Here is a 230,686-nt window from a genome sequence, read left to right on the forward strand (position 1 = left end):
GCCAAGCGCAGATCATGCATTGCGGTCAGTAATTAGGGCCACCCTCGTTCGCCACGATAGCGTTCGCCGCGTGATGTGAGTTCAAGCTTAGAAGGTACCGCAGCATCAGTCCGCTCAATGCGCCGGCGACCATCTTCAGGTCCCACTCCGCACCCGCCGCACCGTACTCAAATTTGTCCTCAGAAAGGGCAGTAACCCGTATGGCCGATCCCTGCATAGCGTAAAGAGTTGGATCGACGACGATTCTAGCTGCCTCGTACTTTTGTTCGAGCAGCTTTACATCCTGAGGTGTCAGCGTCTTTCCGGCCTCGTGTGCAAACTTGTTCCGCAAAGAATTCATGGCCAAGGATGCGATAGCGAGTTCCTTTGGGAAACCTAGAGCCGTGGCAAGCATCACCTTATGTGAGAAATTTTGCGGGATCTTAAAAACTTCTAGCATGTCATCAGTCAACATCCCCTTTAAATACACCTCCAAACTTTGCTCAATTTGAAGATGAAGCCTTAGCACCATGCCGATTTGATCGACCGTTTCCAAACCTTGGAGGAGATGATCCATCTGACCGATGGCATCGAGATAAAATTTGGTCGTCATCCTATTTCCCTAGCGCCTGCGCCACGCGCACCGGCTGGTAAACTAGATACAAACAAGCTGCATGCATGTCAAGGCAATGGTAGGTTGGATAACGCAGCGCTCAAACTCTGGCGGGCGGGCTACTTGAAGACTTCCTTCACCGATTGGTCTTGTCCATCGGCGTTCAAAGGCACCCTCGCGGTCCTCGTAGAAGGGCTACCCGGGTACGAGCTAACGGGACGCAACGGCAGAGGCAGCATGTTCTAGATTTCGCTTACACCGACAGGGTCAATGCTATCACCCAATACCCCTTTGCACCCTTAGCCAGATGGTTACGGAAGAGCTGGCATGTAGCGGCCCGCTCCAGGCGCAACCAGCTTGTTCTGACCGGGGCACTTCACTGTCCGCTTTCGGCCAGGAGCGGTCATTGTGCGGGAGGCTCCAGCTTTGCACGATCCTTCCCGATGAATCACGAGACCGACTGCTCTAGCACGTGAACGGGTACCCGAGAATGATGTGATGAGAAATCCAAGTGGTGCACTGATCCGGGTCAACGACGACGAGCAAGAGCCGCAGTACTTCTGAGCTATCGATTTTATTGTGTGGGGACCTACGAGCGAGAACGGGCTTTGCGGCGAGTGAGGCCGTGTCACAACCGCTCGATGATCTCGGGATTGGTGGAGCTTAGATTAGACTCAATGAAGGCGCGGATCCTGGCCTTATCCGTAGTGCCGGCTGTGGCAACTTCATGCAGGAAGGTCTGACTGGGCGTCCGGTCAAGTGAGCCTACAGCCCCCGCACCTGCTGGAAAAATCATGAGGGCGTCACGATGGAGAAAGCGATGACGTTCCTGGGCCTTGGCGAAGTCGACACTGAACATCTCGTCACCATGCAGGAAGTAGCCGTTACGGGCATCCGCCACTTCCATGTAGCGTCCCTCGTAAAACGTTGCCGCGTCTTGGTGCCAATTCGTCATTTTGGGGCGCGGCGTTATCTGGCCATCGGGGTCTGTCACCTCGAACGGATCGTCCGCCGCGAGTAGCAGTACAAAAAAGCTTTGCCATTCACCAGGATATTTATAGCAAATCAGCTTCTCGACGCAGCACTCGTAAATCCTGTGCAGCAGCCAGCGACCACTTTCCAACCTGGAGAACGCCCCCAATTCGTTATCCCCGCCGTCGGATAGCACATACCAGAATTCTTTGGGATCGCACCGGTTAGAAAATTTCGTAAGGAACCGATTGATAGTTGCTTGATCGCTCGTTTCATAAACTTCGGGAATTCGCGGAATCGACTCCCTAAAAGCCTCGTCCAAATCCCTGATAGGTTTCCAGACATCCCGAGCTGGGTTTCGTGCCCGATATTCGAATTCTCCTAGATCACCCATGCTCTGGAAGCGGCGCTTGGGATCATCCTGAATGCAGTTGTCGATGATCTTGTCGAGGAGCTCCAACTCCTTATGCGGGCCCAAATAAGCCTGGCGCCCGCCGCCACGAACAAATGAGCCGCGGACATACCAATTCAAAACCTGGCCAAGGGCGAAAACATCCATCGTCGGTGCGGCAGGCGTCTTAGGATTCAGTTGTTCCGGGGCGCAGCAAGCAAAATTTGCTAGCCGTTCTGATCCTTCAGTCTTGGCCTCACGCGCGTACAGATCATCAGCAAAGTGGGCTATGCCCAAGTCGCCAACCACGAACGTATCTTTCTGCTGATCGAAAAAAATGTTCTGCGGCTTGATGTCGCGATGAACAATGCCATGCTCGTGCAGGTGCTCAATGCCGGCGCGAAGAGCCCGCAGCAGCTTCCATCCGTAATCTGCCTTAATGGAATCACTCTCGGCAACAATGCTTCCGAGCGCATGCAAGCTCGCCTGGTAACGCTTCATCACGATCAAGGAATAGTCAGCCCCCTCAATGTGCGTCCGGTCAAGGTGATAGGCTTGTGATACGTTGACGTGACTAGGAATTTGCGCAGCGCAAAAGTACTCATCCCGGAAACGAGCCAAGGGACCGGCGCGCTGTTGCGACAGGAACTTGACGGCGTACTTCAGGTTGCCTTTCTTGAAGGCAAGCACCTTGGCGTTGCCCCCCTCGCCGATGTTTCCCTCGTAGGCGAACTCGCCGACCGCTGTCACCAGGGCATTCTTCTTGAAGTACTTGATCATGGTGATTCTCTACGCTACTGTCCCGCTCTAGAGTGCGCGAAAATCACGCGCATTCTGCAGCGCATGGTCCCGTAGCACTCACCCCTAGCTTCGATCGAATATTGGGATTCGCAGGCGGCGATGTCAACGCTGGGAGTGGCAGTTTCAGACGCACCTAGAGAGTTGGACGGCAAGTTTCTGCGGCCGTTTTGGGTCGTAGGCGGGCATGAGAACTCGTCGAACCATCAAGCGTCCAGATAAGGATCAGTTCGAATCGTGACCAGATTGAAGAGTAACGGATAGCGCCAGCTGACTCAGGCTAGATCGCCATCGGGTGCGTCGTTGCGGTGGCGGTTTAGTGTGGTAGTGGCCAGAGTCGTTGGCCGTCACGAAGCACCTAGTACGTTTATGGCGCTGGGAGGGGGCGTTACCGGCGTGTGTGATCACCCTTGCCAGAGGCAGCACGACGCGTTAGGCGTAAGGGAAGCGCGGCGGAGGCAGTTCGCCGCGGCAAGCCGGTCCGGCTCGAGATCGCAGTGCTTTGATTTGCCGCGCTGACCGGCCGGTCCGTGCAAGCCAGCTTTCCTACGCCGGGAGTTGCCGATGCGCACCGACACCAAGTCCGATGGCCCGCTACGAGTTCGCGCCATGGCGGGTGCCCAAGTTGCCCTCATGACCATGGACTTGGCTGAGTCCGCTCGCAAGGACTTTCGCGGCTTCGCCGTCAAACAGCGCGTCAAGGGCAGCAACCAGCCAGCGCGCTGGCTGGAAGGCATCAAATACTTCAAGGACGTGGTGAGCAACTTCACCCCGGGCCAGGAATTCAAATCCCGCGACCAGCCCTTTCAAAGCTGTGGTCGAGCTCCGAGTGCAAAGCCTGCGGGTGTGCGCCTACGAATTCACATACCAGCCGGCGCCGCTCACGCTCAAACGCGGCGTGGACGTGCGGATCACCTATCAATGGATAAGGACGTAGCGGCGTCGTACCTGAGGACGAGGCTCGCAAGAAGCGCAGCGCTGCCGCAAAGGCGCGCAAGAGCGGCTGAACCTGAATCCACCACGAGGAGTGCGACATGCGTACCCAAATAATGGTTTTCCTGGCCGGCCTCAGTGTGGCCGTCGCTCCGACATTGGTTTACGCCACCGATCCCCCCGCGGCAATGAAGTTGGGGACGGACGCAGCGATTCCCAGCTATCGCAACGTGGAAGCAGATGCGTCGCCACCGTCCATCACCCTCCGGCGCCTGGAGTCGGCGCCGGCGTCCAAGTACGCTCGCCATGAGGATTTGCGCGACGTGATCTCGGCTTTGGAGTCGTCGAACGTGAAGACCCTCGTGGTCTTTGATATCGACGACACCCTGCTCACGGAGCCGGAGTTCTTCGGCTCCGACTCCTGGTACGAATGGCAATATCGGATGGCCAAGGCGGCGCCGAAGGGCACTCGGCCGCCCGGGTATGTGCCATGCACGTTTGACGTCATCGCTCTGAATCAGGAGGCGGCGCGACAAAATTTCACCCAAGCCGATGCTGTCGCCATCTTCAACTCCATCGAGACGGATAAAATCCTGATTACGTCACGCTCCCCGGTGTCGCGTGGCGCCACCGAGCGCGAACTGACCCAACGCCGTGATGAGAAGATGCCCGGCTACGCGTTACCGCCGCACTTGGCAGGCACCGACATGGGCTGGATGTACACCATCACGATCGGGGATCGCACGGTCGACATGAGTTACCATCACGGCCTATTCATGACCAACGGAGCGAATAAAGGTCTGGCGCTGCGTGATCTATTGCGCCGCCTGGGAAAAGAGTACGGCTTCCGCCCGGAATACAAGCGCATCATCATGGCCGACGATGGTGAAAATAACATCACAAACATGGACCTCGCCTTGCGCGGATCGGGCATCGAATTCGTGCCGATCTGGTACACCAAGGTGATCAAGCAGGTACCGACCGACGCGCCGGACGACTCTCTCAGGGTAGCGTCTAACGCGCGCTGGGAGAAACTAGCGGCGTTCTGGCGAGAAGCCTTTCCCGATCGCTTCAACGTGATCAAGAACCAGAATCAGTGCCACTACGGTGGGCTCATTACCGGTGTAATTCCCGACTGAGCACCCTGCCTTACCGTAGGATATGGAGGAATCCTGGGCCCGGTTATACGACTTATCCACAAAGTACCGAACGGTGAGCTTTCCCCTGATACAGGCCGATATTAGGGCGACGGGGCCCGGCTAACAAGTCAGCGCATAACCGGACCCAGCGGTAGGCGCGGCGACCTCCACAAGCTCGCGCCGGTAGAAGTGCGGATGTCCGCTTTGGGTCGTAAGGAGCCCTTCCCTACCCCCCGATAAATTTTCTGTATCGAGCTACCGCGCGGCCCAGCGTACTACGAGGCCGGGGTCAGCATGAAACAAAAAAAGGGGGCTCATGAAGAGCCCCCTTTTTAATTTTTCAGAAAAACTACTACAGAAGATGAATCTCTGACGGCCAGCGCTCCAGAGTAGTGCATCAGTAAATCCCACTAGCAGCTTATGCCTGTCCGACTAGCAGCTTATGCTTATCCAAGTATCAGCTTATGCCTATCCGCACAGATACCTTTGGAGACATCATATGTGTCCTTTTACCCGCACTTCGAATACCCACAATTCAAACAAGTAGCACACCCGTCCATGATCACCAGGGCCTTGGTGTTGCACTTGTGGCACATCGTGGCCGACGGCGGGAAGCTCGCGCCGTCGCCGGTGACGGCGATGTCTTCTTCGTGGTCGGCGGTGGAGTCGCTTGAAACCGTACCCTCATCCGCCCTGCGGGCACCTTCTCCCGCAGGAGAAGGAACAGCCTTGCCTACTTCACTGTTTTTTTTTGAGCGCTCTTCGTACTGCTTGCGCTTTTCGTTGATCAGCGCGCGCTGGTGGTCGCTCATCTCCGGGTCGTGCAGCAGGCCGATGGACTTCATGTGCTCTTCGACGATGCTGCCCAGTTCGGCGACCAGGGAGGGCATGTACACGCCGCCGGCCTTGAAGTAGCCGCCCTTGGGGTCGAACACGGCCTTCATTTCGTCGACCAGGAAGGTGACGTCGCCGCCCTTGCGGAACACGGCGGACATGATGCGGGTCAGCGCCACGATCCACTGGAAGTGTTCCATGGACTTGGAGTTGACGAAGATCTCGAACGGGCGGCGCAGTTCGTGCTCGGTGCCGGCGTTGAGCACGATGTCGTTGAGGGTCACGTACATGGCGTGTTCCACCAACGGCGATTTGATCTTGTAGGTGCTGCCGATCAGCACGTCCGGGCGCTCGATGCGCTCGTGCATGTGGATGATGTTGTCCACCGGCACTTCGGCCTCGGCGGTGGCGCGGTCGATCGACGCGGCGGGCACCGGTGGCGCCGCTTCGCGCGCCTTGTCTTCGGCGGTGACGACGGCGTAGCCCTTGATTTTCTTGTCGATCTTGACGGCCATGATGCGTTCCTGATGTGCGTGTCGTGTTGGGGGGCGCGTCCCGCGCCCTGCCCCTCTCCCGCGCACGGGAGAGGGGATGCAGCGTGGGACGGCTTACTTCCTGGCGCGGGTGGCCGCAGCCTTCTTGCCGGCGCTCTTGCGCACGGCGGTCTTCTTCACCGCGGCGGTCTTCTTGGCAACCTTGGCGGTGCTCTTCTTGGCGGCCTTGGCGACCTTCTTCACTGCCTTCTTGGCGACGGCCTTGCGTGCGCCGACGCTCTTCTTGACCGCGGTCTTCTTGGCGGCGACCGACTTCTTGGCCACGGCCTTCTTCGCGGCGACCTTCTTGGCCGCTTTCTTCGGCGCGGCCTTCTTCGCGACCGCCTTCTTGGCCGGGGCCTTCTTCACTGCGGCCTTCTTGGTGGCCGCCTTCTTGGTGGCGGCTTTCTTGGCCGGCGCCTTCTTCGCCGTCGCCTTCTTGGCGGTCTTCTTGCCGGTCTTGGTCAGCGCGGCGGCTTCGGACTGGGCGCTGGCCTTGGCCGCTTCCAGCTTCTTGCGCGCGCTGGCGACGGTCTTCTTCACCGACTTGCCGGCCTTCTCCGCCCGCTTGGCCACGGCCTTCTCGGCCTGCTTGACCGCCTTGCGGGTCTTGGCGACCTGGTCCTGCACGCGCTTCTGCACGTTCTCGGCGGTCTGCTTGACGCTGGCGACGGCGTCGCTGGCGGTGGCGGCGATCGCTTCGCCCATGTTGCTGGCGGTCTCTTTCACGTTCTCGGCGACTTGCGTCAGCGTCGCCGTCACACCATTACCGTTGCTCATAAAAACCCTCCTCAGGGTGTCAGTGTTTATGTAACGCGGGCGATGCTATACCGATTGAAGCAAAGCGTGGAACCGGATGTGGCGACAAACGATGGGCGGTAGGGAAACGTTGGGGAAAGCCGCCAAGCCGCTCGCCCCGTTTCCCTGCCGCCACCCCGTCCCCGCGCCGCTGCGGAGGGACGCGAAACGCGGACTCAGAACTTGCCGTAATACCCTTCTTTCAGCGCGTCGAACAGGTTGGCGGCGGTGTGCAGTTCGCCGTCGTATTCGATCTGCTCGTTGCCCTTCACTTCCACCACGCTGCCGTCTTCCAGTTCGAAACGGTAGGTGGTGTTCTCCAGGTCCGCTTCCTTGACCAGCACGCCCTGGAAGGCGGCCGGGTTGAAGCGGAACGTGGTGCAGCCCTTCAGGCCCTGCTGGTGGGCGTAGCGGTAGATGTCCTTGAACTGCTCGTAGGGGTAGTCGGTGGGGACGTTGGCGGTCTTGGAGATGGAGCTGTCCACCCACTTCTGCGCGGCCGCCTGCACGTCCACGTGTTCCTTGGGGTGGATGTCGTCGGCGGAAATGAAGTAGTCCGGCAGCTGCGCGTCGGCGGCCTCGGCGAACGGCATCGCCTTGGGATTGACCAGGTGGCGGTAGGCCAGCAGTTCGAAGGAGAACACGTCCACCTTCTCCTTGGACTTCTTGCCCTCGCGGATCACGTTGCGGCTGTAGTGGTGGGCGAAGCTGGGCTCGATGCCGTTGGAGGCGTTGTTGGCCAGGCTCAGCGAGATGGTGCCGGTGGGGGCGATGGAGCTGTGGTGGGTGAAGCGCGCGCCCACCTCGGCCAGCTCGTCCACCAGCTCCGGCGCCACTTCGGCGATGCGCTGCATGTAGCGGCTGTACTTGGCGTGCAGCAGCTTGCCTTCGATCTGCTGGCCCACGCGCCAGCCGTCCTTCGCCATTTCCGGGCGCTGGCGCAGCATCGCGGCGGTGACCGCGAAGGTCTCCTGCATGATCGGCGCCGGGCCCTTTTCCTTGGCCAGGCTCAACGCGGTTTCCCAGCCGGCCACGGCCATCTCGCGGGCGATGGCTTCGGTGAATTCGCAGGAGGCGGCGCTGCCGTACTTCATCTGCAGCATGGTCATGGTCGAGCCCAGGCCGAGGAAGCCCATGCCGTGCCGGCGCTTGCGCATGATCTCGTCGCGCTGCTGCTGCAGCGGCAGGCCGTTGACCTCGACCACGTTGTCGAGCATGCGGGTGAACACGCGCACCACTTCCTTGTATTCCTCCCAGTCGAAGCGCGCCTGCGCGGTGAACGGGTCGCGCACGAAGTTGGTGAGGTTGATCGAGCCGAGCAGGCAGGCGCCGTACGGCGGCAGCGGCTGCTCGCCGCAGGGGTTGGTGGCGCGGATGTTCTCGCACCACCAGTTGTTGTTCATCTCGTTGACGCGGTCGATCAGGATGAAGCCCGGCTCGGCGTAGTCGTAGGTGGAGACCATGATCATGTCCCACAGGTGGCGGGCGCGGATCTGCCCGTACACCTTGCACGCGACCAGGCCGTCGTCGCGCACGATGTAGTTGCTGTGGGTGGGCCAGTCGCGCCAGACCACGTCGGTGGCGCTGGCCAGGTCGATGTCGGCCTCTTCCTTGCGATTCACCGGGAACACCAGCGGCCAGTCGGCGTCGTTCTCCACCGCCTGCATGAAGCCGTCGGTGATCAGCAGCGACAGGTTGAACTGGCGCAGGCGCCCGTCCTCGCGCTTGGCGCGGATGAAGTCTTTGACGTCCGGATGCGACACGTCGAAGGTGCCCATCTGCGCGCCGCGGCGGCCGCCGGCCGAGGACACGGTGAAGCACATCTTGTCGAAGATATCCATGAACGACATCGGCCCGGAGGTGTAGGCGCCGGCACCGGCCACGAACGCGCCGCGCGGGCGCAGCGTGCTGAACTCGTAACCGATGCCGCAGCCAGCCTTGAGGGTCAGCCCGGCTTCGTGGACCTTCTCCAGAATGCCGTCCATCGAATCGGTGATGGTGCCCGACACGGTGCAGTTGATGGTGCTGGTGGCCGGCTTGTGTTCCTGCGCGCCGGCGTTGGAGGTGATGCGCCCGGCCGGGATCGCGCCGCGGCGCAGCGCCCAGGCGAACCGCTCGAACCAGTAGGCGCGCTTTTCCTCGGTGGCCTCGGCATCGGCCAGCGCGCGCGCCACGCGCTGGTAGGTGCCGTCGATGTCGGCATCCAGCGGGTCGCCCTGCTTGGTCTTCAGGCGGTACTTCTTGTCCCAGATGTCCTGCGACGCAGGCTGCATCGGGATGGGGTTCTGCTTGGATTCGGTCTGGACGACTTCCAGGCGCACCGTGCTCATTCTTTTCTGTTCTCCTCGAACCTGTCCCGATGGGGCGGATGGGGGGTGCCGTCCGCCGTGTCTCTTAGTTGTATGCAGTTTGCGCTGCGCGACGACGACAGCCGCGGCAGCGCCGCCTTTCGGCCGGATGGGAATGCGCAGGGCGTTCGACCGCCCGTCTCACGTTCACGCCATGCGTCACTGCGTGCGCCCCCTGGGCTGAAAACCCAGTGAAAAACCCCTAGTTATTGGGTCGGTTTGCCGCCCTACCGCTACATGTAGTGGCAAAACGAAGACGCCACGCTAACCCTGGGCGGGCCGGCTGTCAACGCCGGAACCGGGGTCGATCGGCCCTGCCGTACGCCGCCGTGGGTCGGCCCGGCGCCGGGCTTTCACTGGCGGTTAAACGCCGCTCGTTCATCTTGATTTACGCGCCTCGGCGCCCATCTGCCTTGCGTCTCCCGCCGCGTCATCCGGAAACCCCACCATGCGACCGCTGCCCACGCTGCTGACCCTGACCGCCGCCGCCGCCTTCGGCGGTTTCGCCGCCACCGCGATCAACGCGCACCTGGACAACCGCGCCGAAGCGGCGCCCGCCCCGGCCGCGCCGGTGGCGCAGACCCTGGCCGGCAGCGCCGCCTTGCCGGCCTCGGTGGCCGGCCAGCCGCTGCCGTCGCTGGCGCCGATGCTGCAGCAGACCATGCCGGCGGTGGTCAGCATCAACACCAAGCAGGTGGTGCGGGTGCGCAACCCCTACTTCGCCGATCCGTTCTTCCGCCGCCTGTTCCCGGACATCCCGCAGGAGCGGATCAACGAGTCGCTGGGCTCGGGCGTGATCATCGACGCCAAGAACGGCTACGTGCTGACCAACCACCATGTGGTGGAGAACGCCGACGACGTGCAGGTGACCCTGGCCGACGGGCGCAGCTTCAAGGCCGAGTTCATGGGCTCGGACGCCGACACCGACGTGGCCCTGATCCGGATCAAGGCCGACAAGCTCACCGAGATCCGCCTGGGCGACAGCAGCAAGCTGCGGGTGGGCGATTTCGTGGTGGCAATCGGCAATCCGTTCGGCTTCACCCAGACGGTGACCTCGGGCATCGTCTCGGCGATGGGCCGCAACGGCATCCGCGGCCTGGGCTACCAGAACTTCATCCAGACCGACGCCTCGATCAACCCGGGCAACTCCGGCGGCGCGCTGGTGGACCTGCACGGCGAGCTGGTCGGCATCAACACCGCCAGCTTCAATCCGCAGGGCAGCATGGCCGGCAACATCGGCCTGGGCCTGGCGATCCCGTCGAACCTGGCGCGGGCGGTGGTGGAGCAGTTGCTGAAGAACAACGGGGTGATGATCCGCGGCACCCTCGGCATCGAAACCCAGAACCTGACCGCGCAGATGGCGCAGGGCCTGGGCCTGGACGCGCCGCGCGGCGCGCTGGTGACGCGGGTGCTGACCGGCTCGGCCGGGGCCGGCGCGGGCCTGCAGCCGGGCGACGTGGTGGTGGGCGCCAACGGCGAGCGCCTGGACAGCGCCGAGGCGCTGCACAACTACGAGGGCCTGCAGCCGGTCGGCAGCACGGTGACGCTGGACGTGCGCCGCGACGGCAAGCCGCTGCAGATCAAGGCCACGCTGAAGGAGCAGCCGCGTGCGGTGAGCGGCGAATCGCTGGACCCGCGGCTGGGCGGCGCCAGCTTCACCGACCTGCCCGAATCGCTGCGCCAGTCCGGCATCAACGGGGTGCTGGTCGGCACCGTGGCGCGCGGCAGCCGCGCGGCGCGCAACGGGTTGGCCAGCGGCGACATCGTGATGGCCGCCTCCACCGGCGAATTCGCCGACCTGGCCAGCTTCCGCGCCAACTTCGCGCGCAAACCGGCGCAGCTGGTGCTGCGCGTGGTGCGCGGCGGGGCGCAGGCGGACTTGTTGATGCAGTGAGGCGCGGCGGCGCTCACTTCAGGCGCGCGGCGTAGTCCTCGCGCACGTGCTGGTTGAGATAGGTGCTGAGGCCGCTGCCGGCCTCGGCCAGGCGCTGCATCTCGGCCACGTGGTAGGGCCCGGGGTGGTGCGCGTCGTAGCGGTAGGTACTGCCGTCGACGAAGCGCAGCACGATCCAGTCCGGGCCGGTGTCGTAGGCGACCACGCCCGAGCCGCCGCCTTTCTTGCCGTAAGCACGCATTGCGCTCCTCCTCTGGCCGCGCGCCGTGCGAGCGGCCACACTGTGGCTCCGCGCCAAGCCTAACAAGCCGTACACCGCGCCGATGGTATTGCTGTCGCCCGCGATCCGCGAAGCCTCTGTGCGCAGCGGGCGGTAGCCCCCAAATTCTTCAGGAGACACGCGATGAATGCCAACCCGACCAATACCGAAAACCTCAAGGACAACCTCAGCGAAGCCGGTTCGCACCTGAAGTCGGCCGCCAGCTACGCCGGCGACGCGATCAAGGGCGCCACCGCTGCCGCGGGCGACGAGCTGAAGCTGGGCAAGGCCAACGTCAAGGCCGAGCTGTCCGACAGCGCGCTGTCCGGGCTGGCCGCTGCCGAGTTCGGCGGCGCCGCGGCGAAGGAGCAGGTGGATGTGCTGCTGGACAAGGGCCGCGACCTGATCGACAGCGCGGCCGAACTGATCCGCGAGCGCCCGCTGGCCTCGTTCGGCGTGGCCTTCGCCACCGGCTGGATCATCGCCAAGCTGGCGCGCAGCAGCGACAAGTAAGCCACGTGAGCGACGAGCAGGCCCGCGACGGCGCCGCAACGCCCGATCCAGCGGAGGCCGAACGGCCTTCGCTGGAGCAATCGTTCCGCGAGTTCGGCCAGGCCGGCCGCGAGGGCCTGAACGCCACGCTGGAAGCCAGCCGCGCGCTGCGCAAGCTGGTGGTGGCGGATCTGGCCCTGGCGCGCGCGGCCCTGGCGCGGGCGCTGGTGTGGCTGACCATCGCGGTGTCGTTCGGCGCTTCGGCGTGGATGCTGCTGATGGGTGCGCTGATCGCAGTGCTGCAGCGGTTGGGCTGGTCGTGGCTGGCGTCGATTTCGGCAACGGCCGCGTTCAGCCTGGTGGTCACCGCGCTGGGCGCCTGGCAGGCGCTGCGCTATTTCGAAATGAGCAAGCTCGACGCCACCCGTCGCCAGCTGGCGAAGCTGGGGATCGGCGGCGACGACGACGAACACGCCGACGACCCTGCGGTTGCGGCAGCCGAGACACGCCGATGAAATTCGAGCAACTGCAGCACCGCATCGCCCGCGCCGAGACGGTGCTGGAAGGCCGCCAGCAGCAGATGCAGACGCAATGGACCACGCTGCAGCGGGTCTGGCGCGAAGGCTGGACGCCGCTGCGCATCGTCGCGGTGGGGCTGGGGGCCGGCTTCCTGGCCGGGCGCGCCGAGCCGGCGGCGGCGATCGGCAAGCTGGGCGGTGCGCGCTGGCTGCAGATGCTCAGTGCGGTCTCCAGTCTGCTGACCGCGACCAAGGTCAAGGAAGCGTCCGACACTGCCGAACGCGCGGCGGACACCGCGCAGGATGCGGCCGAGACGGTCGAGACGCCTGCTACTGCGGCTGCGGCTGCGGCTGCGTCCGCCGCGGCCGCTACCGCTGCGGGCGCAAACGTGGCGCGGCCTCCGGTTGCGCCCGCCGTGGCTACGGCGCCGGTCGACGCGCCTTTCGCGGCAGCGCCGCAGGTACCGCCGCGCGCGGCCGAAGCGGCCACGGACGTGTCCGAACGCTGAGCGCCGCATCGCGATCGACTGCGATCGCCACGCCGCCTTCATACCGCGCAGGCCAGGATCGGCCTACACTCCGTCTCCCCCTTTTTGCGCCGAACGGTGCGTGTCCCCAGGACGCGCGCCGGGGCCACCGTCCGCAGCGCAGGTCCGATGAGCACTCTCTCCGAATCCGTGGCCGACGCCGGCGACGTGGCACCGCCCCCCGAGGATGCCCTCCCGCCACCACCCCCACCGCGCCCGCGCGGACCGGTCTCGTTGGTGGTGCTGGCGACGCTGGCGGTGGGCTACACCCTGTGGGCGGCGCAGGAGGTGATCCTGCCGATCCTGCTGGCTGCGTTCTTCGCCCTGGTCGGCAACCCGATCCTGCGCGGGCTGCGGCGGCTGTACGTGCCGCGTTTCCTCGGCGCGTTGCTGGTGCTGCTGTCGGGCATGGCGGTGACCGTGGTGCTGACCATGCAGTTGGCCGGGCCGGCCGCCGAGTGGGTGCAACAGGCGCCCGGGCAGATGCGCCACATCGCCACCCAGGTGCGCGACGTGACCAAGCCGATGCAGCAGGCCAATCAGGCCGCGGAGAATTTCGCGCGCACCGCCGGCGGCGAGAGCGGGCGCCGGGTGCAGGTGATCCGCACGCAGATGGACGACCCGTACAAGTCGCTGGTGCGCACCCCGCGGCTGGCCGCCTCGGCGCTGGCGGTGGTGTTGTTGACGTTCTTCTTCATGGTGTTCGGCGAAAACCTGCAACGGCATGCGATCGCGCTGCTGCCGAACCGCCAGCAGCAGAAATTCACCACCGAGATCCTGCGTTCGATCGAGCGCGAGGTGTCGCGCTACGTGCTAACCATCAGCGTCATCAACACCCTGGTCGGGCTGATCTTCGCCGGCATCCTGGTGCTGCTGAAGATTCCGCTGCAGGAAGCGCTGCTGTGGGGCACGGTGGTGGCGCTGCTGAACTTCGCGCCGTACGTGGGGCCGCTGATCGGCGCGATCCTGATGCTGCTGATGGGTTTCGTGGAGTTCCGCGATCCGCTGAGCGCGGCGCTGCCGGCGATCCTGTACCTGGCGCTGCACATGCTCGAAGGCCAGGTGGTGACGCCGATCGTGCTCGGCCGGCGCATGGCGATCTCGCCGCTGATGCTGATCCTGGCGCTGATGCTGTTCGGCTGGCTGTGGGGCATGATCGGGCTGCTGCTGGCGGTGCCGCTGCTGGTGTGCATCAAGATGGTGCTGGCGCGGGTCGAGGGCATGCAGCGCTGGGCCAGGCTGCTGGAATGAGGGACGGAACTCAGGACCGGGGACAAAGCGGTGGGCACGGCGCGGGTGCCCGCACGGGTGTCTACTCCGTCCGGCAGCCGCGGCCGCCGGTTGGCGTAAAATCCGCCAGGTGACTTCCTTGCCTTCCTTCCCCGTTCGCGCGATCACGCTGGATCTGGACGACACGCTGTGGCCGTTCGCGCCGATCGGCGCGCGCATCGAGCAGGTGCTGCACGACTGGCTGCTGCAGCACAGTCCGCGCACCGCCGAGAGGTTCCCGATCGCGGCGATGCGCCAGCTGCGCGACGAGGTGTTTGCCGCCAACCCACACCTGGTCCACGACCTGAGCGAGATGCGGCGCCTGACCCTGCGCCGCGCGCTGCGCGACAGCGGCGCCGACGAGGCGCTGGTGGAGCCGGCGTTCGCGGTGTTCTACGCCGCGCGCAACCAAGTGGAGTGCTATCCGGACAGTATCGCCGCGCTGCAGCGGATCGCCGCGCGGGTGCCGGTGGTGGCGTTGAGCAACGGCAACGCCGACCTGGCCACGATCGGCCTGGCCTCGCATTTCGCGTTCCAGCTCAGCGCGCGCGACCACGGCGCGGCCAAGCCGGACCCGAGCATCTTCCACGCCGCCTGCGCGCGCCTGGGCCTGCCCTGCGCGCAGGTGCTGCACGTCGGCGACCATATCGAGATGGACGTGGTCGGCGCGATGCAGGCCGGGCTGCGCGGCTGCTGGATCAACCGCGACGCGCAGGCCTGGCATCCGCCGACGCCGCCGGACCTGCACTTCGACACCCTCACCGGCCTGGCCGACTGGCTGGACGCCACCCAGCCGGCCAGCGTCGCGCGCGCATGAGCGCCGCCCGCTGCCGCCGCTTCGCCCTGGCCGCGCACCGCGCCGGCCGCGCCCGACTTACAAGGATCCGCTGATGTCCCTGCCTTCCGGCTTCACCGATGCCTCCCCCCATGCGCTGCCGCTGCATGTGCTGGACCGCGAACGCCTGGCCGAATGGCGCGCCGCGCAGACGCCGGCCTGGGTGGCGTGGCTGAACGCGCAGCAGTTCGTGGCGGCCCCCGGCACGGCGCTGTTGCTGCCCGGCGCGGACGGCGTGGCCGCGGCGGTGCTGGGCGTGGGCGACCGCGGCGATGCCTATGCCTACGCGCACGCGCCGCATGCGCTGCCGGCCGGCAGCCGCTGGCGGTTGGCCAGCGCGCTGAGCGAGGAAGAGCAGGCCGCGCTGCACCTGGGCTGGGGCCTGGGCAGCTACCGCTTCGCCCGCTACAAGCAGCCCACGCGCTTGCCGGCGCAGCTGCTGGCCACGCCGAGCGCGGAGGTGCGCGACCAGCTGGAGGCCTGCGTGCGCGTGCGCGACTGGGTCAACACGCCGGCCGAGGACATGGGGCCGGAGCAGCTGGAAGCGGCCGCGCGCGCGATCGCCGAGGCGCATGGCGCGCAGTGCGAAAGCATCGTCGGCGAGGACTTGCTGCTGCGCAATTTTCCGGCGATCCACGCGGTCGGCCGCGCCTCGCACCGCGCGCCGCGGCTGATCGTGCTGCGCTGGGGCGAGGACGCGCACCCGCACGTGGCGCTGGTCGGCAAGGGCGTGTGCTTCGACACCGGCGGCCTGGACCTGAAGCCGGCCGACGGCATGCGCCACATGAAGAAGGACATGGGCGGCGCGGCGCACGCGCTGGCGCTGGCCGGCTTGGTGATGGCGCAGCGACTGCCGCTGCGGCTGACCGTGCTGCTCGCGGCGGTGGAGAACGCGGTCGGCCCGGACGCGTTCCGCCCCGGCGACGTGATCGCCACCCGGCAGGGGATCAGCGTGGAGATCGACAACACCGATGCCGAAGGCCGACTGGTGCTGTGCGACGCGCTGGCCTATGCCAGCGAACAGGCGCCGGACGCGATCCTGGATTTCGCCACGCTGACCGGCGCGGCGCGGGTCGCGCTGGGGCCGGATCTGCCGGCGCTGTTCTGCAACGACGACGCGCTGGCGCAGGCCTGGATCGCCGCCGGCGAACGCAGCCGCGATCCGGTCTGGCGCATGCCGCTGTGGCGCCCGTACCTGCGTTACCTGACCAGCTCGATCGCCGACCTGGCCAACGCCGGTTCGCGCATGGCCGGCGCGGTGACCGCGGCGCTGTACCTGGAGCGCTTCGTGCCGGCACGGCAGGCCTGGGCGCACCTGGACGTGTACGCCTGGAACGACAGCGACCGCCCCGGCCGCCCCGCCGGCGGCGAAGCGCTGGCGCTGCGCTCGGCCTACGCAATGCTGAAGGCGCGCTATGCCGGATAGCGGTTGGCGAGGCTTCATCGCAGGCGGCACGACGAAGGGTGCAGGAGCGTAGACGCCCCTTGTAGGAGCGGCTTCAGCCGCGACAGACAGACAAAGCCGCCAGGGTTTCCAACTTGTTCGTCGCGGCTGAAGCCGCTCCTACAGGAACAGCAACCTGCGGCCTGTCCGCTGGGTGCACCGTGGGAGGGACTTCAGTCCCGACGCGGCCCAGTCACAGCACCTCCATCGCTTCCCTCGTCGCGACTGAAGTCGCTCCCACAAGAAGCGTGCGGCTCGCGCGGTGTGCACTGTAGGAGCGGCTTCAGTCGCGACAGAAAAGCAAAACCATCAGGGCTCCTCCCGGCTTGTTCGTCGCGGCTGAAGCCGCTCCTACAGGAACAGCGGCTTGCGGCTTGTCCACTGGGTGCACTGCGGGAGGGACTTCAGTCCCGACGCGACCCAGTCACAGCACCGTCACCGCTTCCCTCGTCGCGACTGAAGTCGCTCCCACAAGAAGCTTGCGGCTGGCGCGCGATGTTCACTGTAGGAGCGGCTTCAGCCGCGACAGAAAAGCAAAACCATCAAGCTCCTCCCGATTTGTTCGTCGCGGCTGAAGCCGCTCCTGCAGGAGCAGCAACTTGCGGCTTGTCCACTGGGTGCACTGTGGGAGAGACTTCAGTCCCGACGCGACCCAGTCACAGCACCTCCACCGCTTCCCTCGTCGCGACTGAAGTCGCTCCCACAAGAAGCTTGCGGCTCGCGCGCGGTGTGCGCTGTAGGAGCGGCTTCAGCCGCGACAGAAAAGCAAAACCATCAAGGCTTCCTCCCGACTTGTTCGTCGCGGCTGAAGCCGCTCCTACAGGAGCAGCAGCTTGCGGCCTGTCCGCTGGGTGCGCTGTGGGAGGGACTTCAGTCCCGACGCGACCCAGTCACAGCACCGTCACCGCTTCCCTCGTCGCGACTGAAGTCGCTCCCACAAGAAGCTTGCGGCTCGCGTGCGGTGTGCACTGTAGGAGCGGCTTCAGCCGCGACAGAAAAGCAAAACCATCAAGGCTCCTCCCGACTTTTCGTCGCGGCTGAAGCCGCTCCTACAGGAACAGCAGCTTGCGGCTTGTCCACTGGGTGCACTGTGGGAGGGACTTCAGTCCCGACGCGACCCAGTCACAGCACCTCCACCGCTTCCCTCGTCGCGACTGAAGTCGCTCCCACAAGAAGCTTGCGGGGCGCGCGCGGTGTGCACTGTAGGAGCGGCTTCAGCCGCGACAGAAAAGCAAAACCATCAAGGCTTCCTCCCGATTTGTTCGTCGCGGCTGAAGCCGCTCCTACAGGAGCAGCAACTTGCGGCCTGCTCGCTGGGTGCACTGTGGGAGGGACTTCAGTCCCGACGTCGTGCGCTGGCTCAGCCCTGCCCGCGCAGTAGCGGGGCGATCTGGCGCATGCGGGTCTGCGTGGCCGGACCGACCAGGGCGAAGGCGGTGTTTCCTTCGGACCAGTACTGGGCCAGCAGGCGGCCGTCGCGGCGCTCGCCGTTGCCGAGGCGGGCGCTGCGCGGGCGCAGGTACAGGCCGATGCGCGCGCCGTCGGCGTCCTGGTAGACCAGCATCGCCGCGGCGCCCTCGGGAGTGGACAGCAAGCGTCCCCCGCGCAGCGCGAAGCCCTGTGACTGCAGGTCCGGCACTGCGCCGGCCGCGCCGAAATGGGTGCGCAACCAGCCCTGCAAGGCCGCCCGCCGCGCCGGGTCGAATTCCAGCGGCTGCTCGCCGTCGGCGAACAGGCGATACGCGGCCACCGCGTCGGCCATCGGCAGGCGCTCGCCGCCGAGGCGGCTGTCGCGCAGCTGCCAGCCGAGCGTGATGCCCAGGCCCAGCGTCAGCACGCAGCTGGCCGCCATGGCGGCCAGCGTGCGGCGCCGCTGGCGCGCACGGCGGCGCAGGGCCGGCATGGTCAACGCGGGGTTGGCCGGCAGCGTCTCGGCACCGGCCCATGCCGCGCGCAGCGCATCGGCGTCCTGCTTCCAGCCGGCCACGCGCGCGGCCTGCGCGGGATTGGCCTGCAGCCACGCCGCCACCTGCGCGCGCCGCGCAGGATCCAGACGGCCATCGACATAGGCGTGCAGGGTTTCGTCGTCGGGGCGCAATACGGTCATTTGAGCACTCGCAAGGCAGGGCTGCCGCTGCGGCCTTCGCCGAGCTGGCGCAGTTTCTCGCGGGCGCGCGACAGCCGCGACATCACCGTGCCGATCGGCAGGTCCAGCGCGGTGGCGGCGTCGCGGTAGCTGAAACCCTCGACGCTGACCAGCAGCAGCAGCGCGCGCTGTTCGGCCGGCAGTTGCGCGAATGCGGCCAGCATCGCGCGACCGTCGTGCACCTGTTCGGCGGACGGCGCCTGGGTCGGCTGCTGCGGCGCGAACAGGGCCAGCACGCGCTGCCAGCGCTGCGCGCGCCGGCGCCCGTCGACGAACTGCCGGTACACGATCGCGAACAGCCACGGCTGCAACGCATCGGCCTCGCGGCGCGTGGACCAGCGCCGCAGCGCGCGCTCCAGCGCGGCCTGCACCAGATCGTCGGCGCTGGCCGCATCGCCGCTCAGCGACTGGGCGAAGCGCCGCAAGCGGGGCATGAGCGCACGCAGGGAATCGTCGTCGAGTTCGTCCATGGGCAGGGGCGTGCGCAGCGCTCGGAAAGGGGCAATCACAGTGAAGACGCACGGCGAGGCGGATTATTCCCCGGCCTGAGCGAACCGCCTCGCTGGGCGGCGCCACCCACACGATTGTGCAGCCTGCCGGGGCCGCACGGCATCGCCGCCGGCAAAAAAAACGCAACGCAGATGCCGAATACGTGCCGTGCCGGGAATAGAACGCGACGCCGGACGTCTCACTCCCAATCGCCGCCACAGGAGTCGCCCCCATGTCCCATCCCGATCCCACCCCGCCGCCCCGCCCGCGGCCCTGGTTGCCGCTGGCCGGCATCGCCACCATCGCCGCCGCGCTCGCTGCCGCCTTCGCCTGGAGCGCGGGCTGGCTGGGTGGCCCGCAGCGGCTGACCGCGCAGCGCATGACCGATGCCATCGAAGCCGGCGGCCCGCCGCATCCGGGCTTCCGCCGCGCGCACAGCAAGGGCATGTGCGTGAGCGGCCATTTCGAAGGCAACGGCCAGGCCAGCGCCCTGTCCTCGGCGCGGGTGTTCACCCAGGCGTCGGTGCCGGTGCTGGGCCGCATGTCGATCGGCGGCGGCGATCCGCACGGCGCCGATGCCAGCGCGCGAGTGCGCAGCATGGCACTGCTGCTGCGCAGCGACGACGGCCAGCAGTGGCGCACGGCGATGAACAGCTTCCCGTTCTTCGTGGTGGCCACGCCGGAGGGCTTCATGGCGCAGACCCTGGCCGCGCAACCGGACCCGGCCACCGGCAAGCCGGACCCGGCGAAGATGGCCGCGTTCCTGCAACGCTATCCGGAAGCGAAGAAATTCCAGCAGTGGGCCAAAACCGCGCCGTGGTCGGACAGCTGGGCCAACACGCAGTACAACGGGGTCAACGCGTTCCGTTTCACTGCCGCCGACGGCAGCAGCCGCTTCGTGCGCTGGTCGATGCGGCCGCAGACCGCGTTCAAGGAACTGTCCGCGGCGCAGCGTGCGCAGGCCGATGCCGACTTCCTCGGCGAGGACCTGCAGGCGCGGCTGGCGCACGGACCGCTGCGCTGGGACCTGGTGTTGACCATGGCCGCGCCCGGCGACCCGGTGGACGATCCCTCGCAGCCGTGGCCGCAGGACCGGCAGCAGATCGTCGCCGGCACGCTGGTGCTCGACCACGCCGAGCCGCAGGCCACCGGCCCGTGCCGCGACCTGAACTACGACCCGTTGATCCTGCCGCGCGGCATCGCCGGTTCCGACGACCCGATCCTGGCCGCGCGTTCGGCGGTGTATTCGCATTCGTTCAACCGCCGCGAGCGCGAGATCAGCCGCGGCCAGGCGCCGGAAGCGACCGGCCAGGCGCACGGGGGTGCGCAATGAGCCGCGCCAACGCCTCCGGGCATTTCAAACTGACCGCGCGCCTGCTGCACTGGCTGATGGCGGCGATGATCCTGACCATGCTGTTCGTCGGCGTGGGCATGGTCGCCTCGGTGTCGCAGCGGCCGTGGCTGCTCGACCTGCACCGCCCGCTGGGCATCGCGATCCTGTTGTTGGCGATCGTGCGCCTGGGCAACCGCCTGCGCCATCGGCCGCCGCCGCTGCCGGCGGACCTGCCGTGGTGGCAAAAAGCCGCCGCGCATGCCTCGCACTGGGTGTTGTATGCGCTGATGCTGGCGATGCCGCTGCTGGGCTGGTCGATGCTGTCGGCCGGCGGCTATCCGATCGTGCTGTGGCCGGGCGTGCAGTTGCCGCCGATCGCGCCGCACAGCGCGGCGCTGTATGCCGGGCTGCGCAGCGCGCATGGCTGGCTGGCGTATCTGCTGTTCGCCACGGTGCTGGGACATCTGTGCGCGGCGCTGTTCCATGCCTGGGTGCGCCGCGACGGGGTGTTTTCGAGCATGGCGCGTGGTGGTGCGACGCCGGTGGCGGAGCAGTCTGTGCGGCGGGAAGAGGGGTGAGCGGTTGCGCTGTGCTGGTTGCTAGCTACCGGATGTTTCGAGGCCTGATCATCGGCTGCGGCTGGCGTGATCGGTAATGCGCGTCGCGACTGAAGGGCACCGCTAATAACTCCATTCCGGAAGCTGCCCGCTGCGCGAGGCGATGGCGTGTTTCTTTTTCCTGTCGCGGCTGAAGCCGCTCCTACAAGAGCACGGCGCGCATGTGTAGGAGCGGCTTCAGCCGCGACAGGAGGACGAAGTGGCCGTGATGCAAAGGCGTTCATGAAAAACGCGGCCGCAACGCCACCGCCTACCGCCAATGTGCCTTTGCCACTCCATGGCATCTCGAACGTCTCGATGCCGGAACCTGCAGGCTGGGCGTGTCGGCGGCTCGCAAGTGCATAGATATGCTTTTTGTTATTACAGGTGCCCTGAAGGCGCTCCCACAAAAAAAACGCGCGGCGTGCTGGCTGTTGCACTGTAAGAGGGCTTTAGCCCCGACAGATTGCTCGACGAAGGTTAGGTTTCTGTCGCGGCTGAAGCCGCTCCTACAGAAGCGCCGGCCAGCAAGCCACCCGCTTTTCGTAGGAGCGGCTTCAGCCGCGACGGATTGCCAGGCAGCGCGGGTACGACGCAGGAGGATCAGCGCGAGCGCGACGCGGGCGTGGCGCTCTCGCCGGCGATGCCGTGGCCGGTGGCGGCCCAGTAGATGCCGCCGTACAGGTGTTCGAGGTAGCGCGGATCGTTGTAGGCCTCGGCCTGGTGGCCGAGCGCGGTGACGAACACGCGCGCGCCTTCGAAGCGGTGGTACCAGGCCACCGGATGCGGCGTGCCCATGCCCTTGGCGACCTGGCCGGGCCAGATCAAGGTGGGGTCGTAGCTGCTTTCGTCCACCGTCAGCAGCGTGACCAGGTCGTCGCTGTACGGCGGGTCGTATTCGTACCACTCGTCCGACCACAGCCAGCGCTGCGGCAGGCCGGCGGTGGCGGGGAAGTTGCGGTCGACCACATCCACCATCGCGGTCTGCAGGTACGGATGGGTGCGGAAGGAGCGGCCGATCAGGCGGTCGTACCAGTCCCACTGTCCGCGCGCGATCGCGAACGCCTTGTGCACCGCGACCACGCCACCGCCGCCACGCACGTATTTCTGAAAATTGGCGCGCTGCGCCGGATTCAGGTCGGTGGCCGGCGTATTGAGCAGCACGATGGCCGCGTACTGCGACAGGTCGCCATCGAAGGCCTCGGCGTTCCAGGCCCACACCAGCTCGAAGTAGTGCTGCCGCGCCAGTGCCTCGAACTGCGGCTTGGCCACCGGGATGTAGTCGTGGTGGTACTTGTTGGGAATCGCCGCGACCAGCACCTTGAACTGGCCGTCGGCGGCCAGCGCGGCGCCTGCCGGCAGCGACCAGGCCAGCAGCAGCGACCATCCGCACAACACTGCGCGCATCCACTTCATCCACATCCTCCTGTCGGTCGATCCGGGCGCATCCATCGGGATTCGAGATGGTGGCGGTGGGCGGAATCGAACCGCCGTCCGCAGACGCTCCATTCCGGGCACTCCTTGCCTGGCGCGTCGCTGGATCCGATTGCGGACAGCATAGTCGCTGGCGGCAGCGCGACCACGCGGGCACGTACAATTTCATAGGCGCCTGCGCTTCCGGCATACCGATCGCCAGCGCGCGGCGGGCGTGTCCGCCGCAGCCCTCGCCGGCGGGCCACTTGCGGCAGCCCACATCGCCCATTGCGCCCCCGATCTTTCCGCCCAAAACGCCAGGGCCTGCGCGCAATATGGCAGCGCCGACATGGCCGCGCTGACCCGACACCGTTACACTTGCCACCGTGGGCGCGCCGTGATCGCCAGGTCACCCCGCCCGTTTCCCGAAACACCCGTCCCTGCGCCGGCCGCCCTTCTCGCGGCAGCCGGCCGCATCGACAGCGCCAGCCAGGTGCCGACGTCCCGCATACAGGCCTCGCCTGCGCACGGCGCATGTCCCGCTCCAAGCCAGCATCCCAATCCGACCATCCTGCGGCGCTGCGTGCAGCGCCGTCGATGGCCATGCCTGCTTGCCCCGGAGCCCTGCGATGACCCGTTTCCCCCCTCCCCGCCATTTCCCGCGCCGCTGCGCCCTGGCCATGGCCTGCCTGCTCGCCAGCCTGCCGGCCTTCGCCGCCGATGCGCTCGCCGACACCGCGGCCGACGGCGATGTGACCACCCTCGACAAGGTCAGCGTCAAGGGCGAGCGCGCCGAAGGCTACAGCGTGCGCAAGACCACGGCCGGCACCCGCTTCGAACTGGCGCCGCGCGAGATCCCGCAGTCGGTGAGCATCATCAGCCACCAGCGCATCGAGGATCAGGGCCTGGACGACATCATCGACGTGCTGGAGAACACCACCGGCGTGTCCAACACCCGCTCGGACAGCGAACGCTTCGAGTTCTACGCGCGCGGCTTCTACATCGACAACTACCAGTTCGACGGCATCCCGACCACGATGGTGCAGAACTGGAGCTACGGCGACTCGGCGCTGGACCTGGCGCTGTACGACCGCGTGGAAGTGGTGCGCGGCGCCACCGGGCTGATGACCGGCGCGGGCAACCCGTCCGCCTCGGTCAACCTGATCCGCAAGCACGCCGACAGCGCCGAGCTGACCGGCAGCGTGCAGGTCACCGCCGGCAGCTGGGGCAGGACGCGCTCGACGGTGGACGTCACCACCCCACTCAACGCCAGCGGCACGGTGCGCGCACGGGTGATCGGCAGCTACCTGGATACCGATTCGTACGTGGACCGCTACAGCCAGAACAAGACCCTGGGCTATGCGGTGATCGATGCCGACCTGAGCCCCAACACCCAGCTGAGCGTGGGCTACGACTACCAGAAGAAGCAGTCCGACGATGTCACCTGGGGCGGCTTCCCGCTGTGGTATTCCGACGGCAGCCGCACGAACTATGCGCGTTCGTTCAACCCGGCCGCGGACTGGACGTTCTGGGACACCACCACCAAGCGCGCCTTCGCCACCGTGCAGCACGATTTCGCCAATGGCTGGAAGCTGAGGGGCAACGCCACCCACGACCAGACCAACGTCACCGACAAGCTGTTCTACCCGTATTACACGATCTACGGCTTCGACAAGACCACCGGCGCCGGCGTGGTGCCCTACTCCGGCTACTACGTCACCGAGCGCAAGGTCGATGGCCTGGACGGCTATGCCGAAGGCCCGCTGCAGCTGTTCGGGCGCGAGCACGAACTGATGGCCGGCGTCAGCTACAACCGCCGCCGCTACGTCAACGACGGCGCGTTCGATTTCCCGGCGCCGATGGCCAGCTATCTGAACTGGGCCGGCGACTATCCGGAACCGACCTGGTCGGCGCTGACCGAATTCAGCCGCGGCACCGTCACTCAGAAGGCCGGCTATGCGGCCGCGCGGTTCTCGCTGGCCGATCCGCTGAAGCTGATCGTGGGTGCGCGCTATACCGACTGGAAGGTGGATGGCGCTGAGAGCGGCGTGGCGTACACCAGCCGGCAGAAGGAAACCACGCCGTATGCCGGCCTGGTCTATACGATCGACGATGTGTGGTCGGCCTACGCCAGCTACACCGACATCTTCCAGCCGCAAACGGCGCGCAACCGCAACGGCGCCTACTTGGATCCGGTGATCGGCAAGAGCTACGAGGCAGGGGTCAAGGCGGCGTGGTTCGACGACCGCCTCAACGCATCGCTGTCGGTGTTCCGCATCGAGCAGGACAACGTCGCCCAGGCCACCACCGAGTTCGTGCCGGGCACCACCGAGACGGCGTACGTCGCGGCGCAGGGCACGGTCAGCCGCGGCTTCGAGTTCGAGGTGAACGGCGAACTGGCTCCGGGCTGGAACGGCACCTTCGGCGCGGCGCGCTACGTGGCCAAGGACGCCGGTGGCGCGGACATCAATTCGCAGCTGCCGCAGACCACGCTCAAGCTCTATACCAGCTACACCCCGCGCAGCCTCGCCGAGCTGACCTTCGGCGGCGGCGTCAACTGGCAGAACCGCATCTACTACGTCGATGCGACCTACGGCCGCTTCGAGCAGGATGCCTATGCGCTGGTCAGCGCGTTCGCGCGCTACCGGCTGTCGGACAACATCACCGTGCAGGCCAACCTCAACAACCTGCTGGACAAGAAGTACTACGCGCAGATCTACGGCTATGGCGCCTGGGGCGAACCGCGCAGCGGCGCGCTGAGTTTCACCTGGTCGTTCTGATCCGCCACGCCGCCCAGCGCGCTGCGCTGGGCGCGCCTGGTTTTTATACCCGAATGCCGGTGGCCCGCGTCCGCCGGCATTCGCGTTTCTGGCGGCACGCGCCGCGGCGCACAACAGCGCTACAGCCAGCCCTTCTGCCGCGCCAACCGCGCCGCCTCGATGCGGTTGCCGACACCGAGCTTGCCGATCGCCTCGGACAGGTAATTGCGCACGGTGCCGTGCGAGAGCCCGAGTTGCGCGGCGATGTCGCCGGCCGAGGCACCCTCGCCGGCCAGGCGCAGCACCTGGCGTTCGCGGTCGTTGAGCGGATCGGCGTCGGACCAGGCTTCCAGCGCCAGTTCCGGATCGATCGCGCGGCCGCCGCGGTGCACCTGGCGGATCGCATCGACCAGGCGCTCGGGCGGCGCATCCTTCAACAGATAGCCGCCGACGCCGGCATCCAGCGCGCGGCGCAGGAAACCGGGCCGCGCGAAGGTGGTGACGATGACCACGCGGACCGGCAACTGCTGGCGTTGCACCCGCTGCGCCAGTTCCAGGCCGCTGAGGCCGGGCATCTCGATGTCGGTGACCAGCAGGTCCGGCGTATGCGCCTGCAGCGCGCGCCATGCGGTTTCGCCGTCGGCGGCGCTGGCGACCACGTCGATATCCGCTTCCAGGCCCAGCAGCGCGCCCAGCGCGCCGCGCACCATCGCCTGGTCTTCCGCCAGCACTAGTCGAATCACGCCCGCCCCCGGTCCTTGTGGGCGCATTGTAGGGCGCCGGCCAGGGCGATGCTCAGCGCAGCGCGGGATCCTGGCGACCGTGCGTTTCGGGTGCGGTGTCCGGTGCGGGCGGCAGCGCGCTCGGCGGCGTGCGCGGCAACGGTGCCGACGCCAGCAGGCGGGTGCCCTGGCCGCGCTCGGACTCGATCCGCAGGGTCCCGCCCACCGCTTCCAGCCGCTCGCGCATGCTGGCCAGCCCGGTGCCTGGCTGCATCGCGCTGCCGCGGCCATCGTCGCGGATCTCCAGCAAGGCCTGGCCGTGCTCGCACCACAGCCGCAGCTGCGCGTTGCCGGCGCCGGCATGGCGCTGGATGTTGGTGGCGGCCTCGCGCAACACCATGGCGAACACGGTCTCCAGCTGCGCGCACTGCGGCAGCGCGTCGACCTGGTAACGGAACGTGACCCCGGAGGATTCCAGCAGCAGCTTGGCCGAGGCCATCTCCGCCGCCAGCTGGGCGGCACGGATGCCGCTGACCGCGCGCCGCACCTGCCCCAGCGCCTCGCGCGCGACCTGGCCGACGTCGTCCATCTCCTGCCGCGCCGCGGCCGGATCGCGCGCCAGCAGGCGCGCGGCCAGGTCTGCCTTCAGCGCCACCAGCGACAGCGTGTGGCCGAGCAGATCGTGCAGGTCGCGGCCGATGCGCTCGCGCTCGGCCACCGCGGCCAGGCGCCGCACCTCCTCGTGGCTCAGGCGCAGTTGCGCATCGGCGCGCGCACGGCGTTCGAAGCTGATGTTCATCAGCCCCACCGCCAACCCCACCAGCACCGCGCTGACCATGTACAAGGGCGACCAGCCGCGCGACCACCATGCTCCCGCGAACAGCGCCAGCAACAGCAGCATCGCCAGCAGCGCCCGCGGCGTGCTGAAGCAGAACGGCATGAACGCGCAGGCGAAGATGATGTAGCACTGCGCGCCGGGGTTGTACGGCAGCAACACGAAGGCCAGCGCGGCCATGCCGGCCACGCACCAGCGCAGGTAGCGGCGGTGGCGGTAGTAGGCGCAGTAGTACAGCGCCAGGAACACGGCGTAGCTGGTCATGGTCGGCCGGAACCAGCGGGTGAAGTAATGCGGCTCGTACAGCGGCGTCACGAACAGCCAGATCGACCAGATCAACGACAGCCACACGAACCAATGCGCGCTGCGGGTGGCCGTGGCCGACGTCATGCGCCGGGCGATCAGCGATTCGGGCGAGGCGTGCAGCAAGGCGATCACGGCAGGCTCCAGGGGCGGACGCGCTGCCGCGGGGCATAGCATAGCGAGCGCGAGCGGATGCCGCGCGGCGCTGCCGGCGGCGTGGCGGGAACGGGAGACGCCGGCATGGCCGCGCCGGCACCACGGATGCCGGCCATCAGCCGCGGCGCAGGCGCCGATGCGCCAGCGCAAAGAACGCCACGGTCATCGCCAGCAACGCGGCGACGTGGCCGGCGCTGCTGCCGCCGTTGTCCTGGCCGACCACGCGCAGCGCGAGCTGGCCCAGGTGATAGGACGGCCACAGCGGCGCCAGCGTGGTCAGCAGCGACGGCAGCAGTTGCAGCGGGATCCACAGGCCCGACAGGAACGCCATCGGCAGGTAGATCAGGTTGACCACCGCCGGCGCGCCGCTGCCGCCGACGCGGGCGCCGATGTACAGGCCGATCGCGCAGAACGGCAGCGTGCCCAGCACATCGACCAGCAACAGCAAGGCACGTTGCGGCAGCGCCAAGCGAACCCCGCCTAGCGTGCTGCCCAGCAGTTGCAGCACCACCCCGATCGCCAGCGCGAACAGCATCGCCAGCGCCGTGCGCGCCAGCAGCATCGCCCCCGCCGGCACCGGCAGCGCGCGCTTGAGCGTCAGCAGGCCGCGTTCGCGGTCCAGCGCCAGGCCCACGCCGAAACCAAACAGCGCCGGCGCCATCACCCCGAACACGCCGTAGCTGGCCATCAGGTACACCGCGGCGGCGGGATTGCCGCGGTTGAGCACCACGCCGAACAGCAGGTAGAACATCGGCGGGAACAGCAGGGTCGGCAGCGCGAAGGAGGGCGCGCGCAGCCAGCGCAGCAGTTCGTAGCGGATCTCGCGCAACAGCAATGCCATGTACTCGCGCCACGGCAATACGGACGCGTCATACGGCAGTGCGGTGGCGCCATGCGCCGGCGTTGCGGCCGGCGCGCTGCGGCGTGGATCGGGCGCGTTCATGCGGCCTCCGCACGGGTGATGGCGAGGAAGGCGTCGGCCAGGCCGGCGCGCCTGACTTCCAGTTCGTCCAGCCCCGGATCGGCGGCGAGCAAGTGCGCCACCACCGGCTCGGCGGGTTCGGCGACGATCTCCAATACGCCGTCGCGGCCGTCCACGCGGCGCACCTGCGGCCAACTCGCCACCTGCGCCACCGCCAGCGCGCTGCGGCAGCGGATCGTGCGTTGCTCGAAGCGCGCCCGCAGCTGCGCCACGCTGCCCTCGGCGATCAGCGTCCCGCGTTGCAGCACCGCGACCCGGTCGGCCAGCGCCTCGGCCTCTTCCAGATAGTGCGTGGTCAGCAGCACCGCACAGCCGTCCGCGACCAGCTCCTGGATCGCCCGCCACAGGCCCTGCCGCGCCTCGATGTCCAGACCGGTGCTGGGTTCGTCCAGGAACAGCACCCGCGGCCGCCCGCAGATCGCCATCGCGAACTGCACGCGCCGCTGCTGGCCGCCGGACAGGCCGCCGTAGCGGCGCGCCATCAGCCCATCCAGCCCGGCCAGCGCCACGCAGTCGGCGACGCTGCGCGGGCGCCGATAGTAGCCGCGCGCCTGGTCCAGCAATTCGCCCACGCGCAGCGTGTCCGGCAGCCCGGCGGACTGCAGCATCACCCCGGCCTGGCGCCGCGCGCCGAGCGCGCGCGGATCCTGCCCGCACAGCTGCGCGCTGCCGGCGTCGGCCACCTGCAGCCCGAGCAGCAGCGCCACCGCGGTGCTCTTGCCCGCGCCGTTGGCGCCGAGCAGGGCCAGCAGCTGGCTGCGCTGCAGCTGCAGGTCCACGTCGTCCAGCGCGACCACCGCACCGTAGCGTTTGTGCACGCCGCGCAGCTGCGCCAGCGGAAGAGTGTCGGAAGCGGGCATCGGCAGGGACCGGTGGTGGCAGGAGTGACCATGCTGCGCCGCGCAGCCGGCGCCTCCCAGTGCGGCCCGTCAGCCGCGGCGGGTGACAGCTGTCACTGGCGATGGCCGCGCGATTGCCGCATGCTGCGCACCACGCCATGGGGAATGGCGCCGCAGCGCAACGCAGAAAGTGACTTCCGGCAACTGGGAAGCACGCGTCTCGCCGCCCACACTGCGCTTACCGATTCATCCAGGGACACGATGAGTACCTCCGCCGATCTGCTCAAAGAACTCCGTATCGACCGCAAGGCGCCGCCGAGCGAACCGCCGTCGCGGCGCGGGCTGTGGATCGCCGTGGTCCTGGCGCTGCTGCTGGCGCTGGGCGTCGGCGGCTGGCTGCTGTTCGGCCGCAGCAAGCCCATCGAGGTGACCACCGCGCCGGTGGTGGCGATCGCCGCCGGCAGCAGCAGCGCTTCGGTGCTGGACGCCAGCGGCTACGTGGTGGCGCGGCGCATGGCCACGGTCTCGGCGAAGATCACCGGCAAGGTGCGCGAGGTGCTGATCGAGGAAGGCATGCGCGTGGAGCAGGGCCAGGTGATGGCCACACTGGACCCGATCGACGCCAGCGCGCAGCGGCAGCTGTCGGCCTCGCAGCTGGACGCGGCGCGCAGCCAGGTGGCCAACATGCAGGCGCAACTGCGCCAGGCCGAAGCCGATGCGCAGCGGTTGCAGACGCTGTCCACGCAGCAGCTGGTGTCGCGCTCGCAGTACGAGCAGGCGCTGTCGCAGCGCGATGCCTTGCGCGCGCAGCTGCAGAGCGCGCAGCGCAATGTGGTGGTGGCCGGCAACCAGCTGTCGATCTCCGACCTCAACGTGGACAACACCATCGTGCGCGCGCCGTTCTCCGGCGTGGTCACCGCCAAGGCGGCGCAGCCGGGCGAGATCGTCTCGCCGCTGTCGGCCGGCGGCGGTTTCACCCGCACCGGCATCGGCACGGTGGTGGACATGGATTCGCTGGAGATCGAGGTGGAAGTGGGCGAGGCCTTCATCGGCCGGGTCAAGCCGGGCATGCCGGTGGAAGCCACGCTCAACGCCTACCCGGAGTGGAAGATCCCGGCCGAAGTGATCGCGATCATCCCCTCGGCCGACCGCGGCAAGGCCACGGTGAAGGTCCGCGTGGCGCTGAAGCAGAAGGATCCGCGGATCGTGCCGGAGATGGGCGTGCGCGTGAGCTTCCTGGAAGCCCCGCAGGCACAGGCGCAGGACAAGCCGCAGGGCGTGCGCGCACCGGGCGCGGCGATCGTCAAGCGCGGCGGGCAGGACGTGGCGTTCGCACTGAAGGAGGACAACACGGTCGAGCAGCGCGCGCTGAAGACCGGCATCGCGCTGGGCGACGACCGCCAGGTGCTGTCGGGCCTGGCGGCGGGCGACACCGTGGTGCTGGACCCGCCGGAGACGTTGCACGACGGGGTCAAGGTGAAGATGGCGGAGGCGACCGAGCAATAGGGTCGGCCGCTGTGAGAGACCGCGCATTGGCGCGAATCACCGTATGCCACCCGTATTGCCGCCGCCTTGCTGCATCGCCACGAGCTGCGCAGCTGGATTGGTTGCCATCCCGTTGTTGATGTAGTGGATCTCGTTCCAACTGATCGTTGACTGCGTCGCCTGGCTGCACTCGTGCTGGATCGAGCCGGTCATCGGCTGCAAAAGCTCCAACCGCCATCCACTGTTGCTGTTGATATTGATATTGATATTGCTTTAGCTGTTCTTCTGCCCTGACTGTTGCTCTGCTCTAGCTGTTGCTTTGCTCTGGCTATCGTTCTGCTCCGGCTGTTGCTTTGCTGCTGGTGTGCTTTGCTTTTGCTTTTGACTTTCCGGGTTCCCTTCCGCAGCGGCGGATGGACCGGGGAAAAACCCGAAGGGCGGCGCACATGGATGTGCGCCGTCCGCGGCAGGGGCAGGATGCCCCTTCCGCGGATCCCCGGTGCATCCGCGGACCCGGAGCGCGCAGCGCGGAGGGCGCGTAGGCAGGGCGCGCTTGACCAGCCTTCGGCTGTGGTAAAGCGCTTCTTTTGGTTACTTTTCTTTGCGCGAGCAAAGAAAAGTGACCCGCCCTAGGGCGGAAGCTTTTGCTTTGCTGTTGCCTTGTTTGCTTGAGCGTCGCCTTTGTAGGAGCGGCTTCAGCCGCGACACATTCCTGACAGAATCAGTCGCGGCTGAAGCCGCTCCTACAATGATTAGACCACCGCCATCGCCATCGCCATCGCAAGAGCAAGAGCAAGAGCAAGCAAGAGAGAGCAAAAGCTTTCGCCTTACGGCGAGTTACTTTTCTTTGCTTGTGCAAAGAAAAGTAATCAAAAGAAAGCACACCCTACTCCGCGCCCTCCGCGCTGCGCGCTCCGGGTCCGCGAATAGGACGGGATTCGCGGAAGGGGCATCCTGCCCCTGCCGCGAATCCCGTCCTATTCGCCGCTGCGTAAGGGACCCGGTAAAGCAAAAAAGCAACCGCAACAGCAACGACAAGCGACAAGCGACAAGCGACAAGCGACAAGCGACACGAGCATCCGCGCACCGCCTCACCGCCATCGGCACATCCACTACCGTCCACTGCCAGGAACACCACCATGTCCACCCTCGTCAAACTGCGCAACGTCACCAAGACCTACCAGCGCGGACCCGAGAAAGTACAAGTCCTGCACGGCATCGACCTGGACATCGCACGCGGCGACTTCGTCGCCCTGATGGGTCCCTCCGGCTCCGGCAAGACCACCCTGCTGAACCTGATCGGCGGCCTGGATACCCCCAGCGGCGGCGAGATCGAGATCGAAGGCGAACGCATCGACCGCATGAGCGGCGGGCAGCTGTCCACCTGGCGCAGCCAGCACGTCGGCTTCGTGTTCCAGTTCTACAACCTCATGCCCATGCTCACCGCGCAGAAGAACGTGGAACTGCCGCTGCTGCTGACCAACCTCAGCGCCGCCCAGCGCAAGCGCAACGCCGAGATCGCGCTGACCCTGGTCAACCTCGCCGACCGCCGCAGCCACCGCCCCAACGAACTGTCCGGTGGCCAGCAGCAGCGCGTGGCGATCGCCCGCGCCATCGTCTCCGACCCCACCTTCCTGATCTGCGACGAACCCACCGGCGACCTGGACCGCACCGCCGCCGAGGAGATCCTGCACCTGCTGCAGCAGCTCAATCGCGAACACGGCAAGACCATCATCATGGTCACCCACGACCCCAAGGCCGCCGAGTACGCCAGCCATACCGTGCACCTGGACAAGGGCGAGCTGGCCGACGCACCGCTCGTGGCGCACTGAACCGGCCGCTGCCGCCGCGCGCGTTCCGCGCCCCGGCATCCCGTCCCTTGGAGAATCGAACATGAAATATCTTTCGTTGATCTGGGCACAGCTGTTCCGCAGCAAGACCCGCACCCTGCTGACCCTGCTGTCGGTGGTCGCTGCGTTCCTGCTGTTCGGCATGCTCGACTCGGTGCGCGTGGCGTTCAATTCCGGCGGCAGCGTCGAAGGCGCCAGCCGGCTGATCGTGTCCTCGCGGCTGTCGATCACCCAGTCGCTGCCGGTCAGCCTGGAGTCGCAGATCGCCTCGGTGCCGGGGGTGAAGAAGGTCACCTACGCGATGTGGTTCGGCGGCATCTACCAGGATCCGAAGAACTTCTTCCCCAACTTCTCGGTAGCGCCGAACTTCTTCGACGTCTACAGCGAGTACGACGTGCCGCCGGCGCAGCTCAAGGCGTTCCGCGAGACCCGTACCGCCGCCGCGGTGGGCGCCGCCTTGGCCAAGAAGCATGGCTGGAAGATCGGCGACACCATCCCGCTGCAGGCCACCATCTTCCCGCGCGGCGGCAGCAACGACTGGCCGCTGACCCTGACCACCATCTTCAAGGTCAAGGACGCCAAGAACGCGCAGGCCGAGAACCAGTTGATGATGAACTGGAAGTACTTCGACGAGTCCAACGACTACATCAAGAACAAGGTCAGCTGGTACACCGTGCAGCTGGGCAACGCCGACCAGGCGTCGCGGGTGGCGCAGGCGATCGACGCGCTGTCGCTCAATTCCGACCACGAGACCAAGAGCCAGACCGAGGCCGCATTCTCGCAGGCCTTCGCCAAGCAGTTCGCCGACGTCGGGCTGATCGTCACCGCGATCATGGCCGCGGTGTTCTTCACCCTGCTGCTGCTCACCGGCAACACCATGGCGCAGGCGGTGCGCGAGCGCATCCCGGAACTGGCAGTGCTGAAGACGCTCGGTTTCCGCGACGGCACCGTGCTGACCCTGGTGATGGCCGAGTCGGTGCTGCTGATCGTGCTCGGCGGCCTGATCGGCATGGGCCTGGCGGCGCTGATCATCCCCGGCGTGGCTGCGGCCAGCGGCGGCATCATGCCGCTGCGCGGCGTGCCGGCGCAGACCTGGGGGATGGCGTTGGGGCTGATGGTCGCCATCGGCATCGTGGTCGGGCTGCTGCCGGCATTGCGCGCGCAGCGCCTGAAGATCGTGGACGCGCTGGCCGGGCGCTGAGCCCGCCGCCGCATCGCTCCCTGTCGCATTCTCGGAAGACGCACTGATGAAACTCAAACTCTGGTTGGGAAACCTGCTCTCGCTGCTGCTGCTCGGCATCGGGCTGGCGCTGTGGATCGTCTTGCCCTGGTATGGCGTGCTGGCGCTGGCGGCCGGCGTGGCGTTGTGGCTGCTGCTGACCCGCAGCGGCCGCCTGGCGCTGGCGGCCACCCGCATCGGCGTGGCCAGCCTCCCGCAACGCTGGGGCGCTTCGTCGGTGATCGTGGTCGGCATCGCCGGCGTGGTCGGCGTGTTGGTGGCGATGCTGGCGATGGGCGAAGGCTTCCAGGCCACGCTCAACAGCACCGGCGACGACACCACCGCGATCGTGCTGCGCGGCGGCTCCGGCGCCGAGACCAACTCGGTGATCACCCGCGACCAGGTGCCGCTGATCGCCAGCCTGGCCGGCGTGGCCAAGGGCGCCGACGGCAAGCCGCTGGTGTCCGCGGAGCTGTCGCAGGTGATCAACCTGCCGAGCAAGGCCGACGGCACCGACACCAACGTGCAGTTCCGCGGCGTCGGCGACGCCGGCTGGGCGGTGCACGACAAGCTCAAGATCGTCGAAGGCCGCCGCTTCGGCGCCGGTCTGCGCGAGATCGTGGTCGGCCAGGGCGCCAAGGCGCAGTTCCGCGGGCTGGACGTGGGCAAGACGTTGAGCCTGGGCCGCGAGCAGTGGACCGTGGTCGGCGTGTTCGCCTCCGGCGATGCGCACGACTCGGAGCTGTGGGCCGACGCGCAGACCCTGGCGTCGACCTACAACCGCAGCGCCTACCAGTCGATCAACGTGCGCACCGCCGGCAAGGACGGCTACGCGCAGTTCAAGGCGGCGATGGCGGCCGACCCGCGACTCAAGCTCGACGTGGAGACCACCCGCGCCTATTACGCCAAGCAGGGCGGCAACCTCAGCAAGGTGATCAGCATCCTCGGCACCGTGATCGGCGCGATCATGGCGGTCGGCGCGGTGTTCGGCGCGCTCAACACCATGTACGCGGCGGTGGCCACCCGCGCCCGCGAGATCGCCACGATGCGCGCGATCGGCTTCCGCGGCCTGCCGGTGGTGACCGCGGTGATGCTGGAGACGATGCTGCTGGCGCTGCTCGGCGGACTGCTCGGCGGGCTGATCGCCTGGGCCGTGTTCAACGGCTACAGCGTGTCCACGCTGGGCAGCAACTTCAGCCAGGTGGTGTTCCAGTTCAAGGTCTCGCCGGCGCTGCTGTGGAGCGGGCTGAAGTGGGCGCTGGGCATCGGCCTGGTCGGCGGGCTGTTCCCGGCGCTGCGCGCGGCGCGGTTGCCGATCACCACCGCCCTGCGCGCGCTGTAACCGGCGCAGCGCGATAGCGCGCCCGCCAGGCGATGGCTGCCTGGCGGGCAGATCGCAGCGCGCGGGCCTCCTGCGCGCATGCGCGGGGCGGCGGGACGCGCAGCAAAGCCTGCCGGTGCACCGCCGTTGCATGTGAGCCATCGCGTGGCGACGCGCCGTGACCAAGGCAGACGCTAGGTGCCGGTCACGGCCGCTGCTGGCTCGATCGCGGTGCGGCCGGCATCCGAGCGACGCGGCGCCGACACCCCCCGGCGCAGGCGCGGCCGGTGAAACCGGGCAGACGATCCCCACTCCCAGCCAAACGCCCGGCCCGCGTCATCGTTTCGTCATCCAATTGCGGTAGAGCCGCGACGGCGAAGGCGCTAGCCTGCGCGGCCATTCATCCACCGCCTACCGCCATCATGTCGTCGCGCCTGCGCCTGTTGCTCGTCCTCTGCGCCAGCCTGTGCCTGACCAGCCTGGGCCTGGCCGCCCGCTCCTCCACCTCGCTCAGCGACCGCCTGGTCGCGCCGGGCGGCGTGTCGCCGCTGATGGACGAAGAACGCATCCAGGGCCTGCTGGCGACGCTGCCCAACCGCAGCGGGCACGTGCTCACCCCGGCAGGCATCCCGATCTTCTGGCGTGCGATCGATCCGGGCGACTACCGCATGCGCTACCGCTACGAGCACGCCGGCCGCGACGCCAACGGCCACGAGCGCGCCGATTTCGCGATGGACGTGGCCGCGCCGCAGCCCGGCAGCCAGGCCGCGCCCCGCGGCACCGTGGTGCTGCTGCACGGCTGGATGATGGACGGCGATTCGCTGCTGCCGTGGTCGCTGGACCTGGCCCAGGCCGGCTACCGCAGCATCAGCATCGACCTGCGCAACCACGGCCGCTCCGGCGGCGGCCCGGCCGGCTACGGCACCCGCGAGTCCGACGACGTGGTCGCGGTGATCCGCGCGCTGCGCGCCCGCGGCGAGATCCAGGGCCCGCTGTACCTGTTCGGCGTGTCCTACGGCGCCGCCACCGCGCTGTTCACCGCGCAGAAGCTGGGCGGCGACGTCGAAGGCGTGGTGGCGATGGAATCCTTCGCCAACGCCGGCCGCGGCATCCGCGACATGATCCCGCACATGCTCGCCAGCCGCCCGCGGGGCTGGATGGCCAGCGCCGCGATGGACCTGGCGCGCTGGCGCTACGGCGGGCAGAACCTGGACGCGGTCATCGCCAACGCCAATCAGCGCCTGGCGCTGAACCTGGACCAGGTCGACGTGACCGCCGCCGCGCGCACCGCGCCGGCCTGCCTGCTGCTGCTGCACGGCAGCGCCGACGAACACATTCCCGTCGCGCACGGCCGCCTGCTGGCGCTGGACGCGCCGCGCGCGCACTACCTGGAGATGCCCGGCGAGAACCACATCAGCCTGCCGATGCGACTGGACCTGCTGGCGCCGACCGTGGAGGACTGGTTCGCCGAACTGCCGGCGCAGCGCCACGACGGCCACTGCCCGGCGCCGCTGGCGCCGCGCGTGGATGCCGAGCAGCAGCTGACGGCCAATGCTACCGCGAGCGCCAGCCGCGGTTGAGCGGGGATTGGGGATTCGGGATTGGGGATTCGCAACAGCTGGCGGCGCTGGCGGCCTGCGCTGTTCTGCCGTTGCTAATCTCTAATCACGAATCCCGAATCCCGGCTCGCCGCCACAGGCTTTCGCCTGCGAACAGCAGCAGCCCGACCCAGATCGCGGCGAAGCCGATCGCCTTGCCGCTGTCGAACGGCTCGCGGAAGAACCACACGCCCAGCAGCAATTGCAGGCTCGGCGCGATGTATTGCAGCAAGCCGACCAGCGACAGCGCAATGCGCCGCACGCCGTAGGCGAAGCCGATCAGCGGCACCGCGGTGACCACGCCGCCGAACACCAGCAGCAGATCGTTGCGCCAGCCCCAGCCGCCGGCGAAACCGCCGCCGTGGCCACCCTCGCTCCACAGCACGAAGCCCAGCGCCGGCAGGAACAGGTACAGGCTCTCCACGCCCAACCCGGCCACCGCATCCACCTGCACCAGCTTGCGCAGCAGGCCGTACAGCCCGAACGAGGCGGCCAGGCTCAGCGCGATCCACGGCAGCGCCCCGGCATCGACGGTGAGCCACGCCACGCCCAGCGCCGCGCATGCCACCGCCAGCCACTGCACCGCGCGCAGCCGCTCCTTCAGCACCAGCACCCCGAGCAGCACGTTGACCAGCGGATTGATGAAATAGCCCAGGCTGGCCTCGATCACATGGCCGGCGTTGATCGCCCAGATGTACAGGCCCCAGTTGAACGCGATCGCCAGGCTGCTCAGCGCCAGGATGGCCAGCGCGCGCGGCCGCGCGGCGATGCTGCGCCACCACTGCAGGCGCGCGCTGTACAGCAGCCAGCCCACCACCAGCACTCCGCTCCAGACGATGCGGTGGGCGATGATCTGGGCCGACGGCACCGCCTTGAGCAGATGCCAGTACACCGGCACCACGCCCCACAGCGCGAAGGTCAGCGCGGTGATCGACAGGCCGCGGCGCGCCTCCTGCTCGGCGACGCTCATCGCCGCGTCCGCGCCACGGTGATGACCACCACGCCGGCCAGGATCACCGCCATCGCGCCCAGGTCGCTGCCGGTGAAGCGCTCGGCGCCGAGCCAGCTGCCCAGCGCCACCGCGATCACCGGATTGACGTAGGCATAGCTGCCGGCCAGCACCGGGCGCACGTTCTGCAACAGCCACACATAGGCGGTGAACGCCACGATCGAGCCGAACACGCACAGATAGGCGACCGCCAGCAACGCATGCGGCGTCGGCCAGGCATGCGGGCGTTCGCCGCTCAGCAATCCGGCGGTGACCAGCAGCACGCCGCCGCACAGCATCTGCCCGGCCGCGGCCATGAACGGCATCGGCAGATCGCGACCGCGCGACCACACCGAGCCGAACGCCCAGCCGATCGGCGCGATCAACAGAAACACCAGGCCCTTGGGAGTGGCGCTGAGGCTGCTGCCGGCGTTGAGCCACAGCACGCCGGCGAAGCCGACCACGATGCCCAGCCATTCGCCGCGGCTGGCGTGCTGCCCGCGCAGCGCGCCGAACAGCGCCATCCACAGCGGCACCGAGGCCACCGCGACCGCGGCCAGGCCCGAGGACACCTGACGCTCGGCCAGCACCACCATGCCGTTGCCGCACAACAGCAGCAAGGCGCCGAGTACGGTCAACGACCCCCATTGCGCGCGCGTTGGTGCGGCCACGCCGCGCCAGCGCAGCACCGCGTACAGCAGCGAACCGGCGACCACGAAGCGCAGTCCCGAAACCATGCTCAGCGGCGGCGTGCCGCCTTCCAGCGCGAAGCGGATCGCCAGATAGGTCGAGCCCCAGACCACGTAGACCAGCAGCAACGCGAGGACGACGAAACCGCCACGCGCGGGGACGGCGGCGGCGGGAGCAGGCGGGGACGACATGCGCAGAAGGACCGGACGGTGTGGAGAGGGATTCTAGGCCAGCAGTGGCGGGCAGCGACAGCATCGCCGCGCGGCGCGCGTGGCACGCTGTTTTGCACGCGTCGCACGCGCCCTTGTCCGCGGCGCCTCGACGCGGTGTATTCGATCTCCAATCGTGGCAGCGCACTCGCTTTTTCCTGCAGCAGAGAGCCGGTCCATCGATGCAGAACACTGCGCAGGCAGGCGCGTCCGCGTCGGGACTGAAGTCCCTCCCACAGTGGCTCAGCCGGCACGCCGCAAGCCCTGTAGGAGCGGCTTCAGCCGCGACAAACGGCGCCGGGAATTGCATCTGCTGCGGATGCTATCTGTCGGGGCTGAAGCCCCTCCTACAGTGCACCCAGCCGGCATGCCGCAAGCCCCTGTGGGAGCGGCTTCAGCCGCGACGAGCGATGTCGGAAATTGCACCAGCTGCGGATACTATCTGTCGGGGCTGAAGCCCCTCCTACAGTGCACCCAGCCGGCATGCCGCAGGCTCCTGTAGGAGCGGCTTCAGCCGCGACAAGCAGCATCGGAGACTGCAGCGTCGCCGGCCACTGTCTGTACCGGTCGATGGGCCTGTGCCTGACAAGGTTCCTCGCAACTCGGCAACCCGCACCCGAGATCGCGAGGAACACCGCCCGTGCGCTTATTTCGGCGTGAGCCGGTACAGGCCACCGGGCTTGGCATCTTCCAGCAACCACAGCGAGCCGTCCGGCGCTTCCTCGACATCGCGGATGCGCTTGCCGAGGCTCCAGCGATTGACCGCAGTGGCGCCGCCCTTGCTGTCGACGGTGACGCGGATGATGCCCTGGCTGACCAGGCCGCTGATCAACGCGCTGCCCTTCCACTGCGGGAACAGGTTGCCCTTGTAGAACATTAGGTTGCCGGGCGCCATCACCGGCGCCCAATAGATCGCCGGCCTGACGAGATCGGGCCGCGTCTCGGGTTTGGGAATCGGCACGCCGTTGTAGTTGTCGCCATACGACACCAGCGGCCAACCGTAGTTCTTGCCGCGCTGGATCAGGTTCAGTTCGTCGCCGCCTTTGGGCCCATGCTCGAGCTCCCACAGCCGGCCGTCGGGAGCGAACGCGAGGCCATAGGGGGTGCGGTGGCCGATGGACCAGGTTTCGGCTGGCGTGAGGTTGGCGTTGGGGAACGTGTAGGTGCTGACCACCGGCGCCGTCTTGGCCGCCTCGGTATCGGCCGCCGGATCGATCAGCGGGATGGTGCGCGCGCCGCCCCTGCCTGCCCACGGATTGCCCGGCGCGGGCTTGCCGTCCAGCGTCAACCGCAGGATCTTGCCTACCGGTTGATTGAGATCCTGTGCCGGCGTGAAGCGCTGGCGGTCGCCCACCGTGAGGAACAGAGACTGGCCATCCGGCGAGAACGCGATCTGCGCGCCGGCCTGGCCGCCCTTGCCCGTCGGCATCTGGCGCCACAGCACCTTGAAGTTGTCCAGCCGGGCCTCGTTGCCCTCCATCACCAGTCGGCCTCGGCCCATGGCCAGACCGCCGCCGTAGTCGCCGGGTGCGACGTACGTCAGGTACACACTCTTGTCGATGGCGTAGTGGGGCGACACGAACACGCCCAGCATGCCGTTCTGGCCTTCCACGTAACTGGCCGGCACGCCCTTGACCTCGGTCTTGGCGCCTTGCGGCGTCACCAGTTGCACGCGACCGACCTTCTCGGTGATCAGCATGCGGCCATCGGGCAGGAACGCGATGCGCCAGGGCAGATCGAAGCTGGCCACCTTGGTGACATTGAAGGGGATGTCAGGATCGGGCTTCTGATTGCCCGCATTGGTCTGCGCGTGCGCGACACTCGTCAGTAGGACTCCGAGCAGGACCGCATTTGCTAGCGTCTTCATCTGCATGATTCCTCGCGTCAGGTGGCGCGAGGAATCGTAGTGCTTTCGACGCCGGCTGGGTGTGACAGCGGCCCGTCCTGGGATGTCGGTCAGACAGCCAGTCGACCAGCAGCTCCCCACCGGAGACCTCGAGCACGGTTCCGGTGACGCAGGGTTGGTCATCACAAACACCGCTGCGCGCCCAACGTCGGCGATCGTGCCGACCCGGCGCGCAAAACGCCGTCGCGACCTTGTTGCGGAAGGCCTCTACATCGTCGGCGCGCAGGGCGCCCAGAATGCCGGGTCGATGAACCTGGCCGTATCGTGTTCACCCGGACGGGCACCAGCTCCAAGGCGAGGAACACGACAGCGCGTGACAGCGGCGAACGTCGAGGCGACGGCCGCCATGCCAGGCTTCGCCCTCGCTCCGATACTACCGCCAAGGAATGTCATCGAGCCGTTGCGCGCCCGATGCGCAACGGCATGATGGACGCCACCACCTTCAGCGCCGCGCCGCCTCGCTCGCATCACGCGCCGGCTTGAATTCGGAGCCCTCGTCCCAGCGCGGCCACTCGCGGCTGTCGGCCAGGCGCTGGCCCAGGTCGTACAGCAGCAGCGTATCGGCGGCATGCCCGGCCGGATCCCAGGACGCGCTCCAGCGGTCGCAGGGCTGGTGGTAGCAATCGGCGAAATAGCGGTCGCGGATCGCCTTGCCCGCGGCCACGCCGCCGTCGCGCTTGTCCAGCCCCGGCCCCACGGTGATCGCCGGCACGCCGGCGCGGGCGAAAGCGAAATGGTCGGCACGATAGAAGAAGCCCGCCTCCAGATTCGGATCAGGCGAATAGGCGCGGCCGCGCGCCTGCGCCGCCGCGGCCAGGTCGCGCTCCAGCGATACCCGCCCGCGGCCCCACGAGGCGATGTCGCGGGTGGCGCCGTCGGGGCTGAACATCTCGCTGTTGATCACCGCCACGGTGGTCGCCAGCGGCGCCAGCGGATGCGCGGCGTAATAGGTCGCGCCGAGCAGGCCCTTCTCCTCGGCGGTGAGCGCGATGAAGTACAGCGTGCGCTGCGGCCGCGGCCCGGCGGCGAACACCCGCGCCAGCTCCAGCACGCTGGCCACGCCGGTGGCGTTGTCGATCGCGCCGCGGCGGATGCGATCGCCGCTGGCATCGGCGGCACCGATGCCGAACGCATCCCAATGCGCCGAATAGATGACGGTCTCCTGCGGATGCGTGGCGCCTTCCAGCTTGGCCACCACGTTGTGGGTGACCACGCGCTCGCGCTTGAGCGCGAAACGCACCGACAGCGCCGCATCGCCCAACGCCTGCGGGCGGAAGTCGGCGCGCTGCGCGCGTTGCTTCTCCGCCTCGAAATCCAGCCCGGCGCGCTGGAACAGCGACACCGCCAGCGCGCGCTGCATCCAGCCGCGCACCGGCACGTGCTGCGCACGCGCCTGCGCGTCGCTGCGCTCGATGTCGAACAGCGGCGACAGCCCGGAACTCTTCACCGTGGCCCAGCCGTACGCCGCCGGCGCGGTCTCGTGCACGATCAGCACGCCGGCCGCGCCCTGGCGTGCGGCTTCCTCGTACTTGTAGGTCCAGCGCCCGTAGTAGGTGACCGCACGGCCGTCGAACGCGCCGGGTTGCGGCGTCTCGAAGTCGGCGTCGTTGATCAGCATCACCGCGATCTTGCCCTTCAGGTCCACACCCTTGTAATCGTCCCAGCCGCGCTCGGGCGCATGGATGCCGTAGCCGACGAACACCAGCGGCGCGTCCTTCAGCGCCATCTTGCTGCCGGGACGCAGGCTCTGCAGTACCACGTCCTCGCCGTTGACCAGCGCCTGCGAGGCACCCGCCACGCGCAGCGTCGCCGTCACCGGTCCATCCACTTGCGCACGCACCAGCGGCACCGCCTGAGTCCAGCCGCCGTCGTCGCCAGCCGGCTGCACGCCGGCCAGGCGGAACTGCTCGCTGAGATAGGCGATGGTCTTGGCCTCGCCCGGCGTGGCCGGCGCGCGGCCCTCGAAGTCATCGGAGGCCAGCGTGCGCACATGCCGCTCCAGCGCTTCGGCATCGATGCCGCCACCGGGCAGCGCCTCGTTGGCCGCCTGCGCGGCGCCTCCCATGAACAGGCAGGCGGACAGCAGCAACATGCGCATCGGATTCACGGCAACGACCTGAAAAAACCTGGTTGCACAGTGTAGGGCCGATGCTTCCTTGAAGCATCAGGGAATGGAGAATGGAGAATCGGGAATGGAAACGCAGAAGCGCCGCGCTTTTCCATTCCCGATTCCCCATTCCCGATTCCCAGCGACTCAACGCTCCAGCCAGCAAGCCAGACCCTGCGCATTGAGCTCGATGTCCATCTGCAGCACCCGCTCCACGCCGGCATCGTCGAGCGGGCAGCCATGCAGGCGCGCGCGCTCCAGGTACAGCGCGCTCAGCGCGGCGACCAGGCAGCGATGGCGATCGGAACGCCCGTCGCAACCGCGCGCGATCGCCACCATCGCGTCGAGCTGCTCGAACAGCTCCGCCGCCAGCGTATCCGCCGCGCCGACCGGGCCGTAGTGGGTCAGATACAGCGTCTGCGGCGCGTGGCCGAGCATACGCTGGATCGAGGCGCGCATCGCCTCCGGATCGAACTGCACCGGCGAGGACGTCGGAATCACGAACGCGCCCTGCGCGCTGTCCAGTTCGCGGTACGACAGGCCGAAGGTGTCGCCGCTGAACCAGCTGCGGCTGCGCGCGTCCCACACGCACAGGTGATGGCGCGCGTGGCCGGGCGTATCGATGCACAGCAGTTCGCGCTCTCCCAGCCACAGCCGATGACCGTCCTCGGCGACGACCACGCGCTCGGCCGGCACCGGCACGATCGTGCCGTAGCTGCGCGCGATCTCGGCCTCGCCGTACACCGCGGTGGCACCGGCGATCAGCCGCGCCGGATCGATCATGTGCGGTGCGCCGCGCGGATGCACCAGCAGGCGCGCGTTCGGCAGCCGCTGCAGCAGCGCGCCAGCGCCACCGGCGTGGTCCAGATGCACGTGGGTCAGGATCAACCAGTCCACATCGCCCGGCGCCAGGCCGGCGCCATCGAGCGCGGCGAGCATGGTCGGCACCGAGTGGCTGGTGCCGCAATCGACGAACGCACCGCGCCCGTTCTCCACGATCAGGTAGGCCGCGTCGAACTGCGCGCGCTGGAAGCCGGTGTCGATGAGATGGATGCTGGGGTCGCGTGGCATGGCGCAGGGCGGTGGCTGGGCGAAGCGCCATTCTAGGCCGTATGGAGGCTGCCGCCAGCCCTGCGGGGATACGCCTCGGCCCCCGGAAGGATCCCTGGTACGCGACCTCTTGAGCGCGACATGCATTCCTAGGGAATGCAGCGCGGGACAACCCGCGGCTACAGCCAGGCGCGATCAGGGGCCATTTGGATCATGGGCCATTTGTGGGAGGGACTTCAGTCCCGACGCATTACCGCCAACGCCTCGTCGGAACTGCAGCCGCTTCCACGCCCGTCATCGCCGGGCTGCATCTGCGCTCAGCCCGCATCGCGCAGCCGCTGCAGCGCGGCCAGCACGGCCTCGGCCGGCACCGCCAGGGCGAGGTCCGGTATCTGCAGCGCATCGGCCTGCACCGCCTGCTTGAGCGCGCCGATCACGCGCCCGGCGTCGCGCGGCGATTCGAAGCCGCCGCTCTGCAGCAGCAGCGCGCCTTCGCCGTCGAGCAGCTTGAAGTAGAAACGGCCGTCGCCTTCGCGGTACTGCTTGAAGCTCGGCAACGCCTGCTTGGCGGCCGCCGCATCGGCATGCCCGGCGTCGCGCAGCGACAGATCGCGCAGGCCCACCGCATGCCGCAGTTCGGCCAGGAACGGCGTGGCGTAGCGCGCGCGCAGGCGCTGCGCGTTGTCGCGCAGGATCGCCTCGATGTCGCCCGGTCGCGCCATCAGCGCCTCGTAGCGCTCGCGCATCGGCGCGATCTCCGCGTCGATGCGCGCGAACAGCTGCTGCTTGGCCTCGCCCCAGCCGATGCCATCGGCGAAGGCCTGCGCGAACGCGGCGGCGTCCTCGGCGCTGGCGAACGCCTGGTACAGCTGGAACAGCGCCGAGCCCTCGGTGTCCTTCGGCTCGCCCGGCGCGCGCGAATCGGTGACGATGGAGAACACGCGCCTCTTCAGTTCCTCGCGCGGGGCGAACAACGGAATCGTGTTGTCGTAGCTCTTGCTCATCTTGCGCCCGTCCAGCCCGGGCAAGGTCGCCACGTTCTCGTCGATCAGCGCTTCGGGCAGGGTGAAATAGTCGCGGCCGTAGACGTGGTTGAAGCGCTGGCCGAAATCGCGCGCCATCTCGATGTGCTGGATCTGGTCGCGTCCCACCGGTACCTGCTGCGCGTTGAACAGCAGGATGTCGGCGGCCATCAGCACCGGGTACATGAACAGCCCGGCGCTGACTCCGGCGTCGTCGTCCTCGCCATCGGCGCGGTTCTTGTCCACCGCCGCCTTGTAGGCGTGGGCGCGGTTGAGGATGCCCTTGCCGGCGACGCAGGTCAGGAACCAGGTCAGCTCGTTGGTTTCCGGCACGTCCGACTGGCGGTAGAACCACACCTTCGACGGATCCAGCCCGGCCGCCAGCCACGAGGCGGCGATCTCCAGGGTCGAGCGCTGGGTGCGCGCCGGGTCCTGCGCCTTGATCAGGCTGTGCAGGTCGGCCAGGAAATAGAAACTCTCGATGCCGGGACGCAGGCTGGCCTGCAGCGCCGGGCGGATCGCACCGACGTAGTTGCCCAGGTGCGGGGTGCCGGAGGTGGTGATGCCGGTAAGGACACGGATGGTCATGCGGGGGATCGACGGCCAGAAGAAAACCCGGCGAGTTTAACCGCTGCGCGGCAACCCCGTTCCGGCGTCTGGTGCGTTCAACGCCTGGTCCCCGCCTGGAGTCGCCCTGATGCGCATGTTCGCCCGCCTGCTGTCCAACCGCCCGATCGGCACGCTGTCGATGGCCCTGTTGTGCATCGGCCTGTTGTGCGGCTTTCGCCCCTATCCCACGCCGCCGCCGTCGGCCTCGCTGGTCACCCTGGATGTGATCGACCGCGACTGGGCCGACGTCCCCCTGCCGCAGCACACGCAGCGCGGCGCACGCTGGATCGAGGCCACGCCCGGCCACCGCTATGCGTTGCGCCTGACCAACCTGACCGGGCGCCGCGTGCTGGTGGTGCTGTCGGTGGATGGGGTCAACGCGGTCAGCGGCGAGACCGCGGCCAGCGACCAGCGCGGCTACGTGCTGGCCCCATGGCAGAGCACCGAGATCGCCGGCTGGCGCAAGTCGCAACGCGAGATCGCACAGTTCGTGTTCACCGACCTCGCCGACAGCTACGCCGCGCGCACCGGCCGCCCCGACAACGTCGGCGTGATCGGCATGGCGGTATTCGACGAGGCGCCGACGATCGTGCCGCAGGCGAGCGTGGCGCAAGACCGCGAACCCGCCGCGGCGCCGGCAGCGCCAGCGCCCCCAGCGGCCGCACGCGCAGAGAGCGATGCAGTGATGGGCAAGATGCAGCGTCTGGGCACCGGCCATGGCGAACGCGAATGGTCGCCCTCCAGCGTCACCGAGTTCGAACGCGCCAGCGACGTGCCGCGGCAGCGCCTGCAACTGCGCTACGACAGCCGTGCACGCTTGATCGCGCGCGGAGTGATCCCGCGGCCGCGTGCCTATCCACGCGTTGCCGATGTCCCGCAGGCCTTTCCCGGCGACTTCGTGCCGGATCCGCCGGCGTACTGAGTCTGCACCAGCGCCAAAAACGAAACGGGCCGCAGCGCGGCCCGTTTCCACGTCGGGCGCGGCGCGCGCCTCAGTCGCGGTATTCCTTGCCCAGTCCGTCCTGGAAGGTGCGCACTTCCTTCTCGGCGCGGTCGCGGTCCCAGCCGTAGCGTTCCTGCAGCTTGCCCGACAGGTACTGGGCATTGCCGCTGGCCACGTCGAAATCGTCGTCGGTCAGGTCGCCCCACTGGGCCTTGATCTTGCCCTTGAGCTGGGTCCACTTGCCGGAAATGATGTCTTTGTTCATAGCAGCGCTCTCGTTGGAGGGATGCGGCATCGAGCCGCGCGCACAGCATTGCGCCTGCGCCGTTGCCGATCGATCAATGCGCCGTCAACGGCGCATGAGCACGATGAAGCGTTTATCGCGGGCTTTTCGGCAAAACCCGGAACGCCAAGTCCTCATCGCCTAGCGGTCCTCCATCCAGGACGAAGAAACCATAATCGAGCCGTGGGTTGACCGCCCCGCCTCGCGTCATGGTCAAAAGCCTATCGCCGCGATTCCGGCCAGCACCACCACGGCGCCGGCGATGCGCCGCGCGAGATGATCCTCGCGAAAGAGTGCGCAAGCGAGGAGCGAGCCGATGACGACCGAAGACTCGCGCAAGGGCGCGACGAGCGCGACCGGCGCGTGCTTCATGGCGGTGAGAACGAGGATGTAGGCCAATGGCGAGAACACGGCCACGATGAGAATCGGTACGGCGTCGGCGCGGATGGCAGCGCGGATCCGATGCCGCCGGCGCAGTGCGCTCGGGGCCAGGATCAGACTCTGCAAAATCAAGGTGGCGGCGTAATAGCTGACAGGCGCCAGGTGCAGAAACGTGACCGCGTAGCTGTCCCAGAGGGTGTAGCTGGCGATGCTGGCCCCCGTCGCGGCACCCCAACGCAGTCCATGCAACGGGTGGCGGCTCGCACTTTTGAACGGGTTGCCGCTGACGACCAGGATGCCGGCCACGACAAGGAGCGCGCCGGACGCCGCGATCGTGGTGAGATGCTCGCCCAGGAAGAGGATGGCGAAGAGCATGGTCAGCAACGGCCCCGTGCCGCGCGCGATCGGGTAGACCACGCCGAACTCGGCGCGGTCGTAGCCGGCCTGCAAGGTCATGGAGTACACGGTGTGCAACAGCGCCGAGACCGCTGCACCCACCACCAGCCGCCAGTCGAGCGTTTGCTGCCCATTGGCGACGAAGAAAAGGCTGATCGGGACATAGAGCAGCGCCGCGGCGCAGGTGGACGCGCAGACGAACAGCACGGTGTCGCCGCGCTTGTACTTCGAGGCGAGATTCCATGCCGCGTGGGCGACCGCTGCAGCGAGGACCAGTGCGACGGTGCCGGACTGCATCAAGTGATGTCAGGCAGGTCGATGCCCGCCCGTTCCGCCCGACGGCTACGCGCCGGATCGCGCAGCGCCAGGGAGGCGGCCAACGCGTCGACGACGACGAGTTGGGCCAGGCGGCTCGCCGCAGCGGCCATCTGCGCCGGCAACGGCGCGCCGCCCACCGCGACCGCGATGTCCGCCAGGTTCGCCAGCGGCGTGCCGTACTGATTGGTGATCGCGATGAGCGAGGCGCCGGCGGAGGACGCCGCATCGGCGATGGCGAGCGTGCTCGAGGTGCGCCCGGTCGAACTGACGGCGATGACGGCATCTCCCGGGCCCAGCAGCCGCGTTGCGATCATCGCCGACAGATAGTCGGGAATGCCGATCGTCGTCACGCCCACCGCACGCAGACGGAAGACCGCGTCCGCGGCGACCGTCGCCGAGGGACCGGCACCGAACACGATCACCTGGCGGGCGGACAGGAGCGTCTCGACCGCCCTGTCGAACGCAGCGAGTTCGACTGCCCCGCCAAGCGCGGTCAGGGCCTCGCTGCCTGCGCGGGCGCAGGCGTCCAGCACCGCGGCCGACGTCGCGTCCGCGGCCAGCGCTTCGGGTGGCGCGAAGAACCGGGTGGTACCGCGGGCGCGGGCGATCTCCATTTTGAGTTCGGCGAATCCGCCGAACCCGATCGCCCGCGCGGCGCGGACCACGCTCGGCGGCGACACGCCGGCGCGGGCGGCGACCTGCGCCGCGGTGCTCGCCCCGACAAACAACGGGTCGGCAAGCAACAGCGCGACGACTTTGGCCTCGCTCGCAGCGAGATCGCCGCTGCGCGCCTGGATGTTCCCGATCAGTTGCACCAGTCGCGCATCGACTTCCGTAACGGCGTTACATTTATTTTTCTTCATATGTAATATGTTACATATGTCGTGCGGGAATCACCACCACCGCTTGAGCATTTGCTCCGCAGCACGGCGAAGGAGTCCGTTTCAATGAACACCCCATGCGATGCAGCAATCGCCGTCCTGGGACCAGGTGCCATCGGCACCACCATCGCCGCGGCGCTGCACGAAGTGGGCCGCACGCCCCTGCTGTGCGGCCGTACGCCGCGCGATCGGCTGACGCTGTGCGATGGCGAGCGAGCGATCGTGGTTCCCGGCCCGGTTCGGACGGATCCAGCGCGCATGGAGCGGCCGGTCGATCTCGTCTTTCTGGCAGTCAAGGCGACACAAACCGCGGCAGCCGCAGCATGGCTCGCGGCCTTGAGCGGGCCGGACACCGTCGTGTGCGTCCTGCAGAACGGGGTAGAGCAGGTGCAGAACGTCGCCCCGCATTGCCCACGTGGGTGCATCGTTCCGGTTGTCGTCTGGTTTCCTGCGCAGACGCAATCCGACGGATCGGTGCACCTGCGCGGCGACGTGCGCATCAGCCTGCCGGACACATCGGCGTCCCACGTCGTGGCGGCGGCGCTGCAAGGCACGCGCTGTTCGGTAGATCTGGCCGCGAACTTCAGCTCTCTGGCGTGGCGCAAGCTATTGCAGAACGCGGCAGCCGGCCTCATGGCGCTCGCGCAGCGGCGCTCGGGGATGTTCGGCCGGTCCGACATCTCCAGGCTCACCCTGGATTATCTGCAGGAGTGTCTGAGCGTGGCCCGCGCCGAGGGCGTAGAACTGGGCGAGGAGGTGCCGCAGGCGATCCTCGACAGCTTCCAGGCTGCTCCCGCCGACATGGGCACCTCCATCCTGGCGGATCGCCAGGACGGCCGGCCCCTGGAATGGGATATCCGCAATGGCGTCATCGCGCGTCGCGGACGGGCGCACGGCATTGCCACGCCCATCAGCGATGTCGTGGTGCCGCTTCTTGCGGCGGCGAGTGACGGTCCTGGCTGACGCGGTATCGAACTGCAGTTTTGTGCCGCAAAAAAAACGGGCCGGCAAGCCGACCCGTCTTTTGTCACCGAGCGCGAGGCTCAGTTCTTGGCGGCGTCTTCGACCTTCTCGCCGGCGCTCTTCACGTCCTTGCCGGCACCGGCAACCGTGTTGCAGCCCGACAGCAGGCCCACCGAAAACATCGCCAGCAGCATCCACGCAAAAGTACGCTTCATAGGTCTCACTCCTTCCTTACTTGGTCATGGGAGCGCGGCGTGTGGCCGCGCGGGGTTACGCATTGGGTGTCTCAATCAACGCCAAGCCACTGCGGACGATCGATCAGCACTTGCCGTCGCTGCAGTCGTCGGCCTTGTGTTCGACCTTGTCGCCGGCCTTCTGCATGTCCTTGCCCGCACCGGCGACGGTGTTGCAGCCAGTGAGCATGCCCGCAGAGAACAGGGTCAGCATCGTCAGGGTGAGCAGTCGCTTCATCGTGGAGTCCTCGCAGTGGATCGGTCTGGGTGGTCGCGATAGCCGATGCCAAGCTACCGTCTGGCGGTGAATCTGACCTTGCGACTGTGGATTTCACGTGAATGAAGCGCGGCAATATTCAGCTTCGTGTCGAAACCGCCTTCAATCGCGCATCAGCGTGGACTTGCCGAACAGGCTCTCGACCAGGTCCACTGCCAGTTCGGCGGTCAGATTGCGATGGTCCAGCACCGGATTGAGTTCGACGATGTCCAGCGAGCCCATGCGCCCGCTGTCGGCGATCATCTCCATCACCAACTGCGCTTCGCGGTAGTTGGGGCCGCCGGGCACCGTGGTGCCGACGCCCGGCGCGATGCTGGGGTCGAGGAAGTCCACGTCGAAGCTGACGTGCAGGTGGGTGTCGGCATCGAGTCCGTCCAGCGCCGCCTCCATGGTCCGCTTCATGCCCATCTCGTCGATGTAGCGCATGTCGTACACGTCGATGCGGTGCTGCTTGATCAGCCGCTTCTCGTCCGGATCCACCGAGCGGATGCCGATCTGGCGGACCTGGTCCGGACGCAGCGCCGGCGCGGCGCCGCCCAGTTCGGTCAGCGCCTGCGGTCCCAGCCCGCACAGGCAGGCCACCGGCATGCCGTGCACGTTGCCCGACGGCGTCACTTCGCTGGTATTGAAGTCCGAATGCGCATCCAGCCACAGCACCCGCAGCTTGCGCCCCTGTTCGCGGCAATAGCGCGCCACCGCGGTGATCGAGCCGATACCCAGGCAATGATCGCCGCCGAGCATGATTGGCATGCGTCCGGCACGCAGCTCGGCGTAGCTGGCTTCCATCAGTGCGCGATTCCAGGCCACCACTTCGTCCAGATGGCGGTAGCCGCCGACCGGGGATTGCCATGGATTGCGCGGACCGTCGAGATTGCCCAGGTCGCGCACCTCGATGCCGCGATTGGCCAGCGCCTCGTGCAGGCCGGCGATGCGCAGCGCCTCCGGCCCCATGCGCGCGCCACGGTGGCCGGCACCGATGTCGGTGGGAACGCCGATCAGGGAGACCGGCAGAAAAGAGGAATTCATGCAGACGCGCTCCAACGAAAAATGTGCGCCAGTCTAGCGAGCCGGGCATGGCGCGACTTGCGGCGTCGCAGCAGGCAGCGCTCGCGCGGACAGTGGTGGTGAAGTGACACATGTCCGCTGGGTCGAACGCCGCGCAGCGTCTCGCTGGGTGTAGGTGCGCGAGGCGTCGCCTGCACCCTCCTCCGTCCCTTCGGGGACCTTCCCCCAAAAGGGGGCCATGGTCCCGAGGGAGAAGGGAACAGCCGCTAGCCCTTCTCCCCTCGGCAGTCGGCAGTTGTGCCTGTTTCGAAAACAAGGGGTCAATGCGTGAGAGGCACAGAGCGAGTGCAGGCGTGATCGAGACGAGCATTCAACGGCTGCGGCACGTGGCAAGCGCTCAGTCCTCCCGGCAGCGCTGGCCTTCCTCGCTTGGCGCATCCCGACAAAGGAGTTGCAGAAGACCTCGCTGCGCGTATCCACGACGCGCGGTTGGATCTGCTCGGTGCAGCCACACACACATTCTCGAAGAATGCGTCGGGCAGCTCGAATGACAGATCCACGTCGTCACCGGCTGCCGGCACAAGCCGGCGATCGTGCCCATCGTCAACGACCGCAACTACGATCGCGTGCCCGCACTGTGCAACGAGGCAAGCGCGCAAGGCGCGGCCGATTTCCTTCGTCGACCGCACAATGCCGGCGAGGCGGCGCGTAGAGGCTGAATGGCGCGATCGCAGCGGCCACCGACGGGCTCAGGAAACACCGGCCTCTGATCGGCGCAGCGGCGCATTACAGAGGCAGCGCGCGCCGCGCCAGTGGCGCGGACAGGGACATGGCAACTAAAGATGGTGCCGCTTATCCGAATCGAACGGATGACCTACTGTTTACAAGACAGTTGCTCTACCAACTGAGCTAAAGCGGCAAGACGGATTGCAGCGCCATTGCGCGACCGCCGCAGTCTACCTGCTTGCGGGCCGCAACGGCGTCCCACGGCTGCGTGCCGCGGCGCGCATTCTAGCGCAGCGTGGCGCAGTCCAGCGCGCGCTGCCGCGCCGCGCCGAGTTGCCGGCGCAAGGCCGTGGCCTGCGCCGCATTGCCGGCGCGCAGGTCCAGCCACCAGCGCGACTGGCCGCTGCCACCGCTGGGAATCAGATCGACGTTGAAGCCGGCCCGGGCCAGCTCGGCCTTGCGGCGTTCGGCGCCTTCACGGCTGCGGTACTGGCCCAGGGCGATGGCGTTGCCGGTGTCGCCCTGGCGGACCGGGTAGTAGTCGCGGATACCGGCAGCGACGATGCGATCGACCGCGGCCTTGACCCCGTCCTCGCCACCGATGGTCGGCAGCAGCACGCGGAAGCTGGTGGCGTCGTCGTCGCCGACCTCGCGCAGGCGCGGGCGCGGTGCGGCGGTGCCGAGCGCGGCCGCCGCGGTCTCGGCCGCGGCGCGGTCCGGATACGGCCCCAGGCTCAGGCACACCGGGGCCGCGGCAGGCTCGGCGGCGACGGCTGCGGCGCTGGGCACCTTGGGCGGCGGTGTCGCGGCGGCCGCGGCAGGTGCTGCGGGTGCTGCGGTCGCCGGCACTTCGGTAGGCGCGGGTGCGTCAGCCGCCGGAGCACTGGCGGCCGGAACGGCCGTGGCCGGCGCGGGTGCGGCGCTGGCGGCAGGAGTCGGTGCCGCCGCGGAAGCGATCGGGGCCGAAGACGCAGGCTGCGGCACGGCTGCGGACGCCGCCGGCACCAGTTGCAGCGTCGCCACCCCGGCCGGCAGCGCCGGCATCGGTTCCGGCACCGGGGTCTGCGGCTGCGTCGCCCACCACAGCGCGACGCCGAGGTTGAGGATGGTCAGGACGACGAGCAGGGCGCGGACGAGCATGCGCGGATTCTACCCGGCGGACCCGGCCGCGGCGTGTGCCTGCGCCCACAGCGCCAGCCCGTCGAGCACCAGCGACGGCCGCTGCTCGGCGGCCGGCAATGCGTGCAGCAACGGCGGTACGCCACCGCCGTGCAGCAGCAGCCGCGGCCGCCGCGCCAGCAGCGCCTCGCCCTGCTGCAGGCTGCGTTCGATCAGCGCCAGCGCCGCGCCGTCGCAACCGGAGACCAGCGCATCGGCGGTCTCGGCGGCGAACTCGCGGTAGTCGCCGCCCTCGGCCGGCAGTTGCGCCGCACGCTGCTGCAGCGCCTGGCGCATCGTCGTCGGCGACGGTGCGATGCGCCCGCCGTGATGCAGGCCGTCGCGATCGAGCAGATCCACGGTCAGCGCGGTGCCGACGCCGACCACCAGCACATCGCCCTCGCCATGCGCGGCGAGCAGCGCCAGGAAGCGGTCCACGCCGAACTTGTGCGGCTGCGCATAGGCGATGCGCACGCCGGCGCAGACCGCCTCGGTGCGCGCCACCCGCACCTGCGCGAAGCGGCTGCGCAAGGCATCCAGCACGGTGGCAGTCAGCGCCGGCGCGGCGACGCTGGCGACATAGGCGGTGTCGCCGCGCGGCAGCGCCGCCACCGCGGCCGCGTCCATCGCTTCGGCACCGTGCGGCCAAGCCTGCACCGCCGCGGCGCGGCCGCGTTCCAGCGCGGCGAACTTGAAGCGCGAATTGCCCAGGTCGAACAACCAGTCGCTCATGCCGGCCTCACGCTGACTTCGCCGGCATGCAGCGGACGCTCGCCATCGGCGAAGGCGACCCGCAGCGCGCCGTCCTCGGCCAGGCCCAACGCCACGCCCTCGCGGGCGACGCCGCCGTCGTCGATGCGGATCGCGCGCCCGGCGAGCAAGTCCAGCGCCGCGTAGCGCGGCAGGAACGGCGCCAGGCCCTGCGCGTCGAACAGTGCCAACGCCGGCAGCAGATGCGACAGCACCGCGGCGGCGATCGCGTTGCGCGAGACCTCGGCGTCGCCGCCGGCCAGCGTGGCCAGGTCGGTCCACGGCTGGTCAATGCTCGCGGCGCTGGCCGCCGGCATGCGAACGTTGAGTCCCAGGCCGATCACCGCGCGCGCCGGCCCGGCGAATTCGCCGCCACCTTCGACCAGCAGGCCGCCGAGCTTGTGCCCGTCGGCGAGCAGGTCGTTCGGCCATTTCAGCCCGACCGTGGCGAAACCGGCCGCGCGCAGCGCCTCGGCCACGGCCACGCCGGCGGCCAGGCTTAGCCCGCCCAACCGGCCCAGCCCGCCGTCGAAGCCGCGCGCCACCGACAGGTACAGATGCGCCGCCAGCGGCGAGGCCCAGACCCGGCCACGGCGACCGCGGCCGCCGGTCTGGCGCTCGGCCAGCAGCACCTCGCTGCCGCGCGCCGGCGCCGGCCGCGCCAGCAGGGTGCTGTTGCTGGAGGCCAGGCTCCAGGCGATCTCGAGTCCGGCCAGTTCGTCGCGCGCGGCCGGCGCCAGCGCGGCGCGGATGCGCTCGGCCTCGAGCAATTCCAGCGGCCGTGCCAGCCCGTAGCCCTCGCCGGCGCGACCCTCGATCTCCACCCCGGCTGCGCGCAGGCCCTGGATGCGCTTCCACACCGCGGCCCGGGTCAGCCCACACGCACGCGCCAGGGCGTCGCCGGAAAGGCGGCCCTGGCTGAGCCGGGCCAGTAATTCGCGCTCGTCCACGCCGATTCCATCGCCTCGAATCGGAAAATTATGCGGGAAGCGCCGTCCCCGCGCCCAGCGCCGGCCCTGCGCGGGGTGAAAAGCGCGTTAGAATCGCGATTCACCGCCGTTCGCCCTGGATGCCGACGATGCGCCGTTCCCTGCCGTGCCTGATCCTGCTGTTGCTCCCGCTGGCCGCCGTGCACGCGTCCGAAGCGCTGGTGAGCAAGCAGCGCAACGACTGCGTCTACGCCGACAGCACCGACGCGGACGCCGCCCAGGCACGTCCGGCATCGACGGCGCGCCCGCCCGCCGCTGCGGCCAAGCCGGCGGCGCCGAGCGGCGGCGGCAGCGACAGCGACCTGGTGCCGCGCCTGCGCATGCCCAAGTGGCACAGCTTCCTGCCGGGGATGTTCCGCTGATCCCACGCTGGTTGCGCCGGCTGCTGCCGGCGCCTGTTGCGATCGACGAGGCGACCTGGCAGCTGGCGCGCCAGCGCTGCGCGTGGGTGGCGGCACTGGATGCGGAACGCGAGCAAAGACTGCGCACGCTGGCCACGCAGTTCCTGCAACGCAAGACCATCTCGCCGCTGGACGGGCTGACCCTGGATGCGGCGCAGCGCACCGTGCTGGCGGTGCTGTGCTGCCTGCCGTTGCTGGAGTTCGGCGTCGAGGGACTGCGCGGCTGGTCGCAATTGCTGGTGTACCCGGACGCGTTCCGCGTGCAGCGCAGCCATGTCGATGCGGCCGGCGTGCTGCACGAGTGGGAAGACGAACTGATCGGCGAATCCTGGGACAGCGGCCCGCTGATCCTGTCCTGGGCCGACGTGCAGGCCGATCTGGACGACCCGCATGCCGGCTACTGCGTGGCGGTGCACGAGATGGCGCACAAGCTCGACGTGCTGGACGGCGCACTGGACGGCACGCCGCCGCTGCCGCGCGACTGGCAGCGACGCTGGGCCGAGGACTTCCAGCGCACCTACGACGCGTTCTGCAAGCGCGTGGACCGCGGCCGCAGCAGCGAGATCGATGCCTACGCCGCCGAGGCCCCGGAAGAATTCTTCGCCGTGGTCAGCGAATACCACTTCTCCGCACCGCAGCGGCTGCAGCGCGAGATGCCGGAGGTGGCCGCGCATCTGACACGGTTCTACGGACGCTCCCCATTCGCTGCCGCATAAGCGCTCGGCATGCGCGCGTGCGCAGGCGGCGATCGCGGCATGACCAACGTCCTACAGCAGCGATTTCAACCAAGACAAGCGCAGTGGCGAACTTTACGGCTTCGGATGCTGTCGGGACTGAAGTCCCTCCCACAATGCACCCAGCCAGCTGGCCGCAAGCCCCCTTGTAGAGTGGCTTCAGCCGCAACAAAGGAGATCGGAAACTGCACCGGTTGCGGACGCTGCCTGTCGGGGCTGAAGCCCTCCTACAGTGCACCCAGCCAGCTGGCCGCAAGTTCCCTTGTAGGAGCGGCTTCAGCCGCGACAAGAAGATCGGAAACTGCACCGGCTGCGGACCCTGCCTGTCGGGGCTGAAGCCCCTCCTACAGTGCATCCAGCCAGCTGGCAGCAAGTCCCTGTAGGAGCGGCTTCAGCCGCGACAAAGGAGATCGGAAACTGCACCGGTTGCGGACGCTGCCTGTCGGGGCTGAAGCCCCTCCTACAGTGCATCCAGCCGGCTGGCCGCAAGCCCCTTGTAGGAGCGGCTTCAGCCGCGACGAACGAAGCCGGAAACTGGCATCGGCTGCGGACGCTATCCGTCGGGGCTGAAGCCCCTCCTACAGTGCATCCAGCCGGCTGGCCGCAAGCCCCTTGTAGGAGCGGCTTCAGCCGCGACGAACGAAGTCGGGAACCGCATCGGCTGCGGACGCTGCCTGTCGGGGCTGAAGCCCCTCCTACAGTGCACCCAGCCGGCTGGCCGCAGCCCCTGTGGGAGCGACTTCAGTCGCGACGAGCGGAGCGGTAGCGCTGTCGATTTCGAACGGCATCTGTGCCCGAAGCCCCACCCGCAGTGCTCCCAACCGGCGCGCCGCCGCGCGTGCGGCAATGCCACAGCGTCCACCTCACACCAGTTGCAGATCCCGCGCATGCGCCTGCGGAAACACTTTCTGCAATTGCGTCGGCGACAGGCCCCACATGCGGCTCAGCAGGCCGGCGAACAGGTCGCGGTAGTTGGTCAGCACCGGGTAGTCGCGATCCTGGAACAGCTTGTCCTTGCTCACCGCGACCTGCTCGCCGGCGATGCGGCCGCCGTTGACCGCGCCGCCCATCACCCAGTACGTGGTGCCGTGTCCATGGTCGGTGCCCTTGTCGCCGTTCTCGCGGAAAGTGCGGCCGAACTCGGACAGCACCACCACCACGGTGTTGCGCCACTCCGGCCCCAGCGCCTCGGCATAGGCGGCCAGGCCTTCGGACAGGTTGCCGAGGTTGGTCGCCAGGGTGCCGTCGGTGCTGCCCTGGTTGACGTGCGTGTCCCAGCCGCCGACATCGACGAAGCCGAGCCGGTAGCGCTCGCGCATCAGCGTGGCGATGCGCCGGGTCTCGTCGGCGAAGGTGCGCGCGCTGGCGGCGCCGCGGTTGGCCTGCTGCATTTCGTCCTGCAACGCCTGCGATACCTGCTGGCGCAGCGCCAGGCCCTCGTGCGCAGCGCTGGCCAGCGGCGTGCCCTGGTACATCTGCGCCAGGATCCCGGCCTGGCGCTGGTCGAAGGCCGGGGTGGGATTGCGCTTGAGCGACAGGTTGGGAATGTCGCCGCCGCCCTGGAAACTCAGCGGCAGCGAATCGGTGAAGGCGATCGCCGGGGTGCCGGTGGCCACCTGCGACAGCCGCGCCAGAAACCCGGAGCGGTAGTCGCTGCGTTGCCCGGCCGGCTGCCCGGCCTCGATGCTGTCCTGGGTTTCGAAATGGCTGCGCGACAGGTCGTCGGTGCCGGCGAACGGCACGAACGCCAGTTGCTTGTCGTTCCACAGCGGCTGCAAGGTATCGCGCAGCCGCGGGTTCAGCCCCCACTGCGCGTCCAGCGCGATGGCGCTGTTGGGATTGGCCGGGTCCGGCCGCGCGATCGCCAGCGTCGGCCGCGACGCGTAGTAGAAATCGCTGGCGTAGGGAATCAGCAGGTTGTTGCTGTCGTAGCCGCCGCGCAGGAACACCACCAGCAGACGTGGCGATGGCGCCGGCGCGGCGAACAGGCGCCCGGCGAACGGCAGGCTGGCCGCCGCGGCGGCGGAGGCGAACAGGAACTGGCGACGATGCATGGAGGACCTCCGTGATCGCCGGACGCGGCGGTCGCCGCACCCGGCGCTATGGGCCGGATCAGCGATAGTTGAAGTCGGGCGATGCCAGCAGGAACGCATTCCACTCCTGCTGCGAGCGCGCCTGCGCCAGCGCCTGGCGGGTGGTTTCGCCGAGCTGCGGCTCGATCGCCTGGTAGTACAGCGGCGTGGTCAGTTGCGGGAAACCGCCGCGTTGCTGGCCGTCGCTGGTGAAGAGTTGGGTGTTGCCGCCGCCGATCGCACGCGCGATCTCGAAGCGCTGCGCCATCTGCCCGGAACTGTTCCAGGCGCTGGACTGCAGCGGCCAGCCGTCGGGGGTGATGCGTCCATAGGTCGGCTCGCCCATCTGACTCAGCCAGCCCAGCAGCGGCTGCGGATTGACGATGGTCTGCCCGTCGTAGGCCAGGCGCAGCGACGACACCAGGAAGCGGTAGGGATCCTTGAACTTGTGCGGCGCGCCGGCAGCCATTTCCCGCGCGGTAAACATCACCTGCAGCACGGCGGCGATATCGCCATCGCTGCGCTGGAAGGTGCGCGCCATCTTCTCCACCAGCGCCGGCGGGGGATCGTCGGCGACGAAATATTCGGCCAGGCGCCGCGACACGAAATGCGCGCAGGCCGGCTGGCGCACGATCAGCTGCACCGCATGCTCGACCTCGTCGAAACCGCCGCCGGCGATGCGCTGGCCGAGCAGGGTCTTGTCGCCGGGCTGGTGCCGCGCCGGATTGAACTCGAACGCGCCGCGGCGCAGGTATTGCGCCTGCTGCGGCGGTGGCAGTTTCGGCGGCGCGTCGCGGTTGGCCGGGGCGATGCCGACGCCGGTCAGGATCAGCGCCAGTTGCTGCACGTCGTGCTGGCTGTAACCGCCGTCCACGCCCAGCGTGTGCAATTCCATCAGTTCGCGCGCGTAGTTCTCGTTGACCTTGCCCTTGGCGTTCTGCGCGTTGTCCAGGTATTCGAGCATGGCCGGGCTCTGCAGCGTCGCCATCACCAGGTCGGAGAACTTGCCCAGCGCGTGCGGGCGGATCGCGTTGTCGGCGTAGTCGGCGACGGTCCAGTGCAGGCGGCCCTTGTCGGCGAACACGCTGAAGTGATTGAGCCAGAACCACACCATCTGCTCGCGCAGCTGGTCGCGCGAGTACACCGCACGCAGCAGCTGCGCCTGCCGCGCCTGCGCCAGCAGCGCGTCGGCGCGCTGCTGCAAGGCCTTCTTCGCCGCGACCTTGGCCTCGCCGTCGGGCATCGCCTTGATGTACTGCTGGCGCGCATCCAGTTGCTTGAGCAATTCCTGCACCGGCGTGTGCAGCGCCTCGTAGCCGTCCAGTTGCGTGCGCACCGCTGCGGGCAGGGCGGCGTCCCCGCTGGAGGCCTGCAACTGGTCGCGCAGGAAGCGCTTGCGTCCGTCGTGCTGCAGCTGGGACACGCTGGCGCTGTCCAGGCCGGTGGTCATCGATTGCAGCCAGCGCGCGTCGTCGCGCTCCAGCACCTTCTGGCTGCCGGCGATGGCACCGACGGTGAACAGCACCAGCAGCAGCGACAGCAGCAGCCGCTGCGCGTTGCGCAATGCACGCCGGCCGTGCACGCGCAGGCGCGTTGCAGGACGGTGCCGGGGCTCGGGCATGCGGCGCTCCTTGGACGGAAAAACCGGACGTGACGACCCGCGCAGTATCCGCGCCTGCCTGGCGCAGGCGTTAAGCCAATGTCGGAAACCGCCGCGGCGTTTGCGCGGGATTCACCTGCAGCGCACAGCCCGGCCGCTACAGCCCCGGCGGCATGGTGACCAGGAAGCGGGCGCCGCCCAGCTCTTCGGAACGGCTGACCTGCAGTTCGCCGCGGTAGCCCTTGACCAGGTCCTGCACGATCGCCAGACCAATGCCGTGGCCGTGCACGCGTTCGTCGCCGCGCACGCCGCGCTGCAGGATGTGCGCCACTTCCTCCGGCGCGATGCCGGGGCCGTCGTCCTCCACCGAGATCACCAGGCCGGCGCGCCGGCTGCCGGCGGCCGGGGCCGGATGCACGCTCAGCAGCACCCTCCGCCGCGCCCACTTGAAGGCGTTTTCGAGCAGGTTGCCGAGCAGTTCCTGCAGGTCGCCGGGTTCGCCGTGGAAGCGCGCGCTCGGCTCGATGTCGAACTCGCACAGCACGCCCTTGGCCGCGTACACCTTCTCCAGCCCACGCACGATCTCTTCGGCGTTGGGTTCGATCGGCAGCGGCGCGGAGAACAGCTTGTGGCCGCTGGAAGCGGCGCGGCTGAGCTGGTAGGTCACCAGGTTGTTCATGCGCCGCAGCTGCGCATCCAGTTCCTCGCGCAACTCCGGGCCCTCGGTGCCGCTGTCGAGCTGGGTGCGCAGCACGGCCAGCGGCGTTTTCAGGCTATGCGCCAGGTCGGCCAGGGTGTTGCGCTGGCGGTCCAGGTTCTCGCGCTCGCTTTCGATGAAAGCGTTGATGCTGTCGGTCAGCGGCTCCAGCTCGCGCGGATGGCGGTCGCCCATGCGCACCGCTTCGCCGCGCTGCACTTTGGTCAGTTCGTTGATGACCCGGCGCAGCGGGCGCAGGCTCCACTGCAGGATGAAGGCCTGCAGCAGCAGCAGGATCAGCCCGGCGCCGCCGAGATTGAACCACACCCGGCCGCGAAACACGCGCAGCTGCGCGCCCAGCGCGCGGGTGTCTTCCATGATGTAGATGGTGACCGGCGTTTCCTTGTCGCGGCGCACATAGGCCAGGCCAATGCCGTAACGGTAGACCTCGCCCTGGCTGCCGTCGATCTGGGTCATCGGCCACGGACCGTCGAAGGTTTCCTGGCGCGGTTCGAGCATGCCGCCCCTGGGCGGCAGCGGCCCCTCGCTGGACATCGAGATCCAGCGTTCGTTGGGCATCACGATCTGTGCGTACAGGCCGCTGCCCGGCCGGTCGAAATGGGGGTCCGGCGGGGGCTTGTCGTTGTTGATGTACAGCGAGCCGTCGCGCGCCACGTCGACGTTGTTGGCGTAGGCGGTGGCGTAGCTCTTCAAGCGCTCGCGCAGATTGCTCAGCGCGGTGTCGGCAAAGGCCTGGTCCAGCGCATAGCCGGCCGCGGCCAGGAAGGCCACCAAGCTCAGGCTGGCGGCCAGCAGCTGGCGCGCCTGCAACGACCGTGGGCGCCAGCGCTTGTACCACTTGGGCCGTGCCGCCACGCTGTCGCGTCCTTCGGTTGCTCGTCGCAGGCGCGTGGGATCAGCCTTCGGTGCGCGGAATCGCGAAGCGATAGCCGCGACCGCGCACGGTCTCGATCGGCTTCAGTTCGCCGTCCGGATCCAGCTTCTTGCGCAGGCGGCCGATGAACACTTCCAGCACGTTGGAGTCGCGGTCGAAGTCCTGCTGGTAGATGTGCTCGGTGAGGTCCGCCTTGGAGACCAGCTCACCGGCATGCATCATCAGGTACTCGAGCACCTTGTATTCGTAGCTGGTCAGATCGACGTTGCTGCCGCTGACGCTGACCGTCTGCGCCGCCAGATCCAGCGCCACCGGCCCGCATTCCAGGGTCGGCTTGCTCCAGCCCGCGGCGCGGCGCAGCAGCGCGTTGACCCGCGCCAGCAGCTCCTCGACGTGGAACGGCTTGACCAGATAGTCGTCCGCGCCCTGCTTCAGGCCTTCGACCTTGTCCTGCCAGCTGGAACGGGCGGTGAGGATCAATACCGGAAACTTCTTGCCTTCGTCGCGCAGGGCCTTGATCAGCTCCATGCCCGACATCTTCGGCAAGCCGAGATCGATGATGCCCACGTCGAACGGCACTTCGCGGCCCATGTACAGGCCTTCCTCGCCGTCCTGCGCCGCATCCACCGCAAAGCCTTCGCGCTTCAGGCGAGCAGCCAGGGTCTCTCGCAGCGGAGCTTCGTCTTCGACCAGAAGGATACGCATGAACTCTCCCTAGTGACTTACAGATGGCCGGCGGCCGGGGGCAGTGTGTATGGCAAGCTGAACCAGAATATCCGGGTTCAGGGGTTATCGCCGCGTGGTGGTTCCTGCGCATCGCTGGGGCGCGGCACGCGCGGCGGCGTGGCGCGGCCAGGCTGCGGATCGTCCATGTAGCGCACGCGCCCGCGGCCATCCATGTACTTCACGCGATTGATGTCGCGCCCGTCGAACGGCACACGCTCGGCGCCAAGGATTTGCCCACCGGTGGATCGCTGCACCCGGCGCACCGCATCGGACAGCGAGCTGCCGTTGTAGTCGCGCGCCCGGGGCGCCTCGCGGGCCGGCACCATCGGCGGCACGCCGGGCGGGCCCGGCTGCTGCGCCCAGCCATGGCCGGTCGCCGTGAGCGCGAGTGCGATCACGACAACGGTGCGGCAGCGGCGGAGAGTGGGCGAGATCACGAGCTGGCATCCTAACGGACTGATCGGAAACGTTCAAAAGTTGTGAAACCGGTTGCCTGGCAGCGGCGTCGCGATTTCGCAAAATCGAGCCAAATTCTTGATTTTTCGGGGTGAATCCGATCTGAACTTTTCCGGCAGCGGCCGCCCTCGTTCAGTGAAATGAACTTCGATTGCCGCCCTGGCGGACGCGTGCCGACGTCCTTTGAACCCCGCGTTGGCAAGGATCTGCCACTCCTGTTGCGACCGGTCCGGTTACAGCAAGAAGCTGAACAAAGTAACTGAACGCGCCTCCGAAAGGGCGGCGTAGCGTCTGTCGGGACAGCTTGCGTTGGGGACCGAGAAGCCGAGCAAGGACAACTGTCGTCCCTCCGGGCGATGATTACGCGGCGACTTGCGGCGCCCCTGCCGTCATAAGCAAGGCCTGTTCCACCAGCGCCCAGTCCGCGCCCGGCCGATGCGCGCCCTCGCTGAGCACCTGGCGGAACGCACGGCCGCCCGGCTGGCCGTGGAACAGGCCGAGCAAGTGGCGGGTGATGTGCTTGAGCGCCACGCCATCGGCCAGGCGCGCCTCGACATACGGCCGCAACGCGCGCAACAGGTCGGCGCGCGGCCGCGGCGTGGCACCGGTCAGGGCCGCCTCCAGCCGGTGCAGCACGTAGGGATCGTGATAGGCCGCGCGGCCCAGCATCACCCCGTCGACCGCTTCCAGCTGCGCCCGCGCGGTGTCCACGTCGGCCAGCCCGCCGTTGAGCACGATCTGCAACTGCGGGCGCTCGCGCTTGAGCCGATGGGCCCAGTCGTAGCGCAGTGGCGGCACTTCGCGGTTCTCCTTCGGCGACAGGCCCTGCAGCCATGCGTTGCGCGCATGCACCACGAACAGCCCGCAACCGGCGGCGGCGACCTGGTCGACGAACGCCAGGAACACCGCGTAGTCGTCGTCCTGGTCCACGCCCAGCCGGCATTTCACCGTGACCGGGATGTCCACCGCCTGCGCCATCGCCGCCACGCAGTCGGCGACCAGCGCCGGCTCGCGCATCAGGCAGGCACCGAAGCGCCCGGCCTGGACCCGGTCGGACGGGCAGCCGCAATTGAGATTGATCTCGTCGTAGCCCCACTCCTGGCCGATCCGCGCCGCCTGCGCCAGCAGCGCCGGATCGCTGCCGCCGAGCTGCAGCGCCACGGGATGCTCGACCGCGTCGAAGTCCAGCAACCGCGCGCGATCGCCCAGCACCACCGCATTGGCGTGCACCATCTCGGTATACAGCCGCGCCGACGGCGCCAGCAGCCGGTGGAATACGCGGCAGTGGCGGTCGGTCCAGTCCATCATCGGCGCGACGGACAGGCGCAGGGAGGCGGCGTAGCGCGCGGGCAGGTCGGAAGGGGGAAGCGGAAGCATCATCGGGCGCGGCGGTGCTGCGCTCTCGCCTGCCGGCGGAAGCGTCAGATCATTGGCTTTGGGATCAACAGCTTACACGTTCGCCCTGAACGTTGCCGGTGAACGCCGGCGAATTCACTCGGCGCTTGACCCGCCGCCGCATCCGGCCTATCGTGCGCTCGCCGAAGGTATCCATCGCTTCATTCGGATGAAGGGATGGATTTAAACGGGAATCCGGTGACGGCCGGCGCCGCAAGCGCCTGCCCATTCCGGAGCTGCCCCGCAGCGGTGAATGGAAACGACCTCCGTCAATGGCACTGGGCCGGCGCATGCCGGCCTGGGAAGCGGCGGACAGTAGGCGCGCAGCCGGCACGGTGCGCTCGTCCATCAGCCCGAATACCGGCCCCGGCCGGAGGAGCTGTGCGTCCTCCGATTCGACCTGGCGTCTCCGCGGGGAGGCGGCCGGAAGCCGTGCCGTGGCCCTGCGCCGCGCCGCGCTCTTCCGCCTGCCCGCGTGGCGCCGGTTCGCCCGCGGGGGCGAAGGTCGCTGGCGTGGCGGGCGTCCCGTGCGAACGGGCGGACGGCGCGCGGTTCCTTCGTTCCTCAATGCCCATGAACGCAATGAGGAAACGCAAATGACGATCGTGACCAACCTGGGCTTCCCGCGCATCGGCGCGCGGCGCGAGCTCAAGCGTGCGCTGGAAAGCTACTGGCGCCGCGAAACGGATGAGGCCGGCCTGCAGGACACCGCGCGGCAGCTGCGACAGCGGCATTGGCGGCTGCAGGTCGAGGCCGGGGTGGATCTGCCGCCCAGCAACGACTTCAGCCTGTACGACGCGATGCTGGACACCGCGTTCCTGTTCGATGCGATCCCGCAACGCTACCGCGCGCTGGCCGATGCCGATCCGCTGGCCGGCTATTTCGCGATGGCGCGCGGCACGCAGGAGGACGGCCTGGACCTGCACGCGCTGGAAATGACCAAGTGGTTCGACACCAACTACCACTATCTGGTGCCGGAGCTGGCGCGGCGCCAGCATTTCCGCCTGCGCGGCGACAAGCCGCTGGCCGAGTTCCTGGAAGCCAAGGCGTTGGGCATCGCCACCCGCCCGGTGCTGATCGGCCCGGTGACCTTCCTGCTGCTGTCCAAGACCGTGGACGGCAGCGACCGCTGGGCGCTGCTGGACAGCCTGCTGCCCGCCTACGCCGAACTGCTGCAGCAGCTCGACGCGGCCGGCGCCAGCTGGGTGCAGATCGACGAGCCCGCGCTGGTGCTGGACCTGGACGAGGCCGCGCGCGACGCCTATCGCCGCGCCTACGCATTCCTGGCGCAGGCGCCGCGGCCGAAGCTGCTGCTGACCACGTATTTCGGCGAACTGGGCGACAACCTGGAACTGGCCGCGGCGCTGCCGGTGGACGGCCTGCATGTGGATCTGGTGCGCGGCGTGGCGCAGTTGGACGCGGTGCTGCAGGCATTGCCGGCCGGGCGCGTGCTGTCGGCCGGGCTGGTCAACGGCCGCAACGTGTGGCGCACGCCGCTGGACAATGCATTGATCCTGGCCCGCTACGCGGCCGGCCATGTCGGCCGCGAACGCCTGTGGTTGGCGCCGTCGTGCTCGCTGCTGCACGTGCCGGTGGACCTGGAACAGGAAAAGGCGCTGGACCGCGACCTGCACGCATGGCTGGCCTTCGCCAGGCAGAAGCTGCAGGAGCTGCGCACGCTGGCCGATGCATTGCACGAGCTGCCGCAGGCGCAGACCGAATTGGATGCGGCGCGCGAGGCGCTGGCCACGCGGCGTTCCTCCGCACGCGTGCATCGCCCTGACGTGGCACGCCGGGTGGCGGCGCTGAGCGAGGATGCCGGACGCCGGCAGTCGCCGTATCCGCAGCGGCGCGAGGCGCAGCAGGCGGCGCTGCGGTTGCCGGCGTACCCGACCACCACGATCGGCTCGTTCCCGCAGACCGCGCAGGTGCGGCAGGCGCGCGCGCAGCACAAGGCCGGCAAGCTCGGCGATGCCGAGTACGACGCGTTCCTGGCCGCCGAAACCGAACGTTGCGTGCGCGTGCAGGAACAGATCGGGCTGGACGTGCTGGTACACGGCGAGTTCGAGCGCAACGACATGGTCGAATACTTCGGCGAGCAGCTCGATGGTTTCGCCTTTACCAGGCATGGCTGGGTGCAGAGCTACGGCTCGCGCTGCGTGAAGCCGCCGATCATCTACGGCGACGTGCAGCGGCCGGCGCCGATGACGCTGCGCTGGACCCAGTATGCGCAGTCGCTGACCGACAAGCCGATGAAGGGCATGCTGACCGGGCCGGTGACGGTGCTGCAGTGGTCGTTCGTGCGCGACGACCAGGAACGCGCGCAGACCTGCCGGCAGATCGCGCTGGCGCTGCGCGACGAGGTGCGCGACCTGGAGGCGGCCGGCATCGGCGTGATCCAGATCGACGAGCCGGCGATCCGCGAGGGCCTGCCGCTGCGCCGCGCCGAGTGGAAGGCGTACCTGGACTGGGCGGTGCAATGTTTCCGCATCGCCGCGGCCGGCGTGCGCGACGCCACCCAGATCCATACGCACATGTGCTATTCGGAGTTCAACGACATCATCGAGGCGGTGGCGGCGATGGATGCGGACGTGATCTCGATCGAAACCTCGCGCTCGCGGATGGAACTGCTCGATGCGTTCGTGCGCTTCCGCTATCCGAACGCGATCGGCCCGGGCGTGTACGACATCCACTCACCGCGCGTGCCCAGCACGCAGGAGATGGTGCAGTTGCTGGACAAGGCGCGGGCGGTGCTGGATCCGCAGCAGCTGTGGGTCAATCCGGATTGCGGGTTGAAGACGCGCGGCTGGCCGGAAACGCGCACCGCGCTGCACGCAATGGTGGCCGCGGCACGGCAGCTGCGCGCGCAGCAGGCGCAAGCGGCGTAAGCCAGCGGTTTGTGCGTGCGATGCCCGGCGCGACCACGCCGGGCATCGTCGTTGCAAGGCGGCTGTGTGGGCCGGTCGGCAGCCCACGCAGCATCTGCAAAGATCTGCCAGCGGCATGGAGCGTACGCGTGCGATCTGTGCACATGTGGCTCCAGATCGCATCCGCTGTCGGCGATAAACCGCCAACGCTACCGGCGCAGGTGCTGCGACCGGAGGCTGCGCCTCACTGCGCGGTCGGCACCGCCGCAGCAGGACTCGCTGGAAACACCACACTCAGCGTTTGCTCGCGACGATCGCGCCACAGCTTCACCGACACGGGAACATCCGCGGCCACTCCCGCGATCAGCCGCGGCACGTCCTCGAAGCCGGCAACCGACTGGCCGGCGATCTCCAGCAGCACGTCCATCGGCTTGATGCCGGCGCGGGCGGCGATACCGCCATCGAACACTTCCACCACCCACGCCCCGCGCGGCGACGGCAGACCCGCGGCCAGCACCAGTTCCGCAGTGACCGGCACGATGCGCACGCCCAGCATCCTGGGTGCCGCAGGCGCCACGGCGGAAGTCGCGGACACTGCCGGCGTGGCCGCAAGCGCAGCCGGCACCGCCTCGCTCGGCCGCCATGGCACCTCGGCGAACTTGGTGTTGAAGCCGCCCATCAGCTTTCGATAGTCGCGACTGGCCTTGTCCGCTTCGCCCTGGGTGTCGTACGCCGTGCACATCGTGCCGTCGTCCGGCTGCCCGTGTGCGCGCACGACCTGCTTGAATGCCTCGGCATAGGCCTGGCTCTGGGCGTAGACCGCCACCGGATCGGCGTTCACCGGCATGGCGAAGACCTGGCTGGCGACGGTTCGCGCGCGGTCGCTGCGGTCGGGAATGTCGACCTGGGTCGCGTAGCAGTAGAAATAGCGCGTGCTCTGCATTGGCGCCTGGGCGACGGCGTCCGCGGCCGACGGGGTCCAGTCCACGTCGCGCCAGCTGCCCGCCTTCATCATGAAAAGGCGTTTGCTCCATATCGCGCGTTGTTGTTCGCGCAACGCCTGTACTTCGTCACGCCCCGCGGCGAGCAAGCACTCCTTGTTGCCGGCACCGCCCAGGGTACCCACGTGGCGCAGGAACGCACTGGCCAACTCGTTGCTGCGCTGCATTTGGCTGCTGACGTCGACGGGATAGGACAGCGCGAACACCGGCGAGGCCCAGACCTTGGTCGGCACGCTGCCGGTATCGGTCACGCTGCAGAAGGCGAATCCGGACTGACTCGGCGCGGGCGATTGCGCCCGAATCGCGGCCGGCATCAGCCCGGCGAAGAAGACAGCGACATACACCGCATTGCGCAGCATCTGGAATTCCCCTAGGCACTCGGTGTTGCATCGGCGCCGCGGCGCCGCCCCGCTGTGCACACTATCCCATCTTCACGACGACCGCAGCATGCAGCGGCCGTCGGTGCTGCGGCGCATGGTGGAACTGTCATCGTGGCGGGGTATAACGCAGTCACGTCGCGGCGAGGGGGCGCTGCATCCGCTGCGCAGGCGTGCGATCGCGATCGCCGTCCTGCCTGGCTTCGCACTGTTCAAGGAGAGAGCCGCCATGCCGACGTTACCGTCGCTGTCCCTGCTGTCCACGCTGCTGCTGTCGCCGCTGCTCGCGCATGCGGCCGACCTGGTTCCCAAACAATTGGCCGGTCCCCCCGAGGAATTCGCGCAGATGCGCGCGCCGGCGCCGGCCGAGGCCGCGATCCTGTCCAAAAGTGCGTTGCTGCCGGTGGAATTCTCTTCCGCGCGCAGCGGCGAGGCGGCGCAATGGCAAGCGACGCTGCCGGTGGAAAACGGCAAACTGCGCTTCGTGCTGCTGTCCGGCACGCACGACTGGCAACCGCAGTTGCATGCGCCCGGCGTAGCGAACGCGCGTGCCGCCGCCATCGTGCCCAATGCCGTCGCCACCCGCCTGGGCAGCGGCGACGCCGCGCTGCCGGCGCGCGAGTACCGCGTGGACAGCGCCGCCAACGGCAACTGGACGCTGACCCTGCGCGCCGACGGCAGCGCCGCGCAACGCGGCTACCTGTTGATGGAAGGCGATGCGCGCACCCAGCTCGCGTCTTATCCCAGCGATCGCCGGCAGCTGCACAGCGGCCAGCGCATCGGCCTGACCGCACTGCTCGGCGGCAGCGACAGCCACGGCGCCACGACGCTCGCCGCCAACACCGGGCGCATCCGCGATGCGCAATTGCGCGTCACCGCGCCCGACGGCACGGTGACGCAATGGCCGATGGCCGACGACGGCCGCCATGGCGACGGCGCCGCCGGCGACGGCGTCTATGCCGGCGATTTCCCGGCAAAGGTGCCGGGCAGTTATCTCGCCCAGGTGGTGGTGCACGGCGAGGACGCGGCCGGCCAGGCCTTCGTCCGCACTTCCGAACACGTGTTGCCGGTGCTCGACACCAGCCTGCGCATCGCCGCCGACACGGTGAGCGCCAGCGCGCAGGACGGCACCCGCCTGGCGCTGCCGATCCCGGTCAGCGCCAGCGGCCAGGCACCGGCGCACTACCGCGTGCTCGGCGAACTGTGGGGCACCGGCCGCGACGGCAGCGCGGTGCCGGTGGCCTGGATCGGCGGCATGCTGGCGCCGCAGAACGGACGCCTGCCGCTGAGCGTGGACGAACGCTGGATCGTGCGCGCCGGCGCGCGGGCGCCGTTCACGCTGCGCAACCTGCGCATCGAGGACCCGGACCATTTCGTGCCGCTGGCCACGCGCGACACGCTGGCGCTGACCCTGCCGGCCCTGCGCCGCAGCAGCGTGGCGCGCGGCGGCGCGATCGACGCCAGCATGCGCATGGGCGAGCGCCCCGCCACGCTGCAGCGCGCGGCGACCGATGCGCAAGTGCAGGCGACCGGCACGCGCCTGATACTGGTGCATGGCTATTGCTCCGGCGGGGTCTGGCCCGCGGCGCAGTTCAGCAATGCGTCGACCTTCCTGGATGCCAACCAGAACCGCAGCAACGACCAGTTCGCGCAACTGCTGGCGCAGTTCGGCAGCCAGTGGAATTCGTTCGGCACGGTCGCGCACAGCCAGGGCGGCATGGCCGCGCTGCACCTGTACAGCTACTACTGGAGCGGGCTGGACAATGCCAGCGGCGGGCGCGTCATGCAGTCGGTGGGCACGCCGTATCAGGGCACCAACCTGTCCGGCATCCTGGCCACGGTGGGGTCGTGGTTCGGCGTGGGCTGCGGCAGCAACAGCGACCTGACCTACGACGGCGCCAAGGCGTGGCTGGCCGGCATCCCGATGTCGGCGCGGGCACTGGTCAACTACTACACGACCTCCTTCGCCAAGACCAACTGGTACACCAACGACTACTGCAACGTGGCCTCGGACCTGGTGCTGGACGACCCGGAGGACGGCGTGGTCGAACAGGTCAACGCGCAGCTGCCGGGCGGAGTCAATCGCGGCCACACCACCGGCCAGTGCCACACCACCGGCATGCGCGATCCGGCGCAGTACCTGGACGCCAGCCGCAATGCGACGATGAACGCGAACGCGGCGCGTTGACGGGCTGGGATTAGCGATTGGGAATTGGGGATTGGCAAAAGCGCCGTCCGGGCATGCAAGCCCGAGGCGGCGCCGATGTCGCCACGGGCCGATGCTGCGGCCGATGCAGCTACGCCCGGGATGCGGCTCTTTGTAGGAGCGGCTTCAGCCGCGACAGGCAGCCTGTCGCGGCTGAAGCCGCTCCTACAGGCGCGTGGAATGCGCTAACGCGTCGCCTCGGCCGCCGCCGTGCCGCTCTGCGCATCGGCGCCGCCGCCGAGCACCTTGTACAACGTGACGCGGTTGCTGGCCTCGGTCAGGCGCAGGGTGATCAGGTCCTGCTGCGCGGAGTAAAGCGAGCGCTGCGAATCCAACGCATCCAGGTAGCTGTCCACGCCGTTGCGATAGCGCGCGTCGGCCAGACTGTAGCTGCGCTGGGTGACGTCGACCAGGGCGCGCTGCGCGTCCATGCGTTCGTCCAGCTGTGCGCGTGTGGCCAGCGCATCGGCCACTTCGCTGAAGGCGGTCTGGATGGCCTGCTCGTAGTCGGCGACATTGATGTCGCGGCTGATCTTGGCCTGGTCCAGTTCGGCCTTGAGCGCGCCGGCGCGGAAGATCGGCACGCTGATGCTGGGCACGAACGACCAGGTGCGGTTGCCGGCATCGAACAGGCTGGACAGCGCGGTGCTGCTGCGCCCGGTGGAGGCGGTCAACGAAATGGTCGGAAAGAACGCCGCACGCGCCGCGCCGATATCGGCGTTGGCCGACTTCAGGGTGTGCTCGGCGTACAGCACGTCCGGGCGCTGCAGCAGCACGCGCGACGGCAGCGGCGACGGCAGCGGCGCCAGCGCCACGCCGCTTTCCAGTGCGTTCGCCTGCGGCAGCATCTCCGCCGCCACCGGCGCGCCGACCACCAGGTCCAGCGCGTTGCGCGAAGTGGCGAGCTGCGTGGTGTAGCTGGCGACGTCGGCGCGCGCGCTCTCCACGCTGGTCTGCACCTGCGCCAGGTCCAGCCCGGAGACGGTGCCTTGCTGATGCTGCGCCTCGGTGAGCTTCAGGGTCTGCCGCTGGCTGGCCAGGGTCTGCTGCGCCAGCGCCAGGCGCTGCTGGTCGGCGGCCACGGTCAGCCAGTCGGCGGCGACCTCGGCGACCAGGCTCATGCGCGTGCTGCGCTGGGTCTGCGCGGTGGCCAGGTAGGTCTCCAGCGCCTCGTCCTTGAGGCTGCGGATGCGTCCGAACAGGTCCAGTTCCCAACTGCTGACGCCCACGTCGGCCACGTACGTGCGCGCCACCTCGGAACGTCCGCTGGCGCTGGCCGACGCGCTGCTGCGCGAGGCGCTCTGGCTGCCGCTCACGTCCACCGACGGAAACAGGTCCGCGCGCTGGATGCGGTACTGCGCACGCGCCTTGTCGATATTGAGCACGGCCACGCGCAGGTCGCGGTTGTTGTCCAGCGCCTGCGCGATCACCTGCTGCAGGCGCCGATCCAGGAACACCTGGCGCCAGTCCAGGGTGGCCACGTCGGCGACATCGCCAGCGGTTCCGCTGCCGCTGTCGGCGAAGGTGGCCGGCACCGGCGCGTCGGGACGGGCGTAACTCGGCGCCATGCTGGCGCAGCCGGCGAGGACACCGGCGCAGGCCAGGGCCAGCGCGGTGCGGGTCAGGGCGATACGGATCACGGCGTTGCCTCCTCGCTGCGCAGCGGTTCCGGTGCGACACGCTTGCCGGGGAACACACTGCGCACGATCACGTAGAACAGCGGCACGAAGAAGATGCCGAGCATGGTCGAGACCAGCGTGCCGCCGAGCACGCCGGTGCCCAGCGAATGGCGGCCGCCGGAACCGGCGCCGCTGCTGACCACCATCGGCAGCACGCCGAGCAGGAACGCCAACGAAGTCATCAGGATCGGGCGCAGGCGCAGGCGCGCCGCGTGCAGGGTGGCTTCGATCAGCGGCCGGCCCTTTTCTTCCAGTTCCTTGGCGAACTCCACGATCAAGATGCCGTTCTTGGCCGCCAGGCCCATCGTCGCCAGCAGGCCGACCTGGAAATAGATGTCGTTGGACAGCCCGCGCAGCCACGTCGCCAACAGCGCGCCGACGATGCCCACCGGCACCGCCAGCATCACCGAGATCGGGATTGACCAGCTTTCGTACAGCGCGGCCAGACACAGGAACACGAACACCAGCGACACCGCGTACAGCATCCAGGTCTGCGCGCCGGCGGCCCGCTCCTGGTAGGACATGCCCGACCAGGCATAGCTCACGTCCTTGCCGACTCTGCCCACCAGCGCGGCGATGCCGTTCATCGCCTCGCCGGAACTGATGCCGCTGGCGGCGCTGCCGGTGATCTCCATCGACTCCACGCCGTTGAAGCGGCTCAGCACCTGCGGCGCATACGCCCATGCGCTGCTGGAGAAGGCCGAGAACGGCACCATCTCCGAACTGCCGTTGCGCACGTACCAGCGGCCGATGTCGGCGGGCAGCATGCGCGCGCTCGCCTCGCCCTGCACGTAGACGCGCTTGACCCGGTTGTTGTTGAGAAAATCGTTGACGTAGCTGCCGCCCATCACCGTGGCCAGCGTGGTGTTGATGTCCGACGCATCCAGGCCCAGCGCGCCGGCCTTGGCGTCGTCGATCTGCACGCGGTAGGTCGGCGCGTCTTCCAGGCCGTTGAAGCGCACAGCGGTCATATCCTTGTCGGCGTTGGCCAGCTGCAGTAGTTGCTGGCGCGCGGCGACCAGCGCGTCGTGGCCCTTGCCGGCCACGTCCTGCAGCTCCAGGGTGAAGCCGGAACTGGTGCCCAGGCCGTTGATCGCCGGCGGCAACAGCGCGAACACCTGCGCATCCGGCAGCGAACCCATCATCGCGCCGGTGATGCGGTTGGCGATCTCCTGCGCGGAGGCATCGCGCTCGGCCCAGTCCTTGAGCTTGATGAAGCCCATGCCCGAGTTCTGGCTGCTGCCGGCGAAGCTGAAGCCGGAGATGGTCATCATCCCCGCCACTTCCGGCTGCTTGAGGATGAACGCGGAAGCCTGGTCGATCGACTGCTGCGTGCGCTGCTGGGTGGCGCCGGCCGGCGTGGTGAACATCACCATCAGCATGCCCTGGTCCTCTTCGGGCAGGAACGAACTGGGCAGGCGCCAGACCAACAGCGCCATCACCGCGAGCAGCACCACATAGACCAACCCGCCGAGCTTGCGATGGCCGATCAGCTTGCCCACGCCGCGGCCATAGCCATCGGCGCCGCGGTCGAAGCGGCCGTTGAACCAGCCGAAGAAACGTCCGAGCGGGCCCTTGCGCGATGCGTGGCCGCCCTGCTCGATCGGCTTGAGCAGGCTGGCGCATAGCGCCGGACTCAGGGTCAGCGCCACCAGCAGCGACAGCAGCATCGCCGCGGCGATGGTCACCGAGAACTGGCGATAGATCTCGCCGGTGGCGCCACCGAAGAACGCCATCGGCAGGAACACCGCGGTCAGCACCAGGGCGATGCCGATCAGCGCGCCGGAGATCTGCCCCATCGAGGTGTAGGTCGCTTGCCGCGGCGACATGCCCTGTTCGCTCATCAGGCGCTCGACGTTCTCCACCACCACGATGGCGTCATCGACCAGCAGGCCGATCGCCAGCACCATCGCGAACATCGTCAGCGTATTGATCGAATAGCCGAGCAACGCGAGCACACCGAAGGTGCCCAGCAACACCACCGGCACCGCGATCACCGGCACCAGCGTGGCACGCCAGTTCTGCAGGAACAGGTACATCACCAGCACCACCAGCACGATCGCCTCGAGCAGGGTCTTGACCACTTCCTCGATGGAAATACGCACGAACGGCGTGGTGTCGTATGCGACTTCGTAGGTGAGCCCGGTCGGGAAATACGGCTTGAGCTGTTCGAGCTTGGCTTCCACCGCCTTGGCCGCATCCAGCGCGTTGGCGCCGGTCGCCAGCTGCAGGCCCATGCCGGACGCGGGCTTGCCGTTGTACTTGGAACTGGATGTGTACGACTTGGAACCCAACTCGACCCGCGCCACGTCGCGCAGGTACACGGTAGCGCCGCCGGTCTGCGACTTCAGCACGATCGCCTCGAACTGCGCCGGCGTCTTGAGCTTGCTGCGCGAGGTGACCGTGGCGTTGAGCTGCTGGCCCTGCACCGACGGCAGCGCGCCCAGCGCGCCGGAGGAGACATCGGCGTTCTGCGCCGAGATCGCGTTGCTCACGTCCGAGGGTATCAGCGAATAAGTACGCAGTTTTTCCGGGTCCAGCCACACCCGCATCGAATATTCGGAGCCGAACACATTGACCCCGCCGATGCCGTTGAGCCGACTGATCGGGTCCTGCAGCGTGGACACCATGTAGTCGCCGATGTCGGTGCTGTCCATGCTGCCGTCTTCGGAGGTGAAGGCCAGCACCATGAACATGCTGCCGCCGGCGGACTTGGTGACGGTCACGCCATTGCTCTGCACCGCCTCTGGCAGCGTCGCTTCGCCTTGCGAGACCTTGTTCTGCACCTGCACCTGGGCGGTGTCCGGGTCGGTGCCGGAATCGAAGGTCAGGGTGATCGAGGCGGTACCGGCGGAGCTGCTGCTGGAGGACATGTACAGCAGGTTGTCCAGGCCGGTCATCTGCTGCTCGAGGATCTGTGTCACCGAGTTCTGCACGGTCTCCGCCGAGGCGCCGGTATAGGTGGCGCTGACGTTGATCGACGGCGGGGCGATGTCCGGATACTGCTCCAGCGGCAGCGACAGGATCGAGAGCGCACCCGCCAGGGTGATGACGATCGCGATGACCCAGGCGAAGATGGGACGGTCGATGAAGAAACGGGCCATGGCGGTTCCTCAGTCGGCCTTCGGCGTTGCCGCAGCAGCGCCCTGGGTAGCCGCGGCGGATGTCGCGGTCGTCGAGGCCACTTCCACCGCCTTGACCCGGTCGCCGACCGCGACCTTCTGCGAGCCTTGCACGATGACCTTGTCGCCGACCTTCAGCCCATCGCGCACCACCCACTTGTCGCCGATCGCATCGCCGGTGGTCAGCACCCGCTGCGCGACCTTGTTGTCGCTGCCGACCACCAACGCCGTTGCCTCGCCCTTGCTGTTGCGGCTGATCCCCTGCTGCGCCACCAGGATGGCCTGCTCGTCCACCGCCATCGGCAAAATCGCCTTGACGTACATGCCCGGCAGCAGCAGATGATCGGGATTGGGCATCACCGCGCGCAGCTTGACCGTGCCGGTGGCGATATCGACCGCGGCATCCACCACTTCCAGCGTGCCGCTGCGCGCGTAGGTGCTGCCGTCCTCCAGCTGCAGCTTCACTTCGGCCTTGCCGTCCACCGCCTTGAGCTGGCCGGCGTCGAGCTGGCGGCGCAGCTGCAGCAGCTGCGCGCTGGACTGGGTCACGTCCACGTACATCGGGTCGAGCTGGTTGATGGTGGCCAGCACATCGCTCTGGCCGGCGCTGACCAGCGTGCCCGGCGTGTAGCTGGAGGTGCCGATGCGGCCATCGATCGGCGCGGTGATGCGGGTGTAGTCGAGATTGATCCGCGCGGTCTGCAGCGAGGCCTTGGCCGCGACCACCGCCGCCTCGTTCGAACGCAACGTGGCCACGGCGTCGTCGCCGTCCTGCTTGCTGACCGCGTCCAGCGCGACCAGGGTCTGGTAGCGCTGCGCCTTCGGCCTGGCCGACAGCACCGCCGCCTCGGCCTGGGCCAGGTCGCCCTTGGCGGCGTCGTACGCCGCCTGGTAGCTGGCTGGATCGATCTCGTACAGCACCTGTCCGGCCTCGACGTCCTGGCCTTCGGTGAACAGGCGCTTGCGCAGGATGCCGCCGACCTGCGGGCGCACCTCCGAACTCATGTAGGCCACGGTGCGGCCGGACAGCGTCTGGTCCAGCGCCAGCCGCTGCGCGCTCACCGTCTGCACGCCGACCTGCGCCTGCGGCGGCTGTGGCGGCTGCTTGGAGGAGCATGCGGCCAGCGCCGCGGCGATGGCGCCGGCCAGCAACCAGCGCGAAGACGAAACGGGGAAGCGACGGGCGACGACGGGCGGCATGCGGCGAACTCACGGTTTATCCGAATGTGGCCACGCTACGGCGCGAATGTGCAGCAAATTTGGAGATTGTCGGTCGCGGCGCGGATTCGCTTGATTTCCCTTGCGGCGACGCGGCTAATACGCAGCACTACCGTTGCCGCATCCCGCATTGCCTCTCCGATGAAACTGGGCGTCACCGCCAAGCTGTTCCTCGCCATCCTCGCCGCGTGCGTGGCGGTGCTGCTGATCAACGGCCTGGCCGTGCAGGCCTTCGTCAAACGCCAGTTCCTGGACTACCTCAACCAACAGGGCGTGGAGCGCATGCTGGAGACCTTGCCGCGGGTCAGGGCCGAATACGCGCGGCACGGCAACTGGGACTTCGTGCGCGACAATCCCGATGTCTGGTTCGTGCTGATGCGCCCGGAGCGCGCACCCGGCATGCCGCGCAGGGCACCGCCGATTTCCGACCAGACCGGCGCGGTGTTTCGCTTCGCGCTGCTCGACCAGGACTACAAGCCGGTGATCGGCAATCCGGAGGTCGGTCGCGACGACATCCTGCGCCCGGTGGTGGTCGGCGGCCGTACCGTCGGCTGGATGGCGATGCTGCCGTTCCAGAAGGTGCTGGCGGCCGAGGACGCACGCTTCTACCAGGCGCAGCAACGCGCATGGTGGACGATCGGCAGCGCCTCGCTGGTGGTCGCCGCGCTGCTGGGATGGCTGCTTTCGCGCGCCTTGCTGCGGCGCATGCGCGGCCTCACCGGCGCCACCCACCGCCTGGCCGCCGGCGACTACGCCACCCGCATCGACGCCGGCGCGCGCGACGAACTGGGCCAGCTGGCGCGCGACTTCAACCTGCTGGCGCAGGCGCTGGAACACAACGAACGCGCGCGGCGCGAGTTCATGGCCGACATCTCGCACGAGCTGCGCACGCCGCTGGCGGTGCTGCGTGCGGAACTGGAAGCGTTGCAGGACGGCATCCGGCCGATGACCCCGGACTCGCTGGGCTCGCTGCACCAGCAGGTCGGCCAGCTCGGCAAGCTGATCGAAGACCTGTACGACGTATCGCTGACCGACGTCGGCGCGCTCGCCTACCGGCGCGCGCCGGTCGATCTGGGGCTGATTCTGGCCACGGTGCTGGCCGGCGTGCAGGCGCGCTTCGCCGCCGCGCGGTTGCAGCTGCAGGTGCAGATCGACCCCGGCCCGCTGCAGCTCGACGGCGACGAGCGCCGGCTGCAGCAACTGCTCGGCAACCTGCTGGAGAACACGCTGCGCTACACCGACGCCGGCGGCACGGTACAGGTACGCTGCGCGCGCCGCGACGCGGCGCTGGAACTGGTAGTCGAGGACAGCGCGCCGGGTGTGGACGCGGACAAGCGCGAGCGCCTGTTCGAACGCTTCTACCGCACCGAGGCCTCGCGCAACCGCGCCAGCGGCGGCAGCGGCCTGGGCCTGGCGATCTGCCGCAACATCGCCGAGGCGCATGGCGGCACGATCCACGCCGAAGCCTCCGCGCTCGGCGGGCTGCGCGTGGTGCTGCGCTTGCCGGCGCTGACGGCATGAACGGCCTGGATCCGATCGGCCACGTGCTGATCGTCGAAGACGAACCGCGGCTGGCCGCGGTGCTGCGCGAATACCTGCATGCGGCCGGCTATTCGCACGACTGGATCGCCGATGGCGCGCAAGCGCTCGGCGCCTTCCGCGCGCAGAAGCCGGACCTGGTGCTGCTGGACCTGATGCTGCCCAACCGCGACGGCCTGGAAATCTGCCGCGACCTGCGCAAGGAAAGCGCGGTGCCGGTGATCATGGTCACCGCGCGCGTGGAGGAAATCGACCGCCTGCTCGGCCTGGAGATCGGCGCGGACGATTACATCTGCAAGCCGTTCAGTCCGCGCGAGGTGGTGGCGCGTGTGCAGGCAGTGCTGCGCCGCCATCGCCACGATCCCAACGAGGCGGCGGCGCCGGGCCTGCACATCGACGAAGCCGCGTGCCGCGCCAGCGTGCGTGGCCACGACCTGGACCTGACCCAGGTCGAGTTCCGCCTGCTGCGCACCCTCGCCGCCACGCCGGGCCGGGTGTATTCGCGCGAACAGCTGATGGACCGGCTCTACGCCGACCACCGCATCGTCACCGACCGCACCGTCGACAGCCACGTCAAGAACCTGCGCCGCAAGCTCGCCGACGTCGGCGGCGAGGAGTGGGTGCGCTCGGTGTATGGGGCGGGGTATCGGTTTGAGCCGTGATTCGGGATTCGGGATTGGGGATTCGCAAGAGCCGCAGCCCACGACTGAAACGGTAGTCAGTCAAGCCGCTTTTACCAATCCCGAATCACGCATCCCCAATCCCGGCCTCACCGAAACACCACCGTACGATGCCCGTTGAGCAGGATGCGATGCTCGACGTGGCGGCGCACCGCGCGGGCCAGCACCTGCGACTCGGTGTCGCTGCCCAGGCGCACCAGGTCGCGCGGGGTCATCGCGTGGTCCACGCGGGCCACGTCCTGTTCGATGATCGGGCCTTCGTCGAGATCGCCGGTGACGTAGTGCGCGGTGGCGCCGATGATCTTGACCCCGCGCGCGTGCGCCTGGTGGTACGGCTGCGCGCCCTTGAAGCTGGGCAGGAAGCTGTGATGGATGTTGATCGCGCGCCCGGCCAGGGCGGCGCACAGCGTCGGCGACAGGATCTGCATGTAGCGCGCCAGCACCACCAGGTCGATGCGCTCGCGCTCCACCAGCGCCAGCAACTGCGCTTCCTGTTCGGCGCGGTTGTCGGCGCCGACCGGCAGATGGTGGAACGGCACGTCGTAGGAGCGCGCCAACGCGGCGAAATCGTTGTGGTTGGACGCCACAGCGGCGATGTCCACGCGCAGCTGCCGACTATGCGCGCGGAACAGCAGATCGTTGAGGCAATGGCCCTGCTTGCTGACCAGCACCAGCAACCGCGCGCGGCGCCGCGCATCGTGCAATTGCCAGTCCATCGCGTAATCGGCGGCGAGCGGCGCCAGCTGCACCTTCACCGCGGCGACGATGCCGTCGGCGGGCACGTCGAAATGCACGCGCAGGAAGAAGCGGCCGCTCTCCTCGTCGCCGAACTGCTGCGCATCGAGGATATTGCAGCCGTGCTCGAACAGCAGGCCGCTGACGCGGTAGACGATGCCGGTACGGTCCGGGCAGGACAGGGTCAGGATGTAGTCGGGGCGCATCCGCGCAATGATAGGGGAGAATGCGGGACTCGGGACTCGGGACTCGGGATGGCGGGCTGCGGATGCCGCAGCGACATTGCCGGGCGTCTTGCCGAATGTAGGAGCGGCTTCAGCCGCGACGGGCTTTACCGATAGGTCCTGTCGCATCTGAAGCCGCTCCTACAGGGGACTTGCGGCAGGCCAGCCGGGTGCACTGTGGGAGGGACTTCAGTCCCGACGCTGTACCGCGAAGGGAAAACACACCGCTTCGCTCGTCGCGGCTGAAGCCTCTCCTACAAAGGCGCGGCATCCGCACGCTCGCGGCAGGCGATCTCGCCCACGCGCCGAGCCGCGCTCACTCCGGGCGCAGGCGCAGCGCCAGGCGCCGGTTGACCTTCTCCAGCCGCGCCAGCGAGTCTTCCACGGACATGCCCACCGCCTCGTGGGTGGTGATGTGCGCACGCAGGTGCGCCGGATCGTCCAGGTCGCCGCGCACCAGGAACACGTTCTCGCCCTGCTCCACCTCGCCCAGTTCGCGGCTCAGCACCACGTGATCGACCTGGTCGAAGCCGTACTCCTTGGCCAACGGCAGCAGCCGCGCCACCATGCGCTCGCTGATCGCGTCGGGTGCACGGCCGCAGGCGGCATCCAGCGCATGCACGCCTTCGCGGATCTGCGCGTACAGCAGATGGTCGGGATGCTCCGGATGCTCGGGGCCAAGCACGGCTTCGCGCTCGACGGCACGCGGCGGCTGGATGGGCGTCATGGCGCCGGGGTCGGACGAATTCGGGCTCATGGCATCCTCCTATGATGCGCTTGCAGGCCGCCGCACCTTAGCGGCAAGCGCGCGGCCAGCTCAAGCGCGGCGATGCAGTCTGCACCAAACCGCGACAAGGCCGCCTGAAGATCGCTGCCGCCGCGCAGCAACAGCAATAGCAACAGCAGCGAACGCTCAGGCCTGACCGGCGCGGCGTGCGGCGACCTTGGCCAGCGCCGACCAGTCCAGCTCGCCGTCGCCGTGCGCGATCGCATCGACGAACTGATCGCGCAACACCGCCGCCAGCGGCATCGGCACGTGCCGGGTCTCGCCGGCGTTCAAGGCCAGGCGCACGTCCTTCAGCCCCAGCGTGGTCTTGAAGCCGGCCGGGCTGTAGCGCTGCTCGGCGATCATGCCGCCGTAGTTCTGATACGCCGGTGCGGCGAACAGGGTGTTGACCAGCATGCCCAGGAAATCGGCTGCCTCCACGCCATGCCCGCGCACCAGCGCCGACGCCTCGGCCATGGTGCCGATGGCGCTGGCCAGGCACAGGTTGGCGGCCAGCTTGACCGCGTTGGCCTGCTCCGGCGCCGGGCCGAAGTACCAGGTCTTGCGTCCGATCACGTCGAGCAGCGGCTGTACCCGCGCCAGCGCGGCGGCATCGCCGGCGGCGAGCAGGTTGAGCTGGCCGGCCGCGGCCACGTCGTTGCGGCCCAAGACCGGGATGGCCAGATAGGCCACGCCGCGCTCGGCATGCAAGGCGCCGAGTTCACGCGCCAGCGCCACCGAGATCGTGGCCATGTTGATGTGCACGCTGCCGGCGGGCAGCGCATCCAGCGCGCCGCGGTCGAGCAGGGTCTCGCGCACCGCCGTGTCGTCGGCCAGCATCGAGAACAGCACTTGACCGCGCACCGTGTCGGCCGGCTGCGCGGCCAACTGCGCGCCGGCCTCGAGCAGCGGCTGCGCCGCGGCCGCGCTGCGGTTCCACACGGTCAACGCCTGCCCGGCACGCAACAGGTTCAAGGCGATGGGCTGGCCCATCGTGCCCAGGCCGAGAAATCCGATGCTCATCGCCAACTCCTTGCACAATTCGTGGTGGATGCCGCGACCTGCGCGGCGCAGCGCGCGCGCATCACGCGTCGAACAGGCCGCGCGCCGAGCGCGGCTCGCAGCGCAGGTATTGCGGCGACGGTTTCAGCTTGGCGCCCAGCGCGGCGGCGGCATGCCACGGCCAGCGCGGGTCGTAGAGGATGCCGCGGGCCAGCGCGATCGCGTCGGCCCGGCCCTCGGCCAGGATCGCCTCGGCATGCTGCGGCTCGGTGATCAGGCCGACCGCGATCACCGGCATCTGCACCGCGCGATGGATCGCCTCGGCCTGCGGCACCTGGTAGCCGGCCGACAGCGGAATCTGCTGGCGGCGGTCCAGGCCGCCGCTGGACACGTGCAGGTAATCGCAGCCCTGCGCCTGCAGCGCCTGCGCCAGCGCGACGCTCTGCGCCACGTCCCAGCCGCCCTCGACCCAGTCGGTGGCGGAAATGCGCACGCCCACCGCGACCGATGCCGACACCGCCGCGCGCACCGTGGCATGCACGCGCAACAGCAGGCGCATGCGGTTCTCCAGGCTGCCGCCATAGGCGTCTTCGCGCTGGTTGCTCAGCGGCGACAGGAACTGGTGCAGCAGATAGCCGTGCGCGGCATGCAGTTCGATCAATTCGAAACCCAGCCGTTCGGCGCGCTGCGCCGAGGCGACGAACGCATCGACGATGGCGTCGATCCCGGCCAGGTCCAGGGCCTGCGGCGGCGTGCCGTGTTCGGCGAAAGGCAACGCCGACGGCGCCACGGTCTGCCAGCCGTTCGGCTGCCCCGGCGCGATCGCGCCGCCACCGTCCCACGGCTTTTGCGTGGAGGCCTTGCGCCCGGCGTGCGCCAGCTGGATGCCCAGCGGCATCGGCGACCAGCGCCGCACCGCAGCCAGCACGTTGCGCAGCGCCGCTTCGGTGGCGTCGTCCCACAGGCCCAGGTCGGCGTAGCTGATGCGTCCGCGCGGTTCCACCGCGGTGGCCTCCAGGATCAGCAGTCCGGCGCTGGACTGCGCCAGCTGGCCGAGGTGGATGGTGTGCCAGTCGCTGGCCTGGCCCTGCTCGGCCGAGTACTGGCACATCGGCGCGATGACGATGCGATTGGACAACGACAGCGGCCCCAGGGCGAGGGGCGAGAACAGATGGCTCAAGATGGCGTTCCGTGGGGGGGGCGCCCACTGCACCGTGGGCAAGCTGTCATTGCACTCCTGCCGGCGCTGCCGATCAACCACTGCCGATGGATCAGTTCGTGCGCGGATTCGGAACGCGCCGCCGGATTCGCCAGGCGGCTCCGCTAGGCGGCCGCGCGCGGCAGCAGGAACTGCAGCGCCTGCGCGCAGGGCAACGCCAGCTTCAGGCTCAGCAGGTCGTCGCCGCGGGTGCGGCCCAGGTTGACCGCGGCGATCGGCAGGCCGGCCTTGGCCGCGGCCTGCACGAAGCGGAAACCCGAATACACCATCAGCGACGATCCCAGCACCAGCATCGCATCGGCCTGCTGCAGGTGCGCGAAGGCGGCGGCCACGCGCTCGCGCGGCACGTTCTCGCCGAAGAACACCACGTCCGGCTTCAGCACGCCGCCGCATTGCGTGCAGGCCGGCACCGCGAAGGCGGCGAAGTCCACGTCCTCCAGGTCGGCATCGCCGTCGGGCGCCTGTCCGGCCTGCAGCGTCGCCCACTGCGGGTTGTGCTGCAGCAGCTGGTACTGGAAGTCCTCGCGCGGCAGGCGCCGCTCGCAGCCCATGCAGCGCACCACGTCCAGGCGTCCGTGCAGGTCGATCACCGCCTGGCTGCCGGCGGCCTGGTGCAGGCAGTCCACGTTCTGGGTCAGCAGCAGTTCGATCTGGCCGCGGGCTTCCAACTGCGCCAGCGCCGCATGCGTGGCGTTGGGCCGGGCGTAGCCGAAACGCGGCCAGCCGACCAGGCTGCGCGCCCAGTAGCGCTGCCGCGTGGCCAGTTCGCCCATGAATGCCTGGTAGGTGACCGGCTGCGCGCGCTTCCAGTCGCCGGCGGCGTCGCGGTAATCGGGAATGCCCGAATCGGTACTGCAGCCGGCCCCGGTCAGCACGAACAGGCGCCGGTGGCGCGCGACGAACGCTTCCAGCGACGCAACGCAGGCGCGTTCGGGGTACGGATCGCTTGCCCGCAACGGATCATTCATCGCGCCACTCCCCCGCCGCGTCGGCAGAGACACGGGCGGCGGCGGGGCATCGGTCGGCAAGCGTATGCATGGGCAGTCCAGGGAACGCGGCGATGGCGTCTATCTTGGGTGCTGTGCGCGGCAACGCAAGGACGGCTTCCTGCGCACCGCGCTCACGCCGGATCGGCGCTGCGGCGCAGCGCGCTGGGTGCGCCGCGCCGCGCATTGAAAGCACTGCGGAAACTGGCTACTGTCGAGCTCCGCGGAATGCGCCGGTGACGGGCCGCACGACGCCGCACATTCCTCGCCGCCGCGCGCCGTGGCCGTGCGGGATGCCGCCTCTTCCTTGATTCCGCGTCGTGAGCAGACTTTCCGATCCCAGTGGCCTGCCGACCGACTCCACCGCCAACGCCGCACTGCGGGTGGCGTTGCTGGAGGACGACGATCTCCTGCGCGACCGGATCCTGGTGCCCGGGCTGCGGCGGCACGGCCTGGAGGTCACGCCGCTGCGCACCATCCAGGCGCTGTGGACGGCGCTGGAGGGCGAGCGCTTCGACCTGATCGTGCTCGACATCGGCCTGCCGGACGGCGATGGCTTCACCCTGACCCAGCAGCTGCAGTCGCTGCGGCCGGCACTGGGCATCGTCATCCTGAGCGGGCGCGGCGACCACCCCGATCTGCTGCGCGGCCTCAACGAAGGCGCCGATGCCTATCTGGTCAAGCCGGTGCAGATCGAAATACTTGCCGCCACCTTGTTCAGCGTGGCCCGGCGCATGCGCCGCCTGCAGGACCCGCAACCGGCGGCGAGCGAGGAATGGCAGCTGCAGGACGACGGCTGGTGCCTGTTCGCGCCCGACGGCAACGCCGTGCCCCTGACCGGGTCCGAGCGCAAGGTGATGCAGAGCCTGTGGAGCGCGCGCGGGCGACTGGTCACCCGCGACACGCTGGTCGGCACGCTCGGCGGCAACCTCGGCATGGAAATCGACCCGCACCGGCTGGACGCGCTGCTGCACCGGCTGCGGCTGAAGGTGCAGGAGCGCACCGGCATGCCGCTGCCGCTGACCTCGGTGCGCGGCGAAGGTTACCTGTTCAGGCCGCAGGAGCGCTGAGCGCGGCGGCCAGCGGCAGGCGCAGCACGAAGCGGGTTCCCGCGCCCGGCGCGCTGTGCACCTCCAGGCTGCCGCGCGCCTGTTGCGCCATCTCGAAGGCCACCGCCAGCCCCAGCCCAGTGCCCTGCCCGGCCGGCTTGGTGGTGAAGAACGGTTCGAACACCTGGCGCTGCACGTCCGCGCTCATGCCGATGCCGGTATCGGCGATCTCGATGCGCGCGAACGCGTCCTCGCGCAGCAGGCGCATCGCGAAACAGCCGCCGCCCGGCATCGCATCGCGCGCATTGGCGGCGAAGTTGAGCATCGCCAGGTCGAGCTGGCTGCGGTCCAGGAACAGCAGCATCGGTTCGGGCGCCGGCTCCAGTTGCAGCCGCACCGTCGGCCCCAGCAGTTGGCGCAGCATCGGCTGGATGCCGCGCAACGCCTCGTTCGCGTCGAAACGCTCGGGCACGCTCAGTTCGCGCCGGCTGAAGCTGAGCAGCTTGCGGCTGATCGCCACCCCGCGCTGCGCGGCCAGTTCGATGCCCTCCAGCGCCTCGGCCATCGCCAGCGCGTCGCCGTGCGGCTCGAAATCCAGCTCGTGCACGCGGTGGCGCTGCTCGGTGTAGCCGACGATCGCGGCGAGGATGTTGTTGAAGTCGTGCGACACCCCGCTGGCCAGGTGCCCGACCGACTCGATCTTCTGCAGGTGCAACAGCCGCTGCTGCGCCTGCGCGCGCTCGCGCATCTCCACGCGCAGCAGTGCAGCGTTGTGGCGCGCGCGCCGCAGGCTTTCGCGCAGCGCGGCCACGGTGCGGTCGAGCACCAGGGTGATCATCAGGTAGCTCAGCGCCAGCGACGGCAGATTCTGGAACGGGCTGCGGTTGCCGTGCGGATCCTGGCCCCACGGGCTTTCCATGCCCAGCCAGAAGATCAGCGGAATGCACAGGTACACCAGCCACAGCGCGCGACGCCCGATCACCAGCGCGGCCAGGGTCAGCATCATCATCGGATACGGGTCGAAGGCCTGCAGTTGGTAACCGAACGCCAGGTTCGCGGCGACCGCCGAGCACAGCACCACGGCGATGAACGCGGCCGCGGCCTGTTTCAGCAGGCCACGGCGGATCATCCAGATCCCGCCCCAGGCCGCGGCGGCGATCGCCGCGTCGGTGCCGACATCCACCGCCAGCTGCATCGCGCTCATCTCGATGCGCGGTGCGGTCAGCAGGTGGTAGAGCTTGTTGAGCGGGATCTCGCTGCCCAGGAACAGGAACAGCACCTGCAGCGCGGGCGCATTGCGCCGGTCCACCGGGTCGGCGATTGGCACGCGGCGCAACCAGGCCGAGACACGGCGCCAGACCCGCGTGCCCAGGGCAAACGCAGGAATTTGAGATGCGTGTCGCGGCCTGACTCCCATGTCGGTGAGTCTATCGTGAGGATGCCGTGAATTTACGCGCATTGAAGCAGGGGCGCGGCTGTCGCCTTAATCGGCTCCAAACCCGCCGCCCGGAACGCCCTGCGCACCGGCATCAGCCCTGGATCCGACCATGCCTCTTCTGCCTGCCCCGCCGCGTCCGCGCCAGACGCTCGCCCACACTCGCATGCTGCCGCCGCTGTCTTACGGCCTGTTGACCGCCGCAGTGCTGCTCACCCTGGCCCCGCTGGGCGCCGCCGCCGCCGAGGCGCCGGTGGCCCACGCCACCGTGCAGGCGGTGCCGGCCGCGCAGCCTGGGAACACGGCCGCGGCGGACGACGGCACCGCCGACGATCCTTCGCAACCGGTCCAGCCCGGCAGCCAGAACACGCTGAACTACTTCCTCGCCGAGGGCCTGAACGACGGCACCGACAGCGCCAGCGCCGCCGGTCTGCGCGCGGTGGCGATGGGCGCGCGCGCCGATGCGTCCGGCGCCTTCGCCATCGCCATCGGCCACCACACCCTCGCCTCCGACAGCGCGGCCATCGCGATGGGCGATGGCGCGGTGGCCAGCGGCACCTCGGCGATCGCGATCGGCGGCAGCTTCTTCGGCAGCGCCGCCGGCGACTCCGCCGGCGCACAGAGCACCGGCTTCGGGGCGCTGGCGATCGGCACCGCCGCCGCCGCCACCGCCGGCAACGCCAGCGCGCTGGGCTGGAACGCCAGTGCCGATGGCGACAGCGCCACCGCGGTCGGGTCCACCTCCGCGGCCAGCGGGCCGTACGCGACCGCCGCCGGCAGCTCGTCCCGTGCCGAGGGCGAACAGGCCAGCGCCTTCGGCTACGCCGCGTGGTCGTCCAACGTCGGCGCCACCGCGATCGGCGGCTACAGCACCGCGTCCGGCTACTTCGGTACCGCGCTGGGCTACACCGCCACGGCCGCCGGCGATGGCAGCGTGGCGATCGGCGAAGGCGCCGCGGCCTCCGGCCAGCAGAGCGTGAGCATCGGCGCCAGCAACAGCGGCGTTCCCGCCCAGGCCAATGGCCTGGGCGCGGTGAACGTGGGCGCCGGCAGCTGGGCGCTGTCGGATTACGGCGTGGCCCTGGGCTTCGACAGCCACGCCGATGCCGTCCACAGCATGGCGCTGGGCGCGCAGGCACTGGCGACCAGCGAGAACGCCGTGGCGGTGGGCGGCCAAGCCTATGCCGACGGCGCCGACGCCAGCGCCTTGGGCAGCATCGCCAGCGCCAACGGCGAGGGCGCCACCGCACTGGGCAGCGGTGCCACCGCGCTGGGCGCCGGGACCGTGGCACTGGGCTACAACAGCGCCGCCACCGGCGCCAACAGCGTGGCGATCGGCGCCGGTTCGATGGCCGACCGCGACAACACGGTGGCGTTCGGCAGCGACGGCGCCCTGCGCCAGCTCACTTACGTCGCCGCCGGCACCGCCGACACCGATGCGGTCAACGTGCTGCAGTTGCGCAGCATCGCCAGTGCCCTCGGCGCCGGCAGCAGCGTCGGTGGCGATGGCAGCTTCAACGGCGGCAGCTATCTGATCCAGGGCCGCAGCTACGGCAGCGTCGGCTCGGCGCTGTCTGCACTAGACGGCGCGCTGACGACGCTGGACACGCGCGTCGGCACCCTGGTGCAGAACGGCGGCGGCGGCAGCGTGGCGGTCGGCAGCGGTGCCGAGGGTGGCCCCAGCGTCGGTGCCGGCACCAATGCGCTGGCGGTCGGCGCGCAGGCCACCGCCAACGGCCAGAACGGCACGGCGATCGGCTCCAATGCGCTGGCCTACGGGCCCAACGACACCGCGCTCGGCGGCAACGCGCGCGTCAACGCCGACGGCAGCACCGCGGTCGGCGCCAATGCCAGCATCGGCGCCAGCGCCACCAATGCGGTGGCGGTGGGCGAAAGCGCCACGGTCAGCGCCGCCTCCGGCACCGCGTTGGGCCAGGGCGCCTCGGTTTCGGCGGACAACGCCGTGGCGATCGGCCGCGGTTCCTCCGCCACCCGCGCCAACACCGTCTCGGTGGGCAGCGCCGGCAACGAACGCCAGATCAGCAACGTCGCCGCCGGCAGCGCTGGCACCGATGCGGTCAACGTCGCGCAGATGCAGGCCGGCGACAGCGCCACCCTAGGCAGCGCCAAGGCCTACACCGACAGCCGCATGGCCGGCTGGGACGACAACCTGACCCGGCTGCGCAACGACACCGATCAGCGCTTCCAGCATCTGGACCGGCGCATCGACCGGATGGGCGCGGTCAGCGCCGCCTACGCCGGCATGGCGACGAACACCTCCGGCCTGGCCGGGGCCAACCGCGTCGGCGTCGGCGTCGGCTCGCAGGGCGGCGAAAGCGCGCTGGCGATCGGCTACCAGCGCGCGATCGGCAACCGCGCCAGCGTCTCGCTTGGCGGCGCCTTCTCCGGCGACGAGAAGAGCGTCTCCGCCGGTGCCGGCTTCAGCTGGTGAGCCGCGCCTGCCCACCCTGCGCCTGCGCAGCTTCCGACCTTTCGTAGAGAACCCGACATGTCCGACATTTCCTCGTTTCCCCGCAACCTGCTGGCGCTGTCGCTGGGCATCGCGCTGGCCTCCAGCGCGCACGCGCAGTCCGCTGCGCGCTTCTCCGTGCTCGAAAACGGCGCGCCCGGCCAATCCAAGGTCTACGACGGCCTGATCGTGACCTACCGCGACGGCAGCAGCGAGCGCCGCGATGCGGGCGCCGCCGCCGCCAAGCTGAAGCAGATCATGACCGCGCGCAGCGCCGCCAACGTGTGGGCGGCCACCTACCGGCAAAGCGCGCCGGCGCTGAACCGGGTGCGCCGGCTAGGGATCGGCGCCGATCTGGTCCGGCCCGACCGCCGCCTGAGCCAATCGCAGCTGGAAACGCTGATGGCCAGCCTCAAGGCCGATCCGGCGGTGGCGCACGTGGAACCGAACCTGTTGCTCAAGCCGGTGCGCAGCACCGCCCAGGCCACCGCCAACGCGGTCGCCGCACCCAACGATCCGGGCTACGTGGTGCAGTGGCACCTGCGCACGCCCGACGGCCACCTGGAGACGCTGGCACCGGAGACCACCGGCTATCCCAACCGCGGCGGCATCGACCTGCCGCCGGCCTGGCAGTACGGCACCGGCCAGGGCGTGGTGGTCGCGGTGATCGACACCGGCATCACTGCGCACCCGGATCTGGACACTTCGCTGGCCGGCGCCGGCTACGACTTCATCAGCGATGCGCTGCTCTCCGGCCGCGCCAGCAACGGCCGCGTGGCCGGTGGCTGGGACACCGGCGACTGGACCACCGACGACAAGTACCTGGTCGCCAATGGTGGCTGCGCGCAGCCGGACGAACAGAAAACCAGTTCCTGGCATGGCACCCACGTCGCCGGCACCATCGCCGCGCGCACCAACAACGGCGTCGGCATGGCCGGCGTGGCGCCGGACGCGAAGATCCTGCCGATCCGCGCGCTCGGCCACTGCGGTGGCACCACCGCCGACATCGCCGATGCGATCGTGTGGGCGTCCGGCGGCCACATCGACGGCGTGCCGGACAACGCGAACCCGGCCGAGGTGATCAACATGAGCCTGGGCGGCGGCGGTTCCTGCGCGCAGGATTCGGTGACCTCCACCGCCATCTCCAGCGCGATCGCGCGCGGCAGCGTGGTGGTGGTGGCCGCCGGCAACGACAACGCCGACGCCGCGGCGTACTCGCCGGCCAGCTGCCCGGGCGTGATCAACGTGGCGGCCAACGGCATCACCGGCGGCCGCGCGTATTACTCCAACTACGGCAACACCATCACCCTGTCGGCCCCGGGCGGCGGCGTCTATCCCAACGATGCGGCCAGCGGATCGGGCTCGGTGCGCACCGGCCTGATCTGGTCCACCCTCAACACCGGCGAAAAGGGCCCCGACCAGCCGGCCTATGCCGGCTATGCGGGCACCTCGATGGCCTCGCCGCACGTGGCCGGCGTGGTCGCGCTGGCGATCAGCGCCGCGCTCAACGCCAACCGCCCGCTGCCCACGCAGGCGCAGTTGCGCGACATCCTGACCCAGACCTCCAATCCCTTCCCGAGCAAGCAGACGCCGTACATCGGCGCCGGCATCCTCAACGCCGCCAAGGCCGTCGCCCGCGCCGCGGGCGCCAGCGGCGGCGGCGACGAGGCCACGGCCGTCAGCGTGGGCCGCGGCACCATCGCCAAGCTGTCGGCCGCGGCCGGCCAGGGACCGCTGTACCGCCTGGACGTACCGGTCAACGCCCGCAACCTGCAGATCCGCACCCTCGGCGGCAGCGGCCAGCTCAAGCTGTACGTGCGCGCGGTGCGCGCGCCCGCCGCCGACGGCAGCAACGCCGACTCCAGCTCGGTGCGCAGCGGCACCACGCAGAACGTGCAGATGGCGCTGCCGGCCACGGGCAGCTACTTCTTCCGCCTGGTCGGCGGCAGCGGCGGCTATGCCAACGTGACCCTGTCGGTAAGCTACTCGGAGTGAGCGCACGGCGCGGGCGTCGCCGCGACGGCGCCCGCATTCAGAGCGGGTTGGCGACCTCGATGAGGTTGCCGTCCGGGTCGCGGAAGTACAGCGACAGGATCGGCCCGCAGGCGCCGGTGCGTTGCACCGGCCCGTCCTCGATCGGCACCGCGGCGACCTGCAGTTCTTCGGCCACCCGCACCAGCGGTGTGGCGGTGAGAAAGCACAGATCCGCCGCGCCGGGCGTGGGCGTGCGCGCCTTGGGCTCGTACTCGTGTCCGGCAAGATGCAGATTGAGTTTCTGTCGGCCGAACGCCAGCGCCTTGCGGCCTTCGCCGAAGGTCACCACGCGCATGCCCAGCACCTGCGCATAGAACGCGCAGCTGGCCTCGATGTCGGCGACGGTGAGGACCAGATGGTCGAGGTGGTCGATCTGCATCGCGGAATCCTCGTTGGCTGACGGCGGCGCGGCTCACTCGCCGCGCGGTGGATGCGGCCCGAAGCGGCCGTAGGGGCGGCTGTCGTCGGCACCTCGGCGCAACACCTGCGCGGCCACCAGGCCGATGCCCAGCAGGACCAGGCAGCAAGCGACCAGCGCATTCCAGCCGCCGTGCTGCCAGGCCGCGCCGCTGAGCGAGCCGATCAGGCTGGCGCCGCTGTAGTAGGCCAGCAGGTACAGCGATGCGGCATGGCCCTTGTTCTGGCCGCCGAGGCGGCCGACCCAGGCGCTGGCCGCCGAGTGCGCAATGAAGAAACCGATGGTCAGCAGCACGATGCCGGCGATGACCACCGCCAGCACGTGCGCGACGGTCAGCGCCACGCCGAGCGCGGCGGTGGCGATGCCGGCCAGCACCACCGGGCCGCGGCCAAAGCGGTCCGACGCGGCGCCGGCCACCGACGAGGACACGATGCCGAATACGTAGGCGCTGAAGATCATGCCGAGCTGGCTCTGGCTGAGCCCGAATTCCGGCCCGCCCAGGCGGAAGCCGGCGTAGTTGTAGACGCTGACGAACACGCCCATCGCCAGGAACGGGATCGCGAACAGCCACGGCAGGTAGCGATCGCGCAGATGCCCGCCCCAGGCCTGCAGATGGAAGCGCAGGTTGATGCCGCGGCGGCGCACGAAATGCCGCGAGGGCGGCAGCAGCAGCACGAAGCCGACCGCGGCCAGCAGGTCGATCGCCGAGACCGCCGCCAGCGCGGTACGCCAGTCGAAATGATCGGTGAGCACGCTCATGCCGATGCGCCCGACCATGCCGCCGAACGCGTTGCCGGCCACATACAGGCCGGTGGCGGCGCCGAGCCTGGACGCCGGCACTTCCTCGGCCAGATACACCATCGCCACCGCCGGTACCCCGCCCAGGGCGACGCCGGACAGCGCGCGCACCACGACCAACGCGCCCCAATGCGGCAGGCACGCGGCGACCAGGTTGAGCACCGCTGCCAACGCGATCGACACGAACATCAGCCCGCGCCGGCCGAGATTCTCCGACACCGCGCCGGCGCAGAAGATCGCGATCGCCAGGCCGCCCGTGGCCAGCGACAGCGGCAGCGAACTGGTCGCCGCGTCGACCCCGAATTCGCGCGCGAACGACGGCAACAACGGCTGCACGCTGTACAGCAGCGAGAAGGTGGCGAAACCGGCCAGGAACAGCGCCAGGCGGATGCGCAACAGCGGCGCGTCCGCCACGGCCTGCAGCGGCGGGCAGTGGCTGGAAGTGGTCACGACGACGCGGCAACGAACAAGGGTCGCCAGTATTTGCCTGCGCCGATCCGGTGTCCAATATATGATCCAGGCACTTTCCATATCTTCTGGATATGACATGGAACTGCGCCACCTGCGCTATTTCCTGGCCGTCGCCGAGGCCGGCCACTTCACCCGCGCCGCGGCGCAGCTGGGCATCCAGCAGCCGCCGTTGAGCCAGCAGATCCGTGCGCTGGAACAGGAACTGGGGACGCCGCTGTTCGTGCGAACCCCGCGCGGCGCGGACCTCACCGAAGCCGGCCGCGCGTTCCGGGTCGAGGCCAGGCGCGTGCTTGCCGACCTGGAACGCGCCGGCGAGGCCGCCCGCCGCGCCGCGCGCGGCGAGAGCGGCGTGCTGCGGCTGGGCTTCACCGCCTCGGCCGCGTTCAATCCGATCGTGCCGGCGTTGGTACGCAACTTCCGGCGCGGCTGGCCGGCGGTGACGCTGGCGCTGGAGGAAACCAACACCGCCGGCCTGCTTGCCGCGCTGGTGCAGGGGCGCCTGGATGCGGCCTTCATCCGCTACAGCGTGGTCACGCCGCCCGAACTGCAACTGCTGAAGTTTCCCGACGAGCCGATGAAGATCGCGGTGCCGGCCGCGCACCGCCTGGCCAGGCGCCGGCGCGCGCCGCTGTCGGCGCTGGCCGGCGAACCATTCATCCTGTTCCCGCGCAGCTTCGGCACCAGCCTGTACGACGAAATCCTTGAGGCCTGCCGCCAATCCGGTTTCGAATTGCAGATCAAGCAGGAAGCGCCGCAGATGTCGTCGATCGTGAACCTGGTCGCCGCCGAACTCGGCGTCTCGGTGGTGCCGGCCTCGACCACCCAGGTGCAATTGCCCGGCGTGCGCTACCTGGACATCGAAGGTCGCGTGCCGATGGCGCGCCTGGCGCTGGCGACGCTGCCGGCCACCGCGCAGGCGCTGCCGGTGGTGCGCCATCTGTGGCAGCTGGCGCAGGCGCATGCGAAGGGCAAGCGCGGGTAGTGGAAGCTGGATGCCCCTGTAGGAGCGGCTTCAGCCGCGACAGAACCTCCGGATAGAGTCTGTCGCGGCTGAAGCCGCTCCTACAGGAGCATGGCCGCACGGCTCACTGCGACACCACTTCCCACCCCGCCGCGTCGCGCAGCACCTCCCCGCCGCGCACGCCTTCAACCACCACCCGCACGCCCTGCGCGAACGGCAACTGGCGTTGCTCGGGGAACCAGCGCCGCTGCGCATCGACCACGATCAACAACCCCTCATGGTCACCGAGCGGTGCGAACACGTCCGATACCGGCATGAACGGCGGCAGCCGCATCCGCTCCCGCGCCGCCGCGGCGACCGCCGGCACCTGCGCGCTGGGCAATCCGATCTCGCTGATGCACAGCAACTCGGCTACGGAGAATTCACCGTCGGCGACGGCTTCCACCGGCAGCGGCTTGCGCGCGATCAGCTCCAGCACCGCGCCGTCGGGCCCGGCGAAATACACCGACTGCGATTGCCACGCCGCGTCGAGCGCGAAGCGCGATTCGCCCAGCGGATCGCGCAGCAACGGCACGCGCCGGGACAGCCAGGCGCAGGCGGCATCGAAGCGGGCCGAGGGGATGTTGAAGGCCAGATGCACGCTGCCGACCGCGGCGGTGGCCGGTACCAGATCGAGCAGGCTCCAGCCGATGCGCACCTGCGTGGCCGCGACCGGTAGGTGCAAGAGATCGCGATAGAACGCGGCGCTCGCCGCGGGATCGCTGACGGGCAGGCTCAGTTGGGCGATGCGCATGGTGGCTCCTTGTGCGGGAGCCTGTATTGGACGACCTCAAGCGTGGTTGAGGTCAAGCGCGGTAGCGGCGCATGCGCAGCACATCCTGTAGGAGCGGCTTCAGCCGCGGCAGGTTCTATCCGTAGGTTCTGTCGCGGCTGAAGCCGCTCCTACAGAAACGCGGTGCCGATCGGCATGCGGCGAGCGCGCTCAGGCCAGATGCGCGCGCACCGCTTCGTCGATCTTCGCCGGCGGCACGAAGCCCGGCACCCGCGCGACTTCCTCGCCCTGGCGGAACAGCATCAGCGTCGGCGTCTGGCGCAGGCCCTGGGCGCGGAAGAACTCCTCGCCCACGTCTTCCATCTTCACCTTGAGCAAGGTGACGCCCTGCGCGCTGTCGCTCTCGGCAAAGCGCTCCAGCGACTTGTCGAGCATGCGGCAGCCAGGGCAGTTGTCCTTGTTGAAATCGGCCAGCACGCGCGGATGCGCGGCGATGGCGTCGGCGAACTGTTCGGCGGTGGCGACGGTGATGGTGGTGAACATGGAGCGGAACCTTGTCTGATGTCGGAGGATGCCTGGCGCGGGATGGCGCGAGACCGGCGTTGCCAGGAAACGAATGGGACCGCTATGGCGTCAACCGCTGCCGTGCGGCGGCAACGCCATCGAGGCGAACCCGGCCAAACTGCCGGGCGCGGGTTCGGCGGAGGACGCCACGTGCACGGCGCCGTCCGGCCGCGCACGTGCGGCGCGCAACGCCAGCACCTGCGCGCACCAGGCGTCGATCGCGGCGTTGTCGCGGTCGCCGTGCGGCATCTGCTCGATCTCCAGCAACGGATAGGCGCTGTCGAAGAAACGCGCGATGCGCTTGACCGCGCCGCAGTAGTACTCCAGCCCCCACTGCGTCTCGCCGGTGCCGAACGCGGCGACCTCGATCGTCCTGCCGGTCGCCTCGACCAGCTCGGCGATGTAGCGCTTCATCTCCGCCGGGGTACGCCCGGCGTTGTCGCTCCAGCTGCCAAGCAGGTGCAGGTCGAAGTCCGCCGCGCGCGCGGCGTCGCCGAGCGCGCCGTGCAGGGTCTGCAGGTCGGTATGGATCCAGGTCACCTGGTGCCCGGCGGCCTCGCACTGCGCATGCACGCGGCGTGCGACGTCGCGGGTGTTGCCGCTGAGCGAGGCGTAGGCGAGCAGGAGGCGCATGAGGCAGGGATTGGGGATTGGGGATTGGGGATTGGGGATTCGAAAAAGTGGGTTCGGCGTGACCGCGACCAAATCACGCCTCACACATTCCCGGACCGCTGCTTCTCGGAGTCAATGAGTGGAGATAGGAGATCGGTGATTAGGAAAAACAGGTTTGGCATGGCTTTTACCAATCCCGAATGCCCAATCCCCGGGCTTTTCAGCAGCCGAATGGCTGATCATCCCGGCCCTTCAAAGATCGTCGAAGCCGTTGTCCGAGTTGGTCTTCTTGTAGCTGGCGTTGCGCATCTCGAAGAAGTCGGTCTTGGTCTCGGTGAAGTTGTCGGCGTAGGCCTTGATCCACGGCATCACGTTGTCGCTGGCGTCGGTGTACAGCTTCTCGATGCCGAGCATGCCGGACATCTTGTTGGCGCGGTACTTCACGTACTGGATCATCTCGTCCACGTCGATGCCCTCGATGCCGTCCAGCACTTCGGAGGACCACTCGGTCTCCAGCCGGATCGCATGCTCGAACGCCTGGTGCACGTAGTCGGTCAGCTCGTTGGTCTGCAGCTCGGCGTTCTCGCCGATGATGGCGCGGATCAGCTCGCTGATGAACTTGGTGTGCGCCAGCTCGTCGCGGTTGATGAAGCTGATGATCTTGCCGGTGCCGGTCATGCGGTTCTGCCGCACCAGGTTGTAGAAGTACGCGAAACCCGAATAGAAATTGATGCCTTCCAGGATCGAGGACTGGATCAGCGAGCGCAGCAGGGTCTCGGCGGTCTTCTCGCGCATGAAGTCGTCGTAGGCCTGCATGATCGGCTGGTTGCGCGCGATGATGGTCGGGTGCGTGCGCGCGATCTCGAACACGCGGTTCTGGTCGGCCAGCCCGGCGATGGAGGCCAGCACGTAGGAATAGCTCTCGTTGTGGATCACTTCCTGCTGGCCGATGATCGCCGCGTTGGCGTGCGCGGCCGGGTCGGTGATGTATTCGGCGACGTTGTAGATGAAGCGCGTCTGCGGCGAATCCAGCGTGGCCAGCAGGCCGATGATCGAGTCGTAGGCGTTCTTCTCGCGCGCCGACAGTTCGCCGTACTGCTTGGCGTCGCCCTTCATGTCCACCTCGTCGGGGATCCAGAAGTTGGTCGACAGCTCCTTGTACGCGCGATAGAACGACGGGTACGGGATGTCGTTCCAGTTGAGGATGCCGCTGGTGGTGCCGTTGATGATCCCGGTGGAACGGTTGGGATGCATCGGTTCGAGGATCTTGATGCGGTCGAGCGCGATGGCCATGGGTCGGATTCGTTCGTTGGTGAAGCGCGCCGGCAAGCGGCGCGGCGATGCGGGGAGTGGCGCACCACGCGCATGGCATCCCCACGGGGAAGCCATGCGCGCGCAGGCGCCGCTACGCGGTGGCGATCAGCTCGAGCACCACTCGCATTCGCTGATGTCGATGTCGTTGGAGCGCACGTAGTAGGTGGTCTTCAGGCCTTCCTTCCACGCGGTCATGTGCAGGTCGAGCAGAGTGCTGGCGCGAATGGTGCTGGGCACGTAGAAGTTGAAGCTGATCGACTGGTCGACATGGCGCTGGCGGCGCGCGTTCTGGCGCACGCTGGCGAACTGGTCGACCCGGTAGGCGCCCTTCTCGTAGTACGGATAGGTGTCCACGGTCAGCCCCGGCGCCACCACCGGGCGGCGGAAGTCCTTCTTCTCTTCGTAGTAGAACGCGCTGTAGATCGGGTCGATCGAGGCGGTGGAGCCGGCGATCTGCGCGGTGCTCATGTTCGGCGCCACCGCCACCATCCAGGCGTTGCGCACGCCGTTGATGCTGACCTGCGCCGCCAGTTCCTGCCACTCGGGGCTGGTGTAGCCGCGCTTGCTGAAATACTCGCCGTTCTGCCAGTCGCTGCCCTTGAACACCTTGTACGCGCCCTTCTCCTTGGCCAGCGCCAGGCTCGCCTGGATGGTCAGGTAGTTGATGCGCTCGTACAACGCGTCGCTGTACTCCTCGGCCTGCTTGGAGTTCCAGTCGATGCCCTTCTGCGCCAGCAGGTGGTGCCAGCCGAAGGTGCCCAGGCCGATCGCACGGTACTTCTGATTGGTGATGGTGGCCTGCGGAACCGGCAGGTCGTTGAGGTCGATGACGTTGTCGAGCATGCGCACCTGCACCCGGATCAACCGCTCCAGCACGTCCGGTGAGAGCAGGTCCGGCTGCGCGGTGACCGCGCGGCCCAGGTTCACCGAAGACAGGTTGCACACGACGAAGTCGCCGGCCTGCTTGGTGGTCACGATCTGGTCGCCGCTGATCATCTCCTGGATGACCCGGGTCGGGCTCATGTTCTGCAGGATCTCGGTGCACAGGTTGCTGGAATACACCATGCCCTGGTGCTTGTTCGGGTTCATGCGATTGACTTCGTCGCGATAGAACATGAACGGGTTGCCGGTCTCCAGCTGGCTGACCATGATCCGCTTGAACATGTCGATGGCCTTGACCACCTTGCGGCCGATGCGCTCGTCGGCGACCACTTCCTCGTACTTGGCGCGGAAGGTGCCTTCGCCGCGCTTCTCGTCGAAGAAGTCCTGCAGGTACCAGCCCTTGACCTCCTTCACTTCGTGCGGGTCGAACAGATACCACTCGCCGCGGCGCTCCACCGCTTCCATGAAGATGTCCGGCACGCACACCGCGGTGAACACGTCGTGCGCGCGCAGGCGCTGGTCGCCGTTGTTCAGGCGCAGGTCCAGGAACGCTTCGATGTCGCGATGCCAGATGTCCAGGTACACGGCGATGGCGCCCTTGCGCTGGCCGAGCTGGTCCACCGACACCGCAGTGTTGTTGAGCTGCTTGATCCACGGCACCACGCCGCCGCTGGAGTTCTTGACCCCGCGGATCGCCGAACCGGACGAACGCACGTAGCCCAGGTAGGCGCCGACGCCGCCGCCGTGCTTGGACACGCGCGCCACGTCGGTGTTGGAGTCGTAGATGCCCTGCAGGCTGTCGTCGACGGTGTCGATGAAGCAGCTCGACAGCTGCCCGCCAATCTTGCCGGCGTTGGCCAGCGTGGGCGTGGCCACGGTCATGTACAGGTTGGACAGCGCCCAGTAGGCCTCGCCCACCAGCTGCATGCGGCGCTCGCGCCCGCCTTTACCGGACTTGCCCTCGTCCTGCATCAGGTACAGCGCGATGGTCAGCCAGCGCTCCTGCGGCAGCTCGTACACCTTGCGCGAGTTGTCGGTGGCCAGGTAGCGCGTGGCCAGCAGGTACAGGCCGTTGTAGGCGAACAGCTTGTCGCGCTCCGGATCGATCATCTTGCCGGCTTCGGCCAGCTCGTCCTTGGAGTAGTTCTTGAGGATGTCGATCGAGTACACGCCGCGATCGGCCAGGCTTTCCTGCAGGCCGACGTAGGAGCCGTACTTCTCGCCGGCATCGTAGAAGCGGTTCTTGCTGGCGCGCTTGTACAGGCGGTGCAGGTACAGGCGCGCGGCGAAGTACTCCCACTCCGGCGTGGCGATGTCCACGCGCGACTCGGCCTCGCGGATCAGGTAGTCGACCATGTCGTCGGCCGACAGGCTTTCCTTCTTCTCGACGAAGGCGAACGCCTTGCGCTCGTAGTCGGCCACGTCCAGCTGCGGGAACTCGGCATGGATCCGGTCCAGGGTGCGCTGCAGGCGCGAGCGGTCGAAGGCCATGCGGCGGTTGCCGCCGTCCTTGACGATCCAGGTCACGGCGCGCTGGTCGTTGCTCGGCTCGCCGGCGGCCGCATCGGGTTGCGCGGCAGCGGCGGCGGCAGGCGTGGGTTCGACGTCGGCGGTGTCGAGGGGGGCTGCGGCCGGCAGGCTGTGGGTCTGGCTCATGAAGGTCTCCAAGCGTGGTGCACCCGGCTGCCTGACCCTCGCAGGCAACGGTCCGGCCGGATCAGCAGGGTGGCGACGCGGTGTCGCAGAGACCGCGACGGCGCAGGCGCGAGCCTGCGGGCGGTCACCGCTTCACCGACCCTCTCCCCCCGGAGATGCAACGGTCGGCGCCGCGCTGTGTGCATCGCGCGGCTGTCGGCAGGTCTTCGGGCTTATGGGCGACGGCCGCTGGCCGGTTTCCTAGCCCATCGCTTCCCAAGGCAGGGCGCCTCAGTGCGGGTGACGGGTTCGTTCCCAATTACCGCTGCGGGGCAGCGCCGGCCTGAGCGCTCGCGCGCCGCACCGGCTTCCCTTTTGATCCCGCAGCCTGGTGGCTGCTGGAACCGACCACCACAAGATAGTGGGGTCCCCGAGCGTCGTCAACGCTAAATGTAGTCATATCTTCGAAAAGCCAAGCGGGGCAACCGTTTGCCGTAACAACGCCGCAAATCCCCGCTGCGGGACGCCGAATCGGGCCTGGAAACGGCCGCAGCGCCCATGCCGCAAGGGCCGGGCGCGTCTGTTCGGCGGATGCCGTGCATGGCGGTGCGCGCCGATCCGCGCCAACTGCGCGGGACGCGGGCCACCGCTACGCGGGCGGCGGGCGGCGGGCGGCGGGGGAAACGGTAGCCGCGCGGTGCCCGCGCTGCCGGGACTGGAATGCAGGCGCGATGCCGCCGTCGGCCGCGCCGGCTCAGGGCGAGCGCTGTCCGGCCTGTTGCCTGGCCTGCTGGACCGCCGCACGCAGTTCGTCCGGCGACAGCTGGCCGTCGTGGTTGCGGTCCAGCGCGTCGAACCGCTTGGCGACACGCGGCAGCGATGCCTCGGCTTCGCTGCGGTTGATCAGGCCATCGCCGTTGGCGTCGGCGGTCTTGAGCTTTTGCTGGAGCTGTTGCTTCTGTGCGGCGCTCGGCGCGGTCTGCGCGGCAGCGCTGCCGGCCAACAGCAGGCTGCACAGCAGCCCTTGGGCAATGCGTGTCTTCATGGCGGTTCTCGGATGACGGGTAAACGGAAAAGTGGCGACCTGCGGTGACTGGCCGCCGCGCGCGATCGCCACGCTCGGGCGTCCGGCTACGGACGGCAGGCCACGACCTCGCCGGCGGCGTTGGTACAGGTCCCGGTGTGGCTGACGCTGCCGCCGGCGACCGTGGTCGCGCCCTGGTAGCTGCCGCCGTTGGCACCGGTGGCGCTGGTCTGGCGGCTGCCGGCGACGCTGCCGTCGGCGCTCCTGGCGATGTTGCCGCTGCTGCTGGCGCTGCCGCCGTTGGCGCCGCTGACGCTGGCGCTGCCCTGGCGGCCGGCGCTGCCGTCGGCGTTGCGGTAGAAGCTGCCCTGGCGCGTGGCGGAGCCGCCGTTGGCACCGCTGGCGGTCCCACCGCTGCTGCCCGTCACGTTGCCCTGGCCATCGGCCTGCCATTGCCGCGCACGCATCCGGCTGCCATGGGCGCCGCTGGCGCTGGCATTCACCGCGGCGCTGCGGGCACCGTCCGCATGGCTGGCGGTACGGGTGCGCGTGCGTTCGCGCGCCTGCGCATCGGGCGCCGCCACCGCGGTCAGGCCGCCTGCGGCCAGGGCGATCAACAGGATCGCGCTACGTAGCGAAAGAGTCATCGTGGTTCTCCAGGAAGCAGCACGGGGACGCTGCGGTGGAGTCACGGTAGGCCGCGCGCGGGCGCAAGGTGTTGGGTTCTGGCCAGCGGATGTTTCCGCCGGCGGCGGCAGAAACATCCGCTTACACAATCCGCGCGCCGGGCGTTGCCGGGCGGCCGCGGCGCAGCCGATAGTGGCGGCCATGAACGACGCCCCTGCCCGCCTGCTCCTGGTCGACGACGACGCGCGTCTGCGCGAGCTGCTGCGCCGCTATCTGGAAAGCCAGGACTTTTCGGTGAAGGCGGTGGCCGACGGTGCCCAGCTGCAGCAGGCGCTGGCGCGCGGCCATTACGACCTGGTGGTGCTGGACCTGATGTTGCCCGGCGAAAACGGTCTGGAGATCTGCCGGCGCCTGCGCGGCCAGGGCGACACCACGCCGATCGTGATGCTCACCGCCAAGGGCGACGAGATCGACCGCATCGTCGGCCTGGAGATCGGCGCCGACGATTACCTGCCCAAGCCGGTCAACCCGCGCGAGCTGCTGGCGCGGATCCGCGCCGTGCTGCGCCGCACCGGACCGGCCGGCGCCGGCGCGCCGCAGCCGGACGGCGGCGAGATCGGTTTCGGTCGCTTCCGCCTGCACCTGGGCCGGCGCGAACTCAGTCGCGACGGACAGCCGCTGAAGCTGACCACCGCCGAGTTCGCGGTGCTGTCGGTGCTGCTGCGGCATCCGCAGCAGCCGCTCAGTCGCGACCGCCTGATGAGCCTGGCGCACGGCCGCGAACACGACGCCTTCGCGCGCAGCATCGATGTCACCGTGGCGCGGTTGCGCAAGTTGCTCGAAGACGACGCGCGCACGCCGCGGCTGATCCAGACCGTGTGGGGCATCGGCTACGTCTACGTGCCGCCGCAGGCCGCGCCATGAGCCGCGCCCGCCGCAGCAGCGACGGCTGGCCGCGCAGCCTGTTCGGGCAACTGGTGCTGGTGATCGCGCTGGTGCTGGCCGGCGCCGGCCTGCTGGCGTTGCTGCTCGGCCGCGAACTGGCGCTGCGTCCGGCCGCGCAACAGGTGCTGCGCACGCTGGACGGTTTCGCCAATGTCGCCGAGGCGCTGCAGCGCTCGCCGTCGGCCGCTGCGCTGGAGCCGGCGCTGCACGAGGCCGGGCTGCAGGTCCGGCACGCTCCGCCGCCGGCCGCCAAGCGCGCCGGCCCGCTGGCCGACGCAGTGCAAGGGCGCGCCGCCGGCCAACTCGGCCAGGGGCGCGAACTTCGCCGCGGCGAAGACGGTGCGCTGTGGCTCAAGCTGGCCACGCCCGATCCGCTGTGGGTGGCGTTTTCCGGCGAACGCCGCGGCCATGGCGTGCGCCGTTTCTCGGTGGCCTTGCTGGCCGCCTGCGCGCTGCTGGTCTGGCTGGCCGCCGCCTATTTCGCACGGCGCCTGGTGCTGCCGCTGCGGCGACTGGCCCTGGCGGCGCCGCACATCGTGCGTGGCGACGGCGACGTGCCGATCGCCGGCGGCGGCCCGCGCGAAGTGAACGACCTGGCGCGCGCTCTGGCCGATGCCAGCGCCGACGTCCGCAGCGCCGCGGCCGAGCGCACCTTGATGCTGGCCGGCATCTCCCACGACGTGCGCACGCCGCTGACCCGCCTGCAATACGCGCTCGCGCTGCTGCCGCAGGTGGATCCGGAACTGCGCGACGGCATGGAGCGCGACATCGGCGAGATCGACGCGATCCTGGCGCAGTTCATCGCCTATGCCCGCGACGGCCGCGACGAAGCCAGCGCGCCGCTGGACCTGGCCGACCTGTGCCGGCATGCGCTGGGCGCCACGCGCACGGCCTGGGAGGTGGACTTACCGGAGCAGGCGCCGCTGTACGCCAAGCCGATGGCGCTGCAGCGCGCGCTCGGCAACCTGATCGGCAATGCCGAGCGCCACGGCGCCGCACCGTTCCAGTTGCGCCTGGCGCGCGACGGCGACGGCTGGCGCATCGAGGTGCGCGACCACGGCCCCGGGCTGGATCCGGCGCTGGCCGCGAGCGCGCAGCAGCCGTTCGTGCATGGCGGCCACGGCGGCAGCGGCTTGGGCCTGGCGATCGTCGAGCGCGTCGCCCGCCAACACCACGGCGAACTGCGCCTGGACAACGCCGCGCCGCACGGACTGCGCGCAACGCTGCGGGTGCGCGAGGCATGAACGCCGGCGCGGTGCCGACGCCGGCTGCCGCACGCGCCGCAGCAACCGCTGCCGTGCGCACCGCAATCGTATCGGCAACGCATCGCGCCCTCCCCGCCCACGCCTGCGCCCCCCAAGGAGTCCGCCCATGATCTCGCTCGCCCGCACCTTGCTCGGTATGACGCTGCTGCTGACCGCGCTGCACGCCGCAGCGCTGCATGCGCAGGATGGCCGCCTGCGCGAACGGCTGCGCGCGCGGCTTGCGCAATCGGCCGCCGCCACGCCAAGCGCGCCGCTGCCCCAGGGAGCGCGCGTGCTGCGCGATGTCGCCTACGGCGCCGATCCGGCGCAGCGCTTCGATGTCTACCTGCCCGCCAATGCGCGCAACGCGCCGCTGATCGTGATGGTGCATGGCGGCGGCTGGGCGAACGGCGACAAGGACAATCCCGGCGTCGCCGCCAACAAGGCCGCGCACTGGTTGCCGCAGGGCTACGCGCTGGTGTCGGTGAACTACCGCATGCTGCCGCAGGCCACGCCGCTGCAACAGGCCAGCGATGTCGCCCTTGCCGTGGCCAAGGTGCAGGCGCTGGCAGCAAGCTGGGGCGCCGATGGCGCAAGGACGGTGTTGATGGGGCACTCGGCCGGCGCGCACCTGGTGACGCTGCTGGACCTGTCGCCGACGCTGCTGGCGCAGGCCGGCGCGCACCCGCCGCTGGCCACGGTGGCGCTGGACAGCGCCGCGATGGACGTGGAGCAGGTGATGCAGGCGCGGCACCTGCCGCTGTACGACCGCGCCTTCGGCAGCCAGCGCAGCGACTGGATCGCCGCCTCGCCGTATCACCAGATGGGCAGCGCGGCGCCGCCGCTGCTGGCGGTGTGTTCCAGCCGCCGCGCCGATGCCTGCGCACAGGCCCGACACCTGGCCGACAAGGCGGGCGCGCGGCGGATCCGCGTCGAGGTGTTGCCGCAGGACCGCAGCCACGCCGAGATCAACCACGACCTGGGCCTGCCGTCGGCCTATACCGACGCGGTGGACGCGTTCCTGCGTTCGTTGCGCTGACCGCGTGCGGCGCGGATCGCCGGCGCCCGACCTCAGTTCGCCGGCCAGCGCTGCAACAACAGCGGCAAGGCCACCGCCGCGCTGTCGCGCCAGTGCAGATCGGCGCGCGAGGACAGGCCGCTGGGCTCGGGATTGATTTCGACCACGTAGGCGCCGCGTTCCTTGGCGCGCAGCGGCAGCCCGGCCGCCGGATAGACCAGGCCGGAGCTGCCGATCACCAGCACCAGGTCGGCCGCATCGGCGGCGCTCTCGGCGCGCGCCCAGTCGGCGGCCGGCAGCGCCTCGCCGAACCACACCACGCCCGGCCGCACCGCGCCGCCGCAGGCCGCGCACACCGGCGGCGCCAGGCGCTGGGTCGGCGCCTGCACGTCGATCGGCGGCAGCAGCCCGTGCCAGGCCTGGGCGCAGTCGCTGCAGCGCAGCGCCGACAGGCGCCCATGCACATGCGCGGCGACCTCGCTGCCGGCGCGCTGGTGCAGGTCGTCCACGTTCTGGGTCGCCAAGGTGGTGCTCTTCAAGCCGGCCAGGCGCACGAGTGCGTGATGTCCGGCATGCGGCTGTGCCTGGGCGACGATCGCCATGCGCCAGCGGTACCACCCCCAGACCAACGCCGGGTCCGCCCGCCACGCCTCTTCGGTGGCCAGTTGCTGCGGATCGAAGCGCGCCCACAGGCTGTCGTCCTGACCGCGAAAGGTCGGCACGCCGCTCTCGGCGGACATGCCCGCACCGGTGAGGACCAGCAGGCGCCGCGCGCCCTGGATGAAGGCGGCGACGGTATCGGCGTTGTAAGCGGAACTAAGCATGGCGGACACAAAGGTGATGACGTTCGCACTATCACATTGACCCAGGTCCGCCTCAATCTGCACTACAGCAATGCGCCGTGTGCACGGGTGTGTGGCAGAGGTCATTCGGTGCGAAGGCGATGCAATTGCTGTTGGCCTGACATGCGTCTCATCGCGTCATGCTGCCGCCATCGTCACCGCGATGCGGGAGCCGGCACCCCGCTGTTGCTGTTGCTGTTGCTGTTGCTGTTGCTTTGGCTTTGGCTTTGGCTTTGGCTTTTGTTTTGTTTTTGATCTACCGGGTCCCCTCAGCGCGGCAGACCCGGCGGGCGAATACCCGAAGGGCGGCGCGCAGGATGCGCGCCGTTTTTCGTTGGCACATGGATGTGCCATCGAAAAATGCCCGTTGGGTCTGCGGACCCGGAGCGCGCAGCGCGGAGGGCGCGCTGCGGGGTGTGCTTTCTTTTGGTTACTTTTCTTTGCACAAGCAAAGAAAAGTGACCCGCGCCAGCGGAAGCTGTTGCTCTTGCTGTGGCTCTTGCTTCAAGCTCTTCGTAGGAGCGGCTTCAGCCGCGACAGGCATCATCGATTACGTTGGTCGCGGCTGAAGCCGCTCCACGGTTCTGCTCATTCGGCACGCGTGTCTCAAGCAACAGCCAAAGCTTTCGCCTTGCGGCGAGTCACTTTTCTTTGCTCGCGCAAAGAAAAGTAACCAAAAGAAAGCGCGCCCTGCCTTGCGCCCTCCGCGCTGCGCGCTCCGGGTCCGCGTCCATGACGGGGATTCGCGGAAGGGGCATCCTGCCCCTACCGCGAACGGCGCACATCCATGTGCGCCGCCCTTCGGGTTTTTCCCCGCCATGGCCGCCGCTGCGGAAGGGAACCCGGCAAGTCAAAAGCCAAAGCAACAGCAACAGCAACAACAGCGGAGCCGGCGGCCATGGTCGGCGGAACAGCCATGGAAACGCTGCGTTTGCATCGAATCGATGCTGCCGCCATCGCCAAACCACGCGCTCGCGCAGTACGGAAGCCTGTTGTTCAAATCGCTCACGGATCGGCGCTTGAGGACATCTCGTTCCGGGCCGACAACTGCCACCCTTGCCGTCGAAGGCACCGCAGCGCGTACGCCAAGCTGGCTCGGGCAATTTCCGTAGTGCAGACAGCAAAAAAACCCCGCCGCGCAGATCGCGCGGCGGGGTTTTTGGACGAATCGCATCGATCAGTCGAGAACGACCAGATTCACGTCGATGTTGCCGCGGGTCGCGTTGGAGTACGGGCAGACCTGGTGCGCCTTGTCGACCAGCGCCTGCAACTCCTCGCGCGGCATGCCCGGCACCGCGATGCGCAGTTCCACCGCGATGCCGAAACCGCCCGGGATCTGGCCGATGCCGACACTGCCTTCGATGCTGACTTCGCCCGGCAGCTTCAGCTTGTCCTGCGCCGCTACCGCCTTCATCGCGCCGATGAAGCAGGCCGAATAGCCGGCCGCGAACAGCTGCTCCGGATTGGTGCCGTCGCCGCCAGCGCCGCCCAGTTCGCGCGGGGTCGACAGCTTCACGTCCAGCGCCTTGTCGGAGGACACGGCGCGGCCTTCGCGGCCGCCGGTCGCGGTGGCGTGGGCGGTGTAGAGGATCTTTTCGGGTGAGGCCATGGTGGTTACTCCAGGTGAGGCGCGTCGCGCCGGTTGATTGACAGCTATTTAATAGCACACTACTTAATTAATGGAACGTCATGGCGCCAAGTCGATCTCGTGGCGATAGCATCAGCCGCCGCCCAGGTTGCCGCGCAAGGTTTCCAGTTGCTGTTTGAGCTGGCGCAGGTCCTGCAGCGAGCACGCCGCCGCGCAGAACACCTGCTCGGGCACCGCGCTGGCCTTGTTGCGCAACGCGCGGCCGGCCGCGGTCAACCGCACCACGACCTGGCGTTCGTCGTCGGCCGAGCGTTCGCGCGTGACCAGGCCGCTGGCCTGCAGCCGCTTCAACAGCGGCGTCAGCGTGGCCGAATCCAGGAACAACCGCTCGCCGATCGCCCCGACCGTGCGTGCGTCCTCTTCCCACAGCACCAGCATCACCAGGTACTGCGGATAGGTCAGGTCCAGCGTCTTCAGCAGGCCGCGGTAGAGCTTGTGCATCGCCAGGTTGGCCGAGTACAGCGCGAAGCACAGCTGCTGATCCAACTGCAGCGCCGCCTCGCGGCTGGGGATCTCGGCAGGGGTGCGTTTCTTCGGCATGAGCGCAATTTACATAGCGCGCTATTTAATTGCAAGCACTTTTTATAGCTCGCGCCAGTCGGCGCGTGCGCCGTTTCGCACGCGGTCGTCGGCCCGGACCGGAATGCGATGTCTGCCGGCTGCATTGCTTCGTTGGTCGCGGCTGAAGCCGCTCCTACAGAAGCCGCGGCTGACTGACTGGGTGCACTGTAGGAGCGGCTTCAGCCGCGACGAACGCAAGCGGCAACGCCCCGTTTCGCCACAGCGTCGCAGCCCAGGACCAAGTCCACAGGAAGCCGGTATCCAGAAAGAGGCCTGGCGAGAAGCGGCATGCCGCCCTCTCGCCAAGGCGATAACCCCACCCGGCCCTACGCGCGGTGCGCGGTCGCCAGATACTCGGCGCTCTGCATCTCGATCAGGCGCGAGGCGGTGCGCTCGAAGGCGCCGGCCAGGCGTTCGCCGCTGTACAGCTGCGGCGGCGGGTCCTGCGCGGTGCAGACCAGGTTGACCTGGCGGTCGTACAGCTCGTCGATCAGATTGACGAACCGCCGCGCCGCGTCTTCGTTCCTGCGGTCGAAGTGCGGGATGCCGCCGAGCAGCACGGTGTTGAACTCGCGCGCGATCTCGATGTAGTCGGACGGCCCGCGCGGGCCTTCGCACAGCGCGGCGAAATCGAACCAGGCGATGCTCTTGCCGCGGCCGCGCACCGGGATCTTGCGCGCCTCGATGACGATGTTGCCGCTGCGTGCGGCGTCGTTGCCGCTGAGTTCGCCCCAGCGCCCGTGCAGCCACGCGTCGGACTGCGCGTCCAGCGGCGCGCGGTACACCGGCGAGCGGGTCAGCGCACGCATGCGGTAATCCTCGGTGCCTTCGGCGTACAGCTCCACGCAGTATTTCTGCAGCAGCGCGATCGCCGGCAGGAAGCTCTCGCGCTGCAGGCCGTTGAGATACAGGTTCTGCGGCGCGGTGTTGGAGGTGGTGACCAGGGTCACGCCCTCGGCGAACAGGCGCTCCAGCAGCCGTGCCAGCAGCATCGCGTCGCCGATGTCGGTGACGAAGAATTCGTCCAGCACCAGCACGCGCAGTTGACTGCGCCATTCCTGCGCGATCTTGGCCAGCGGGTCGCTCTGCCCGGCGTGCTCGCGCAAGCGCTCGTGCACGCCGCGCATGAAACGGTGGAAGTGGGTGCGGTACTTCTGCTCGATCGGCAGGCCGTCGTAGAACAGGTCGACCAGGAAGGTCTTGCCGCGGCCCACGCCGCCCCAGAAATACAGGCCGCGCACCGGCTCGGGCTTCTTCCAGAACGCGGCCAGGCGGTCCAGCCAGCCGTCCTGGTCGCTGTCCACGATCTCGGCGTGGATGCGGTCCAGTTCGGCCAGCGCGGCGTGCTGCGCCGGGTCGTCGCGCCAGTCGCCGCGCGCCACGCCGTCGGCGTAGCGTTGCGAGGGCGTGGCGGCGGCGCTCATCGGCGCATGCCCGGGCGGCGCCCTGCCGGCGGCCATGCGGCCGCCCGACCATGTACCGCGCTCACGCCTGCTTCGCCGGCAGCCATGCCTTGACCCCGTGCTGCAAGGCGCCGCGCAGGTCGATCAGCTTGCGGTGGAAGAAATGGCTGGTGTCGGGCATGCGCACCAGCTCGGGCTGCTGCTCCAGCGTTTCCAGCCAGTCGTAGACGGCCTGCGGATCGACGATCTCGTCGGCGTCGCCCTGGATCACCAGCCACTGCGGCGGCGGTTCCACGCCGGCGAAGTCCCAGCGCCCGGCGGGCGGCGCGATCGACACCAGCGCCTGCGGCTGCAGCGCGGCGCTGGCGCGCAGCGACACGTAGGCGCCGAAGCTGAAGCCGGCCAGCCACAGCGCATCGTGCGGGCGCTGCGCGCGCACCCAGGCGGCCACCGCGGCCAGATCCTGTTGTTCGCCGTCGCCATGGTCGAAACTGCCGGCCGAGGCGCCGACGCTGCGGAAGTTGAAGCGCACCACGTGCACGCCGAGTTCGCGCAGCGCGCGCGCGACCATCGTCACCACTTTGTTGTGCATGGTGCCGCCCTCGGTGGACAGCGGGTGGCAGACGATCGCGGTGACCGGCAACGCGGTCACCTCGGCATCGGGCAGATCGACCGCGGCCTCGATCGGGCCGGCGGGGCCGTCCAGCGTCAACGCGCCGGATTCTGTGGGGAAAGCGGGAGAGGTCATGCGCTCATAATAGCGGGGCTGGGTGCAGGCCACATGCAGGCCGCGCGCACGCAGCGTTCTCTTCCCCGACCGGATCCCCTGCGCGTGGCGTTCGTTCTTCTGAGTGTGATGTGCAGCGTGCTGGTCTCGGCGCTGCTGAAGTTGGCGCCGCGGCGGCGGATCGACCTGGCCCAGGCGGTGACCTGGAACTATCTGGCGGCGGCGCTGCTGTGCGCGGCGTTGCTGCACCCGCCCCTGGCCACGCTGCGCAGCGCGCAGGCGCCGTGGGCGGCGCTGCTGGGCCTGGCGCTGCTGCTGCCGGCGCTGTTCCTGGTGCTGGGCCGCGCGGTGGCGCTGGCCGGCATCGTGCGCACCGACGCGGCGCAGCGCTTGTCGCTGCTGCTGTCGCTGGCGGCCGCGTTCGCGCTGTTCGGCGAGCGCGCCAACGGCTACAAGCTGGCCGGGCTGGCGCTGGGCCTGCTGGCCATCGCCGGCATCGTGCACCGGCCCGGACCGACACCGGCCGGCGCCGCGCGCGCCGCGCCATGGCTGCTGCTGGTGTGGGCCGGCTTCGCCGTGATCGACGTGCTGCTCAAACGCATCGCCCAGGCCGGCACGCCGTTCGCCGCCTCGCTGCTGGTGGCCTTCGCGATCGCCTTCGTGCTGCTGCTCGGCATGCAGCTGTGGCGGCACCTGCGCGGCAGCGCGCCGCTGGCCTGGCGCAACGTGGGCGCCGGCTTGCTGCTGGGCACGCTCAACTTCGGCAACATCGCGTTCTACGTGCGCGCGCACCAGGCGCTGCCGGACAGCCCGGCGGTGGTGTTCGCGGCGATGAACCTGGGCGTGATCGTGCTGGGCGCGCTGCTCGGCGTGCTGGCCTTCGGCGAGAAGACCAGCGCCTGGAATCGCGCGGGCCTGGTGGCGGCGCTGTTGGCGATCGTGCTGATCGCGGCTGGGGCGCGCGGGTAGCGGTGTGCTGCGACAGGATCTGTCGCGGCTGAAGCCGCTCCTACAGTGCGCCCATCCGGCGCCTGGACTCCTGTAGGAGCGGCTTCAGCCGCGACGAACGAAGCGCGAAGGCCTCACGTGCAGAGCGAGCCTCAGCGCCGCCACGCCGGGAATGGATCGGCCAGCGCCCGCCAGGCCAGCGGCCCGCGCCCCAGCTCGGCGTCGTCGAGCAGGCAGGCATCGAGTTCGGCGCGCACCCGCGCGGCGTCCAGATCGACGCCGATCACCGCCAGCTCCTGGCGGCGGTCGCCCCACAGCGGATGCCACAGCGCGCGTAGCGCCGCGTATTCGCGCGCATCGCCCACCTCCTCGGCGCGCGGCGGCGGCGCGCTCCAGCACGCGCTGTGCTGCCGCTGCCAGCCCAGTTCGCTATACGGCAGCGGTCGTGGCGGCAGCGGCAGCGGCGTATCCAACAGGCCCCGCTCGACGCGTTCGCGCGCGGCGTACCAGAAGCCGGCGGCCTGGGTCTGGGTGGCCGCGCCGGCGATCGACAGTTCGCCGACCCAGTCCATGCGGCTGGCCAGCCAGAAGAAACCCTTGCTGCGGACCACGTCGCGCAGGCCGTGCTGTGCCAGCCGCGCGAAGCGCAATGGATGGAACGGACGCCGTGCGCGGTAGACGAAACTGCCGATGCCGAACTGCTCGGTCTCCGGCGCGTGTTCGCCGCGCAGCGCCTGCATCCAGCCCGGTGCCAGCTGCGCGCGCACGAAATCGAACCGGCCGGTGTCCAGCACCACGTCCAGCGGCACGTCGCCGTGGCTGGCTTCGACGATGCGCGCGTCGCGATTGAGCGCGCGCAGCACCGCGCGGGTCCGCGCCACCGTGGCCGCGGTGGCCAGGTCGCATTTGCCGATCACGATCACGTCGGCGAATTCGATCTGCTCCACCAGCAGGTTGACCAAGCCGCGCTCGTCGTCGTCGCCAGCCTGCAGGCCACGCGCGGCCAGGCGTTCGGCCGAGCCGAAATCACGCAGGAAGCTCACCGCATCGACCACGGTGAGCATGGTGTCCAGCCGCGCCACGTCGGCCAGGCTGCGGCCGTGCTCGTCGCGCACCGCGAACGTGGCCGCGACCGGCATCGGCTCGGAGATGCCGGTGGATTCGATCAACAGGTAATCGTAGCGGCCGCTGTCGGCCAGGCGCTGCACTTCCTGGCGCAGGTCCTCGCGCAACGTGCAGCAGATGCAGCCGTTGCTGAACTCGACCAGGGTCTCCTCGGTACGGCTGAGCGCGGCACCGCCGTCGCGGATCAGCGCCGCATCGATGTTGATTTCGCTCATGTCGTTGACGATCACCGCCACGCGGCGGCCGTCGCGGTTGCGCAGCACGCGGTTGAGCAAGGTGGTCTTGCCGGCGCCGAGGAAGCCGGACAGGACGGTGACGGGGAGGCGGCGGTCGAGCACGGCGGGCATTGGCATGGCGGCATGACGTGGCGGAAGAAATGTTACTGTATAACACTTCAACACCGGAATCGCGCCCATGAAATCCCTGCCCCAGCCGTTCTTCGATGCCTCCGCCGTCTTCCTGTCCGGGCTGTGCCTGCTGCATTGCCTGGCGCTGCCGTTGCTGGCCGCCGCCCTGCCGCTGTTCGGGGTATGGGCGCAGGCCGAATGGGTGCATGGGCTGTTCGTGGCGCTCGCGCTGCCCCTGGCCGGGCTGGCGCTATGGCGTGCGCAGCGGCAGCGGCCGCTGCCGTGGCCGCTGTGGACGACGGCCGTACTGGGCCTGTGCGGCCTGCTGGCCGGCGCGATCGGATTCCCCGGCGCGCAGGCCGAAACCCCGGTCACCGTGGCCGGCAGCCTGCTGCTGGCGAGCGCGCACCTATGGAACTGGCGGCGCCATGGGCATCGGTAGCCGGGATTGGGAATTCGGGATTTGGGATTGGTAAAGCAGGGAGTCGCGAGTTGGGAGACTGCGTCTCTCCACGCATCAAGCCCCCCCACCCGGAGGCGCCAACCGCGATTGTGAGAGCCGAACTAAACGCCGCTGCGCTCAGCGAAAGTCGCAGCCGTGCGCTTTAACGAATCCCGCCATCCCCAATCCCCAATCCCGGCCCTCAAAGCTCGAAGCCGAGCAGCAAGGGATCGTGATCGGAACTGCGCACGGGACCCGGCACGTTGCGGTCGCGATAGCCGTCGGCGTCGGGCGCGTCGGCATTGATGTGCCATTCGGCGGCGCCGCGCAGCCGCGGTGCCAGCGCCGGGCTCAGCAGGGCATGGTCCAGGCGGCCGCTCAAGCCCTTGTAGATGAAGCTGTAAGGCTGCTCGACATGCGCTTGCGCCAACGCATCGCGCCAGCCGGCGTCGCGCAGCAGGCGCAGCGGGTCTTCCATCGCGTAGGCGTTGAAGTCGCCCAGCAGCACGCTGGCGCTGCTGCCGCTGCCGGTGGGATCGGTGCGCAGCCACGCATCCAGGCGCCGCGCGGAGTCGGTGCGGGTGGCGTTCCAGCAGCCCTGGCCATCGCCGCGGTCGGCATCGTCGGCAGCCGCCTCGCCGCAGCCCTTGGACTTGAAGTGGTTGGCGACGACCACGAACGGCTGCCCGTTGCCGCGCCGGAACGCCTGCGCCAGCGGTACCCGGCTGTGCGCGGCGAACGGGCCGCCTTCCAGCACCGCCGGCTTGCCGACCGGGCTGACCCGCGAGGCGCGGTAGATCAGGCCGACCCGGATCGGGTTGTCGCCCGGCCCGCGCCCGGCATCGACGAAGCGCCAGTCGCCGCCGTCGCCGGCATTGAGTGCGGTTACCAACGTGGCGATCGCCGAGGTCGGCCCATACCCGTCGTTCTCCAGTTCCATCAGCGCGGCGACATCGGCCTGCAACGGACGGATGGTGGCGACCAGCTTGGCCAGCTGCGCCCGGAATTCGGCTGCGGTGCGCGCGCCGCGCAGGGTCGGGAAACCGCCGCCGCGGCCGTCGCCGTTGAAGAAGTTCTCCAGGTTGAACGCGGCCACGCGCAGCGTGCCGGCGACCTGCGGCGGCGCCGGCACCGGCGCCGCGGTCAGCTGCAACGGCGCGGTCGGATACAGCCGCGCCGCCCCATCGACCACGCCGCCGACGATGCCTTCCATCCCCTGCAGCGTGGTGCCGGCGCGCAGCGTCGCGGCGGTTTCGCCGGTGCCCAGATAGGCGGGCAGGCTGTCGGGCGCGTGCGCGCCGGCGTCGCCCAGCAGCAGCAGGCGCCGCGCATTGTCGGCATTCGCCGCGGCCAACTCGGCGCTGCCCGGCGCGGCGATCTCGGAGGGCTGCCACAGGCGCCCGCCGAAGGCGACGCCGAGTACGCCGGCCTTGGCCAGCGCATCGGTATCGACCACGGTCAGCGGCGCATCGATGCGCACGCGCATGCCCGCCAGCGCCGACCAATCGGCCGGTACGGCGTCGAGCACCTGCAGCGGCAGCGGCTGCGCGCGCGCCAGCACGGTATGCCCGGCGGCGCGCACGCTGCGCCCGGCGAACGGCGTGCCCGCGGACGCCGGGCTCGGCGCGCGCCGCGGCGCCAGCTCGCCCCAGACCCGCACCCGGTCGCCCGGTACCAGCGTGGCGTCGGGATCGCCTTGCACCAGCAGCGCGTCGGCGGTGAGCGGATCGCCGTCGCCGGCGTCCTGCACCAGATAACCGTCGCCGCCGGCCTGCACGCGCGCGGTGACCACGCCTTCGAACACCACGCCCTGCGCGCTGTCGGCCGGCCGCAGCTGCCCGATCGGCACCATCTGCGGCGGCGTCAACGCCTGCGCGGCGGGTGCGCCGGCAACCAGCAGCAACGCCAATATCGGGGGCAACAGGCGCATGCGATCACTCTCCTCAGCGCGCCGGCACGCAGCCGGTCGCGAATACGAACGCGCCGCCCGGAGGCGGCGCTGGAAAAACCCACAGGATGGCCAGGTTACTTCAGGTTGGACAGCATCCAATCGACCGTGGCGTGGATCTGCGCTTCGCTGAGCGCCGGGTTGCCGCCCTTGGGCGGCATGATTCCGCCATCGGGGCCGGTATAGCCCTCGATCGCGTGCTTGTACAGCGTGTCCTTGCCTTGCGCGATGCGCGCATCCCAGTGCGAATGGTCCAGGGTCGGCGCCTTGCCGACGCCGGTGGTATGGCAGGCCGTGCACAGGTTGTTGAAGATCACCTTGCCGTCGGTGGTGCCGCCGTAGGCGACCTGCGCCGAGGCCTTGGCCAGTGCCGCCGCCTGCGCGGCGGCCTGCGCCGCCGCGCCGGTGCTGCCGGCATACACCGCGCCCGCCGGGGCGATGCGTTCCTCGGTGCGCTTGAGCGCCACCGGCGACACCTCCGGCGGGATCGCCCGCTGCAGGTAAGCCGCGAACGCGATCAGCCCGAGGGTGATGACGACCAACAGGCCGATCACCATCGAGAACCGCTTGAGAAATTCGAGGTCGTAATTCCGCACATCACACCCCTTTGGCACGTGGTGACCGGACCACCGCTACGCGGCCGAGTATAGCCAGCGTTTGCCGCGCACGGCAGCCCGCCGATGCGGCGAATCGCAGACGATGCGTGCTGCATCGCAGCAGTTTTGCCGCGCGCCGGGGCATGGGCACCGGCATTTCGGCTGTCCTGATGACGATGTGGCGCGGCAAACGCCGCTACTCCGCCTGCGCGGCGCCGACCGCGCGCAGGCAGAAACCGCACACCGCCTCGACCAGGCGATCGCTGTCGCGCGGGCCGTCGCGGCTGGGTGCGGTCGGGCCGACCAGGGCTTCGGTGTAGGCGCCGACCAGGCAGGCCGCGGCCGCGTCCAGGTCCTGCGCGGGGAATTCGCCCGCGGCCACGCCGTCGGCGAGGATGCCCTTGAACAGATCGCCGAACAGGCGCCGGCAGCGGATGCGCTCGGCATCCACCTCCGGCTCCACCGGCTCGGCAATGAAGGCGTAGGCCAGCCCCGGCCCGGCCAGCGCGCGGCGCACGAACGAGGCGATCGCCGCGCGCAGGCGATGCGCCGCCGGCGCCGGTTCGGCGGCGATGCCGCGCAGGATCGCCAGTTCGTAATCCACCGCCGCGGTCAGCACTTCCACGAACAGTTCGGCCTTGGACGGAAAGTGGCGGTAGATCAGCCCGGTGGACACCCCCGCCTCGGCCGCCACCGCGGTCACCGGCGCGCCGCGGAAGCCGCCGGCGGCGACCAACCGCCGCGCCGCCAGCAAGATCCGCTGGCGGTTGCCGGCGAGGCGTTCTTCCATCAGCGCGGAGCGTTTGTAGGCCATGGGGTGATTCTAGGTTCAATTAATGAATTATTGTTCACTTCTTCGCCGTTCCCGGCTACGCTGGCGTCCATTCCCCGGCGCCGCCTGGATTCTAGGCGCCCCGTCTGCCGCCCGCCTGCCTCCGGAGCCCGCCATGCTGATGCCGTCGTTGAATTTCGAACTGGGCGAGGACATCGACCTGCTGCGCGACACCGTGGCCGCCTTCGCCGCGCGCGAGATCGCGCCGCTGGCCGAGCAGGCCGACCGCGACAACGCGTTCCCGGCGCCCCTGTGGCGCAAGCTCGGCGAGCAGGGCCTGCTCGGGCTGACCGTGGAAGAGGAATACGGCGGCAGCGCGATGGGCTACCTGGCGCACGTGGTGGCGATGGAGGAGATCTCGCGCGCCTCGGGCGCGATCGGCCTGTCCTACGGCGCGCATTCGAACCTGTGCGTGAACCAGTTGCGCAAGAACGGCAGCGAAGCGCAAAAGATGCGCTACCTGCCGCGGCTGTGCAGCGGCGAGCACGTCGGCGCGCTGGCGATGAGCGAGCCGGGTGCCGGTTCGGACGTGGTCTCGATGAAGCTGCGCGCCGAGCTGCGCGGCGACCGCTACGTGCTCAACGGCAACAAGATGTGGATCACCAATGGTCCCGATGCCGACGTGCTGGTGGTCTACGCCAAGACCGACCCGGCCGGCGGCGCGCGCGGCATCACCGCGTTCCTGGTCGAGAAGGGCATGCCCGGCTTCAGCACCGCGCAGAAGCTGGACAAGCTCGGCATGCGCGGCTCCAACACCTGCGAGCTGGTGTTCCAGGATTGCGAGGTGCCGGCGGAGAACGTGCTGGGCAGCGTCGGCGGCGGCGTGCGCGTGCTGATGTCGGGCCTGGACTACGAGCGGCTGGTGCTGTCCGGCGGCCCGCTGGGGCTGATGGCCGCGGCGATGGACGTGGTGATGCCGTACGTGCACGAGCGCCGCCAGTTCGGCGAGGCGATCGGCAGCTTCCAGTTGATGCAGGGCAAGCTGGCCGACATGTACGTGGGCCTCAACGCCTGCCGCGCCTACGTGTACGCGGTGGCGCGCGCCTGCGACGCCGGCCGCACCACCCGCCAGGACGCCGCCGGCGCGATTTTGTACGCGGCCGAGAAGGCGACCTGGCTCACCGGCCAGGCGATCCAGGTGCTCGGCGGCAACGGCTACATCAACGACTATCCGACCGGGCGCCTGTGGCGCGACGCCAAGCTGTACGAGATCGGCGCCGGCACCTCGGAAATCCGCCGCATGCTGATCGGCCGCGAGCTGTTCGAGCGGACCAAGTGATGCTGTGCGCTTGATGTGTAGGAGCGGCTTTAGCCGCGACACGTTCCCGGTAGAGCGTCGCGGCTGAAGCCGCTCCTACACGGTCTCTCTTTTTCTCCTTTCGATGGTCCTGCCATGAGCGCGATCCAGACCCAGTTGCAACCCGGCAGCGACGCCTTCGCCGCCAACGCCGCGGCGCTGCGCGCGGTGGTCGACGACCTGCAGCAGACCCAGGCGCGCATCGCCCAGGGCGGCAGCGCCGCGGCGCGCGCCAAGCACCAGGCGCGCGGCAAGCTGCTGGCGCGCGAGCGCATCGACGCGCTGCTCGACCCGGGCAGCGCCTTCCTGGAAATCGCCCCGCTCGCCGCGCTGGGCATGTACGCCGACGAGGTGCCGTGCGCCGGCGTGGTCGCCGGCATCGGCCGCGTGTCCGGCGTGGAGTGCGTGATCGTCGCCAACGACGCTACGGTCAAGGGCGGCACCTATTACCCGATGACGGTGAAGAAGCACCTGCGCGCGCAGGAGATCGCGCAGCAGAACCGCTTGCCGTGCATCTATCTGGTCGATTCCGGCGGCGCGTTCCTGCCGCTGCAGGACGAGGTGTTCCCGGACCGCGACCATTTCGGGCGGATCTTCTACAACCAGGCCAACCTGTCGGCGCAGGGCATCGCCCAGATCGCCTGCGTGATGGGTTCGTGCACCGCCGGCGGCGCCTATGTGCCGGCGATGAGCGACGAGACGGTGATCGTGCGCGAGCAGGGCACCATCTTCCTCGGCGGCCCGCCGCTGGTGAAGGCCGCCACCGGCGAGGAAGTCAGCGCCGAAGAGCTCGGCGGCGCCGACGTGCACACGCGCATCTCCGGCGTGGCCGACCATTTCGCCGACAACGATCTGCAGGCGCTGGCGCGGGTGCGCGCGATCGTGGCCCAGCTCAACTGGCGCAAGCCCGCGCCGGCCTTGGCGCTGCGCGCGCCGGAGCCGCCGCTGTATCCGGCCGAGGAACTGTACGGGGTGATCCCGGCCGACCCACGCAAGCCGTTCGACGTACGCGAGGTGATCGCGCGGGTGGTGGACGGCTCGCGCCTGGACGAGTTCAAGGCGCGCTACGGCACCACGTTGGTCACTGGCTTCGCGCACATCCACGGCTATCCGGTGGGCATCGTCGCCAACAACGGCATCCTGTTCTCCGAGTCGGCGCTGAAGGGCGCGCATTTCATCGAGCTGTGCGCGCAGCGCGGCATCCCGCTGGTGTTCCTGCAGAACATCACCGGCTTCATGGTCGGGCGCAAGTACGAGCACGGCGGCATCGCCAAGGACGGGGCCAAGCTGGTGATGGCGGTGGCCTGCGCGAAGGTGCCCAAGTTCACGGTGGTGATCGGTGGTTCGTTCGGCGCCGGCAACTACGGCATGTGCGGCCGCGCGTATTCGCCGAACTTCCTGTGGATGTGGCCGAACGCGCGGATCGGTGTCATGGGCGGGGAGCAGGCGGCGAGCGTGCTGGCGACGGTGCGCCGCGACGGCATCGAGGCCAAGGGCGGCACCTGGTCGGCCGAGGACGAAGTCGCGTTCAAGACGCCGATCCGCGAGCAGTTCGAGCATCAGGGCCATCCGTACTACGCGAGTGCGCGGCTGTGGGACGACGGGATCATCGATCCGGCGCAGACGCGACGGGTGCTGGGGCTGGGGTTGTCGGCGGCGCTGAACGCGCCGGCGGAACCGACCCGGTTCGGGGTGTTCCGGATGTGAGCGGGCGCGAGCGCCCTGCTGTGCACACGCAACGGTCATTGGCCGGCCCACCAACCGTGGCCAATAGCTTTGCTGTTGCTGTTGCTGTTGCTGTCGCTTCTGCTGTTGCCATTGCTTCTGCCGTTGCTTCGCTTTTGATCTACGGGGTCCCCTCAGCGCGGCAGACCCAACGGGCGAATACCCGAAGGGCGGCGCACAGGATGTGCGCCGTTTTTCGTTGGCACATGGGTGAGCCGGATAAAGGCGAAGCACTGCTTCGCCCCGGCGAACGGGCAGGCGCCGTGAGGCGCCTGCCCCGGACTTGGCCGCGTAGCGGACAAGTGCCATCGAAAAATGCCCGTTGGGTCTGCGGACCCGGAGCGCGCAGCGCGGAGGGCGCGCTGCGGGGTGTGCTTTCTTTTGGTTACTTTTCTTTGCACAAGCAAAGAAAAGTGACCCGCGCCAGCGGAAGCTGTTGCTCTTGCTGTGGCTCTTGCTTCAAAGCTCTTCGTAGCAGCGGCTTCAGCCGCGACAGGCATCATCGATCACGTCGGTCGCGGCTGACGCCGCTCCTACGGTTCTGCTCGTCCGGCACGCATATCTCAAGCAATAGCAAAAGCTTTCGCCTTGCGGCGAGTCACTTTTCTTTGCTCGCGCAAAGAAAAGTAACCAAAAGAAAGCGCGCCCTGCCGAGCGCCCTCCGCGCTGCGCGCTCCGGGTCCGCGTCCATGACGGGGATTCGCGGAAGGGGCATCCTGCCCCTGCCGCGAACGGCGCACATCCATGTGCGCCGCCCCTTCGGGGTTTTTCCCCGCCATGGCCGCCGCTGCGGAAGGGAACCCGAAAAGTCAAAAGCACAAGCAACAGCCAAAGCAACTGCAACTGCAACTGCAACTGCAACTGCAACTGCGCAAGCGACATACGACACTCTCTTTCCAGGCAACTGACCATGGCCACGCCCGACCTGCCGATGTTCGACAAGATCCTGATCGCCAATCGCGGCGAGATCGCCTGCCGCGTGATCGCCACCTGCCGCAGACTCGGCATCGCGACCGTCGCCGTCTACTCCGATGCCGACCGCGACGCCCGCCACGTGCGCCTGGCCGATGAAGCGATCCATATCGGCCCCGCCCCCGCACGCGACAGCTACCTGCGCGGCGAACGCATCCTCGACGCCGCCCAGGCCAGCGGCGCCCAGGCGATCCATCCCGGCTACGGCTTCCTGTCCGAGAACGCCGACTTCGCCGACGCCTGCGCCGCGCGCGGGATCGTGTTCATCGGCCCGCCGCCGGCCGCGATCCGCGCCATGGGCGACAAGAGCGCGGCCAAGGCACTGATGCACGCCGCCGGCGTGCCGCTGACCCCGGGCTACCACGGCGAACGCCAGGAACCGGAGTTCCTGCGCGAACAGGCCGACGCCATCGGTTATCCGGTGCTGATCAAGGCCAGCGCCGGTGGCGGCGGCAAGGGCATGCGCCGGGTCGATCGCAGCGAGGACTTCGTCGCCGCCCTGGCCGCCTGCCAGCGCGAAGCGCAGGCCGCGTTCGGCAACGCGCACGTGCTGGTGGAGAAATACGTGCTGCGCCCGCGGCATATCGAGATCCAGGTGTTCGGCGATACGCATGGCGAACTGGCCTACCTGTTCGAACGCGATTGCTCGGTGCAGCGCCGCCATCAGAAGGTGCTGGAGGAAGCGCCGGCGCCCGGCATGCGCGAGGAACGCCGCGCCGCGATGGGCCAGGCCGCGGTGGAAGCGGCGCGTGCGGTGGGCTATGTCGGCGCCGGCACGGTGGAGTTCATCGTCGCGCCCGACGGCGCGTTCTATTTCATGGAAATGAACACCCGGCTGCAGGTGGAACATCCGGTCACCGAGTGCATCACCGGCACCGATCTGGTCGAGTGGCAGCTGCGCGTGGCCGCCAGCCAGCCGTTGCCCAAGCGCCAGCACGAACTGGCGATCCGCGGCCATGCGCTGGAGGCGCGACTGTACGCCGAGGATCCGGCGCGCGGCTTCCTGCCTTCGACCGGCACGCTGCAGCATCTGCGCCTGCCGGCGGCGGACGCGCACACCCGCGTCGATGCCGGCGTCGAACAGGGCGACGTCATCGGCCCGCACTACGACCCGATGATCGCCAAGCTGATCGTCTGGGACGACACCCGCGAACGCGCGTTGCGGCGCATGCAGGCGGCGCTGGCGGCATGCCAGGTGGTCGGCGTGGCCACCAATGCCGCGTTCCTGCAACGCCTGGTCGGCACCGCCGCGTTCGCCCAGGCCGATCTGGATACCGCGCTGATCGAACGCGAACATGCGGCACTGTTCGAAGTCGCGTCCGTCACCGCCGAGCCGACCTGGACGCTGGCCGCGCTGGCCTGGCTGCTGCACGACCGCGCCGACGCCGCGCAACCGGGCGACCCGCATTCGCCCTGGGATCTGCGCGACGGCTGGCGCCTGGGCGAACCCGCCCCGCGCCATCTGATCCTGCAGCAGGGCGAAACGCGCCGCACGCTGCGCGCGGTGGCGACCGACGCGGGCTGGCGCATCCACGACAGCGCCACCGATGCCGTGCTCTTCGCCAGCGGCAACCTGCAGGCGCAGCGTCTGCAGGCGCAGTTGGATGTGCAGCGCGTGCGGGCGGACGCGGTGTTCGCCGGCAGTCGCCTGCATCTGTTCGTCGCTGGGCAGACGCACCTATTCGATCTGCACGACCCGGTCGCCGAGGCCGACCAGCCGATCGCCGATGCCGGCGGGCTGACCGCGCCGATGCCTGGTCGCGTCGTCGCGCTGCTGGTCGCACCCGGCACCCGCGTGGCGCGCGGCGCCCCGTTGCTGGTGCTGGAGGCGATGAAGATGGAGCACACCCTGCAGGCCCCCGCCGACGGCGTGGTGCAGGGCTACCGCGTGCGCGAAGGCGAGCTGGTCGGCGATGGCGTTGCGCTGCTGGAGTTCGAGGCGGACTGAGCACCGGTACGCGCGCCGGTATCGCGCTCGCCTGCTTCGGGCCATCGACTACGCACGATCGCTGCGGTGCATGCGGCCGTGGCCGATCGCGCACGCGCACTGCGTCAGCGCGCACGGTCGCCAGGCGCGCGCCGACGCGTCACACTCGGCGCACGTCCTCAGCCAAGCCCGCCGCCATGAAACTCACCGCCCACGTTCTCGACGGCCACACCCTGGACGTGCGCCCGGCGCCGCGCGAGCGGCCGTGGATGGACCGCACCGACCAGCGCTACGCCTATCGCTGCCTGCCGCTGGACATCGCCAACGCGCACGGCTGGGAGCTGTTGTGCCAGAGCGGGTTCGAGGCCGAATGGAGCGGCGGCAACGCGCTCGACGCCATCCGCATCCACCCCGATGCCGGCAGCCACGCGCCGGCGGTCAGCCATTTCGGCTACGGCGTGCTCACCTTCCACGTGCCCTGCCTGTTCCGCACCGAACCGGGCATGGACCTGTACGTGACCGCGCCGGTCAACCGCCCCAAGGACGGCATCGCCGGGCTGACTGGCTTGATCGAGACCGACTGGAGTCCCTACACCTTCACCATGAACTGGCAGTTCACCCGCCCCGGACGCATACTCTTCGACGCCGGCGAACCGTTCTGCCACTTCTTCCCGGTGCAGCGCCGGGTGCTGGCCGAGACCGAGCCGCGCTGGCAACCGCTGTCGCAGAGCCCGGAACTGGAGCGCGACTACCAGGCCTGGATGCGCAGCCGCGGCGAGTTCCTGCACGACTTGGCGCGAGACGATCCGCAGGCCAAGCGCGAAGGCTGGCAGCGCAGCTATTTCCGCGGTCCGGCGCCGGGACAGTGCCCGGCCGGGGTCGAGCACCGGGTCAAGCTGCGATTGGCGCCGTTCACCCGAGCGCAGCCCGAGGATCCGCTGCCGAGCCAGCCGGTGCCGGAGCAGTGACGCCGCGTACGAAGCGGCTCTCCGAAACCCCCGGCGGCGCGGTGATCCGTACAGATGCCGCGCTGGATGCGCGGCCTTAACCGGCAAAACACGGCGGGCACAACGCCGCCCACGACGCGTCAATCGGGAAGAACGGCGCCTATGTCGCGGTGTTGAACGATCGCTCGAAGTAGCTAGTCCGCATGGGCGAGCGTGAGCGCGCCCTGGCCATCGGGCCACCAGACTTCGCCCAGCTCGGAACTGGCGTCGAAGAAGCCCACGCCGTGCTTGGCGGCCAGGCCGAACACGGTGGCGTGCGCGTCCTGCGCCTGCGGCCAGGCGAATGCCGCGTAGATGAGCGAGCGGCCGACGCTGTAGTCGGTGACGCGCCCAGGCTCCCCGTCGTTGTCGTCCGCGGCCAGCGGGCCGTTCATCGGCGGAAACGCCGCGATGATGTCCAGGAACCATGCGCGCAGCGGCGCCGAGCTCACTGCCGGATCGTCGTAGGCGTGCTCCTCGTTCCATTCGGTCTGGGTGTCGTACCAGGCCAGGAACGGCGCGCGCTCGCGCGGTGCCGCATCCATGTCGAATACCGCCAGGTCGTAACTCATCCCATCTTCCTAGTCGTGGCGCAGGCGCCGCGGCGAGTGTGTGGGCGCGCAAGCATGCGCGTCAACGCCACCGCTCGGCAATGCACGTTTTATCCGGCACACGCGCCCCCCAGCGCATGCCGCGCCTGTTGTGTTAATGACACCACTGCCGTTCGCAAGGCACGCCGTCGTGGTTGCCGTCCATCTGTACGCCTGGGCAATTGCGCAGGAAATAGGTCGCCTCCTCGCACGAAGTCATCTGCGCGCAGTGGGTGCGTCCGTCGCACTGGAAATGCTGCACGGAGGATGCTGCTGCAGGCGTGCCGGGCGCAGAGGCTATGGCTGGTGCGACGCCCGTGTCGGGCGCGGGCGTGGCCGCGAAGCGGGGTGCGATCAAAACATATGCACAGGCGCCGATGCCGATCACCAGCAGTACCGCGAGCACATTGCGCAACACGCTGCGACGCGGCAGGTCAGCCGCGGCACCGCGCGCCGGCGCGGTGGGCGCGCGTCCGGGACGCATCACCCGCACCGCACACGGCCGTCCTTCCGCATCCTGTTCCAGGTCGAACGAAATCAACTCGCCCAGCCGCGGACGCACGCCGTCGCGCGGGAATGCGGCGATGTGCACGACTATCTCGGCATCGCCATGCGCCGAGCGCACGAAGCCGCAACCGCGCTCCTCGTTCCACTTGATCAACGTTCCGTGCGTGCGCATGGTCCCTCCCCAGAGAAATCGCGTTCCCGCTTACCGCCGACACCAACGCAGGCGGTGCCCGGCTGCGGCCATCGCCGGCGGCACCTAGCGCCCGAATGCGCCGAGGCCGAGCGTGGCCGCCACACACCATGCCACGACCCACAGCGCCGGGCGCTGCAGGCGCGCCATCAGGAGCAGGCCCAGCGCCGCCACCAGCAGATCCGGCGGACTGCGGATGCCCTCGCGCCAAAGCGGGTCGTACAGCGCCGCGGCCAGCACGCCGACGACCGCGGCGTTGATGCCGGCCAGGGCCCGCGCCACCGATCGGCGCCCGGCCAGCGCCTGCCACAGCGGCAACGCCGCGCCCAGGGCCAGCAGGCCCGGCGCGAACAACGCCGCCAGCGCCAGCAGCGCCGCCGCACCCGGGGCGATGCCGCTGCCGGCGCTCGCCCCCAGGTAGGCGGCCAGCGCGAACATCGGACCCGGCATCGCCTGTGCCGCGCCGTAGCCGGCGAGGAAGGTGTCCGCGGACATCCACCCGCTGGCGACCAGTTCGCGCTGCAGCAACGGCAGCACCACGTGGCCGCCCCCGAACACCAGCGCCCCGGCGCGGTAGAACGCCGCGGCGAGCGGCGCCGGCGCCGGTAGCGCGGCGTGGCGTGAAGAGGCCCACAGCGCCGCCAGCAGCAGCACGCCGAACGCCAGCGCACAGCACAGCCCCACATTGCGGCGCCAGCGCCGCGGCGCGGCCGCCGCCAGCGGCACCGGCGCTGGCCGACACCAGGCGATCCCGGCCAGTGCCCCCAGCCCGATCGCCAGCGGTTGGCCCCAGGTGCGGTCGAGCGCAAGCACCAGGGCCATGGCCGCCACCGCCAGCAGCGCCCGCAGCAGGTCCGGCGTCAACGTGCGCGCCATCGCGTACACGCCATGCGCGACGACCACCACCGCGACCAACTTGAGCGCGTGCAACAGCTCAACGCCGAACGGATGCAGCAGCCATCGCGGCGCGCACAGCGCCAACGCGAACATCAGCAGCGCCGACGGCAGGGTGAAGCCCACGAACGCCGCGAATGCCCCGCGCCAGCCGGCGCGCTGCCAGCCGATCGCGACGCCGAGCTGGCTGCTGGTCGGGCCGGGCAACACCTGGCACAGCGACAGCACCTGCGCAAAGCCGGACTCGTCCAGCCAACCGCGGCGGCGCACGAATTCCTCGCGGAAGTAGCCCAGGTGCGCGAGCGGGCCGCCGAAACTGGTCAGTCCCAAACGCAGGAATACGCCCAGCACCTCGCTGGCGCGTCCGGGCACGGATGTTGGCGGCTCGGCAGCAGACATGCGGCGTCCCCTCCGCGCAGCGCCGACGGTGGCGCACGCCGATTCTGCCAGGGGAATGCGACCGCCGCTGCGGGTGCGGCGGCCGATGCAGGCCGTCAGGCCAGGTGCTGTTCGGGCGGGTTCGCATCCACACCGAACTGCCAGTTCACCCGCCCCGGACGCGCGCTTCGATGCCGGCGAATCGTTCTGCCATGTTTCCAGGTGCAGCGACGAGAGCTGGCGAGACCGAGCCGCACTGGCGGAGCAGACGAACGTGCAGCCATGCCCACGCGCAGTTCCGACCTGGGGTGCGGTACGCATCCCGGCGCCTGCGCTGCAACACAACTGTCTACTACTTGCGCCGGGGCGATCGGCTAGAGTCGAAGGCGTCGAGCAACGCTGCGGATCGCGCGATAGCCGCGCACGCAGCGCACGACGCGTCACCTGGCACCCGCGCGGCAGCGTCACCGCCCCGCCCCGCAGCATTCGTCCCCCGATGCTGCCTGCCAGGCCGGCGCGTTCCCCCGCGCTCGACGCACCTGGGACGATCACACAGCAGTTGCCTTCACCCGCCGGTCAGGAGCGCGACATGGATATTTCTTCTTCGATCCCGTAAGCGCAGCGCCGTAGAGCGCTGCCCATCGCCGCGGCCAGGCGTGCACGCGCCACTGCGGTGTGGGCTGCTCGCACCACTCGATCTACACAGCCGTTGCCGCGGTTGCGGGTCTGCATGCCCGCACCACGGGCCGGCGCGCCCGGCGCAAGGCACCTCCTCGCGCAACGGGCCTGTGCATTCTCGACTGTGCCGTCGGCACGGTCGTGTGGCCGGTCCGGGGCCGGGGAGTCCGGACACCTAGCACGCAGGCCACGTCCGCGTGGGACCGACGCACACAACAGGGAGTACACCATGCACCTGCCTCATCTGCGCATCATCGCCGCCGCAGCTGCGCTGGCGCTCGCCAGCGGCACAGCGACCGCCGGCAAGTTTCCGGATTTCGGCTACGCGCCGCCACAGAGCTACAAGGGACCGCTGTTCCAGCTCAGCCAGGACTTTCCGCAGCAACCGCCCAGCGGGCCGCCGCCTGCGTTCTTCCAGAAGTTGCCCAAGCCGCTGAGCAACAACTTCGAGACCTGGCGCGGTTACGTGGACGCGGTGAAGACCTATTGCCTGGAAGGCAACGTGGAAAGCGACTGGTACGTTCAAAATAACAAGGTGCGGCGCTGGTACCACGCGCCGTGGCAGCACTACGGACCGCTCGGCCGCGAGGGCGTGCATGGGCTCACCAAGGAAGCGCAGATCCAGGTCAAGCAGCTGGCGCCGACCCAGCTCACCACCGGGCAGACCTTCGCGGTGGGCATCTACAACGACATCGGGGGCTATACCTTCGGCCAGGTGTGGAAGGATCCGCAGAATCCCGATCCCAGCTTCACCTCCAAGCCAAACAGCTTCCGCGACGGCACGGTGGTGTGCAAGGCGTTGTTCGCCGACGTGGACCGGAGCCAGGTACCGTTCCTGCAGAACCCGGTGCTGTGGACGGCCTACGTCACCAACAGCTTCAGTTCGGCGGACAGGACGCTCAAGCAGGTGGCGTTGATCCAGATGGACTTCGCCGTGCGCGACAGTCGCGTTCCCGGCAGCGGCTGGATCTTCGGCACGTTCCAGTACAACGGCGCGGTCAGCGGCAAGCCCGGCTGGCAGAACCTGGTCCCGGTCGGGGTGATGTGGGGCAACGACCCGCAGAACACCGGCAACGACTACACCAACAAGCAGCCCACCCAGACCCGGATCAATCCTGCCATCCTGCAGTCGGCGATCAACGCCCGGCCCGAACTGCCGGCGACCCACCTGGGCTGGAACGGCCGCCTCAACGGCCCGGTCGACAACCCCGTCAGTTCCTGCATGAGCTGCCACATGACCGCCGAGTCGCCGCAACTCTCGCCGATGAACCCGACCTTCCAGGCGGCCAGCAAGATCCCGCCGGTCGGCTCCAAGGAATGGATGCGCTGGTTCCAGAACAACGCGGCCGGCACGCCGTTCGACGCGGCCGCCCAGAGCACCGACTTCAGCCTGCAGCTGGCCGGCGGCATCGCCAACTTCTACGACTGGAAGTGCACCCAGGACGGCGTGTTCGTCAGCGGCGGCAACCTCTGCCAGCAGAGTGCGCTGCCGCTGAAACTGATGCGCTCCACCACCCCGCCGGCGACGGTCTATCCGGTCGAACGCGGCGTGGACAACCAGGAGCTGGAATAGTCCAGGCGCGCTGCGCTTGTCCGCCGGGCGGGGCGCCTTGCCCTGCCCGGCGTGCGGCGGTGGAACGCGCACCGCGATGCGCCGCCACGATGGTCCCGGCGGGCACAGGTCAGCGGCTCAAAGCGGATGCGCCGGGACCTCCGGCGGGCCGAAGTAGGAGTCCGGCAACGGCCCGCTGCGGATCACGATCTTCTGCACGACCATGGTCGGATCGACCATCATGATCTTCAGCACATGTCGCCCGGCGCTGGCGACGGACTGCGAGGCGGTCAGGATCCGCGCATTGTTCCTGGCATTCTCCGTGAACGCTTCGCCCAGAAAGTCCTGCGCCGCACGCTGCTCCGGCGTGAACACGCTGATGGTCTGCGCCGGCTGATCGTCGAAGGCGACGGCCACGCTCAGTTGGTGCGCTGTGTTCACGTTGAGCGTGGGATTGGTGACCAGATCGATATCGTAGCGCCCGGCCTTGGCCAGGTAGACCGGATATTCCAGGCGCGGTGCAGTGCGTGGGTCGGAGGACGACGCCGCGGTGACGGGAAAGATCGACATGGCGGCACCGGCTGCGCGGCCATAGTCGGGAATGCGCTCCCAGCGCACGCCGTCCACGGCGATGTTGCGTTCGAACGCGTCGGCGGCGATCGCGATCGGCCCCAGCAGGCCGCCGAACGCGCCACGCGCTTCGCGCCGCTGCGCCGCGGTGGCCTTGATCGCCTTGACGTGGATCGTTTGCGTGCGTTGCGCACCGGTTACGACGATCGTGCCCGCTTGCTCGCCGACGCCGGCCTTGTCCCAATCGATCTCGACCCAGAAGCGCCGGTCGCCGCGGCCGATGCCGAACGGCTTGCCCTCGGCGATCGAGATCCATGGCTCGGTCGCGGCCACCTCGAATGCGATCGGACGTGCGCCGCGTGGAAACACCTCGAAGTAGTGCCGTTGCCGGCACAGGCTGTCGAACGCCGGCAGTTCCGGATCGAGGTAGTAACCGGGCCACCCCGGCACGGAACCTTCGACCGCCACCGCATACTCGGCAGTGTCTTCGATCCGCAGCGCCGCGACGGCCGGCATGATGTTCGCCGGCGGCGAATACCAGTCGAAGTAGCCCAGGTGCACCTGGTCCATCAGGTGGTTCCATTTGCCGCCCGCCAGGCGCGTGTTGTAGTACTCGGTCAGGTCTCGGTCGCGCTGGAACAGCTGCCGCACATGGTCGGCCTCGGCGTTGGCGCTGGCACGGCCCTGCTGCGCGTACAGCGCGTTGCGCGCGGCGGCGATGTTCAGTTCCGTCGCCGTCGCGCAGGCTTTCACCGGATGCAGCACCAACTGGTAATAGGCGTCGAGCGCGTCCGCCGGCAACTGCGACTGGATCGTTTCGGCCTGCGCCACCAGCGTGGTCCAGGCGTCCAGCACGCGCTCGGCCTCGCGGTAGTGCAGCAAGCTGAAGGTCTCCGGCTTCACCAGTTCCGGCTTGCGCCAGGCGTTGTACTTGGCGTACTTGGCGACGATGTCCGCAATCGGCACGGCGTGTTCGGGACCGAACTCGCGGCTCGCCCAACGCTGCGTCCAACCGGCGATATCGTCCTTGCTGATCGCGTCCGGATTCCAGGCCAGGCGCAGGAAGAACTCGATCGGAATCTCCAGCGGCTTGAAATCGCCGACGTTGGCGATCCAGATCCGGTTGGCGCCGTAGCGATACGCCAGATTCATCTGTTCCCAGATCTTCGGCAGCGGATTGCTGTTGAGCCACTTGTAGGAGAACGGCCCGCCGTTCATGTCCATGTGGTAGTAGATGCCGGAACCGCCGGCACGCGCGCGTTCCTCGGGTTTGGGCAAGCGACGCAGATTGCCGACGTTGTCGTCGGTAAACAGCAAGGTGACGTCGTCCGGCACCTTCAGGCCGGCGTCGTAGAACTTCTGCACCTCGGTGAACAGCGCCCACAGCTGCGGCACCGCGCTGGCGTCCTTGCCCAGTTCCGTGGCGAGAATGCCGCGCTGGTCGGCGATGATGGTTTCGAGCAGGCGCATGTCGGCCTGCAGGTCGCCAGCGCTGGTCATGGCCACGTCGCCGTCGCCGCGCATGCCCACCGTCACCAGCACCTCGTGCGAGCGGTTGCGCGCGATGCCCTCGCGGAAGAAGACCTGCAACGCGTCCCTGTTGGTGGCGTAGTTCCATTCGCCGTTGCCGTACTGCGCGCGGTGCTCGGTCCACTCCTTGTGCGCGCGCATCATCGGCTCGTGGTGCGAGGTGCCCATCACGATGCCGTATTCGTCGGCGAGCCGCGCATTGTCCGCATCGTCCTGCGCGAACGCGTTGTCCCACATCGCCGGCCACAGGTAGTTCGCGCGCAGGCGCAGCAGCACCTCGAACAGCCGGGTATAGAACGTCGCATTCATCCCGCCGAATTTCTCGGTGGTCCACTTGCCCAGGCACGGCTGCTCGTCGTTGAGGAACACGCCGCGGTACTTCACCGCCGGCGGTCCTTCGAAATGCGCGCCGCGCCGGATCGAGATCGCCGCACGGCGACGCACCGGCACGTCCGCCCACCAGTACCACGGCGACACGCCGATCTGTTCGGACAGCGCGTAGATGCCATAGATGGTGCCGCGCTTGTCGCTGCCGGCGATCACCAGCGCTTCGGCCACGCCCGGCATCGGATCGGCGACGGTCTGCAGCGTGTAGGACTCCCACTGCCCGCGGATCGGCGCGACATCGAGCTTGCCGGCCGCGACCAGCGCATCGATGACCGCGCTCTTGCCGAGGGTACCGACCAGGACGGCCGGGTGGCCGAGCCCATTCGCTTCGTGCACGAGCGTGGCCGGCGTCCCGAACACGCGGCCGACGTCCTCGGCGAGATCGCGCGCCGCTCTGACCACCCCAGGGAAGTCCTGCGCGTCCACATGGATCGGCGCGACGCCCCCGCCGCCCGCGAGCCGGAATGAATTGTTAGCGCTATCAAAAAGAACCATGGCGCGCAGCGGCGAAGCGACGATCGCCGCGCTCCCGGCGCCGGCCAGGAAGCTGCGGCGCGAGAGGAGGAAGGAGGAGTTCGATTCGGTCATGGGATGTGATTGAGTAGCGACAAATGAGAAGCGCCAGCGGTGGACAGCGACATCACTCGAATTGATGATGACCGCATGAGGACAGGGCACGAGACGCAAACATAAGCGGTGAATCGCTTAAGTCGCAAGATCACGAGAAGTGCTGCATCGCGACAGAGCTTTGCGCGAAAACGCTGCTCCACGTCAGCCGGCCCCCATCACAACGCAGCCCACCGGTTTGCAGAGATGCCGCGGCCATCCACGAAAGCTTTCTCAGCTTCATGGCAACATCTTTTTAAAGAAACGATCAGCGACCATCGCCGCCCCCTTTGCGCAAGAGCGCAAGCATTGCGAATCCGAAGCCGGTCAGAAGCAAGAACACGACATAGAGCAGGAGCACAATCGCCCAGTATTGCCAAGGATCCTGCGCCAGGACGGCGTGAATGTCTCCGGCGTATCTGCCATTGAGATGGACATACCCAGACTGGAGCGGCGAGCGCAGTGCATAGCCGCCCATTGCGCCCAAGACCGACATGAAGGAACCGCCGGCAACGAAGATCAACGGCCTGCGTTTCGGCGGTTCTAGCGTTGGCGCGATATATGCCGCTGCCAACGCGGCAAAGGGAAGGAACGCGATTGTCATCAACATAACCACTGCTTGCATCTCCCTGGCCATTGCATCTTCGCTGCGCCACTTTCCTTTGACGCATTGGCTGCTTCCGACCGCCCACACCATCGCGTCTTCTGCACGTCGCCACTCCATGCAGAAACCGAACAAGCGACTTGGCGCCGCTCACCCCTTCCCCACCGGCAACACCACATCCATCAGCGTCGCGTCCTCCGGATCCGGGGTGGCTTTGAAGCCGAGGTGTTCGCACATCGCCAGCATGGTGCGGTTCTCGCGCAGGACCTGGCCTTCGACGACGTTGAGGCCGAGCCAGCCGGCGTATTCGATCATGATCCGCATCAGCTGCCAGCCGATGCCGTGGCCCTTGAGGTCGGAGCGGATCAGGATGCCGTATTCGCCGCGGTCGTAGTCGGCGTCGGCGTGCAGGCGCACCGCGCCGAGCATGTCGCCGCTCTTGGGCTCGATCGCCACCAGGGCGATCGAGCGGGCGTAGTCGAGCTGGGTCAGGCGGGCGATGAATTCGTGGCTGAAGTGCTTCACCGCCTGGAAGAAGCGCAGGCGCAGGTCTTCGTCGGTGACGCGGGCGAAGAAGCTGCGGAACAGCGCATCGTCTTCCGGACGCACCGGGCGCACGAAGGCGGCGGCGCCGTCGTTGAGCACGATGCGCCGCTCCCATTCCTTCGGATACGGGAAGATCGCGAAGCGCGGGTGGCCGCGGCCCTTGTGCAGGCGCCGCGGCGGCGCCACCGCCACGCGTGCGTCCACCGCGATCACGCCGTCGCGGTCGGCCAGCAGCGGATTGATGTCCAGCTCGCGGATTTCCGGCAGGTCGGCGGCCAGTTGCGCGAGTTTGACCAGCACCATCGCCACGGCGCGCTCGTCGGCCGCGGGCACGTCGCGGTAGGCCTTGAGGATGCGGCTGACGCGGGTGCGGCCGATCAGTTCGTGGGCCAGGCGCAGGTCCAGCGGCGGCAGCGCCAGCGCCTTGTCGTCGATCACTTCCACCGCGGTGCCGCCGCGGCCGAACACGATCACCGGGCCGAAGGTAGGGTCGTCGGCGATGCCGGCGATCAGTTCGCGCGCCTTCGGCCGCAACAGCGTGGGCTGCACCAGCACGCCATCGATGCGCGCGTCCGGACGCGCGGCGCGCGCGCGGGCGAGGATGCCTTCGGCGGCGTCCTGTACCGCCTGCGCACTGACCAGGTTCAGGCGCACGCCGTCCACGTCGGACTTGTGCGGGATGTCGGCCGAATGGATCTTCACCGCGACCGCCAGGCCTTGCGCCAGCATCGGGGCCGCCGCCACCGCGGCGTCGGCGGCGCTGGCGGCATGCACCACCGGCGCGGTGGGGATGCCGTAGGCGGCAAGCAGGCGGGTGGCGGCCAGCGGATCCAGCCAGGTCTGGCCGGCGGCCAGCGCGGCGTCGACGATGCCGCGCGCGGTGGCCGCGTCGAACACGAAATCCTCGGGCAGGCTGGGCGGGGTCTCCATCAACGCCGCCTGCGCCTCGCGGTAGCGCACCAGGTGCATGAAGCCGCGCACCGCGTCGGCCTCGGTGGCATAGGTGGGAATATGCGCGGCGTTGAGCGTGGCGGTGGCGCTTTCGTCGTTGCCCAGCCACACCGCGAACACCGGCTTATCGCGGTGGTGGCGCGGGCGCAGGCCGAGGGTGCGGGTCAGCGCCTGCGCGGCATCGGCCGAGGAGGTGAAGGCGGTCGGCACGTTGACCACCAGCACCGCGTCGTTCTCCGGATCGGCCAGCAGCGCTTCGGCGGCGGCGGCGTAGCGCTCGCCATCGGCGTCGACCACGATGTCCACCGGGTTGGCGTGCGACCACTCCTGCGGCAGCGCCTGCTCCAGCCGTTGCAGGGTCTGCGGCGACAACGCGGCCAGGGTGCCGCCGAGGTCGGCGAGCTTGTCCACCGCCAGGCGGCCGACGCCGCCGCCGTTGCTGAGGATGGCCAGGCGGCGGCCCGGGAAGGTGCTGAGCCGGCCCAGGGTTTCGGCCGCGGCGAACAGTTCGTCCAGCGCGCGCACGCGCAGCAGGCCGGCGCGGGCGAAGGCCGCGCCGTAGACCGCGTCGGAACTGGCCAGTGCCTGCACGTGGGTGTCGGCATTGGGATCGATGCGCAGCTGGCGCCCGGATTTGACCACCACCACCGGCTTGGCACGCGCCGCGGCGCGTGCGGCGGACATGAACTTGCGCGCGTCGCGGATGTGTTCGACGTACAGCAGGATCGCGCGGGTGCGGTAGTCGGTGGCGAAGTAGTCGAGCAGGTCGCCGAAGTCCACGTCCAGCGCATCGCCCAGCGACACCACCGCGGAGAAGCCGACCGAGCGCGCCACGCCCCACTCCACCAGGGCCGCGGCGATGGCGCTGGATTCGGAGATCAGCGCCAGATCGCCCGGTTGCGGGCAGTGCGCGGCGATGCTGGCGTTGAGCTTGGCGTGCGGGGCGATCACGCCCAGGCAGTGCGGGCCGAGGATGCGCAGGCCCTTGGCGCGCGCGGCCGCTTCGACCCGCGCCGCGGCCGAGCCCGGGCCTTCGCCCAGGCCGGCGGTGAGGATGATCGCCGCGGCGACGCCGCGCCGCGCGGCGATGGCGACGATGCGCGGCACCATCCGCGCCGGCACGGTAATGACCACCAGGTCCGGCACCCACGGCAGATCGGTGAGCCGGCGCACGGTGGGCACGCCATCGATCTCGCGGTAGCGTGGGCTGACCCAGCCGATCTGCCCAGGAAAGCCGGCGGCGCGCAGGTTGCGCACCACCGCGCGCCCGGCCGAGCGCTCGCGCGGACTGCCGCCGACGATGGCGACCGAGGCGGGACGGAACACGGACTGCAGGTGGTAGGTGCTCATGGCGGGCGTGGGGCGGGCAAGCGGTGCGCCAACGGTACACGGCTGACGCTGGCGCGGGGATGATCGGATGATGCGGCTGCGTCGCGGGCTTCCGCGTCGCTGCTTCGGCCGATGCTGGAAAGACGATGGATTCCGGCGTCCATGCGTCGGGGCTGAAACCCCTCCCACAGGGCGGCCCCGGCCGATCTTGAGTGCCCTGTTGCGGGCGGGTTTCCCATGGATGCCTTGGCATCGCGGCCACTTCGTTTTCCTGTCGCGGCTGAAGCCGCTCCTACACCATGCGCCGTGCTCTTGTAGGAGCGGCTTCAGCCGCGACAGGAAAGCGCTGCGCCATCGATCCGCGCAACCTGCAGCGTCCGGACTGGAGTTGCTAGCGGTGCCCTTCAGCCGCGACGAACGGAGCGGCAGTGCCTGCCCGGCGTCGTGCCTTGTCTGAGCCGATGCCAAGGCGTCCCTCCCCAGGGCCCGCTCGGCATCCCGACGACGCCCAACGCCGGCTCCCATCTGCGGTTTCCCCCAATCCGGGTAAGCGGACAGTCGCATGGCGGCCGCATAATGGCGCGATGGAGACGACTCATGCATAGCGGCGGCCTGGAGCTGGCGCTGGTCTTGCTGCTGGCCGCAGTGATCGCGGTACCGGTGTTCAAGCGCCTGGGCCTGGGCGCGGTACTGGCCTATCTCGCCGCCGGCGTGGTACTGGGCCCGGACGGCCTGGGCTTCGTGCAGGACACCGAGCGCATCCTCAACGCCGCCGAGATCGGCGTGGTGATGCTGCTGTTCCTGATCGGCCTGGAACTGTCGCCGGCACGGCTGAAGCTGATGCGGCGCGCGGTGTTCGGCGCCGGCACCGCACAGGTGGTGCTGACCGCACTGCCGCTGGGCGTGCTGCTGCTGTGCCTGGACTTGAACTGGAAGAGCGCGCTGGTGGTGGGCCTGGCGCTGGCGCTGTCGTCCACCGCGGTGGGCCTGCAGTTGCTGGCCGAGCGCAAGGCGCTCAACAGCGACTACGGCCGGCTCGGCTTCGCCATCCTGCTGTTCCAGGACCTGATCGCGATCCCGCTGCTGGCCGCGATCCCGCTGCTCGGCGGCGCCAAGAACGACACCCTGACCTGGACCGAGGTGGCGCAGGCGCTGGGCGCGCTGACGGTGGTGGTGCTGTGCGGCCGCTTCGCGCTGCGCCACCTGTTCCGCGTGGTGGCGCGCACGCGCATGCCCGAGGTGTTCACCGCCAGCGCGCTGCTGGTGGTGCTGGGCAATGCGTGGTTCCTGCAGAAGGCCGGGCTGAGCCCGAGCCTGGGCGCGTTCCTGGCCGGCGTGCTGCTGGCCGATTCGGAATTCCGGCACGAGCTGGAGGCGCAGATCGAACCGTTCCAGGGGCTGCTGCTGGGCGTGTTCTTCATCGCCGTGGGCATGGGCATCGACCTGGACCGCATCGCCGCCGAGCCGTGGCTGATCGCCGGCGGCGTGGCCACGCTGCTGCTGGTCAAGTTCGGCCTGCTGGTCGGCATCGGCCGGGTGGCGCGGCTGCCGCTGCGCAGCGCCTTGTTGCTCGGCAGCCTGTTGTGGCTGGGCGGCGAATTCGCGTTCGTGGTGTTCACCGAAGCGCAGCGCGTGCAGTTGCTCGACGACGCCAACCACGACCGCCTGGTCGCGGTGGTCGGCGTGTCGATGGCGCTGACTCCGCTGCTGCTGATCGGCATGCAGCGCCTGCTCGATGGCCGCGAGGCGGCCAAGGCCAGGCGCACGCCGCTGCCTGCCACCCACTACGACACCGTGGACGAGCAACGTGCGCGGGTGCTGATCGCCGGCATGGGCCGCTTCGGCCAGATCGTGGCGCGCCTGCTGACCGCGCAGCGCATCCCGTTCGTGGCGCTGGAGCACAACCCGGACACGGTGGAAGACCTGCGCCGCTTCGGCAACAAGATCTACTACGGCGACCCCAGCCGCCCGGACCTGTTGCGCGCGGCCGGCAGCGACAGCATCGGCATCTTCGTGGTGGCGATGGACGACCCGGAGACCAACATCAAGACCACGCGGCTGATCCGCCGCCTGTATCCGAAGGCGCAGGTGCTGTCGCGCGCGCGCAACCGCCAGCATGCCTGGCGGCTGATGGATCTGGGCGCCGAACCGTTCCGCGAGGTGTTCGCCTCCAGCCTGGAGCTGAGCGAAAAGGTGCTGCTGAACCTGGGTCTGAGCGCGGAGACCGCGCGCGACCGCATCGCCCGCTTCCGCGAGCACGACGAACAGCTGTTGCGCGCGCAGCACCTGGTGTACGACGACGAGGCGGCCGTGGTACAGACCTCGCGCGCCGCGCGCGCGGACCTGATGCAGCTGTTCGAGGCGGATGTGAGCGAGGTGCCTGGGGAAGTGGCGGGCGATGCGTCGGCGGAGAAGACGCCGTCGTAGCGGTATTGGTGCTGCGGCGCTTGCGTGGCGCGTGTGGTGGAAGGACTGGCGGCAGGGAGGTCGGGCACGGCAGGGGGGCCGATCGGATCCTTGCTTCGTTGGTCGCGGCTGAAGCCGCTCCTACAGGTTGCGCGCGTTGCTGTTGGGATGCTTGTAGCCGCGCAGATCCGAAAAGGATGCGAAGCCGGCGGGCTCCTCCGCTGCGCTCGTCGCGACTGAAGTCGCTCCCACAGGGCTTGCGGCTGGCATTGCGGGCGCCTTGGAAGGGCGTCCTGACGGTCCCGGCCAGCGGTTCCTGCAGGATCCGAGACCTGGAAACTATGCGGCTTCGTTGGTCGCGGCTGAAGCCGCTCCTACAGGGGTTCGCGCGTGGCCGGTGCCCTTGTAGGAGGGGCTTCAGCCCCGACAGAATGCCGAACCTTCCGACTACGCCGTTTCGTGTGTCGCGGCTGAAGCCGCTCCTACAGAACTTCGGCTGGCGCGCTGCCGCAGCACGCGCGACTGGCGTGCCGGGCACATTGTGGGAGGGACTTCAGTCCCGACTGCAGCCAATACCGATCGCGACGGATGGCCCCAATGCCATCCGGAGTCGCGCTCCCACAAGCACGATACCCGTCGCCGATCAGCGCTTCGCCTCGGCGCGCTTGGCAGCCGGCGCTGGCGACTTTTTCGCCACCGGCTTGCTCGCTTTCCCGGAAACCGACTTGACGGCTTTCTTGGCCGCGGCTGTCTTCCTGCCCGCTGTCTTTTTGGCCGAAGTGGCCGCTTTCCGCGGCGACGCGGCGCGCTTGGGCGTGCCAGCGCCATTCGCCTTGGCCTTGGGCACGGTAGGCTTGGCGGCAGCCGAACGCTTCGCCGGCGCTGCCGACTTGGTGTCGGTGCCGCCTTCGGCGGGGCGACGCGGCGGTGGGCGGCGGCCGGCGGTCAGGGTGCGCCAGCTGTGGCCGCCGTTGAGTGCGAGCAGCGCGTCGGCCGCCGCAGGACCGGCGCTGCCGGCCGGATATTGCGCAACTTCGTCGGCCGAGGCCTGCCAGGCATCCAGGATCGGCTGCACGATGCGCCAGGCCGCCTCGACCATCGTCGCGTCCTGGAATAGCCCGGCTTCGCCGTTCATGCAGTCCTGCAGCAGGCGTTCGTAGCCGACCGTGTATTCCTTCGGGAACCAGTCGCGGTAGCGGAAGTCCATGCGCACCGGCGCCAGGCTGACCCGCGCGCCCGGACGCTTGACGTCGAACTGCAGCGAGATGCCTTCGTCGGGCTGGATGTGCAGCACCAGCCAGTCGGGGCCGTAGCCGCCGATCTCGGCACTGCGCAGCGGCGCCAGCGGCGCCGGCTTGAAGCGGATCGCGATCTCGGTGGTGCGTTCGCGCAGGCGCTTGCCGGTGCGCAGGTAGAACGGCACGCCGGCCCAGCGCCAGGTGTCGACCTGCAGCTTCATCGCCACATAGGTCTCGGTGTTGGAATCGGCCGGCACCGTGTCTTCCTCGCGGTAACCGGGCACCGCATTGCGCCCGATCGCGCCGGCCGCGTACTGCCCGCGCACCACGTCGGCCGGGGCCAGCGGCCGTACCGCCTCGATCACCTCGGCGCGCCGGCGCAGCATCGAGGCGGGCGTGAACGCCGCCGGCGGCTCCATCGCGATCATCGCCAGCAGCTGGAACAGGTGGTTGGGCACCATGTCGCGCAAACACCCGGTCGGATCGTAGAAGCCGCCGCGCCCCTCCACGCCGATGGTCTCGGCGGCGGTGATCTGCACGTGGTCGATGCGGTCGCGGTTCCACACCGGCTCGAACAGGCCGTTGGCGAAACGGAACGCGAGGATGTTCTGCACCGTCTCCTTGCCCAGGAAATGGTCGATGCGGAACACCTGGTCCTCGTCGAGCACGCGGCCGACGATGGCGTTGAGCTCCTTGGCGCTTTGCAGGTCGTGGCCGAACGGCTTCTCCACGATCACTCGGCGCCAGCCGCCGGCGGCGCTCTGCTTGACCAGTCCGGCCGCGCCCAGCTGCTCGATCGCCGGAGCGAAGAAACGCGCCGCGGTGGCCAGGTAGAACAGCACGTTGCCGCCGGTCTGGTAGTGCGCGTCGTATTTGGCGATCACCTCGCCCAGCGCCCGATAGGTCGCCGCATCGGCGAAATCGCCGCGCAGGTAGTGCAGGCGCGTGCGCAGCCAGTCCCACACGCCCTCGTCCAGGCCATCGGCCTTGAACTCGGCATCGCGGTCGGCCATCAACCCGTGCAAGGCGGTGCCGAGCAGGCGCCGCCAGGTGGTTTCGCTGATGTCGCCGTGGTCCACGCCGATCACCGCGAACTGTTCGGGCAATGCGCCGCTGCGGCGCAGGTTGTACAGCGCCGGCAGCACCAGGCGCCGGGTCAGATCGCCGCGCGCGCCGAACACCACGATCAGGCACGGAGGAGTGGTTTGCGTCGCTTCGCTCATGGATGGGTTTCCTGTTTGCCGAGTAAGCCATGCAGGCGCAACGCGGCGTGGACCAGGGCCACGTGCGAGTAACCCTGCGGAAAATTGCCGAGCATGCGGCCGCTGCGCGGATCGTATTCTTCGGCCAGCAGGCCGACGTCGTTGCACAGGCCGAGCAGGCGCTCGAACAGCGCGCGTGCCTGTTCGGTGCGGCCGAGCAATGCGTAGTTCTCCACCAGCCAGAAGCTGCAGGCGATGAAGGTGCCCTCGCCGGCCGGCAGGCCGTCGCCGCTGTCGTCGTCGGCGCGGTAGCGCTCGACCAGGCCGTCGATGCTCAGCTGCTGCGCGATCGCATCGGCGGTGGCGGCCACGCGCGGATCGTCCGCCGGCAGGAAGCCGACCAGCGGAATCAACAGCGTCGCCGCATCCAGCCGGTCGCTGCCGTAGCTCTGCACGAAATAGCCGTCGCGGTGCACGCCCTGCTCCAGCACCTGCGCATGCACTTCGTCGGCCAGCGCGCGCCAGTGCGCGCGTTGCGCGGCGTCGGCGTCGGTAACCCCGTCGCGCGCGCCGCAGTCGAACGCCAGCCACGCCATCACCTTGGAATGCACGAAATGGCGGCGCTGGTCGCGGATCTCCCAGATGCCTTCGTCCGGTTCGCGCCAGCGCTGTTCCAGCACTTCCAGCAGCTGCCGCGCCAGCGAACGGCCATGCGATGCGGTGGCCATGCCTTCGTGGCGGCCGCGATGGAAGGCGGCGATCACCTCGCCGTACACGTCCAGCTGGAACTGGCCGGCGGCGGCATTGCCCACGCGCACCGGCAGCGCGCCTTCGTAGCCGGGCAGCCAGTCCACTTCCCATTCGGGCATGCGCCGTTCGCCGCCGATGCCGTACAGCGCCTGCAACTGATCGGGCGAGCCGGCCACGGTGCGCTGCAGCCAGCCGTGGAACGCGGCCGCTTCGTCGGAATAGCCGGCGGCGTGCAGCGCGGTCAGGGTGAACACCGCATCGCGCAGCCAGCAGAAGCGATAGTCCCAGTTGCGTTCGCCGCCGAGCAGTTCCGGCAACGAGGTGGTGGGCGAGGCGACGATCGCGCCGGTGGGCAGGTAGCTCAACCCCTTCAGCACCACCAGCGAGCGCCGCACCGCCTCGGTCCACGGCCCAGCGTGCACGCAGCGGTGCGACCAGCCATGCCAGAACGCCTCGGTCTGCGCCAGCGCCTGTTCCGGCGCCAGCGGCGGCGGCAGTTCCAGGTGCGAGGCGCCGTGGCTGAGCACGAACCAGGTGCTCGCGCCCGCTTCCAGGGTGAAATCCGCTTCGGTGGCGAAGCCGTGGCCCTGCATCGGCTGCGGGCTGCGCAGCGCGATCTGGTCCGGCCCGGCGATCGCCTGCAGGCCGCCGTCGATCTGCGACACCCAGGGAATGGTGCGGCCGTAGTTGAACCGCAGCTGCAACTGCATGCGCAACGGCACGCGGCCACGCAGCCCGCGCACGATGCGCACCACGTGGTTGTGCACGTCGTCGTCGTGGCTGGCGACCATGAAGTCCAGCACCGCCACCGCGCCCTGCTCGGTCTCGAACTCGGTTTCCAGCACCAGGCTGCCGTCGCGGTAATGGCGCGTGCTGCGGAACTCGCCGGCCGGCGCGATCGACCAGCGGCCGTGCTCCGGGGTCCCCAGCAAGGCTGCGAACAGCGCATCGGAGTCGAAGCGCGGCAGGCATAGCCAGTCGATCGAACCCTGCCGGTCCACCAACGCCGCGCTGCGGCAGTTGCCGAGCATGGCGTAGTCCTCGATTCGTGCTGCCATTGCGTCCGCCGTCGGCCAGGAAGCGGCGAGTCTGCCAGCGCCCGTGTTTGCTTCACGTAAGTGCCGGCGCGGGCGACAGGGACCCGCGCGCGGCCGGCTGCGGCTACACTTGCCCGGCGCATGAATGTCCATCCCGCTGCTGCCGCCCTACGCGTCCTGGTCCTGGAAGACGATCCGACACTGCGCGAACGCATCCTGATCCCCGGCCTGCGCCGGTTCGGCTTCGATCCGCACGGCTGCGGCACCGGCGCCGAACTGCAGGCGCAGTTGCAGGCCGCTGCGGCCGACATCGTCGTGCTCGACGTCGGCCTGCCCGATACCGACGGCTTCACCGTGGCCCGCGACCTGCGCCAGCGGCATCCCGGCATCGGCATCGTCATGCTGACCAGCCTGGGCCAGACCGAGGACCGGGTGCGCGGCCTCACCGGCGGCGCCGACGCCTACCTGTCCAAGCCGGTGGAGATCGACCTGCTGGCTGCGACCCTGCACAGCCTGACCCGGCGCCTGGCGCGCACGGCGCCGGAACCGGCACGCGGACGCTGGCAGCTGAGCGAGGACGGCTGGTGCCTGCTGGCCCCGTCCGGCGCCGCCGCCGCGCTCACCGAAAGCGAGCGGCGCCTGTGCCGGCGTCTGCTCGAGCAGCCCGGCCTGCTGGTGCCGCGCGAAGCCTTGATCGCCGCGCTGACCGACCGCGTCTACGACTTCGACGCGCACCGGCTCGATTCCATGGTGCACCGCCTGCGCAGCAAAGCGCAGCGCCGCTGCGGCGCCGCCCTGCCGTTGGCGGCGGTGCACGGCAAGGGCTACATCCTCGATCCCGCCGGCTGAGCGGGCGCCTTGCCGGCCGTCGCATCCGCGCCCGGCAAGGCGATGCGGAACCGGGTCCCCACACCGGGTTCGCTGTGCACCTGGATGCGGCCGCCGGCGCGCACCACCAGGTCGCGCACCACCGCCAGGCCCAGCCCGGTGCCGCTGTCGGCGGGTTTGGTGCTGTAGAACGGCTCGAACGCCCGCGCCGCCACGTCCGCCGGCATGCCCTGGCCATCGTCGGCGACCTCGATGACGGTCCAGCCGTCCTCGCGCGCGACGGCGATGTCGAAATGGCCGCGGTCGGCGATCGCATCGCGGCTGTTGGAAGCCAGATTCAACAGCATCAGGTCGAACTGGCTGCGTTCGAAGCGGATCGGCGCCGCCGCCGCGGGCAACTGGCAACGCAACACGATGCGCGCTTCCAGCAACTGCCGCAGCATCGGTTGCAGCGCCTCCACCGCGGCGGCGGCATCGAAGCGCTCGACGTGCTCGGGATCGCGGCGGCTGAAGCGCAGCAGGCGTCGCACCACGGCCATGCCGCGCTCGGCCGACTCCTCCACCGCGGCCAGGTTGTCCTCCAGCTGCGCGATGCGCTCGGCGGCGCTGGCCGCGTCGTCGTCGTGGCGCGCCGCGGCGAACCCGGACATCACCGCCAGGATGTTGTTGAAGTCGTGGGCCAGGCCGCTGGCCATGCGCTCGGTGATCTCGCGCTTCTGCGCGTGGATCAGCTGCGCCTGGGCGCGCTCGCGTTCCAGCATCTCCTGCTGCAGGCGCTGGCCGCGCGCATTGGATTCGCGCAGGCTCTCGCGCAGCGCCTCGGTGGTGCGGTCCAGCAGCGCCGCCACCAGCAGATAACTGAACAATACCGGCAGCACGTTGTAGAACGCCTGCGCCGGCGTGTCGGCCAGTTCGAGCAGCGCATCGTGGCCGACGCCGACGCCGAGCATCAGCAACAACGCCGCGAAGGTCATCCACAGCGCGCGGCGCCCGAGCACGAGGCCGGCCAGGATCAGCATCAGCATCTGCGCCAACTGGTCCGGCAGCTGTTTCTGGAACCCATGGATGGCGGCGTTGACCAGCAGCGAGCCGAGCATCGCCCCGAGCACCAGCCGCACGGCGCCGCGCAACGCGCCCTGGCGCACGCGCACGAAGCCGATGCCCGCGCACACGCCGATCAGCAGACTCATCGTCAGCGAGATGACCAGGCCCGGCGGCACCGCCTGCCCGCGCAGCTGCGGCCATGCCAGGACCAGCGCGACCACCAGCGTGGCGGGGATGGTCACCGCCAGGAACAGCAGCAGCAGCTGGATCACCCGCGCGTTGCGCCGGTCCACCTCGTCGGTGAGCGGCGCCCGGCCGAGCCAGGTCCAGAACGATTTCACCATGCTGCCTCGCGCCGGACCCGGTTCAGTGAGATTTCGATGATGATCCTGCGAGAACTTGCAGGTGACAAGCCAATGACGGCCGGCCTAAGTTCGCGTTACGGAATGCGCCCGGGGACGACGGCGCCACTCCCAGACCACTCCCGACCGATGCGGAGGCGCTTGCGCGCCGCCGACGTCACCTTCTGCCTCGCCGTTTCACGTAGCCAGAGATCGCCATGAACGAATGCACTGCCATGCGCGGCACCGCCGCCCGCCATCCGACCCGTCGCAGCGTTGCTGGCACCACGCCCGTCCGCGCCCGCAACCTGCTGGCGCTGGCCTGCGCGCTGTGCCTGGCCACGCCGGCCATGGCACAGGCCACGGGCGCCGCGGCGATCGCGCCGGCCACGACCGCGCCCGCCGCGCAGACCACCGCGGCGACCGACGCGGTGCCGGCGGACGCCAGCAGCGCCGACTTCTATCTTCAGGCCACCGGCAGCGACAGCAGCAACGCTGGCGCCTACGCCGACGGCGAAGAGGCGCTGGCGGCGGGCGAAGCCGCCTCCGCGGTCGGCACCGGCACCGTCGCGCTCGGCGCCGGCGCGGTCAGCTACGCCAATCATGCGCTGGCGGTCGGCCACAACAGCCTGGCCACCGAGATCTCCACCACCGCGATCGGCGGCACGCTCGACGTGGATTACTCGTACCTGTCCGGCGGCGTGGTGATCCTGCAGCAGACCTCGGCCACCGGTGTGGCCGCGACCGCGCTGGGCGCCGGCGCCCAGGCCGGCGGCACGTACAACGTGGCCGCCGGTGCCGGCGCGATCGCCAGCGACCGTTCCAGCGTCGCCGTCGGCGGCATCGTCGACGTGGGCCAAGACGGCTTCGGCTCCGAAGGATTCCAATTGCAGGCCACCCAGGCCACCGGCCCGCTGTCCACCGCGCTGGGCGGCGGCGCGCTGGCCACCGCCTACAACGCGACCGCGGTCGGCGCGCTGGCCGAGGCCAGTTCCCAGCGCACCGTGGCGGTCGGCTCCACCGCGCTGGCCAACCAGTACGCCGCCGTGGCGGTGGGCGCGCAGAGCCAGGCCATCGCCGAGTGGGCCACCGCCTTCGGCAATGGCGCGCGCGCCTGGGGCACCCACAGCGTGGCCATCGGCCCCAGCGCGTTCGCGCAGAGCGACGACGGCACCGCGGTCGGCCCAGCCGCGCTCGCCCTCGGCGTCGGCGCCACCGCGCTCGGCAACGGCTCCTGGGCCGGCGGCACCCGCAGCCTGGCCATTGGCGGGGCGATGGTGTGGAACGGCGAATTCTTCCTCGACACGCCGGTGCTGTTCTACGACAGCATCGCCGTGGGCACCGGCGCGGACGTGTTCGGCGACCACTCGATCGCGATCGGCGCCGGCGCCCGCGTCGGCAATTCCGCCTTCGTCGACGGCCATTCGACCATCACCAACAACAGCGTGGCCCTGGGCGCCGGCTCGGTCACCGAACGCGACAACACCGTATCCATCGGTGCGGCGGGCGCCGAGCGCCAGCTCACCAACCTGGCCGCCGGCACCCAGGACACCGATGCGGTCAACCTGGCGCAGCTGCGCAACGTCGCCGCCGCGTTCGGCGCCGGCAGCGTGGTCGACGCCAATGGCAACCTGATCGGCGGCAACTACCTGGTGCAGGGCTCGCACTACACCGATCTGGGCTCGGCGATGGGCGCGCTCGATAGCGCCCTGACCGGATTCGGCAACCGCCTGGACGCCATCGGCGGTTCCGGTGGCTCCGGCAGCATCAGCGTCGGCGGTGGCGAGACAACCGCGCCCAGCACCGGCGCCGGTACCAACGCGGTGGCCGTGGGCCCCGGCGCCACCGCCAACGGCGAGAACGGCCTGGCGCTGGGCACGCAATCGCTGGCCTACGGCCCCAACGACACCGCGATCGGCGCCAACGCCAAGGTCAACGCCGACGGCAGCACCGCGGTCGGCGCCAACGCGCGCGTCGCGGCGGTCGCGACCAACGCGGTGGCGGTGGGCGAGAGCGCCAGCGTCAGTTCCGCGTCCGGCACCGCGCTCGGCCAGGGCGCGTCGGTCACCGCGAACAATGCGGTCGCCCTGGGCCAGGGTTCGGTCGCCGATCGCGCCAACACCGTGTCGGTCGGCAGCGCCGGCAACGAACGCCAGGTCAGCAACGTCGCCGCCGGCAGCGCCGGCACCGATGCGGCCAACGTGGCGCAGATGCGCGCCGGCGACAGCGCCACCCTGAGCAGCGCCAACGCCTACACCAACACCCGCATCACCGCGCTGGACGACAGCTTCAACCAGTTGCGCACCGACACCGAACATCGCCTGGACGGCATGGACCGGCGCATGGACAAGCTGGGCGCGATGAGCGCGGCGATGCTGAACATGGCGGTCAACGCCGCCGGCACGCAGAGCCCGCGCGGGCGCGTGTCGGTCGGCGCCGGCTTCCAGGGCGGCCAGCAGGCGCTGTCGATCGGCTATGCCAAGAAGATCGGCGAGCGCGCGTCCTTCAGCCTGGGCGGCGCCTTCAGCAGCGGCGAATCCTCCGCCGGCATCGGCGTGGGCGTGGACCTGTGACCCGCCGCGGCGCCGCGCGCGCCGCGGTTCTTTCCTTACCCCTCTTCATTTCTAGGATCTGCAGATGACGTCCTCCAACACGCTCGCCGCCGCGCTCGCCGCTGTCCTGTTCGCCGGTGCCGCGCAGGCGGCTTCTCCCACCATCGGCCTGGGCGGCGTGCGCGGCCCGACGCCGCAGGCGGCCACCGCCAACGACCTGGGCCAGCGCTTCATCGTCAAGACCCGCGAGGGCGGCGCCCAGGCGCGCAGCCTGCTGGCCACCACCCTCAGCAGCGCGGTCGCGCGCAGCGGCATGCAGCGCGCCAAGAGCGCCAGCGCCGGCGTGCCGGCACGCAGCGCGGTCAGCGCCACCGTGCTGCGCGACATGGCCGTGCCGGGCTGGCACGTGGTGCAGACCTCGCGCCACCTCAGCGACAGCGAGCGCACCGCCTTCATCAATGAACTGAAGGCCGACCCGTCGGTGGTGTCGGTACAGGTCGACCGGCTGTACCGGCGCCTGGACGAGGCCAGCGTGCGCCTGCCGGCCGCCGTCGCGGCCGCCGCCTCCACCACTCCCAACGATCCGGCCTACGCTCAGCTGCAGTGGAACTTCCACGACCCGGTCGGCGGGGTCAACGCCGAGCAGGGCTGGACCCGCTCCACCGGCCAGGGCGTGGTGGTGGCGGTGGTCGACACCGGCGTGGTCAAGGACAACCCCGACCTGGCCGCAAACGTGCTGCCGGGCTACGACATGATCACCGACCACCGCGTCTCGCGCCGCGACAGCGATGGCCGCGTGCCCGGTGGCTACGACCTGGGCGACTGGGTCGAGGCCGACTACTGCACCGCGCTCGGCGCATCCGGCAACGCCCCGGAGCCGAGCTCGTGGCACGGCAGCCATGTCTCCGGCACCATCGCCCAGGTCACCAACAACAACCTGGCGACCGCTGGGCTGGCCTACGGCGCCAAGGTCGTACCGGTGCGCGTGCTCGGTTCCTGCGGCGGTTTCGGCAGCGACATCGCCGACGGCATGCTGTGGGCCGCGGGCCTGCCGGTGGCCGGCCTGCCGACCAATCCGAACCCGGCCGAGGTGATCAACATGAGCCTGGGCAGCGGCGGTCCGGATACCTGCCCGCAGATCTACCAGGACGCGATCGACCAGATCAACGCCAAGGGCACGATCATCGTGGTCGCCGCTGGCAACTCCAACGCCAACGCCGCCACCTACACCATGTCCTCCTGCAACGGCGTGATCAGCGTCGGCGCCTCGCGCGTCAACGGCGGCCGCGCCAGCTACTCCAACTACGGCACCCGCGTGGACATCGCCGCGCCGGGCGGCGGCGGCGATGTCGACGGCAATCCGAACGGCTACATCTTCCAGGTGCTCAACGGCGGCACGCAGAGCCCGACCGGCGACTGGCAGATCGGCGGCATGGCCGGCACCTCGATGGCGTCCCCGCACGTGGCCGCGGCGGTGGCGATGGTGCAGAGCATCGCCCCGACCCCGCTCACCTGGACCGCCATGCGCGACCTGCTGCGCGCCAGCGCGCGGCCGTTCCCGGTGGCGATCGCCACCACCACGCCGATCGGCGCCGGCATCCTGGATGTCGACATGCTGCTGCAGATGGCGACCACGCCGCCGTGCCAGCCGTCTGACAGCAGCTGCGTGCCACCGACCAAGACCTTGACCAACAAGGTCGAGATGCGTGGCATCGGCAGCCAGGGCGGCGACGCGCTGTACAGCTTCCAGGCCACCGCCGGCACAGCGGTCAGCTTCATGACCTTCGGCGGCACCGGCAACGTGGCGATGTACGTGTCGGCGGGCACGGTGCCGACCAGCAGCAGCTACGCCGCCCGCTCCACCCGCGCCGGCACCACGCAGACGGTCCGCATCACCCCGTCCAGCGCGGGCACTTACTACGTGCGTCTGAGCGGCAGCTACAGCGGCCTGACCGTGGTGGCGCGGCAGTGATCGGCACGCGGCGGCGCCGTTCGCCGCCGCACCGACGGGCGCGGGAGGATCCCTTCCCGCGCAGGTGTTGAAGGCTCGATTGGCCCGCCATCCGGCGGGCTTTTTTTTGCGGTGCCGCGGCGGAAGCGACGCCGCGCGGGCACCGCGCCAACGGCTCACGCCTGCGGCCCGACGCGTGAAGCGCCGCCTCGCCTAGCGGCCTTCGCGCAGGAACCGCGCCATCGACGACACGCCCGGCAGCGCCGGCTGGAACTGGCCGGCGACGTCGACGAAGCCGCGCATCACCGCGATCTCGCGCGGCGGGCGGTTCAGGGTATCGCGCAGGTCCGGGTCGGCACCGGCGCGCAGCAGGCGCTGCACCAGCAGCGGCAGGCCGTGCAGCGCGGCCAGGTGCAGCGGGCCGAAACCGCGCGGGTCCTGCACGTCCAGGCTCACGTCCTCGTCGAGCAGGCGCTCCACCCCGGCCAGCACCACCGGCTCCTCGCAGGCGGTGCCCGGTTCGGCGCGCGCGCCGAGCAGCAATAGCAACGGCGTGACCCCGCCGGCGGCGCTGCGGTCGGCTTCGGCGCCGGCCAGCAACAAGGTGTCCAGCAACGCCAGCAGGCGCGACTTGTCGCGCGCGGTGAAGCCGTACAGCGCGGCGCAGTGCAGCGGCGCCAGTTGCTGCGCGTCGCCGGCATGCACGTCGGCGCCGGCCGCCAGCAGGCGCGCGGCGATGTCCGGCAGGCCCAGCGCGCAGGCCAGCATCAGCACGGTGACGCCACCGGGCAGGCGGTGTTCGATCTGCGCGCCGGCGGCCAGCAGCGCAGCGACGATCTCGGTCTGGCGCATGCTCACCGCCGCCGACAACGGCGTGGCGCCGCTGCCCGCGGCGTGCTGCAGGTTGGCGCCGCGCGCCAGCAGCAGGTCCACTGCCGCGGCATGGCCGCCGCCGGCGGCGCGCAGCAGCGCGGTGCAGCCCTGCGCGTCGATCGCGTCCACCGGCAGGCCGAGGTCGATCAGGCGGCGGATCGCGTCGGCGTCGCCGACCATCGCCGCGGCCGGCAGGTCGGCCTCGCGCAGCGGGCGCCGCGGCAACGGCCAGATCCGCCAGTCCAGCCAGTCGGCCAGGTCGCGGCGGCCGCTGGCCAGGGCCACGCCCAGAGGGGTCTGGCCGTCGGCGGCGCGCGCCTCCGGCGAGGCGCCCTGCTGGATGAGCAGCTTCAGCGAAGCCTCGCGGCCGAGCGCGGCGGCCAGGTGCAGCGCGGTCATGCCGTGGCTGTCGCGCGCCTCGCGGTCGGCGCCGCGTTCGAGCAGTTGCAGTTGCAGGCGCAGCCAGCCCAGGCGCACCGCCAGCGCCAGCGGCGGATCGCCGGCCGGCGACGGCGCGAACGGGTCGGCGCCGCGTTCGAGCAATTCCAGCGCGAACTGCTCCAGCGCGCGCGAGGCGTGGTCGTGCTGGGCGCAGGCGGCGAGCAGCCGGGTCAGGCCGCCGCGGCCGGCCGGCGACACGCCCTGGCGCAGCATCGCCTGCAGGCTGGGCACCGCTTCCACGCCGCGCGAGAGCAGCGCGAACATCGGCGTGTCGCCGCAGGCATCGAGCACGTCCGGCGCGGCGCCATGCGCCAGCAGCCACTCCACCGCCTGCGGATTCAGCGCCAGGTGCGGGTCGTGCAACAGCGCGCCCAGTTCGTCGGCCGCGCACAGCCGCGCCAGCGCCGCCAGGCCGTCGCGCTGGCCCAGTTGCAGGCCTTCGCGCAGCAGTTCCAGCGGCGGCCGGTCCGGCAGGCTGGCGCTGCCGACCTCGCCCTGGCCGTCGCTGACCGCGGCCGGCAACGGATAGTCGGGATCCAGCGCGGACACGATCGCCCAGCGCCCGGCCTCGGCGGCCAGATCGACCGCGCGGCGACCGCTCTGATCCGGCTGCGCGGCCGCGATGCCCAGCTCCAGCAGGCGCCGGATCAGGCCCGGCGAGACCTGGTCGGCGGTGCAGGCCAGCAGCACCGCGTTGCGCCCGTCGCCATCGACCGCGCCAAGGTCGGGCTTGTGCGGCAGCAGGTGTTCGAGCACCGCGACGCGGCCATGCCGCGCGGCTTCCAGCCACGGCGTGCGGCCCAGGGCGTCGCGCGCCTCCAGGTTGGCGCCGGCGCCGAGCAGCGCATCGACGATTTCCACATGCCCGGCCTGCGCCGCCTCGTGCAAGGCGCTGCGGCGCTGGCGATCGCGCGCATCGACCCGCGCCTTGTGCTTGAGCAGCATCTGCACGCCGGCCGGATCGTCTTCCTCGGTACCGGCGGCGGCCAGCAGCACCGGGCTGCCCTCGGCCGGTTCCGGCTTGGCGCCGCGCTCGAGCAGGAACTTGCCCATGCGCCAGTTGCCGACGTGGCAGGCCACCGCCAGCGGGGTCAGGCCGTCGCGGTTCAACGCGTCCAGCTCGGCCGCGGCATCGCGCAGCAAGGCCGCCACGCCCGGATCGGAACTGCGCGCGGCGTGGTGCAGCGGGGTGTTGCCGTCGCTGTCGCTGGCGCGCGGATCGGCGCCGTTGGCGAGCAGGGTCATCACCGCTTCGGGACGGCCGTGCCAGCTGTCGCGGGTGGCGGCCAGCAGCGGGGTCATGCCCAGGTGCGGCTGGTTGACGTCCACCCCGCGCACGATCAGCTCGCGCAGCAGGCGCAGGTCCGGCAACACCGCGGCCAGCACCGGCAGGCTGCGCTGGTCGCGCCAGTCCGGCGCCGGCAGCGCATGCGGGTCGGCGCCGGACTGCAGCAGTTGCAGCGCGCGGTCCACGCGGCCGCCGCGCGCGGCGTCGTACAGCGCCGCATGCAGCTCGTCCGCCGGCGGCGCCGCTTCGTCCTCGCGCGGCGCGGCATTGGCGCTCAGTTCGGCGAACAAATCCGCCGAGGTGGCCCGCACCGGCTGCGGCAGCGCCTGCGGCGCCGCCACGCGCTGCAGCAACGCGTGCAGCAGCGGCGACAGCAGCGCATAGGCCAGCGCCAGCGGCCAGCGCGCGGCGGCGGCCAGCAGCTCGGGCCAGGCCAGCAGCACGCCGACGCCGGCCAGCAGCAACACCAGTGCCGCCACCGCCAGGCCGCGCCAGGCCTGCACGTCCTGCTGCGCCAGCGCATGCCAGCGCGCGCCCAGCGCGCCGCCCTCGCATTCGCTACCGTGCCACAGCGGCCAGGTGCGCCACAGCCCGAGCAGCGCGGCGCTGGCGGCCACGCTCAGCGCCAGCGCCGCGGCCAGGCTGCCGCTGTCGCGCAGCGCCGCCAGCGGCCAGGCCACCAGCAGCGCGACCAGGCCCAGTCCGCCGGCCCACAGCGCCAGCAGCGGCAGCAGATCGCGGCCCAGCGCCTGCACGCTGGCCGGCCGCGGCCGGCTGCCGCGGGACCAGGACAGCGCCAGTGCGAACGCCGGCTGCGCCAGCCACGCGCCCAGCGCCGCGGCCAGCGGGCCGAACCCGGCGACCAGCGCCAGCGACGCGCCCAGCGCGGCGGCGATCCAGGGAGCGCGCGCGCGGAAGGGGGATTCAGTCATCGTGTCGATCGGTCCGGCCGTCGGGCAGCGGCGGCAATTGCAGATGGAAACCGCAGCCGGCCAGGTTCGCGCGGACCGCCGCGGGGTCGGCCCGGGCCAGGGTGCGTTCGGCGGTCAACGCCACGTCCAGCACGAACACCAGCGGCTGCAACGACGCCAGCAGCGGCTGCGGCAGACAGCCGAAGTCGTCGCGCGCGGCGAGGTAGAGATAGGTGTCCGGCTTGCGTTGGCTTTTGTAGACGTAGGCTTGCATGCCCGTGGCGTGCGCCTGGCGTGGAAAGGCAAGCGATTGTGGAGGAAATGCGCCAGCGGCGAAAGCGCACGCGCCGCGCTGCATTTATAAATGCACGCGCCGTGCCCGTTCACATTCGCCGTGGGCGCACGCGCTTCACGGCGTTGCGGAACGCGCCGATATACTCCTGCGACTCGTCCTTTACGGAATATCGCGTGACCGAAGCGTCCCCGTCGCCCCGCATGGCACCCGTCGCAATTCGTGCGTACACCGCGACCACCGCGCTCGGCAGCGGATTGCAGGCTCAGGCCACGGCCTTGCGCGACAGCCGCAGCGGCCTGCGCCGCAACGATTTCGGCGCGCAGCCACTGCCCTGCTGGATCGGCCGCGTGGATGCGCTGGAAACGCTGTCGCTGCCGCCGGCGCTGGCCGCATGGGACTGCCGCAACAACCGCCTGGCCTGGTTGGCGCTGCAGCAGGACGGCCTGCGCGAGGAGGTCGCCGCCGCCGCGCAGCGCCATGGCGCCGAGCGCGTGGCGGTGGTGATGGGCACGTCCACTTCCAGCATCGGCGCTAGCGAAGAGGCCTATACCCGGCTCGAACAGGACGCCGAGGGCGCGCGATTCCCCGCCGACCTGGAGCGGCCGATCGTGCACACGCCGCATTCGCTGGGCGATTTCGTGCGCGCCGCCAGCGGCCTGCGCGGACCGTGCATCACCGTCGCCACCGCCTGTTCGTCCAGCGCCAAGGTGTTCGCGCAGGCGGCGCGGCTGATCGCCGCCGGGGTGGTGGATGCGGCGCTGGTCGGCGGCGTGGACACGCTGTGCGGCAGCGTGCTGTTCGGCTTCAACGCGCTGCAGCTGGTGTCGCCGGAGCTGTGCCGGCCGTTCGACGTGCGCCGGATCGGGCTGTCGCTGGGCGAAGCCGGCGGCTACGCACTGCTGGAGCGTACCGATGCCGCCGACGCGCCGCCGGCGCTGGCGCTGCTGTGCGGCTATGGCGAATCCAGCGACGCGCACCATATGTCCGCGCCGCACCCGCAGGGCCTGGGCGCGCGCCTGGCGATGGGCAGCGCGCTGCAGCGCGCCGGCGTGGACGCTGCCGAGATCGGCTACCTGAACCTGCATGGCACCGCCACGCCGGCCAACGACAGCATCGAGGCCGCCGCCGTCGCCGTGCTGTTCCCGGCCACGCTGCATGCCAGTTCGACCAAGGCCTGGACCGGGCATACGCTGGGCGCGGCCGGTATCGTCGAGTCGGTCTTCGCGCTGCTGGCGCTGCGCGACGGCCTGCTCCCCGGCACCCTCAACAGCGAGCAGCCCGATCCCGAATGCGGCCCGCAGATCCGCTTCGCCAATGCCCACGCACAGGTCCGTTACGCGATGAACAATTCCTTCGGCTTCGGCGGCAACAACTGCTCGCTGCTGTTCGGCCGCGCATGAGCACGCCGATGTTGACCGCGACGATCGAAGGCATCGGTTTCTGGACCGCGGGCCTGCCCAGCTGGGCGGCCGCACGCGCGTTCGCCGCCGGCAGCGGCGGCCTCATCGAGACGCCGGCGCGGCCGGCGTCGCAACTGCTGGCGCCCAACGAACGGCGCCGCGCGCCGGACACGGTGGCGGTGTCGCTGGAAGTGGCGCTGGCCGCGTGCCAGGACGCCGGCCGCGATCCGGCCACGCTGCCGTCGGTGTTCACCTCTACCCACGGCGATCTGGCGATCACCGACTACATGTGCACCACCCTGGCGAGTGATCCGCTGGCGATCTCGCCGACCAAGTTCCACAACTCGGTGCACAACGCCGCCGCCGGCTACTGGACCATCGGCGCCGGCGCCACCGCCGCAGCGACCGCGATCAGCGCGCACCACGCCAGCTTCGCGCAGGGGCTGCTGGAAGCGCTGTCGCAGCTGGCGGCCGGCGAGGCGGCGGTGCTGCTGGCCGGCTACGACAGCCGCTCGACCGGTCCGCTCGGCCGCGTCTCGCACAGCGACGGCCTGCTCGGCGGCGCGCTGGTGCTCGGCGCCGCGGCGCTGCCCGGCAAGCCGCGCCTGCACGTGCGCCTGGCCGATGGCGACGCCGTCGCCGGCAGCGGCGCCCTCGCGCGGCATGCCGCCGGCAACGCGATGGCGCCGATGCTGGCGCTGTTCGACGCACTGGCCGCCGGCGCCGCCGGCTGCACGCTGGATGCCGGTGGCGGCCGCTGCCTGCAGGTGGAGTTGCAGGCGTGAGCCGGATCGCGCTGAGCGCCGCCGATGCCGCGATCCTGATTCCGGCGCTGAACGAATCTCTGCGCATCCGCGAAGTGGTCAGCGACGCGCTGGCGCACTGCCCGCGGGTGATCGTGGTCGACGATGGCTCCGACGACGGCACCAGCGACTGCATCGCCGACCTGCCGGTGACCCTGATCCGCCATCCGCAGCGGCGCGGCAAGGGCGCCGCGCTGCGCAGCGGCTTTGCCGAGGCGCAGCGCCAGGGCGCGCGCGCGGTGATGACCATGGACGGCGACGGCCAGCACAGCGCCGCCGATTTCCCGCGCCTGCTGGCCGCGGCCAATCGCCACCCCGGCTGCGTGATCGTCGGTGCGCGCCTGCGCAAGCGCGCCAGCCAGCCGACCATCCGCCGCATCGGCAACGACTTCGGCGACTGGGGCATCGCCTGGGGCTGCGGCTTCCGCCTGGTCGACAGCCAGAGCGGGCAGCGCCTGTATCCGCAGGCGGTGTACACCCTGCCGAACGTGCCCGGCGAGGGCTTCGTGTTCGAGGCGCAACTGCTGATCTCCGCCGCGCGCCAGGCCGGCGCGCGCGTGGTCGCGGTGCCGATCGAAACCCGCTACGCCAACCAGACCCCGGGCAGCTTCCGCAAGAGCCATTTCCGCCTGGTGCGCGACCTGTGGAAGATCACCTCGCACGTGATCGCGCAGGTGTGGCAGTACGGCCACGTGGTTCGCGAATACCGCCGCGCCCGCGCCAACCCGGTGCTGATCGACGACGCGGCCGGCGAGTTCGCGGCCAAGCCCACCCCTTTCGACAAGGACGAAACGACATGAACGAACGGCATGCGGATGTGGTCATCGTCGGTGGCGGCCTGGCCGGGCTGACCCTGGCGCTGCAGTTGCGCCAGCGCGATCCGCAGCTGCGCATCGGCGTGCTGGAACGGCGCGCGCACCCGGTGCGCGAGGCCGCGTTCAAGGTCGGCGAATCCTCGGTGGAGATTGGCGCGCACTATTTCTCCAGCGTGCTCGGCCTGCGCGAACACCTGGAAACCGAGCAGATCCGCAAGTTCGGCTTCCGCTTCTTCTTCTCCGACCGGCGCGAGGACATCGACCGCTGCACCGAACTGGGCGTGAGCCGGCTGCTGCCGACGCCGTCGTGGCAGATCGACCGCGGCCGCTTCGAGAATTTCCTCGGCGAACGCACACGCGCGCTGGATATCGACTTCATCGACGGCTGCACGGTGCGCGGCATCGACCTGGCCGACGACGACGCCGACCACCAGGTGCGCTACGAGCGCGACGGCGAAGCGGCGACGCTGCGCGCGCGCTGGGTGGTGGACGCCAGCGGCCGCGCCGGCCTGCTCAAGCGCAAGCTGGGCCTGGCCCAGGACAACGCGCACAACGCCAACGCGGTGTGGTGGCGGGTGGACGGGCTGGTGGATCCCAATGCCTGGTCGCAGGACAGCGACTGGCTGCAGCGCTGCACCCCGCCGGACCGCTGGCGTTCGACCAACCACATGTGCGGCCCGGGCTACTGGTTCTGGCTGATTCCGCTGTCCTCCGGCGCGCATTCGCTGGGCATCGTCTGCGATGCGGCGATGCATCCGCTGGAGACGATGAACACGCACGAAAAAGCGATGGCCTGGCTGCACACGCACCAGCCGCAGGTCGCGCGCACGCTCGAACACAGCCAGCACACGCTGCAGGACTTCCTGTTCCTGCGCAAGTTCTCCTATGGCTGCAAGCAGGTGTTCTCGGCGCAGCGCTGGGCGCTGACCGGCGAAGCCGGCGTGTTCCTGGATCCGTTCTATTCGCCGGGCAGCGACTTCATCGCCATCTCCAACACCTACATCTGCGAACTGATCGGACTCGATCGCGCCGGCCGCAACATCGCGCCCTACGCCGAGTTGTACCAGCAGCTGTACTTCTCGTTCTACGAGAACACCCTGACCCTGTACCAGGACCAGTACCCGCTGTTCGGCGACGCGCAGGTGATGCCGGTCAAGGTGATCTGGGACTACACCTACTACTGGGCGCTGCTGGCGCCGCTGTACTTCTCCGAGCGCATCGCCGATCTGCCGATGCTGGGCCGGCTGCGGCCGGACTTCGGCCGCGCGCGCGCGCTCAACCTGGGCATGCAGGCGCTGCTGCGCGACTGGGGCCGGCACAACGAGGCGCAAGGCCGGCCGGAAGCCGATGGCCGACTGCTCGACCAATACCTGATCGGCTGGTTCCACCAGCTCAACGCGGCACTGCGCGAGGTGCTGGACGACGCCGCCTTCCTGGCGCGCCTGCGCGGCAACGTCGCGCGGATGAGCTGGCTGGCGCGCGAAGTGCTGAGCCAGGCGCGCGCGCAGCATCCGCAGATCGACGACCACGGCCTGGACGCGCTGCTGGCCGACATGCTGGAAGGCGAGAGCTCGCTGGCCGATACCTGGTACGCGCGCGCCGCGTGAGCGCCGGCGGCGCATGCTGCGCTGCGCCGCGTCACCTGGGTTCACTGCAACGGTTTCGCTCCATCCTCCGCTTGCCCGTCGTCCGGCTCCGGCGGCGTTGCCTCGCTGCCGAACCGGTCGAACACGTCCGGATCGAACAGGCTGGCATTGGCGATGTCGCCGGTGGAGATCACCTTCGCCGCCGGCAGCTCGGAACCGGAGAAGATGTCCTCGGAGTAGTTCTCGGTCACCACTACCCGCAATGTCTGCGCATCGCGGTAACCGCTCCACACCGGGATCAGGCGCAGGTACGGCGAGGCGTCGGCGCGCAGCGGCGGAATCCATTCCAGCCAGCCGGCATAGACCTTGCGATCCTTCAGCGACAGCAGCACCGGCACCGGCGCGAGCAGGCCGTCGCTGGTCTCCAGCGCGTCCAGGCGGTCGGCTGGATGCGCATCCACCGTGGTCTGTTCCGCGGCCGCGCGCGGCGCCAGCAGGCGCGACAGCCAGCGGCCCAGGCGCAACGGCGGATGCCACAGCGTGCGCAGCGCCAGTTCGGCGACGAAGCCGCGGGTGCGGACCTGCTCCACGCGCAGCACACTGAGGAAGAACAACCGCTCCAGGCTGTTGTAGGTACCGGTGCCGTACAGCCACAGCGCCGCCTCGTCGCGCGGCCAGAACCAGTTGATCCACACGCGCAGCGCCAGGCACAGCAGGAAGGCGAGCAAGGCGGTGCCGATGCCCGGATACGGCGCGACCAGATGCAGCACCTGCCAGGCCTCGCGGCCCCACGCGGTGGCCATCAGCAGCACCGCCAGCACCCGCGCCGCCGCCAGCGCGACGATGCCGACCAGCGCCGACGCCATCAGCAGCTGCTCCTTGCCCTGGCGCGAGGCCCAGTAGGAGGTGATGAAGGTGAAGTTGACGAACAGGTAACCGCCGATCAGCGGCAACAGCAATTGGTTGAAAGGCATTCCTTGCCCCTGCGGCTATTTGGCGCGCTTCGCCTCGACGCGGCCGCGGACCGTGCGCGCCACCTTGCTCACCGCCTGGCGCCCGGACTCGCTGTTGAAGAACGCCTGCAGGTCCACGCGCACGCCGGAACCGGTGAACACGGCATAGGTCCGGTCCTTGAGTTCGGAGACGGTCGCAACCGTCCCGCCCGGGATCCGGCTGGGGCGCTTCTTGGTGGCAGGCACGGCGGACATGACCCGACTATAGGCCCGGCCCGCCGCGATTCCAAGTGCCGCGGCGCGGGGCCTCAGCCCATGCCGCCGTTGATGCCGATCACCTGGCCGTTGATGTAGCCGGCCGCGTCCGAGCACAGGAATCCGACCAGCGCGGCGACCTCGTCGGCCCTGCCGGGACGGCCGGCCGGCACCAGCTGCTTGATCGCCTCCGGCGCGAACGCCTCGCCGGCCATCGCGCCTTCGATCACTCCGGGCGCGACCACGTTGACGCTGATCCCGCGGCTGGCCATCTCCCGCGCCAACGACTTGCTGGCGCCGTGCAGCGCGGCCTTGGCCGCGGCGTAGTTGGTCTGCCCGCGATTACCGAGCACCGCCGCCACCGACGACACGCTGACGATGCGGCCCCAGCGCGTGCGCGCCATCGGCAGCAGCAGCGGCTGGGTCACGTTGAAGAAACCGTGCAGCGACACGTCGATGACCCGGTGCCATTGCGCCGCGTTCATCCCGGCCATCGGCGCGTCGTCGTGGATGCCGGCGTTGTTGACCACCACTTGGATCGGCCCGGCCTCCAGCAGCGCCGCCAGCGCGGCGGCGCTGGCGTCGGCATCGGCCACGTCGAACGCCACCGCCTCGGCGCTGCCGCCGGCGGTGGCGATGTCCTGCACCACCGCCGCGGCGCGCGCCAGGTTGCCGTTGGCATGCACGATCACATGCAGCCCGTCCGCGGCCAGGCGCCGGCAGATCGCACCGCCAAGGTCGCCACTGCCGCCGGTGACCAGGGCGCGGCGTTTCGTCGAAGGATCGGTCATGCGCACATTCTCCGTGTTGCGTTGGCTGCGTGACCCTTCATCGTAGAACACGGCGATGTGCAGGGTCAGTGGCCGGCACCCGCCGGGCGCGCCTCCACGTTGCGGCGGTGCATCTTGCGCCGCCAAGATCGGGCGATCGATTATTTGCTGCCGAGCAGCGTCTGCATGTTGTGCGCAGCCTTTCTTACCCGTTCGAGCGCAACCTCGCTATCCACACGCAGGTCTTCCGGCAGGGCAAAGTGCTCCATGCATGCGTTCTCGGCGATGGCGCCGCGCAAGTGCGCAATGACGCGGATCATCAGATGGTCCATCCGCCAGCAGATGGACGGTTCGATGCCGGCAAGCCGCTCCGCCGTCGCAGGATGGCTGGTCCCTCCGATCCAGAGGTCCGTCTCGAAGGCGAACTGGATCGCATCGTAACGGGAGTCGGCTTTTGCATAGCCGGGATCGCTGAAGAGGATCTTCCAGCGCGGAATCGCCGAAAACCGCAGGCTGCAGAAGATCGGCCGGAACAGGCGGCGCGACCTGTCCACCTGGGCGATGGATGCCGGGATCTGCGTATGGAAATCGGCGAACACCTCGACCAGATGACCGAGCGCAGGCGGTATGAGCTCGATGTAGCGTGCGATCACGAAGCCGGGCGCATCGGCGGCATCGACGGCGGGGATATAGAAAAGATCGCCCGGTTTCGGTGCTCTCAGCGCCTTCATCGGCGGGTTCCCGCATGCATGATCGGTACCGGGCGCCGCTACACCGCGCCCAGCATCACCGTGGCACGGCCTTCGGCCAGCACCTGGTCGCCATGCGCGATGCGGAAGCCGTATTGCTGGCTGTCCTCGGCCTGCAGCAGCACCTCGGCCTCGCATTCGATCGCGTCCGGCAGGTCGTCCAGGTAGGCAACATGCAGTTGCACCCCGCGCAGCGCCACCAGCATGCCCGGGCGCACCGGCTTGCCGCTGGCACGGCCGAGCAGGCCGCCGTGCACCGCCATCGCCTGCGCGCCGTATTCGCACAGGTGCAGCGCGCGCAGGCGGCCGCCGCTGCGCAGCGGGTGTTCGGTGGCGCGGTGCGCGTGGCTGCGCAGCACGATGCGCTGCGCGTTCCAGGCCACCACGTCTTCCCACAGGCACATCAGGCCCTGATGCGGCACCAGCGCCGCGATCGCGGCGCGTCCGCGTGGAAGCTCGGTCATTCGCCGTCTCCTAATGCGCCGCGGACGCGGACGCGTCGCTGGCAGTCTCGCGCGAAATCAGCAAGGCCAGCACGAAGTTGAACAGCACGCCCAGCGCCACGGTGCTGCCGATCGCGCGCAACACCGGGATGCTGGACGCGGCCAGCAGCGCGAACACCAGCAGCGTCATCAGGCTGCACACGATCAGCGCGTGCAGGGTACGCAGCTGGTCGGCGCGGTCGTCGCCGGCGTGGTCGAAGAACAGCGCGTAGTCCAGGCCCAGGCCGGCGGCCAGGATCAGCGCGATCAGGTGGAACAGGTTCAGTTCGACCCCGCAACCGCGCAGGATCGCCAGGATCAGCAGCGTGGTCAGCGCCATCGGCAGCAGCACGCGCACGATCCGGCGCGGTGTGCGCAGCGCGATCGCCACGGTCAGGGCAAGCAGCAGCGCGGCGATGCCGAGCGCGGCGAGCACGCGCCCGCGGTAGGCGGCGACCAGCGATTCGGAGGCGTCCTTCAGGTCCATCAGCTGCGCGCCGCTGCCTTGCACGGCATCGGCCAGCTGCGCCGGATCGCGCAGGCCGGTCAGCGATACCAGCGCGGTGGCGTGGTCGGCGCGATCCAGCAGCAGGCCATCGACCGTGGTCGCCAGCGGCGTGCCGTGCAGGTCGCGCGCGGTCAGCGGCGGCGCGCGGCGGGCCTGCTCCAGGTCGGCCAGGAACGGGGCGAAGGCATCGGCGCGGAACGGCGTGGCGTCCACCGCGGCGGCAGTCAGCGCCCGCGCCTGCGCCGCATCCGGCAAGGCCGCCTGGCGCCGCTGCTGGGTCGCCGCGCTGGGCAGGTAACGCGCGGCCATGTCGTAACCGGCCAGTTCACCGCGCGCGACCAGCGCATCCAGACGCGGCCGCAGCCGTTCCGACGCGGCCAGCGCGGCGTCGGCAGACGCGGCCGGCAGGGCCAGCACGTAGCGCACGTCCGGCGCGCCCAGTTCCTTGCGCAGATGCGCGTCGCGGGCCAGGCCGTCGGCCGGCACCGGGGTCAGCTTGGACAGGTCGTTCTGCCAGAACGGGCCCGGCGCGAACGCGATCACCGCCGCGGCGAGCAGCGCCAGCGGCAGCAGCGACCAGCGCGGCCGCGGCAACCGCGCGATGCCGCGCCACAGCCGCGCCAGCGCCGGCGAATCGGCATGGTCACGCGGCGAGGGATCGATCAGCGCCGGCAGCAGCAGGCGCGTGGTCAGCGCCGCCACCAGCAGCCCGGCGATGGTGAACACCGCCAGCTGGCGCAGGCCGTCCACGCCGGAGAACAGGAAGGTGACGTAGGCGATGCAGGTGGACACCACGCCGGTGGCCAGGGTCGGCCACAGGTGGCGCGCGTTCTCGCGCGGGTCCAGGCCTGGCCGCTGATGGCTGAACAGATGGATCGGATAATCCTGGACTACGCCGATCAAGGTGAAGCCGAACGCCACGGTGATGCCGTGCACGCCGTCGAACAGCAGCGCCACCGCGCCCAGCCCGGCCAGGCCGGCGCTGGCCAGCGGCAGCACGCCGAGCACCGGGATCTTCCAGCTGCGGTAGGCGACCAGCAGCAGCACGATCAGGCCCAGCGTATCCAGCATGCCGATCCACTGCGCCTCGTTCTGGGTGCGCCCGCCGATCTCCACCGAGAACGCGCCCGGCCCGGTGAGGGTCAGCTTGCTGCCGGTGCCGGCGCTGGCCTTGGCGAAGGCGGCATGGATCGCGTCCACCGCCTGCTGTTGCCCGGTCGGATCGAACCCGGCGGCGCGGGTCTGCGCGACCAGCAGCGCGTCCTTGCCGGCGCGGTCGAACCAGACCCCGTCGCGCTGCTGCGGACCGCCGGCCGGCTGCAGGCTCTCGGCCAGGTGCAGCACTTCCATGGTCGGATCGCGCGGCAACAGCGGCTCGACCATCGCCGCGGCCGGCGAGCCCAGGTCCTGCAGCCGCGCCTGCAGCGCGTCGGCCAGCGTGGCCGCATCCAGCGGGTGGGCGTCGAAGCTGTCGCTGAGCAGGTAGCGGTAGGCCAGCAGCCGCTCCGGGATCGCATCCAGGCCGGCATCGGCGCCATTGGCGACCAGCTCGAAGGTGTCGCGTTGCGCGGCCAGCTGCGCGCGCAGCGCCTGCGATTGCCGCGCCAGGGTCGGCGCATCGGCACCGGACAGCGACATCAGCAGCAGCCGCGAACCCGGGCCTTCGCCGAGTTCGTCGAGCAGCAGTTTTTGCGCGGGGGTGCGGGCTTCCGGCATGAACTTGCGCAGATCGCCCGACACCTGCAGCACGTTGCCCAGCCAGATGCCGGCCACGGTCAACAGCACCAGCCACAGCAGCGCCAGCGAGATGCGCGCCTTCGAACTCAATTCACGTTTCATCGCTGCGACCACACAAGAGCCCACGCGTCTGGATCCGGGGCCGCGCGCGCGGCATCGGGCGATGCGAACCGACGCCTGCTACCGCGGGCGGGCATGAACTTGCGCAGATCGCCCGACACCTGCAGCACATTGCCCAGCCAGATGCCGGCCACGGTCAACAGCACCAGCCACAGCAGCGCCAGCGAGATGCGCGCCTTCGAACTCAATTCACGTTTCATCGCTGCGACCCGGCACAGGCATACAGGGCCGCGTGCGCAGCGGCGGACGGCGCGGGCCGCCACGCGTGATCGCAGACGCGCGGCATCAGCGCGCGTCGCCGTGGCACAGCGCGGTCAGCGCCTCGGTTTCGGTCAGGCTGGCCGCGTCGCGCGCGGCGCCGGCCAGCAGGGTGCGCTGCACGTCGCCCTTGGCCGGGGCGGTCTCGATGCAGCGCAGCTCGGCGCCGCGGCCGTACAGGCGCAGGCTGCGCACCTGCGCGGCCAGCGCCGGGTCCTTGGGCTGCAGCTGCAGCTGCCAGCGTTCGCGGCTGCCGCTGCTGCTCAGCGTGTAGTGCTGCTGCAACTGCGCGCGATCGCCGGACAGCAGCGCGCCGAAGCCGTTCTGCAGGCCCGCCAGTTCCGGCACCCGCGCCAGCGAGAAACGCCGCGGCGCCTTGCCGGCCCGCTCCAGCGTGGCTTCGCCGCCGCGCAGGGTGGTGGTCTCGCGGTACGGCGCGGTGACCTCGCGCACCAATGTGTCGGTGTCCGGGCGCCGGTACTGGCCCTGCACCCGCAACGGCGCCTTCAGCAACGGCGAGCCGCGCAGTTCGACGAAGTCGGTGCTGACCGGGACCGGCCGCGCCAGCTTCTGCAGGATCCAGCCGGGGTCGAGCGGCTCAGGCGACGCGGCGCACAGCGGTGCGGCGCTGCACAGCAGTATCAGCATCCACGGCAAGGTGCGGCGCATCGGCATGGCGGTTGTTCCAGAAATCGTAGAAGTTGAACCAGTTGTACGGCGCGGAGCGCGTGTAATGTTCAAGCCTGGCGGCGTAATCGCGGATGAGCGCCGCCAACGCCGGCGCGCGCTGCCGGCGCGGCAGGTCCAGGCCTTCGCTGAAGGTCTCGAACACCAGCTGGTAGCGGTTGCCGCCACGGTACAGGCCGAACGCCAGCACCACCGGCACCTTCAGCGCCGCGGCGATCAGCCACGGCGAGGTCGGGAACATCGCGCCCTGGCCGATGAACGCGGCCGGCAGCGCCGGGTCTTCCGGGCGCGGCCGATCGACCAGCAGCGCGACCAGCGCGCCTTCGTCGGTGGCGTGCTTGATCGCCATGACGATCGAGGTGCTGTCCATGCCGGCATCGATGATGTTGGCCGCCAGCTGCGGGTTCAGCGCGCCCAGCAGTTCGGTCATCGCCGGGTTGTGGGCCTTGTCCAGCACCACCTTGACCTGCACGTCGGGGCGCTCGGTGGCCAGCACCCGCAGGGCGTCGAAGCTGCCCAGGTGCGAGCCGAAGATCAGCACGCCGCGGCCGCGGTCCATCTGCGCATGCAGTTGCTCCAGGCCGTGGATGTCGACCTTGAAGCGGTGCATCTGCCCGCACAGCATGAACACCCGATCCAGGATGGTCGAGGCGAAGGTGTGGATGTGCCGGGCCACGTCCAGCAGCGTGGCCGGGCGGCCGAACACGCGCCCCAGGTAGTCGCGCGAGTCGCGCCGCTCCGGGCCCCGCACCAGCAGGAAATACAGGGTGATCGGATACAGCAGCAGGCGCCCCAGCGCGCGGCCGCCGTAGCGGGCGATGCTGCGGATCAGCCACAGCGCGAAGCGGCCGCCGCCCTCGGGGCGGTGTTTCCAGCTGGCGCTCATGCGGCCGCCTCGGCGACCAGGTCGCCGCTGACCAGCAGGTCCTCGCCGCGGCGCACGCGGAAACGCCAGCGCGGCGCGGCGCCGTCCAGTTCCACCCGCGCCGGCTGACCGGGCAGCAGCGGCTGCAGGAACTTCACCTGCGGCAGGCGCAGCGGCCCGCACGCGCCGTACGCGGCCTCGACTGCCTGCAGCACGTGGTCCAGCACCACCACGCCGGGCACGACCGGGTGGCCCGGGAAATGCCCCGGCAGGCTGGGATGATCATGCGGTACGACGAAATCCATAAGGCTTGCGACTCAGATCCTGGGTTCGAGCATGGCACGGACGGCCTGGTGCGCACGCTGGGTCAGCTGTTGCCGGTCCAACGGGCCGTCGGCGCCGTTCACGTTGATCGGCGTGCCGATCCGCACCCGGATCACCCCGGGCCGCACCCGGAACAGGCTGGTCGACGGCAGCACCTTGCCCGCTCCGTCCAACGCCACCGGCACCACCTCCACGCCAGCATCGATAGCGGCCTGCAACAGCCCGGCCTTGAATTCGGCCAGTTCGCCGCTGCGGCTGCGGGTGCCTTCCGGGAACAGGCACAGGTCCCGGCCCTGGCGCAGCAAGGCCGCGGCCTGGCGCCGGACCATCGCGCCGGCGCGGCGGCTGTCGCGGTCCAGGAACAGCATGCCGGTGGCGCGCGCGTACCAGTTCACGAACGGCACCTGCAGCATTTCGTCCTTGAGCAGGAAGCGCAACGGCACCGGCAGCGCCGCGAACAGCGCGCAGATGTCGATGATGGACTGGTGGTTGCTGACGAACAGATGGTTGCGCGACCAGTCCACCCGCTCCTGGCCTTCCACTTCGAAGCGCACACCGGCACCGAACATCAGCACCGGCGCCCACACCCGCGCGCCCATGCGCAGCGCCGGCCGCGGCCCAGCCAGCAGCAACAGGCCCAGCGCCACGACGATGCCCAGCCCGGTGAACGCCAGGGTGAACAGCAGTTGCAAGGTATTCCACACGGCCCAGGCCATGCGCGACGGCATCCCTGCCTGCGGCGTCTTCAGTTTGTCCTTGATGATCTGCACAAGCCTCTGCATCCCCCGATGCGCGCGTCAGCGCAATAGATCGCGCCAAAAAACCGGCCCCAGCCGCGCCAGCTGGTGCAGGAAGTCAGGCAGATTACGGTAGGGACGCTGCGGAAACCAGCGTCCGCGCAGGAAGTACTCGCCGACGAAGAAGCCGCCGATCACGCCATAGCCCAGCAGATTGGCGATCAGCGAGGCGTGCGCGTCGCCGATCGGCAGCGGCGACGCCTGTCCCAGCTGCGCCAGCACCCCGCTCGGCACCGCGCACAGCGCCAGCAACAGGTTCAGCAAGGTCATGGCGGCCAGCAGCAGCGTCCACGCCAGGGTGAGCCGGCGGGTGTAGCGCAGCTGCTCGGGGGTCAGCGGCAATCCGGCCTGGCGGTACAAGGCCTCGACGATGCGCGAGATCAGCGGCGTGCGCCCGCGCTGCAGGCTGCGCCCGAAGAACCAGGCCACCCAGGCGGTGAACAGCACCGGCGGCGCGGCCAGCAACAGCAGCGCGTGCGGCGAGCGCCACAGCGGCGCCAGCGCGGCCAGCGCCAGCAACGCCAGCGCCCAGGCCCACGGCCGCAACCGCGCCATCGGCTCCACCAGCACCATCAGCACCAGCGCCGCGCCGGCCAGGACGGCCAGGTCGGAACGGTGCGCGGCGTTGGCCCAATGCGCCAGCGGCGAATACGCCAGCGCCAGCAACACCCCCAGCGCCAGCGCCCACGGCGCGGCGGCGGCCGGCTCAGCTGGTCTTGTTGGCTTCGACATGCGCCGACAGTGCGCGCAGCGAGGCGAAGATGCGGCGATTCTCGTCGTTGTCCGAGCGCAGCTGGAAGCCGTAGCGCTTGCTGATCGCCAGCGCCAGTTCCAGCGCGTCGATCGAGTCCAGTCCCAGGCCGGTATTGAACAGCGGCGCCTCCGGATCGATGTCGCCGGGCTGCACGTCTTCCAGGTTCAGGCTCTCGACCAGCAGCTCGGCCAGTTCACGTTCGGCGGCGGTTTGCGAAGACATCCAGGGGCTTCCAGGCGATGAGGACAGGTGCGACAAGATGGTGCATCGGGCGCAGCGACGCAACTGTCCGACCCCGGCAGGCAAGCTATCATGACGCTCGCCTTACATGTCGACCGCAGGTTTTTCAGGATGAATTCCACCGCCACCGCCCGCGCATCCGCGCCCTCGTCCGCCACGCCGCAGGCTGCCGCGGCGGAAACGCCGGACGTGCTGGTGATCGGCGGCGGCCCGGCCGGCTGCGCCGCGGCGACCCTGTTGGCGCAGCGGGGATGGCAGGTGACGCTGCTGGAAAAAGACCACCATCCGCGCTTCCACATCGGCGAATCGCTGCTGCCGATGAACATCCCGATCCTGCAGCGGCTGGGCGTGCTCGAGCAGGTGCGCGCGATCGGCGTGCTCAAGCTCGGCGCCGATTTCCCCAACGACAGCGGCGGCTACAACACCTTCCGCTTCGACAAGGCGCTGGACGCGCAGTCCGACTACGCGTTCCAGGTGCCGCGCGCCGACTTCGACCGGGTCCTGTTCGCCCACGCCCGCGCCGCCGGCGCCGATCTGCGCGAAGGCATCAAGGTCGAGAGCGTGCAGCTGGACGGCGCGCAGCCGCTGGTGCAGGCGCGCGGCGCCGACGGCGTGCACAGCTTCCGTCCGCGCTACCTGATCGACGCCAGCGGCCGCGACACCTTCCTCGGCAACAAGCTCAAGCTCAAGCGCGCCAACGCCCGGCACCAGTCGGCGGCGTTGTTCAGCCATTTCCGCGGGGTGACGCGGCGCCCTGGCGAGGACGCCGGCAACATCAGCATCTACCGCCATCCGCACGGCTGGATGTGGCTGATTCCGCTGCCCGACGACGTGATGAGCGTCGGCGCGGTGTGCTACCCCGAATACATGAAGACCCGCCAGGGCGACAGCGAAGCGTTCCTGATGCGCACCCTGGCGCTGAACCCGGACGTGGTCGAGCGCATGGCCGGCGCGCAACGCGTGGCGCCGGTGCACGCCACCGGCAACTACGCCTACGAGTGCACGCGCATGAGCGGGCCGCGCTGGCTGATGCTCGGCGACGCCTATGCCTTCGTCGATCCGATGTTCTCCTCCGGCGTGTACCTGGCCATGCACAGCGCCGAACGCGGCGCGGCGATGGTGGACGCGGCGCTGCGCGATCCGGCCAGCGAAGCGCGCCTGCAGCGGCGCCTGGAGCGGCACCTGCGGCGCGGTCTGAGCGAGTTCAAATGGTTCATCTACCGCTTCACTTCGCCGACCATGCGCGAACTGTTCGCGCATCCGCGCAACGTGCTGCAGGTGGAACAGGCGATCGTGGCGATGCTGGCCGGCGATGTCTTCGACAACCGCGCGGTGCTGCGCCGGCTGCGCGTGTTCCGCGCGATCTACGCCATGTCCGCCGCGGCGATGCTGCCGCGCGCCTGGCAATCCTGGCGGCAGCGACGCCGCCAGGCACGCGAACAGTTCCACGGCGACACCTTGCACGGAGACAAATCATGAGCCGGCCACACCCGCAGTTCCCGCCCCACGCGCAGCGGCATCCGCAGCTGCAGGTGGACTACGTCGCCGAGACCGATCCGGGCGCGCTGCTGCGCGACGAACGGGTGTTGGCGGTGTTCGGCTTCGGCAACGACGCGCCGCATCACGACGATCCGCGCTACCTGCGCGTGCCGCTGCAGCCGCACGGTCCGCGCATGCTCGAGGTCTGGCGCACCGACGCGCCGGTCAGCAGCGGCCGCGACGGCGCCATCGCCTGGGCCCGCGACGGGCACCTGCAGTTCGGCGTGATCGAGATCGACGAGCAGGCGCTGGAGATCGAAGAGGCCTCGGCGCTGGCCTACGCCCAGATCACCGCCTTCGTCGCGCGCAGCGCCACGCCGCGCCTGCTGCGCATCTGGAACTACCTCGACGCGATCACCCTGGGCAGCGGCGACCGCGAGCGCTACCGCCAGTTCTGCGTCGGCCGCGCGCGGGGCCTGGGCGACTTCGACGCCAGCCAGCTGCCGGCCGCCACCGCGGTCGGCCGTTGCGACGACGCGCGGGTGATCCAGATCTACTGGCTGGCCGCCGCGCAGGCCGGCACGCCGCTGGAGAACCCGCGCCAGGTCAGCGCCTACCGCTACCCGCGCCAGTACGGCCCGCAATCGCCGAGCTTCGCCCGCGCGATGCTGCCACCGGCCGGCAGCGACATGCCACTGCTGCTGTCCGGCACCGCCAGCGTGGTCGGCCATGCCTCGATGCACAGCGGCCAGCTGCTGGCGCAGCTGGAGGAGACCTTCGCCAATTTCGACGCGCTGCTGGCCGCCGCCCGCACCCACAATCCCGACCTGCCGGCGCAGTTCGGCGACGGCACCCGGCTCAAGGTCTATGTGCGCGAAGCGGCCGACCTGCCGTTGGTCGCCGCCGCGCTGGACGCCCGCTTCGGCGACCGCGTGCCGCGCCTGCTGCTGCACGCGGTGATCTGCCGCAACGAACTGGCGGTGGAGATCGATGGCGTGCATGGTTGAGCGCACCCCATCGCCGCAAGCCGCAACACTCCCCACTGTAGGAGCGGCTTCAGCCGCGACAGGAGTTTGCTGATAGGCGCCGTCCCGCACCACGCCGACGGTAAGCTGGATCGCGATGCGACACCCAGCTACCGCGCTGCAGCGTGCACTGCGTCGCCGCTAGCGTGCCGGCGCGCGAAGCGATGGATCGTCCATGCCGCGGGCCAGTTCCTGCTGCTGCGCGGTGCGCTGCTGCTCCTGCGCCAGCGCCTGGTTGGCGAGCGCGAGCTTCTGGTCCGACAGCTCCACCGGCGTGGCCAGCGCCTGCTCCACTGGAACGACCGCGCGCTTCATCGCCGGATCGTCCAGCGAGCCCTGCACGGCGATGAGGTTTCCGGTCTTGCCCAGCACGACGTGGTCGACCCGATCCAGGGCATTGCCCGCGAGCGAATAATCGGACTTGCCCGGATACATGTCGCGGTTGTCCTTGCACGCTGCCAGCAGGCTACGGCTGAGGCGCTCACTATTGTCGTCGTAGGGCTTGCCCAGATCGGCATCGACTTTGCGCATGCCAGTGCGGATTTGCTCCAGCAAGGCATGATCGGGATGATGCGGATGTGCGGGATCCCCCGCGCGCTCGGGCGAGCGTTCCGGCTCTGGCAACTGGTTCACCAGCGGAGACACATGCCGGTGCGTATTGACGGTATGTTGGAACAAGCGCGCGGTAGGCGGCTGTGTGCTGCTATCGAGGTACGGCATCTGCTGGCCGTTGCCGCCCAGGTTCAGGCCGTTTTCCTCCAGCAGAGACTCGCGCAGATGCAGACGCGATAGATTCAGAGCGATCTGTGGCGTGCTGTTGCCCGGAATTTGTGGATGTCGGGCGCGCTCGACCTGGGCGATATAGCTGATCGGCTTAGCGGCGTAATAGTTCACGTAATCGGAGTTACCTCGCGCGCCAAGCCTGGTGACTACGGGCGCCTTATCGAAAAAGTTATGTCCCATTCCCTCCAGGTTGGCCGGACTCTGGTCCATTGTCATGTCGGCATTGACGCTGAGATTCCGCTTGAGCGCATAGGCGTGGTGAGGGCGCGCTCCCGATCGATCTATGAAATCCCCCATCCGGCCGGGCTGTTCGTTGTAGATGTCCTCAAGCGTCGGGTTCGAGTTGGTTGTGCGGACCTTGCTGACAACGGCATTCCAACCCGCTATCTGCGCTCCGGCCTCGTCCCGGCGATTCTGTGCCAGCAAGTTCACCAGCGGCCTGGTGTAGTCGCGCGGACTCGGTCCCTGCGCAACATTGTCCACTGCAACACCGAATGCGGCCAGCGCCCGCCCGGTTTCGGCAGCATTGAAGCCATGGCGCAATTCATGACCCAATACAAAGGTGATTTCTCCAGCATTCGAAGCGTGTCCTGGAACCGGGTTCCCTAACTGCGCCAAGGGAAGTCGCATCGCCTTGTGCTGAGGATCGTATTCGCCACCCGCGTTGCGGTTGGTCAGCGGTACGATTTGCGTCAACTGACCATGCGCCACTGCGCTATTGATCTGATCCACCAAAACAGGGGATGCGTTGATGATCGAACTCAGATTTCTCGCCTGATCGGGAGTGACGCCAGGCTGATTAGCGAAGTGACCGACAACGGCTTGTGCTTGGGGTGAGAGAGGCATGCCCTGTTCCGCCTTTAGCCGACCAATACCATTTGCACGCACGCGTGAAGAATTTTCTCTTGCGGCTCGCTGGCTTCTCCGCGCGGATAGACCTGCACCCACATTCCAGGGCGTTCAAAAGAGTCGTACATCAATCTTCCGTGCGAAAGCTTCTCACCGCCGAACGGCGCCTGTGGCGGGGAGTCGTAGTAAGAATTGCGCACGAATCCCATCCCCTCGAGTTCGCCCGTGAACCGATCAAAATCCATCTGGCAGATACTGGTCATATCCGGAGATGTCCCCGGAACTTTCGGATCGAAACTGAATTCCATCCCAGGATTGGCCTTCCGCATATTGACCTCGAAACCATGCATCCAGTCAGGCGCGACCTGCTCACCGAATCCATAGCGCCCAGAGCCATCGCTGGCGTAATCCATCTTCACCCCCATTACCTCGCTCAATCGCTGCGGCGTGAACTCGGCAACGCTCTTGCTAGTGCGTATCAAGGCCAACAATCGCGTCAGCATCTGTTCGGCCGTCAACTTCGGAGACGAGGGCGTAGCAGCCTGATCGGCGGCGCCGGGCTTGGCGGACGAGGTCATGGCAGTTTCCTTGACGGGAGTCGGAACGGAAGGCGTGCGCGCAGGGACGTGGGTACAGGCGCCCAGAAGGAGCAAGGCGACGAAAGCAGGAGAAGCGCGATAGCGCATGCGAAACATCCCTGATACGCGGAGCGATGGGTCGAGTATACAAATCGAGGGGTCTAAATCGATTGGCACCGGGCCATCTGGACATTTCCGGTCAATCCACAACCGGCCCGACATGACCTCGATAAGGATCAGCGCCGCGCCATCGCCACAGCGCGGCACACGACTCAGCCTTCGCGCTCCCCAGCCAACAACGCCAGCAACCGGTCGCGCGGCAGCTTGCCGGTCTCGTTGCGCGGCAGGGCGTCGAGCTTGCGCAGGCGGCGCGGCAGGAACACCGGGTCCAGCTCGCGGCGCAGCGCGGCCAGGATCGCGGCTTCGTCCAGGCTCGGCGCGACCACCACGGCGGCGATGCGGCCGACCGCCTGGCCGGGCTCGGGCTCCAGCTGCAGCATCGCGCCATCGACCACGCCCGGCACGCCCAGCAGGCGCCGGGTCAGATCGGCCAGCGAGGCGCGCTTGCCGGCGATCTCCAGCAGGTCGGCCTGGCGGCCGCGGACCTGGAAGCGGCCGTCGGCGCCCACGTCCATCAGGTCGGCCAGCAACACCGGCTGCGGCAGGTGCGGCGCATGCACCAAGGTGCCGTCGGGTTGCGGCGCCACGCGTACGCCGGGCAACGGCGTCCACTGCGCTTCGCAGGCGGTGCGGCGGCTGGCGAACACGCAGGTTTCGGTAGAGCCGAACATCTCGCGCACCTGCCCGCCGAAGCGCGCCTCGGCGGCCGCGGCCAGTTCCTGCGCCAGCGGCGCGGTGGCCGAGACGATGCCGGCCAGCGGCGGCAGGGCGACGCCGGATTCGACCAGCGCGCGCAGATGCACCGGCGTGGTCACCAGCAACCGCGGCGCCGGCACCTGCGCCAGCGCGCGCGCCACGTCCTCGGGAAAGAACGGGCGCCCGGCATGCACCGCCAGCGGCGTCACCAGCGGCAGCAGCACCGACAGCTCCATGCCGTACATGTGCTGCGGCGGCACCGTGGCCACCACCTGCGGTATCGCATCGGTCTCCCACAATCCGACCAGCGCCAGCAGATCCTGGCGGGTGCTGGTCAGGAAGCTGCCCCAGGTCTTGGGATTGGGTTTCGGCGCGCCGGTGCTGCCGGAGGTGAAGCCGATCGCGACCAGCGCATCGGCCGCCAGCTGCGGCATGTCGCCATCCAGGCTCGGCAACGGGTCGGGCAGCTGCCAGTAGCGCGGCGGCGGTTCGGCCAGCGCCATGTCGCCCAGGCAATAGGTGTCGGCATGGCCACGTTGCACCTCGGCCACCACCGCCGGCGCGCGCGAGGACGGCAGCAGCGAGGTCTGCCCGCGCAGCGCGACCGCGCAGAACGCGACCATGAAACGGTAGCGGTCCTCGCACAGGTTCAGCGCATGCCGGCCCGCTGGCAGCGCCGCCGCCAGGCCGCGCACGTGGCCCAGGAACGTCGCCAGATCGATGTGCTGGCCGCCGGCATAGGCCAACGGACGCTGCAGGTCGCCGACGGCGAGGGGATGCAGAAGCGGCGGGGAAACGGCGGACGAAGCGACAGGCATGCGTGGCGAAGGCTCGGCGGGCGACTGGCCCGCAACGGGCAGCGCGAATCGGTAGCTTGGCCGCCGCCGCCGCCGCTGGCAAGCCGGCGGCGCCGTTCACGCGATCGCGGCCATCGGCGCGCCGCCGCAGGACTCAGTGGTGGTAACCGCTGTCGGCGGTGATCTTGCCGCGAAACACCCGGTACGACCACGCGGTGTAGCCCAGGATCACCGGCAGCAACACCACCAGCCCGGCCAGCACGAACCCCTGCGAGGACGGCGGCGATGCCGCATCCCAGATGCTCAGTCCCGGCGGCACGATGTTCGGCCAGATGCCCAGCACCAGGCCGAAGAAGCCCAGCACGAAGAAGCACAGGGTCAGCACGAACGGGCGCGCGTCGCGGCCCTGCGCCATCGCCGCGCGCCACAGCGCGAACGCGTTGACCAGCACCAGCAGCGGCACCGGCGACAGCCACCAGAAATTGCCGCCGTGGAACCAGCGCGCCATGATCCGCGAGTCCAGGAACGGCAGCCAAGCGCTGACCAGGCCCATGAACACCACCACCACCAGCACCAACGGCCGGGTCAGCGAACGGGCGACGCGCTGCATCGGCCCTTCGGTCTTCAGGATCAGCCAGCTGCCGCCGAGCAGCGCGTAGCCGAACACCACCGCCGCGCCGGTCAGCATCGAGAACGGGCTGAACCAGCCCAGCACGCCCCCCAGATACTTGCCGCCCTGCAGCGGCATGCCCTCGACCAGCGCGCCGAGGATCACGCCCTGCCAGAACGCCGCGCACAGCGAGCCCAACGCGAACGCCCAGCCCCACAGATACTTGGAACTGTGCGCCTTGAAGCGGAACTCGAACGCCACGCCGCGGAACACCAGCGCGATCAGCATCAGCAGCACCGGCAGGTACAGCGCCGACAGGATCAACGCATAGGCCTTGGGGAACGCTGCCAGCAGGCCGGCGCCGCCGAGCACCAGCCAGGTCTCGTTGCCATCCCAGATCGGCGCGGCGGTGTTCATCATCAGGTCGAGCTGGTCCTCATCCTCGGCGAACGGGGCGAGGATGCCCAGGCCGAGCACGAAGCCGTCCAGCAGCACGTACATCAGCACGCCGAATCCGATCACTCCGAACCAGATCACCGGCAACACGGTGGCCATGTCCATCAGCGCGTCTCCTCGAGGTCGTCGTCGGCCGCCGAAATCGGTCGCGCCGGCGTCTTGTCGCCGTCTTGCAGCTGCGGCTCGGGCTCGTGCGGCAGCGGCCCCTTGCGCAGCATCTTCAGGATGTACCAGCCGCCGAAGCCGAACACGAAGGCGTACGCGGCCACGTACACGCCCAGCGACACCCACACCATCGCCGGGCTGATCGCGCTGACCGCATCGCCGGTGCGCAGCAGCCCGTAGATCACGTACGGCTGGCGCCCGATCTCGGTGACGAACCAGCCGGCCAGCAAGGCCACGAATCCGGCCGGCAGCATCGCGTTCCAGGCCACGTGCAGCCAGCGACGCCGCAACAGCGTGCCGCGCCACCAGAACCACAGCGACACGAACGCCAGCAGCAGCATGGCCATGCCCAGTCCGACCATGATCCGGAACGCGTAGAATACCGGCTTCACCGGCGGCCGCTCGTCGGCCGGCACCGAGGTCAACGGCGCGATCTCGCCGTCCAGGGTGTGGGTCAGGATCAGGCTGCCCACGCGCGGAATCTTGACCTCGTAGTCGTTGCGCTCGGCTTGCTCGTTGGGCACCGCGAACAACACCAGCGGCACCCCGGCGCCGGGCGCCTCGCCATGCCAATGCGCCTCCATCGCCGCCACCTTGATCGGCTGGTGCTCCAGCGTGTTCAATCCGTGCGCATCGCCGGCGGCGATCTGCAGCGGCACCGCGATCGCGGCGAACGCCACCGCCAGCTTCAGCATCCGGCCCGCCACGTCCACGTGCACGCCGCGGCGCAGGTACCAGCCGCTGACCCCGCCGATCACGAAGCAGGTGGTGATGAACGCGGCCAGCACCATGTGCGCCAGCCGGTACGGGAACGACGGATTGAAGATCACCTCGCGCCAGTGCGCCGGCTGGAACACGCCATCGACGATGGCGTAGCCGGCCGGCGTGTGCAGCCAGCTGTTGGCCGACAGGATCCAGAACGTGGAGATCAGCGTGCCCAGCGCGACCAGGCAGGTGGACAGGAAATGCAGCTTCTCCGGCACCTTGCGCCAGCCGAACAGCATCACCCCCAGGAACGAAGCTTCCAGGAAGAACGCGGTCAGCACTTCGTAGCTGAGCAGCGGGCCGAGGATGTTGCCGGCGCGCTCGCTGAGCACCGACCAGTTGGTGCCGAACTGGAAGCTCATCACGATGCCGCTGACCACGCCCATGCCGAACGACACCGCGAAGATCTTCAGCCAGAAGAAATACAGGTCGCGCCACAGCGTGTCGCGGGTGCGCAGCCAGCGCCATTCCAGGAACGCCAGCCAGCTCGACAGGCCGATGGTGAAGGCCGGGAACAGCACGTGGAAACTGATGACGAATCCGAACTGGATGCGCGAGAGCAGCACTGCGTCCATGGGACGTTCGCTCGTGAAACCTGACTGAGCGTCATTGTCGGCCCGAGGCGGTGAAAATGCGTGTGACGGGTTGTCGCAGGCCGGGATTGGGGATTGGGGATTGGGGATTGGCAAAAGCGAAAAGCCGCTGCGAATCCCCAATCTCGAATCCCCAATCCCGGCCGCCCATGACCAACGGCGCAGTCGCCACGCCATCGCGGCTGCTACCCTCCCCGCTTGCCCGTTCGTCCGGAATCCAGATGCGCCGCGTCCCCTTGTGCCTTGTGTTGCTGTCCCTGTCCTGCCTGGCGCCGTTGGCCGCCGCGCAGGATGCCGCTGCCCCGTTGACGATCGAACAGGCGATGGCCGATCCGGACTGGATCGGGCCGCCAGTCGAGGCGGCGTGGTGGGCCTGGGACGGGCGCCAGGTGCAGTACCAGCTCAAGCGCGCCGGCAGTCCGGTGCGCGACACCTACCGGCAAGGCGTCGATGGCGCCGCCGCGCAGCGCGTCGAGGACACCCAGCGCAGCACGCTGGACGCAGCCGACCCGGTCTACGACGCAAACCGCCAGCGCATGCTGTTCGTGCGCAACGGCGACGTGTTCCTGCGCGATCTGCGCAGCGGCGCGCTGACCCAGCTGACCCGCAGCAACGAGGCCGCTTCGCGCCCGCAGTTCACCACCGACGGCGGCGCGCTGTGGCGGGTCGGCAATGACTGGTACCGCTGGAGCGCCGGCGGCGGCACGCAGCAGGCCGCGGTGCTCAAGGCCGAGCGGGATCCCGACGCCGCGCCCAAGCCCGATGCGCTGCGCGAGCAGCAACTGCGCACCCTGGAGACCCTGGCCCGCGATCGCGCGCAACGCGAACTGGCACGGCAGCAGGAGCAGGCCTGGCGCCGCGCCGACGGCAGCCGCGCGCCGGCGCCGGTGTACCTGGGCGAGGACGTGGCCATCGACGACAGCGCGCTGTCGCCGGACGGCCGCCACCTGCTGGTGGTGACCCACGCCAAGGGCGGCGACGAAGGGCGCGAGGGCAAGATGCCCAAGTACGTGACCGAATCGGGCTACGAGGAATTCCAGGAGGCCCGCACCCGCGTCGGCCGCAACCCGCCGCTGGCGCAGACCCTGTGGCTGGTGGACGTGGTCGCCGGCAGCGCGCGCAAGCTCGACGTCGCGGGCCTGCCCGGCATCGACGTCGATCCGCTGGCGGCGCTGCGCAAGGCGGCCAAGCAGGAACCGCTGAAGGGGCCGCGCGCGGTCCGCGTGGAGACCGACGGCGATGGCGCCGGCCCGGCGCTGCACTGGAGCGCCGACGGCCGCAATGCCGCGGTGATGCTGCGCGCGGTCGACAACAAGGACCGCTGGATCGCCAGCGTCGATCTGGACAAGGCCACCCTGCACAACCGCCACCGCCTCACCGATGCGGCCTGGATCGGCTGGAGCTTCAACGACTTCGGCTGGCTGCCGGACAACCAGACGCTGTGGCTGCTGTCCGAGCAGTCCGGCTACGCGCATCTGTACACCCAGCGCGGCACCGACAAGCCGCGGCAGCGCACCTCGGGCAAATGGGAAGTCTCCGCGCCGGTCGCCACGGCCGACGGCCAGGGCTTCCTGTTCCTGTGCAACCGCAAATGGCCGGGCGACTACGAGGTGTGCAAGCTCGACCTGCGCGACGACCGCCTCAGCGAGCTGACCGCGCTCGACGGCGTGGAAGACTTCGCGCTGTCGCCGGACGGCCAGCAGCTGCTGGTGCGCTATTCGGGCAGCTACCTGCCGCCGCAACTGGCGGTCGTGCCGGTGACCGGCGGCAACGCACGCATCCTCACCGATACGCGCAGCGCCGCGTTCAAGGCGCGCGACTGGATCCAGCCGCAGTACGTGCAGGTGCCGTCCAAACACGGCGCCGGCGTGGTCTGGGGCAAGTATTACGGCCCGCAGCATCCCGAACCGGGCAAGCGCTACCCGATCGTGATGTTCGTGCACGGCGCCGGCTACCTGCAGAACGTGTCGGCGCGCTACACCCCGTACTTCCGCGAGCAGATGTTCCACAACCTGCTGGTGCAGAAGGGCTACGTGGTACTCGACCTGGACTACCGCGCCAGTGCCGGCTACGGCCGCGACTGGCGCACCGCGATCTACCGCAACATGGGCCATCCGGAGCTGGAGGATTACCTGGACGGCCTGGACTGGCTGGTCGCCGACAAGCAGGGCGACCGCGACCGCGCCGGCATCTACGGCGGTTCCTACGGCGGTTTCATGACCTACATGGCGCTGTTCCGCAGCCCCGGCACGTTCAAGGCCGGCGCCGCGCTGCGCCCGGTCGGCGACTGGAGCCAGTACAACCACGAGTACACCGCCAACATCCTCAACACGCCCGAGCTGGACCCGGAGGCCTACCGCACTTCCTCGCCGATCGAATACGCCGCCGGCCTGCGCGACCACCTGCTGATCGCCCACGGCATGATCGACGACAACGTGTTCTTCCGCGATTCGGTGAGCATGAGCCAGAAGCTGATCGAGCTGCACAAGGACAACTGGGAGATCGCCCCGTACCCGCTGGAGCGGCACGGCTTCACCCGTGCCGACTCGTGGCTGGACGAATACAAGCGAGTGTTGAAGCTGTTCGAGCAGCAGCTGAAGTAGGCCTGTTTGCGGCTGCAAAGCGGTCGCGGCTGAAGCCGCTCCTACCGGGGACTCCTGCGCAACGCGGGGCCTGTTGTGGGAGCGACTTCAGTCGCGACGCGCAGAGCGCCGGCATCCCGGTCACCGACGGGCGAAGCGTTGCTGCCGGCTTGCGCCGGCAGCAACCCGCCCTATCCTTGCCGAACGCTTCGCGGCCCCCCCCGCATGCCGCTCCCCACCGAAGGACCGCCGATGCCGCCACCGCCCCTGCCCGCCGCGCGCAATCCGATGATCGACTCGATGGCGAAGATTTCGCTGGTGATCGGCGTGGTCTGGTTGCTGTATGCGCTGGGCCAGCTCGTGGTGCTGGCCGTGCTGCCCGCTGGCGCGCTGCAAGGCGTGGTCGTGCGCATCGGCATCTCGCTGCCGGCGCTGCTGCAATGGTGCCTGGATCATCTGTTCGCGCTGTCGCTGCTGTCGGCGCTGTTGGCGCTGCTGTTCTGCGCCGCCGCCTGGGGGTTGCTGCAACGGCGCGAATGGGCCCGCCTGAGCTTCGTCGCCTTCCTGATCGTCACCGGCCTGGCCAACTTCGTCAGTCTGCCGGTGCTGTGGCAATTCTTCGCGGCGCTGGAGCAGGTGCTGCCCGCAGCGATGCGGCATACCGCCGAAGGGGCGCAGTTGCTCGATCAATTGCAGACCGGACGCATGATCAGCATCGCCACCGCCGCGGTGACCGCGCTGGTCTTCGCCGCACTGCACGGCTGGATCGTCTACCAACTGTACCGGCCGGCGATCCGCGCCGAATTCCGCAATTGATTCCACCCGCCGGCATCGCGCCGGCTTCGAAAAGGATTTCCGATGACATCGCATTGGCCTAAGGCCTGCCCTGCATTGCCGAGCGCGCCGCCAGCCGGCGTCACGCGGCTTGACCCGGCCGCCAGCGGCGCAACAGCGAACGGCGGCCTGCCCGACCCAACGCGGCCTGCCCGGGAGCGGAGCACACGCCCTGGCCGCTTCCTGGCCGCCGCCCTGTTCGCGCTGGCCTGGTTCGGCATCGCCGCCCGCGCCGATGCCGCGCCCGCCGCTCCCGTCTGCGGCCTTTACGTCGACGGCGCGCAGAACGCGCTGTACCTGGAAAGCGCCGACAGCGCGCGGCTGGAACCCGAGCAGGACACGCCGCGGCGCTTCCACTTGCTGCGCGAACGCGATGCGCTGCAGCTGTTCGACCTGGACAGCGGCCGCAGCGAGCGCTACATGCTCTCGGCGGACGCCGCCGAAATCCGCGCAGCGGACGGTACCGTCTACCGTCGCGCCAGCACCGCCAGCTGCGTCGCGCCCGTCCCGGCGGCGACAGCGGCGATCGCGCAGTGCCAGGCGGACCTGCCGGCCTGCGCGCAACGGCTGGCGCAAGGCGACCGGGCGCACGCCGCGGCGCTGTGCGGGCCGCAGCTGCCGTTCGCCTGCCGTGCGCTGCTCGATCCCGCACCTAAGACGACCGCCGCGACCGCCGCGACCGCCCAGGTCGATGCGGCCCTGCAGCCCGAAGCCGTGTGCCAGCGCAGCGCCTCTCCGCAGATCTGCACTGCGGCGGCGGAACGGCAGTGGGACGACGGCCAGTTCCTGCGGGCGAAAGCGCTGCTGGAACAGGCCTGCGCCCTGTCCGATCCGGTGGCCTGCGGCCGCACCACCGCACTGGAGGACGTGGACGCGGCGCTGCTGCAGTCGCCGCCGGCCACGCGGCTGCCATGCGGCCGCTTCATCGCCCCGATCGGCGATGGGCTCAGCCTGCAGTTTAGCGACGACGGCAGCGTGCGCGACGGCACCGGCGCCGTGATGGAAGCGCGCCTGGAGCACGGCCAGGTCGCGCTGCGCCAGCAGGATGGACAGCAATGGCGGCTGCGCCCGCTCGGCGCGAAGCTGCTGCTCGGCCTGGATCGCGCACACCGCTTCATGGTGTTCTTCGGCGACGAGGGCGGGCACTGCGCGGCCATGGCGCCCTAGGCGTCTCATCTATCCCCAAGCAGCTCGCGCCACCGCCGCGCATGCGTGTCCCCGTCGGCGCCGACACGGCTCAAGCGTGGCCCTGCGGGGTGCCAACGCGGCCTATTCGGACATGGGCGACGCGCCCTAGGCATGCGGCACCGGGCGGTCCGGAAACGCGCCCGGGCGCCCAGCCAGCCGCGGCGCCAGGCCTCGACGCTTGCACGCAGCGCACGCCAATGCGGTCTTCCGATCGCGTTAACAGCCCCCGGCGATCGGCACGCAATAATGTCCGACACGCCGCCTGACTGCCTACCGCCCCCATGACCGAGTTCGACCGAGTACGCGATTACCTGACCGGCCTGCAGGACCGTATCTGCGCCGCCATCGAGGCCGCCGACGGCCGCGCCCATTTCGCCGAAGACCTGTGGCAGCGGGCCGAAGGCGGCGGCGGGCGTACCCGCATCCTGCGCGACGGGACGCTGTTCGAGCAGGCCGGGATCGGCTTCTCCGACGTATCCGGCACGCGCCTGCCGCCCTCGGCCAGCGCCAACCGCCCGGAACTGGCCGGCGCCTCGTGGCGCGCCACCGGCGTGTCGCTGGTGTTCCATCCGCACAGTCCTTACCTGCCCACCACCCACGCCAACGTGCGCTTCTTTCGCGCCGAGCGCGACGGCCAGACCGTGGCCTGGTGGTTCGGCGGCGGCTTCGACCTGACCCCGTACTACCCGTTCGACGAAGACGTGCGCCACTGGCACCGCACCGCGCAGGCGCTGTGCGCGCCGTTCGGCGAAGACCGCTATGCCGCGCACAAGCGCTGGTGCGACGAGTACTTCTTCCTCAAGCACCGCAACGAGACGCGCGGCGTGGGCGGGCTGTTCTTCGACGACCTGCACGCCGACTTCGAGCGCGACTTCGCCTACCAGCGCGCGGTCGGCGACGGTTTCCTGGACGCCTACCTGCCGATCGTCGAGCGCCGCCGCGCGCTGCCGTGGGGCGAGCGCGAGCGCGAGTTCCAGCTGTACCGGCGCGGGCGCTACGTCGAGTTCAACCTGGTCTACGACCGCGGCACGCTGTTCGGCCTGCAGAGCGGCGGGCGCAGCGAGAGCATCCTGATGAGCCTGCCGCCGCGGGTGCGCTGGGAATACGGCTTCCAGCCCGAGCCGGACAGCGCCGAGGCGCGCCTGGCCGAGTACCTGGTGCCGCGCGACTGGCTGGCATGAGCCGCGCGCCGTCGCCGTCGGGCGTGCTGGGGCGCGAGGACAAGGCGCGCATCGCCGAGCAGCTGCAGCGCTATCTGCGCGAGGAATTGCAGCAGCAGATCGGCAGCTTCGAGGCCGAATTCCTGCTCGACTTCGTCGCCGAACGCATCGGCGCGCATTTCTACAACCGCGGCCTGCAGGATGCGCGTGCGCAGCTGGCCACGCAGTGGGACGCGCTGGACGACGCGCTGTACCAGCTCGAGCAGCCGACCGAGCCGCGCCGCTGACCCGCGGCGCCGCTTCCTGTAGGAGCGGCTTCAGCCGCGACCGGGCCTTGCCGGGAACGTCCAGGTCGCGGCTGAAGCCGCTCCTACAAGGGAGCTACAGCGACCGAGCCCACGTGGGCTCCCGCTCAGCCACCCTTGCTGCTGACGATGGTGATGTGGCCGTTGGTCTCCAGCAGCGCCAGCTTGACCTCGTCAAGCTGCAGGCAGCCCTGTTGGCGCATCGCCGCCTCGAAGTCGGCGTTGCTGACCAGTTCGCGGCGCAGCACCTGGCGAAATATGTGGCCATCGCGCGCCAGCACCACCGGCTCGCCTTCGATCAGGCGTTCGGCGCGTTCGCTGCGCGAGGTGACCAGGCCGACCCCGAAGTTCAGCGCGATCAGCGTCGCCGCCAGCAACAGGCCGCCGCCCAGCGAGGTGTCCTCGCCCAGCAGCGCGTTCTGCACCGCATTGCCGAGCAGCACGATCAGCAGCATGTCGAACGGTGTCAATTGCCCCATCGCACGCTTGCCGGATACCCGCACCATGGTCAGCACCGCCACATACACCGCCACCGCGCGAAAAATGAATTCCCACCACGGCATCGATAGATGAAAAAGATCGGGCATCGCGCGGCTCGCAGATGGATGGTTGCGCCCCGGCGTGTGCCGGCGGCGATGGCGCTGGACTGGACTTGAACTTTTTCGCAGGCAATAAAAAGCCCCGCGGACCAGGGGGAGGTCGGCGGGGCCAGGGAACGGAGACTTGGGGAGGAGTCGCCGTTCCTAGATCTGCTCCAGGGGATGGGAGGAGATCCGCGACAGGTATTGCGCCTGTCGAGGGATATAAAACCATTTTGCACCTTGCTAGTTCGTGAAGATTTTAGTTAAAAATTCATAGAATTAAGGGCTGATTCATTCACGAAATCCAGCGCAACGCAAGGTTCCAGAAACAGCTGCTTTTTATAGACGGAACCATGCGCAAGAACGCGGCGAACGCGCGCTTGTGATGCGGAGTGGATCTCGAAACCGTGCGCTGTTCGCCGGTTTGGTGCATGGATGCTCCAGCACCGGTGCGCGATCGCGCCGATCCGCTGCGCGAGCAACGACAGGAGCACAACGTAGACAGTTGCGCTGCGATGCCCCGGCCGGCCCGGCGCCAAGCCGCGCGCCTCGAGTAAAGGCGTTCAGGCGTGCCGCACCATTACCAGCGCGGCCCGATCACCCCTCCTCGCGCCTGCGAATCGGGCCGCTCACGGCAGTGCGCACCCATTCCTGTTCACCACACCAAGCCCCGGCCACTGGCCGGCCGGGACTTCCCATTCCCGATTCCCGATTCCCGATTCCCGATTCCCGATTCTCCATTCCTGCTCAGGCTAATGCGCCTCGTCCCAGTTGTCGCCGACGCCGCTGTCCACCACCAGCGGCACCTTCAGTTCGGCGGCGCCGGCCATCAGCCGGGTCACCTCGGGCAGCAAGGTGTCGACGAAGTCGGCATCGGCCTCGAACACCAGTTCGTCGTGCACCTGCAGGATCATCAGCGCGCGCGCGCGGTGCTGCTCCAGCCAGGCGTCCACGCTGACCATGGCGCGCTTGATGATGTCCGCGGCGGTGCCCTGCATCGGCGCGTTGATCGCGGCGCGCTCGGCGCCGGCGCGCAGGCCCTGCTGCTTGGCGTTGATGTCGTTCAGGTACAGGCGGCGGCCGAACAGGGTCTCCACGTAGCCCTGGGTGCGTGCCTGCTCGCGCATGCGCTCCATGAAGTCGCGCACCGCCGGGTAGCGGCTGAAGTACAGCGCCACGTAGTCCTGCGCTTCGCCGCGGCCGATGCCCAGGTTGCGGGCCAGGCCGAAGGCACTCATGCCGTACATCAGGCCGAAGTTGATCGCCTTGGCGGCGCGGCGCTCGTTGCCGGTGACCTCCTCCAGCTTGCGCCCGAACACCTCGGCGGCGGTGGCGCGGTGCACGTCCACGCCGCTGCCGAAGGCGCGCAGCAGGCCCGGGTCCTCGGACAGGTGGGCCATGATCCGCAGCTCGATCTGCGAGTAATCGCATGCGATCAGCTTGCGCCCGGGCGGGGCGACGAAGGCGCGGCGGATGCGGCGGCCGTCGTCGGTGCGGATCGGGATGTTCTGCAGGTTCGGATCGGCCGAGGACAGCCGCCCGGTGGCGGCGCCGGCCTGGTGGTAGCTGGTGTGCACGCGGCCGGTGTCGGGATTGACCATCTCCGGCAGCTTGTCGGTGTAGGTGCTGCGCAGCTTGGCCAGGCCACGGTATTCCAGGATCACCCGCGGCAGCTCGTGCTGCTCGGCGATCGCCTCCAGCGCCTCTTCGTTGGTGCTGGGCTGGCCCTTGGGGGTCTTCAACAGCGCCGGCAGCTTCAGTTCGTCGAACAGCACCGCCTGCAGCTGCTTGGGCGAGTCCAGGTTGAAGGTGCGCCCGGCCAGCGCGGTGGCCTTCTGCTGTGCGGCCAGCATGCGCTGGCTCAGGTCCTGGCTCTGCCTGCGCAGTTCGGCCATGTCCACACTGACGCCGTTGGCCTCGATCCGCGCCAGCACCGGCACCAGCGGCATCTCGATCTCGCGGTAGACCCGCGCCAGCGCCGGTTCGGCGTCCAGCTGTGCGGACAGCGCACGGTGCAGGCGCAGGGTGATGTCGGCGTCCTCGGCGGCGTAGCCGGTGGCGTCGTCGATGGCCACCTGCGAGAACGCGATCTGCTTGGCGCCCTTGCCGGCCACGTCCTCGTACTTGACCGTGTCGTAGCCCAGGTAGCGCCGCGCCAGCGAATCCATGTCGTGGCGGCTGGCAGTGGAATTGAGCACGAAGCTCTCCAGCATGGTGTCGTCGGCGTAGCCGCGCACGTCCACGCCGTGGCGGCGCAGCACGTGCAGGTCGTACTTGCCGTGCTGGCCGATCTTGGGCTTGGCCGGGTTCTCCAGCAGCGGCTTCAGCGCCGCCAGCGCCAGGGTCCGGTCCAGCTGTACCGGCGCGCCGGGATAGTCGTGGCCCAGCGGCAGGTAGTCGGCGCGGCCGGGCTCGATCGCGAAGCTGAGCCCGACCAGGTTGGCGCGCATCGCGTCCAGCGCGTCGGTCTCGGTATCGAAGGCGAAGCCGGGGGCGGCGCGCAGGCGCTGCAGCAGGTGTTCGAACTGCTCCGGGGTGGTGATCGCGGTGTAGTCGCCCTTGGCGGCCAGCGCCGGGTCCAGGCTGTCGTCGATCGGCGCGGCGGCGCGAGCATAGCCGGCGGCGGTGCCGCGCAGGCTGGGGGCGACCTCGGCGGCGCCGGCCGGAGCGGCCACGCCGCCGTCCAGGTCGCGCAGCGCCTGGGTGAAGCCGTAGCGCTGGTACAGCCCGCGCAGCAGCTCCGGGTCCTGCTCGCGCAGGGCCAGCGTGCGCGGGCCGCCGGGCAGCGCCACGTCGGTCTTGATCGTGACCAGTTCGCGGTTCAGCGGCAGCCGCGCCAGCGCCGCGCGCAGGTTGTCGCCGATCTTGCCCTTGATCGCGTCGGCACTGGCCATGACCCCGTCCAGCGAGCCGTATTCGGCCAGCCATTTGGCCGCGGTCTTGGGGCCGCACTTGTCCACGCCCGGCACGTTGTCGATGGCATCGCCCATCAGCGCCAGCAGATCGACGATCTGGCTCGGCCACACGCCGAACTTCTCCATCACCGCCGCGTCGGAGTCCATTCGGCTGCCGCTCATGGTGTTGACCAGCTGCACGCCGGGGCGCACCAGCTGGGCGAAGTCCTTGTCGCCGGTGGAAATGGTCACGTCCAGGCCATCGCCGGCGCCCTGCAGGGCCAGGGTGCCGATCACGTCGTCGGCCTCGACCCCGCTCTCGCGCAGGATGGTGATGCCCAGCGCATGCACGATCTGGCACATCGGCTCGATCTGCGCGCGCAACTCGTCGGGCATCGGCGGGCGGTTGGCCTTGTACTGCGGGTACAGGTCGTCGCGGAAGGTCTTGCCGGGCGCATCGACCACGAAGGCGACGTACTCGGGGCGCTCCTTCAGCGTGGCGCGCAACATGTTGACCACACCGAACAGCGCGCCGGTGGGCTCGCCGGCGGGGTTGGTCAGCGGAGGAAGCGCGTGGAACGCGCGATACAGGTAACTGGACCCGTCGATCAGGACTAATCGGCTCATCGGGCAATTCTACGCTGCGCCTGGGTCGGGACCGGGGATGGGACCAGGAGCCCCTCTCCCACCGGGAGAGGGGGTGGGGTGAGGGTCCGGCGCGAAAGCGTCTCGCGGCGTTTGGGTGCACGAGGCTTCGCCCGAACCCTCATCCGCCCCTGCGGGGCACCTTCTCCCGACGGGAGAAGGGAACGGCACTAGCCCCTCTCCCATCGGGAGAGGGGTTGGGGTGAGGTTACGGCGCGAAAGCGACTCGCGGCGTTTGGGTGCACGAGGCTTCGCCCGTACCCTCATCCGCCCCTTCGGGGCACCTTCTCCCGATGGGAGAAGGAACAGCCGACTAGCCCCTCTCCCCCCGGGAGAGGGGTTGGGGTGAGGGTACGGCGCGAAAGCGTCTCGCGGACTTTTGAGTACACGAGGCTGCGCCCGTACCCTCATCCGCCCCTGCGGGGCACCGTCCCCCGAAAAAGGGCAATGGTCCCGGTGGGAGGAACAGATACTGGTCCCTCTCCCATCAAGGGAGGGATGGGATGGCGCGCCACGTGCATCCTGCCGTCGCGCGCCGAATGCGGCCGCTCGGCGCATAATCCGTGGCGACGACTTCGCTGTGGAGAATGCTGCAATGAAAGCCCTGATGCTGGTTCCACTGTTGCTGCTGGCGGGCTGCGCCTCGACCGGGATCGGGCCCGACGGTCCACCGGTGGACGTCCGCGGCGCGGACGTGACCCACCGCACGATGGACAACGGCGACACCGTGGACGAGTACCGCGTCTCCGGCCAGCTGCGCGCGGTCAAGGTGACCCCGGCCAACGCCCCGGCCTACTACCTGTACGACCAGAACGGCGATGGGCACATGGACGGCAACAAGGACAACGTGTCGCCGGTGTATTGGAAGTTGTATAGCTGGTGAGGCTGGATCGGGAAGGCGTGGCCCGGCGCCTGCCGAGCATCACCGCCGGGTGAGGCAGGCGGCCTCGGGCGTCGGCGCGAACGGAGGCCTGGCGGGCTTTCGGAGACTGGGCGTGTCGCGACTGAAGCCGCTCCTACAGTGCACTTGGCAGGCACGCCGCAGGCCCTTGTGGGAGCGGCTTCAGTCGCGACGCATGAAGCCGGAAGCATCCCGCCACTTCGGCACAGGCCGAAACGCCCTGCGGCGGGCACGCTGGCAGCTACCGCACCGGCAGCCGGCAGCGGGCGCCGGCTCAGGCGTCCTCGTCGCGGACGCCTGCCACGTGCTGCAGTTCGCTGACGCCGGCCGGGGCCAGTTCCTTGAGCAGGTCCAGGAAGTTGCGCCCGACCAGGCGCTGCGCGCGGCGCAACAGCAGCGGCACCGGGCTGGAAGGTTCGTGGCTGGCGTAGTAGGCGCAGATCTCGTCGAGCCGGCGCATCACGTCGTCGGGGCTGGCGATGCGGGCATTGCCGCCGCCGGCTCCAGCAGGCGCGGCGGTGCCGCCCTCGCCGTCGGCCGGCGTCTCGCCCGCCGCGTCGCCTTCCGCGGCGCCGCCGTTGCGCGCGGTCCACTGCGGCAGCAGGAAGCGCTCCAGGTCGCGCAGGTCGCCGAGCAGCGGCTTAAGGTCCGGCGCGGCGCTGCCGATGCGCTCGGCGAACAGCGCATCCACCTCGCGCGCCAGTTGCTGCGCGCGCTGCACCGCGGCCACGGTTTCCCCTAGCGCTTCCAGCGAGCAGTCCAGGCAGCAGGCCTCGATCTCGGCCAGCGACGGCACGCTGTCGCCGGGGTTGGCCGGCTTCACGCTGCCGTTGGCCAGGCGCAGGTCGCGCAGGCTGAAGCGGCCCAGCCGCGGCGATTGCACGAACGCGGTGGTGCGCAGCGCGCCGAGCAGCCCCAGCGGATCGCCCAGCGCGACCACCGCGTTGACCCGCGCGGTCGGGTCGTCGTCGTCCTCTGCATCCAGCTGCGGATGCACGCTGTCCCAGCGCTGCGCCAGCAACGCGTGCACCAGGGCCAGGCCGTCGGCCCAGCCGGGCAGGCCGCGCAGGCGCAGCCAGGCCGCGCTCAAATGGATCGCCACGCGCAGGTCGTGGCTGCGGCGGAACAGCGCCAGCGCCAGGGTCTGCACCTTGTCCCAGTCCGGCTCCTCGGCGGCGATCACGCTGTCGCCGACCGCGCGCTCGGCCTTGTTCGCCGCGGCGCGGTCCAGCGCCAGGAAGTCGGGGTCGTATTCCAGGTCCGGGCCGGACGCCGCGTCGTCGGCGATCGGCGCCAGCAGCGTCTCCAGGGTCTGTTCGGTACTCATGCGCAATCACTCCGGGGCGGATGCGGCCGGCGTGGCATTGGCGCACGCCGGCAGGGAAACGGGACGGCGGCGCGGTGCGCTTATTCCTGCGCGCACTGCGCGTCCGGATCGTCGGCGTCGCAGGCCGGCTGCTGGTCGGCCGGCAGGCGCAGGCCCGGCTTGACCAGGCCGAACGCGCGGTAGTTGGCGTCGGCCGCGCTCAGGTCCACGTAGGCGATGGTGCGGTTGCTGGAACTCTGCGCGCGGCTGGCGAATGCCGAGGTCGGCACATTGATGCCCGACTCGCCGTCCACGCCGAGCAGGCTGCCGTCGGCGGCGAGCGCGTAGAAGTACGCCGGCGGCATGCCGATCGCCGCCACGGTCTGGTTGCTCACGCCCAACACGTAGATCGGATTGGCGGCGGTGCCGATGCGGCCGCTGGCCGAGAAGGTGCCGGCGCCGTCGTACAACCAGGTGGTGTCGGCCTGCAGCAGGTCGCCGAGCACCGCCAGGTACAGCGCCGAGGTGCCGGCGTCGACGGTGTAGGCGCTGCCGTTGAGCGCGGACAGGGTCAGGCTCTGGCCATTGGTCAGGCTGAAGCCGCCGGGCGAGGAAAAATCGCCGAGGGTGCCGATGCGGTTGTCGATCGCGGCGCCGGCCGCGCCCAGCCGGGTGCTGCCGCCGACCTTGCCGCTCAGCGTGTCGGCGCTGATGCGGCCGCCGCCGGTTTCGCTCAGGTCGCCGCCGGCCTGCAGCCATACGCCCTGCCCGCCGATGGCGCCGTCGATCGCCAGGTCGCCGCCCGCGTCCAGGCGCAGCGCACCGGCGACCGCGACCGGACCGGCCACGCGCAGGTCGCCCAGCGTGCGCAGGCTCAGCTGGGTCGCGCTGAACGCGCCGAGCGCGGCGATGGCGTTGGCGCCGGTCAGGCTGGTGGCGCCGCTGGAACTGCCGCTCAGCGACGCGGCAGTCAGCGTGCCGGCGGTCTGCGCGATCGCGCCGCCGCTGCGCAGTTGCAGCGCGCCGCCGCTGCTCACGTCGTGGCCCAGGCCCAGGTCGCCGCCGGCGCTCAAACCGATGCTGCTGCCGCGCAACGCGCCGGCCGTGCGCAGCGCGCCGGCCGCGCTCAGCGCCAGGCTGCCGCTGGCCTGCGCCGCCACGCTCAGATCGTTGCGATCGGCGATGGCGATGTCGCCGCCGCTGGCCTGCAGCGCGCCCTGGAAATCGTTGCCGGCATCGGTCAGCGCGATCGCGCCGCTGCCGGCATCCAGCGTGGTGGTGCCGGCGACGGTCAGCGCGCCGCGCTGGCCGATGCCGCCGCCGCTCGCCGCCGGCGTGGCGGCACTGGCGGTGACGATGGCGGAGCTGGTGCCGCCGCCAGCATCGCTGCGCGCGACCAGGTCGCCGCCGATGCTGCCCTGGCCCAGCGACAAGGCGCCGCCGCTGGTCACGTTCAGCGCGGCGACCGCCACGCTGCCCAGCGACAGGGCATTGCGGTCGCGCAGGGTGGTGGCGCCGCCGGCGAGATTCACGGCGCCCTGGAAATCGTTGCCGGCGGTATCCAGTTCGATCGCGCCGCCGCCGCTGTCGATCGTGGTGGTACCGCCCACCTGCAACGGGCCGCGCTGGCTCACCGTGCCGCCGCCGCTGGCCGCGACCAGATCGCCGGCGATGCTGCCTCCGCCCAGGTTCAGCGCGCCATGGCTGGCCACGTCCAGCGACCCCAGCGACAGCGTGCCCAGCGACAGCGCGTTGGCGTCGCGGATGCGCGCGGCGCCGCCGCTGAGCGCGAGCAGGCCCTGGAAATCGTTGCCGGCGTCATCGAGCGTGATCGCGCCGCTGCCAGTGGCGATCGCGGTATCGCCGGTCACCTGCAAGGCGCCGTTCTGGCTCAGCGCGCCGCTGCTGGTGAGCTGTAACGCGGTGGCAGTCGAGGCGCCCAGGGTCAGCGCGCCGAGCGCGTCGATGCGCACGGCACCGCCGCCGAACGCCAGCGTGCCGGCGAAGCGGTTGGCCTGGTCCAGCGTGATCGCGCCGCTGCCGGCCGTCAGGCTCGTTGCGCCGCCGATGTCGAGCGCGCCGCGCTGACCGATCGCGGCGTTGCCGCTGTCGGCCAGCAAGGCGCCACGCACGCTGCCGCTGCCCAGGTTCAGCGCGCCGCCGCTGCGCACCGCCAGGCTGTCGACCGACAGCGTGCCCAGGCTCAGCGCACCGCTGTCGCGCAGTCGCACCGCGCCGCCGGCGATATCCACCGTGCCGATGAAATGGTTGCCGGCGCCGGTCAGCGTGATGTCGCCGCTGCCGGCGGCCAGGGTGCTGCTGCCGCCCACCGTCAACGCGCCGCCCGACTGCAGGATCGCCGCGTTGTCGGTGCTCAGCTGAAGATCGCCGGTCGCGGCGACGTCGTCGGTCAGGGTCAGGCCGCTGCCGCCGCTCAGGGTCAGGGTGTGGCCGCTCAGCGCGCCGCCCAGGCGCAGGGTGCCGTGGCGGGCGACCAGGCTCAGGTCGGCGCTGCCGGTGTCGATCGCGCCGCCCGGCAGGTCCAGCGAACCGTCGGCGAGCAGCGACAGCGCGTTGTTGCCGGTGTGGACCGCGGCGATGCGCAGGTCGTTGCGGTCGGCGAGCTGGATGCCGCTGCCGCTGAGATCGACCGCGCCGACGAAGTCGTTGCTGGCATTGGCGAGCGTGATCGAACCATTGCCGGCATCGAGCGTGCTGGTGCCGGCGACGGTGAGCGGGTTGCTGGCGGATTGGGTGATGGCGCCGCCGTTGCTGGTCGCCGTCAACGCGCCGCCGACCGTGCCGCTGCCCAGGTGCAGAGCGCCATTGCTGGTCGCAGTGAGGGCGCCGGTAGCGAGCGTGCCGAGCGTCAGCGCATTGCTGTCGGTGATTGCAGTGGTGCCGCCGGTCAGGCTCACGGTCTGCCCGAAGTGGTTGCCGGCACGGTCCAGGGCGATCGCGCCGCTGCCGGCGTTGACGCTGCTGGTCCCGGTCACCGCGATTGCGCCGCCGCTCTGTGCGATCGCATTGTCGGCCGCGGTCAACGCTAGCGTGCCGGTCGCGGTGACGTCGTGCGCCAGGGTGATGCCGGCGTCGCCGCTCAGGCTCACGTTGTGCCCGGACAACGCCGCCGTGGGCGTCAGGGAATTGCCGCTGTGCAGAAACAGGTCGGCGCTGCCGGTATCGATCGCGCTGCCCGGCAGTGCCAGCGTGCCGCCCGCGCTCAACGACAACGCGCTGTTGCTGCCCAGGGTCAACGCGGCGATGGTCAGGCCGTTGACGTCGGCCAGGGCGATGCCGCTGCCGGTCAGCGACACCGCGCCACCGAAATCGTTGGCGGCGCGTTGCAGGGTGATCGAGCCGGTGCCGGCGTTGAGATTGCTGGTGCCGGTGACGCCGAGTGCATTAGTCGTGGACTGTGTGATCGCGCCGCCGTTGCTGGTCGCAATCAAGGCACCGTTGATCGTGCCGCTGCCCAGGTCCAGAGCGCCATTGCTGGTCGCGGTAAGGGCGCCGGTGGCGAGTGTGCCGAGCGTCAGCGCGTTGCTGTCGGTGATCGCGGTGGTGCCGCCGGCCAGGTTCACGGCCTGCCCGAAGTGGTTGCCGGCACGGTCCAGGGCGATCGCGCCGCTGCCGGCGTTGACGCTGCTGGTGCCGGTGACGCCGAGCGCGTTGGTGGCGGACTGGGTGATCGCGCCGCCGTTGCTGGTAGCAATCAAGGCGCCGTTGATCGTGCCGCTACCCAGGTTCAAGGCGCCGTTGCTGGCCGCGGTGAGAGCACCGGTGGCCAGCGTGCCCAGGGTCAGCGCGCCGCTGTCGGTGATCGCCGTGGTGCCGCCGGTCAGGCTCACGGCCTGCCCGAAGTGGTTGCCGGCACGGTCCAGGGCGATCGCGCCGCTGCCGGCGTTGACGCTGCTGGTGCCGGTCACCGCGATTGCGCCGCCGCTCTGTGCGATCGCATTGTCGGCCGCGGTCAACGCCAGCGTGCCGGTCGCGGAGACGTCGTGCGCCAGGGTGATGCCGGCGTCGCCGCTCAGGCTCACGTTGTGTCCGGACAACGCCGCCGTGGGCGCCAGGGCATTGCCGCTGTGCAGAAACAGATCGGCGCTGCCGGTATCGATCGCGCTGCCCGGCAGCGCCAGCGTGCCGCCCGCGCTCAACGACAACGCGCTGTTGCTGCCCAGGGTCAACGCGGCGATGGTCAGGCCGTTGACGTCGGCCAGGGCGATGCCGCTGCCGGTCAGCGACACCGCGCCACCAAAATCGTTGGCGGCGCGTTGCAGGGTGATCGAGCCGGTGCCGGCGTTGAGATTGCTGGTGCCGGTGACGCCGAGTGCATTAGTCGTGGACTGTGTGATCGCGCCGCCGTTGCTGGTCGCAATCAAGGCACCGTTGATCGTGCCGCTGCCCAGGTCCAGAGCGCCATTGCTGGTCGCGGTAAGGGCACCGGTGGCGAGTGTGCCGAGCGTCAGCGCATTGCTGTCGGTGATTGCAGTGGTGCCACCGGTCAGGCTCACGGTCTGCCCGAAGTGGTTGCCGGCACGGTCCAGGGCGATCGCGCCGCTACCGGCGTTGACGCTGCTGGTGCCGGTAACGCCGAGCGCGTTGGTGGTGGACTGGGTGATCGCGCCGCCGTTGCTGGTCGCAGTCAAGGCGCCGTTGATCGTGCCGCTACCCAGGTTCAAGGCGCCGTTGCTGGCCGCGGTGAGCGCGCCGGTGGCGAGCGTGCCCAGGGTCAGCGCGCCGCTGTCGGTGATCGCCGTGGTGCCGCCGGTCAGGCTCACGGCCTGCCCGAAGTGGTTGCCGGCACGGTCCAGGGCGATCGCGCCGCTGCCGGCATTGACGCTGCTGGTGCCGGTCACCGTGACTGCGCCGCCGCTCTGTGCGATCGCATTGTCGGCCGCGGTCAGCGCCAGCGTGCCGGTCGCGGTGACGTCGTGCGCCAGGGTGATGCCGGCGTCGCCGCTCAGGCTCACGTTGTGCCCGGACAACGCCGCCGTGGGCGTCAGGGCATTGCCGCTGTGCAGAAACAGATCGGCGCTGCCGGTATCGATCGCTGTGCCCGGCAGCGCCAGCGTGCCGCCCGCGCTCAACGACAACGCGCTGTTGCTGCCCAGGGTCAACGCGGCGATGGTCAGGCCGTTGACGTCGGCCAGGGCGATCCCGCTGCCGGTCAGCGACACCGCGCCACCGAAATCGTTGGCGGCGCGTTGCAGGGTGATCGAGCCGGTGCCGGCGTTGAGATTGCTGGTGCCGGTGACGCCGAGTGCGTTGGTGGAGGACTGGCTGATCGCGCCGCCGTTGCTGGTCGCAATCAATGCGCCGGTCACCGTGCCGCTGCCCAGGTTCAAGGCGCCGTTGCTGGTCGCGGTGAGGTTGCCGGTAGCAAGCGCCCCCAGGGTCAGCGCACCGCTGTCGACGATCGTGGTGGTGCCGCTGCCCAGGTCGACCGCCTGCCCGAAGTCGTTGCCGGCGTTGTCCAGCGTCAGCGCCTGGCTGCCCAGCGAGAAGCTGCTGCTGCCCCCCACCGTCAGCGGGCCGGACTGGGTCAGGCCGATGGCGTTGGACAGGCCCAGGTTGCCGCTCACGTCCAGCGTCCCGAGTGTGGCGATGTGGTTGCTGCCGCTGAAGCTGGCGTTGCCGCCGATGCTGCCGCCCAGGATGCCGGCGGTGTAGGTGCCGCTCTGTTGCACGCTGCGGTCGGTGCTGATGCTGATCGCGCCGCTGCCCACGTCAATGCTGCCGCTGCCGCCGATGCCGGTCTGGCCGGCGCCGTTGGCGACCAGCGACACGCTGCCGTCGCTGCCGCTGCTGAGGGCGGCGGCGGTGATGGTGCCGCTGTTGTTGATCAACTGGTCGAACAGGCCCTGCGCGGCGCGCGCCTGCAGCGTGATGATGCCTCCGGGCGCGCTGAGGGTGCCGCTGTTGTCCACCGCCAGCGTGTCCAGTTGCAGTTGCAGGGCCTTGTCGACGACGACGCCGAAGCCGCCGCTTTCGAAGGTGAGGGTGACCTTGTCGGCGCCGACCAGGTTGATGTTGCCGGCGCTGGCGGTGATGGTGCCGCTGTTGATCACCTTGCCGCCGATCAGGTCGACCGCGCCGGCCGCGGCATTGATGGTGCCGCTGTTGGACATCAGCGCGACCGTGCTGCCGCCGGCATCGAGCGTGTCGTTGCCGTTGATGAAATTGGCGGCGCTGGTGCCCAGGGTGCTGGCCACCAGCCCACCGACGTTGATCTGCGCGCTGCTGCCGAAGATGATGCCGTTGGTGTTGATCAGGAACACCTGGCCGTTGGCGTTGAGGTCGCCGAAGATCTGCGTGGGATTGCCGCCCTGGATCAGGTTGAGCACCGCGGCGTTGGCAGACGGCTGGTTGAACGTCACCGAGGCCACCGAGCCGATGTCGAACGTGGACCAGGTCAGCGCCATCCGGCTGGAGGTCTGGTCGATGGTCAGGTTCGGGCCGCTGGCCGGATTGAGGGTGCCGGTGCCGCCGACGATGCTGCCGCCGGTCGGCAGCTGGGTGCTCGCCACCTGCGCCGCCGCGATGCCGGGCGCGGCGGCGCCGAGCGCGAGCGCCAGAGCCAGCGCGAGCGGCGAATGGCGCAACGCGCAGCGGCGTGCGGCACGGGTGGCGAGCGAAGCCTGGGCGATGGCGGACATGAGCGGATTCCTCAGAAGGTGAAACCGAAACGCGAATAGAAACGGACGTCGCGTCCGTCGGACGCATCGCGCCCGCCGGTCGGCTTGGCGGCGCTGAGCCGCAGTTCGAAGTTCTTCCATTGCGGCACGCGCATGGTGACGCCGGCACCGACGCCATCGAAGGTCTGCACCGCCGGCGCCAGCACGCGGTTGCCGCCGGCCGGATAGACCCGCGCATGGTCGGCGAACACGTCCAGTTCCAGCACTTCGCGCCACGGCCGGCCGTTGAACGGCGAAGCGGCGTCGGCGAAACCGGGCGCATCAACGTGGTACTCCAGCGCGGCGTAGTAGCCGCGGTCGCCGAGCGCATCGGACACGGGGTAGGCGCGCACGCTGTCCGGCCCGCCGACCGCGAACTGTTCCATCGGGGTCAGCGCGTCCTCGCTGTACTGGCCGTTGAGCTTGAGGTACAGGCGCTGGGTGCGGCTGAGGTACTGCATGCGCGTATAGCTCAGCCGCGCGATGCTGAAGTGGCTGTCGTGTTCCGGGCTGACCAGATCCGGCGTGGCCGAGCGGTCCTGCAGCGACTGGCGCAGGCTCAGCTGCAGCAGGTCGATGCCGCGCCAGCGCAGGTCGGTGCGGCGCAGCGCGGTGCTCAGTTCGACCACGTCGAATTTCTGGTCGGACAGCTGCACGCCGGCGGCGCTGAGTCGCGACTGCTCGCGCAGGTAGCGCGCCGAGGCCTGCCACTGCAGGTTTTCGCGATTGACGAATTTCCAGTCGCTGCCGAGGTAGACCACCGAGGTCGGCCCTTGCAGGCCGAGCGAGGCGAATACGCCGTTGCGCACTTCCAGTTCGCTGCGGCTGGCGCCGAGCACCGCGCCGAACCCGGGCAGCGCCGGCACCGGCAGTGCGTAGGACAGCGCGCCGATCCGGCTCTGCCGCGGGTCCAGCGAATAGGCGTAGTTGGCGGCGAGCACGTCGCCCAGGCCGAGCGGGCTGTTCCAGGTCAGGCCGAGCTGGGCGCGGTAGCGGCCGGTCAGCTCGGTGCCGTAGTTGTTGCCGCCGAGGCTGATGGCGTACGGCCGCGGCGCCTCGCTGGCGACCAGCAGCACGTCGGTCTCGCCTTCGCGCTGGCCCGGCTGCAGCACCGAGGACACCGACACGCCCGGCAGGTCGCGCACGTACAGCAGCGCGCTGTCCACGTCCTGCTTGCGCAACGGGCGGCCCTGCAATGCCTGCAGCGGCGCGGCCAGGGTGCTGGCGCGGTAACGCGACGCACCCTTGACCTCGACCTGGCCGACACGGCCTTCGAGCACGCGGATCTCCACGATCCGCTCCGGCCCCGGCGTCTGCGCCGGCAGGTAGGCGGTGCTGACGATGAAGCCGGACAGGCGGTAGGCGCGGGTGATGGCGTCGGCCACCGCCTGCAGTTGCTCGAAACGCAGGGCCACCTCCGGCTGGCCCTGCGCCAAGGCCTGGAATTGCGCATCGGCCAGCGCCTGCACGCTGGCCGGGGTGATGCCGGCCTTGGCGTGCTCGCCGACGTCGCGCACGCGGAAGCCGCGGACCTGCAAGGTCACCGCGCTGCCGTCGCGATCCTTCAGCGGCGGCAGCGCGGCGCTGGCGCCGCTGGCCGCGGTGCCGCTCTCGGCGGCGGCAGGCGGCAGTTGCGCCCACGCCGGAACGGCAGCGAGCCACACGGACACGGCCGCGGCCAGACACGTCATACGCATGCGATTTCCCCTGGAGCGATTCCCTGTCGTGCAGCGGCACTGCCCGAGGTCGCCGCACGGGCCGCGCCCAAGGCAGCGGGACGGTGGAGCGACGTGACGACATCGGCCGATGCTTTCGAATGCCTCGCGAACGCGGGCATTGCGCCGGCGAAGAGTAGCAGCATTAATGCGAACAGCGTCGCAAAAACAAGCGCGGCCAACAAACGTCTACGCCGGCGCACAGGCGCGTCGGCGAACAGCAACGGCAGCGGCTCGGCCTGCACGCCTGCATGCGCCGGCAGCGGCGCCGCCGTGACGGTCGGCCGCAGCGCATTGCGATGGGTCACGCCCTGCCCGACATCGCGCACCGAGGCCAGCACGTTGCGCCGGCGCGCGCGGTATTCATCGCGGCCGATACGGCCATGCTGATAGGCCTCGGCAAGCGCGTGCAGGTGCGCGTTGGCCAGTTGCTGGGCCTCGTTCATGGCAACTCCCGCAGCACGCGCAGGCCCACGTCCGGCTGCGCCGATCCGTTGTCGGCGCGCCGCGCCTGCACCGTGCAATCGGCCCAGTAGCTGGCGAAACTGCCGCCGCGCGCCTGCACCCCGGCGCCGCTGGACACCCACTCCCAGACGTTGCCGGTGACATTGATCAGTCCCCACGGATTGGGTTCGCGGCCGCGCGGCGGCAACGGTGCGCGGCTGGCGTCGCCGGCGCTGGCGGTGGGCGGCACGCAATTGCTGTCCTCGGCCTGGCGCCAGTCGCTGCCGGCCTGCGCGGCGTGCTGCCATTCGGCATCGGTGGGCAGGCGGTAGCGCCAGCCGCCGCTGGCGATGGTCAGCCAGCGCAGGTAGGCGCGGGCCTGGGTCAGGCTGATGTTGCGCACCGGCGCGCGCGCCAGTTCGGCGTCGCCGGCCGGTTGCGCGGTGCACTTGCCGGTGGCCTGGCAGAACAGGTTGAAATCGGCCACCGCCACCTCCGCGCGCGACAGCGCGTAGGGCTTGCCGCCGGCCAGGCCGGGCACCACCACCAACATCGGCCCGCGCTGCGCGCCGAGCGCGTCGAAGCAGGGCTTGCCGCGGCCGGGCGCGGCGGCGGCGCAGGGATCCGGACCGGTCGGCACCGGCGGCAACGGTTCCTCGTCGCTCACCGGGCCGGCGGCAGGCGCGCGCGCGGTGGCCGCGGGCATGGGCGCCGGTTTTGTGGCCGGCTTGCCGCTCGCCGGCTTGCGCGGCGCGTCCTTGGCGGCCGGCTCGGCCGCCGCGGCCGGCGCCGGCGCCAGTGCGTCGGAACTGGGCGCATCGCTGCCGGCATGGCGCTGCAGGCGCGCGGCGAGCGTGCCTTCGGGCAGTTGCCCGCGCGCCTTCAGATCGGCTTCCAGCTGCGCCATCGCCTGCGCATCGCTGCGGTACAGCGCCTCCAGGCGCTGGCCCAGCTGCTGCCGCGCGGCAGCGGGCAACGCCTGCGCGTTGGCGTCCATCACTTCCGCGACGACGGCGTAGCGAGCCTGCGCGGCGCGCAGTTCGGCGCGCTCGCCGAGCGCGGCCACCCCCTGGCCAAGCACGTCGGCGGCCTGGCGGTAGCGGCCCTGGCGGAATGCGCCGGCGGCGTTGCCGAGATAGACCCCGGCCAGCAGCTGCGGCGCTTCCTTCTGCAGGAACGGGTGTTGCGGCTGTAGGCTGCCGATGCGCGCCAGCGCCTGGCGCGCCTTGTCCAGATCGTTGGCGGCCGCGGCGCGGCGCATCGATTCGATCCGCGAGCTCACTTCGGCCTCGGCGCTCTCGCGCGCCAGCATCGTCTGCAGCTGTTGTTGCAGGGTCTGCAGGCGTTCGCGCTGGGCCAGCAGTTGCGGCGCCTGCGGCGCCTGGGTCAGGCCGAACTGGACCAGCGCCTGCGCGCCCGGCAACTGCAGCGGATCGCTCTGCGGCGCGACCGCCGCGGCGATCGCCGCGGCCAGCGCCGCATCCTGCGCATCGCGCTCGGCCGCCGGCAGGACCGCCAGCGCCGCCTCGACATCGTCCTGCCAGTCCAGTGCGGCCGACGGCGCGGCCAGCAATGCCGCCAGCGCCTTGCGCGCCTGCGCCGCGTCGTGCAACGCCGGCACCGCCGGCTGGCCGGCATGGTGCTGCGCCAGGTCCAGCTGCGCGCCGCGCAACTGCAGCCGCAGCGAATCGGGCAGCGCCGCGCGCGCCTGCTGCAGGCGGGTGCGCGCCTGCGCCCACTGCTGCGCGTCGGCCGACTGCTGGATCGCCGCGTCCAGGCGCAGCTCCAGTTCCGGGTGGCGCAGCAGGGCGCTGTTCGGATCGATGCGCCGCACCTGGTCCAGCGTGGCCAGCGCGTTGTCGGCCCGGTCGCGGAAGATGGCGCCGGCGGCGATCTGCGCATTGAGCGTGGTGTCGAGCGCGTTGAGGCGTTCGTTCTTCTCCCGCTCCATCGCTTCGCGGCGCGCGTCCAGCGCCGGCGAATACAGCCGCAGCCGGTCGCGCAAGGCGAACACCTGCAGCGCGCCGCGGTAGTCGTAGCGCCCGCTGGCCGGATTCCACAGCGTGTCCAGGCGCCGCAGCAGGAAATCCTGGATCAGGTCGCCGCGGTCCACCAGCAGGCGCCGGCGGTCGTCGTCGTCGAGGCTGGCCAGCGCCTGCATGGCCTGGGTCTCGTCGACGTAGCGTTGCGGATCGGCCGCGCCGAAGCGCGCGGTGACCTGCTCCACATGGCGCTGGTGCAGATAGCGCGACGCGCCCCAGCCGCCGGCGCCGGCCAGCACCAGCGCCGCGCTGCCGTAGCCGAGCAGCGGCAGTGCGCGCTCGCGCAGCGGCACCTCGCGCAGGCCTTCCAGCAGCGCCTCCACCTTGCTCAGGCGCTGCGCGGCGGGAAACGCCACCGCCGCGCACAGGGTCTGGTACTGGCGCCTGGTCAGGCCCGGCACCGGCGGCGGCACGCGCTTGTCGCGCAATGCCACTTCGGCGCTGAGCTTGTCGAAGGGGTGCTTGCCGGTGAGCAGTTCGAAGCACACGCAGCCCAGCGCGTAGATGTCGTCGGCGGGCGTGGGTTCCTGGCCGCGGATCATCTCCAGGCTGGCGTAGGCCGGGGTCAGCGCGCCGAGCGTGGCCGCGTCGAACACGGTCTGCTCGCCGGCCACGTCGGCCGCGTGCTTGCCGGCGCGGGCGATGCCGAAGTCGAACACCTTGGCCACGCCGTCGCGGGTGACCATCACGTTGCCGGGCTTGAAGTCCGAATGCACCACGCCGGCCGCATGCGCGCGCGCCAACGCACGCGCCATGCCCTCGATCAGCGGCCGCGCGCGCGCCAGCGGCATGCCGTTGTAGGCCTGCTCGCGGATCAGCGTCTTCAGGTCGCAGCCGTCGATGTACTCCATGGTCATGAAGACCAGGGTGCGGTCCTTGTCGAAGTCGTAGACGCGCACGATGTTGTCGTGGGCCAGTTTCTGCGAGCGCCGCGCCTCGCGCTGCAGCGCCACCAGCGAATCGGGATGGCGGCGGAACTCGTCGCTGAGCACCTTCACCGCCAGCCACGGGTCGCGATCGCGCGCTTCGACCTTGCGTTCGTCGCGCGCCAGGTAGACCACGCCCATGCCGCCGCGACCGAGTTCGCGTTCCAGGTAGAAACGGCCCTTCAGCAGCGTGCCGACCGTGGCGTAATCGCCGCCGGCGGCATCGGCCAGGCGCTGCCAGCTGGACAGGCTGGCGGTGCCCGCGGTGCCGGTCACGCCGCCGGTGCCGGTGGCCCCGGTGCGGTCGGCAGCGGACTGCGGCAGCGGCATGGCCGGCTGCACGCGGGTGGCGTCGTCCTCGACCGCAGCCGGCGGCGGCGCAGCGCGGCGCGGCATCACCACGGTGGCGTCGTCGTCGATCGGCGCGGGCGCAGGCGCCGTGCCGGCGTCCGCGCGCAAGGCATCGAGGCGGCTCACCAGCGTGGTCACGGTGACGTCGTCGAACACCTGCTGCCGGCGCAGCTGCCACAGCGTTTCCACCCCGGCGCGGTAATCGGCCTCGGGCACGGCGCTGCGTTTGGCCAATGCGTCGAGCACGGCCTTCAGGTCCAGCTCGCCGGTGCGCATCGCGGCGACCAGTTCGACGACGGTAGCGGTCTCTTCATGCACGTCCTTCACTCCTGCAGGCGGACGACGACGGCGGTGACGTTGTCGCGCGCCGCCCGGCCCATCGCCAATTCGAACAACCGCGTCAGCAGCGCCTGCGGCTCGCCATGCAGGCGGCACGCGGCATCCAGCTCCGGGTCGGGGATTTCCTTGTTGATGCCATCGCTGCACAGCAGGAACTGCGCACCGGGCGCGCTCGGCGCCAGCACCCAGTCCACGAACAGCGGTTCCTGCGCACCGACCGCGCGGGTCAGCACGCCGGCGTTGGCGGCCGGCTCGGCGCTGGCGCCGGCCTGCGCGAACTGGGTGGCGTCGTCCTTGACCCCGTGCACGTGGTCGCGGGTGAGCTGGCGCAGCGGCCCGCCGAGACGGCCGTAGCCGCGGCTGTCGCCGACCCAGCCGTACAGCATGAAGTCCGGGTCGTGCACCAGCAGCACCACGGTGGAGGCGATCATGTCGACCTGGCGCTGCGCGGCGCAGTGCAGCAGCTCGGTGTTGATCTGCGCCAGCACGTCCTCGATCGCCTCGATGAAATCGCACACGTCGGCCGCGCGCGGCAGCGCCGCCAGGCGCTCGACGATCAGGCCGCTGGCGTAGTCGCCGGCCGCATGTCCGCCGAGTCCGTCGGCGACCACCCACAGCCCGGCATCGTCGCGCAGCAGCAGCGCGTCCTCGTTGTGGCGGCGCACCTTGCCCACTTCGGTATGCCCGGCCGAGCGGTAGTGGCGTGCGGCCATCAGCGTGCGGCCTCCGGCAATGCCGACGCGGCCGGCGCCAGCCAGCCCAGGTAGTCGTGCGCGGACAACAGGCCGACGCTGTGCTGCACCACGCCGTCGCCGCTCCACCACAACGCCTGCCCGGCCAGCGCGCGCGGCGCGTTGGGAATGGCGGTGGCGTCCGGATCCGGCGCCAGTGCCTGCAGCTGCGCGTCGAATACCTCCACGCCCAGGGTGCGATCGGCCAGCGCCTGGCCGAGCAGCGTGGCCGCTCGCGCATACCAGCCGCGTTCCGGCGCGGTGCCCCGCGCCAGCGGCAGCGCGATCGCCAGCGGGAAGCAGCGGCCGACGCGGTCCTCGCCCGGCCCCAGCACGCCGGCCCAGGCCACCTCGCCGCACAGGCCGCTGCCCAGCACGAACGCATGCAGGCCGCTGCCGCGATAGGCCGCTGCCCACTGCGTGCCGAGCTGCTCGCGCGCACCGGCGATCAGCTGCGAGAAGTGCCGGTCCCACGGCTCGACGAATGCCGGCGGCAGCCGCCGCTGCACGAAGTCGCCGGCGCTGGGCAGCTTGCCGAAGAATCCGGGCAATGCCGTCGGCTGCATCCTCAACCCCCACACGCGAAACGACGCACATCGGCGTCGAGGAAGGGATGGCGCAGGTTGCCGGCGCGCAGCGGCAGCTGCACCGCATGCCCCCCGACATCGAAATGGGCGACGAAGCGCAGGTCCGAGGGGTTCTGCAGGTCGCCGGCCTGCAGGGCGCGGAACAGCGCCCAGTCACCCTGGTAGTCGAGCCGGCCAAGCGCGGCGCCGTCGGCGCCGAAGGCGGCGATGCTGACGTGGCCGGGCGTCGGCCCGGGCCATTTCATCGGCATGCTGTCCACGCCGCCGGCGGTGTAGTCGAAGCGCTGGCCTTCGATGTCCACGGTCAGCCGCGCCACGCCGGCATCCAGGGTCGGCGCCAGCACGGTGAAACCGACCTCCGGCTGCGCCGCGCCGCGGAAATATTTCTGCTTGATGCGTTCGGCCAGCTGCAGTTGCGCCGGCAAGCCCGGCGCGCCGGCAAGCGCGTCCGGGCCGCTCTTCCAGCGCCAGTCGCGGCCGCTGGTGTCGAGCAGTTTCTGCAGTGCGTCGCGGTACAGCGCATCGAAGCGCCCGCCGACGCCGAACAGCTCGCCGAAGTTTTGCAGCGGGATCTCCTGCGCGCTGGCCGGATCGAACGGATAACGGCCCTTGACGAACTCGGCGCAGACCACGCCCACCGCCTGCTGCACCTGCGCGCCCAATGCGGTCTGCGCGCCGCGCGTCATCAGCGCGGCGCTGCTGCCGGTCAAGGCCTGCAGCCACGACGACAGCGGCGGCGGCAGTTGCGCCGCTTCCTGTCGCGCCAGCAGCAATTGCGCATTGGGCTGCGGCGTGGCGGTGGCCGGATCGGTCATCGTCAGCAGGGTCTTGCTGAGCTGGTCGAGCACGCCGAGCAGGTGGTCCAGCGGGGTGGCGCCGGGCGCGCCGCTGGCCAGCGCGTTGAGCGCGGCGAAATGGTTGGCGATGGCCTCGCCGGGCGGCGCGGCCCCGGTATCGCTGGGGTCGCCGCTGGCGGCCAGCGCCGCCGCCATCGCCGCATTGCCGCCGGGCAGCTTGGCCGCCAGTGTCGCGCCGGCCTTGGCCGCCGCCTTGCTCGCCGCGTCCTGCCCGGGCTTGGGCGGCGGCGTGCGCAGCAACTGTTGGGTGTTGTCGCGGACCACGCCGAGCAGCAACCGCAGCGGCGAACTCGGCCCGGCCAGTTTGGCCGCGATCGCGCTGGCCTGCTGCAGGTCCGCAGCCGGCTGCAACTGCAGGTCGGCGAGCAGGCCGTCCCAGTAGCGGATGTAGTCCTGTTCGTAGAGCACGCGCACCTGCTGCGCCAGCCGCGCCTTGCCCAGCGCGTCGATGCGGCGCGGACCGAACACCCAGTCGTCGCGCACGAACTGTTCGACCGCCTCGCCGATGCCCTGCCCGGCCAGCGCGGCGAACACCGGTTGCGTGTACAGCGCCGGCAGCGGTTCGGACAATGAGGTGCCGCTGCCACGCTGGAACACGTTGCCGAGCAGGCCCAGCGCCTTGTCCAGCTGCAGCGGCTCGGCGCCGGCCTGCGGTTGCGACAGCTTGAGGTTGCCGTACACCAGCGTGGCCAGGTCGGCCGAGCGCAGCGTGTTGCGCGCCTGCTCCAGCAGCGCCGGATCCAGCGACAGCGCGCGCAGCCGTCCGGGTTCGTCGAGCAGCGCCTGGAAATGCCCGGCCAGGGCTTGTTGCAGCACGGTGTCGGCGGGAAACAGCTTGCGCCATTCGATCGCGCTCAGCGCGGTCAGCTGCGCCGCGTCCAGATGCTGCGGCTGGCCCAGCATCAGGTAGCCCTTGAGGTAGTAGTACAGCGCTTGCGGCGCGCCGGCGTTCTCGGCCATGCCCTGGCGCAGGCGCAGCGCCACGCCCGGCACCAGGGTGCCGTTGAGCTGGCGCAGATAGGCGTCGTGCAGTTCCTCGCCGACCGCATCGCCCTGGTACAGGCCCATGCGCATCGACCACGGCGCACCGTCGCGGTACTGCTGCGCGACCTGCGCCAGCGCGCGGGTGCCTTCCAGCTGCTGCAACGCCAGCGCGAAGTACTGCGGCGTGGTCGCCGCGCTGTCCGGGTCCGGGCTGTGCGGGCGCGCATCCAGCGCCGCGCGCACTTGCTGCAGGTAGGCGCGGTTGCCCAGGTAGCTGCCGGTGAGTCCGCCCAGCAGCAGCACGCCCAGCAGCGCGATGCCGGTGTAGCCGGCCGCCTGCAGCCAGGCGCGGCGCCGCTCCAGCGCCGGCGCGCGCCCGGCCAGGCCGGATTCGCGCAGCAGCACCTGGCCGAGCAGGCGTTCGACGAAGAAGGTGCGGCGCTGCGCGCCCGGCGCCTGCACGCTGGCTTCGGCCAGGCCGAAGGTGCGCGCCACCGCGCCCATCATGCGGTCGATCGGCGTGCCTTCCTGGGTGCCCGAGGTCAGGTACACGCCGCGCAGCAACGGCGGCGTGCCGTAGGCGGTGCCGGCGAACACGCCTTCGACGAACTGCCGCGCCGCTTCGCCGAGCGCGGCGAACTGCTGCGGGAACGACAGGATCGCCGCGCGCCGGGCGCGATCGCGCTCCACGTGCATGCGTTCGAACAGACGCGCGTTGAGCCGCTCCTGCAACAGCGCGTACTCGTCGGCGAAGCCGCGCGCGGCGGTGCCGTCGAGGCTGCGCGGCAGCGGGAACGACACGCCCCACACCTGCGCGCGCTGCTCCGGATTGAGATCGTCGAAGAATTCGCCGAAGCCGCCGATCAGGTCGCACTTGGTGAACACCAGGTACACCGGCACGCTCATCTTCAGCTGTTCGCTGAGTTCGTCCAGGCGGCGCCGGATCGCCTGTACGTGCAGGTCGCGCTCGGCGTCGTCGAGCAGCAGCAGGTCGGACATGCTCATCGTCACCAGCACGCCGTTGAGCGGGCGGCGGCGGCGGTAGCGGCGCAGCAGGCGCAGGAAATCGATCCACGCGCCGGCATCGACCTGACGGTCGGAATCCTGCGTGGTGTAGCGGCCGGCGGTATCCAGGAACACCGCTTCGTCGGTGAACCACCAATCGCAGTTGCGGGTGCCGCCGATGCCGCGCAGCGCCTGCTGGCCGAACCGCGCGGCGAGCGGGAAGTGCAGCCCGGAATGCTGCAGCAAGGTGCTCTTGCCCGAGCCCGGCGGGCCGATCACCACGTACCACGGCAGCGTGTACAGATCGCCGCCGCCGCGGCGCTTGCGCAGGATCTGCACCGCCTCGTGGAACCGCGCCTGCAGTTGGTCGCGTTCGTCGGCGCTGCGCGCCTGGCGGTCGTCGCCGAGCGCGTCCAGTGCCGACGGCGTGGCCATCTCGGTGGCCAGCTGGCGGCTCTGCCGGCGCGCGCGCAGCTGCTGCCACTGCAGCCAGCCGGCCCACGCGCCGACCAGCAGCAGGATCAGCAGCAGCCGCGGCACCGCGCCGGCCAGCAGCTGGTGCCCGGCGATGCCGATGTAGGGGCCGATCAACCAGATCAGCAGTGCCGCCAGCAGCAGCCCGACCATGGTCACGACCCAGCCGGATCGCAGCATTCCCAGCAGCTTGCCCACGGCGCTCACTCCCCCGGTTGGAACAGGATTTCGACGCGGCGGTTGCGCGTCCGGTTGGCCGCCAGGTCCGGCGGCACCGCCACCGGCTGCGAATCGCCGGCGCCGGCCGATTCGATCCGCCCCGGCACCGACAGGCGCTGCCCCAGCAGATGCGCCACCGCGTCGGCGCGCGCGGCCGACAGCGCGTAGTTGTCCTTGAAACGCAGCGAGCGCAGCGGCTGGTCGTCGGTGTGCCCGACCACGATCACCCGCCCCGGCAACCGCTCCAGCGCCGCGGCGATCTTGCCCAGCAGCGGCAGCTGGTCCGGATCGACCTCGACCCCGCCGGAGGCGAACATCGCGTTGGCGTTGAGCCGCACCCGCGCCTGGCCGTTGGCCTGTTCTTCGACGCCGAGCAGGCCGGCGCGTTCCTGCGGCGCCAGCAACTGCTTGAGCGTGACCCGCGGCGGCGGCGGCCGCAGCGCGTCCGGCGGGGTGCCGCGCTGCAGGCCGATCTGCGCGGCGGCGGCGCTGATCGGCGCCGACAGCGCATTGAGCCGCGCGTTGAACCACACGAACGCGAGCAGCACGATGCAGGCCATGCCCAGTGCGGCCACCCACAGCGGCAGGTAACGCGCCAGCCGCCGGCGTCGGTCGTCCACGCCCTGCCAGTGCGGCGCCAGCGTGTCCGCCGCGGCGCCGCGCTGGGCGCGAATGCGCCGGTACAGGTCGTCCTGGATTTCGGCCAATCTGGCACGGCCGCCGGCCTCGATCTGGTAGCGGCCGCAGAAACCCAGCGCCAGGCACAGGTACATCAGCTCGATCAGGTCCACGTGGCGCGGCACGTCCGCGCACAGGCGTTCGAGGATCTGGAAGAACTTGGCGCCGCCGTAGGACTCGCCATGGAACACCACCAGCAAGGTCTTCTGCGACCAGCCGCTGTGTTCGCCCCACGGCGCATTGAGCACCGCCTCGTCGAGCATCGCGCACAGCACGTAGCGCGCCGCGGTGACCGCCTCCGGCGCGGCGCCGCCATCGCGCGCGCGCTGTTCGAAGCGCCGCACCTGCGCGGTCACCTGCTCGCGCAGCCGTGCCACGTCCGGCAGCGCCACGCTGTGCCGCAGCTGCACCGCCAACAGCAGCAGCGGACTGGCCGCCTGCACCAGCGGATTGACGCTGCGGCCGAGGAATTCGCTGATGTCGGCATCGCCCGGCGCAGGCGCGGGCGCCATGCCCGGCACCGCGGCGACAGGCGCGGCGGTGCCGCGCTGCGGACGCATGAGGGTGGCATCGCTCAACGGATCGACGGGCGGACGTGGATTCATGCGCTCAGCTCCGGATCGCCCACAGCTGCAGGTCCAGCCCGGCGAACTCGCTGCCGAAGTGGAACGCGATGCCGCCGGAGCCCTTCAACGTGCGCCACAGCGGCGACTGCTTGTCGAATTCGAAATACAGATAGCCGGCGTGGTACGGGATCTGCCGCGGCGCCACCGGCATCGGCATCGCCGCGATGCCGGGCAGCTGCAGGTTGACCAGGTCGCGGATCTTCTCCACCGGGCCGATCTTGGCCTGCAGCGGCAATTGCCGGCGCAGCTCCTCGGCGGGCACGTCGGCCTTGGCCGCAAGCACGAACGCGGCGCTGTCGAACAGCGCCGCGTCCGGCACCATCGCCACCCACACGCCGAACTTGCGCGCCTGTACCGGGATCGGCAGCGCGGTCTGTTCGAGCACCGCGCTGAGGCTGCCGCGCAGACTGGCGATCACCGGCTCGAAGCTCGGCTGCAGCGCATCGTGGCGATACGCCGGCCATGCCGGCGGGCGCTTGCCTGGGGTGGTGAAGGTGCTCAGTTCGCCGGCCAGCGCGACCAGCGCCGCATACAGGTCCTGCGGATGCAGCAGCGGCGCCGACGCCCAGTGCGCGATCAGCGGCTGCCAGCGGTTGACCACCTGCAGCAACAGGAAATCGGCGATCTCCGCCGCACCGCCGCGGTCGCCCACTGACACCCGCGCGGCCAGCGCTTCGCCGCGCTGGTGCAGCAGGCCGAGCAATTCGACCAGGAACGTGGCCAGCCGCGGCGCCGCCTGGCAGGCCAGCGCGGTCGGCACGAATGCCTCGTCCAGCGTCACCTGGCGATCGGCGCGCGCTTCGACGATGCGCGCCAGCGGCATCCGGGTCAGCCCGTCCAGCGGCTGCGACTGCGGCAACAGGCGCGTGCTCATCCCGCCCACTTCCATCAACACCGCGCCCTGCATGCTGCCGGAGGCGTCGTCGACCTCGGTCTCGCGCACGCGGTAGCGGAACAGCTGGTCCGGCGGCGCCTCGGCGCGGCCCACGTCGGCCTGCGCCGCCGCGCGCAGCGGCAGGGTCAGGTACACGGTCTGGTCGCGCCAGTTCGGCTCCACGTCCAGCGCCGGCGGTAGCGGATCGTCGCCCGGCATCGCGAACGGTGTGCCGTCGGGAAACACGCCGCGCGCGCGGCGGATGCCGAGCTTGCCGATCGCCAGCAGGTCGGTTTCCAGCTCCAGTTCGGAGAAGCCCCAGCCATGCGCATGCAGGCCGCCGGCGCGCAGCTCCACGTAGCGCTCCAGGTAGCGCTCCTGCTGCTGCAGATGCTGGGGGCGCAGAAACAGCCCCTCGCTCCAGACGACCTTGTTGTTGTGCATGATCCGCCGTGTCCGCTGCTGTCGATGGCGATGCGGCCGCGGCGTTGGACGCAGCAGCCGACCCCAATGTGCGATCCCCTTGCCGACGGCCCGGACGCGGCCCGCGGCGCGCGCAGTCCAGGCTGGCGGGATGCAGTGTGGCCAGCGCGAATGCGTGCTACCCGACAATTCGTCTCAGCGAGGCGGGGATATCGCGATGCTGCTTTTGTGGGAGCGACTTCAGTCGCGACGGGCCTTACCGGGAAGTCCCGTCGCGACTGAAGTCGCTCCCACAGGTGGCATCACCTGGATCGAGAACGCACCCGGCTAGCCCAGCTTGCCCGCCCGCCGCGCCGATCTAAGCCGCGCCAGCTGCGCCTCTTAGGCACGAGCGAACTCGTCGCCGAATCACCTGCATCACGGTGCCGGCGGCATGCACCGCGCGTGCGCTCCCTGTACCTGCCGCCATGCGGCTTTTGTAGGAGCGGCTTCAGCCGCGACACGTGCTGCGGACAATCCCTGTCGCGGCTGAAGCCGATCCTACATGGGGGGCTTGCCCGCGCGCCGCGCCGACTTCAGCCGCGCCAGCTGCGCCTCGTAAGCGCGGGCGAACTCGTCGCCGAACAGGCGGCGGAAGCATTCGTCCGGATCCTTGGCCAGGGCCTGGAAGTTGTCGCGGTAGCGCTCCCAGTAGCGGCCCTTGCCGGCGAACGCCAGGCGCTTGCCGCTGGCGTCCACCTCCTGCTCCAGCCGGTCGGGGCTGAAGTGGAACAGCATCGATTCGAACGCGGCGCGCATGCCCGCCAGCATCGCCATCTGGTGGCAGCGGATGTCGTCGAACGCATCGTCGAACGCGGCCACGCCGGACAGAAACGCCGGGCTCGGCGGCGCCAGCAGTTTCTGCAGCGCATCCTCGGGCGTGGCGGCGAACTTCAGCGGATTGTTCTCCGAACGCTGGATCACCGTCACCGGCAGGCGGAAGGTGTTCTTGATCTCGGCGCGCGCGCGCAGCACCTCCATCACCCCATCGACCACGATCTCGAAGATCCGCGCCACGTCGTCCGGCATCTGCGTGGACGGCACGGATGGAGCGGCCTGCGCCGCGAACGACGGCAGTGCCAGCGGCGCAGCCGCCGCGCTCGCCGCAGGTACCGCCGCCGGCGCGAAATCGCCAGTGGTCAGGTCCCAGTTTTCCGGCAATTCGAAGCCGCGCGTCGTGCCCGCTGCGGGCGGCGCGGGCACACGGAAATGGTCGTGGCCCGCGTCGCTGTGGTTCCAGCTGTGGGTCCGCTGCGGCGGCGCAGGCTCCGCCGGCAGCGGATCGAGCAGGCGCAGCGGATCCAGTTCGCCGGCCGCGCCCGGCACGCCGAGATCGCCCAGCAGCGCATCGTCGTAGGCGCCGCCCGCGGGCCTGGCGGCGCCGAGTTCCGGCAGGCCGAAGTCGAAATCGAATGCGTCGGCGTTGGGCGCAGCGCCGGCCGCATGCGGCGGCGGCATCGCCGGCAGCACCTGAGTCAGGTCCGACGCATCGTCCGGCATCGTCACCGCAGACGGCGGTGGTGCCGCCGGCGCCTCGGCCTGCAGCTGCACCTGGATCTCGAAGCTGTCCAGCTGCAGGCGGTCGCCGTCGCCGAGCGCGGCCGGGTCGCCGCGTTGCAGCGCGGCGCCGTTGAGCAGCATGCCGTTGGTGCTGCGGTCCTCTATGAAATACATGCCGTTGAGATAGCGCACCACCGCATGCGTGCGCGACACGCCGGGCGCGGCCAGCACCCAGTCGCTGTCGTCGGCGCGGCCGATGCTGCCGCCACGCTGCGCGAACGCCATCTGCGCGCGTGCGCCGAACTGGGCGGCAGCCTGGCCGGCGACGGTGAGAATCAGTTTGGACGGTAGGGACACGTGACGCTTCCTTCGGATCGGGTGGCGCGGCATGGCCGCGGACACACTGCTACGGATGGTGGACGCCATGCCGCGCGCGTCCGGCGGCGCCGCACGAGCGCGGTCATGCCGCCGCCCCGCCTGCCAGCAGCTCCAGCGCGTGCAGTGCATAGCCATGGCGCCGCGCCTCGAACTGCGCCGGCTGCTGCGCGGCGAGCAGGTTGATCGCCGCCACCGCCGCGCGCGCGGTCAGATGCTCGGCCGGCGGCACCGGCGTGTCCTGGGTCGGCGGCGCCAGGCTGCCGCCGGACCAGGCCACCGCCGCCGCCAGCCACGCGCCCAGCGAGGCATAGCCGCCGGCCTGGGCGAAGGCGAACGCGGCGCGGCGGTTGGCCTCGTTCGGCTCGCGCACCCATTTCTCGGCCAGTGCGGCGCCGGCGCGGTCTTCCGGCGACAGGGCTTCGCCGCGCGCGCACTGGCACAGCCAGGCGACCACGTAGCGCTTGGGCAGCAGCCGCGCCAGCAGCTTCAGCGCGTCCTGCGGCTGGCCGCCGTCGAGCAGCGCGCGCACCGCCACCTGCGCCGGCTGCGCGGTGTCCAGCTGCGCGCGCGCCGGCGCCGACAGCTCCATGTCCACGCAGGCCTTCTCGATCGCATTCATCGCCACGCCCTCAACCGATCATGATCAGCGCGCCGCCGATCTGGTGCAGCGCATCGGCCTTGAGGCTGAGCATCGGCGCTTTCAGCGTGCCCATCGCCCCGCCCTCCAGCGCCAGCATCGCGTCCGAATGCACCTTGACGCTGGCGCCGGCGCCCATGTCCACGGTCGCCCCGCCCTTGATCGCGACCTGCACCTTGCCTTCCACGTTCACCGCGTTGTTGCCGGTGACGGTGATGGTCACGCCCTTGATCTCGATCTCGCCGCTGCTCTTCATCACGATGCTCGACGCCCCGGTGACCAGTTCGATCTCCGTGCCCGCGCTGAGCTTGAACTTCTTGCCGATCGCATGGGTGGCGTTGTTGCCGACATCCAGGGTCTCGTCGTTGTCCACCTTGTGCTTGCGGTCGTGCTTGACGGTGCTGGTCTGGTCGTTATCGACGGTGGCGAAGTGGTCGTGCTCCACTTCCTCGCGCAAGTCCTTCTGCGCATGCACGAACAACTCCTCGCTGCCGAGCTTGTCTTCGAAACGGATCTCGTTGAAGTCAGCGGTGCCGCCGCCGGCGCTGCGGCTGCGCACCCCGCTCTGGGTCTTGTTGTCCGGCAGCGCGAACGGCGGCATGTGATCGGCGTTGTAGACGCTGCCGATCACCAGCGGGCGGTCCGGGTCGCCCTCCAGGAAGCTGACCACCACTTCCTGCCCCACCCGCGGCAGGCTCATCGCGCCCCAGCCCTTGCCCGCCCACGACGAGGCCACCCGCACCGGGCACGACGGCTTGCTGCCGTCGCGCGCCGACGTGTTCCAATGAAAGGTGACCTGGATGCGGCCGTACTGGTCGACCACGATGTCCTCGTCGGTGTCGCTGCCGGTCACCACCGCGGTCTGCAGGCCGGCGATCGACGGCTGCCGCGCACGCGCCAGGCTGCGGAACGGCAGCTTGCTCTCGATCGCCTCGAAGCGGCACGCGAACGGCGCCGCGCCGCCGCCTTCGCTGGACGCATAACCCGCCGCTTCCAGCACGGTCTGCGCGCCGATCACCAGGTATTCCTGGTTCCATTCCGGGCGCGGGAACGCCTTCAGCGAAAACAGCGCGCCCACGCGCAGGCCGACCGCGTCGCTGTCGCCGCGATAGCGCGAACGCTGCACGTTGTGCGCCTCCGCGCGCACCTGCGCGTAGCGCTTGCCATCGGCGAGCTGGCCATGCGCGCCGGGGTAGTCGAAGGCGGTCAGCCCGCTGACCGGATGCAGGTCGCCGCCATGGCCGATCTCCTCGTCCACCGCCAGCGAGGCGCGCGGACGCAGCGGATCGTAGTCGGTGAGCTGGTGCGTGCTGGTATGCACGCTGCGCGCCAGCTGCCATTCGCTGACGGTGGCGCCCATCACGTTGGCATGCTGGCCCGGCGGCACATACGGCAGCGTCTCGAAGCCGCTGCTGCTGGCGTGCGCGCCCAGCGCATCGGCCAGCACCAGCGTGTGCGTGGTATGGCTATGGGTGAAGAAGTAATAGATGCCTTCCTGCTCGAGCAGGCGGCTGATGAAATTGAAATCGTCCTCGCGGTATTGCACGCAATAGTCGCGCTTGGGATAGGTGCCGCTCAGGCTCAGGGTCACATCGCCGTAGCCGATGCCGTTGAGTACCGCGCGCACGATGTCCGGCACGCTCAGGTCGGTGAAGATGCGGCAGTCGCGGCGTTGGGTTAGCAGCCACGGCTTGGGCACCAGGGTCACGTCCAGCACTGCGTAGCTGAGCCTGTCGACGACATGGAAGCCGGTCTGCGCGACGTGCGCGACAATGCCGTGATACCAGCGCACATGGCCCTCGCCCGCCTTCAGCTGCACCGCCATCGACGTGCCGAGCAGCGCGCGCAGATCCGGACGCGGCTGCGTGCTGAGCGCGGTCAGGCGGTACTCGAACAGCTCACCCAACGCTTCCGTCGCCTGCATGCGCCAGAACAGCAGCGCATCGCCAAGGTCGGAGTGCAGCGTCATCATCGGCGTGGGCATCGTGGTGTCCGGGAAGTCGAGCGCCGCGCAATGCGGACCTTGGCCGGCGCGCGCGAGCGGCGTTCGCGGTGCGGCGCGCATTGCCGGCACCGGCCCGACGCCGCCGCTGTGCGCTGCCGGCAAGGCGATACTCACACGGCGTCCGCCGCGAAAGCCGACATTTCGTCTCAGCGCTGCGGCCGCTGGCGGGATGCGTGTCGCGCTGTCTACCGCGGTGCCTGGCGACGCAGTAAAGAGGTGCGCGGCACCAGCCTGCTGCACGCGAATCCTGTCGCCGCAACCATCGAAAGTGTGCCCCGCGCCGGCACGGCATCGCGCTAGCGGCGTGCCAGCACCACCCAGCCCTGTACCGGCGCGCCGCCTTCCTTGCGCAGCTGGTCGGCGCGCAATTGCACGCGGGCGAAACCGGCCTGCGCCAGCGCGGCCTGCACGTGCGCGCGGCTGTGCCGGTAGCGCCCGCTCGCGCCGAGCTGCACCCGATCGTCCGCAGCGTCCAGCGCTTCCACGGTGAAGGCCAGCCAGCCGTCGCGGCGCAGTGCCGCGTGCGCGGCCGCGCAGACCTCGCGCAGGTCGCCGAAGTACACCAACGTGTCGGCCGAGACCACCACGTCCCACGCCTGCGGCTGCGCCTGCAGATACGCTGTCAGTTCGCCGACCACCAGTGCGTCGTAGCCGCCGCGCTGACGCGCCTTGTCGATCATGCCGCCGGACAGGTCCACCCCGGCCAGCCGCCGCGCATGCGGCCGCAGCAGCGGCGCGCACAGGCCGGTGCCGCAGCCGGCGTCGAGCACGTCCAGCGCCGCGCCTGGCGCATGCAGCACCTGCGCCAGTTCCGTGGCCAGCAGCTGCGGCGCGCGGTACTCGAGATTGTTCAGCAGCTGTTCGTCGAAGCTCTCGGCGAAGCCATCGAACACGTCGCGCACGTAGGCATCGTCGGCGCGCGGCGGCGCGTCGCTGCCGCCACAGGCGGCCAGCATGTGCCGCGCCACCGCATTGTGCGGATCGCGCGCCAGCCAGTCGCGATACACCGCCACCGCTTCGTCGTGGCGGCCGAGCAGATACCAGGCGGTGCCCAGCGCCTCCAGCGCACGCAGGTTGGCCGGGTCCAGCTGCCACGCGGTGCGGAAGCACTCGGCCGATTGCTCCAGGTGCTCGTGCTGCTGCGCGTGGTTGCGCAGGAACAGGCCGAGCAGGTAGTGGCCGTGGGCGAACCCGGGCACCTGCTGCAGCAATTGCGCGTAGGCCAGGAACGCCTCGTCCAGCCGCGCCTGCGCTTCCAGCACCACCGCCAGGTTGCTCAGCGCGTTGTGGTGCGAGGGCGCACAGGCCAGCGCGCGCCGGTAGCAGGCTTCGGCCTCGGCCAGGCGCGCGCATTCCTTGTGCACGTTGCCGAGATTGTTGTGCGCATCCGCATAGGCGGGAACCAGCGCCAGCGCCTGTCCGATCAGCCGCAAGGCTTCGTCGCTGCGCCCGCGCTGGTGGCACAGCACGCCGAGGAAGTGCAGCGCGTCGGCGTGCGCGGACTGCTGCGCGAGCACGTCGCGATAGCCGCGCTCGGCTGCGTCCAGATCTCCCGCCCGATGCAGGGCGATGGTCTGCGCCAGCGTCGGCGCGGCCGGCATCCCCATGCCGGCCGCCACCGCTTCCGCTTCCCCATGCCGCGCAAGCGCGGCTCCCGCCTGCTGCATCGCCCCGCTCCCCTTATCCGATCAAGACGGTGAAACACCCCAGCACGATCGCCCCGCCGTGCGCGGTGCTGTCGCCCAGCCGCGCCGCGGGCATGCCCGCGATCAGCACCGTCGGTGCGCCGGACACGATGCTGTCCGGCGGCCCCACGCAGACCGCCATATCGCCGATCCGCGCCGCCGGCAGCCCGCCGATCAGCACCGTCGGCGCGCCAGGCGCCGCGATCGGCCCGCCCACGTGCGGCACCACCCCGGTGACCATCGGGCAGACGTGCAGATCGGTGAGGCGGGCGGCGGGTTGCATGCGGAGCCGATAGCGCAGTGGCCAGGCATCCAGCTTGCCGCGCGCGGCGGCGCGCGACCCGTCATTTCGTCTCAGCCACCACTGCCGAGCGCGGCGCATCCGGTGCGTCCAGCTTGGCCAGCGTTTCGCGCACCTGCGCCAGCGGCCCGGGCGCATCGCCGTACAGCCCGACCAGGATGTCGCGGGTGCGTTCGGCATGCGCGCGCGCCTGTTCGCGTTGGCCCAGGGCGATCTCCGCCTCGGCCAGGCCGCGCAGGATTTCCGCGGTCACCTCGTGCTTGCCGCCGAGCACCCGCTCGGCATCGGCCAGGGCCGCCCGCTGCTCGGCGGCGGCGGCCTGCGCCTGGCCGTCGTCGAGCAGCCAGAACGCATGGTTGGTGCGCGCCATGATGGTGGTGGGATGGTCCTCGGGGTAACGCGTGCGCGCACTGTCCAGCGCCTTGCGGTAGTAGGGCCCGGATTCGGCGACCTTGCCCTGCTGGCGCAGCGCCCCGGCCAGGTTGTTGTAGATCATCTGGGTGTCCCAGCCGTTCTCCCCGTACAGGCGGATCATGATCGGCTGCAAGGCCTTCAGTTCGCGCTCGGCGGCGGGGTAGTCGCGCTTCATCAGCAGATAGACCGCCAGACTGTTGCGCATCGACAGGGTCAAGGGATGGTCCGCGCCCAGGCGCGCGCTGCGGCGCGCGATCAAGTCGCGGATCAGGGCGATCGCCTGGTCGTAGTCGCCGCCATCGGCCAGCGTCGCGGCGTAGCGGTCGCCCGCGCTCAGCACGCTCTGGTCGTCGGCCGGCAATACGCGCAGGATGCCGGTGTAGGCCTGCCTGCTCTCGCGCAACGCCGCCCTGGCCTGCCCTTGCGCGCGCAGCGCCCAACTCAGCCGCGACTGCATGTCGTAGCCCAGCGGCGCATCGGCGCCATGGCGCAGGCGTACCTGTGCGATGCCTTCGCGCAGGATGGCTTCCGCGCGCTTCGGCGCGCCCACGTTCACCAGCGCCTCGCCGAGCAGCCGCATGATCTGCAGCTCGTCTTCGCTGTAGGCGCCCAAGTGCGCCTGTGCATGGCGCCGCGCCGCCTCGAGCTGGGTCACCGCGCGCTTGTACTCGCCCAGCCCGACCAGGCTGGTGCCGATGGTCAGTTCCACTTCCACCAAGGCCTGCGGCTGGCTGGCCAGTTCGCGCGTGGCGCGCTGCGAGGCCTGGTCCATCACCTGCAACAGCAGGGTCTTGTCCTTGTCCTGGGCCACCGACGGATCCACGCTGGACAGCAGCGAGCCGAGGAAGTCCGCCGTCACCTGCGCCCGCTGCGCCTCGCGCTGCGCATTGCGCAACGACCACAACGTGCTGGCCAGCCCGCCGAGCAACGCGGTCAACACCAGCAGCGAGGCCAGCACCGTACCGCGGTTGCGCTGCACGAACTTGCGCGCGTCGCGGCGCAAAGAGCGGGGCAGCGCGCGCGGCGGATAGTCGCCGAGCCAGCGCCGCAGATCGTCGAGCAACGAGGACACCGACGCGTAGCGCGCCGCGCGGTCCGGCGCCATCGCCTGCAGCACGATCGCATCCAGGCCGTCGTGCAAGCCGCGCAGCAGCTGCCCCAGCGACACCCCACGTTGTTGCGCCAGCTCGCGCTGCTGCGGCAGCGGCTGCGCCTGGATCCAGCGCGAGGGGGCTTCCGGCACACCCGCCTCGAACAGCTCCGGGCGCACCCCGCAAATCAGTTCGTACAGCAACGCGCCCAGCGAATACACGTCGCTGCGCGCATCCACCCCGCCATCGTCGCCCTGCGCCTGCTCCGGACTCATGTAGCCGGGCGTCCCGCTGGCGCCGGCCGGATTGCGCGACGGCTGCGCGGTTTCCACGGCGATGCCGAAATCGATGATGCTCGGTGCAGGGCGCCCATCGATCTCGCCGACCAGCACATTGTTCGGCTTGAGATCGCGATGGATCACGCCCTTCTGGTGCGCATGCTGCACGCCCTCGCCGACCCGCACCAGCAACTCGATCCGCGCGCGCAGCGACAGCGCCCGCTGCGCGCACCAGCGGGTCAATGGCTCGCCGCGGATGTACTCCATCACCAGGTACGGCCGGCCCTGCGCGTCTGTGCCGGCGTCGTGGATCTGCGCGATCGCCGGATGCTGCATCTGCGCCAGCAGGCGGCATTCGAACTCGAACACCGCCCGCTGCTGCGCATCCAGGGCGGTCGCGGCGATCAGCTTGATCGCCACCTCGCGCGCATACGCGCCGTCGGCGCGGTGCCCCAGATAGACCTGGCCCATGCCGCCACGGCCGATCACCCGGTCGATCGCCCACGGGCCGAAGCGGGTCCCGGCCGGCAACTCCGTGGCGCTGGCACCACCGCCGAGCAGCGTGCCGAGCAGGCCCGGCCGCGGCAACTCGGTGGCGCGCGAGTCGGCCGTGAGCAGGCCGAGCAACTCGTGCAGCAGTTCCGGGTCGTCGCCGGCTTGCGCTTGAGCAAAGGCGGCGCGCTGCGGCTCGGGAAGTGCACAGGCTTGGTGGAACAGCGCCTGCAGGCGCTGCCAGGTGGCGGGGGTCAGCGGCATGACTGAGCGGTCCGGTGCGTGGCGCCAAGCGACGCCGTGCATGCGCCATATCCAGCACCGCGGGTCGCACGAATTCCCAGCCAATCCCGGCCGGCTGGTGAAAGCGGACTGATCGAGGCGTCGGACATGACCGGCTGGCGAAAGCGAGGAGGGGCCGTTCAGTATCGCGCATAACGGTGACACTATTCACATTTTTTGCGCGCCCCCAGGTAGCACGTCGCCTACCTCATATCGCGCCCCCCACGCCGCCCGCCCCGTCAGCGCTCGCAGGCAACCGCGTCACGCGCACAGGTGCTTGGCTGCGGTCTGCCAGGCGCCGACCTCTCCCGGGTGGTCGAAGGAATAGAAGATTTCCTGTCCAGGCTGCAGAAGGTTGTCCAACGCAGCCTGACATTTCGTGCAAGGCGACATTTCGATGTACATCGCCAGAATCGTCGGAATCGCAGGTTCGTCGGCGATCGCGTTCCACAGGGCGGTCAGTTCGCCGTGTGCGCAGGCATTCGCGATATCGACCCCATTGACCTTGAACGGGATGCGGATGCGGCTGTTGCCGAACACGTTGTCGACCTCGCCTCCGTGTTTTATGTACGCCACAAAGGAGCAGCAGGAGCCAGCGCCGATACCGCTGATGCCTCCGTCGTCCTTCGACTGGGCGACTTCGCGCTTCTTCCTCAGGCATGCCTGGACCATGCCATTGGCGCTGTTGATGTCGTAGGGAACCTTGGTCAGGACTGGCATCTTCAACCCCTCCATTATCAGCAAGTTTTTGGGTATTCTCAGGAACGCCCCGAAACTGTATCCGACCGGCGCCCATCGGTTGTCGCACCAACATGGGTGGCAAGATGTCATCCACAGCATCCGTCAGCACATGGAAGCCCCCATACGCAGCCATCCGCCTCCGCTCGGCCAGCTCTACACCATCGCTCAGTTGGAATGCCGCGCTTGGTCAATACGCAGCAATCAGCTTTACCAGATGCGCGAGCAATTCGTCTGCATTATCCACGCCGCTTTGGGCATTCACTTCCAACGCTTCCTTCTCACGTCTCCAGCGATTGGTGAATTCGATCTTTTCGCGACTTGCCTTGGATGAAATATCGAAGGTGACGCTGTTTTCCAGATCTGCGATCAGATCGTAAAGCCTGGGTAAATCCTGCGCGCGGTCGATCACATCGACAAGGTCCTTGTTGATCTCCTGAACTGCCCTTGTGATATCCGTGGTCGCCCCAGCAATAATCAGTGTGAGCTTGGCGTTGAGCTTCAGCAGCCCCATGGCCTTATGGTAGTTCTTTGTGTCCATCTCGCAAAAGATCTTTTTCACCTCCGGATCCGTCGACCATTGAAACCTCAACTTGCGCAAGCTCGCACGCACGATCTCGATCGCCTTGTTGATCGAGGCATCGTCGGGCACGAGGTTGACGACCGAGCTGTTTACTTCGTTTATCAAGCGATTGAAGATGGCTGCATCGTTGCTTGGCAACCGAGCGCAACCAAGCGAGGCGAGCGCACTTTTGACGAGACCGCCAGCGGCTGCACCGTGCTTCGCGCAAAACTTAGTGAGCGCGAGCATTCCGAATGGCCGAATCTCTTCGTCGTAGTGAATCAAATGGCGCCGATCCAGATCCTGGCCCTTTTCCGCCTTGCCTATTAGCTTCTGTGCACGACTATTGAAATTTGGCCTCCCTTCGATCGTAGCGACTCCATTCGCATCGATAACAACACGAAATTTCTTGGCCCTACGTTTCTTTTTGATATTGACCATGGCGCTCTTGATCGGACTTGGCTTTTTTTTAACTTTCCCCATCTTCTGACTCCTCGGCGTCATTGGATTGATCGGATGGCTATGCGCCTGCTACAACATGGCGAGGCTGCGCATCCAGGCCTCTGCGGAGCTCGCTTTCGGACCGCCTTTCAACACGGCGACCCGGTTCCGGATCTATTGGCTCGCCGCCAACCAGCTCGCGTTGATGGCAGATGCGTTGGCTGGCAATTCGCTGTTGGGAATCGTGGTCCTGCCAGAGGATGGCGCCATCCCATCAGCGGTTTGGCGCCCAATGTATCGTCGCCACACACGATGCCCAGTTGCCCCATCAGCGTCGACCTAGATCTCCGTACCGTTGGTCGGCTCGGATGTCTTTCGCTGTATCACGCCTGTGCGTACGGTATTGGCCTGAGCCACGACTCCACCGGCTTCGGCAAGTTTTGCATCGACGATAAACGCCTTTTCTTGGGCGTCGGAGTATTTCTTGACCCATCGGTAGTATGTGGTGTTTCCCGCATTCACCACTAGATAGGTACCGCCATGGCTAGGCATAACGCTCTCCTTCACTAAGCAATAGAAGCCGGCCATGCTGGCCGGGAATAGAAAAATCGATCAAACGCAGTCGCAGGCGAATCCCTCTTCGCCGAGCAGCGCCGGCGATCCGATCATCACCTGCCTTTCCAATCCTTCATTCCGCACATGTACGGCACCCTTTTCCTCGTTTTCGTTGCGATCCGACAATCGCTGTCGGCGATACCGATACGTGTCGGCCCCGTCCCAATCAATTCAGCACCTTGGCCATCGGCGCGACGACGGGGATCGCCTTGTCCAAGTCGATATCCGCCGCCGTCATTTGTCCCGTGACCACCTGCGCCACGAACTTCCAACCCGTCGGCGTCGCATAGCCGATCACGAAAGAGGAAGTACTGTTGGTGTAGGGCGTGCCGCCCGATATCGACATGCGGCGCGCGCGCGGATCGACCGTGCCTGACTTTGCCCCCGGAAACAGGCGGCGTTCTGCCCGATTGCGGTCCACAGCTCCGTACGGCATGTTGCCGGCAAGGTGTGCCACTTTCGCCTTTTTCGGATTACCCAGGTCGGGCAGGAACGACAGGCGGCAGCCGGTCAGTTCGGAGGTGAAGAAAAGCGGCGCGAGGTCCGCGTCCAGGTCCAGCGAGGTATCCGCTGCGGACTTCCAGGGCAACCAATGCGCACGCATGCTGTGGCCGCTCCTGCCGTCATCCGGCCGCAACAGCACGACATTCTGGAACGCGCTCGCCAGAATGAACCGGTGCACGCCGGCCGGCGGAAAGGCGACGGTGTCGAGCTTCTGCTGGCACCCGCCACGGCGCCATTCGCGAAAGTCGGCATGGCTGATCACGCCTTCTTCGTCGACCACGATCACGTGGCGCGACAGAAAGTCCTTCGGCTTTTTGGCGAGGTCATCGACCAGGGTCATACGTTCGTTCCGCTGGACGCGGCCTCGGCGCCATCGAAGCTGTAGGCGAAGCCCGCGCTGTCCGTCGCTACACGGACGCCCGTAATCGGCTCGCTGCGCATCATGCGGTCGAGGAACTCCCGGCTGATCTCCGGCAACATCGAATTGGTCAAGATCGCATCGATCATGCGGCCGCCCGATTCGCTCTCGGTGCAGCGGCTGACCACCAGCTTCACCACGTCCTCGTCGTAGTCGAACGGGATCTTGTAGCGGGCTTCCACACGCTGTTTGATCCGGTTCAACTGCAGCTTCACGATCTCGCCGAGCATCGCGTCGCTCAGCGGGTAATAGGGGATGGTGACCAGGCGGCCGAGCAGCGCCGGCGGGAAGATCTTCAGCAGCGGCTCGCGCAGGGCCTTGGCCATGCCGTCCGGATCCGGCATCAGTTCCGGGTCCTTGCACAGGCTGGCGATCAGGTCGGTGCCGGCGTTGGTGGTGAGGATGATCAGGGTGTTGCGGAAATCGATGCGGCGGCCTTCGCCGTCTTCCATCACGCCCTTGTCGAACACCTGGAAGAACAACTCGTGCACGTCCGGGTGCGCCTTTTCCACCTCATCCAGCAGCACCACCGAATACGGCTTGCGCCGCACCGCTTCGGTCAGCACGCCGCCCTCGCCGTAGCCGACGTAGCCGGGAGGCGCGCCCTTCAGCGAGGACACCGTATGCGCTTCCTGGTACTCGCTCATGTTGATGGTGATCAGGTTCTGCTCGCCGCCGTACAGCGCTTCGGCCAGCGCCAGCGCGGTCTCGGTCTTGCCGACGCCGGAGGTGCCGGCGAGCATGAACACGCCGATCGGCTTGTGCGGGTTGTCCAGGCCGGCGCGGGTGGTCTGGATGCGCTTGGCGATCATCTCCATGCCGTGGTCCTGGCCGATCACGCGCTTGGCCAGCAGCTGCGGCAGGCGCAGCACGGTGTCGATCTCGTTGCGCGCCATGCGCCCGACCGGGATGCCGGTCCAGTCGGCGACCACCGCGGCCACCGCCTGGTAGTCCACGGTCGGCAGGATCAGCGGGTGCTCGCCCTGCAGCGCACCCAGTTCCGCCTGCACCTGGCGCAGCCGCGCCAGCAGCGCGTCGCGTTCGTTGCCGGACGGCCGCTGCGCCGGGATCTCCTGCATCTGCTGCGCCGGCGCGTGCTGCGCCAGCGCCTGCGCCGCCGCTTCCAGCGGGCTGCCGGTGCCTTCGATCGGCACGCTGCCGGCGCGCAGTTGCGCGCGCAGCGCCAGCAGTTCGTCGACCAGCGCCTTCTCCTCGCCCCAGCGCTGTTCCAGCTCGGCCAGGCGCGCCTGTTCGGCCTCCAGCAGCGCGCGGCAGGCGACGTCGCGCTCGTCGACCACGATGCCGATCGCGCGTTCGCGCTCGATGATGCCGCGCTCGGTCTGCAGCGATTCGATGCGGCGGCGGCTGTCGTCCACGTCGGCCGGGGTGGCGTGCAGGCTCACCGCCACGCGTGCGCAGGCGGTGTCGAGCAGGCTCACCGACTTGTCCGGCAGCTGCCGCGCCGGGATGTAGCGATGGCTGAGCTTGACCGCCGCTTCCAGCGCCTCGTCGAGGATCTGTACCTTGTGGTGCTGCTCCATGGTGCTGGCCACGCCGCGCATCATCAGCACCGCCTTGGCCTCGTCCGGCTCGTCCACCTGCACCGCCTGGAAGCGCCGGGTCAGTGCCGGGTCTTTCTCGATGTATTTCTTGTACTCGGCCCAGGTGGTGGCGCCGACCGTGCGTAGCGTGCCGCGCGCCAGCGCCGGCTTGAGCAGGTTGGCCGCATCGCCGGTGCCGGCCGCGCCACCGGCGCCGACCAGGGTGTGGGTCTCGTCGACGAACAGGATGATCGGCTTGGCGCTGGCCTGCACTTCGTCGATCACCGCACGCAGGCGCTGTTCGAATTCGCCCTTCATGCTGGCGCCGGCCTGCAGCAGTCCCACGTCCAGCGTGCGCAGTTCCACCTCCTGCAGCGCCGGCGGTACATCGCCGCGGGCGATGCGCTGGGCCAGGCCTTCGACCACCGCGGTCTTGCCGACGCCGGCCTCGCCGACCAGGATCGGGTTGTTCTGGCGGCGCCGCATCAGGATGTCCACCACCTGGCGGATCTCGTCGTCGCGGCCGATGATCGGGTCGAGCTTGCCGTCGCGCGCCTGTGCGGTCAGGTCGGTGGTGAATTTCTTCAGCGCCTCCTGCTTGCCCAGCGCGGCCGGGGCGATCGCGCCGCTGGCCTCGCCCGGCGCGCCAGCCTGGCCGAGCTGGAAACCGTCGCTGGGCAGCTGGCCGTCTTCCGGCGAGCCGGCGACGATCTCGGCGAAGCGCTCGCTCAGCGCCTCGGGCTTGATCTTCTCGAACTCCTTGGAGATGCCGAGCAGCGCATTGCGCAGCGTGCGCACGCTGAGCACGCCGACGATCAGGTAGCCGGTGCGCACCTGCGCTTCGCCGAAGCTGAGCGAGGCGTACACCCAGCCGCGTTCGACCGCTTCCTCGACGTTGCTGGACAGATCGGTGACGCCGTTGGAACCGCGCGGCAGCCGGTCCAGCGCCCCGGTCACGTCGCGCGCCAGGTTCGAGGGGTTGAGTTCGAAGCGCTTGACGATGCGGTGCAGGTCCGAGTCCTGCAACTGCAGGATCTGGTGCAGCCAGTGCACCAGTTCCACGTAGGGGTTGCCGCGCAACTTGCAGAACACGGTGGCGCTTTCGATGCCGCGGTAGGCGAGCTTGTTGAGCTTGCCGAACAGGGCGCTGCGACTGATCTCGGCCATGGCGGTGATTCCTTGTGCGAATGCGGAAAGAAGAGAAAACGGAAAGCGGCGCTCAGCCGGACGGCCGCAGCACCACGTCGTCGGCGTCGGCGATGTCCCAGCTGCGCTGGCCGAGCCAGGTGTCCAGGCCCAGGCGCCCGCCGCGCGCCAGCGTGGTCGCCGGCACCTGGTCGGACTGCAGCAGCAGTTGCAGATCCCAGCCTTTTTCGTCGCCGACGTAGCTGCGTACCGCCGCGGCCAGCTGGCGCAAGGCCTCGCCGCCGGGCAGGAAGCGCTGGAAGGCGCTGCGCGAGAGTGGGCCCACGCGCAGCCGGAACCGCTGCTGCGCGCCGCGCGCATGCGCGCCGAGCACGGTGCTGTGGCCTAGCGAGGCGACCTCGGGCGAGGCGCCCAGCCGCAACCTCGCATCGTCGGGCAGGCGCATCCATTCGGCGACGAACTCGCACACCTGCACCGGCACCGCGAACAGCTGTTCGAGCAGGCCGCGCAGGCCTTCGGCGTTGCGCGCCACCGGCAGCAGGCGTCCGGCGAAATGGCGGCGCGCATCGTCGGGCAAGGCATCGCGCCCGCGCAGATGCGGCGAGGCGATGCCGGCCAGCGCATCCAGGTAGCCGCGAAAGCGGTCCTCATGCGGGCGGTCGGCCTGCACGGTCGGCTGCGCATCGGCCCAGGCGCGGTAGAACAGGCTCAGCATGCGGTGGTGGAACAGATCGGCGAACGCGGCCAGGGTCGGATCCTTGGCCTGTGCCTGGCGCTCGATGGCGTATTCGGTGAGGTGCAGCGGCAGCGGCGCGTTCGGCCCGAACAGGCCCAGGAACAGTCCGTACAGCTTGCCCGGCTGCGCACCGGTGGCGGCCACGTAGCGGTCGATCGAGCGTGGCGCGAACGCCAGCGACGGCGTATGCCGCAGCCGCACCGGATCGTCGGCCGGGCGTGTGGAGCGGCCCAGCCGCGGCTGGTGCGGATGCGCGCGTTCCAGCGCGCGCAGCGCGGCGAAGAACTCGAAGTCCTGCGGCCGCTCGCGCAGCGCCAGCTCCAAGGCGGCCAGATCGGCGGCGCTCACAGCAGCGCCCGTTTGCCGAGCTGCGCCGGCCAGCGCGCGATCTCGTTGCGCTCGCTGGTGCGCAACACGGTCTCGGTGAAGGAATTGACCGACACGTAGCGGGCGAAGAAGTGCTGCAGCACCGCGCCGAGCAGGAACGCGCCGCTGCCTTCGAAGGCGCTGTCCTCGCAGGTCAGGGTGATCTCCAGGCCGCGGCCGAACGTGATCGGGCCCGGCGCCGGGATGCGGCGCACGATCGGCTGCGCGCGCACCTGCTTGATGCCCTCGATCTGGCGCAGCGCCGCGGCGTCGAACGGATCGCAGTAGAGCGTGAGCATCTCGCGCAGCGCCGCGGCGCCATCCTGGCCGTCTTCGAACAGCGACAGGTAGTTCAACTGCAGGTGGCTGAGCAGGCGCCACGCGGTGGCGCCGTCGCTCAGCGCCGGGCGCGGCTTGGTCGGCCCGGCCACGCAGCGCACGCTGTGCACCGGCGCGCCGGCGTCCATGGTGAAATCGGTGGCGCCCTTGCCTACCGGCATGTGCAGCGGCAGGTCGCGGTTGCTGCACAGCAGCTGCAGGCCGAGCTGGCGCAAGGAGGTGGCGTAGGCGCCGTCGTCGGCATCGACCAGGCTGACGTAGACCTCGCTGCCGACATAGCTGGAGCGCGCGCCCTGGCGGCGCTGCCGCGCCGACAGCAGGCGCGGTTCGCGGCGCAGGGTGTAGAACGCGCCGTGGCGCGCATGCCAGGTCTGCGCGTCGCCGCCATAGAACGGCAGGAAGCGTTGCTCCGGTTCCTGGCGGTCGCCGAAGCCTTCGACCTCGCCCAGGCTGTGGATCTCGAAATCCATCGGCCGGGTGCGGTCGGCGAGCACGTGGTATTCGGTCTTGCCCGATGCCAGGTGCAGACGATCGGCGCGGCGCGGAAACAGATTGATCGCCGGCGTGCAGAACAGGCGGAAGTTGTCCGCGCTCACCGCCTGCGCCAGGCTGGGCACGCTGCGCTCCAGCAGCACCACGATCTCGAAACTGCTGCCGTGCAGCCGGCGCAGCGCCGCGCGCAGTCCGCCCAGTTCCGCGAACAGGAAGCGCTGCGGGCAGGCGAAGTATTCCTGCAGCAAGCGGTAGCCACTGAACGCGCGGCCGTCGTACGGTACCAGCGCCTCGTCGTCGGCGAAGCCGCGCGCACGCAGCTCGTTGCGGCCGCGCTGCAGCTCCAGCGTCGCGCCGGCCGCATCCTGGCCGCGCACCACGAAACCGGCGGCATGCCCGAGCAGTTGTTCGTACAGGCGCGTGGGCAGATCGTCGGCGCCGGCCAGGAACAGCGGCAGCGCGTCCAGCGCCAGCATGTTCGCCTGCACCCCGGCCAGCGTTTCGAAACGCAGACGCAGTGCGGCGCGCACCGGCTTGGCGGCGGCCTGCGCCGGCGGCAGGCCGATCCCGGCCGCGGCGATCGCCGCCGGCGTGTCCAGGTACTTGGCCTCGCGCAGCGCCAGCGGCCATAGCGTGAGCGCATGCGCGGTGCGGTATTCGCAGGCGGTGCGCTCGCCGCCTGCGATCAGGCTGCGCAGCGCGGTGTGGCGCGGCACGGTGTAGCCCGCGGCCAGCGCGCTTTCCTTCAGCTCCGGCTGCAACTGCACCACCGCCATCGACGGCATCGGCGTCAGGTAGTGCGGATACACCATCTGCAACAGGTGCTGGGTGAACACCGGATACTGCGCATCGAGCTTGAGCTGCACGCGCGCGGCCATGAACGCGAAGCCTTCCAGCAGCCGCTCCACGTACGGATCGGCGCATTCGAAGCCTTCCAAGCCCAGGCGCCCGGCGATCTTCGGAAACTCGCGGGCGAACTCGCCGCCCATCTCGCGCACGTGCTGCAGTTCGCGGTTGTAGTAGCCGAGCAGGCGCGGGTCCATCAGGCGTAGCCCTCGCTGACGTCCAGGCGGCCGGTCTCCAGGTCCAGCTCGGTCTTCAGGTACAGGTTCAGCGGCAGCGGCTGCGCCCACATCTCCGATTCGATGAAGAACACCAGCGAGCGCCGGTCCATGCGCCGCGCGTCGGCCTGCACGGTGACGCGCAAGGTGTCGGCGATCAGCCGCGGCTCGAACGCCAGGATCGCCTCGCGCAGACGCAGCTGCAGTGCCGCCGCGTCGATGCCGGACATGGCCACGCCGGCCAGGTCGGGGATGCCGAAGTTCAGCACCGAACGGCGCACGTCCGGATACGCATCCAACGGCTGGTCGGTGGCCAGGTTCACACAATTCAGCAGCCACGAAAGGTCGCGCATCACGCACTCGCGCAGGCGCGCGGCGGAGATCACCCGCTTGTCGCGGCTCTCCTCCTGGCGCAGCGGTTCGTCGTCGCTGAGCCGGTCCAGCAGCGAGGGCTGCAGGCGTTCCTGGGTGGTGAGTTCGGCCATTGCAGCGCTGCGCTCAGGCCGGATCGAACAGGATCTGGCGCACGTCGAGCAAGGCGTGCTCGCCGGCGTCGGTGGCCCACACGCGCTGGCCCAGGCCGACGTCGCCGTCGCTGCCGCTCCAGTCGGTGCGCCGCGAAAGCAGCAGTTGGCCGTCGTCGCTGCGCTCGGTGCCGGGGTAGCGCACCGGCACGAAACCGAACGCCTCGCCGCCGTTGCGCCAGGTCACCGCCACCGGCGCCCACAGCATGTCGCGCAGGTCGGTCGGCGCTTCGAAGCGCAAAGCCTGGATGTTTGCGAACGGCACCCAGGCGTAGCCGCCGTTGACCACCAGCTCCAGGCACGGGCCGAAGCGCGGATCGGCGTCGGCGATCCACGCGAAGCGCGTGTCGTCGAGTTCGCCGGCGCTGGCCGGCGCCTGCGCGAATGCCTGCGCGCGCAACTCCGCGGCCTGCGCGTTGGCGCCTTCGGCCGACAGCCGCAGCGCCTGCAACAGCAGCGCCAGCCACGGTTCGGGCGCGCCGAGCACAGTCGGCAGGGCCTGCCAGGCGAAGACTGCCGCGCGCTGGCGTTCGGCCTGCACGGTGATCGCATAGGTGGCAGCGAGCGCGGCGTTGTCCGCGTCGAGTTCGCGGCACGCGTCGAGCTGGGCGCGGGCGCGGTCCCACTGGCCGAGCACGGCCAGCAGCTGGAACAGGAACACGCGCTGGCGCGCATCGGCCGGATGCTGGCGCACGCGTTGGGTCAGCAGTTGCAGCGCTTCGTCCGGACGCCCGTGACGCAGCAGCAGTTCGGGAGTGGTGTCCATGGGCTGTCCGTACGAAGGGAATGGTGCGGCGCCGTCGCAGCGACGGCGCCGGGTGCGTGGCGGCCGCGGCCGCCGCCGCGATCAGGCCTTGGCCACGCCCTGGATGTCGTAGGTGAATTCCTTCGCCCCGCCCTGCGCCGTGCCCTTGTCGTCCTGCGGCTGGAAGCTGTACTTGAACTTGCCGAAGTGCAGGGTCACGTTCTCGGTGAGACGATCCTCGCCGCCCGAACCGCCGGTGGACAGCGAGGTGACCAGCACGCCTTCGCTCAACTCCAGGGTCAGGAAGTCGGTCTGTTCGCCGGTGGCGTTGGTCACGTACAGCCACGCATTCTCCACGCGCGCGCCGGTGCACACCGCATCCAGCAACGCGTTGGAGCAGCCGTCGACATACTTGGTGATGGAGATGTCCTGGATGTGCGCCTTGCCGCCGCTGGCCGAACCGCCACCGGTGTGCAGGTCGCCGGAATTGCTCGCGCCCCACGACCAGGCCAGGATCGGCACCTCGCCCTTGTGCTTCTTGTGGTTGGACGCGCCTTCGATCTTGACCTTGCCGCTGCCGAACTTGATATGCATGTCGAACGCCATGGAACTGCTCCTCTAGTGGAAAACGGACAACGATGGGGCGGCGTGCGGCGCGCATCGCCTGCGCGCCGACGCCGTGGCACGAGGGCGCCGGGTCAGGCCTTGGCGGCCGACGGCAGCCGCGACACCAGTCGCAGCGACACGGTCAGCCCTTCCAGCTGGTAATGCGGTTTCAGGAAGAACTTGGAGGTGTAGTAGCCGGGCGCGCCCTCCACTTCCTCCACCACCACCTCGGCCGCGGCCAGCGGCTTGCGCGCCTTGGTGTCTTCGCTGGAGTTGGACGGATCGCCGTCGATGTACTGGGTGATCCAGCGGGTCAGCCACACCTGCATCTGCTCGCGATCGCTGAACGAGCCGATCTTGTCGCGCACGATGCACTTCAGGTAATGCGCGAAGCGGCAGCAGGCGAACATGTACGGCAGGCGCGCGCCCAATGCGGCATTGGCGGTGGCGTCCGGATCGTCGTACTCGTCGGGCTTGTTCAAGGACTGCGCGCTGATGAACGCGGCCATGTCCGAGTTCTTGCGGTGCACCAGCGGCATCAGTCCCATCTTGTCCAGCTCGGCCGAGCGGCGGTCGGTGATCGCCACCTCGGTCGGGCACTTCATGTCCACGCCGCCGTCGTCGGTGGGGAAGGTATGCGTGGGCAGGCCTTCGACCGCGCCGCCGGACTCGATGCCGCGGATCCGCGAACACCAGCCGTACTGCTTGAACGAACGGTTGATGTTCACCGCCATCGCATAGGCCGCGTTCTGCCAGGTGTACTTGGCCGAATCGGCGCCGGTGGTCTCTTCCTCGAAATCGAACTCTTCCACCGGATTGGTGTTGGCCCCATACGGCAGCCGCGACAGCGTGCGCGGCATCGCCAGGCCGATGTACTTGGAATCCTCCGACTCGCGCAGCGAACGCCATGCGGCGTAGTCCGGCGTGGAGAAGATCTTGGCCAGGTCGCGCGGATTGGACAGCTCGTTCCAGTTGTCCATGCCCATCAGCTTGGGCGCGGCCGCGGAGATGAACGGCGCATGCGCGGCGGCGGCGACCTGCGCGATGCCGTTGAGCAGCTCCACGTCCGGCGGGCTGTTGTCGAAGTAGTAGTCGCCGACCAGGCAGCCGTACGGCTCGCCGCCGAGCTGGCCGTATTCCTGCTCGTAGACCTTCTTGAAGATCGGGCTCTGGTCCCAGGCGGTGCCCTTGTAGCGCTTGAGCACCTTGCCCAACTCCTTCTTGGAGATGTTGAGCACGCGGATCTTCAGCTGCTGGTCGCTCTCGGTGTTGTTGACCAGGTAGTGCAGGCCGCGCCAGGCGCCTTCCAGCTGCTGCATGTCGGCGTGATGCAGGATGTGGTTGAGCTGCTCGCTGAGCTTGCGGTCGATCTCGGCGATGTAGGCCTTGATCGTCTGCGACACGTCCTCGCTGACCACATCGCTGCGGCTGAGCACCTGCTCGGCCAGCGTGCGCACCGCCGACTCCACTTCCTCCTTGGCGCGCTCGCTCTTGGGCTTGAATTCGCGGTTCAGCAGCGCGGCGAAATCGCCCGCTTCCAGAACCTGTGTGGCGCTGCCGGCTTCGGCCAGTTGTTCGCTCGCCATGGCTCAGCCCTCCTTCGGATCGGCAGGCTTGGCCGCCGACACCAGCGACTGCAGCAGGGCCGGATCGCGCAGCGCCTGCGCGATCAGGTTCTCGGCGCCGGCCTTGCCGTCCATGTAGGTGTCCAGATTGGCCAGCTGGGTGCGTGCCTCCAGCAACTTGGCCAGCGGCTCGACCTTGCGCGCGACCGCCGCCGGCGAGAAGTCGTCCATGCTCTCGAAGGTGATGTCCACCGCCAGTTCGCCTTCGCCGGTGAGCGTGTTGGGCACCTTGAAGGTGGCGCGCGGGCGCATCGACTGCAGGCGGCTGTCGAAGTTGTCCACGTCGATCTCCAGCGCCTTGCGTTCCTCCAGCGACGGCAGCTCGCCGGCATTGGCGCCGGACAGGTCCGACATCACTCCCATCACGAACGGGATCTGCACTTTTTTCTGCGCGCCGTAGACCTCCACGTCGTACTCGATCTGTACCCGTGGCGCCCGATTGCGCGCGATGAACTTCTGACTGTTTGCCATTGCCTCGTCTCCGATTGAGCTTTTCGACCCGGCCTGCCGGCGATGCCGGGCAGGACGGCCGCGCCTCTGCCGCCGGTGGATCCCCGGGACGCCGACGCGAAACGCCGGCGGCGCTCCCCCATCGCGCGCTCGCCGCCGTTTCGCCTCCACGTTCCCCTTGCGCCGTCGGCACGCGGGCAGATCGCCGCACACCGGGCATCGCGTGCCGTGCGTCGCGCCGATCCCCCGGCGCATCCCCTGCACGGCGCTTTTCAGCGATGCGGCGAGTCTAGGAATGGCCCTGCGGGACCACCCGACATTTCGTCTCAGTCAGGGCCATGTCTACGCCCGTGCACAAAACGTGAAATCGATGATGGGTTTGTCGCGCTTCTGCCGGTTGTACCGATGACAGGCCCAGGGGTGGGCCGCGACCGCCGCAGATGACCACGTCCCGCACCATCACCGTACCGGCGCGCATGCAGGTGCGCGCGCACCTCGCCGACGCCGGCGAGCCGCTGCTGATCGACCTGCTGGCCTACATCGAAGAGAACATCGGCGAACCGGACCTGGGCGGGGACATGTTGCTGGCGGCGTTTCCGCTGTCGCGCGCCAGCTTGTACCGGCTGTTCCAGGCGCGCGGCGGCGTAGCCAGCTACATCCGCGAGCAGCGCCTGCGCACCGCGCACCGCTACCTGCAGCTGCACCCGCAATGCAGCCTGACCTGGTTGTTGTACGAAATGGGCTTCGCCTCGGAACGGCAGTTCCAGCGCGCGTTCCAGGCCCGCTTCGGCATGTCGCCGGCGCAATGGCGCAAGGCGTGCCGCGCGGCGCCGTGCCAACCCAAGGAAGAGCGTCGCGGCCCCTACATCCCGATGTGGCGGATCATCCGCGAACTGTGCCGCACCTCGATGGTGGACGATGCGCCGGTGTACGCGCCGGCCGAGCCGGCGACGGCGCAGTAGCGCGCCGCGCTTCCCCTGTAGGAGCGGCTTCAGCCGCGACAGAATCTTTCCCCAGCGCGAGCCTGTCGCGGCTGAAGCCGCTCCTACAGGGCGCGTCGCCCTGGAACCGTGCCTCAGCGAATCACCAGCACCGGCACCTGGCTGCGCGCCAGCACCTCGGCGGTCTGGCTGCCGAGCAATACCCGGCTCATGCCGCGGCGGCCGTGCGAGGTCATCACGATCAGATCGCAGCGGTGCGCGGTGGCGATGTCGATGATGCCCTCGGCCGCATAGCGATCGAGTACATGGCAGCCGTGCGCGATCACGCCGGTGGCCTCGGCGGCGGCCAGCGCCGGCGCCAGGATCTTCTGCGCGCCTTCTTCCCGATCCTGCCGGTATTCGGGCGTGGCCTCGTAGCCCACGCTCCAACCCATCGCGTCGTACATGCCCATCGCCCAGGGCTCGGACACGGTGACCACATCCACTTCCGCACCAAGCCTGGCAGCCAGCGCCAGGCCCTGCTGCAGCCCCTTGGCGGACAACTCGGAACCATCGATCGCGATCAGAATGCGCTGGTACATCTGCGTGCTCCGGTAGCGCCGCTCGCAGCGGCATGGGCAGCATTGGACACCCGGCGCGGACGCCGCGCCTTGACCCGGATCAATTTCCGGGCGATCGCGGCGCCAGCGCGCGTGCCGGATTGCCGGCCACGCGCGCGCCGGCAGGCACGTCGCGGGTGACCACGCTGCCTGCGCCGATCACCGCATCGTCGCCGATCGTCACCCCGGGCAGCACGATCGCCCCGCCACCGATCCACACATTGCGGCCGATCGTCAGCGGCCGGCCGAATTCCAGCCCGGCCGCACGCTGCGCCGCATCGCGCGGATGGTCGGCCGCATACAGCTGCACCGCCGGCCCGATCTGCGTGCCGTCGCCGATGCTGATCTTGCAGACGTCCAGGATCACGCAATTGAAGTTGAGGAACACGTCCTCGCCGAGGAAGACGTTGTAGCCGTAGTCGCAATGGAACGGCGGCCGCACCACCGCCCCGCGTCCGACCGCGCCCAACTGCTCGGCCAGCAACGCGCGCCGCGTCGCCGGGGGTTCGGCCAACGCCGCGTTGTAGCGCACCATCCACGCCTTGGCCGCGGCCTGGTCGGCCTGCAACTGCGCATCGCCGGGGCGATACGGCTCGCCGGCCAGCATCTTGTCTTTCTCGCTACGCATCCTGCCCTCCCAGGCATTGGAGAGGGCACATCATCGCATCGGCGGAGGTGATCCGGTGCTCGATGGAGGGCGCGCCATGCAGCGCCCGGCGCAGCGGGTCGCATCGGCGGTCAATCAAGCCCAGCCCACTGCGGAAATTTAACGCTGCCGGTACACGAAGGTGACACACTTTTCCGTGTCAGCAGCAAGGAACGCGCCAATGCGGCTACCACGAACGTCTTCGCTCCTGAGCGCCTTCCTCTGCGCAACGGCGGTCTGCGCCTGCGCGCAAACTCCAAAGAAGTCAGTGATGCCCGCGAATGGAGTAGCCCCCATGTCCACATCCGAAGCGCCGCAAACCAACAATCCCGCGCTCAGTGCCGAGGAAATCGGCATGCGGTTCTTGACGCTGCTGAAGGGATTGAAATCGCGGGACGATTTGAGCCTTGAGCGCGTCCAGGAGATCGTCGGCCTCACCCTGAAGCACGTTTCCTATCCCAAGGAAAGCCTTGAGTCCTATTTCTATGTCCAGCCACTAGGGAGCGGCTGGAGTTATTCCCTTGACTTCGTCCCCGAGTCGGCGTCGCTCAAAAAGGGCGTCAGCCTGTCTTTCGAACATGAAAAAGATGAGTTTTCAGAGATGAGTGCGGTTTGCGCGCTCGACTTCGATCACTACGACAAGGCGTTGCAGGAAATGGGATTCGTCGTCTCTCCGGTCTACGGCGAGATCGGGCAGCTGCAAAGCTGGCGTTACACGAAATTCGCGGAGGACGGAACCGGGGGCGACATCGATCTGTCGATCATCCCCCAGAATCTGGTCGCAGGCTCGCCGGGACGGATGTGCGTGAAATCGATCGGTACCTTGAACTAGCCGAGACAGGAGCAGCCAGTGGCAAACTCCAGCCCACAACTCGAAGCCGCGATCGCACAGTTCGCCAGCCAACAAGGCGTCAGCGCTGACCAGGTCGCACAGCTGCGCTCGGCAAT

179 protein-coding genes, 1 tRNA gene, 4 pseudogenes and 2 riboswitches (1 of these 186 running past the window's edge) are annotated in these 230,686 nt (G+C 69.4%); of the genes and pseudogenes, 58 read left to right on the plus strand and 126 right to left on the minus strand.

Features of this window, described 5'->3' with window-relative positions:
- Positions 1–25: 25 nt before the first annotated feature.
- The 3 genes from AB3X08_RS20840 to AB3X08_RS20850 form a co-directional block, all read right to left on the minus strand.
- On the minus strand, positions 26–592 hold the full coding sequence (locus tag AB3X08_RS20840) for a hypothetical protein (RefSeq protein WP_369934870.1): 567 nt from the start codon (positions 590–592) through the stop codon (positions 26–28).
- Between the two features lie 628 nt (positions 593–1,220).
- Positions 1,221–2,735, minus strand: coding sequence for a protein kinase domain-containing protein (locus tag AB3X08_RS20845; protein ID WP_369934871.1), 1,515 nt, complete (start codon positions 2,733–2,735; stop codon positions 1,221–1,223).
- Between the two features lie 612 nt (positions 2,736–3,347).
- On the minus strand, positions 3,348–3,563 hold the full coding sequence (locus tag AB3X08_RS20850; protein ID WP_369934873.1) for a hypothetical protein: 216 nt from the start codon (positions 3,561–3,563) through the stop codon (positions 3,348–3,350).
- A 224-nt stretch (positions 3,564–3,787) separates the two neighbouring features.
- Between AB3X08_RS20850 and AB3X08_RS20855 the strand changes: the two genes are divergently transcribed.
- Positions 3,788–4,825 carry a DUF2608 domain-containing protein gene (locus AB3X08_RS20855; RefSeq protein ID WP_369934874.1) on the plus strand — a complete coding sequence of 346 codons (1,038 nt, stop codon included), beginning with the start codon at positions 3,788–3,790 and terminating at the stop codon, positions 4,823–4,825.
- 509 nt (positions 4,826–5,334) lie between these two features.
- Here the strand turns inward: AB3X08_RS20855 and AB3X08_RS20860 are convergent.
- The 3 genes from AB3X08_RS20860 to AB3X08_RS20870 form a co-directional block, all read right to left on the minus strand.
- Positions 5,335–6,174 (minus strand): NrdJb, encoded by an 840-nt coding sequence (locus AB3X08_RS20860; protein ID WP_369934875.1) that lies wholly within the window; start codon positions 6,172–6,174, stop codon positions 5,335–5,337.
- 93 nt (positions 6,175–6,267) lie between these two features.
- The gene (locus AB3X08_RS20865; RefSeq protein ID WP_369934877.1) at positions 6,268–6,972 is read right to left on the minus strand and encodes a hypothetical protein; all 705 of its coding nucleotides are present in this window, start codon (positions 6,970–6,972) and stop codon (positions 6,268–6,270) included.
- 194 nt (positions 6,973–7,166) lie between these two features.
- Positions 7,167–9,320 carry an adenosylcobalamin-dependent ribonucleoside-diphosphate reductase gene (locus tag AB3X08_RS20870; protein ID WP_369934879.1) on the minus strand — a complete coding sequence of 718 codons (2,154 nt, stop codon included), beginning with the start codon at positions 9,318–9,320 and terminating at the stop codon, positions 7,167–7,169.
- Between the two features lie 466 nt (positions 9,321–9,786).
- On the opposite strand from AB3X08_RS20870, the gene AB3X08_RS20875 reads away from it, so the two are divergent.
- Positions 9,787–11,232, plus strand: coding sequence for a Do family serine endopeptidase (locus AB3X08_RS20875; protein WP_369934881.1), 1,446 nt, complete (start codon positions 9,787–9,789; stop codon positions 11,230–11,232).
- Between the two features lie 13 nt (positions 11,233–11,245).
- Here AB3X08_RS20875 and AB3X08_RS20880 read toward each other — a convergent pair whose 3' ends face one another.
- Positions 11,246–11,473 carry a hypothetical protein gene (locus AB3X08_RS20880; protein ID WP_369934882.1) on the minus strand — a complete coding sequence of 76 codons (228 nt, stop codon included), beginning with the start codon at positions 11,471–11,473 and terminating at the stop codon, positions 11,246–11,248.
- Positions 11,474–11,635: 162 nt separating this feature from the next.
- Here AB3X08_RS20880 and AB3X08_RS20885 point away from each other — a divergent pair, with 162 nt between their 5' ends.
- From AB3X08_RS20885 to AB3X08_RS20910, 6 genes are all read left to right on the plus strand, one after another.
- A complete protein-coding gene (locus AB3X08_RS20885; protein WP_369934884.1) occupies positions 11,636–12,004 on the plus strand; it encodes a hypothetical protein in 369 nt (122 codons plus the stop codon).
- Between the two features lie 5 nt (positions 12,005–12,009).
- Complete coding sequence (locus AB3X08_RS20890; RefSeq protein WP_369934885.1) at positions 12,010–12,498, plus strand: phage holin family protein; 489 nt, start codon at positions 12,010–12,012, stop codon at positions 12,496–12,498.
- A complete protein-coding gene (locus tag AB3X08_RS20895; protein ID WP_369934886.1) occupies positions 12,495–13,010 on the plus strand; it encodes a hypothetical protein in 516 nt (171 codons plus the stop codon). The genes AB3X08_RS20890 and AB3X08_RS20895 overlap by 4 nt, the downstream gene beginning before the upstream one ends.
- Before the next feature lie 147 nt (positions 13,011–13,157).
- Positions 13,158–14,279, plus strand: coding sequence for an AI-2E family transporter (locus AB3X08_RS20900; RefSeq protein WP_369934888.1), 1,122 nt, complete (start codon positions 13,158–13,160; stop codon positions 14,277–14,279).
- 118 nt (positions 14,280–14,397) lie between these two features.
- Complete coding sequence (locus AB3X08_RS20905) at positions 14,398–15,114, plus strand: HAD family hydrolase (protein ID WP_369934890.1); 717 nt, start codon at positions 14,398–14,400, stop codon at positions 15,112–15,114.
- Positions 15,115–15,187: 73 nt separating this feature from the next.
- Complete coding sequence (locus AB3X08_RS20910) at positions 15,188–16,558, plus strand: leucyl aminopeptidase family protein (RefSeq protein ID WP_369934892.1); 1,371 nt, start codon at positions 15,188–15,190, stop codon at positions 16,556–16,558.
- A 1,378-nt stretch (positions 16,559–17,936) separates the two neighbouring features.
- On the opposite strand, the gene AB3X08_RS20915 is transcribed toward AB3X08_RS20910, so the two are convergent.
- Both AB3X08_RS20915 and AB3X08_RS20920 read right to left on the minus strand, forming a co-directional pair.
- Entirely contained in the window at positions 17,937–18,683 is a 747-nt protein-coding gene (locus AB3X08_RS20915) for an anti-sigma factor family protein (RefSeq protein WP_369934893.1), read from the minus strand.
- Entirely contained in the window at positions 18,680–19,192 is a 513-nt protein-coding gene (locus tag AB3X08_RS20920) for an RNA polymerase sigma factor (protein ID WP_369934894.1), read from the minus strand. The genes AB3X08_RS20915 and AB3X08_RS20920 overlap by 4 nt, the downstream gene beginning before the upstream one ends.
- Before the next feature lie 251 nt (positions 19,193–19,443).
- Here AB3X08_RS20920 and AB3X08_RS20925 point away from each other — a divergent pair, with 251 nt between their 5' ends.
- A complete protein-coding gene (locus tag AB3X08_RS20925; RefSeq protein ID WP_369934895.1) occupies positions 19,444–20,544 on the plus strand; it encodes a catalase family peroxidase in 1,101 nt (366 codons plus the stop codon).
- Positions 20,541–21,122: a cytochrome b gene (locus AB3X08_RS20930; RefSeq protein ID WP_369934896.1), complete on the plus strand. Its 582-nt coding sequence runs from the start codon at positions 20,541–20,543 to the stop codon at positions 21,120–21,122. The genes AB3X08_RS20925 and AB3X08_RS20930 overlap by 4 nt, the downstream gene beginning before the upstream one ends.
- Positions 21,123–21,743: 621 nt before the next feature.
- Here AB3X08_RS20930 and AB3X08_RS20935 read toward each other — a convergent pair.
- A complete protein-coding gene (locus tag AB3X08_RS20935; protein ID WP_369934898.1) occupies positions 21,744–22,556 on the minus strand; it encodes a ThuA domain-containing protein in 813 nt (270 codons plus the stop codon).
- Between the two features lie 626 nt (positions 22,557–23,182).
- Here AB3X08_RS20935 and fhuE point away from each other — a divergent pair.
- Positions 23,183–25,333, plus strand: a complete 2,151-nt coding sequence (gene fhuE, locus AB3X08_RS20940) for a ferric-rhodotorulic acid/ferric-coprogen receptor FhuE (protein ID WP_369934899.1) — start codon at positions 23,183–23,185, stop codon at positions 25,331–25,333.
- Positions 25,334–25,452: 119 nt separating this feature from the next.
- On the opposite strand, the gene AB3X08_RS20945 is transcribed toward fhuE, so the two are convergent.
- The 4 genes from AB3X08_RS20945 to AB3X08_RS20960 all read right to left on the minus strand — a co-directional run bounded on the left by AB3X08_RS20945 (position 25,453) and on the right by AB3X08_RS20960 (position 29,170).
- The gene (locus AB3X08_RS20945) at positions 25,453–26,055 is read right to left on the minus strand and encodes a response regulator transcription factor (protein ID WP_369934900.1); all 603 of its coding nucleotides are present in this window, start codon (positions 26,053–26,055) and stop codon (positions 25,453–25,455) included.
- 52 nt (positions 26,056–26,107) lie between these two features.
- Complete coding sequence (locus AB3X08_RS20950; RefSeq protein WP_369934901.1) at positions 26,108–27,307, minus strand: sensor histidine kinase; 1,200 nt, start codon at positions 27,305–27,307, stop codon at positions 26,108–26,110.
- 136 nt (positions 27,308–27,443) lie between these two features.
- The gene (locus AB3X08_RS20955) at positions 27,444–28,169 is read right to left on the minus strand and encodes an ABC transporter permease (RefSeq protein ID WP_369938598.1); all 726 of its coding nucleotides are present in this window, start codon (positions 28,167–28,169) and stop codon (positions 27,444–27,446) included.
- Between the two features lie 98 nt (positions 28,170–28,267).
- Positions 28,268–29,170 carry an ABC transporter ATP-binding protein gene (locus AB3X08_RS20960; protein WP_369934902.1) on the minus strand — a complete coding sequence of 301 codons (903 nt, stop codon included), beginning with the start codon at positions 29,168–29,170 and terminating at the stop codon, positions 28,268–28,270.
- A gap of 240 nt (positions 29,171–29,410) precedes the next feature.
- Between AB3X08_RS20960 and AB3X08_RS20965 the strand changes: the two genes are divergently transcribed.
- Positions 29,411–30,655: an efflux RND transporter periplasmic adaptor subunit gene (locus tag AB3X08_RS20965; protein ID WP_369934903.1), complete on the plus strand. Its 1,245-nt coding sequence runs from the start codon at positions 29,411–29,413 to the stop codon at positions 30,653–30,655.
- A gap of 36 nt (positions 30,656–30,691) precedes the next feature.
- On the opposite strand, the gene AB3X08_RS20970 is transcribed toward AB3X08_RS20965, so the two are convergent.
- On the minus strand, positions 30,692–30,847 hold the full coding sequence (locus AB3X08_RS20970; protein WP_369934904.1) for a hypothetical protein: 156 nt from the start codon (positions 30,845–30,847) through the stop codon (positions 30,692–30,694).
- A gap of 926 nt (positions 30,848–31,773) precedes the next feature.
- On the opposite strand from AB3X08_RS20970, the gene AB3X08_RS20975 reads away from it, so the two are divergent.
- The 4 genes from AB3X08_RS20975 to AB3X08_RS20990 all read left to right on the plus strand — a co-directional run bounded on the left by AB3X08_RS20975 (position 31,774) and on the right by AB3X08_RS20990 (position 36,604).
- On the plus strand, positions 31,774–32,466 hold the full coding sequence (locus AB3X08_RS20975) for an ABC transporter ATP-binding protein (RefSeq protein WP_369934905.1): 693 nt from the start codon (positions 31,774–31,776) through the stop codon (positions 32,464–32,466).
- Between the two features lie 61 nt (positions 32,467–32,527).
- Complete coding sequence (locus AB3X08_RS20980; RefSeq protein ID WP_369934906.1) at positions 32,528–33,685, plus strand: ABC transporter permease; 1,158 nt, start codon at positions 32,528–32,530, stop codon at positions 33,683–33,685.
- A gap of 46 nt (positions 33,686–33,731) precedes the next feature.
- A complete protein-coding gene (locus AB3X08_RS20985; protein WP_369934908.1) occupies positions 33,732–35,045 on the plus strand; it encodes an ABC transporter permease in 1,314 nt (437 codons plus the stop codon).
- Between the two features lie 401 nt (positions 35,046–35,446).
- Positions 35,447–36,604 (plus strand): alpha/beta hydrolase family protein, encoded by a 1,158-nt coding sequence (locus AB3X08_RS20990; RefSeq protein WP_369934911.1) that lies wholly within the window; start codon positions 35,447–35,449, stop codon positions 36,602–36,604.
- Positions 36,605–36,689: 85 nt separating this feature from the next.
- On the opposite strand, the gene rarD is transcribed toward AB3X08_RS20990, so the two are convergent.
- The 6 genes from rarD to AB3X08_RS21020 all read right to left on the minus strand — a co-directional run bounded on the left by rarD (position 36,690) and on the right by AB3X08_RS21020 (position 45,182).
- Positions 36,690–37,592, minus strand: a complete 903-nt coding sequence (gene rarD / locus AB3X08_RS20995) for an EamA family transporter RarD (protein WP_369934912.1) — start codon at positions 37,590–37,592, stop codon at positions 36,690–36,692.
- Entirely contained in the window at positions 37,589–38,491 is a 903-nt protein-coding gene (gene yedA / locus AB3X08_RS21000) for a drug/metabolite exporter YedA (RefSeq protein WP_369934913.1), read from the minus strand. Before yedA ends, rarD begins: the two co-directional genes overlap by 4 nt.
- Positions 38,492–39,155: 664 nt before the next feature.
- The gene (locus AB3X08_RS21005; RefSeq protein WP_369934916.1) at positions 39,156–40,382 is read right to left on the minus strand and encodes a PQQ-dependent sugar dehydrogenase; all 1,227 of its coding nucleotides are present in this window, start codon (positions 40,380–40,382) and stop codon (positions 39,156–39,158) included.
- A 475-nt stretch (positions 40,383–40,857) separates the two neighbouring features.
- Entirely contained in the window at positions 40,858–42,513 is a 1,656-nt protein-coding gene (locus AB3X08_RS21010) for a M28 family metallopeptidase (RefSeq protein ID WP_369938599.1), read from the minus strand.
- 156 nt (positions 42,514–42,669) lie between these two features.
- A complete protein-coding gene (locus tag AB3X08_RS21015; protein WP_369934917.1) occupies positions 42,670–43,593 on the minus strand; it encodes an MBL fold metallo-hydrolase in 924 nt (307 codons plus the stop codon).
- Between the two features lie 296 nt (positions 43,594–43,889).
- On the minus strand, positions 43,890–45,182 hold the full coding sequence (locus AB3X08_RS21020) for a tryptophan--tRNA ligase (RefSeq protein ID WP_369934918.1): 1,293 nt from the start codon (positions 45,180–45,182) through the stop codon (positions 43,890–43,892).
- 109 nt (positions 45,183–45,291) lie between these two features.
- On the opposite strand from AB3X08_RS21020, the gene AB3X08_RS21025 reads away from it, so the two are divergent.
- Positions 45,292–46,125, plus strand: coding sequence for a hypothetical protein (locus tag AB3X08_RS21025; protein WP_369934920.1), 834 nt, complete (start codon positions 45,292–45,294; stop codon positions 46,123–46,125).
- A gap of 70 nt (positions 46,126–46,195) precedes the next feature.
- Here AB3X08_RS21025 and AB3X08_RS21030 read toward each other — a convergent pair whose 3' ends face one another.
- The 3 genes from AB3X08_RS21030 to AB3X08_RS21040 form a co-directional block, all read right to left on the minus strand.
- Complete coding sequence (locus AB3X08_RS21030; RefSeq protein WP_145703764.1) at positions 46,196–46,411, minus strand: CsbD family protein; 216 nt, start codon at positions 46,409–46,411, stop codon at positions 46,196–46,198.
- A 231-nt stretch (positions 46,412–46,642) separates the two neighbouring features.
- Positions 46,643–47,503: an EamA family transporter gene (locus tag AB3X08_RS21035; RefSeq protein ID WP_369934922.1), complete on the minus strand. Its 861-nt coding sequence runs from the start codon at positions 47,501–47,503 to the stop codon at positions 46,643–46,645.
- Positions 47,503–48,387, minus strand: coding sequence for a MurR/RpiR family transcriptional regulator (locus AB3X08_RS21040; RefSeq protein ID WP_369934924.1), 885 nt, complete (start codon positions 48,385–48,387; stop codon positions 47,503–47,505). Before AB3X08_RS21040 ends, AB3X08_RS21035 begins: the two co-directional genes overlap by 1 nt.
- 84 nt (positions 48,388–48,471) lie before the next feature.
- Here AB3X08_RS21040 and AB3X08_RS21045 point away from each other — a divergent pair, with 84 nt between their 5' ends.
- Complete coding sequence (locus AB3X08_RS21045; RefSeq protein WP_369934926.1) at positions 48,472–49,368, plus strand: oxidoreductase; 897 nt, start codon at positions 48,472–48,474, stop codon at positions 49,366–49,368.
- Positions 49,369–49,448: 80 nt separating this feature from the next.
- Here AB3X08_RS21045 and AB3X08_RS21050 read toward each other — a convergent pair whose 3' ends face one another.
- From AB3X08_RS21050 to birA, 7 genes are all read right to left on the minus strand, one after another.
- Positions 49,449–49,583: an entericidin A/B family lipoprotein gene (locus AB3X08_RS21050; RefSeq protein ID WP_003469322.1), complete on the minus strand. Its 135-nt coding sequence runs from the start codon at positions 49,581–49,583 to the stop codon at positions 49,449–49,451.
- Positions 49,584–49,686: 103 nt separating this feature from the next.
- Complete coding sequence (locus AB3X08_RS21055; RefSeq protein ID WP_184412449.1) at positions 49,687–49,839, minus strand: entericidin A/B family lipoprotein; 153 nt, start codon at positions 49,837–49,839, stop codon at positions 49,687–49,689.
- Positions 49,840–49,980: 141 nt separating this feature from the next.
- On the minus strand, positions 49,981–50,904 hold the full coding sequence (rocF, locus tag AB3X08_RS21060; protein ID WP_369934928.1) for an arginase: 924 nt from the start codon (positions 50,902–50,904) through the stop codon (positions 49,981–49,983).
- Between the two features lie 822 nt (positions 50,905–51,726).
- Positions 51,727–51,802: transfer RNA gene (locus tag AB3X08_RS21065), tRNA-Thr, on the minus strand.
- Between the two features lie 92 nt (positions 51,803–51,894).
- Positions 51,895–52,749 carry an SPOR domain-containing protein gene (locus AB3X08_RS21070; protein WP_369934930.1) on the minus strand — a complete coding sequence of 285 codons (855 nt, stop codon included), beginning with the start codon at positions 52,747–52,749 and terminating at the stop codon, positions 51,895–51,897.
- Between the two features lie 9 nt (positions 52,750–52,758).
- Complete coding sequence (locus tag AB3X08_RS21075) at positions 52,759–53,499, minus strand: type III pantothenate kinase (RefSeq protein ID WP_369934932.1); 741 nt, start codon at positions 53,497–53,499, stop codon at positions 52,759–52,761.
- A complete protein-coding gene (gene birA, locus AB3X08_RS21080; RefSeq protein WP_369934934.1) occupies positions 53,496–54,467 on the minus strand; it encodes a bifunctional biotin--[acetyl-CoA-carboxylase] ligase/biotin operon repressor BirA in 972 nt (323 codons plus the stop codon). The genes AB3X08_RS21075 and birA overlap by 4 nt, the downstream gene beginning before the upstream one ends.
- 128 nt (positions 54,468–54,595) lie before the next feature.
- Here birA and AB3X08_RS21085 point away from each other — a divergent pair, with 128 nt between their 5' ends.
- Together AB3X08_RS21085 and AB3X08_RS21090 are read left to right on the plus strand one after the other, a co-directional pair.
- Entirely contained in the window at positions 54,596–54,868 is a 273-nt protein-coding gene (locus AB3X08_RS21085) for a hypothetical protein (RefSeq protein ID WP_369934935.1), read from the plus strand.
- Positions 54,835–55,623 (plus strand): zinc-dependent peptidase, encoded by a 789-nt coding sequence (locus tag AB3X08_RS21090; RefSeq protein WP_369934937.1) that lies wholly within the window; start codon positions 54,835–54,837, stop codon positions 55,621–55,623. Before AB3X08_RS21085 ends, AB3X08_RS21090 begins: the two co-directional genes overlap by 34 nt.
- Positions 55,624–56,504: 881 nt before the next feature.
- Here the strand turns inward: AB3X08_RS21090 and AB3X08_RS21095 are convergent.
- The 6 genes from AB3X08_RS21095 to dusA form a co-directional block, all read right to left on the minus strand.
- Positions 56,505–57,695, minus strand: a complete 1,191-nt coding sequence (locus tag AB3X08_RS21095) for a DUF1501 domain-containing protein (RefSeq protein ID WP_369934938.1) — start codon at positions 57,693–57,695, stop codon at positions 56,505–56,507.
- A gap of 58 nt (positions 57,696–57,753) precedes the next feature.
- Positions 57,754–59,334, minus strand: a complete 1,581-nt coding sequence (locus tag AB3X08_RS21100; RefSeq protein ID WP_369934941.1) for a DUF1800 domain-containing protein — start codon at positions 59,332–59,334, stop codon at positions 57,754–57,756.
- Between the two features lie 136 nt (positions 59,335–59,470).
- Positions 59,471–60,841 carry a sensor histidine kinase gene (locus tag AB3X08_RS21105; RefSeq protein ID WP_184412734.1) on the minus strand — a complete coding sequence of 457 codons (1,371 nt, stop codon included), beginning with the start codon at positions 60,839–60,841 and terminating at the stop codon, positions 59,471–59,473.
- A gap of 85 nt (positions 60,842–60,926) precedes the next feature.
- Positions 60,927–61,610: a response regulator transcription factor gene (locus AB3X08_RS21110; protein WP_003469280.1), complete on the minus strand. Its 684-nt coding sequence runs from the start codon at positions 61,608–61,610 to the stop codon at positions 60,927–60,929.
- Positions 61,611–61,687: 77 nt separating this feature from the next.
- Positions 61,688–62,068, minus strand: coding sequence for a hypothetical protein (locus tag AB3X08_RS21115; RefSeq protein WP_369934943.1), 381 nt, complete (start codon positions 62,066–62,068; stop codon positions 61,688–61,690).
- 379 nt (positions 62,069–62,447) lie between these two features.
- Positions 62,448–63,467 carry a tRNA dihydrouridine(20/20a) synthase DusA gene (gene dusA, locus AB3X08_RS21120; RefSeq protein WP_369934944.1) on the minus strand — a complete coding sequence of 340 codons (1,020 nt, stop codon included), beginning with the start codon at positions 63,465–63,467 and terminating at the stop codon, positions 62,448–62,450.
- Between the two features lie 145 nt (positions 63,468–63,612).
- Positions 63,613–63,866, plus strand: a riboswitch (cobalamin riboswitch).
- Positions 63,867–64,078: 212 nt separating this feature from the next.
- Between dusA and metE the strand changes: the two genes are divergently transcribed.
- Entirely contained in the window at positions 64,079–66,370 is a 2,292-nt protein-coding gene (gene metE / locus AB3X08_RS21125) for a 5-methyltetrahydropteroyltriglutamate--homocysteine S-methyltransferase (protein WP_369934946.1), read from the plus strand.
- Between the two features lie 223 nt (positions 66,371–66,593).
- On the opposite strand, the gene AB3X08_RS21130 is transcribed toward metE, so the two are convergent.
- Positions 66,594–67,709 (minus strand): S1C family serine protease, encoded by a 1,116-nt coding sequence (locus AB3X08_RS21130; RefSeq protein ID WP_369934948.1) that lies wholly within the window; start codon positions 67,707–67,709, stop codon positions 66,594–66,596.
- Positions 67,710–67,956: 247 nt separating this feature from the next.
- On the opposite strand from AB3X08_RS21130, the gene AB3X08_RS21135 reads away from it, so the two are divergent.
- Positions 67,957–69,915 (plus strand): choice-of-anchor X domain-containing protein, encoded by a 1,959-nt coding sequence (locus AB3X08_RS21135; RefSeq protein WP_369934949.1) that lies wholly within the window; start codon positions 67,957–67,959, stop codon positions 69,913–69,915.
- A gap of 203 nt (positions 69,916–70,118) precedes the next feature.
- Here AB3X08_RS21135 and AB3X08_RS21140 read toward each other — a convergent pair whose 3' ends face one another.
- From AB3X08_RS21140 to AB3X08_RS21150, 3 genes are read right to left on the minus strand one after another with little or no spacing between them, the layout of a single operon-like run.
- The gene (locus tag AB3X08_RS21140) at positions 70,119–71,564 is read right to left on the minus strand and encodes an efflux transporter outer membrane subunit (protein WP_369938600.1); all 1,446 of its coding nucleotides are present in this window, start codon (positions 71,562–71,564) and stop codon (positions 70,119–70,121) included.
- A gap of 5 nt (positions 71,565–71,569) precedes the next feature.
- Positions 71,570–74,716, minus strand: coding sequence for an efflux RND transporter permease subunit (locus AB3X08_RS21145; RefSeq protein ID WP_369934950.1), 3,147 nt, complete (start codon positions 74,714–74,716; stop codon positions 71,570–71,572).
- Positions 74,717–74,725: 9 nt separating this feature from the next.
- On the minus strand, positions 74,726–75,934 hold the full coding sequence (locus AB3X08_RS21150; protein WP_369934952.1) for an efflux RND transporter periplasmic adaptor subunit: 1,209 nt from the start codon (positions 75,932–75,934) through the stop codon (positions 74,726–74,728).
- A gap of 159 nt (positions 75,935–76,093) precedes the next feature.
- Here AB3X08_RS21150 and baeS point away from each other — a divergent pair, with 159 nt between their 5' ends.
- Together baeS and AB3X08_RS21160 are read left to right on the plus strand one after the other, a co-directional pair.
- On the plus strand, positions 76,094–77,473 hold the full coding sequence (gene baeS / locus AB3X08_RS21155) for a sensor histidine kinase efflux regulator BaeS (protein WP_369934953.1): 1,380 nt from the start codon (positions 76,094–76,096) through the stop codon (positions 77,471–77,473).
- Complete coding sequence (locus tag AB3X08_RS21160; RefSeq protein ID WP_369934955.1) at positions 77,470–78,153, plus strand: response regulator; 684 nt, start codon at positions 77,470–77,472, stop codon at positions 78,151–78,153. The genes baeS and AB3X08_RS21160 overlap by 4 nt, the downstream gene beginning before the upstream one ends.
- Before the next feature lie 107 nt (positions 78,154–78,260).
- On the opposite strand, the gene purU is transcribed toward AB3X08_RS21160, so the two are convergent.
- From purU to AB3X08_RS21185, 5 genes are all read right to left on the minus strand, one after another.
- On the minus strand, positions 78,261–79,112 hold the full coding sequence (purU, locus tag AB3X08_RS21165; RefSeq protein WP_184412413.1) for a formyltetrahydrofolate deformylase: 852 nt from the start codon (positions 79,110–79,112) through the stop codon (positions 78,261–78,263).
- 334 nt (positions 79,113–79,446) lie between these two features.
- The gene (locus AB3X08_RS21170; RefSeq protein ID WP_184412730.1) at positions 79,447–79,857 is read right to left on the minus strand and encodes an XVIPCD domain-containing protein; all 411 of its coding nucleotides are present in this window, start codon (positions 79,855–79,857) and stop codon (positions 79,447–79,449) included.
- A gap of 186 nt (positions 79,858–80,043) precedes the next feature.
- Positions 80,044–80,919, minus strand: coding sequence for an NAD(P)-dependent oxidoreductase (locus AB3X08_RS21175; protein WP_369934957.1), 876 nt, complete (start codon positions 80,917–80,919; stop codon positions 80,044–80,046).
- A 61-nt stretch (positions 80,920–80,980) separates the two neighbouring features.
- On the minus strand, positions 80,981–82,078 hold the full coding sequence (locus AB3X08_RS21180) for an NADH:flavin oxidoreductase/NADH oxidase (RefSeq protein ID WP_369934959.1): 1,098 nt from the start codon (positions 82,076–82,078) through the stop codon (positions 80,981–80,983).
- Positions 82,079–82,221: 143 nt separating this feature from the next.
- Positions 82,222–83,085 carry an NAD-dependent protein deacetylase gene (locus AB3X08_RS21185; protein ID WP_369934961.1) on the minus strand — a complete coding sequence of 288 codons (864 nt, stop codon included), beginning with the start codon at positions 83,083–83,085 and terminating at the stop codon, positions 82,222–82,224.
- A 338-nt stretch (positions 83,086–83,423) separates the two neighbouring features.
- Between AB3X08_RS21185 and AB3X08_RS21190 the strand changes: the two genes are divergently transcribed.
- On the plus strand, positions 83,424–84,173 hold the full coding sequence (locus AB3X08_RS21190) for a response regulator transcription factor (protein WP_369934963.1): 750 nt from the start codon (positions 83,424–83,426) through the stop codon (positions 84,171–84,173).
- Here AB3X08_RS21190 and AB3X08_RS21195 read toward each other — a convergent pair.
- The gene (locus AB3X08_RS21195; protein WP_369934965.1) at positions 84,154–85,479 is read right to left on the minus strand and encodes a sensor histidine kinase; all 1,326 of its coding nucleotides are present in this window, start codon (positions 85,477–85,479) and stop codon (positions 84,154–84,156) included. The two genes, AB3X08_RS21190 and AB3X08_RS21195, sit on opposite strands and share 20 nt — an antisense overlap.
- A gap of 220 nt (positions 85,480–85,699) precedes the next feature.
- On the opposite strand from AB3X08_RS21195, the gene AB3X08_RS21200 reads away from it, so the two are divergent.
- The gene (locus AB3X08_RS21200) at positions 85,700–88,039 is read left to right on the plus strand and encodes a YadA family autotransporter adhesin (protein ID WP_369934967.1); all 2,340 of its coding nucleotides are present in this window, start codon (positions 85,700–85,702) and stop codon (positions 88,037–88,039) included.
- Positions 88,040–88,096: 57 nt separating this feature from the next.
- Positions 88,097–90,052, plus strand: a complete 1,956-nt coding sequence (locus tag AB3X08_RS21205; protein ID WP_369934969.1) for a S8 family serine peptidase — start codon at positions 88,097–88,099, stop codon at positions 90,050–90,052.
- A gap of 37 nt (positions 90,053–90,089) precedes the next feature.
- On the opposite strand, the gene AB3X08_RS21210 is transcribed toward AB3X08_RS21205, so the two are convergent.
- Positions 90,090–90,470 (minus strand): VOC family protein, encoded by a 381-nt coding sequence (locus tag AB3X08_RS21210; protein WP_369934971.1) that lies wholly within the window; start codon positions 90,468–90,470, stop codon positions 90,090–90,092.
- A 33-nt stretch (positions 90,471–90,503) separates the two neighbouring features.
- On the minus strand, positions 90,504–91,757 hold the full coding sequence (locus AB3X08_RS21215; protein WP_369934973.1) for an MFS transporter: 1,254 nt from the start codon (positions 91,755–91,757) through the stop codon (positions 90,504–90,506).
- Between the two features lie 97 nt (positions 91,758–91,854).
- On the opposite strand from AB3X08_RS21215, the gene AB3X08_RS21220 reads away from it, so the two are divergent.
- Entirely contained in the window at positions 91,855–92,760 is a 906-nt protein-coding gene (locus tag AB3X08_RS21220; protein WP_369934974.1) for a LysR family transcriptional regulator, read from the plus strand.
- Between the two features lie 103 nt (positions 92,761–92,863).
- Here AB3X08_RS21220 and AB3X08_RS21225 read toward each other — a convergent pair whose 3' ends face one another.
- The 7 genes from AB3X08_RS21225 to AB3X08_RS21255 form a co-directional block, all read right to left on the minus strand.
- On the minus strand, positions 92,864–93,532 hold the full coding sequence (locus tag AB3X08_RS21225) for a VOC family protein (RefSeq protein WP_369934976.1): 669 nt from the start codon (positions 93,530–93,532) through the stop codon (positions 92,864–92,866).
- A gap of 189 nt (positions 93,533–93,721) precedes the next feature.
- Positions 93,722–94,054 (minus strand): thioredoxin family protein, encoded by a 333-nt coding sequence (locus AB3X08_RS21230; RefSeq protein ID WP_369934977.1) that lies wholly within the window; start codon positions 94,052–94,054, stop codon positions 93,722–93,724.
- 90 nt (positions 94,055–94,144) lie between these two features.
- Complete coding sequence (locus AB3X08_RS21235) at positions 94,145–94,708, minus strand: flavodoxin (protein ID WP_369934978.1); 564 nt, start codon at positions 94,706–94,708, stop codon at positions 94,145–94,147.
- 231 nt (positions 94,709–94,939) lie between these two features.
- A complete protein-coding gene (locus AB3X08_RS21240; protein WP_145703830.1) occupies positions 94,940–95,980 on the minus strand; it encodes a ribonucleotide-diphosphate reductase subunit beta in 1,041 nt (346 codons plus the stop codon).
- A gap of 126 nt (positions 95,981–96,106) precedes the next feature.
- On the minus strand, positions 96,107–98,539 hold the full coding sequence (locus AB3X08_RS21245) for a ribonucleoside-diphosphate reductase subunit alpha (RefSeq protein WP_369934980.1): 2,433 nt from the start codon (positions 98,537–98,539) through the stop codon (positions 96,107–96,109).
- A 179-nt stretch (positions 98,540–98,718) separates the two neighbouring features.
- A riboswitch (cobalamin riboswitch) is annotated at positions 98,719–98,942 on the minus strand.
- 330 nt (positions 98,943–99,272) lie between these two features.
- Positions 99,273–99,563 carry a hypothetical protein gene (locus AB3X08_RS21250; RefSeq protein ID WP_369934982.1) on the minus strand — a complete coding sequence of 97 codons (291 nt, stop codon included), beginning with the start codon at positions 99,561–99,563 and terminating at the stop codon, positions 99,273–99,275.
- An 86-nt stretch (positions 99,564–99,649) separates the two neighbouring features.
- Positions 99,650–100,189, minus strand: coding sequence for a hypothetical protein (locus tag AB3X08_RS21255; protein WP_369934983.1), 540 nt, complete (start codon positions 100,187–100,189; stop codon positions 99,650–99,652).
- 181 nt (positions 100,190–100,370) lie between these two features.
- Here AB3X08_RS21255 and ompR point away from each other — a divergent pair, with 181 nt between their 5' ends.
- From ompR to AB3X08_RS21270, 3 genes are all read left to right on the plus strand, one after another.
- Entirely contained in the window at positions 100,371–101,093 is a 723-nt protein-coding gene (ompR, locus tag AB3X08_RS21260; protein ID WP_369934985.1) for a two-component system response regulator OmpR, read from the plus strand.
- Positions 101,090–102,358, plus strand: coding sequence for an ATP-binding protein (locus tag AB3X08_RS21265; RefSeq protein WP_369934986.1), 1,269 nt, complete (start codon positions 101,090–101,092; stop codon positions 102,356–102,358). Before ompR ends, AB3X08_RS21265 begins: the two co-directional genes overlap by 4 nt.
- Before the next feature lie 127 nt (positions 102,359–102,485).
- Positions 102,486–103,397, plus strand: a complete 912-nt coding sequence (locus AB3X08_RS21270) for an alpha/beta hydrolase (protein WP_369934988.1) — start codon at positions 102,486–102,488, stop codon at positions 103,395–103,397.
- A gap of 32 nt (positions 103,398–103,429) precedes the next feature.
- Here the strand turns inward: AB3X08_RS21270 and AB3X08_RS21275 are convergent, their stop codons facing one another.
- The 5 genes from AB3X08_RS21275 to AB3X08_RS21295 form a co-directional block, all read right to left on the minus strand.
- Positions 103,430–104,200: an SIR2 family NAD-dependent protein deacylase gene (locus AB3X08_RS21275; protein WP_369934989.1), complete on the minus strand. Its 771-nt coding sequence runs from the start codon at positions 104,198–104,200 to the stop codon at positions 103,430–103,432.
- A gap of 1,195 nt (positions 104,201–105,395) precedes the next feature.
- The gene (locus AB3X08_RS21280; protein ID WP_263396723.1) at positions 105,396–105,827 is read right to left on the minus strand and encodes an organic hydroperoxide resistance protein; all 432 of its coding nucleotides are present in this window, start codon (positions 105,825–105,827) and stop codon (positions 105,396–105,398) included.
- 111 nt (positions 105,828–105,938) lie between these two features.
- A complete protein-coding gene (locus AB3X08_RS21285) occupies positions 105,939–106,406 on the minus strand; it encodes a MarR family winged helix-turn-helix transcriptional regulator (protein ID WP_369934990.1) in 468 nt (155 codons plus the stop codon).
- A gap of 347 nt (positions 106,407–106,753) precedes the next feature.
- Positions 106,754–107,851 carry a cell division protein ZapE gene (gene zapE / locus AB3X08_RS21290; RefSeq protein WP_369934991.1) on the minus strand — a complete coding sequence of 366 codons (1,098 nt, stop codon included), beginning with the start codon at positions 107,849–107,851 and terminating at the stop codon, positions 106,754–106,756.
- A 61-nt stretch (positions 107,852–107,912) separates the two neighbouring features.
- The gene (locus tag AB3X08_RS21295) at positions 107,913–108,578 is read right to left on the minus strand and encodes an alpha/beta hydrolase (protein ID WP_369934992.1); all 666 of its coding nucleotides are present in this window, start codon (positions 108,576–108,578) and stop codon (positions 107,913–107,915) included.
- 84 nt (positions 108,579–108,662) lie between these two features.
- Here AB3X08_RS21295 and AB3X08_RS21300 point away from each other — a divergent pair, with 84 nt between their 5' ends.
- Positions 108,663–109,526: an EamA/RhaT family transporter gene (locus AB3X08_RS21300; RefSeq protein ID WP_369934993.1), complete on the plus strand. Its 864-nt coding sequence runs from the start codon at positions 108,663–108,665 to the stop codon at positions 109,524–109,526.
- A gap of 131 nt (positions 109,527–109,657) precedes the next feature.
- Here the strand turns inward: AB3X08_RS21300 and AB3X08_RS21305 are convergent, their stop codons facing one another.
- Positions 109,658–110,983, minus strand: coding sequence for a GTP-binding protein (locus tag AB3X08_RS21305; RefSeq protein ID WP_369934994.1), 1,326 nt, complete (start codon positions 110,981–110,983; stop codon positions 109,658–109,660).
- A 61-nt stretch (positions 110,984–111,044) separates the two neighbouring features.
- Between AB3X08_RS21305 and AB3X08_RS21310 the strand changes: the two genes are divergently transcribed.
- Positions 111,045–111,419 (plus strand): MerC family mercury resistance protein, encoded by a 375-nt coding sequence (locus AB3X08_RS21310; RefSeq protein WP_369934995.1) that lies wholly within the window; start codon positions 111,045–111,047, stop codon positions 111,417–111,419.
- Between the two features lie 202 nt (positions 111,420–111,621).
- Here AB3X08_RS21310 and AB3X08_RS21315 read toward each other — a convergent pair whose 3' ends face one another.
- From AB3X08_RS21315 to AB3X08_RS21325, 3 genes are all read right to left on the minus strand, one after another.
- Positions 111,622–113,349, minus strand: a complete 1,728-nt coding sequence (locus AB3X08_RS21315; RefSeq protein ID WP_369934996.1) for an ExeM/NucH family extracellular endonuclease — start codon at positions 113,347–113,349, stop codon at positions 111,622–111,624.
- Between the two features lie 95 nt (positions 113,350–113,444).
- Positions 113,445–113,963: a c-type cytochrome gene (locus AB3X08_RS21320; RefSeq protein ID WP_369934997.1), complete on the minus strand. Its 519-nt coding sequence runs from the start codon at positions 113,961–113,963 to the stop codon at positions 113,445–113,447.
- Positions 113,964–114,159: 196 nt separating this feature from the next.
- Positions 114,160–114,777, minus strand: coding sequence for a TetR/AcrR family transcriptional regulator (locus AB3X08_RS21325; protein ID WP_369934998.1), 618 nt, complete (start codon positions 114,775–114,777; stop codon positions 114,160–114,162).
- Positions 114,778–114,910: 133 nt separating this feature from the next.
- On the opposite strand from AB3X08_RS21325, the gene AB3X08_RS21330 reads away from it, so the two are divergent.
- From AB3X08_RS21330 to AB3X08_RS21345, 5 genes and pseudogenes are all read left to right on the plus strand, one after another.
- Positions 114,911–116,074, plus strand: a complete 1,164-nt coding sequence (locus AB3X08_RS21330) for an isovaleryl-CoA dehydrogenase (RefSeq protein WP_369934999.1) — start codon at positions 114,911–114,913, stop codon at positions 116,072–116,074.
- A 114-nt stretch (positions 116,075–116,188) separates the two neighbouring features.
- Positions 116,189–117,799 carry a carboxyl transferase domain-containing protein gene (locus AB3X08_RS21335; protein ID WP_369935000.1) on the plus strand — a complete coding sequence of 537 codons (1,611 nt, stop codon included), beginning with the start codon at positions 116,189–116,191 and terminating at the stop codon, positions 117,797–117,799.
- Positions 117,800–118,748: 949 nt separating this feature from the next.
- Positions 118,749–120,473 (plus strand): annotated as a pseudogene (locus AB3X08_RS21340) (acetyl-CoA carboxylase biotin carboxylase subunit); the annotation flags it as partial.
- Positions 120,471–120,737 (plus strand): annotated as a pseudogene (locus tag AB3X08_RS22575) (acetyl-CoA carboxylase biotin carboxyl carrier protein subunit); the annotation flags it as partial. The pseudogenes AB3X08_RS21340 and AB3X08_RS22575, both read left to right, overlap by 3 nt.
- A gap of 176 nt (positions 120,738–120,913) precedes the next feature.
- A complete protein-coding gene (locus AB3X08_RS21345; RefSeq protein WP_369935002.1) occupies positions 120,914–121,684 on the plus strand; it encodes a DUF6065 family protein in 771 nt (256 codons plus the stop codon).
- A gap of 173 nt (positions 121,685–121,857) precedes the next feature.
- On the opposite strand, the gene AB3X08_RS21350 is transcribed toward AB3X08_RS21345, so the two are convergent.
- The 3 genes from AB3X08_RS21350 to chrA all read right to left on the minus strand — a co-directional run bounded on the left by AB3X08_RS21350 (position 121,858) and on the right by chrA (position 124,282).
- Positions 121,858–122,274: a hypothetical protein gene (locus tag AB3X08_RS21350; protein ID WP_369935003.1), complete on the minus strand. Its 417-nt coding sequence runs from the start codon at positions 122,272–122,274 to the stop codon at positions 121,858–121,860.
- A 133-nt stretch (positions 122,275–122,407) separates the two neighbouring features.
- Positions 122,408–122,971, minus strand: coding sequence for an excalibur calcium-binding domain-containing protein (locus AB3X08_RS21355; RefSeq protein WP_369935004.1), 564 nt, complete (start codon positions 122,969–122,971; stop codon positions 122,408–122,410).
- An 84-nt stretch (positions 122,972–123,055) separates the two neighbouring features.
- The gene (gene chrA, locus AB3X08_RS21360; protein WP_369935005.1) at positions 123,056–124,282 is read right to left on the minus strand and encodes a chromate efflux transporter; all 1,227 of its coding nucleotides are present in this window, start codon (positions 124,280–124,282) and stop codon (positions 123,056–123,058) included.
- An 886-nt stretch (positions 124,283–125,168) separates the two neighbouring features.
- Here chrA and AB3X08_RS21365 point away from each other — a divergent pair.
- On the plus strand, positions 125,169–126,512 hold the full coding sequence (locus AB3X08_RS21365) for a hypothetical protein (protein ID WP_369935007.1): 1,344 nt from the start codon (positions 125,169–125,171) through the stop codon (positions 126,510–126,512).
- Positions 126,513–126,629: 117 nt separating this feature from the next.
- Here AB3X08_RS21365 and AB3X08_RS21370 read toward each other — a convergent pair whose 3' ends face one another.
- The 3 genes from AB3X08_RS21370 to AB3X08_RS21380 all read right to left on the minus strand — a co-directional run bounded on the left by AB3X08_RS21370 (position 126,630) and on the right by AB3X08_RS21380 (position 133,035).
- Positions 126,630–129,380 carry a glycosyl hydrolase 115 family protein gene (locus AB3X08_RS21370; RefSeq protein ID WP_369935008.1) on the minus strand — a complete coding sequence of 917 codons (2,751 nt, stop codon included), beginning with the start codon at positions 129,378–129,380 and terminating at the stop codon, positions 126,630–126,632.
- Positions 129,381–129,852: 472 nt separating this feature from the next.
- Positions 129,853–130,308 (minus strand): hypothetical protein, encoded by a 456-nt coding sequence (locus tag AB3X08_RS21375; RefSeq protein ID WP_369935009.1) that lies wholly within the window; start codon positions 130,306–130,308, stop codon positions 129,853–129,855.
- A gap of 30 nt (positions 130,309–130,338) precedes the next feature.
- Positions 130,339–133,035 carry a bifunctional acetate--CoA ligase family protein/GNAT family N-acetyltransferase gene (locus AB3X08_RS21380; protein ID WP_369935010.1) on the minus strand — a complete coding sequence of 899 codons (2,697 nt, stop codon included), beginning with the start codon at positions 133,033–133,035 and terminating at the stop codon, positions 130,339–130,341.
- A 576-nt stretch (positions 133,036–133,611) separates the two neighbouring features.
- Here AB3X08_RS21380 and AB3X08_RS21385 point away from each other — a divergent pair.
- The gene (locus tag AB3X08_RS21385; protein ID WP_369935012.1) at positions 133,612–135,441 is read left to right on the plus strand and encodes a monovalent cation:proton antiporter-2 (CPA2) family protein; all 1,830 of its coding nucleotides are present in this window, start codon (positions 133,612–133,614) and stop codon (positions 135,439–135,441) included.
- A gap of 622 nt (positions 135,442–136,063) precedes the next feature.
- On the opposite strand, the gene zwf is transcribed toward AB3X08_RS21385, so the two are convergent.
- Together zwf and AB3X08_RS21395 are read right to left on the minus strand one after the other, a co-directional pair.
- The gene (gene zwf, locus AB3X08_RS21390) at positions 136,064–137,881 is read right to left on the minus strand and encodes a glucose-6-phosphate dehydrogenase (RefSeq protein WP_369935013.1); all 1,818 of its coding nucleotides are present in this window, start codon (positions 137,879–137,881) and stop codon (positions 136,064–136,066) included.
- The gene (locus AB3X08_RS21395) at positions 137,878–139,668 is read right to left on the minus strand and encodes a glycoside hydrolase family 15 protein (RefSeq protein ID WP_369935014.1); all 1,791 of its coding nucleotides are present in this window, start codon (positions 139,666–139,668) and stop codon (positions 137,878–137,880) included. The genes zwf and AB3X08_RS21395 overlap by 4 nt, the downstream gene beginning before the upstream one ends.
- A gap of 120 nt (positions 139,669–139,788) precedes the next feature.
- On the opposite strand from AB3X08_RS21395, the gene AB3X08_RS21400 reads away from it, so the two are divergent.
- A complete protein-coding gene (locus AB3X08_RS21400; protein ID WP_369935015.1) occupies positions 139,789–140,496 on the plus strand; it encodes a response regulator transcription factor in 708 nt (235 codons plus the stop codon).
- Here the strand turns inward: AB3X08_RS21400 and AB3X08_RS21405 are convergent.
- Positions 140,472–141,863, minus strand: coding sequence for a sensor histidine kinase (locus AB3X08_RS21405; RefSeq protein WP_369935017.1), 1,392 nt, complete (start codon positions 141,861–141,863; stop codon positions 140,472–140,474). The genes AB3X08_RS21400 and AB3X08_RS21405 overlap by 25 nt on opposite strands.
- A 215-nt stretch (positions 141,864–142,078) precedes the next feature.
- Here AB3X08_RS21405 and AB3X08_RS21410 point away from each other — a divergent pair, with 215 nt between their 5' ends.
- Both AB3X08_RS21410 and AB3X08_RS21415 read left to right on the plus strand, forming a co-directional pair.
- The gene (locus tag AB3X08_RS21410) at positions 142,079–144,433 is read left to right on the plus strand and encodes a YadA family autotransporter adhesin (protein ID WP_369935019.1); all 2,355 of its coding nucleotides are present in this window, start codon (positions 142,079–142,081) and stop codon (positions 144,431–144,433) included.
- A 64-nt stretch (positions 144,434–144,497) separates the two neighbouring features.
- On the plus strand, positions 144,498–146,384 hold the full coding sequence (locus AB3X08_RS21415) for a S8 family serine peptidase (RefSeq protein ID WP_369935021.1): 1,887 nt from the start codon (positions 144,498–144,500) through the stop codon (positions 146,382–146,384).
- Between the two features lie 192 nt (positions 146,385–146,576).
- On the opposite strand, the gene AB3X08_RS21420 is transcribed toward AB3X08_RS21415, so the two are convergent.
- Entirely contained in the window at positions 146,577–149,897 is a 3,321-nt protein-coding gene (locus tag AB3X08_RS21420) for an ankyrin repeat domain-containing protein (protein ID WP_369935023.1), read from the minus strand.
- The gene (locus tag AB3X08_RS21425; protein WP_184414292.1) at positions 149,890–150,150 is read right to left on the minus strand and encodes a YcgL domain-containing protein; all 261 of its coding nucleotides are present in this window, start codon (positions 150,148–150,150) and stop codon (positions 149,890–149,892) included. Before AB3X08_RS21425 ends, AB3X08_RS21420 begins: the two co-directional genes overlap by 8 nt.
- A 221-nt stretch (positions 150,151–150,371) precedes the next feature.
- Here AB3X08_RS21425 and AB3X08_RS21430 point away from each other — a divergent pair, with 221 nt between their 5' ends.
- Genes AB3X08_RS21430 through AB3X08_RS21445 form a run of 4 tightly spaced genes read left to right on the plus strand, consistent with a single transcriptional unit; the run spans position 150,372 to position 154,796 of the window.
- Positions 150,372–151,571: a beta-ketoacyl-[acyl-carrier-protein] synthase family protein gene (locus AB3X08_RS21430; RefSeq protein WP_369935025.1), complete on the plus strand. Its 1,200-nt coding sequence runs from the start codon at positions 150,372–150,374 to the stop codon at positions 151,569–151,571.
- Positions 151,572–151,579: 8 nt separating this feature from the next.
- Positions 151,580–152,356 (plus strand): beta-ketoacyl synthase chain length factor, encoded by a 777-nt coding sequence (locus AB3X08_RS21435; protein ID WP_369935027.1) that lies wholly within the window; start codon positions 151,580–151,582, stop codon positions 152,354–152,356.
- Positions 152,353–153,174: a glycosyltransferase family 2 protein gene (locus AB3X08_RS21440; RefSeq protein WP_369935029.1), complete on the plus strand. Its 822-nt coding sequence runs from the start codon at positions 152,353–152,355 to the stop codon at positions 153,172–153,174. The genes AB3X08_RS21435 and AB3X08_RS21440 overlap by 4 nt, the downstream gene beginning before the upstream one ends.
- Positions 153,171–154,796, plus strand: coding sequence for an NAD(P)/FAD-dependent oxidoreductase (locus AB3X08_RS21445; protein ID WP_369935032.1), 1,626 nt, complete (start codon positions 153,171–153,173; stop codon positions 154,794–154,796). The genes AB3X08_RS21440 and AB3X08_RS21445 overlap by 4 nt, the downstream gene beginning before the upstream one ends.
- 41 nt (positions 154,797–154,837) lie before the next feature.
- Here AB3X08_RS21445 and AB3X08_RS21450 read toward each other — a convergent pair whose 3' ends face one another.
- From AB3X08_RS21450 to xanC, 13 genes are all read right to left on the minus strand, one after another.
- Entirely contained in the window at positions 154,838–155,749 is a 912-nt protein-coding gene (locus AB3X08_RS21450; RefSeq protein WP_369935034.1) for a hypothetical protein, read from the minus strand.
- A gap of 15 nt (positions 155,750–155,764) precedes the next feature.
- Complete coding sequence (locus AB3X08_RS21455; protein ID WP_184414242.1) at positions 155,765–155,983, minus strand: hypothetical protein; 219 nt, start codon at positions 155,981–155,983, stop codon at positions 155,765–155,767.
- A gap of 53 nt (positions 155,984–156,036) precedes the next feature.
- On the minus strand, positions 156,037–156,774 hold the full coding sequence (gene fabG, locus AB3X08_RS21460) for a 3-oxoacyl-ACP reductase FabG (RefSeq protein WP_369935036.1): 738 nt from the start codon (positions 156,772–156,774) through the stop codon (positions 156,037–156,039).
- Positions 156,775–156,914: 140 nt separating this feature from the next.
- Complete coding sequence (locus tag AB3X08_RS21465; protein ID WP_191826013.1) at positions 156,915–157,484, minus strand: hypothetical protein; 570 nt, start codon at positions 157,482–157,484, stop codon at positions 156,915–156,917.
- Between the two features lie 38 nt (positions 157,485–157,522).
- Positions 157,523–157,966: a phosphotransferase gene (locus AB3X08_RS21470; protein WP_369935038.1), complete on the minus strand. Its 444-nt coding sequence runs from the start codon at positions 157,964–157,966 to the stop codon at positions 157,523–157,525.
- A gap of 10 nt (positions 157,967–157,976) precedes the next feature.
- The gene (locus tag AB3X08_RS21475; protein ID WP_369935039.1) at positions 157,977–160,331 is read right to left on the minus strand and encodes an MMPL family transporter; all 2,355 of its coding nucleotides are present in this window, start codon (positions 160,329–160,331) and stop codon (positions 157,977–157,979) included.
- On the minus strand, positions 160,328–160,549 hold the full coding sequence (locus AB3X08_RS21480; protein WP_369935040.1) for a hypothetical protein: 222 nt from the start codon (positions 160,547–160,549) through the stop codon (positions 160,328–160,330). The genes AB3X08_RS21475 and AB3X08_RS21480 overlap by 4 nt, the downstream gene beginning before the upstream one ends.
- Positions 160,550–160,634: 85 nt before the next feature.
- Positions 160,635–161,282 carry a LolA-related protein gene (locus AB3X08_RS21485; RefSeq protein WP_369935042.1) on the minus strand — a complete coding sequence of 216 codons (648 nt, stop codon included), beginning with the start codon at positions 161,280–161,282 and terminating at the stop codon, positions 160,635–160,637.
- Complete coding sequence (locus AB3X08_RS21490; RefSeq protein WP_369935044.1) at positions 161,206–162,180, minus strand: acyltransferase; 975 nt, start codon at positions 162,178–162,180, stop codon at positions 161,206–161,208. Before AB3X08_RS21490 ends, AB3X08_RS21485 begins: the two co-directional genes overlap by 77 nt.
- Positions 162,177–162,464 carry a hypothetical protein gene (locus AB3X08_RS21495; protein WP_369935045.1) on the minus strand — a complete coding sequence of 96 codons (288 nt, stop codon included), beginning with the start codon at positions 162,462–162,464 and terminating at the stop codon, positions 162,177–162,179. The genes AB3X08_RS21490 and AB3X08_RS21495 overlap by 4 nt, the downstream gene beginning before the upstream one ends.
- A 12-nt stretch (positions 162,465–162,476) precedes the next feature.
- Positions 162,477–163,211, minus strand: coding sequence for a lysophospholipid acyltransferase family protein (locus tag AB3X08_RS21500; protein ID WP_369938601.1), 735 nt, complete (start codon positions 163,209–163,211; stop codon positions 162,477–162,479).
- A 69-nt stretch (positions 163,212–163,280) separates the two neighbouring features.
- Positions 163,281–164,012, minus strand: a complete 732-nt coding sequence (locus tag AB3X08_RS21505; RefSeq protein ID WP_369935048.1) for a ketosynthase — start codon at positions 164,010–164,012, stop codon at positions 163,281–163,283.
- Positions 163,987–164,256, minus strand: coding sequence for a xanthomonadin biosynthesis acyl carrier protein XanC (gene xanC / locus AB3X08_RS21510; RefSeq protein ID WP_003470209.1), 270 nt, complete (start codon positions 164,254–164,256; stop codon positions 163,987–163,989). Before xanC ends, AB3X08_RS21505 begins: the two co-directional genes overlap by 26 nt.
- 129 nt (positions 164,257–164,385) lie before the next feature.
- On the opposite strand from xanC, the gene AB3X08_RS21515 reads away from it, so the two are divergent.
- Together AB3X08_RS21515 and AB3X08_RS21520 are read left to right on the plus strand one after the other, a co-directional pair.
- Positions 164,386–165,753: an NAD(P)/FAD-dependent oxidoreductase gene (locus AB3X08_RS21515; RefSeq protein WP_369935050.1), complete on the plus strand. Its 1,368-nt coding sequence runs from the start codon at positions 164,386–164,388 to the stop codon at positions 165,751–165,753.
- The gene (locus AB3X08_RS21520; RefSeq protein WP_369935052.1) at positions 165,750–166,760 is read left to right on the plus strand and encodes a pteridine-dependent deoxygenase; all 1,011 of its coding nucleotides are present in this window, start codon (positions 165,750–165,752) and stop codon (positions 166,758–166,760) included. The genes AB3X08_RS21515 and AB3X08_RS21520 overlap by 4 nt, the downstream gene beginning before the upstream one ends.
- Positions 166,761–166,919: 159 nt before the next feature.
- On the opposite strand, the gene AB3X08_RS21525 is transcribed toward AB3X08_RS21520, so the two are convergent.
- The 5 genes from AB3X08_RS21525 to AB3X08_RS21545 form a co-directional block, all read right to left on the minus strand.
- A complete protein-coding gene (locus tag AB3X08_RS21525; RefSeq protein WP_369935053.1) occupies positions 166,920–168,407 on the minus strand; it encodes an XVIPCD domain-containing protein in 1,488 nt (495 codons plus the stop codon).
- A gap of 14 nt (positions 168,408–168,421) precedes the next feature.
- On the minus strand, positions 168,422–168,988 hold the full coding sequence (locus tag AB3X08_RS21530; RefSeq protein ID WP_369935055.1) for a hypothetical protein: 567 nt from the start codon (positions 168,986–168,988) through the stop codon (positions 168,422–168,424).
- Positions 168,989–169,260: 272 nt separating this feature from the next.
- Positions 169,261–170,622, minus strand: a complete 1,362-nt coding sequence (locus AB3X08_RS21535) for an AMP-binding protein (protein ID WP_369935057.1) — start codon at positions 170,620–170,622, stop codon at positions 169,261–169,263.
- 133 nt (positions 170,623–170,755) lie between these two features.
- On the minus strand, positions 170,756–171,772 hold the full coding sequence (cydB, locus tag AB3X08_RS21540) for a cytochrome d ubiquinol oxidase subunit II (protein WP_369935059.1): 1,017 nt from the start codon (positions 171,770–171,772) through the stop codon (positions 170,756–170,758).
- On the minus strand, positions 171,772–173,172 hold the full coding sequence (locus AB3X08_RS21545) for a cytochrome ubiquinol oxidase subunit I (protein WP_369935060.1): 1,401 nt from the start codon (positions 173,170–173,172) through the stop codon (positions 171,772–171,774). Before AB3X08_RS21545 ends, cydB begins: the two co-directional genes overlap by 1 nt.
- 239 nt (positions 173,173–173,411) lie before the next feature.
- Here AB3X08_RS21545 and AB3X08_RS21550 point away from each other — a divergent pair, with 239 nt between their 5' ends.
- The 5 genes from AB3X08_RS21550 to AB3X08_RS21570 all read left to right on the plus strand — a co-directional run bounded on the left by AB3X08_RS21550 (position 173,412) and on the right by AB3X08_RS21570 (position 179,241).
- Positions 173,412–175,793 carry a prolyl oligopeptidase family serine peptidase gene (locus tag AB3X08_RS21550; protein WP_369935062.1) on the plus strand — a complete coding sequence of 794 codons (2,382 nt, stop codon included), beginning with the start codon at positions 173,412–173,414 and terminating at the stop codon, positions 175,791–175,793.
- A gap of 231 nt (positions 175,794–176,024) precedes the next feature.
- A complete protein-coding gene (locus AB3X08_RS21555) occupies positions 176,025–176,588 on the plus strand; it encodes a hypothetical protein (protein ID WP_369935064.1) in 564 nt (187 codons plus the stop codon).
- Between the two features lie 42 nt (positions 176,589–176,630).
- Positions 176,631–177,773: a hypothetical protein gene (locus AB3X08_RS21560; RefSeq protein ID WP_369935066.1), complete on the plus strand. Its 1,143-nt coding sequence runs from the start codon at positions 176,631–176,633 to the stop codon at positions 177,771–177,773.
- A gap of 302 nt (positions 177,774–178,075) precedes the next feature.
- Complete coding sequence (gene hemF, locus AB3X08_RS21565) at positions 178,076–178,975, plus strand: oxygen-dependent coproporphyrinogen oxidase (RefSeq protein WP_369935067.1); 900 nt, start codon at positions 178,076–178,078, stop codon at positions 178,973–178,975.
- Positions 178,972–179,241: a DUF2164 domain-containing protein gene (locus AB3X08_RS21570; protein ID WP_369935068.1), complete on the plus strand. Its 270-nt coding sequence runs from the start codon at positions 178,972–178,974 to the stop codon at positions 179,239–179,241. Before hemF ends, AB3X08_RS21570 begins: the two co-directional genes overlap by 4 nt.
- Before the next feature lie 125 nt (positions 179,242–179,366).
- Here AB3X08_RS21570 and AB3X08_RS21575 read toward each other — a convergent pair whose 3' ends face one another.
- Together AB3X08_RS21575 and polA are read right to left on the minus strand one after the other, a co-directional pair.
- Entirely contained in the window at positions 179,367–179,846 is a 480-nt protein-coding gene (locus AB3X08_RS21575) for a DUF421 domain-containing protein (protein WP_369935070.1), read from the minus strand.
- Between the two features lie 746 nt (positions 179,847–180,592).
- Positions 180,593–183,361 (minus strand): DNA polymerase I, encoded by a 2,769-nt coding sequence (gene polA / locus AB3X08_RS21580; protein WP_369935071.1) that lies wholly within the window; start codon positions 183,359–183,361, stop codon positions 180,593–180,595.
- Positions 183,362–183,974: 613 nt separating this feature from the next.
- Between polA and AB3X08_RS21585 the strand changes: the two genes are divergently transcribed.
- Positions 183,975–184,262, plus strand: a complete 288-nt coding sequence (locus AB3X08_RS21585; RefSeq protein ID WP_369935073.1) for a DUF2782 domain-containing protein — start codon at positions 183,975–183,977, stop codon at positions 184,260–184,262.
- Between the two features lie 292 nt (positions 184,263–184,554).
- Here the strand turns inward: AB3X08_RS21585 and tssA are convergent, their stop codons facing one another.
- The 28 genes from tssA to tssB all read right to left on the minus strand — a co-directional run bounded on the left by tssA (position 184,555) and on the right by tssB (position 227,573).
- Positions 184,555–185,607 carry a type VI secretion system protein TssA gene (tssA, locus tag AB3X08_RS21590; RefSeq protein WP_369935074.1) on the minus strand — a complete coding sequence of 351 codons (1,053 nt, stop codon included), beginning with the start codon at positions 185,605–185,607 and terminating at the stop codon, positions 184,555–184,557.
- Positions 185,608–185,687: 80 nt separating this feature from the next.
- Positions 185,688–192,248 (minus strand): beta strand repeat-containing protein, encoded by a 6,561-nt coding sequence (locus tag AB3X08_RS21595; protein ID WP_369935075.1) that lies wholly within the window; start codon positions 192,246–192,248, stop codon positions 185,688–185,690.
- 11 nt (positions 192,249–192,259) lie between these two features.
- Entirely contained in the window at positions 192,260–193,957 is a 1,698-nt protein-coding gene (locus AB3X08_RS21600; protein ID WP_369938602.1) for a ShlB/FhaC/HecB family hemolysin secretion/activation protein, read from the minus strand.
- A complete protein-coding gene (locus AB3X08_RS21605; RefSeq protein ID WP_369935076.1) occupies positions 193,954–194,427 on the minus strand; it encodes a hypothetical protein in 474 nt (157 codons plus the stop codon). The genes AB3X08_RS21600 and AB3X08_RS21605 overlap by 4 nt, the downstream gene beginning before the upstream one ends.
- Positions 194,424–198,062, minus strand: coding sequence for a protein kinase domain-containing protein (locus AB3X08_RS21610; protein ID WP_369935077.1), 3,639 nt, complete (start codon positions 198,060–198,062; stop codon positions 194,424–194,426). The genes AB3X08_RS21605 and AB3X08_RS21610 overlap by 4 nt, the downstream gene beginning before the upstream one ends.
- Before the next feature lie 5 nt (positions 198,063–198,067).
- Positions 198,068–198,796 carry a PP2C family protein-serine/threonine phosphatase gene (locus AB3X08_RS21615; RefSeq protein WP_369935079.1) on the minus strand — a complete coding sequence of 243 codons (729 nt, stop codon included), beginning with the start codon at positions 198,794–198,796 and terminating at the stop codon, positions 198,068–198,070.
- Positions 198,796–199,380 (minus strand): type VI secretion system-associated protein TagF, encoded by a 585-nt coding sequence (tagF, locus tag AB3X08_RS21620; protein ID WP_369935081.1) that lies wholly within the window; start codon positions 199,378–199,380, stop codon positions 198,796–198,798. Before tagF ends, AB3X08_RS21615 begins: the two co-directional genes overlap by 1 nt.
- A gap of 2 nt (positions 199,381–199,382) precedes the next feature.
- Entirely contained in the window at positions 199,383–202,901 is a 3,519-nt protein-coding gene (tssM, locus tag AB3X08_RS21625; RefSeq protein WP_369935083.1) for a type VI secretion system membrane subunit TssM, read from the minus strand.
- Between the two features lie 23 nt (positions 202,902–202,924).
- The gene (icmH, locus tag AB3X08_RS21630; protein WP_369938603.1) at positions 202,925–204,178 is read right to left on the minus strand and encodes a type IVB secretion system protein IcmH/DotU; all 1,254 of its coding nucleotides are present in this window, start codon (positions 204,176–204,178) and stop codon (positions 202,925–202,927) included.
- Positions 204,179–204,227: 49 nt separating this feature from the next.
- Positions 204,228–205,562 carry a type VI secretion system baseplate subunit TssK gene (gene tssK, locus AB3X08_RS21635; protein WP_369935084.1) on the minus strand — a complete coding sequence of 445 codons (1,335 nt, stop codon included), beginning with the start codon at positions 205,560–205,562 and terminating at the stop codon, positions 204,228–204,230.
- Between the two features lie 519 nt (positions 205,563–206,081).
- Positions 206,082–207,365, minus strand: a complete 1,284-nt coding sequence (gene tagH / locus AB3X08_RS21640; protein WP_369938604.1) for a type VI secretion system-associated FHA domain protein TagH — start codon at positions 207,363–207,365, stop codon at positions 206,082–206,084.
- Between the two features lie 175 nt (positions 207,366–207,540).
- Positions 207,541–208,077, minus strand: a complete 537-nt coding sequence (locus AB3X08_RS21645; RefSeq protein ID WP_369935086.1) for a DUF6931 family protein — start codon at positions 208,075–208,077, stop codon at positions 207,541–207,543.
- Between the two features lie 10 nt (positions 208,078–208,087).
- Positions 208,088–210,079 carry a type VI secretion system tip protein TssI/VgrG gene (tssI, locus tag AB3X08_RS21650; protein ID WP_369938605.1) on the minus strand — a complete coding sequence of 664 codons (1,992 nt, stop codon included), beginning with the start codon at positions 210,077–210,079 and terminating at the stop codon, positions 208,088–208,090.
- 317 nt (positions 210,080–210,396) lie between these two features.
- Complete coding sequence (locus AB3X08_RS21655) at positions 210,397–211,707, minus strand: tetratricopeptide repeat protein (protein WP_369938606.1); 1,311 nt, start codon at positions 211,705–211,707, stop codon at positions 210,397–210,399.
- Positions 211,708–211,780: 73 nt separating this feature from the next.
- On the minus strand, positions 211,781–212,068 hold the full coding sequence (locus AB3X08_RS21660; protein WP_369935087.1) for a PAAR domain-containing protein: 288 nt from the start codon (positions 212,066–212,068) through the stop codon (positions 211,781–211,783).
- A gap of 61 nt (positions 212,069–212,129) precedes the next feature.
- Entirely contained in the window at positions 212,130–214,625 is a 2,496-nt protein-coding gene (locus AB3X08_RS21665) for a protein kinase domain-containing protein (RefSeq protein ID WP_369935090.1), read from the minus strand.
- A gap of 279 nt (positions 214,626–214,904) precedes the next feature.
- Complete coding sequence (locus tag AB3X08_RS21670; RefSeq protein ID WP_369935092.1) at positions 214,905–215,363, minus strand: hypothetical protein; 459 nt, start codon at positions 215,361–215,363, stop codon at positions 214,905–214,907.
- A gap of 208 nt (positions 215,364–215,571) precedes the next feature.
- Positions 215,572–216,426 (minus strand): hypothetical protein, encoded by an 855-nt coding sequence (locus AB3X08_RS21675; RefSeq protein WP_369935094.1) that lies wholly within the window; start codon positions 216,424–216,426, stop codon positions 215,572–215,574.
- A 297-nt stretch (positions 216,427–216,723) separates the two neighbouring features.
- Positions 216,724–216,936, minus strand: a complete 213-nt coding sequence (locus AB3X08_RS21680) for a hypothetical protein (protein WP_369935096.1) — start codon at positions 216,934–216,936, stop codon at positions 216,724–216,726.
- Positions 216,937–217,165: 229 nt separating this feature from the next.
- Entirely contained in the window at positions 217,166–217,843 is a 678-nt protein-coding gene (locus AB3X08_RS21685) for a hypothetical protein (protein WP_369935097.1), read from the minus strand.
- Positions 217,840–220,629, minus strand: a complete 2,790-nt coding sequence (tssH, locus tag AB3X08_RS21690; RefSeq protein ID WP_369935098.1) for a type VI secretion system ATPase TssH — start codon at positions 220,627–220,629, stop codon at positions 217,840–217,842. Before tssH ends, AB3X08_RS21685 begins: the two co-directional genes overlap by 4 nt.
- Positions 220,630–220,681: 52 nt before the next feature.
- Entirely contained in the window at positions 220,682–221,725 is a 1,044-nt protein-coding gene (gene tssG, locus AB3X08_RS21695; protein ID WP_369938608.1) for a type VI secretion system baseplate subunit TssG, read from the minus strand.
- Entirely contained in the window at positions 221,689–223,584 is a 1,896-nt protein-coding gene (gene tssF, locus AB3X08_RS21700; RefSeq protein WP_369935099.1) for a type VI secretion system baseplate subunit TssF, read from the minus strand. Before tssF ends, tssG begins: the two co-directional genes overlap by 37 nt.
- On the minus strand, positions 223,584–224,087 hold the full coding sequence (gene tssE, locus AB3X08_RS21705) for a type VI secretion system baseplate subunit TssE (RefSeq protein ID WP_369935101.1): 504 nt from the start codon (positions 224,085–224,087) through the stop codon (positions 223,584–223,586). The genes tssF and tssE overlap by 1 nt, the downstream gene beginning before the upstream one ends.
- A 13-nt stretch (positions 224,088–224,100) precedes the next feature.
- Positions 224,101–224,892 (minus strand): type VI secretion system accessory protein TagJ, encoded by a 792-nt coding sequence (locus tag AB3X08_RS21710; RefSeq protein ID WP_369935103.1) that lies wholly within the window; start codon positions 224,890–224,892, stop codon positions 224,101–224,103.
- Between the two features lie 81 nt (positions 224,893–224,973).
- Positions 224,974–225,477: an Hcp family type VI secretion system effector gene (locus AB3X08_RS21715; protein WP_184414202.1), complete on the minus strand. Its 504-nt coding sequence runs from the start codon at positions 225,475–225,477 to the stop codon at positions 224,974–224,976.
- Positions 225,478–225,569: 92 nt separating this feature from the next.
- Positions 225,570–227,063: a type VI secretion system contractile sheath large subunit gene (gene tssC / locus AB3X08_RS21720; protein WP_369935104.1), complete on the minus strand. Its 1,494-nt coding sequence runs from the start codon at positions 227,061–227,063 to the stop codon at positions 225,570–225,572.
- Positions 227,064–227,066: 3 nt separating this feature from the next.
- A complete protein-coding gene (gene tssB / locus AB3X08_RS21725) occupies positions 227,067–227,573 on the minus strand; it encodes a type VI secretion system contractile sheath small subunit (RefSeq protein WP_145704028.1) in 507 nt (168 codons plus the stop codon).
- Between the two features lie 419 nt (positions 227,574–227,992).
- On the opposite strand from tssB, the pseudogene AB3X08_RS21730 reads away from it, so the two are divergent.
- Positions 227,993–228,505, plus strand: a pseudogene (locus tag AB3X08_RS21730) (helix-turn-helix domain-containing protein); the annotation flags it as partial.
- Positions 228,506–228,627: 122 nt separating this feature from the next.
- Here the strand turns inward: AB3X08_RS21730 and AB3X08_RS21735 are convergent.
- Positions 228,628–229,074, minus strand: a complete 447-nt coding sequence (locus AB3X08_RS21735) for a universal stress protein (protein WP_369935105.1) — start codon at positions 229,072–229,074, stop codon at positions 228,628–228,630.
- Positions 229,075–229,153: 79 nt separating this feature from the next.
- On the minus strand, positions 229,154–229,720 hold the full coding sequence (locus AB3X08_RS21740; protein ID WP_369935107.1) for a maltose acetyltransferase domain-containing protein: 567 nt from the start codon (positions 229,718–229,720) through the stop codon (positions 229,154–229,156).
- A gap of 313 nt (positions 229,721–230,033) precedes the next feature.
- Here AB3X08_RS21740 and AB3X08_RS21745 point away from each other — a divergent pair, with 313 nt between their 5' ends.
- Positions 230,034–230,570: a hypothetical protein gene (locus tag AB3X08_RS21745; protein ID WP_369935108.1), complete on the plus strand. Its 537-nt coding sequence runs from the start codon at positions 230,034–230,036 to the stop codon at positions 230,568–230,570.
- Between the two features lie 18 nt (positions 230,571–230,588).
- A pseudogene (locus AB3X08_RS21750) lies at positions 230,589–230,686 on the plus strand (XVIPCD domain-containing protein); it runs 1,773 nt beyond the window's last position.

Origin of the sequence: Xanthomonas sp. DAR 34887 (assembly GCF_041245805.1) — a bacterium.
Classification (GTDB): Bacteria; Pseudomonadota; Gammaproteobacteria; order Xanthomonadales; family Xanthomonadaceae; genus Xanthomonas_A; species Xanthomonas_A tesorieronis.

What these genes read in the sequence shown, in the direction of transcription:
- AB3X08_RS20840 (WP_369934870.1), bottom strand. Translation starts at nt 592, where the DNA reads ATGACGACCAAATTTTATCTCGATGCCATCGGTCAGATGGATCATCTC.
- AB3X08_RS20845 (WP_369934871.1), bottom strand. Translation starts at nt 2,735, where the DNA reads ATGATCAAGTACTTCAAGAAGAATGCCCTGGTGACAGCGGTCGGCGAG.
- AB3X08_RS20855 (WP_369934874.1), top strand. Translation starts at nt 3,788, where the DNA reads ATGCGTACCCAAATAATGGTTTTCCTGGCCGGCCTCAGTGTGGCCGTC.
- AB3X08_RS20860 (WP_369934875.1), bottom strand. Translation starts at nt 6,174, where the DNA reads ATGGCCGTCAAGATCGACAAGAAAATCAAGGGCTACGCCGTCGTCACC.
- AB3X08_RS20865 (WP_369934877.1), bottom strand. Translation starts at nt 6,972, where the DNA reads ATGAGCAACGGTAATGGTGTGACGGCGACGCTGACGCAAGTCGCCGAG.
- AB3X08_RS20870 (WP_369934879.1), bottom strand. Translation starts at nt 9,320, where the DNA reads ATGAGCACGGTGCGCCTGGAAGTCGTCCAGACCGAATCCAAGCAGAAC.
- AB3X08_RS20875 (WP_369934881.1), top strand. Translation starts at nt 9,787, where the DNA reads ATGCGACCGCTGCCCACGCTGCTGACCCTGACCGCCGCCGCCGCCTTC.
- AB3X08_RS20880 (WP_369934882.1), bottom strand. Translation starts at nt 11,473, where the DNA reads ATGCGTGCTTACGGCAAGAAAGGCGGCGGCTCGGGCGTGGTCGCCTAC.
- AB3X08_RS20885 (WP_369934884.1), top strand. Translation starts at nt 11,636, where the DNA reads ATGAATGCCAACCCGACCAATACCGAAAACCTCAAGGACAACCTCAGC.
- AB3X08_RS20895 (WP_369934886.1), top strand. Translation starts at nt 12,495, where the DNA reads ATGAAATTCGAGCAACTGCAGCACCGCATCGCCCGCGCCGAGACGGTG.
- AB3X08_RS20900 (WP_369934888.1), top strand. Translation starts at nt 13,158, where the DNA reads ATGAGCACTCTCTCCGAATCCGTGGCCGACGCCGGCGACGTGGCACCG.
- AB3X08_RS20910 (WP_369934892.1), top strand. Translation starts at nt 15,188, where the DNA reads ATGTCCCTGCCTTCCGGCTTCACCGATGCCTCCCCCCATGCGCTGCCG.
- AB3X08_RS20915 (WP_369934893.1), bottom strand. Translation starts at nt 18,683, where the DNA reads ATGACCGTATTGCGCCCCGACGACGAAACCCTGCACGCCTATGTCGAT.
- AB3X08_RS20920 (WP_369934894.1), bottom strand. Translation starts at nt 19,192, where the DNA reads ATGGACGAACTCGACGACGATTCCCTGCGTGCGCTCATGCCCCGCTTG.
- AB3X08_RS20925 (WP_369934895.1), top strand. Translation starts at nt 19,444, where the DNA reads ATGTCCCATCCCGATCCCACCCCGCCGCCCCGCCCGCGGCCCTGGTTG.
- AB3X08_RS20930 (WP_369934896.1), top strand. Translation starts at nt 20,541, where the DNA reads ATGAGCCGCGCCAACGCCTCCGGGCATTTCAAACTGACCGCGCGCCTG.
- AB3X08_RS20935 (WP_369934898.1), bottom strand. Translation starts at nt 22,556, where the DNA reads ATGAAGTGGATGCGCGCAGTGTTGTGCGGATGGTCGCTGCTGCTGGCC.
- fhuE (WP_369934899.1), top strand. Translation starts at nt 23,183, where the DNA reads ATGACCCGTTTCCCCCCTCCCCGCCATTTCCCGCGCCGCTGCGCCCTG.
- AB3X08_RS20955 (WP_369938598.1), bottom strand. Translation starts at nt 28,169, where the DNA reads ATGGCATTGCTGTTGCGCGAGATCCGCTACGAACTGCTGCGCTGGCTG.
- AB3X08_RS20960 (WP_369934902.1), bottom strand. Translation starts at nt 29,170, where the DNA reads ATGCCCGCTTCCGACACTCTTCCGCTGGCGCAGCTGCGCGGCGTGCAC.
- AB3X08_RS20965 (WP_369934903.1), top strand. Translation starts at nt 29,411, where the DNA reads ATGAGTACCTCCGCCGATCTGCTCAAAGAACTCCGTATCGACCGCAAG.
- AB3X08_RS20970 (WP_369934904.1), bottom strand. Translation starts at nt 30,847, where the DNA reads ATGACCGGCTCGATCCAGCACGAGTGCAGCCAGGCGACGCAGTCAACG.
- AB3X08_RS20975 (WP_369934905.1), top strand. Translation starts at nt 31,774, where the DNA reads ATGTCCACCCTCGTCAAACTGCGCAACGTCACCAAGACCTACCAGCGC.
- AB3X08_RS20980 (WP_369934906.1), top strand. Translation starts at nt 32,528, where the DNA reads ATGAAATATCTTTCGTTGATCTGGGCACAGCTGTTCCGCAGCAAGACC.
- AB3X08_RS20985 (WP_369934908.1), top strand. Translation starts at nt 33,732, where the DNA reads ATGAAACTCAAACTCTGGTTGGGAAACCTGCTCTCGCTGCTGCTGCTC.
- AB3X08_RS20990 (WP_369934911.1), top strand. Translation starts at nt 35,447, where the DNA reads ATGTCGTCGCGCCTGCGCCTGTTGCTCGTCCTCTGCGCCAGCCTGTGC.
- rarD (WP_369934912.1), bottom strand. Translation starts at nt 37,592, where the DNA reads ATGAGCGTCGCCGAGCAGGAGGCGCGCCGCGGCCTGTCGATCACCGCG.
- yedA (WP_369934913.1), bottom strand. Translation starts at nt 38,491, where the DNA reads ATGTCGTCCCCGCCTGCTCCCGCCGCCGCCGTCCCCGCGCGTGGCGGT.
- AB3X08_RS21005 (WP_369934916.1), bottom strand. Translation starts at nt 40,382, where the DNA reads ATGCAGATGAAGACGCTAGCAAATGCGGTCCTGCTCGGAGTCCTACTG.
- AB3X08_RS21010 (WP_369938599.1), bottom strand. Translation starts at nt 42,513, where the DNA reads ATGCGCATGTTGCTGCTGTCCGCCTGCCTGTTCATGGGAGGCGCCGCG.
- AB3X08_RS21015 (WP_369934917.1), bottom strand. Translation starts at nt 43,593, where the DNA reads ATGCCACGCGACCCCAGCATCCATCTCATCGACACCGGCTTCCAGCGC.
- AB3X08_RS21020 (WP_369934918.1), bottom strand. Translation starts at nt 45,182, where the DNA reads ATGACCATCCGTGTCCTTACCGGCATCACCACCTCCGGCACCCCGCAC.
- AB3X08_RS21025 (WP_369934920.1), top strand. Translation starts at nt 45,292, where the DNA reads ATGCGCATGTTCGCCCGCCTGCTGTCCAACCGCCCGATCGGCACGCTG.
- AB3X08_RS21030 (WP_145703764.1), bottom strand. Translation starts at nt 46,411, where the DNA reads ATGAACAAAGACATCATTTCCGGCAAGTGGACCCAGCTCAAGGGCAAG.
- AB3X08_RS21035 (WP_369934922.1), bottom strand. Translation starts at nt 47,503, where the DNA reads ATGCAGTCCGGCACCGTCGCACTGGTCCTCGCTGCAGCGGTCGCCCAC.
- AB3X08_RS21040 (WP_369934924.1), bottom strand. Translation starts at nt 48,387, where the DNA reads ATGAAGAAAAATAAATGTAACGCCGTTACGGAAGTCGATGCGCGACTG.
- AB3X08_RS21045 (WP_369934926.1), top strand. Translation starts at nt 48,472, where the DNA reads ATGAACACCCCATGCGATGCAGCAATCGCCGTCCTGGGACCAGGTGCC.
- AB3X08_RS21050 (WP_003469322.1), bottom strand. Translation starts at nt 49,583, where the DNA reads ATGAAGCGTACTTTTGCGTGGATGCTGCTGGCGATGTTTTCGGTGGGC.
- AB3X08_RS21055 (WP_184412449.1), bottom strand. Translation starts at nt 49,839, where the DNA reads ATGAAGCGACTGCTCACCCTGACGATGCTGACCCTGTTCTCTGCGGGC.
- rocF (WP_369934928.1), bottom strand. Translation starts at nt 50,904, where the DNA reads ATGAATTCCTCTTTTCTGCCGGTCTCCCTGATCGGCGTTCCCACCGAC.
- AB3X08_RS21070 (WP_369934930.1), bottom strand. Translation starts at nt 52,749, where the DNA reads ATGCTCGTCCGCGCCCTGCTCGTCGTCCTGACCATCCTCAACCTCGGC.
- AB3X08_RS21075 (WP_369934932.1), bottom strand. Translation starts at nt 53,499, where the DNA reads ATGAGCGACTGGTTGTTCGACCTGGGCAATTCGCGCTTCAAGTTCGCC.
- AB3X08_RS21085 (WP_369934935.1), top strand. Translation starts at nt 54,596, where the DNA reads ATGCGCCGTTCCCTGCCGTGCCTGATCCTGCTGTTGCTCCCGCTGGCC.
- AB3X08_RS21095 (WP_369934938.1), bottom strand. Translation starts at nt 57,695, where the DNA reads ATGCATCGTCGCCAGTTCCTGTTCGCCTCCGCCGCCGCGGCGGCCAGC.
- AB3X08_RS21100 (WP_369934941.1), bottom strand. Translation starts at nt 59,334, where the DNA reads ATGCCCGAGCCCCGGCACCGTCCTGCAACGCGCCTGCGCGTGCACGGC.
- AB3X08_RS21110 (WP_003469280.1), bottom strand. Translation starts at nt 61,610, where the DNA reads ATGCGTATCCTTCTGGTCGAAGACGAAGCTCCGCTGCGAGAGACCCTG.
- dusA (WP_369934944.1), bottom strand. Translation starts at nt 63,467, where the DNA reads ATGATGCTTCCGCTTCCCCCTTCCGACCTGCCCGCGCGCTACGCCGCC.
- metE (WP_369934946.1), top strand. Translation starts at nt 64,079, where the DNA reads ATGACGATCGTGACCAACCTGGGCTTCCCGCGCATCGGCGCGCGGCGC.
- AB3X08_RS21130 (WP_369934948.1), bottom strand. Translation starts at nt 67,709, where the DNA reads ATGCTGCGCAATGCGGTGTATGTCGCTGTCTTCTTCGCCGGGCTGATG.
- AB3X08_RS21135 (WP_369934949.1), top strand. Translation starts at nt 67,957, where the DNA reads ATGCCGACGTTACCGTCGCTGTCCCTGCTGTCCACGCTGCTGCTGTCG.
- AB3X08_RS21145 (WP_369934950.1), bottom strand. Translation starts at nt 74,716, where the DNA reads ATGGCCCGTTTCTTCATCGACCGTCCCATCTTCGCCTGGGTCATCGCG.
- AB3X08_RS21150 (WP_369934952.1), bottom strand. Translation starts at nt 75,934, where the DNA reads ATGCCGCCCGTCGTCGCCCGTCGCTTCCCCGTTTCGTCTTCGCGCTGG.
- baeS (WP_369934953.1), top strand. Translation starts at nt 76,094, where the DNA reads ATGAAACTGGGCGTCACCGCCAAGCTGTTCCTCGCCATCCTCGCCGCG.
- AB3X08_RS21160 (WP_369934955.1), top strand. Translation starts at nt 77,470, where the DNA reads ATGAACGGCCTGGATCCGATCGGCCACGTGCTGATCGTCGAAGACGAA.
- purU (WP_184412413.1), bottom strand. Translation starts at nt 79,112, where the DNA reads ATGCGCCCCGACTACATCCTGACCCTGTCCTGCCCGGACCGTACCGGC.
- AB3X08_RS21170 (WP_184412730.1), bottom strand. Translation starts at nt 79,857, where the DNA reads ATGACGCCCATCCAGCCGCCGCGTGCCGTCGAGCGCGAAGCCGTGCTT.
- AB3X08_RS21175 (WP_369934957.1), bottom strand. Translation starts at nt 80,919, where the DNA reads ATGAGCATCGGATTTCTCGGCCTGGGCACGATGGGCCAGCCCATCGCC.
- AB3X08_RS21185 (WP_369934961.1), bottom strand. Translation starts at nt 83,085, where the DNA reads ATGAATGATCCGTTGCGGGCAAGCGATCCGTACCCCGAACGCGCCTGC.
- AB3X08_RS21200 (WP_369934967.1), top strand. Translation starts at nt 85,700, where the DNA reads ATGCCTCTTCTGCCTGCCCCGCCGCGTCCGCGCCAGACGCTCGCCCAC.
- AB3X08_RS21205 (WP_369934969.1), top strand. Translation starts at nt 88,097, where the DNA reads ATGTCCGACATTTCCTCGTTTCCCCGCAACCTGCTGGCGCTGTCGCTG.
- AB3X08_RS21210 (WP_369934971.1), bottom strand. Translation starts at nt 90,470, where the DNA reads ATGCAGATCGACCACCTCGACCATCTGGTCCTCACCGTCGCCGACATC.
- AB3X08_RS21220 (WP_369934974.1), top strand. Translation starts at nt 91,855, where the DNA reads ATGGAACTGCGCCACCTGCGCTATTTCCTGGCCGTCGCCGAGGCCGGC.
- AB3X08_RS21225 (WP_369934976.1), bottom strand. Translation starts at nt 93,532, where the DNA reads ATGCGCATCGCCCAACTGAGCCTGCCCGTCAGCGATCCCGCGGCGAGC.
- AB3X08_RS21230 (WP_369934977.1), bottom strand. Translation starts at nt 94,054, where the DNA reads ATGTTCACCACCATCACCGTCGCCACCGCCGAACAGTTCGCCGACGCC.
- AB3X08_RS21235 (WP_369934978.1), bottom strand. Translation starts at nt 94,708, where the DNA reads ATGCGCCTCCTGCTCGCCTACGCCTCGCTCAGCGGCAACACCCGCGAC.
- AB3X08_RS21240 (WP_145703830.1), bottom strand. Translation starts at nt 95,980, where the DNA reads ATGGCCATCGCGCTCGACCGCATCAAGATCCTCGAACCGATGCATCCC.
- AB3X08_RS21245 (WP_369934980.1), bottom strand. Translation starts at nt 98,539, where the DNA reads ATGAGCCAGACCCACAGCCTGCCGGCCGCAGCCCCCCTCGACACCGCC.
- AB3X08_RS21250 (WP_369934982.1), bottom strand. Translation starts at nt 99,563, where the DNA reads ATGAAGACACGCATTGCCCAAGGGCTGCTGTGCAGCCTGCTGTTGGCC.
- AB3X08_RS21255 (WP_369934983.1), bottom strand. Translation starts at nt 100,189, where the DNA reads ATGACTCTTTCGCTACGTAGCGCGATCCTGTTGATCGCCCTGGCCGCA.
- ompR (WP_369934985.1), top strand. Translation starts at nt 100,371, where the DNA reads ATGAACGACGCCCCTGCCCGCCTGCTCCTGGTCGACGACGACGCGCGT.
- AB3X08_RS21265 (WP_369934986.1), top strand. Translation starts at nt 101,090, where the DNA reads ATGAGCCGCGCCCGCCGCAGCAGCGACGGCTGGCCGCGCAGCCTGTTC.
- AB3X08_RS21270 (WP_369934988.1), top strand. Translation starts at nt 102,486, where the DNA reads ATGATCTCGCTCGCCCGCACCTTGCTCGGTATGACGCTGCTGCTGACC.
- AB3X08_RS21275 (WP_369934989.1), bottom strand. Translation starts at nt 104,200, where the DNA reads ATGCTTAGTTCCGCTTACAACGCCGATACCGTCGCCGCCTTCATCCAG.
- AB3X08_RS21280 (WP_263396723.1), bottom strand. Translation starts at nt 105,827, where the DNA reads ATGGCCTCACCCGAAAAGATCCTCTACACCGCCCACGCCACCGCGACC.
- AB3X08_RS21285 (WP_369934990.1), bottom strand. Translation starts at nt 106,406, where the DNA reads ATGCCGAAGAAACGCACCCCTGCCGAGATCCCCAGCCGCGAGGCGGCG.
- zapE (WP_369934991.1), bottom strand. Translation starts at nt 107,851, where the DNA reads ATGAGCGCCGCCGCCACGCCCTCGCAACGCTACGCCGACGGCGTGGCG.
- AB3X08_RS21295 (WP_369934992.1), bottom strand. Translation starts at nt 108,578, where the DNA reads ATGACCTCTCCCGCTTTCCCCACAGAATCCGGCGCGTTGACGCTGGAC.
- AB3X08_RS21305 (WP_369934994.1), bottom strand. Translation starts at nt 110,983, where the DNA reads ATGCCAATGCCCGCCGTGCTCGACCGCCGCCTCCCCGTCACCGTCCTG.
- AB3X08_RS21310 (WP_369934995.1), top strand. Translation starts at nt 111,045, where the DNA reads ATGAAATCCCTGCCCCAGCCGTTCTTCGATGCCTCCGCCGTCTTCCTG.
- AB3X08_RS21315 (WP_369934996.1), bottom strand. Translation starts at nt 113,349, where the DNA reads ATGCGCCTGTTGCCCCCGATATTGGCGTTGCTGCTGGTTGCCGGCGCA.
- AB3X08_RS21325 (WP_369934998.1), bottom strand. Translation starts at nt 114,777, where the DNA reads ATGGCCTACAAACGCTCCGCGCTGATGGAAGAACGCCTCGCCGGCAAC.
- AB3X08_RS21330 (WP_369934999.1), top strand. Translation starts at nt 114,911, where the DNA reads ATGCTGATGCCGTCGTTGAATTTCGAACTGGGCGAGGACATCGACCTG.
- AB3X08_RS21335 (WP_369935000.1), top strand. Translation starts at nt 116,189, where the DNA reads ATGAGCGCGATCCAGACCCAGTTGCAACCCGGCAGCGACGCCTTCGCC.
- AB3X08_RS21345 (WP_369935002.1), top strand. Translation starts at nt 120,914, where the DNA reads ATGAAACTCACCGCCCACGTTCTCGACGGCCACACCCTGGACGTGCGC.
- AB3X08_RS21350 (WP_369935003.1), bottom strand. Translation starts at nt 122,274, where the DNA reads ATGAGTTACGACCTGGCGGTATTCGACATGGATGCGGCACCGCGCGAG.
- AB3X08_RS21355 (WP_369935004.1), bottom strand. Translation starts at nt 122,971, where the DNA reads ATGCGCACGCACGGAACGTTGATCAAGTGGAACGAGGAGCGCGGTTGC.
- chrA (WP_369935005.1), bottom strand. Translation starts at nt 124,282, where the DNA reads ATGTCTGCTGCCGAGCCGCCAACATCCGTGCCCGGACGCGCCAGCGAG.
- AB3X08_RS21365 (WP_369935007.1), top strand. Translation starts at nt 125,169, where the DNA reads ATGCACCTGCCTCATCTGCGCATCATCGCCGCCGCAGCTGCGCTGGCG.
- AB3X08_RS21375 (WP_369935009.1), bottom strand. Translation starts at nt 130,308, where the DNA reads ATGGAGTGGCGACGTGCAGAAGACGCGATGGTGTGGGCGGTCGGAAGC.
- AB3X08_RS21380 (WP_369935010.1), bottom strand. Translation starts at nt 133,035, where the DNA reads ATGAGCACCTACCACCTGCAGTCCGTGTTCCGTCCCGCCTCGGTCGCC.
- AB3X08_RS21385 (WP_369935012.1), top strand. Translation starts at nt 133,612, where the DNA reads ATGCATAGCGGCGGCCTGGAGCTGGCGCTGGTCTTGCTGCTGGCCGCA.
- zwf (WP_369935013.1), bottom strand. Translation starts at nt 137,881, where the DNA reads ATGAGCGAAGCGACGCAAACCACTCCTCCGTGCCTGATCGTGGTGTTC.
- AB3X08_RS21395 (WP_369935014.1), bottom strand. Translation starts at nt 139,668, where the DNA reads ATGGCAGCACGAATCGAGGACTACGCCATGCTCGGCAACTGCCGCAGC.
- AB3X08_RS21400 (WP_369935015.1), top strand. Translation starts at nt 139,789, where the DNA reads ATGAATGTCCATCCCGCTGCTGCCGCCCTACGCGTCCTGGTCCTGGAA.
- AB3X08_RS21405 (WP_369935017.1), bottom strand. Translation starts at nt 141,863, where the DNA reads ATGGTGAAATCGTTCTGGACCTGGCTCGGCCGGGCGCCGCTCACCGAC.
- AB3X08_RS21410 (WP_369935019.1), top strand. Translation starts at nt 142,079, where the DNA reads ATGAACGAATGCACTGCCATGCGCGGCACCGCCGCCCGCCATCCGACC.
- AB3X08_RS21415 (WP_369935021.1), top strand. Translation starts at nt 144,498, where the DNA reads ATGACGTCCTCCAACACGCTCGCCGCCGCGCTCGCCGCTGTCCTGTTC.
- AB3X08_RS21420 (WP_369935023.1), bottom strand. Translation starts at nt 149,897, where the DNA reads ATGACTGAATCCCCCTTCCGCGCGCGCGCTCCCTGGATCGCCGCCGCG.
- AB3X08_RS21425 (WP_184414292.1), bottom strand. Translation starts at nt 150,150, where the DNA reads ATGCAAGCCTACGTCTACAAAAGCCAACGCAAGCCGGACACCTATCTC.
- AB3X08_RS21430 (WP_369935025.1), top strand. Translation starts at nt 150,372, where the DNA reads ATGGCACCCGTCGCAATTCGTGCGTACACCGCGACCACCGCGCTCGGC.
- AB3X08_RS21435 (WP_369935027.1), top strand. Translation starts at nt 151,580, where the DNA reads ATGTTGACCGCGACGATCGAAGGCATCGGTTTCTGGACCGCGGGCCTG.
- AB3X08_RS21445 (WP_369935032.1), top strand. Translation starts at nt 153,171, where the DNA reads ATGAACGAACGGCATGCGGATGTGGTCATCGTCGGTGGCGGCCTGGCC.
- AB3X08_RS21450 (WP_369935034.1), bottom strand. Translation starts at nt 155,749, where the DNA reads ATGCCTTTCAACCAATTGCTGTTGCCGCTGATCGGCGGTTACCTGTTC.
- AB3X08_RS21455 (WP_184414242.1), bottom strand. Translation starts at nt 155,983, where the DNA reads ATGTCCGCCGTGCCTGCCACCAAGAAGCGCCCCAGCCGGATCCCGGGC.
- fabG (WP_369935036.1), bottom strand. Translation starts at nt 156,774, where the DNA reads ATGACCGATCCTTCGACGAAACGCCGCGCCCTGGTCACCGGCGGCAGT.
- AB3X08_RS21465 (WP_191826013.1), bottom strand. Translation starts at nt 157,484, where the DNA reads ATGAAGGCGCTGAGAGCACCGAAACCGGGCGATCTTTTCTATATCCCC.
- AB3X08_RS21470 (WP_369935038.1), bottom strand. Translation starts at nt 157,966, where the DNA reads ATGACCGAGCTTCCACGCGGACGCGCCGCGATCGCGGCGCTGGTGCCG.
- AB3X08_RS21475 (WP_369935039.1), bottom strand. Translation starts at nt 160,331, where the DNA reads ATGAAACGTGAATTGAGTTCGAAGGCGCGCATCTCGCTGGCGCTGCTG.
- AB3X08_RS21480 (WP_369935040.1), bottom strand. Translation starts at nt 160,549, where the DNA reads ATGAAACGTGAATTGAGTTCGAAGGCGCGCATCTCGCTGGCGCTGCTG.
- AB3X08_RS21485 (WP_369935042.1), bottom strand. Translation starts at nt 161,282, where the DNA reads ATGCCGATGCGCCGCACCTTGCCGTGGATGCTGATACTGCTGTGCAGC.
- AB3X08_RS21490 (WP_369935044.1), bottom strand. Translation starts at nt 162,180, where the DNA reads ATGAGCGCCAGCTGGAAACACCGCCCCGAGGGCGGCGGCCGCTTCGCG.
- AB3X08_RS21495 (WP_369935045.1), bottom strand. Translation starts at nt 162,464, where the DNA reads ATGGATTTCGTCGTACCGCATGATCATCCCAGCCTGCCGGGGCATTTC.
- AB3X08_RS21500 (WP_369938601.1), bottom strand. Translation starts at nt 163,211, where the DNA reads ATGCCGTCGCGCATGGCCTGGGCCGTGTGGAATACCTTGCAACTGCTG.
- AB3X08_RS21505 (WP_369935048.1), bottom strand. Translation starts at nt 164,012, where the DNA reads ATGTCGAAGCCAACAAGACCAGCTGAGCCGGCCGCCGCCGCGCCGTGG.
- xanC (WP_003470209.1), bottom strand. Translation starts at nt 164,256, where the DNA reads ATGTCTTCGCAAACCGCCGCCGAACGTGAACTGGCCGAGCTGCTGGTC.
- AB3X08_RS21515 (WP_369935050.1), top strand. Translation starts at nt 164,386, where the DNA reads ATGAATTCCACCGCCACCGCCCGCGCATCCGCGCCCTCGTCCGCCACG.
- AB3X08_RS21520 (WP_369935052.1), top strand. Translation starts at nt 165,750, where the DNA reads ATGAGCCGGCCACACCCGCAGTTCCCGCCCCACGCGCAGCGGCATCCG.
- AB3X08_RS21525 (WP_369935053.1), bottom strand. Translation starts at nt 168,407, where the DNA reads ATGCCTCTCTCACCCCAAGCACAAGCCGTTGTCGGTCACTTCGCTAAT.
- AB3X08_RS21530 (WP_369935055.1), bottom strand. Translation starts at nt 168,988, where the DNA reads ATGACCTCGTCCGCCAAGCCCGGCGCCGCCGATCAGGCTGCTACGCCC.
- AB3X08_RS21535 (WP_369935057.1), bottom strand. Translation starts at nt 170,622, where the DNA reads ATGCCTGTCGCTTCGTCCGCCGTTTCCCCGCCGCTTCTGCATCCCCTC.
- cydB (WP_369935059.1), bottom strand. Translation starts at nt 171,772, where the DNA reads ATGGACATGGCCACCGTGTTGCCGGTGATCTGGTTCGGAGTGATCGGA.
- AB3X08_RS21545 (WP_369935060.1), bottom strand. Translation starts at nt 173,172, where the DNA reads ATGGACGCAGTGCTGCTCTCGCGCATCCAGTTCGGATTCGTCATCAGT.
- AB3X08_RS21550 (WP_369935062.1), top strand. Translation starts at nt 173,412, where the DNA reads ATGCGCCGCGTCCCCTTGTGCCTTGTGTTGCTGTCCCTGTCCTGCCTG.
- AB3X08_RS21555 (WP_369935064.1), top strand. Translation starts at nt 176,025, where the DNA reads ATGCCGCCACCGCCCCTGCCCGCCGCGCGCAATCCGATGATCGACTCG.
- AB3X08_RS21560 (WP_369935066.1), top strand. Translation starts at nt 176,631, where the DNA reads ATGACATCGCATTGGCCTAAGGCCTGCCCTGCATTGCCGAGCGCGCCG.
- hemF (WP_369935067.1), top strand. Translation starts at nt 178,076, where the DNA reads ATGACCGAGTTCGACCGAGTACGCGATTACCTGACCGGCCTGCAGGAC.
- AB3X08_RS21570 (WP_369935068.1), top strand. Translation starts at nt 178,972, where the DNA reads ATGAGCCGCGCGCCGTCGCCGTCGGGCGTGCTGGGGCGCGAGGACAAG.
- AB3X08_RS21575 (WP_369935070.1), bottom strand. Translation starts at nt 179,846, where the DNA reads ATGCCCGATCTTTTTCATCTATCGATGCCGTGGTGGGAATTCATTTTT.
- polA (WP_369935071.1), bottom strand. Translation starts at nt 183,361, where the DNA reads ATGAGCCGATTAGTCCTGATCGACGGGTCCAGTTACCTGTATCGCGCG.
- AB3X08_RS21585 (WP_369935073.1), top strand. Translation starts at nt 183,975, where the DNA reads ATGAAAGCCCTGATGCTGGTTCCACTGTTGCTGCTGGCGGGCTGCGCC.
- tssA (WP_369935074.1), bottom strand. Translation starts at nt 185,607, where the DNA reads ATGAGTACCGAACAGACCCTGGAGACGCTGCTGGCGCCGATCGCCGAC.
- AB3X08_RS21595 (WP_369935075.1), bottom strand. Translation starts at nt 192,248, where the DNA reads ATGTCCGCCATCGCCCAGGCTTCGCTCGCCACCCGTGCCGCACGCCGC.
- AB3X08_RS21600 (WP_369938602.1), bottom strand. Translation starts at nt 193,957, where the DNA reads ATGACGTGTCTGGCCGCGGCCGTGTCCGTGTGGCTCGCTGCCGTTCCG.
- AB3X08_RS21605 (WP_369935076.1), bottom strand. Translation starts at nt 194,427, where the DNA reads ATGAACGAGGCCCAGCAACTGGCCAACGCGCACCTGCACGCGCTTGCC.
- AB3X08_RS21615 (WP_369935079.1), bottom strand. Translation starts at nt 198,796, where the DNA reads ATGGCCGCACGCCACTACCGCTCGGCCGGGCATACCGAAGTGGGCAAG.
- tagF (WP_369935081.1), bottom strand. Translation starts at nt 199,380, where the DNA reads ATGCAGCCGACGGCATTGCCCGGATTCTTCGGCAAGCTGCCCAGCGCC.
- tssM (WP_369935083.1), bottom strand. Translation starts at nt 202,901, where the DNA reads ATGCTGCGATCCGGCTGGGTCGTGACCATGGTCGGGCTGCTGCTGGCG.
- icmH (WP_369938603.1), bottom strand. Translation starts at nt 204,178, where the DNA reads ATGCGTCCGCAGCGCGGCACCGCCGCGCCTGTCGCCGCGGTGCCGGGC.
- tssK (WP_369935084.1), bottom strand. Translation starts at nt 205,562, where the DNA reads ATGCACAACAACAAGGTCGTCTGGAGCGAGGGGCTGTTTCTGCGCCCC.
- tagH (WP_369938604.1), bottom strand. Translation starts at nt 207,365, where the DNA reads ATGGCGTTCGCGCAGCGTGGCGGCAGCATCGGCCGCGCCGACGACAGC.
- AB3X08_RS21645 (WP_369935086.1), bottom strand. Translation starts at nt 208,077, where the DNA reads ATGAATGCGATCGAGAAGGCCTGCGTGGACATGGAGCTGTCGGCGCCG.
- tssI (WP_369938605.1), bottom strand. Translation starts at nt 210,079, where the DNA reads ATGCCCACGCCGATGATGACGCTGCACTCCGACCTTGGCGATGCGCTG.
- AB3X08_RS21655 (WP_369938606.1), bottom strand. Translation starts at nt 211,707, where the DNA reads ATGGGGATGCCGGCCGCGCCGACGCTGGCGCAGACCATCGCCCTGCAT.
- AB3X08_RS21660 (WP_369935087.1), bottom strand. Translation starts at nt 212,068, where the DNA reads ATGCAACCCGCCGCCCGCCTCACCGATCTGCACGTCTGCCCGATGGTC.
- AB3X08_RS21665 (WP_369935090.1), bottom strand. Translation starts at nt 214,625, where the DNA reads ATGCCGCTGACCCCCGCCACCTGGCAGCGCCTGCAGGCGCTGTTCCAC.
- AB3X08_RS21670 (WP_369935092.1), bottom strand. Translation starts at nt 215,363, where the DNA reads ATGCCAGTCCTGACCAAGGTTCCCTACGACATCAACAGCGCCAATGGC.
- AB3X08_RS21675 (WP_369935094.1), bottom strand. Translation starts at nt 216,426, where the DNA reads ATGGGGAAAGTTAAAAAAAAGCCAAGTCCGATCAAGAGCGCCATGGTC.
- AB3X08_RS21680 (WP_369935096.1), bottom strand. Translation starts at nt 216,936, where the DNA reads ATGCCTAGCCATGGCGGTACCTATCTAGTGGTGAATGCGGGAAACACC.
- AB3X08_RS21685 (WP_369935097.1), bottom strand. Translation starts at nt 217,843, where the DNA reads ATGACCCTGGTCGATGACCTCGCCAAAAAGCCGAAGGACTTTCTGTCG.
- tssH (WP_369935098.1), bottom strand. Translation starts at nt 220,629, where the DNA reads ATGGCCGAGATCAGTCGCAGCGCCCTGTTCGGCAAGCTCAACAAGCTC.
- tssF (WP_369935099.1), bottom strand. Translation starts at nt 223,584, where the DNA reads ATGGACCCGCGCCTGCTCGGCTACTACAACCGCGAACTGCAGCACGTG.
- tssE (WP_369935101.1), bottom strand. Translation starts at nt 224,087, where the DNA reads ATGGCCGAACTCACCACCCAGGAACGCCTGCAGCCCTCGCTGCTGGAC.
- AB3X08_RS21710 (WP_369935103.1), bottom strand. Translation starts at nt 224,892, where the DNA reads ATGGACACCACTCCCGAACTGCTGCTGCGTCACGGGCGTCCGGACGAA.
- AB3X08_RS21715 (WP_184414202.1), bottom strand. Translation starts at nt 225,477, where the DNA reads ATGGCGTTCGACATGCATATCAAGTTCGGCAGCGGCAAGGTCAAGATC.
- tssC (WP_369935104.1), bottom strand. Translation starts at nt 227,063, where the DNA reads ATGGCGAGCGAACAACTGGCCGAAGCCGGCAGCGCCACACAGGTTCTG.
- tssB (WP_145704028.1), bottom strand. Translation starts at nt 227,573, where the DNA reads ATGGCAAACAGTCAGAAGTTCATCGCGCGCAATCGGGCGCCACGGGTA.
- AB3X08_RS21735 (WP_369935105.1), bottom strand. Translation starts at nt 229,074, where the DNA reads ATGTACCAGCGCATTCTGATCGCGATCGATGGTTCCGAGTTGTCCGCC.
- AB3X08_RS21740 (WP_369935107.1), bottom strand. Translation starts at nt 229,720, where the DNA reads ATGCGTAGCGAGAAAGACAAGATGCTGGCCGGCGAGCCGTATCGCCCC.
- AB3X08_RS21745 (WP_369935108.1), top strand. Translation starts at nt 230,034, where the DNA reads ATGTCCACATCCGAAGCGCCGCAAACCAACAATCCCGCGCTCAGTGCC.